The following is a 230,686-nucleotide window of genomic DNA, read 5'->3' as shown; positions in this document are numbered from 1 at the left end:
AGCGTTTTCTGCCGTGAAGCCATAACACTTGGCAAAGGCCTCCTCGATGATCATGGGACGGTTCAAGCCCAAAGCGAGCTGGGCGCTGCCGGAAGATTTCGAGCGATCTTTACGCAGGAAGGGCAAGTCTGCGTCTTCTTTGCTGTCCAGCAGGGCAAGAATAAAACGGCTGGACTGGACCTCTTCAAACAGGACGTCATAACCTTTGTCTGCTTGGCAGTGGATATTGGACACTAGATCCGGTGGGATATGTGGTTGTAATCGCGCAATGAGCACAAGCTCGGCGTCCGAGTGTACTCTCAGTACAGCTCTGAAGGCGTTAAATAGGTCTTTTTTATTCCGTATTCCTACGGATATAAATCGGAGCTTATCACCCTGCTGCCTTGCATGTTGTTTGTTTTGTCGATGAAAGTAACTGGTGTTGACTTCCTTCAATCCCTCGTCAGAGCTGTAGTTGTTCAGCAAAAAGGCTCTTTGACTTTTGAGAAGATTGTCTATTTCTGGCCTTGTAGCCTCTTTGAGTGTGTGAACGATCCCGCACACTCGTTCTGCAAAATGCGGATTACCTTTGCAGTACCTCTTCAGGGAAAAAGTTCTGAAAACGAGTGTCGTCAAGAAATAGCTGTCAACTTTTAGATTTCGAAGTCTGAAAACATGATTGAAAAAGATCTCATCCAGTGGAAACACGATCACGTTAGGGTGGTGAACGATCGCCCCTTCCAGACGCTCGTATTGTTTGGGTGTGACAAGCACTATGATTTGCTTGAAGTCCATGTCCACATAGTAGTTTGTCAGCCCAAGTAGAACTTCACCATGGAAGTCAGTAGGTTCAGCAATGATGGCGCTACGTTCTCCTTCCAGAAGAATCATCTTGCGCAGCTTTGAGAGAGAAGCAAAGCTTTGCCGAGAGATAAAAATCTTACAGTAGTGATAGGCGAATTCGCGTCGGCTCTGCCCATCAAAAATAAACAGATAGGAGATGGCCCTTAGTGGGAAGGAGACCAGTTTCTCCAGCAATGTAAGCCGATGGAACATGAATGGGTTTCCTAGTCTGGTTGTCAGGGCCTGTGGCAATTTTCAACAATGATCTGACGGATCGTATCCAACTGGTTCGCCCTCACCTCTACGTTGTGGTGCGTACGGGTGAATTCGAGGCCTGATTCAGCAAGGCTTTTCAGACGATCAGGTGCGCCAATGAGGTCGTTCAAAGCGCTGGCAATCTCCGCAGCAGTCACGTCTTTCAGGTAGATGGCATGGCCGCCGCTGGCCTCGCGTAGCCCACCCCTGCCGGAAGAAACGACCGCACAACCTGCAGCATGGGCTTCGATAGCAGCAAGGCCGAACGGTTCATGCCAAACCGACGGCACCACAGCGATTTTGCTGCGCTGGAGCACGCGCTTGACGTCTGACAACGGGAGGTCGCGGTGGAGAATGCATTGCTCATTGAGCGGTGTGAGGCAGCTGGTGACTTCTTCCGTCCACTCCTTGTGTTTATCCCAGCACCCAAGAGCCAATTCTGCCTTCCAGGAAGGGTTGTCTTTCAGGATCGGCACGAGGGCCTGAGCTAACTGGGCGATACCCTTCTCTGGTGCAGCCCGGCCTGCGAACGCAATGATATTTTCCTTAGGAATATCCGGGGCCGACCACTGCTCCAATGCGATGGGGTTTGGAACAGCAAAGCTGCTTTCCCTAAACTTGGGAAAGGCCCTTGTAAAGGTGCGCCGCGCGAAGTCACTGACGAACAGGTGTGCGTCAAATGCGGCGTAGCGGCGCTGGTGTCGCCACTTGGTGATGAAGTTTCTTGGCATTCTGACTACGTTGTGACGGTAAAAGACACTCGGAGTCGCGCCAAGTCGCGACACTAGCTGATAGCCGGTTGGTGCATGCTGATGGATTTCCAGAAAATCCGGCCTCAGCTCTTCCAGCACAGCACGAATGGCTTTAAACCGAGAGGACCTGTCGCGATAGGCGGGTACCTTGATCGTATGAAAATCAGTGCCCGTATCAGCTCCTTCATCACACACAATGCTCAAGGACTCAAGAAAGCGGCTCCCGCTGTTGATGGTCCTGACAACAGTCTCGATCGAGTTGGGCTTATTCTGGTCGAAGACAAACCTAGGCGGAAGAATAACGGCGATTTTCATTGCCTCTGCCATACCACGGGTGCTTTTTCGCACCTCTTGCTTTACTTGGGTAAACTTTTGTCAATTTATCAAAAGCAAGTATTGCATGTTTTCCACAGAAAAACAACCGAAGGCCAGCCGGTAGCAGCAGGACGTGTGTTTCCGAATTCGGGTGTACTCTGACAGCAGAGTAAGAGCCCACCCTTTGTTCCATGAACACGCCTACGTAAAGGCGCGCAAACGGTGACACGCTTTCCCGAACAATAACTCCGCTATTCAAAAGCCCAACCTGTCCATTAGGCGTCGATGTCAATGTAACAGCGCCGGTCAATGTACCAATTGTTAACGGCCGAAACTTCTCGGTGTTCTCCAAAGAACAGCGAATGACTGGCTCTTATGCATGAGCAAGCTGTCCTTGTCGCGTCTGTGGTTAACTCAAATGAAGCCGAGCTTTTGCAGGTTTTGTTCGTGTGTCGCTCTGTCTATTCGGTAAAACGAAAGGGCGACTAACGAGAGCATGGTTATGCAGATAAGACCGAAACTGTAATAAAGGCCCATGGTCATCAAGGTTTCTTGTGGAACCTCGCCGGGGCGCGCTGTTTTGGGGAACGAGACCAGCACCAAAATGAAGGAACCCGCCATGGTGCCAACCCCTTGCACACATTTCTTGATGAAGGTGATTGAGGAGGCAAATACCCCTTCTGAACGCCGACCGGTTTTCAACTCACAGTGTTCCACAAGATCTGCCATCATCGAGGCAATTAAGATCTGGAAGCAAACCTGCAATCCGATGTCGACAATAGCGCTAATCCAGACCACCCAGAAAATATAGGGACTGTTATTGTTGGGCAACGCACCAGCCACACGCAGTAAAATCGGCATCGGGTAACCGATAAATGCTACCAATCCAACTAGCATAGCACCGCGTTTCTTACCGATGAGCTTCGTGACCCTAGGGGCCAGCAAAAAGCCGATGCAGGCTGAAACAAAGCCACCAAGGACATAAGCCGCCAGTTGTTTGGAACTAAACTCCCAGAAATAAGTCATAAAATAGAAAGTAAGGGCAGCAGCAAGACCGGTGGCAATTGCGCCTAGTAAGGCGCACATGAACAAGCTGACGAATGACCGGTCTACGAGCGTCTCGCGAAGGTCCGAGAACACCTTGCGCATCGAAAGCGGATTTCGGTGAGACCGCGATCTGTCAAGGTCGGGAACCTTTCCTTGCGTGCCCAATGTTGCCAGCGACATACATACAAACATGACAATGGCAGCGACAAGCCCATAAATCTCATAGGCTTTCGGATTGAACCGCCCATCACTGATCTGAGGTGTTACGAAAGCAGGAAACAACAGCAAGAAACTGATTGCAGTCATCGAGTACGCGCCGAACCAACCGCACAAGTGTCGTAAGCCGATTATGCTGCTCCGCTCTTCATAGTTGGTACTTAGCTCCGGTGTAAGGGCTGTACTTGGAGTTTCATAGAGCGTGATAGCAGTGCGGACCAGTATTGCAAGAATGGTGGCATACCAGAACAACTGGATCTGCGACCAGTCCTGAGGGGGCGACCAAAGAAGATAGTAGGAAATTGGAAGAGGCAGCAGGGAGGCGTACATAAAAGGATGACGGCGTCCCCAGCGGGATTTGAGATTGTCAGACCAATAGCCAATCAGAGGATCGCTGATGGCATCAAACACCAGCGAAATGGTAATGGCTAGCCCGACCAGCGCCGGATCCAGTCCGATCACCTGCGAATAAAATAGAAGCAGGAAATAACTGAAACCACTGTTCTTTATGCCGAACGGGGCTGCACCGATGCCATGAATAAGCTTGAGTCCCAGCGAAACATGCTTGGAGGCAACCGAATTATCTTCACAGACATTGAATAAGGTGGCAGAGCCCCGCATCAGATTTTCCTCGCGGCAAAGTTAAGAGAATACGTAGAAAATTCTCAACCGTGATATGCCTACAAGTAGCAGTTGCCTATCCATAGAAATCGCGGATTACAATTAAGCGCTCTGTCGCGGGTTTGACGCCTTGCCGGGCCTGTTGCAAAGCTTGTCAGCGCAATGAGAGATGTGCTGGAGTGGTTTTCTAAGTTTTGAAGCCCAGGCGAAACGTTACAACAGGCTCTCCCATATTCAATTCAATCGCCCTATCCATAACGCGCCACTGACGGACAAAGTCTGCTGCCAAAAATCCAGCAGACTGTCACAAGGGTTTCAGCGACCTACTACACGAAGACAAGAGGCTTGCCTTCAGATCAAGGCATGGCCGTGGTACCGCAAACGTAAGAAATAGATAACAAATAGCAGAACAAAGACGACGTCGCCGCCAATAACTACTAAAGCAAACTCAGATGTCCAGCCGTTCAGGTACATTACACCAAGGTTGAGAGCAAAAAGCGCCTTGCCCAGCCCGCCCATCATCACCACGACGGTATGGCGCATCGGGTTATAGGCGACCGCGAGAAAACCAAACCCATAAAGCAGCGCGGTTCCCCATGCGCCGCGATAAACTGCGATCATCACCGGATCAACCAATTCGCGACCAAATTCGCGTTCAAACATCCCGGCGCTGTCCAAAAGTCCAGGAAAGGCACCAGCAAAATTCCACAGCGCTGAAATCAGAAAAAAGGCGCGAATAATGTTGAGTTCGTGTCTGGCTATCTCAGTTGAATCAATCGTAGTTGTCATAGTGAGTTACTCCTTTGTCTCGCTGGCAACTTCGCGCATCCATATCTGGCTGCGACACAGTGGACCAAGACACCCGCGCACGCGCAATTCTGCCTTTGAAAGCAGTTGCAAGTGGGCGTGGAAGGTCTTGCCGTCTTCAGGATTGTAAAGCCGGCCGTTTTGGCAGCCGGCTTCTATGCACTCAAAGCCCCAGAGGATTGGCAAGCCAATCAGCGGCCTGTTACGAAGCGCTTGGTTGCGGTTATTGATATCCGCAGTATTGCCCTCGGATATCGCCTCGCTGACCCAGCTAAGCGTGCCGCAGGGCGTGCCGTCGCCACAATCGGCGATTTCAACCAGCGCGCCATGCCGGGCAGTGCGCCAGCGTCCGGTCAAATCGTCGACCCCTTCGGCATTGGCGCCGCCAACCGTCAGCGGATAGAGTAGTAAAGGTATAAGTAGGAAGGAGCGCATGATTGACCTCCTCAATTAATATATAACGCGTTATATATTAATTATCGGGCCTGTCAATGAGGCTCGGCCGAGGCGCGCAAAAGGACTAGAAATGACAGCACCAGTACCGAAAGGCCGCTCCAGAGGGCGCCCATCGCGCAGTGAAGAGCAGATTGCGGAGATGCGTGACCATATCTCTGCTTGCGCATTGCGACTGTTTCAGGAGGAAGGCTACGAGGCCGTATCGATGCGCCGGCTCGCACGAGAGGCCGACCTCACCGTGATGACGCTCTACAAATACTTCGACAATAAGATCGACATTCTGAGCGCGCTTTGGGCGCAGGTGTTTGCTGAGTTATTCGACCATCTCGACCAGATCGCCGCGCAGGAGTCTGACCCTCTGGCGCGACTGCATAGTGTGGCACTCGGGTATGTCACATATTGGCTGGACCACCGGCAGCACTATTTCATGATCTTTATGTCGAAGGGGATCAGTCAGGCAGATGTGCGCGGTTTCATTGAAGACGCCGCTACACTGGAACGGTTTAACTTGCTCAGCGACAGTCTGGCAGCTGCTTTGGGTGACAACGTTGCCCCCGATGTGAAGCGCCTGAAATCGGAACTTCTGCTGTGTATCTTGAACGGAATAGCGCACAACCTAATCACGATCAGCAGCTATTCTTGGTCAGCTCCGGAGGAGATTGTGCACACAGCAATCGATGGGCTTGTTCCCACCTGACAGCTGAGGCGCTCCACATTGGCCGCGTGGCATGAAACTAATCCAGTTTGCGGCTTCCTCAAACCGGCTCTGCAGCAAGCTTGAGGCCATGCTTGTGCAATCCCTACGTTGGGGGCAGGAGGAGTGCTTTGTCAGATCACAGGAGCACTAAGGCTAATATGCTCAAAGCCAATACAATTTCTTTTTGTAGCCTCAAGGTGGCCCGTAAAGACAACAAAATCACCTAGAAAAATAACAAGCTAAATCTGCGAAGAAAAATGGTGCACCCGGCAGGATTCGAACCTGCGGCCTCTGCCTTCGGAGGGATGCAGTAGATGTCTTAATCATCCTTATTTTCCAATGTGTTAACTTGATTCTGTTGTTCTGCCTGTACGCGCCCTGTACGCATAGCCTCGACTGTTTTGGCCTCACTGTCTTCAGCATGGAGATAAACTTTTATAAAGTTAGCTTTATCTGCCCATCCACCGGACTCTGCTGCTGATACTGGGTCAACCCCCTGCCTAACAGCGGTTTCTGTGGCGAAGCCATGACGCCCCGCAGCATGTGGTTTGCGAATATCGATGCCTGCGCGTTCACAAACGCGATCCCAGGTTTTGTTGACGCTGTATCTGCTAGCGTAGCCGAAAACTAATAGGGGCCTATGCTGCCCCTTCTTTCCGGTAGCACGCGGCCTTCGTGGAGGCAGATCTCTCAGTTCTTTTGTCAGATCTTCGGATATTTCCTTAGTGCGCTCGTCGAAGCCTTTCGCTGCGGGGATCTTAACCAACCGATTCTCGAGGTCTAAATCACTAGGGATCATTGCTAGGGCTTGTCCCAGCCTTGATCCGGTCTCGAACATAAACTGGCATAGGATACCCATATGCGGACTGGCATGTTTCTTAAATGCGAGTATCCAATTCCAGTCCCCTGGAATTTTTTTCACTCTAGTATTTTTGCCCCGCGCTTTATCTTGTCTGACACGCTCAATACTGGAATAATTTTTGATTGAAATTGCTCCGCATTTTCCGAGCTGATGGGCATTATTTATTACTGCACGAACAGGGCCAATTATTTGCTTTGACCATGTATCAGTAGAGTTTTCTGGAGAAATTTGTGGCCCTAAATCTTTCACCAACTTCGGTGTGATTTTTGAAACCTCAAGGTGACCAATATAAGGGAACACCTTCTCAAGGTATTTTTTATAATCATCGGTTGGATCATAAAGAAGTATAGCATCTGCGAAGAGAAATACTTCATCCTCCCCTGTATAGTACTTACGTATTTCGTTCTGATGGAAGTGAGCTATGTATGTCAGCGCGTCTTTCTTCTTAGTTTTTCCAGTGCTTTGTCGATAGTATTCTCCTTCAGGTAGTTCTTCGATGCGGCCTTTGAACCACCAAGTATTACCCCGCTTGTAGAGTTCGATTGGCATGCATTCCCTTCCGTTAGAATAGTTTCAATATGATCTGGGTGCAAAAGCATTGGTCGGGTACATTGGTAAAATGCGCCGAGCTTCCGTGCTCTCGTGGAGAGCTGTCGCGGTGATATTTGGACCCCTTTTTCTGCAAAGATTGAAACCCACTCAGGAATAGTCTTTGCTTCAGTGATTGCCTTAGGCAATAGCGAACTCACTATCATGTTGTGCTAATCCTCTCGCCTGTGCCTGTACACAATGACGTGTTGTCTTCAGTACGGCTTAGCTCGTCCATGCGCTGGCGAATGCACCGGACAATTTCACTATTCAAACTTGATGCATTTCGTTCTGCCTGACCGATGAGAAAATTCTTAGTGTCAGGTGGAATTCTAATTAAGATGCGTGGCCAATCTCGCTTAGGCATTGTGTTCTCTCCTATTTTGCATCCAGAATGCTAGGTTGATGTCATCATAGTGTCAATGAAACTATAGTGACATCATTGAGAAATCTGTTGAACATCATTACTGTCCCTTTATGGCAAAGGACACTACAAACTCCCCCAAAGGCTTCATGTTACGCATGCCGCCAGACCTGCACGAGCGGATCGCGATTAGTGCAAAATCAAGTAATAAATCCATAAATGCTGAGATTATTAGTCGTCTAGAGACCTCTTTTTTCTCGGGGTCTTTGGGGCGCTTGCAATGGTTAATGAAGCAACTTCAGAGCGTGTTGGGTGCGGATAAATTCTCCGTCTCAATTTTGGCAGAAGGCATCGAAGAAGATGCGCCGTCTCGTGTTCAGCGAATACTATCTGGAGCTGAGGAGCCGCCTTTCAAGCTCTTAGACAAAATCGCAAACTACTGTAATGCTCGAGCGGATTGGCTGAAGCACGATATCGGAAACCCATTCCACGTACGCCTAGCACAAGAATACGGCGCTTCGTTATTTCAAGAGCTATCATCGGAGGATTGCTCTGAGCTGCATTTTGTTCGCGATACTTCGCGCGAAGGTTCAGTGGCAATCATCAAGAGATTAGACACACATCGATGTGAGACCTTCAACACAACGCTCCATTTGAGTGATGTGGTTGGTACAACGGGAGAATGGCACCAAGCAGAATTCTCAAACACTTGTCGGCGTGTATGGAGCAATAAAGGGAATATCGCCCCATATGGCTATCTAATGCCAGAGAAGGCATTCCGTTCTTTGATTTTCGGGGAAGTGCACCCTCTTATCGCTTTGAAGGAAGCTCGTCGTTCTTATTGGCTGGATGACTGGTGGGATCTAGAAATGATCCAAAAGCGCAAAGTCGAAGACGAGTATTGGGATGGATATCAAGCTCTTACCGAACGAGTATATAACTATTTAGAAAACAATGATGAGCTTCGACAAGAACGAGATCTTATAGGGTAAAGCCGAGACTGCGATTATAGTTTTCTGCAAGATTTCATTAGGCAAAGGGCTTCAAGAAACATAATTTCCGTGGTGAACATTAGGATTGGTAAAATCATTCGGGTGGCATATGGATTATATAGCAGATCTTGATAGCGAGATTCAGGAAGCTTCACTTTGCCAGCTTCAGAATGACTATCCTAACGCGCTAGTACGTCATGCGATATTAAGAGCGGATAAGAAGCAATTTCATTTGTTTGGTTGGGTTGAGTTGTTTCCCTTTGACATGATTGTACCTGAAGGTTGGACAGCCGGAGCAAAACCTTGGGCTGTGCCCGGTACAGATGGATGGACCTTAACGTTTTCGACTACGCGTGTCTCAAGTGAAGTTGCTACTGATTGGTACAGGCGCGCAGCCCGTGGAAGCGTCAATATCATTACCCCGAAGGGTGAGATACCTACAACTGCTGCTGCAATGGCCGCTGAACCCAACTTAGGTAAGTTTGCAGTAGGCATGGAAGCGCCATTTGCTTTTCCTTGGCATGACTCCCCAAGAATAAATCAACTAGTTCCAATGACCCGTCCTCAACGGCAGGTTCTCAAACTTACAGGAAATGATTCAGCTCGGCATTGGTTGCAAGAGAATCTTGGTTTTGATCCTTTTGAGGAGATTGAGTGGTTAGGTGGCCTAGCGATGCTAGCGCCTGATCCTATTCTCGCATCACTTCAAATCTCACCATGTGCAAGGCCAGAGAATGGTACCGAGTCACTATCCTGCCTAGCTGTACCACGACGAACTCGGCACAAAGTATCCGACCTAAGCACACTTACTCTGCATGTTATCGAAGAAAGAGGGAATGGTTGGGCAAGCATACAAAGTACTTCGCTTGCAAAGGAGGGCTTTACCGAGCTGCAATATCCTCAGCTTACCGATAAGATTGGTTGGGCTTTAGTCTGTTCTGAAAGAGGCTTGCTGCAAGCTTCCAAGCCAGCATCTTGGTTGAACCAAATCAGTTTTGGTTTGCAAAGTAGCGTTGGTTCATTGGAGATTGAGGTACCGTCCGGCGGAAAGCGTAAGCCTGCACAGAGTTACCAGCAGAGCCGTTATTCATCAGGAGACACTTCAACTATTGGTGTGTTACCGGAAGCTCCTGGGCGCTTGAGGCTTCAGTCGCTCGTTTCCCAACGTAAGAAGCGTGATCGAAGGAAGTCTGCGCCCCAAAAGATTTTTGGAACCGCCAAAGAGAGCTTAGGTGAAGTTGAACGCAATAGAAAGAAGAAAGAAGCGCAGGATTTCGTTGTAGGCTTAATTAAAGAAGCAAGACGACGCCTCATTTTTGTTGACCCCTTTTTTGGTGTTCGTGAGATGCGCTTGTTCGCACTTCAAAATCAGAGTGATGGCTTAGTTCCACGAATTTTGACCGGCTTACCAGCTCTTAAATCGTTGTCTGGAGAAGGACAGGGGTTTCAGCTGCAGCAGGGCATTATTTTCGCTTCAGATCTGGAAGATATCAGAAATAAACTTGAAGGAAGAGCACCAACCGTCCGAGTAATGCCAGGAGGAGAAAAAACTCTCATTCATGATCGATATCTTGTTGTTGATGAAGATGTTTGGCATTGCGGTCCAAGTTTTAACGAGCTTGGTGAGCGGCTTGGTGTGATGACGAAACTACCAGAACCGGTTTCTATTCGAAGTATGATTGGTAAGGTATGGTTGCAATCAACCGACCTTGCTGAACTTTCTCTCAACGCAAGGAAGACTTAGAAATGTTAGCTTGGGAGGAGAAGAAGGCGATTGAAGTTGCAAAATCAACCGAGTTGCTCGAACAACGAAATGACCTTGATGAGCTAATTGCTTCGTTCAAAGATTGGATCATAGCGCTCGATAAACTCGAAGTACAAAGCGATAGTGATATATCCCAACTACCTGAGACCATCCTTCTGAAGGGCAAGTGTGGGCAAATTGGTCTCAGTGATGTGGGCGAAGCCTTAGAAATCCTTGAGCTGCAAGAGGGACCAATACTTGCTGGCCGCTGGCCTTTAGCAAGGTTGGTCGGCTTGGCAAGAGCTGAGATATTCGCTGATGCGCTAAGTAATAGAGAGATCGGCACTCTACAGTTCTGGGATTTTCATAGCTTCGGAGCGTGGGAGGCCTTTTTCGAGCAACTAGGGAAGCGATTAAGGTCAGATCCTGCAGCTCAAAATGGTTTGTGGAAGCAACTCGATCATATTGTAACCCATCCCCTTAAATCAGCGGCCTCTTATCGAAAAGGTGCACTTGAGCAAGGAATAAATGACTTTCTGATCGAACCAGATATTGGTGAAGTTTGGGAAAGCAGATTAGAAAGTTGCGTTATACTCGATCGTGCTTACCTCTTTGTTCTAGCTTCACAAATTAACCCAGCGAAATACATTGAGTATCTAAGTCGACTGCCGCACCCGGTTTTGGTTCAACAGTGCATCGATAAAAAGTTGGGATTGGGTGCATTGCACTTACTCAGGGATGCGCCGACGGCTTTTGGCAAAAACGGTACGTTTCTGAAAGAAGGAACAGTTGTGCTTTCATTGCTCAATTCAGCCTCAGAGCAATGCCGCTACATGGCGTGGGGGAAGGAGAGCGTCACACAGCCAGTCACCGAAGAAGAAATCAGTAAGCTTGATGATGATCTTGAAAAACTGAGGCATTACATTCATTTGCTTTTAGAAGCGTTTTTTACCCGTGAAGATGCACAAGCTATTGGGTGGCTTTGGCTGGAGCGCCTTATTTTTGAAGGCAAGTCACGCGGAATGTGGAGCTTTCGCTCTCACGGGCAAGGAATGTTCATTGATCCGTTAGCACTCTTGATAAACGAGCTATCAAAAAAAATAGATCTGCGTGAACTAACGGTTCCTTGGATCAAAGAAGCGGGTGACCTTTGGAGGGTGAACCGTTTACTAGCAGTGCTATCGGTGGCCACGGAAAACAAGACCTTAAACACCGAAGAACGAGTGAAGCTTCTACAAGACTTACTCATTAAGGTACGTCCTTCTTTTAGCGCTTCAGTGGATCGCATTGAGCAAAAAGGGGATGTTGCGGGGAGCATTGGTGCCCAGTACCTCCTAAAAATAAAGGATGCGGAAGCCGTTATCGAAGATCTCTGGAGTAAAGTACGCCGATACAGAGAGCAGGCTTGGAACCGCGACTTGGATGAGACACCTAACGGAGTTGCAGAGTTAGTCGTCTTATGGGCACTTAATGCGTTGGAGTTTACAGAGGGAGAACGTAAGAAAGTTATATGGTGCATATCGCAAGAAATGTTGGAAGATGCGATGCAAACAGAGGCTTACTCTTTCCGTCGGGACTTCTGGTCTGCCGCCTTGGTTCGCCTCTGCAAATCAATGAAGGATGTCTTGACCGGATCATCTGAAGAAGATCTGGAGTTCCTTACCGAGTTTTTGCGACCGTACGCTTGGCCTCACAACACCTTCTTTCAAATGGTCTTTGCGATGCAAAATCACGGTATTGACCAGAAAATGATTGAAGACGCGGTTTCTCATTGGGGGAGCTCGTTACAGGAGCTGGCCCGTCATTATTTAATAATTCAAAACATACGTATTGATCGAGGTTCTTTGAATCCGCAATGGGTTAAAAAAATGCAATTACTTGCGGAATATTCTTATCAGTAAAATGCAACATAGTGGTTGTCGCGTGGGAGAGTAATAAAGTCTCATACTCAGTAATAAAGATGCATACTGAGGAATAGAGTTTCATACTGGATAGACGCCCCTTGACCCCAAAGCTAACTTTCAGGTTAGTGCGCTTGAACAGCTGATTTGCGGTCTTATCGGTCATTCGCTGCTGTGCAGAAATCTAGGTCAACATCAAGCCATTGCTGACGCGGAGGGCCATCAGCCGACCTTCGGGCAGTTCCCTCTCAGGTTGAGTACAGCTTAGGTAAAGTGTTGTGCATCGCTGAAACGAGATTTCTTCATAAAATCAGTCCTCAATATGACGCAACAATATCTCTACTTTTAAACTCGATCAATTATCGGGGGGATTACCAGGGCATCCAAACCTACGTCCATTTCTACCTATACTAACAAATCGATTTTGAGTTGCGTTCATTTTCCCGAGGTAACTATTTACGGGGCGGGGCATCCATTCCATCAGGGCCCTTAGGGGCAAGAATTACTTGCCGCTAAAAGATAAGGTGCGCTGGATGCTTTTTGGCCGACTATATGAAAAACCAATCTTTCGATTTGCAAACCAGCGAGTGATAAGAATGCATACGATAGAACCTAGTGCAAATCCAGCAATCACATCACTAGGATAATGCGCTCCCACAAATACTCTGCCAAAAGCAACCCATAGGCCGAATATAATTATAGGAAACTTCTGCCGGGGGAATAAAAAAGCAAGAGCCGTAGAAAAAGCTGCTGCAGAGGTTGCATGACCACTTGGAAAGCTGGTGTATTTCCCCGACCACGCAAATAAATCAAAGTAAAAAGCTCCCACATCTTCGAATAGTTTGGGTCTTGCTCGACCTATATTCCATTTCAAAATTACGACCAGTATTCCACTAATGGCAACAGTAGAGAAAATATAGGAAGAGTATATAACGAACGCTAATTGTTGAGTTTTTCTTCTTCTATCATGTTTTTTTACGTTGCAGGAAAGTAGCACGATAATCAAAACAAAAGATGGAATGAGCATCCACCAGGATTCGCCCATATTAGAAAGCATTCGAAATAATGGCCCAAGCTGCGGCGGGAGATCTTTCACCCAATGATAAGTTCCTTTGTCCAAGAACAATAGGCATAGACCGATTAGAACCACCGCAAAAGACGCAAGGTTCTGAGGTAACGTGAGTGTATTGATCGGGCGCTTGCGCTTTTCTACGTTTACAGTGCGTTTATCGAGAATATTCCGTGTATTCTGCAAATTTTGTTTGAATACTTGTAGGGAAAACGCTGAAGTATCTTCAACTACAGCATCTGTTTTGACGTTATTTTGCTTCAAATGTCTTAAATCTTGATCTGACATATATAACTCATACTCTGGCGCTGCTGCAAAATCTGATCGAACGCGCAACACACTTTTCTACCGGCACACGTCAGGCGCGAGCCCTGAATAGTTACTTTTTAAAGAGCCCGCCGTTCCGCCTCAGACAGTCTTGTCTCAAGAGCGAAACTGGAAGCGGTAATTTATGTTAAAAAAAATTTACCTAGGAACACGAAAAGTGGCTTTGTCGCAAAGTTTTTTGACGTAGAATTTAATTCTAAGCCTAAGTGCTCAGATCCTCTTATTTGGCATCTGGGTGCCATTTTTGAAGGAAATAGAGCGTTTCAAGATCTAAAATAGTCGACTGACCAATGTGATAGAATGATTTTCTAACTTTTAAGGTCGGATCTAAACTTTGCGACAGAACCCATTCATCCTAAGCCGATGAAAAAACTGCTTGCATTTCCAGGGGCGTCTACACATGCACGATCGGTCCTGTAGGGCCATACAGATGCGTCAATCCAAAAGGAGATCTAAGAGACTATGGAACACTGCCAGTTCGGGCCGTTTAGTTAACTGATTTTATAACCAAACAAGCGTTTACACCCCCGAACCCAAAAGCGTTACAAAGAGCCCTTTCTATGGATTTCTTTCTGCCCAGATCGGGTATGAAATCCAGATCCTTGGTGTCCAGATCTCCTTGGCGGAAGTTAAGTGTGGCAGGGAGAGATCCGGTAATGGTCGCAAGCGAGGTAAAAATGACTTCAACACTTCCTGCTGCACCTAATAAATGTCCGGTGGCAGATTTGGTTGAAGAAATCGGCACCTTAGGCAATGTTTCAGAAAATACGCTTCGTAACGCTGCAATTTCGCCAGCGTCCCCAACAGAGGTTGAGGTTGCGTGTCCATTGATGTAACCGATTTCCTCAGTGTCACACTCTGCCCCCGTAAGAGCTCGGCGGATTGCCAAAGCAGCCCCAGCACCATCCTCCGGACCTGCCGTTAAATGATATGCGTCTGCACTTGTTCCATAACCTTCAAGGATGACAAGGGGCGTGGCACCGCGGTTAATTGCGTGAGACATCTTCTCAATCACCAGCAATCCGGCACCCTCGGAAAGGACAAAACCCGACCGGGACTTATCATAGGGGCGTGAGGCAGTTTGTGGGTTGTCATTGTCTGTAGAAAGCGCTCTGGCAGCATTAAACCCAGCTAGTGCTAAACGGTCGATGCACGCCTCGGTACCTCCGACAACCGCGACATCAGCTTCACCGCTCGAAATGATCCGCATACCGTCCCCGATACCCTGTAGTCCAGCAGCGCAGGCTGTAACCGGAGCACCAATTGGTCCGCGAAATCCGTATTTTATTGAGACATTGCCTGCCGCCAGATTTCCAAGAAATTGCGGAACTACGAAAGGAGAAATTCGACGAGGGCCTTTTGTATCAAGGGTATGCAAAGCCGCCGTCACTACTGGAAAACCACCGATCCCGGTACCAATGATGGTGGCCGTGCGGTCCAGTTGCTCTTGGGTTTCAGGTCGCCAACCTGCTTGCGAGAGAGCTTCTTCCGCTGCAGCTAAAGCATAAAGGGTAAAGAGATCTATCTTTTTACGGTCTTTTTTACTGATAACGCGGTCAGGGTCCAGACCGCAGTCATCTTCAAGCGAGGACGGAACCAAGCCAGCAATGGTTGTTTGTAAGTCATCTACAGTGAACCGTTCGATCTGCCGGACGCCTGACTTCCCAGCAAGTAATCTCTCCCACACTTCCATTACACCGCAGCCAAGCGGTGTCACTAACCCCATTCCCGTTACGACTATTGGATCTTGTTTCATAAACTACCTATCGTGTGTATTCTCAAAAACGTCACATAATTACGATTCATACAATGTGATCAATACTTTACGCATTTAATTCCACCCTTGCTCTCTAAGCCTGTGCGAGGTGGAAGAATTGCTGCGGGAGCGCGGCATTGTGGTCTCGTATGAAGCCGCTCGCCTCTGGGGGATCGAATTCAGACCAGCCAACGTTCACTCTGCAAGCAGGGACAGCTCAAGTTGCACTTCCGTAGCCCCCTTAACAACATCGCAGCGAAAAGGATGCCGTAAAATTACATCGTCACTCAAACGATTTATCGCAAAAAGAATGCCACTTACTTTGTGACCTCCAGTTGCCCGTAAATTCCTTCAAGGCTGCAATACGCTTTTGAAGTGAAGCTGGCGATCTTGAGGGAGCACAATGAATTTCGTGAAAAGGCCATGTTGGTTTTATCTTTCCTTTAATTTCCTTTGCGCCGTCGTTCCGACTGCAATGCGTCTATGGGCTGCGCATACTACAAAAAAGTTGGCATAGAAACGAACGGTATTAATTTAGATTATGATTGCAATCTATCCATGTCAAGCTTAGATTAATATCATCATCTAAATTAGTCAGAGGTCCGTCATGCGAGTCAGTCGTAAAATCGCCGAACAAAATCGGAAGAACGTGGTCGAGACCGCAGGTCAGCTTTTCCGTGAGCAGGGGTATGACGGAATTGGGATCGCCGATTTGATGAAAGCGGCTGGGATGACCCATGGCGGCTTCTATAAGCAATTCACCGGTAAGTCCGACCTTGTTGCAGAAGCAACAGAGGCGGCCCTCAAGGAAAATAAAGATCGTTGGGAGCATTCCATATCAGGTGCGACTGGGGACCCGATCAAAGCTGTTCAGAAATGGTATCTGTCCGAGCAACACCTAAAAGCGCTCGGTGAAGGATGTAGTTTCGCCGCACTTGCGAGCGAAAGCCCAAGGCAAGATGAGCGGGTGCAGAGCGCATTTGCCGAAGCTATTCGAGAAATAATAGCTCTAATTGAAGGGGAGATGGGAGACGAAACCAAGGCGCTGCGCACGTTGTCGACGATGGTTGGGGCAATTGTCCTTGCCAGATCAGTTGGAGACGATCTTCTTGCCAGCAAGATTCTGCGCAGTGCACGAGACAGCTAACCCTTGAGTTTTCCATCCTCACTGTTATCACAGAACCAACTTCGCTAGCGCAGCACATGTGACCTTCGAGGGCTTTGTTGCAAGTTTGAGGCCTTGCCTGCATGATCCCTACGGTGTGGGGGATTTGCAATGTCAGAATTCAAGTATCGCCAGTTTCAGGGGAGATCATTCTTTGGGCTGTGAGGTGGTATTGTAAATATGGCATCAGCTAACGCGATCTTGAGGAAATGCTGAAGGAGCGCGGCGTTGATGTTGACCACACCACCCTCTACAGATGGGTTCAGCACTACGCCCCGGAACTAGAAAAGCGGACCTTGTGGTATCAAAATCGGCTGTCGTTCTCTTGGCGTGTCGACGAAACATATGTGAAGGTTAAGGGTCAATGGAAATATCTGTTTCGGGCCATCGATAAGCGTGGTGATACGATTGATTTTCTGCTTACAGCCAAACGCGACAGCAAGGCGGCAAAGCGCTTTCTTGCCAAAGCCTTGAGGCGATCAAAGCATTATGTTCCCTCAAGGATCAACACTGACAAGAATCCTGCCTATGGTCTGGCCTTGGCTGAACTTAAGTCCGAAGGAAAGGTGCCAGAATTCGTTCAGTTGCGGCAAGTTAAATATCTAAATAACCGGCTGGAGAGCGACCATGGCAAGCTCAAGCGGCTGATTAAACCAACGCTCGGCTTCCAGTCGATGCGAACAGCGACTGCAACCATTAAGGGCTTTGAGGTAATGCGAATGTTTAAGAAGGGGCAGTTTGACGGCTGGATCAGATCTGTCGGAGGTGGGACCGAGGTTTTCTTTATCAACCGCCTGTTTGGAATTCACGCTTAAATTGCGCCTGGGGAAGGTTATTTGTGTCTTCACTCAACAGATGCAACAGAGCCATCTGGAATTACCCAACTGTGACCATTTGCCGACATCCGCCTTAGTACAGGGCCTCGCCGGTTTTATGTTCTTGCTATTTCTGATTGCGTGCCCCCCGCGAACTAGCACACGGTGCAAAAGAAGGCCCATTAGCAGCAGATCGATAATCATGGGTATTGGTAGAACTGGCATCAGGCGAGGTCATTTTCCTTACTTAATAGGACCTAAATCCTGATCTGCGTGACCTTAAACCGGATTCAGGTCGAATAATATTCCGTCAGTGTCTGAATGAAGGTGTCAACATTCAAACCACTTCACCGATAGGCACTCCATGAAAACTATTGTCCTTGCCCTCGCTTCGATCCTCTCTGCTGGCACTGAAATCGCAGCACAAGATGTCGGCCTCAACGAGCTGACTATAGCGACTCCCCATCATGACCAAGATATGCAGATGGCTGTCATGTTCCCTGCCGTGGGTCAGCACCAGACCATGTTTGCTGAAAATGCAGCTTTCTATGGAACTCCCGTGTTCAGAGATGCCGTGCCGGTACCGGGACGACATCCGGTCGTTCTTCTCTCACATGGCTGGGGTGGCAATTACGCTCGGATGGCGTGGCTCAGCGCGGGGTTGGCTTCCAAAGGGGCAATCGTTGTGGCGGTAAACCATCCAAGCAGTACAACTTTTGATTTGGACTTCGACACCGCATTCAACCACTGGACCCGCGCCGAAGACATGTCCGCCGCGTTGGACTATGTTTTACAAGATCCGATTTTCGCACCCATCATCGACGAAACACGGATCTATGCCACAGGCTTATCCTATGGGGGATGGACTGCCCTTTCACTTGCAGGTGTCCAAGGCAATCGGGACGGTTTTTTCGACTATTGCAAAGCTGCGGGTCCAGGGTCACAGTTTTGCGCTGAACTGACAGCCGAAGGCGTCGACATCACGGCAATCGATCAAGACAGGTATGAGGCATCCTACAGGGATCCACGTATCAGTGGCGTCGCAGCTATTGATCCTGGCCTAACTTGGGATCTTGCGCCGCAGGATGTGCAGGATGTAACGGTTCCGCTTCTTCTTGTAGGGTTGGGCGAAGGAACCCATAGGCTCAATGCGACAGACACGAGCGCCATGGGCAGCAATTTTGAGGCTTTGGTGCCGCAGGCTTCTGTTAAGACTATCGCACCCGCTACGCATTTTACAGCACTTGGACTGTGTAAGCCCGCAGGTGAAGCTCTTCTGATCGAAGAACAAGACGATCCTGTCTGCACCGACCCGGTGGGGACGGATCGAACTCAGGTGCTTGACACCATTATCGACGCCTTGGCGGATCACTTCGAATTAAACTGAGGCACTCCATGGGGCATCTGGGCGTGGGGATACAGATGTCCTTACTAACATTCAATGCGGCACACTGATACCTACTGAATTGGCACGCCGTTGCCGACTTGATTCAACGTTCCATGCCCAACGCCAAGCTGAGACAGCCGATATTGGTGCAAACCGCAGCAACTGGTAAAGAGGGCTCAACGACCCGTGACACATCCAGCAAAAGTGAGCACATAGGTCCAACCGGAAGCATTCATGAAAACGCTAGCAGTAACTTCTAAAAGAATTGCCTCAACCCCAGAAAGAAACGCTCGAATGTCCGTTGTTGGTCCTCAGCCTCAAGCACGTTAAAGTCAATCATAAGTTGACTTCTGGCGCTGTATGGAGCTGCTCCGTAACTAGGTCAAACGTCCGCTTTGGTCACACTGCAACATGCTGCGCCTGCGAGCACTAGCAGTCTCTTTAATGACTGCAATGGGCTCTTCGGTATGAATCTTTAACACTCAAAAAGCTGATGTTGAGAGTGGATGTGCAGCGGCAAGTATGTAACTTTATTTATTCGTAGGCATCTCATATCGGCTGATTTGTACTGCTTGGGGCGCTTGTCGGTATGAAAGTTTATTACTCTCCCACAACAAACCAGTTGTTCGCTGCACAACGGCCAAGCTACCGCTGCACAACGGCCAAGCTACCGCTGCACATTATGATCTCAAGTCCCTACAAGTAACCTTTACGGGAGTGGCTTACTTGTATGGGTACCCATCAGAGTTGTAATCACTTATGGTCAAGTCGCTAGTGATGAACTGAAAATCGTCGAGTAGAAACTCGCCGTCGTCTCGGGTGAGTTCGATAAAAATTCTGACGGGTACAGTATCATCAACATCGTCATATTCAGTCTCTAACCCAAAAAAACGACCGCTTTCATTATCCCAACTTGCGTATGTTTCATCGGAAAAAGAGATCTCGGCGGTCACGTCCATTTTGATCCCGAGGAGGCAGGCAACCTTGTCTTTGTCGACACGCAGCACCGTGACTGAAGATATCTCGTTCAATGCGGCGAACTCGATATTCCCGACCTCGCCATCCATCCTGTCGCCATCGTATAGACCACCAAAATGGATCATGTTGGTTGAAAGTATCTCTTCAAGTTTATCTGATAAAGGCGCATTGCGCAGTGCATATCCGACTTTGTCGGCAATGTCATGATCTTGAGCAGAGGTTAGAACCGAAAGCAGCTTTTCAAGTGAATCAATGGGGATCAAATGTTCGGATTTATCCGCCGCACGTTGAACCGCTTGGTCTTTGCTTACCACATAGCATTTCTCTCTTGCCTGCTGACACCAAGCCTCCAAGGCAAGAAGCGCCATAGCGTCGGGAAACTCCTTACTCCCATCTTTGTCAAATGGTGCTTCGCGAAGAAAATACTGGTCGAGTACAGCCCCCATTGAAAGGTCCGCTGCTTTATGACACTTCACATTCCAGCGGTAGAGCAGTGTCCTTTCGAAGTCTCGATAGGCATTTGTGGGTGAGGCTGGCGGGTCCAGCTTTTCCGGGACGGTAAACCAATTGCGTTTGTCACGCAGCTTTCTATTCCAACGGTCGAGCAATCGGGCAGACCGGTTTGCCTTCGTTACAAGCTCTAATTGCATCGCATCCAGTTGAGCGCTGACTTCTCTCAGAGTGATGTCGGTCGTATGCAGAATAAGAATGTCTTCAGCGATGTAGCCTGCTAGAACTTCAAGAGATTTAACGCTAAGGTCGTGACCATATCCGCGATAGACTTGCGTATCGAAGAAAATATGGCGAGTTTCAAGTCCGATTGCTTGAGGTGGGTGTTTGTCGTTCATAAGTTGCAATAGATCATATTTACTGCTTTTCCTAGCAATTTCCTCAAAGAGGTGGCTGTGGCTAAAAGCATCCAATAGTTTTTGCGTTCGCTCGCCCCTGTCCTATAGGCAACATCAAGAAAATGTCTCAAAAGTTCGCATTCCTGCCATCGGAATCGACAATCTGAATGTCCACTATGGGCTCAAATCGGCCTGTCGCTCTGGCACGCGATAGCTAGTTATGAAGGTGGGATTACACTTCTTCGGTATGATACTTTAATACTTAGAAAACTGTTGTTGAATGGGCCTATACACCCGTCAGTATGCAACTTTAATCTCTACTGTGCGTGCTGTATCGCCAGACTTCCGCTATTTTGGGGGCTTGTCAGTATGATACTTTATTACTCTCCCACAGTGGGAGCTGATATTTACTTTATGAATTTCAGCATCAATTATCAGCCTTAGATTAAAGCGAATGATTTTCGCAGAAATATTGGATCTCTTATCAACGGAGGATGAGATTATGGCGCGTTGGCTGTTTAATTCAGGTGGGCGAGGAGTGGCGTTTGTCGTTGGAAATAACGTGTTCCACAAAAATAGCAAATTCTTGGGAAGATTGGATGGCAATGAAGTTTGGAACGGTTCTTATGTGGCCGAAATAATTAGCGATGATCGTATTGCGGTAAAAACTATGGCTCCTCTTGGGCTCAAGGGCTTGCCAGGGCTCCCAGGGTTGCCAGGACTACCGGGGCTACCTAGCTTGAGGGGACCTATATTGCTACCTATTGGCTATCGAGACCTTTGAAAGAGCACCCCATGCGTTTGAGCGCAAGGGGTGAAAATGTCATATCCTACTCAGAGTGTTACATTACCTCGTGCGCTTCCATTGCAGTCAGAAGCATTAGCTTGAGGCGAAGTTCTGAGAATGCAATCTGGTCCTCCTGTTTTCCGTTTGGATCTGCATCATTCTTCCGGTTTACGAAGATAAAGCCTCCAAACTTGCCATCTACCGGCTCTCGGCTGATAAGGCTTGCGTAGTGATAGCCTGCTGAGAATGGGTCTGAGGCAAAAGCTTGGGTGCAGAAGCTGTCAATGGCTTCATGCGCCGAATTTTCTCCAGCGTGAGCCGGAACCGCGACTTTAAGGATAGTCACCCAACCTTGCTGGGAGTAACAATGCCAACCATTGGCCCACTCTTGAAAGAAAACTGGAATCGCTTCCTCACAAGGTATGCTGAAGTCAATTTCTCCACTTTTGAAGCAGCAATAACTTCCGGTAGATGACACTTCGAAGAAAGCCGAAATGACTTCTTCGGAAGTGTTGAAGATGAGTTCATCGAGGAACTTAAGTGTGATTGCGTTGGTATCAATCAGCATGAGTTTTCTCCTTAAAGGCTTAGGTTGTTATTTGGGGATCGTTTGATCAGCGGCTTATTCTTTGCCGTGCGTTCATCAACGCGGTTTCGCTCTGCTTCAACTGCGTGGCGTTGGCCGTGTAGCTCTCGGCCTCGCTCAGAAAGCCGGTCAATGCTGTGTTGAATTGCTGCTGTGAGCTGACCAACTCGCTTAAGCAGGCTTCCAGATCGTTCAGGCGTTGGGTGAGTAAGCCTGTCGAGCGTTTCTCCAAGTCGCTGAGCACTGTGTTGGAATGCCCTGAGGCTTCGGTTAATTGCTTCACGTAGGTGAGGAGCTCGCGCTCTAGTGGGCTTAATGTTCCCATGGATTACCTTAGTATGTCTTTGCAGGTGATGTGGTCGGGGGTTAGCTCGCAACGGGCTAGAGTGCCGGTTTTCAGGTTGAGCAGCAGGTATCCACTGCTGTTCTCCTGAAACATGCTCTCCAGCTTGTTGGAGAGTTGCCATTGCTGGTACTGGGTGGCCCAAAGCCAGGTTAGGCTGAGTGTTAGAAACAGAGAAACCACGACCGCTAAAAGGAGTAGGAGTGGTGACCAGCGACGAAGGTGGTGATGCAACTTCAGCCGCGCTCTTAAGTCCTTCAGCTCTTGCTCTATCTCGTTGCTGATGGATCTGTGCTGTGCGGCCAAATCTCTCCTGATTGTATGTTGCGCGTCGTTCAATATGGCTCTGATATCGCTCTCGAAGCTCACTAAGGCTGAGGCCATCAAGACGGCTTGGTTCTGCCGAGCGTCTTGCAGGTTTTCAATCATCTCCGGGCGGTTTTTGATGCACCCGACGACAATCAGTTCTTCTAGCCAATGCTGAATTTCTTCGCGGCTGCTGGCGCGGTCTTTGCGTTCAGTTGTGAGCTTGGTTTCTCGAGCGCGAGATGGGTCTTGCGGGTCGGCCCAGCCATGTTCTTTGTTGAGCATGTCTCGAAGAACATCCATAGCCTTGATGTAGCCCGGAGGTGCGATGTTCAAGCTATTCCCGGTACTAAGCTCTAGGCGAGGTGTGCAGAAATGCAGTTCAACGCGATCCTCATGGGTGTGGCGAACCCATAAGACATCGAACTGGTCACGCTCCAAACCCGCAAAGGCCAACCGCTCGAAGGCCTCCATCACCTTCTGTTGCTGTTCTTCGCTTGGGCTATCGGTAGTATCGAAGCTCATTACGCCTGCCCGATAGCTCCACTTGTGGCGACTGCTGTCGATCAGAAGTTTGGTGTGCTCTGGATTGCCCGCAAGAACTTCAGGCAGTGGATCGCGCTCTTTCAGAAGCGGCGCGCCGGATGCATTGCGCAGCAGGTTTCTGTTCTCGTCATAGGCAAGCACCTTATCCGCAACGAGGTAGTCAACGGGCGCTGCTCCGCCGCCTTGGCCGTTCTTGAAGAGCTTAATAAGCATCTTTTAGCTCCCCGCGCTGGTGGAGCTTCAGCAACTCGCTAAGCTGACGGTCGATAGTGGTCAGTACTGTGATGATCTGCAGGCCATCAAGCTGGTATGCCTCTCCAGCAGCTCTGGCTGTGTTTAGCGCTCGGGCGATCTGGTTGAGGTTGGACCCCATGCGGCTCAACTCAACAACTAGTCGAGGATCAGCCTTGGGCGCTACACGGCGTCGGGTTGGCTTGATGAGGCCAAGCGTTGTTCTCAGTAAAGAAGAGGTGGTCTGTCCAGCTTCCAGAGCTTGCTGCTTCAGCTTTTCTTTTTCCTCTGCCGTACAGCGCAAAACGACCGTCTCTGTGAGTTGGCGTTTGGTAGCTTTGGTGGGGTTCGAAGGGGAGGCTTGCCACCCCTCGCAAGGTCCATTGCGGTATCGCAAGGGTCTCCTTGCTCTCGCTAACTCACTCATCACCAAGCCTCCATGTTTTCGAAGTTTTTGAAGAGGAAACGGGAAAGCGTTGCGGGTTCAGAGATGGCTTTGCGGACAAGTTCTTTGAAGCAAGCACCTCCGTTCCGAGCATGAGCTTTGTGCTCGCTGGGGAGCTGATGATTTCGGTAGATGATTGAAATCAGTGTTGCTGCTGTAAGGCGGTTCAATTTGTGACAGGCTTGCTTCCAAAGCTCATCACTTACGCAAAGCTCTTGCCTAAACAGGTTCGCTGTTTTGATGAGGTTCTCCTGCGAATAACCACCTAAGATACTCATGTTTTCAAGCACGTCAGGATGTGCGTGATCCAAGCATCGCCGAAGCGATATTCGCACAGCGCTCGGTCTACTATTTTGGATTTGTGGATTTTGAATAGTGTTAGATCGTGAGGACGTTTTGTCCGTCCCGGACGGCGCTTTTGCCTGTGCGCGACTGTGTTCTTCAACAGGCTTCTCAACAGCCTGTTTCCTGAAAAACGACAAAAGAGAAGAAAGCTTGGTTTTGATCTGACGGAGTTTTTCTAGAGCTCGCACACGGGATAGGCGACCACAGGGTAAAATGACAAGGGCACGTTCAAGTGCTTCAGAGCAGTTCAGGGAGCGGATTTCGGCGAAAAGATACTTCGTCTCCGACTGGAGTGCCTCAAGCTCAAGTTTTGCCTCTTCGCGCTGCTTGCTTAGCCGAACAAGTGCTGGGACTTTATGATCGATGAGAGGTTGGCAGTTTATTCCAGCCGCCCAGATGATGCGCTGGTCACCTGCTTTTTCGCGTGAACCGTCGCGACGGCTTCTCAATGCATTGGTCTTAAGGAGCCAACCAGCCTTAATGAGTCTGTTTTCAGCACGAGTGATTGCTCGCTCGTTGAGGTTGAGCTCCTCTGCGGTTAACGGAATTCTTTGCCAGACAGCGCAGATACGCCCCTTCAGAAAATCTTCGTCACGTACTTTCAATACGTAGTATTTCAAAACCTTGATGTCAGTGGCACTAAGGCCAGCTGCTGGGCCAAACTTGTCTATGAGAGTGAGGAGGAGTGCCCGCGTAAAACCTTCTGGCAAACCGTTGTGAGTGTGAGTGAGGCTCATAGAACACCTCCACTCGAAAGATGTGCAGAGCGCCGACGAGCCTCAGTCTTAAATTGATGCTGTACGGGATTTGTACGAGATATCGGTACAAATGCCTGCAAAGAGCATGCAAAAAGCTGCATTATCGATTTTTGTACAAATCGATATGCCCAATAACTATTTGAATTTGCAGAGAAATATGGTGCACCCGGCAGGATTCGAACCTGCGGCCTCTGCCTTCGGAGGGCAGCGCTCTATCCAACTGAGCTACGGGTGCCTGTTTCGGGCGTGGGTGCCCTTGAGGTGTTGTAGTCTTTACCCGATCCTACGCCGCGCTGCAATGCGCCAATTACAACAACCCTCGAAAATGTGGAAAGCCGCGGTAAGTGCCTACCCTTCCCGCAAGATACCCAGTGGTGTCAGATGGTTATCCCAACTGATACCAGCGCTCTGGCTGATAATCTGGGCCATATCCTCCCCGCTTCCACCAAAGCTAATCGCGCCGTTCCCGTCAGTAATCGCAAAGCTGTCCTCATCCAGAGGGGCAACTCCGCATCCATCTGCAACCTGATGGAACCCGATCAGCGAGCGCTTTGCCACGTCCCAGTACAGTATCTTGCCTCCACGTGGGCACGAAGCTGCGATCACGTCGCCGGATCGGTTCATCTCCACGCTACCCACATAGTTCTGCAGGCCCTGGGTGATCTCCAAAGGTAGTTCCAGCGCAGTTGCTTCCTTGTCGAGCCCCAGATGCACCATCAGCGGTGGTGTTGCATCCTTGGCGCCCTGAAACTGCCCGCCAACCCACACATCACCATTGCCGTCAAAGCTCATGTGGCGCAGGGAAAGCTGATGCAGGTCCGAACCAAGCGTCTGCATGCCAAGGAAATCACCGTTTGCTGTGTTGATGAAGGAAACGTTCGGCTTCATGCTGTCCAGGTTGAGCTTTTCGCGGCCCTTGTCCGGATGCGTCTCGATCCCGCCATTGGCAACAACAAGCTGCGTGCCATCGGGAGACAGAAGAAGATCGTGCGGCCCTACCCCGAAACTGTCGAACTCGCCAATCCGCGCAGGCTGAGCGCCGGAAAGGTCATAAACGCCAATTACACCGCGCACGTGCTCAAAGTCATTTTCTGGCGCAAAGGCCAGGTGGCCATCTTTCGAAAATACTCCGTGGCCATAAAAGTGTCGGCCCTCAGGACTTGTGAAAACAGCAGGCTCCTGCGCTCCGGTAAGATCCACGAGCACCGCAAAGTTCTCCGGGCGGCGCGCAAAGGAAAGCAAACGCATGCTATTACGATCAAAGGCGATCGAGTGGCCGCGGTCCGGCAACGGTGTCTGATACAGGATCTCACCGTCTTCGCTGAATACGGCAAGCGCATATCCGCCCGTTGGCATGCGCATGGCGCTGGCAAATAGTTGAAGGCCTTCCGCCTCGGCAAAAGGTAGGCCATTGGCAAACGCCAGAGAACTGCTGGCGCTTAAAGCGACGCCAGACGCCGCCAATCCAGTTAGAAACTGCCGCCGGCTCAGAGCAATGGGATTAGTCGCCGTCAAGCGCATTAAACCCTCCGGAAAGACTCAGATATCCAGCAAGGTTCTCGGCCATCACCACTTTGATACCGCTGATGACGGTGACCAGATACTTGAGCTGCTTACGGACTTCCGGCTGTGCGCCCGTCGCCTGAAGCGGCGTTGGCAAGTTAGAAAGCACCCGCTGCGCATTCGAAAACTCGAAGTTCAGGGAGTTGTCCACCCAGTCCTGCTCGCCTTCAAGCACCTTGGCATAGCCACCAGCATTCAAGGCGCCCTGTAACCCTGCAAGGCTGGCAGAAAGATAAGTCACCGCATTGCTACTGCGGGCAAATGGAGCTTTTTTCGGATTTGCCTTCTTCTCACTCTTGCCAAGCATAACAAGCAGATACTGGTCTTTGTCGACAACCAGACCGGTGGCGATGGCGTTAAACACCATCTCTACTGCTTCCTTGTGGGTGTGCACCACACGACCTTCTTTGCTTGGTTCCAGCAAGGTCTGGGAGAAACCGTCAGAATCATCCCATTCCGCTTCCAGCTCCAGCCCCGCCCCTTCCAGATTGATGGTAATGCTCTCGGCATAATCACAAAGGAAAACAGCATCCTCGCCAGAGCCCAGAGTCAGCGTGCCGTCGCTGTCATAGGCAATGCGCTCCAAAGCCGTCAGTCCCTGCAAGGCCACGCTCTTTACAGAAAGGCTGGCTGGGTCCTGAACGGTGCTGTCTTGATTCGCGACTGCCTTGGTCACTTGCCTGCGCACCACACCACGACTGTCAGGCAGGAAGGCGAGGCGCTGCGCAAGGTTATCTTCCGCCATCGGTCCAAACCGCAGAAAGTCGACACCGGCAAGCGCCGCCACAGAGGTGCTGAACGCCTCGTTGAAAGCAGCCGTGGTTTCTGCGTTGTGGTCGGTGCAAACCGCGCCGGTCCGTTTCTCAAGCTTACTCAGCGCGCCGACAAGCTCCTTGCTCGCCGGGCGAATGTACTGCTCGATGCTGGAGCGCGTGAACTGCGCGTAGTCTGGAGTTTCCGCCGCAAAACTTGGCGTAAAGGCCGCCGCCATTGTGGCAAGGGCCAGACTGAACGCAACGACACGCTTAAACTGCATCAAAGAGTCTCCAGAAACCGGATCAGATTGGCTCGATCCTTTGCAGGCATTTCAACCACACGGGTTTTGGCAGCTTCCGCTTCGCCGCCGTGCCAAAGCACAGCTTCCAGCAAGCCGCGTGCCCGTCCATCATGTAGGAAAAACCTGTGATTATTGATATTTTCAGTTAATCCAATACCCCAAAGCGGCGGTGTTTTCCATTCATTTCCGCTGGCAGAACCGGTTGGGCGATCATCAGACAAACCTTGACCCAGATCGTGCAACAATAGGTCGGTATATGGCCAGATTAACTGGAACTGGTGCACAGGGTTTTCCGCTGTGCGACTGGTGACATATTTCGGGGTGTGGCAGCTCGCGCAACCCGCCTCATGGAACACTTTTTTGCCAGCAAGCACACGCGGGTCATTCACATCGCGGCGCGCTGGCACGGCAAGGTTTTGCGAATAAAAGACCACAAGGTCCAGGACTGGGTCCGGCGCCTCAGAGATCCCAAGATCCGCCTGCTCGCCATGGGCCTGCTCAAAACACACGGTCTGCGCCTCGGTGCAGTCCCCGTAGTTACGCAAATCATAAGGCGTTGAAAGGCCAAGATCACCGGTAAACGCGCCTGCAGACTGAGATTGCACACTCGCTTTCAGCGCTTTCCAGCCAAAGCGACCAACCGTCCTTGTGTCAGAGTCGTTGGGATCGACCCAGCTGACCCGACCCGAAATACCATCTTGATCAGCATCCTCCGGATCAGCCTGGGAGGTGATGTCCGTTTCTGCAATTGCTTCCAGCAGGCCAAGGCCTATCATGGGCGGCGCGACACGAGCCGAAACCAGTGCATGGTCCGACATCGGACCGTAAGCGAGGTTCTCGATGGTGTAGGTCGGTTTGCGCAGGTAGGCGACTTCACCCTCAGAGAGATCCACCTTGATCTCTTCATAGGTGATTTTTATCTCCCCTTCCCCCGGCACCCCCGGCACCCCAAAATTCTGCAGTTGGCTGCCATAGGTTGGTTCTGGAAGGAAAGGAACTTTGCCGCTTTCAATCAGCGCCCGCTCTTCCGGCGTGGAAGGGGCAACAGAAAGGCGCAGGAAAATGGAAACTGGACGTTCATCTTCAACCGGCGGACGGCCACGCCCTGCTTTGGGGTGGCAGCTCTCACAAGATCGGGCGTTAAACAGCGGGCCTAGCCCGTCGGAGGCGCGCGTCGAACTTGGAGTGGAAACCCACAGCTTCTGAAAGAGGCTTTCACCCAATCGGAAGTCCTGATGCTGCTCGAAAGGAAGATTGGTGCTGGGGTGCGTAAAGGCGGCGCGATTAAGAGGCTTCCGGCTCGTTGTCTTCCCTGCCTGCATCAATTCAAATTTCTCAGCTTTGGAAAAATCTGTCGGTGCTTTCAGGATCTGGTTGACCCTAGCCTTATCTTCGGAGCTAAGGTCGGTTCGCCGCTCCAAATCGATAGCGGTAGCAGCAGGAATGAAGAGGCTGGAAAAAGCGGCGGCGGTAGTGGCTATCACTCCGGCACGGCTGCGAAGTGTGGCTGGAACCATTGCTGGCATAACGGGGGCCTGTATTACATAGGCCTTCACAAAAACGCTAATTAACGCAAACCAACGCACATTTCGGCGCAAAAGAAGGCTCAAAGGGAATAAGTCCCGCAGACAGTGTCTTCTGCGGGACTGGATTTCTTACTCAAATACAGCGGAAGGATTGTCGAGGCTGTCGGAGCTTTCGAACGCGACATTCTCCAGCTTCAGAGCCTTTACAGCACGCTGGATGGAGGCGGTCTGGTCGATAAGGCTATCAATGGCAGCCTGAATAACAGCATTGCCTTCAGCGTTGCCTTCACCAATCATCTGGTCGTAGGACTCAGTGGTTTCAGCGCGGGTTTTCAACGCGGTGAATGTACCCATAGAGGCGTTCAGCTTACCTTCCAACTCGGTTGAGACGGCAGAATCTGCCTTTGCAAGCAAGTTCTTAAGGGAAGCACCCTCAACAACACTACCGTCAACCCGGGTGTATTTTCCCTGGAAGACGTTGTTGATGCCAACCACGTCGTTGTAATGCGACATGTGGGTGTTGTCGGAGAAGCAATCCTGCTCTTCTTCAGGATCGTTCAGCATCAAACCCAGCTTCATGCGCTCACCGGCCAGTTCGCCATAAGACAGGGAACCCATGCCGGTCAGGATCGTTGCGATGCCTGCTGCATCACCCTTGTCAGCAAGGTCTTTGCGTGCTGCACCGTCAACCTGCCATGCGGCCACCATCTCTTCCAGATCGGTGATAAGTAGGTTGGTTGCAGCCTGAAGGTACTCCACCCGGCGATCACAGTTGCCGCCAGTGCAGTTTGCGGTATCGAAGTCAGAAGCAGGACGGTTGCCAGCACCTTTCCCCGTTCCGTTCAAATCTTGTCCCCACAGCAGAAACTCGATTGCGTGGTAACCGGTCGCAACGTTTGCTTCCACTTCACCCGCTTCCTGAAGCTGTTCAGAGAGCAGTTCAGGTGTGATCTTGGTCGCGTCGATTTCCTCGCCAGCAACGGTCACTTTGGTGTTTGCGATGATGTTTGCTGCGTAAAACGGGTTCTCCTCGGACTCATTGCCATATGCACCGTCCACATAGTCGATCAGACCTTCATCAAGCGGCCATGCGTTGACCTTGCCTTCCCAGTCATCAACGATCGAGTTGCCAAAGCGGAAAACTTCTGTCTGTTGGTACGGGTTACGAGCAGCAATCCATGCGCGGCGCGCTGCCTTCAGATTGTCTTCTGTTGGTGCTGCCACAAGCGTGTTGACTGCGTCCTGCAGGGTCTTTGCAGTCGTCAGAGAATCTTCAAACGCTGCCTGGGCGATATCGCCGTAGTTTTCAAGAACCTCGGAAGGCGTTGCTGCAACAGCAACAGTAGAAAGGCTCGCCATTGCCACGGTGCCGAGCAGAGCGCTGCGGATAAAGCTCATTGTAATCCCCTTAAATGTGCAGAGAAGGTGCCTCGCACTGCGAGCGGGCAAAACAGACTGCACGAATTCAGTTTGCAAATGTATTCACGCTCAGAGGCGTGAGAAAACTGCGGCTATTTCATATTCATGACTATTTTTGTCAAGTTTAAAAACCAGTGTTTTCAGTAGTTTAGACTGGTTCTAAATGCGATTTCACGTTGCAACCCACTGTCAGTAATGGCTTTTCAGCGTTTTTGCAGTTGCAAATCATTCGCAAAAATAAGTTGGATAAGATTGGGAAAATCCGCGAATCCCCTGCTCAACTGTTACCGTTTGTTTGGCATATCTTGACTTCCCGGAACCTATACGCTCTTACGGAACGTTCTTCAGGTACATTGAAATTGCCTGGCAACACTCAGTCGGTCTGTCTGCACCAACAAAGATAAGAACAGGGTATGGCAGCACGAATACACACGCTTGCTCAATTGATACTTCGTGGCTGGAAGGCAAACGCATTTCGTTTGTTGCTGGTTCACTATGCCTTTGTCTTCCTTGGTGCCGTTGCAATCACGCCCATCGTTGCGGGCCTCGGCAACTTCGTGATCGGCCTTTCAGGTAGTGCAGTGCTGGCAGACTATGAGATTGCCTCGTTCTTTCTCTCTCCCGTAGGGCTGCTCGGCGCCTTTGTCTTTGTTGTTGTCTTCATCGCAATGGCATTGCTGGAGCAGGTCGCCCTGCTTCTGGTGCTCGACAGGCAGGAAAGTGCGTTTATGGCAGCCCGGAACGCCCTGTTCTCAACGCTTGGCTTGTTCCCGCGCCTCGGCATATTCACTTGGCGGCTAACCCAGCGGCTGGTGGTGGCGATGATCCCTGGTATCGCCATTATCGTATTGAGTGTGCTTGTCTTTTTGCAAGAATACGACATCAACTATTACCTGCAATACCAGCCCATGGAATTCTGGATGGCGGCTTTCTTCATCGGGATCGGGATCGCGCTGGTTATTGTAATGCCGCTTTATGCGATCCTTGTCTGGGGTCTGTCTCTACCACTTGTGGTCCTGAGAGATCACCCCGTGGGCTCGGCGTTCTCCCGCGCAAGGTTCCTCTCCCGTGGCCTGCGCCCGGTGTTTGCAGGTGTTGTATCACTGTGGTTCTTGCTGGGTATTATCATTCAGGCACTCCTCCTGCTGCTCTTGGAGTATATCGGCTCCTACGCCATCTCTTTTGACGATAGCTCTCCAGAAACGCTGGCAGCAATCCTCGGTAGCCTTGTTGTACTTCTGCTGGTTGGAAATACGCTCATCACCGCGGCCATGTCCGGCAGTTTGGCGTTGATTTTTAAGGCAGGTTTGTTCATGGCAGACGGCAAAGGACATACCTTTACCGAGGTGCCGGACAGGCCCAAAATCCAGCCAAAATGGACTAATCCACTGACCCCGTTGCGCCTTGCTGTCCTGATCGGACTGGCGGGAACCATTGTGGTTCTGACCGGAACCTATTGGGTTTCGGCAGACCTGCCAGAGAAGGAAGTCCTGATTATCGCCCACAGGGGCGCCTCCTCTCACGCCCCTGAAAACACAATCGCCTCGATCGAACGTGCGATTGAAGACGACGCTGACTGGATCGAGGTGGACGTCCAGCAAACGGCAGATGGGTCCGTGATTGTCACCCACGACAACGACTTCATGCGTTTGATCGGGAATCCGGAAAACATCTGGGACCTGACATTGGAAGAAGTCCGTTCATTCGATGTGGGCGGATGGTTTGCCGTGGAGTTTCAGGGCGAGCGCGTTCCAACCCTGCAAGAGGCCCTTGAAGCCGTGAAGGGAAAGGCAACTCTCCTCATTGAGTTCAAATATTATCCCCACAGCCAACAGGAAACCCTAGAAGATGAGGTCGCCCGCATCGTAACCCAGGCCGAGATGGAAAATGAAATAGCCATCATGTCCCTAGACCGCCCTGCCCTCACAAAAATGCAAGAATTGGAGCCAAACTGGAACATCGGCCTCCTTACCGCCACATCTATCGGCAATTTCTCTGAACTCGAAGGAAATTTCGTAGCCGTCTCCTCCGCCTCCGCTTCTTTGAACTTCATAAGAAGAACACAAGAGACTGATAAGCAGGTGTTTGTCTGGACCGTAAACAATCCATCCAGCATGCTGCGTTACATCTCTATGGGCGTTGACGGAATTATCACGGATGATCCTGCACTGGCGCGCAGTACATTGGAAGAATATAAGGAAATGAACCAGTTTGAACGGTTATTACTTCATACCTCTGTCCTGTACAATCTCAGCTTGAACTAACAGTCGACCCTAAGAATCTCGTGTATGCCGTATTTTCTAGTAGTGCTTCTGGGCGCGTTTCTGACTGCCCTGTCCATGACCAATTCTGCTACGTCCAGACCACCAGTATTGCTGCTGGGGGACCGTGCTACGGTCAACGCGGTCGTTGCTGAGGTTAATCTTCCCGATGACCGCCGCGGCCTTGTGCACGCCATTTTGGAAGACGCACGCGTGAAAGCTGCGCGCATGGATGGCGAAATTCTGCCGATTTCAGCCAGCTCTGAACCACTCGTGAAACTGGCAGAAGATAGTTTCACGCTAGAACAACTGGATGCGGAAACACGGAACGAGCTTGTCGAGGCTCTTGATAAAGACCAGATGGCCGAGTTGCACCGAGCGGTAGAAGTGGTGTTGGCAGGCAAGAAGATGGCTGGCTTGGATTAATCTGGTAAAAGACGCTATCTATCTGAACCAATAGATCTATTAATCATCATCGTCGTCACCGTCCGGAATAGCAAGGTCTACGGCTCCTTCTACGACAGTTGCACCAACTTTCGCAGTTGTTGTTACTGCAGTTGAAGCAACAGAGACCGCCGCTCCTCCTACTGAAACAACAGCACAGCCGGAGATTCCTAGTAATACTGTAAGAATGCAGGCTGTAATCGCGATAACTCTCATTTATTCCCCTCAAAAAACTGTCGTGAATCTCTGTAAAGGTCACCTATCTAATTTAAATTTGAAGGGTAAGAATTACGATTTCCCTACCTGATCCCCGTGCGCTCGAAACGCTGCACAAGTTGTCTCTAAAACTGTAACGACTGCGCGTTCCCACGCAGGTTGTGGTGATCGGCGCTTAGAGAAAAGTGTTCCAGCGATGAAGATGGGGTACAAGCCCATAAGCAAGGGAGGTCGGAATTGCCAGCATTATGCCCCATACAAAAAACGCGCTCTTTTACCGGAACGCGCTCTGGATGATCCAGCTTTCGATGGACTTAAGTGAGCTGAGTGAAGAACTTCAGGCGCGCCTTGTGGGCCTCCGCAATATGGTGACGCGCAGCTCTGTCTGCACGGTCACAATCGCGCTTGGAAATGGCATCGACGATCTCAGCATGCTCCTCAATCGCCAGACGACGACGGTCATCATCTGTCAGGGTTGTGCCAGCGAGCAACAGCAGAGACAAGCGCATATGGTCAATTTGTTCAACCAGATAGCGGTTATGGGAGGCAAGATAAAAGCGACGGTGGAACTCACGGTTGGTCTTGATCAGACGGTCTGCATCCGCAAGGTTCTGCATGTCTGACTCAACCATCTCCTGAAGGATCTCGATCTCCGCAGCTGACGCATGCTGTGCAGCCAAACGGCCAGCGGTGCCTTCGAGCACCTCACGCAGAAAATAGAGTTCGCTGATCTGATTGTGGTCGAGACTAGGAATGACCATGCCGCGGTTCGGTTCATGAACCGCAAGCCCCTGCGCTTCAAGGCGCTTCAGGCCTTCCCGGATCGGTGTGCGGCTGACGCCGAATTTCTCTGCCAGTTCTGCTTCCCGTAAGCGACTGCCTGGTTTCAGCTCACGGGTCTCAATCGCTTTGATGAGACGGCGGTAAATTTCAGCTCCGTTGGGTGAATTGGCAGTCACGTCTTATTCCCAGGATTAGTAAAGGCTCGGTTTGTAGCTCATACATGCCAGCCTTTGTGTGGATAGGCAGGGCCACGCATGCGGTCCTGCCAGTTTCGGCGTTAAATTTCAATCAGGCATAGCACAACCTAGTTAATAACTAGCATGCCTGAGTTGTTTCTGCCTTACGCACCACCTGCTGGCCACGGGCCGTGGAAGCCGGAGCCCTCTTTGTCGGTACGCTCAAAGCCATGCTGACCAAAAAAGTCGCGCTGACCCTGAATCACGTAGGCTGCCGTCCGTTTCTGACGAATCATGTCGAAGGAGCCAAGTGCAGCAGATAGAGCTGGTGTAGGAATACCGTTGCTTATTCCCATGCAAAGCACTTCGCGCAGACCCGGAACAGCATCTTTCATACGTTCCGCGATTGCAGGCGCCATGTAAAGAGACTTGAGCTCTGGATTTTCGTCGTAAGCCTGAGCGATTTCGTCGAGGAAGCGCGAGCGGATAATACAGCCCTGACGCCAGATACGAGCGATATCGCCCATTGGCAGATCCCAGCCGTTTTCCTTTCCACCAGCGGCTAGTACAGCAAAACCTTCTGCATAGGCAGCAATCTTGCCGGCAATCAGCGCACGCTCACAAGCAGCAATGCCTTCCTGTTTTTCTTCCCAGGTCAGAGTTTCATCTGACTGCGGGTAGATCTCTGCAATTTCCTGACGCAAGGCGCGTGCAGAAGAAAGACAGCGCGCAGCCACTGCCGCATCAATGCCGGTTGCAGGAACGCCAAGCAGATGCGCTTCGACAGCAGACCAGCGACCAGTGCCCTTCTGACCAGCAGTATCCAGAATAACATCCAGAATTGGCTTGCCGCTTTCTTCGTCAACCACACCCATCACATTCGCAGTGATTTCAATGAGATACGATGCGAGCGGGCCTTCGTTCCATTTGGTGAAGATCTCGGCCTGCTCCTGAATGCTCAGGTCAAGGGTCTTGGTCATCACTTCATGAACTTCAGCGATCATCTGCATGTCGGCATATTCGATGCCGTTGTGCAGGGTCTTCACAAAGTGCCCAGCACCTTCTGGACCCATCAATGCTACACAAGGCTCACCATTGTGCTTGGCAGAGATGGCATTGAGGATTGGCTCAATGCGAGCGTAGGCCGTCTCGGAAGCGCCAACCATAATGGAAGGACCGAAGCGAGCGCCTTCTGCACCACCAGAAACGCCCATGCCGACAAAGGTAAACGGCGTATCAGCCAGTTCTTTGTAGCGGCGGTTACTGTCGTTGAAGTCGCTGTTACCTGCGTCAATCAGGATGTCACCATCTTTCAGATGGTCTTTCAAAACAGAGATCTGCTGATCAACTGGCGCACCAGCTGGTACCATCAGAATGATAGGACGAGGTGCTTTGATATTTGCTACCAGCTCTTCAGTACTGTAGCAGGGAATGAACATATCCTTGAGGTGACCTGCCTTCTCCATGAAAGCGTCGGTTCCCTCTGCAGTACGGTTGTATACCGCAACTTTATAGCCATTATCTGCGATGTTGAGAGCCAGATTGGCCCCCATGACGCCTAGTCCAACAAGACCGATGTCCGCCTGTGTCATCAATACTCTCCGTGCTGCAAGTGGTGCACAGACACGCGTAAAAACCTAACCCAATAGATAACTTGGCGATTGTATGCGCTTGTGCCTCAGAAACTAGGAGAGTGGCATAGGTGAAAAACGGGTTTTTGCCAAGGTCGGAATAGAAAAATTCCGCAAAAGCCTAATATTGCTGCAGCAAGAGCGCTTTTGCGGAATCGTCGTTATTTCAGGTGTTTGGAGAGCACTTCTTTTGCTGCAGTCTCCAGCGCCACAGCGGAAGCCTGCAACTGACTGCGCTCCAGCTCATCCATGCTTGGGAACAGTGTCGCTTCAATGCCGTCTGCGCCCAGCACGCGCGGTACAGAAAGTGCGGTATCCTTCACGCCGACGATTTCCTCGTTGACGATGGAAAGGCTGATTACTGCGTGTTCGTTGGTCAGGATTGCCTTTACGATACGGGAGAGCCCTGCCCCAATACCGAAGTTGGTTGCGCCCTTGCCTTCAATGATAGAATAGGCAGCGTAACGCACCCCATGATCAATGCGATCGCGCACTTCCTGAGTGATCGGTTTGTTGGTCTGCTCGGCAAATGTAAACAGCGGTGTGTTGCCAGCTTTTGCGCCGGACCAGATCAGCACTTCACTGTCACCATGCTCACCAAGAACATCTGCATGCACGGAATTTGGCGTAATGCCCAGGTGCTTACCCAGCAAGGTGCGGAAACGGGCTGTATCCAAGATGGTTCCGGAGCCGATAACGCGGGTGCGCGGCAGGCCAGAAATCTCGGTTGCCACCTGGGTCATGATATCAACCGGATTGGTCGCAATGATCAGGATGGCATGCGGTGCGTACTTCAGCACTTCAGGAATGACTTTTGCGAAGACGCCAGCATTGCGAGCCAGTAGCTCAATACGAGTCTCACCCGGTTGCTGGTTCACACCAGCAGCAATCACTACAACCGCTGCATCCTTCAGGTCGCTGTAATCGCCGCCAATGATGTTCATCGGGCGCGCAAACGGCGTTGCATGGAGAATGTCTTCCGCCTGAGCAATGGCGAGTTTCGGGTTGTAATCGACAAGAACAATTTCGTTGCCCACACCGTTCATGGCCATGGCATAGGCTGCAGTACTCCCAACAGCGCCAACACCAACTACACCAATTTTCATAGGGCTATCCTTTTCTTATTCTTGGGGTCTGCGGGTCATCCTGCCCGCATCCAAATTTCGTGCCTGTCTCCTAGACAGTTGCAAAAGAGAATGCAATTCCCTTAAGCGTGACATATCAGCCCGTAGGCTTACTTCTGGCATTTGGGGCAGAAGAACGTCGAGCGGCCATTTTGTACTTTACGTTCAATGATACCGGAGCAGCCAGGCGTCCGGCAAGGTTCCCCTTCCCGGTCATAGACAGAGAAGTTATGCTGGAAATACCCAAGAGAACCATCCGCTTGGCGATGATCCTTCAGCGAGGAGCCTCCAGATGCAATCGCTTCCAGCAGGACTTCGCGGATGTGATTGGCAAGTTCATTGGCCTTTTTGAGTGGCTTGCCGGATTTACCCGAGAGTGTGGATGCGCTCTTGAAAGGACTTAACCCCGTTCTCCAGAGTGCTTCACACACATAAATATTGCCCAACCCCGCAATGAACTTCTGATTAAGCAAGGCAGCCTTGAGTGAGGTTTTCCGGTTTTCAAACAGCTTGGCAAGGTGCGCGCCATCCAGTTCATTGCCGAGTGGCTCGATCCCCATCTCAGCAAACATCGGATGTGCTGCCAGCTCGCTTCGTGGAATAAGCACCATGAAGCCAAACCGGCGCGGGTCGTTGTAAATGATCTTTACAATCGTCTCCCGGTCCTCTGGACGAAGATGAAAAATCACATGGTCATGCTGCGGGTGCTTGCCTTTTGCATGATACATTTCAACAGTTTGAGTCGGTTCCTGATCGTCAGTCTCGATCCAGCGGAAGGACCCGGACATGCCAAGATGCATCACCAAAACATCACCACTGTCCAGATCAAGCAGCAGATATTTTGCGCGGCGCGTGAAGGAGACAACCCTGCGATTTTCCAGCCGCTCTACAAAATCATCACCAAATGGAAAGCGAAGATCGGGTCGGCGTTGTTCAACTCTGCAAATTGTTGCATTGTCAAAAAAAGGAGCAAGTCCGCGGCGGACTGTTTCAACCTCCGGTAATTCAGGCATAAGATATCCGTTGGTACAGTGGTTTGCTACTGGGCAAAGATTGCGTTCTACAATAGCGCTTTGTAACAAGCTGTACTATGTTCGCCCGCGAAATGGAGTGATTTGATTATGGCGCGTGAGTTCTCAACCCCTGAGCAGGCATCCGTAACAGACCCGTCTGAAATGGCAACAAGCTTCGGGTTTCGCACAGTTCGTGAAGGTGAAAAGCAGGATCTGGTGGATGATGTTTTCCACAAAGTGGCATCTCGCTATGACCTCATGAACGACCTTATGTCCGGCGGAATGCATCGTCTCTGGAAAGATGCAATGGTTTCCAGCATGAACCCACCAAAGAATGGCGCCCGTGAATGGCGACATCTTGACGTGGCAGGCGGCACTGGCGACATTGCAACTCGTGTAGTTGAGCGTTCCAATAGAACAGTAAAGTCAACCGTTTGCGACATCAACGGCTCAATGCTTGGTGTTGGCAAAGACCGCGCCAGCGCAGCAGGACTCTCAGAGAACATTGAGTTCATTCAGGGCAATGCAGAAGACTTGCCTTTCCCGGACAAATACTTCGATGCCTACACAATTGCATTTGGAATTAGAAACGTCCCGCAAATCGACAAAGCTCTGAAAGAAGCACACCGTGTGCTAAAGCGCGGTGGCCGCTTCATGTGCCTCGAATTCTCTCAGGTGGACGTTCCCGCGCTCGATAAGATCTATGATCTGTTCTCCTTCCACGCCATCCCAAAAATTGGACAGGCGGTGACTGGCGACGGCGATCCCTACAGCTATCTTGTAGAATCTATCCGGAAATTTCCAAATCAGGAACGTTTTGCGCAGATGATACGTGATGCAGGCTTTGAGCGTGTCACTTATCGAAACTACACCGGCGGTATCGCTGCACTTCACTCCGGCTGGAAAATCTAACCAGTTATGATCGCAAATATTGTGCCATTTATGCGTCTGGGTTTCGCGGGTTTTGTTATGGCCCGCGAAGGTGTGTTCGGACTTGTTTCTCTACCGGATCTCCCGCCCGGTCCGCGCCTGGCTATCCGCACAGCGCGGATGCTTGAGCGCCGTGGTATCGAGAAAAAAGATGCTGCCGCTCGCCTGACAGATGCTCTGAACCGCCTTGGCCCCTCCTACATCAAGCTCGGGCAGTTTCTTGCCACCCGGCCGGATGTGGTTGGCAAGGAAGCCGCGAAAGAACTCTCCGCCCTTCAGGACAACGTTCCGCCATTTCTGACGCAGTATGCGCGGAAAACTGTAGAAGAGCAGCTCGGCAATACAGTCGAGTACCATTTCGAAGAGTTTGGCGATCCGGTAGCTGCAGCCTCGATCGCACAGGTACACCCGGCATACCTGCGCAACCGCGATGGTGAGCTTGAGAAGGTCGCTGTAAAAGTCCTGCGCCCCGGTGTGGAGCGTGGATTCAAGCGTGATCTGAAAAGCTTCTACCTTGCCGCACGCCTTGCCGAACGTTTCAGCAAAGCAAGCCGCCGCCTGCGTCCAATTGCAACTGTGGAGACCTATGAGCGCTCTGTCATCTTGGAAATGGACCTGCGCATGGAAGCCGCAGCCCTTTCTGAAATGGGTGAAAACAGCAAAGAAGACACAGACTTCCGGGTACCAAGCGTAGATTGGCCGCGCACGTCTCGCTCCGTTCTTACAATGGAGTGGATTGATGGTGTGAAGCTCTCCAATCTGGAAGGCATCGAAGAAGCAGGTCATGATTTGCCTGAACTGGGCAACAAGGTCATCCAGTCCTTCCTACGCCATGCCGTACGCGATGGTTTCTTCCACGCAGACATGCACCAGGGTAACCTGTTCGTTGAGCCGGACGGAACGCTGGTTGCCGTTGATCTTGGAATTACAGGACGTCTGGGTTTGTCCGAGCGCAGATTCCTGGCAGAAATCCTCTACGGCTTCATCACCCGCAATTATCTCAGAGTTGCTGAGGTTCACTTTGAAGCCGGTTATGTGCCCGCCGATCAGGACGTCGACATCTTCGCACAGGCGATCAGAGCGATTGGTGAGCCAATCCACGGCCATGACGCCAGCGAAATCTCAATGGCGCGCCTGTTGACCCAGCTATTTGAAGTGACTGAGATGTTCAACATGCACACTCAGCCGCAGCTGATCCTATTGCAGAAGAACATGGTTCTGGCAGAGGGTGTCGCCCGCTCGCTGAACCCGCATCTGGATATGTGGAAAACCTCAGACCCTGTTGTCACAAGCTGGATTCAGCGGAATCTGGGCCCGATTGGACGCATCACAGACCTTGCAACAGGTGTGACGGTTCTTGGGCGTCTGGCAGGTGATCTGCCGATCATTGCCGACCGCGTGAGTGCGTTCTCTAATCACCTGGAGCAGATGGCCAACAACGGCCTGAGATTCGACGAGAAGACCGCAGATGCGATCGGCAAAGCGGAGGCAAAACACAGCCGTTCTGGCCGTGTTGCGCTATGGGTCATCGCAGTCGCCCTTTCAGCAATTGCCTACGGCATTTATTTCTAAGACTTTCTGAGTTGATACTATGAAAAACGGGAGTTGTGAGACTCCCGTTTTTCGTTGATTAGGCAGTTTTTCCGGAAAAAACCGGATATATTTAGATTGTATTAAGTTTCTGCATAATTTTGTCTAAGATTTATATAGTAACCGCAATTGATGATATGAATTGTAGGCGGGTTGTGACGCAGTAAAACGTGCTAAAAGCAAGATAGCTTGAAATAAGTATTTGGGATTTCTGAGGGACTACTCAAACCCTTGGGAAAACGCCCAATGTGTTCGTAAAACTATCTTCCTGGAGGTGCCGCCGTGCCAGACAGTTCTGAACTGGGGACCCGTGAACGGTTACTAGATGCCGCTGAACGCTTGCTCGCTGAACATGGTCTTGCGGAAACTTCTGTAAGAATGATCACTGAAAAAGCTGATGCCAACGTTGCTGCCGTCAACTACCACTTCGGCAGCAAGGAGGATCTCGTTCGAGCCGTGTTTATGCGGCGACTTCGCGAGATCGACGACATGCGCATGCAGCGACTGGATGCTCTGGAAGTTGGTGGGCGAGAGCCGGATGTAGAAGAGATCACCCGCGCCTTCATGGAGCCTCTGATTGTACAGGGAATATCCAGAGAAACCGGAAAGCTGGTCCCGTTTGTGGTTCTCATCCGTCAGGTCTTCTCTGATCCGGAAGCCGGCCAAAAGATTATGCATGCATGGGAGCCACCAAGAATTATCCTGCGCATCACCAAGGCGCTCGCCAAAGCGACCGACAGCGACATCCCCACAGGGCCACGTGCACAGCTCCTAATGATGCTCATGCACAGCGCAACGCTGGAAGCGCTTTATGTCGTCACAGGAGCCTCTAAAGGCCCCTACGATGAAGAAATGGATCAAGATGCCATCGTCGAAGGCACCATTTGCTTCGTATCCAGTGGAATCCGCGCTTTCTTTAAGACCAGCGCGCTCGAAGAAGCCTGACGCCGGACTAAAACGCAGAGACGCGGCGGAGGGTGAGGTTCAATCTACCTCCGTCTTTGAGCAAGCTTGAGCTCCCACCCAAAATGCGGTCGATCCCGTGGTAACAAAGCCGCGCCTCCCGACCCAGAACCACAACGTCTCCTGAATTCAGCTTGAGCGATTGCGTCGGCCCACCGCGCTTGACTCCGCCAAGCCGAAATACAGCTGTGTCTCCTAAACTGACAGAAACCACCGGTGCCTCAAACGTCTTTTCGTCCCGGTCCTGATGCAGACCCATTTTTGCAGTCGAGGCGTAATAGTTGACAAGGCAAGTCTCAGGAACCGCCTCACACTCTCCTACACGGCTCCACAAATCATTGAGCACTTCAGGAATGGTAGGCCAAGCCTGACCGGTCTCCGGATGCTCGGATTGGTATCGATATCCGTTGCGGTCAGACACCCACCCCAGTTCGCCCAGATTGGTCATCCGAACCGAGAAAGGCTTGCCCGTGCGTGGCATCACGGGGGTGAACAACGGTGACTCTTTCACCAGATACCTCAGCGTTTCGACGAGCTCTCTTTGTTCTTCATGAGAGAAGTATCCGGGCAGGTATTTGAAACCTTTGGGAAAATTACCAGTCAGCTGCATCTTGAACCTCTCATATTCCGGGCTTACCTCCTGAAGAGACCGCTTAAGAAACCGGAAAACTTGGAGAAATTTGTCGAAACTGAATTTAACTCATAATCCTCAAGATAGTCGTTGCACGATTAAGGAGAAAAATAAATGCACCTTCTTCCCCCTCTGCTTGCAGCTGTCCTTAACATCTTTGCCGCCGTTGTTTCTCTCCTGATAGTGCTCACTCTCATCGCCGTCGTCGTTCTGTACGTCGTTGATCGCCGCCAGCACAAAGATGCAATTCGCCATAACTTCCCTGTCGTAGGTCGCTTCCGGGCACTCTTCGCGTATCTGGGCGAATTTTTCCGCCAGTACTTCTTTGCTATGGACAGGGAGGAGATGCCGTTCAACAGAGCTGAGCGAACCTGGGTGGGTCATGCGTCCAGAGCAGAAGGCAACACAATGGCGTTCGGGTCCACAAAAAATCTGGCCGTACCGGGAACCGCCCTGTTCGTGAATGCGCCCTTTGCAAAGTTAGAAGCGGAGATCGACGAACCCGAGCCACTGCTCATTGGGCCATATGTCGAAAACCCTTACGTGCCGCCCAGCTACTTCAACATCTCGGGCATGAGTTACGGTGCAATCTCCCGACCGGCAGTGCTCGCCCTCTCCCGCGGCGCGAAGATGGCAAATTGCTGGATGAATACCGGCGAAGGCGGTCTGTCTCCCTACCATCTGGAAGGTGGAGCGGACATTGTTTTTCAGATCGGTACTGCAAAATACGGCTGCCGTAATGATGATAGCACGCTGAACGAAGACAAGCTGAAAAAGATCACTGACCACGCGCAGGTCAAGATGGTTGAGATCAAGTTGGCCCAAGGTGCAAAACCGGGTAAAGGCGGTCTTCTTCCCGGCGGTAAAGTCACGCCCGAAGTTGCGGAGATCCGTGGTATCAAGGTCGGGCAGCCATCCCACTCTCCAAACCGCCACCCGGAAATCAGTAATACAGGCGAGTTGCTGGACTTCATCTCCCGCGTGCGCCACATCGCCAAAAAGCCAGTGGGCTTCAAAACCGTCATCGGTTCCAGTGCTTGGGTGGAAGAGCTATGCCGTGAAATCAACCACCGCGGAATTGAGCACGCACCGGACTTCATCACGATCGACTCTGCCGATGGTGGTACTGGTGCTGCACCTATGCCGCTAATGGATAATGTGGGCCTGACTATCTCGGAGGCCCTTCCGATTGTGGATCAAATTCTGCGAAAGCATGACCTGCGTGATCGTATTCGCATTATCGTCTCAGGAAAGCGCATAACGCCGTCGGCAGTTGCAATGGCTCTGTGTGCAGGAGCTGACTTTACGGTGACAGCACGTGGTTTCATGTTTGCTCTGGGCTGCATTCAGGCCATGCGGTGCAATAAGAATACGTGTCCAACAGGCATCACCACCCATAATAAGGCACTGCAGGCCGGGCTTGATCCAACGGAAAAGAGCCACCGCGTTGCCGCTTATTGCCATAGTGTAAGAATGGAAGTGGATATGATCGCCCACGCCTGTGGTGTAGATGAAGCACGCCAGCTTTCACGAGAGCATGTCAGGATCGTCCAGGGAAATGGGCACTCGATCTCACTTGATGAGCTCTATCCACAAACCCCCTCTTAGAAATAGGGGTAACTTTGGGGAACGTTGGCAAACGGGCGCAACAGCGGGGCGTTTCCGCTGGTTTTCCAAAGAAAATTTCGGTTTCTTAACTCAGAAATTGGCTTCGGTTAGGTCTTGTGTCGATATATACAGTCCTGTCCCTTGCAGGGGCAGAGCACCCCTCTTATATAGCCAATTGAAGTTTTCTTGCGTGTTTGCGACAACACATGCAAGTGCAATGTACTGGGGACCGGTTGGAAACTGATCCGACATAATCCGAAGGCCTTCGGGGTTCGGGCGGTCTGCCGAAAGGAGAGTGAAAACATGGCAAAGGTCATTGGTATCGACCTCGGCACGACAAATTCGTGCGTATCTGTAATGGACGGCAAAGACGCTAAGGTAATCGAAAACGCAGAAGGTGCGCGTACTACCCCTTCTATGGTTGCTTTTAGTGATGATGGCGAGCGCCTTGTAGGCCAGCCAGCAAAGCGTCAGGCTGTAACCAACCCAACAGACACTCTGTTTGCTGTGAAGCGTCTGATCGGTCGTCGTTTTGATGATCCGACCGTTGCAAAAGACAAAAAGCTCGTCCCATACGAAATCGTAAAAGCCGACAATGGCGACGCATGGGTTGAAGCTGAGGGTGAGAAGTACTCCCCATCCCAGGTTTCTGCTTTCATCCTGCAGAAGATGAAAGAAACAGCTGAGAGCTTCCTCGGTGAGAATGTAACTCAGGCTGTTATTACCGTTCCTGCATACTTCAACGATGCACAGCGTCAGGCAACCAAAGATGCCGGTAAGATCGCTGGTCTTGAAGTTCTGCGTATCATCAACGAGCCAACTGCTGCTGCCCTTGCATACGGCATGGACAAAAACGATGGTAAGACCATCGCAGTTTACGACCTTGGTGGTGGTACCTTCGACGTTTCCATCCTGGAAATCGGCGACGGCGTATTTGAAGTGAAGTCCACCAACGGTGACACCTTCCTCGGTGGTGAAGACTTCGACATGCGCTTGGTTGACTACCTCGCAGCTGAGTTCAAGAAAGAACAGGGCATTGACCTGAAGAACGATAAGCTTGCTCTGCAGCGTCTGAAAGAAGCTGCTGAAAAAGCGAAGATCGAGCTGTCCTCTTCTTCCCAGACCGAAATCAACCTGCCGTTCATCACTGCAGACGCTTCCGGTCCTAAGCACCTTACCTTGAAACTGACCCGTGCGAAGTTCGAGCAGCTCGTTGACGATCTGGTACAGCGTACCGTTGCGCCAATGAAAGCAGCACTGAAAGACGCAGGTCTGGCAGCTGGTGAAGTCGACGAGGTTGTTCTCGTCGGTGGTATGACCCGTATGCCTAAGGTTCAGGAAGTTGTTAAACAGTTCTTCGGTAAAGACCCGCACAAAGGCGTGAACCCGGACGAAGTTGTTGCAATGGGTGCAGCAATTCAGGCTGGCGTTCTGCAGGGTGATGTTAAAGACGTTCTGCTTCTCGACGTTACTCCGCTGTCCCTCGGTATCGAAACCCTTGGTGGCGTGTTCACACGTCTGATCGACCGCAACACCACAATCCCAACCAAGAAGGGCCAAGTGTTCTCTACAGCTGAAGACAATCAGACTGCAGTGACCATCCGCGTCTTCCAGGGTGAACGTGAAATGGCTGCGGACAACAAGATCCTCGGTCAGTTTGATCTGGTTGGTATCCCACCAGCACCACGCGGTGTGCCTCAGGTTGAAGTTGCCTTCGACATCGATGCAAACGGTATCGTGAACGTATCCGCTAAGGATAAGGGCACCGGTAAAGAACAGCAGATCCGCATTCAGGCATCTGGTGGTCTGTCCGACACCGACATCGAGCAGATGGTGAAAGACGCTGAATCCCACGCTGAAGAAGACAAGAAGCGTAAGGAACTGGTTGAAGCGAAAAACCAGGGTGAAGCACTGCACCACTCCACCGAGAAGTCTTTGAAAGAGTACGGCGATAAGGTCTCTGAAGAAGACAAGTCAGCTATCGAAAGCGCTCTTGCAGCTCTGAAGCAGTCTCTCGAAGGTGAAGACCTCGAAGATATTACAGCGAAGACACAGGCACTTGCTGAAGCTTCCATGAAGCTTGGTGAAGCAATGTACAAGGACGCTCAGGCTGAAGCTGGCGAAGACGCCGCTGAAGGCGAAGGTGAGCCAAAGCCTGTTGACGATGTTGTTGATGCCGACTTCGAAGAAGTTCGTGACGACGACAACAAAAAGTCCAGCTAACTAATACTTTTACCTCGCGAGCTCTAACGGGCTTGCGAGGTAAACTTTATTGAAGTATTTCCCAACGGTATGGAAGATCTGAGTTAAAGGTTGCCTTTTGGGTGCAATTGCATTCGAGAGCGCTGCTTCCTACATATGGGGAGCTGGAAATGTGCGCGCTGTGCTGATAGCTGCACCTTGAATTTCAGCGGAACAGTAAACAGTTTTGTTTTGAAGATGAGAGCGGTCCGTAAGTTAGTTCGCTGCAAAGCATGAATGAACTACGACTGCCACAGAGTACCTCGGGCTGAGCTAATGTTCTCCTGAGACTTCAAAACACAGATAGACATCACGTCTTTGGAGCTTATTTCATAATGTCTAAACGCGACTACTATGAGGTGCTGGGGGTAGCACGGGAGGTCGACGAAAAGGCACTTAAGAGCGCTTATCGCAAACTTGCGATGAAATACCATCCGGACCGCAATCCAGGTGATGATGAAGCGGAAGCAAACTTTAAGGAAGTAAGCGAAGCTTACGAAACCCTGAAAGACCCGCAAAAGCGCGCTGCCTACGATCGATTTGGCCATGCAGCCTTTGAAAACGGCGGCTTTGGTGGTGGCGGTGGAGCTGGTCCGGGCGACTTTGCATCCTCCATGGCAGACATTTTCGACGAGTTCTTTGGCGGCGGCGGTGGCCGTCGTGGCTCTGGCCGCGAACGCGGTGCTGACTTGCGCTATAACCTCGAAGTCTCACTGGAAGAGGCTTACGAAGGCAAATCCGTCGAGATTGAAGTTCCAACTTCCGTAACCTGTGAACCTTGCGGTGGCTCCGGTGCCAAGTCTGGAACCCGTCCATCCACCTGCCCAACCTGTGGCGGTGCCGGACGCGTAAGAGCAGCTCAAGGCTTCTTCACAATGGAGCGCACCTGCCCAACCTGTCAGGGGCGCGGTGAAGTCATTACCGATCCGTGTGACAGCTGTGGCGGTACGGGCCGGACCACAAAAGAGCGCACGCTTTCCGTCAACATCCCAGCTGGCATCGAAGACGGAACACGCATCCGCTTGTCTGGCGAAGGCGAGGCAGGTGCACGCGGCGGACCAGCAGGTGATCTTTATATCTTCCTGTCCATCCGTCCGCACGAGTTCTTCCAGCGTGATGGAGCTGATATCTTCTGCCGGGTGCCAATTTCTATGACAACCGCTGCGCTGGGTGGTCAGTTTGAGGTTCCTGCCTTGGATGGCAACACAGCACGTGTGAAGGTTCCTGAAAGCACGCAGACCGGAAAACAGTTCAGACTGCGTGGCAAAGGCATGCCGATCATGCGGTCTAACCAGAAAGGCGACATGTATATTCAGGTTGCCGTAGAGACACCTACGAACCTTACCAAAAGGCAGCGCGAGCTTCTTTCAGAGTTTGAAGGTGAGTCTTCTGGAGAAAATCATCCTGAGTCTACGGGCTTTTTTGCCAAGGCCAAAGATTTTTTAGAGAACTTCAAGGCTTAGCTCTTTAAAACGCCATCAAACAGTAATATCTCAGTAGGAAGCTTTGTTGTTACTACGGAGAGTTGAATGTTCTACGAAACTCGGTCACTGGCAGAAAATGCCATTAGCAGATTTCGTGAACCTTCCAAGTTTCTCCGGGCGTGGGTGGAAGCACCGCTCACGACCGGAGCGGTGACCCCGTCAGGTCCCGTTCTCGCCCAGAGAATGGCAGAGTTCGTTCCAGCAAATTCAGAGAATCCCGTATTGGAGCTTGGTCCCGGCACTGGCCCGGTCACAAAAGCTATTCTGGACGCCGGCGTTACCAAAGAACGTCTGACTTGTCTGGAATACAGCCCGGACTTCTGTGAGCTTCTTACTGAAAAATTCGGGGATCTGAATGTGGTGCAAGGTGATGCCTATAACATGCGCCCAAGCCTGGAGCACATTGCACCAAACTCTCTCTGCGCTGTTGTATCCAGCCTGCCATTGGTTGCCAGACCTATGGAAAGCCGGCTCAAATGCCTTCATGACGCGTTTAAGCTCATGCGACCAGGGGCCCCGTTCATCCAGTTCTCGTATTCTCTGATCTCCCCGGTGACACTGAGATCAAAAATGTTCACCTGGTCGAAAACCGGATGGATCGTAAAGAATATCCCTCCTGCCCGTATCTGGATCTTCCGTAAGCCCTTCTGATTTTTCTGCGTAAAACCTTAAGTTGTTAACTTGTAAAACCACGCGTCTTTCATAAACCTTCCGCTTGGATACTATGTGATATTCTACGTGTCGACATTATTTCAGATCGTCACACTTCAGCGCGAAAGCGTGCTGAGCCACGTTGTAAGGATAGTTTTATGAAGCCCAAGATACTCGTGTTTTCAGGTTCAACGCGGAAAGGGTCCTATAACCAGATGCTGGCAGATCTGGTGGCAAAACACCTGACAGTCGCGAATGCCGATGTCACAAAGATCAGCCTCGCCGACTATCCGCTCCCTATTTACGATGGCGATCTGGAGGATGAGACCGGCATTCCGGAGAATGTCTACAAGCTTAGAAAGCTCATCGAGACCCACCATGGGATCTTTATCGCAAGCCCCGAATATAATTCATCGATCACGCCGCTGCTTAAAAATACATTGGATTGGATCAGCCGCATCCAGATGCCGGAGGAAGAGCCGCTCGAAGTCTTCCATACATCCATCTATGCCGTTGGCGGTGCCTCACCCGGCGCTCACGGTTCTTTGCGCGGGTTGATGCACCTGCGGACGATTATGGAAGTGTCTCTGGGTTGCCTTGTGCTGCCGGAAATGATTTCCATTAACTTTGCAGGTAAATCCTTCGATGAAAATGGCGACCTCACAAAAGACCACCAGATCAAACGATTGCACAAGATGGTTGACCGCTTCGTGAGCGAGGCAAGTCATGTAAAGCTGCAGGATAACTGAGTTTTTTTGGCCTACCGCATTTGCAATGAGCAAAGGACTACATACATAAGACCGCAGACACAAATTTGAAATTGGGTTGCGCGGAAGTTTGCTCTGCTGCCAATTTAACTCTGGAGAAGATTGAATGAGTGAACCTGAACAGTGGCACGGCACAACCATCTTGACCGTGCGCAAAGATGGCAGAGTCGTAATTGCTGGAGATGGTCAGGTATCTCTTGGATCGACTGTCATCAAAGGCACCGCTCGTAAAGTCCGTCCATTGGCGGGTGGCCAGGTCATTGCAGGCTTTGCAGGCGCTACAGCTGATGCATTCACGCTGTTTGAACGCCTTGAGGCCAAGCTGGAACAATACCCGGATCAGCTGATGCGGGCATGTGTTGAACTGGCAAAGGACTGGCGGACCGATCGCTATCTCCGGCGTCTGGAAGCGATGATGCTTGTTGCCGATAAGAAAGATTCACTGGTCCTGACTGGAACCGGCGATGTTCTGCAGCCAGAAAATGGCGTGATGGGCATTGGCTCCGGCGGCAACTATGCGCTGTCAGCAGCACGAGCGCTGGTTGACATGGACCTGACTGCAGAAGAGATCTGCCGCAAGTCTATGGCAATTGCAGCCGAAATCTGCGTCTACACAAACAGCAATGTCACTATTGAGTCCCTCGACACAGAGTGACACTTACTGCAAGAAACAACTGGAGGTCAGTGAATTTCGATCTCCAGTTCTGTATGCAAGACATGTTTAGATCAGCTTGACTTGCTAAGCCGAGGATACTTGACGCTTTTATTGCCCCATTCGGATTTAATGAGGATCTGATGATATCAAGAGCAGCCCTTACCGGAGCCGTCTCCGCTGGAATTATCAGCGCAGATCAAGCTGATAAGCTCGTCTCCTATTTGAAACTGCAAGCAGAAAATATCCAAGCACAGCAAGCCGCTGAGAACCTTCATGATCCAGAAGAAGTCCGGTTTACCCGAGGTTTTCACGATATCTTCATCAGCCTCGGCATTTTAATCCTGTTTTCAGGCTATATCATTGGCTTGAATGAACCGCTGTCACAAGGCGGCATGCCGGCAGCAGCTGTAGCCGGTGCTGCCGCGATTATCTCTTGGGCTATGGCCGAATGGTTCACCAAGATCAAGAAGCTCGCCCTGCCCTCTATCCTGCTGACAGGACTGTTCGGGGGAGCGATTGCGATGGTTGGCTTTAGCCTGTTCACATCCAACCCCTTGAATCAGAACTCTGAAACCATTCAGATCATGTTGGGGTCAATCTTTGCGCTGGCTGGTGCCTCCTTGTTTTACTGGCGCTTCAAGGTGCCAATCACACTGACAGTCATCGTCGCAGGAGTAATGGGCTTGATTGTCGGGGCATTGACCCTCGCGACTGATGCGCGAATTCTGGACTACTTTCCCTGGGTCACGCTGGTTTGCGGTTTATTTGCTTTTGCCTGCGCAATGTACTTTGATAGCAAAGACACGGCCCGCGAAACGCTCAATACAGACAAAGCCTTTTGGCTTCACCTGCTTGCAGCACCGCTCATCGTCCATTCCATCCTCAGCCGGATGTACACTGCGGAGCAAACAGAAGCCTATGCGCTGGTTTCCATCGCAGTCATTTTGGCGTTTGGTGTCGTCGCATTGATTGTTGATCGACGTGCAATGCTGGTTGCTGCCCTGAGCTACCTCGGTTTTGCCCTCGGCTATTTGCTGGAGCCCGCCGACTTTTCGGAATTACAACTAACTGCTATCTCCCTTGTATTACTTGGGAGTTTTGTCTTGCTACTCGGTTCAGGCTGGAACGCGGCGCGGCGGATCGTCATGCGCCCTCTTGCAGGAACCAAACTCACTACATATCTGCCACCTATCCGGAACTAGAAAGTAAGAAAATGACAAATTTCTCTCCACGGGAAATCGTTAGTGAACTTGATCGCTACATCATCGGCCAGCATGACGCAAAACGCGCAGTTGCAATTGCACTGCGCAACAGATGGCGCCGCCAGCAGTTGGATGAAGGCCTGCGCGAAGAAGTTCAGCCAAAGAACATTCTGATGATCGGACCAACCGGTGTTGGTAAGACAGAGATCTCTCGTCGTTTGGCTAAGCTTGCGAATGCTCCTTTCACGAAAGTTGAAGCTACCAAGTTTACCGAAGTCGGGTATGTGGGCCGCGATGTGGAGCAGATCATCCGTGATCTGGTGGAATCCAGTATCGCTCTGGTCCGCGAGCAAAGCCGCAAGGACGTGGAAGCGAAAGCGCATGTCTTAGCTGAAGAACGCGTTCTGGATGCGCTGGTCGGCAACAACGCAAGCCCGGCCACCCGCGATACCTTCCGCAAGAAGCTGCGTGAAGGGGAACTCGACGAAAAAGAAATCGAAATCGAGGTTCGCTCCTCCCCGCAGATGCCAAGCTTTGATATTCCGGGCATGCCAGGAAGCAGCGTCGGCGTCATGAACATCTCTGATATGCTGGGCAAGGCCTTTGGTGGCCAAACCAAGCCAAAGCGCACCAGCGTCAAAGAAAGTCATAAGGTTCTGCTGGCGGAAGAATCCGACAAGCTTCTTGACGAAGAAAAGATCACACAGGAAGCAATCGCACGGGTTGAAGATTCCGGCATTGTGTTCCTTGATGAGGTCGACAAGATCTGCGGAAAAGACGGCCGCGGTGGCGGTGATGTGTCCCGTGAGGGTGTGCAGCGTGACCTTTTGCCGTTGATTGAAGGCACTGTTGTTTCAACAAAGTACGGCCCGGTGAAAACCGACCATGTTCTGTTCATCGCGTCTGGTGCGTTCCACGTTTCAAAGCCATCTGATCTGCTGCCGGAACTTCAGGGCCGTCTGCCGATCCGTGTCGAGCTTAAAGCTCTGACCAAAGAGGACTTTGTGAAGATCCTGACGGACACGGAGGCAAGCCTGATCAAGCAGTATGTTGCATTGATGGGAACTGAAGAGGTCTCAATTGAGTTTACCAAGGATGCGATTGACGAAATCGCCAACATTGCGGTGGATCTGAACGCGACCGTTGAGAACATCGGTGCGCGGCGCTTGCAGACTGTAATGGAACGTGTGCTGGATGAAATCTCCTTCACCGCGCCAGACCAGTCTGGTGAGCAAGTCACGATTGATGCTGACTACGTGAAGTCGAACGTCAGCGAGTTGGCCAAGAACGTCGATTTGTCTCAGTTCATCCTCTAACTGACTCAATAATCAGCTCGAAAATGAAAACCTGGCGGTAAGTGGCAAGGAAAAATACTTGCCGCCTACCACCGCAAGTGGCAGCATACCTCCATGGTAGCTATTCGTAAAAGTAATGAAGAAGGTCACCACCGAAAGTTTCTGGTTGTCGTCGACGGCACACCGGAATGTGGTAGAGCCATCGTTTACGCCGCAAAACGGGCGGCCCGTACTGGCGGCGTCGTTCTCTTGCTCTATGTGATTGCCCCTGGAAACTTCCAGCATTGGCTGGGGGTTGAGGATATCATGCGCCAGGAAGCGCGTGATAATGCAGACACAATCCTGGCAAAAGCTGCTGAACAGGTAAGAGCAGCGGCCCGTACAGAACCGGAACTGGTTGTGCGCGAAGGGCACCAGTCAGATGAGATTATAGCTCTGATTGACGAAGACGCGGATATCGCGATTCTTGTTCTGGCGGCAGGAACCAGCAAAGAAGGACCGGGTCCTCTGGTTTCATCCATAGCGGGTAAATCGGCGGGAACCTTCCCGATTCCCACCACCATCGTACCAGGTAATTTGGACGATGATGCGCTGGATGCCCTTGCCTGATCAGGATTACCTATCATATAGAAAAGAAAACAGACATTGCTGATGCATTGAGTGCTGTAAGTTAAGTAGTGTAAACTGTGCTGCAACTGCTTAAGAACACTCTTTGGCAAGAAAAATCGGAAACAAAACCATGTTCATTCAGACCGAAGCGACACCAAACCCGGCAACACTGAAGTTTCTGCCCGGCCGCGTAGTATTGTCGGAAGGCACACGCGATTTCCGCTCGGCAGCGGAAGCTGCGGTTTCTCCGCTGGCAGAAAAGCTTTTCTCTATTCCAGGTGTTGTTGGCATCTTCTTCGGTCACGACTTTATCACCGTAACCAAGGATGAGACTGACTGGCAGCATATGCGCCCGGCCATTCTTGGTGCGATCATGGAAAACTTCATGTCCGACACCCCGATCCTGCAAGGTGAGGAAGCAGGTGATGGTGATACAGGTGAAGAGTTCTTCGAAGCGGAAGACGAAGAGACTGTAAACATGATCAAGGAACTGCTGGAAACCCGTGTGCGTCCAGCTGTTGCTCAGGATGGTGGCGACATAACATTCAGGGGATATCGTGAGGGTATCGTATATCTGACCATGCGTGGGGCATGCGCCGGTTGCCCGTCTTCAACAGCAACCCTGAGCCATGGCATTCAGAACCTGATGAGGCATTTCATCCCAGAAGTTCAAGAAGTTAAACAGATCTAGTTTCTGCTAATTTAATTCTTCTGTAGAAGGGCAGCACACGCTGCCCTTTTTGTTGCAAGGCAAAAAAATACTCCGGGTGTTAAACGAATTGGTTGCTCGACAATTCGCGACCCTAACGATAAGCCGAACTAATGAAGTTGCTTGCTATTGATACCGCACTAAGTACCTGTGCTGCCGCCGTTTTAATCGATGACGGTAGTAAGCAGGATATTGTCTCCCAATGCGAAGATCTCGGACGGGGCCACGCCGAGCGCATCATGGGCATGGTGGCGAGTGTCATGACGGACTCCTCAACCACCTTTAACTCGCTGGACCGGATTGTTGTGAACGTCGGTCCGGGAAGCTTCACCGGCCTTCGCGTTGGTCTCTCCATTGCGCGCGGGTTTGGTTTGGTGCTCGAAAAGCCGGTTGTTTCGGTCACAACGCTGGCTGCAATTGCGCATGAAGCTTTGGACGCTGCTCTTGTCAAGAAACCGATTCTGGTGGTTCTGGATGCGCGCCGCAATGAAGTCTACTGCCAGAATTTCGATGAAAACGGAGCTCCTATCGGGGAAGCCCGAATTTCTACCGTGAAAGACCTTGCGCACAGCATTGATGCTGACACTATACTGGCAGGCTCTGCAGCACAGGCGGTTGCCAACACGGCGGGCATAGATAATTCACGTGTTTGCAACGAAGCTGCTGCTGCTTCAATTGAATACATCGCGAAGCTTGGTAAGGGTGCAAAGCGTCAGGACAAGGCGCCGGTCCCACTCTATCTTCGTGCCCCTGACGCTGTTCCGGGTGAGAAAGGAAAGGTTCGTCGTCAATGAAGTCCTGGTGGACATCAGAAAAGCCTCTAATGATCGAGCGTGCTGAAAAAGACGACCTGCCTGACCTGGCGAAACTCCACGCTGAATGCTTCAAGCAGAACTGGGGTACAGCAGAACTGACCACAATGTTCGAGCAAAAAGGCGTTTTCATCCTGATTGCGCGTACATCTCGTGTGACTGGCCAAGCCAATCTGGGCTTTGTTGTCATCCGCTCAGTTGCAGGCGAAGCGGAAGTTTTGACCATCGCAGTCTCCCCAAAGCAGCAAAACAGGGGGATTGGGCGAAAACTCATGGAAGCAGCCATCTTCCAGCTTTACTCTGACCGTGCCGAAGCCTTGTTCCTCGAAGTGGATGACACCAACAGCGCGGCACTGAAGCTCTACAAGAAATTGGGGTTCAAGCAGGTCGGAGAGAGAAAAGCCTATTACGCCACGAGCGAAGGCAGTGGAACAGCGCTTGTTATGCGTTGCGATCTTCTTTAAGCGACAATACGCATGTGAGATGGAGCTATAAGCTCGTAATCAAACCGGGGTACAGTAAAACTGGTTCTTTTCTCTCGTTGCTTTGGGAGATAGGATACCCATGCGGATTGAAAACGGTAGTGCCTGTGTGATTTTGAGGAATTGGGGCAAATGACGGCAGAAGAAAAAATGACGCTGATTGAAATGTGTGCTCATAAGGGTATGCGAATGACAGAACAGCGCCGTGTGATTGCTGATGTAATACAATCTGCTGAAGACCATCCGGATGTAGAAGAGCTTTATCGGAGAGCTTCCGGCATCGATCCTAAAATTTCTATCTCCACTGTTTACCGGACTGTAAAGCTTTTCGAGGACTCAGGTATTATCGAACGCCACGACTTCCGCGACGGTCGTTCCAGGTACGAAACCGTTTCTGACGAGCACCATGATCACCTCATCGACCTGCGTACAGGTGATGTGATCGAATTCCGTAGTGAAGAAATTGAAAAGATGCAGGAAGAAGTGGCACGAAAGCTGGGCTTCAAACTGGTTGATCATCGCTTGGAGCTATACGGCATTCCCATAGATGAAAAATAGGAGCCGTTCATGGCGACTGTCAGAGCTGTTTGTGCAATTGCCGGGCTAATCCTCGTTTCTTTGTTCGTCATTCCTACGCAATGGGTGATAGTGAAGCTAGGCTTGTCGACAAAACCGCACGTTCCTCTGCTCTGGCACAAAGCTGTGTGCTGGCTCGTGGGGCTGCGTGTTCACCAACACGGGGAAATGGCCACCGAACGGCCTCTTCTCATTACCGCCAACCATTGCTCGTGGTTGGATATTTCTGCTCTTGGATCAACCAACCTAGTCTGCTTCATCGCGAAATCCGAAGTCAATAAATGGCCCGTCTTCGGCTTCCTCTCCAGGCTCCAACGAACGATATTTGTTGATCGCCAACGCAAAACAGATATTGGCCGGGTTGCTAAGGAAGTAGCTCACCGCATGGCTGGGGGAGAGGCCATGGTATTGTTTGCTGAAGGCACCTCCAGCAACGGCAACGAGGTTCTGCCCTTCCGTTCAGCACTCATTGGCGCAGCTCATCAGGCAATGCATGTGGGAGAAGGGGAGTCAGCTTACGTGCAGCCTCTGTCCATCGCCTACACCCGCCTGCACGGGATGCCCATGGGCCACTTTTGGCGCAAACATGTTGCGTGGTATGGGGATATGGAGCTCGCTGGACATCTCTGGGCCATTCTCAAAGAAGGTGGGCTGGATGTTGAACTGACCTGGGGCACCCCGATTCCGATCGAGAAAGCCACTGATCGCAAGGTTTTAGCGCGTGATCTACAGGAGCAGGTCAGGGTGATGACCCTTTCAGCATTGCATGGAGATCGATCCAAACAGAAAGAGCTGGTTGAAGCTGAGTAAGACAAAGCTTCTCTTTCTGCGCAAAACAGAGTAAAGCTCACCAAAATTCTGAACATGACGAGCTGGCGCTGCTGTTGAACAGAGCAGGTGTGCTCGAACTGTCGGGCATTGAAACAAAAAAGACATCGCGGCAGCAGATCCACTCGAGGATTTAATGGATAACCTAGTAGACCAAGACACCCAGAGCCAATCCGAAAATACAACGGAGGCGCGCGACCAGAACGAAGCGACCCGTAAGGTTTTCATCAAAACCTATGGCTGCCAGATGAATGTCTATGATTCTGACCGTATGAACGACGCTCTGAGCAACGATGGTTACGTAAAGACGGAAACCCCGGACGATGCAGATCTGGTTATCCTGAACACCTGTCACATCCGCGAAAAGGCTGCTGAAAAGGTCTACTCCGAACTGGGTCGCATTCGTAAGCTGAAAGAAGAGCGCGCCAAAGACGGCAAGCAGATGATGGTTTCCGTTGCAGGCTGTGTTGCGCAGGCGGAAGGCGCGGAAATCTCCCGCCGTGCGCCAATCGTTGACCTTGTTGTTGGTCCTCAGTCTTACCACCGCCTCCCAGAGCTACTGACCCGGGCCTCTAATGGCTCAAAGGTCGTTGAGACAGAGTTCGATATTCAGGACAAGTTCAAGCATCTGGCAACACCGTCCAAGGAAGCTGTTCGCAAGCGTGGTGTGACTGCATTTGTGACCGTTCAGGAAGGCTGCGATAAGTTCTGTACCTTCTGCGTAGTGCCATACACACGCGGTGCGGAAGTCTCCCGTAAAGTAGAACAGATCGTCATGGAAACCGAGCGCTTGGCAGCTGCTGGTGTCCGTGAAGTGACCTTGCTTGGCCAGAACGTCAACGCATGGCACGGTGAAGGCCCTGATGGCCGCGAGTGGGGCCTCGGTGAGCTCCTGTTCCGCCTCGCCAAGATCGATGGTATCGAGCGCCTGCGCTACACCACATCCCACCCACGGGACATGGAAGACAGCCTGATCGCCGCCCACCGCGACCTCGATATTCTGATGCCGTACCTGCACTTGCCGGTTCAGTCCGGTTCTGATGCAATCCTCAAGGCGATGAACCGCAAGCATACCCGCGACGATTACTTCCGCCTGATCGACCGCATTCGCGAAGCACGCGACGATATCGCGCTGTCCGGCGACTTTATTGTCGGCTTCCCCGGTGAAACCGATCAGGACCACAAAGACACTCTGGACCTGATCAAGCGTGTCACCTACGGCTCTGCATTCTCCTTCAAATACAGCCCACGTCCGGGTACTCCGGGTGCAACGCTGGAAGACCAGATCGACGAGCAAGTCAAGTCCGAACGCCTTGCAGAATTGCAGGTATTGCTCAGCACGCAGCAAAAAGACTTTAATGCGTCATTGATTGGAAAAACAATTGATGTACTGTTTGAAAAGGAAGGCCGCAGAGAAGGCCAGCTTGCAGGCCGATCACCTTGGCTCCAGCCAGTTCATGTAAATGCACCACTGGACCTGTATGGTGAAATCGGATCGGTAGAAATTGTTGCTGCCAGCGCAAATAGTCTGGAAGGGCGTCTCGTTTAAGTGCATGATGCTCCCAGAATATCGCGTAAAGGCGAACGGAGGCATTATTTGAAGGGCAGAGCCCAGACAACGTCCGCTTCAAGGACGGCCATGCGCCCCATTGCGGCATCGGATATGATGCATGTGGTGTTGGCATTCGAAGACAACAGACTTTTAGGCGATCTATTTGGTCAGTTTGACCAAAACCTCGCGCTCATCGAACAGCGTTTAGGTGTTGAGGCGGTCGCCCATGGCAATCAGGTCACAATCCGCGGCGATAAAAAATCCACAGAGCAGGCCAAGCTTGCTCTGGAATCGCTCTATACGCGTTTGCAGGGTGGTCACGACATCACTCCGGGCGATGTGGATGGCTCAATTCGTCTGGCAGAAGTTGCTGAAGCCCAGCTCTCTCTGCCAACGATGGAGCCTAAGTCGCGCATGGCATTTGCGCAGATCGCGACGCGCCGCAAGACGCTGGTTGCCAGAACGACCGCTCAGGATGCCTACATCCGGGCTATGGACCGTTCTGATCTCACATTTGGCATTGGCCCGGCAGGAACTGGTAAGACCTTCCTTGCTGTGGCCTACGCGGCTGCTTTGTTGGAACGCGGTGAGATTGACCGCATGATCCTGTCCCGTCCGGCAGTTGAAGCAGGCGAACGTCTAGGCTTCTTGCCCGGTGACATGAAGGAAAAGGTCGATCCATACCTGCGCCCGCTTTATGATGGCCTCAACGAGATGATGGCACCGGAAAAGCTCGAACGTGGCTTGGAAAGTGGGATGATTGAGGTTGCGCCACTGGCCTTTATGCGCGGACGTACGCTATCCAATGCGGTCGTGATTCTCGATGAAGCGCAGAACACCACATCCATGCAGATGAAGATGTTTCTGACGCGCCTCGGTGAGAACTCCAAGATGATCGTGACAGGCGACCCCAGTCAGGTTGACTTACCTCCGGGCCAGATGTCCGGTCTGCGTGATGCACTGAAGATCCTTGACGGCGTTGAAGGTATCTCTCGGGTGGACTTCACAGAGAGCGACGTGGTGCGTCACGAACTTGTGGCGCGTATCGTTGGTGCCTACGACAATGAAAGTCGCCGCCGGTTGAAAGCCAAAGAACTCAGGCAGGCAGAAGAAGCTGCCAAAGAAAATGCAGAGCAAGGCTCCAAGGAATGAACAAAGCTTGCCCGGTCCACATCGACCTGCTGATTGAAGCAGGCGATTGGCAGAGTGAAGATCTGTTGGAGGCGATTGCCGAAAAGGCAATCGCTGCCGCTTTTGCAATAAGCGACCTTGGTGTGGTAGAAAACACCGAAGTCTCCCTTGTCTTCACCGATGATGCCCATATTCAGGATCTGAATAAGATGTGGCGCGAGAAAGACAAACCGACAAATGTTCTTTCTTTTCCGGGGGATGACAGTGAAGAGCCGCCATTTGGTCCATTATTGGGCGATATTGTTATTGCAAAAGAGACAGTAAAGCGCGAAGCTCTGGAGCTTGAAATTCCATTCGAACACCACTTAATTCATCTTATTGTTCATGGAACCCTTCATCTTTTCGGATATGATCACCAAATAGATGAGGACGCGGAGGAAATGGAAGCGGAAGAGCGCCTGATTTTGGCGAGCCTGCAAATCCCCGACCCATACAAAGATGCGCCACTTTCGGCTGATAAATGACACCCCGGTATTCATTGGGAATACAGGGAACAACGAGAGAGAGATGAGCCCGGAACCTCGAAGTACAGAAGGTGCAAGCACCTCCACTCAGGCTGAGAATGCAGAGCCTGCAAGTAGTACCGGCACAGCTGTTGCCGACGATACCTCCGAACCACAAGCGATCAAGCCTGGTTTTCTGACCAGGCTTGGGTCCATACTGAACCCGTTTAAAGGTATCCGAAGAAGCGCGGCTGTTTCATTACGCGAAGATTTGGAAGACGAGCTCGCTCGCGACAGTGAAGGCGCCGATGCGGCCTTCACCAAGGAAGAGCGCGAACTACTCACCAACATCCTCCAACTGCGCGAGTCTCGTGTTGAAGATGTCATGATCCCCCGTGCCGATATTGAGGCCGTGGAAGATACAACAACAATCGGTGAAGTGATGGCTTTGTTTAAGGCCTCAGGTCACTCCCGTATGCCGGTTTATCATGACAACCTGGATGATCCTCGGGGCATGATCCACATTAAGGACCTGATGTCCTACTTCGTGGAGCTGGCTGTAAAAGCCAACCAAAACGGTGCCCCTCTGACTTTGGTGAAGCCGGAACAGAGCGCGCCTGAGAAGAGCGCAGAAGAGAAATCTCTGCTCGACTTGTCATGTGTTGACCTGTCCACGCCATTGAACAGAACAGGCCTGATCCGGCCACTGCACTTTGTTCCACCGTCCATGTCCTCTTCCGATCTGATGAAGAAGATGCAGGTCACCCGTGTCCAGATGGCGCTGGTGATCGATGAATACGGCGGAACTGACGGGCTTGTGTCTCTTGAGGACATAGTCGAGACCGTGGTGGGCGACATTGAAGACGAGCACGATAAGGACGAAGAAGAACTTATCATGACCGTCAGCCCCGGCGTTTGGGTGGTTGATCCTCGTATCGATTTGGATGATCTTCAGAAAGAACTTGGTGCAGACTTCCAGGTCGGTGAAGAGCAGACAGAAGAGGTGGATACCCTTGGCGGTCTGTTGTTCTCGATTTTGGACAGGGTTCCGGTTCGCGGTGAGTTGATCATCGATAAGAGCCTTCCGGCCTACGAATTCGAAGTGATTGATGCCGATTTGCGCCGTATCAAGCGTCTTCGCATTTCCAAGCGGCGGATTGAGCAGCGTGTCGTTGTTCAGCGCGTCCGCCCACGGAAGTCTGAAGCTGCAGAATAAGCAGCACATCGCTAACGTTTTACCTATGATATTCGGGAGTGGGGCATGTTCGCTGCCATTGATACCCCTCGAACTCTGATAAGCAGTATTCGAGAATTATCAGGGTGGAGACGCGCACTACTTGCTTTCGTAGGGGGATTGGCATCTGCCTTTGCCTTCCCCCCTTATGGTGCCTTTCCCATCCTCTGGCTGACCTTGCCGCAGTTAATCCTGCTGTTGGATGGGGCAAAGCAACAAGCCGCAGAAAGCCGTAAAGCCCGCTTTGCCGCGTTTTTCCGGGTGTCCTGGGCGTTTTTCTTCGGCTTTTTCCTGGTTAGCTTGTTCTGGATTGCCGAAGCGTTCCTTGTAGACGCCGAAAGCTATGCCTGGATGATCCCGTTTGCGTTGCTCATCCTACCTGGCGGGCTTGCCCTGATCCCCTCCATCATATTGGGCGGTGCCTCCTTCTTCTGGAGACCTGGCATCTCCCGCATTCTGCTCTTCGCTGTCGCGTTGGCCCTGTCCAACTGGCTGCGTGGGCACATGCTGACCGGCTTCCCGTGGAATGTTTGGGGCTATGCCTTTGCCGAAAACCTGACACTCATGCAGAGCTTCTCTGCCTTGGGGATTTACGGCGTCGGCTTGCTTGTCCTGTTGCTCTTCTCGATGCCTGTTGTCCTGATTGACCAAGGACGTAAAGCCGCCGCTGTCTATATCGTTGCGTGTGTGCTGGTGTGGGCAGGGGTGGTTGCATACGGAACGAATAGGTTGCAGGCCCCGCAACAGCCGGTTGCGGGCGCTCGCGTGTTGGTCATACAACCCAATGTGCCCCAGGCAGACAAGTGGAAGCCCGAGAACAGACAAAGGCTTCTACCGCTCTATTTGCAGCAAACAGAGCAGGCCCTTGCAGAGATGAATCTGGATAAGGAAACGCTCATCTTCTGGCCTGAATCGGCCTTTCCATTCTTACTGGATGAAGAGCCGGGCGCTCTGGAGGCGATTGCAGCCACGCTTCCTAAAAATACTATGTTGATTACCGGTGGTATTCGACGCGAAGTTTCAGCAAGCGGTACTCACTTTTTTAACAGTACATTTGTTGTATCCGACGAAGGTGCACTCATAGATATCTATGACAAAGTGCACCTTGTTCCGTTTGGGGAGTATTTGCCGATGCGTCCGCTCCTACAATCCATTGGTGTGGAGCGTCTTGTCCCGGCGCCGGAGGACTTTACTTCTGGGCCTCAATTTGAGAAAATAGATTTAAGAAATTCATTTAGTTTCCAGCCGCTGATTTGTTATGAAGCGATTTTTCCGCAAACCATGCTTCCAGTGGAGGAGCGGCCTAACTTGCTCGTAAATCTAACAAATGACGGTTGGTTTGGCGAAACGTCGGGTCCCTATCAGCATTTGGCGCAGGCAAGAATTAGAGCAGTCGAGCAAGGCGTGCCGTTGGTGCGAGCTGCAAATACTGGTATTTCTGGTCTAGTAGATTCCAATGGTAGAATACTCGCAGAAGTTGTTTTAAATAAAAAAGGTAGTTTCGATAGTGAATTGCCTGAAATACTAAGCCCCACGCTTTACGTGCGGGCGGGTGATTCAATTTTTTGGGGAATTATTCTAGTAGTTGTTAGTCTCCTATTGGTGATGGAGCAATTATTACCTACCCGTAGAGATTGACGAATGCACGCAAATATCGTCATCTAATACACGTAAAGGTTTTTATCCTAATCGTCAGATTGGACCATAAAAAAGCCTTACGGGCCTGCCAGCTGATGCCTCCGTCAGAGGTTGTTTTGGCACTTGTCGAAATGCAGGTTTGATGAATTGTGTTCTTGCAAGGGATGCAGAGATGCGCCCTTGTTTAAATAAAAACCCACGGTAAGGCACCGTAAAAAACCAAAGAAGAGGGCCTTTGATAATGCCCAGCAAAAAAGCACCAAACCCTATCGACGTTCATGTCGGCAGCAGAGTTCGCTTGCGCCGCATGATGCTTGGTATGAGTCAGGAAAAGCTCGGTGAGAGCCTTGGGATTACGTTCCAGCAGATTCAAAAGTATGAAAAAGGTACAAACCGGATTGGTGCGAGCCGCTTACAGCACATTGCAACCATTTTGAAAGTGCCTGTTGCCTTTTTCTTTGAAGATGCTCCCGGCACTCCGGATGAGACCCCGGGCGTCGGTGATAACCCGCAAACCACCTATGTTGTCGACTTTTTGTCATCTTCTGATGGTTTAGCCCTCAACAAGGCTTTCGTGCGCATTGAAAACCCGAAAGTCCGCAAGAAGGTCGTCGAGCTCGTGAAGAGTATTGCTGGGGATGAAGATTGAGTTTGTGATCCGTAAATTTTCGCAATTCTCCCGCAATTTTGATCTAAATCTCTTGACGTAATCGACATTCCTTGTTTGATGTAACACCGGAAGCGACGGATTTGCCGTCGCTTCAATCCTACTTTTCTTCCCAGAAGGACGTTTGCCAATGGCTCGTCAGAACTACGTGTTCACGTCGGAATCGGTCTCAGAAGGCCACCCCGACAAAGTTTGCGATCGGGTATCAGATACGATCGTAGATGCATTTCTAAAGGAAATGCCAGAAGCCCGCGTAGCGTGTGAAACGCTAGCAACAACAAATAAGCTTGTTATTGCAGGTGAAACACGCGGCCCAGCAACTCTTACACAAGAATATCTGGCGCACATCGCCCGCATGGCCGTGAAGGATATCGGCTATGAGCAGGCTGGCTTTAACTGGAAGAACCTGGATGTTCAGGTACTTCTGCACGGTCAGTCCGCAGATATTGCTCAGGGCGTAGATGCCGCTGACAATAAGGACGAAGGCGCCGGCGATCAGGGCATTATGTTCGGTTACGCATGCCGCGAAACTGAAGAGTTGATGCCAGCTCCGATCCTGTACGCCCATAAGATCCTGCGTTTGCTCGCAGAGGCGCGCAAATCCGGCAATGAACCAATGCTCGGCCCAGATGCCAAGAGCCAGGTGTCTATCCGCTATGAAGATGGCAAACCCGTTGAGGCAACATCCATCGTGTTATCCACCCAGCATCTGGATGAAACCATGACATCCGACGATGTGCGCGCTGTTGTAGAGCCTTACATTCGCGCAGCACTGCCGGGTGACTGGGTTACCAAAAATACCATCTGGCATATCAACCCGACTGGCAAGTTCGTGATTGGTGGTCCGGACAGCGACTGTGGTCTCACAGGCCGTAAGATCATCGTAGACACCTACGGCGGCGCAGCTCCACACGGTGGCGGCGCATTCTCCGGTAAAGACCCGACCAAGGTCGACCGCTCTGCGGCATACGCAGCGCGTTATCTGGCGAAAAACGTGGTGGCCGCTGATCTGGCAGACAGATGCACCATTCAGCTGTCCTACGCGATTGGTATTGCCGATCCGCAGTCCGTGTTTGTCAACCTGCACGGCACAGGCCGTGTTGAAGGTGAGCGCGTTGAAGCTGCGATCCGCGAAGTCATGAGTTTGACCCCGCGCGGCATTCGTGAGCACCTCGGTCTGAACAAGCCAATCTATGCACGTACAGCTGCCTACGGCCACTTCGGACGTGAGGCAGAACGTGACGGCGGTTTCTCATGGGAGAAAATCGACCTTGTCCATAACCTGCGTGATGCTGTAGAGAAAGCCTACGCTTAACCTCTAACGCTAGAGAATAAACAACTGGCCGGGGCAATCTCCGGCCAGTTTGTATTTATGAGAACTATGGTAGATTACTACAAAGGCTCCTTTTTCGGCCGCCGCGTCGGAAAGCCAGCAAGTCCGCGACAAACACATTTGCTTAAGGAGGTCCTGCCAACCGTGGCATTGGACCTAACGCAGTCCCCTCCGGAAAATCTGGCGGAATTGTTCCCCGTCCCAGTCAAAACTGTTTGTCTGGAGATCGGATTCGGGGGTAGCGAGCACCTAATTCATCGGGCGAGAGAAAATCCGGAGATCGGATTTATCGGCTGCGAACCGTTCAGTTCCGGTATCATCAAGGCTGTCACCAGCATTGAAGAGCATGGCCTGAAGAATATACGCCTCTACGACGATGATGCAGGCAAGTTGCTCGATTGGCTCCCGGCTGCATCATTGGACATGGCCTATCAGCTCTATCCTGATCCATGGCCAAAGAAGAAGCACTGGAAGCGCCGTTTTGTGAACCAGATCAACCTGACGCGCATCGCCCGAGCTTTGAAGCCCGGATGCGAATACCGGTTCGCCAGTGATATCGACACCTACGTGGATTGGACCCTATCCCATTGCCGTAAACATCCCGCCTTTGAGTGGGCTGACGAGAGCGCCACTGATTGGCGTACCCCATGGCATAATTGGCCGGGCACGAGGTATGAACGCAAGGCCCACCGCGAAGGTAGAGTTGGTCGTTACCTGACATTTTTGCGCGCCGCAGATATGAAAAGCTGACGAGGGCTCTCTTTTGTCTGCCCATATCTTGATTTTCTGTTGCATACAGTGGGCAAATGACTATATTGCAGAGCAAGAGTTCTCTATCGGCTCAGTTAAGAGCATTGAGGAGTGGGCCCCGAAAGGACCCGCTCTTTTTTATTAGCTAAGTCGGTATTGATGCCTGACTGTCGAAAATCAGGTATCCGAAAATAACTGCCAAAGACACCAAGTATGTCTTTGCATTAAGACGATAGGTACCAAGTGGACGAAACCGATCCCCGGATTATAAAGGAAAAGGGCCTAGAAGCCCGCGTTGCTGAAATTGTCGAGCCGGTCATTGTTGATCTGGGCTATCGGCTGGTGCGCATCCGTGTAAACGGAAATAACGGCTGCACCCTTCAAATCATGGCAGAGCGCCCGGACGGGACAATGGCTGTTGAAGATTGTGAAGAGATCAGCCACGCAGTTTCCCCGGCGTTGGATGTCGACGACCCGATTTCCGGTGCCTATCATCTCGAAATTTCATCTCCAGGTATTGACCGCCCGCTCGTACGCGCAGGCGATTTCGAGCGCTGGGCCGGACATGTTGTGAAAATCGAAATGTCTGTGCCGCAAGCTGGGCGCAAGAGATACCGTGGACAAATCATCGGTGTGGAAGAGGGAAGTGCCGTCATCAGACTGTCCGACGCACAGGACGGTCAGGACGAGACAAGTCGTCTTCCACTGGATGAGATCGGATCAGCCGTACTGGTTTTGACCGATGAACTGATTGACGCGGCTTTGAAAGCCGATAAAGCCGCAAAAGCAGCCCGTGGTGAGCCTACGGACGATGACAGTTACCTCAGTCACTGATTAGCTGTTCTTGTTGCGCAATGGGGTATGGGCGGTTCCGAAATTTAAGAGCCACCCTTTTGTTTTGATGTTCCTGCTGGTGTGAAGGAAAGCAGGGCGTGGAAGGAGTTGACGAGGAATGGCTATCAGCGCAAACCGTTTGGAGCTGCTGCAGATCGCTGACGCGGTTGCCCGCGAAAAGTCGATCGACCGTAGCATCGTGATTGCGGCTCTTGAGGATGCAATCCAAAAAGCCGCTCGCTCCCGTTATGGCACCGAGACTGAAGTTCGTGCTGAGATTAATCCGAAAACCGGTGAAATTCGCCTTCAGCGTTTGCTGCAGGTTGTTGAGGTTGTCGAGAACATCTCCACTGAGATTGCTCTGGTTGATGCGCAGGAGCGCAACCCGGATGCAACCATCGGCGACTTTATGGCAGATCCACTGCCGCCGTTGGACTTTGGCCGCATCGCAGCTCAGTCTGCCAAGCAGGTGATCGTTCAGAAAGTGCGCGAAGCAGAGCGTGATCAGCAGTACGATGAGTTCAAAGACCGCATCGGCGAAGTGCTTAACGCTGTTGTGAAGCGTGTTGAATACGGCAACGTCGTTGTTGATACCGGTAAGGGCGAAGCAATCGTTCGTCGTGATGAGCTGATCCCACGCGAAATTTTCCGCAATGGTGATCGCATCCGCGCACTGATCTTTGACGTGCGCCGCGAACAGCGCGGACCGCAGGTATTCCTGTCCCGTACACACCCACAGTTCATGGCCAAACTGTTCGCGCAGGAAGTGCCAGAAATCTACGACGGTGTTATCGAGATCAAGGCTGTTGCTCGCGATCCGGGCTCCCGTGCAAAAATTGCTGTTCTGTCCAGCGACAGTTCCATTGATCCGGTTGGCGCATGTGTTGGTATGCGTGGTTCCCGTGTTCAGGCCGTTGTTGGCGAGCTTCAGGGCGAGAAAATCGACATCATTCCATGGAATGACGACGCCGCAACCTTCATCGTGAACGCGCTTCAGCCTGCTGAAGTTGCCAAAGTAGTTCTTGACGAAGAGTCTGAGCGTATTGAAGTGGTTGTTCCGAATGACCAGCTGTCTCTGGCAATCGGTCGCCGCGGTCAGAACGTGCGTCTTGCCTCTCAGCTGACAGGCTGGGGCATCGACATCATGACGGAAGCTGAAGAGTCCGAGCGTCGCCAGAAAGAATTCCAGGTTCGCTCTGATCTCTTCCAGAATACACTGAATGTTGATGAGATGGTTTCTCAACTTCTCGCATCAGAAGGCTTTACTTCTGTAGAGGAAGTCGCGTACGTTGACCTTGACGAAATCTCGTCCATCGAAGGCTTCGACGAAGAAACCGCCGACGAAATTCAGGCTCGCGCGCGTGAATTCCTGGAAGAGCAGGAAGCGAAACTCGCGGAAGAGCGCCGTCAGCTTGGTGTTTCCGAAGAGCTGGTTCAGGTTCCTGGTCTCACTTCCGCAATGCTCGTTGCATTGGGTAAAGACGAAATCAAAACCATGGAAGACCTTGCAGGCTGTGCTGCTGACGACCTTGTTGGCTGGACCGAGCGTAAGGATAAAGAAACCATTCGCGTTGAAGGTACTCTGAGCAGTTTTGATCTGTCTCGCGCTGATGCTGAAGGCATCGTTATGTCAGCACGCGTCGCAGCAGGATGGATCTCAGCGGAAGATCTCGTGGAAGTTTCTGACGAAGAGCTGGAAGCCTCTGATGAAGAGCTTGAAGTTTCTTCCGACGAAGAGCTTGAAGCCTCCTCTGATGAAGAGCTTGAAGCTTCTGATGAAGAGCTGGAAGTCGAAGAAGAAGTCTCCGCAGACGAAACAATTGAAGAGACTGTGGTTGACGCCGACGAGGAATTGGCGCAAGAGAGCGTTGACGAAGACGCTAAAGGCGAGCAGTCCTCTGAATAATCTGTAGCCGCTTGACTGCAGAAAAAAGAATTATACGGGGGTGTGTTGAAATTGCAGCATGTGACTGCAGGTTTCTGCATCCCCGTAACTGAATGAAAAATAACAACAATAGTTGGATTGGGATAACGAAGTGCCGAGAAAAAATGAGCCGACGGAACGCACCTGCGCAGTAACGCGCGAAGTTCTACCGGTGACAGATCTTCTCAGATTCGTTATGGCTCCTGACAAAACTGTTGTAGTTGATGTGAAGGGCACCCTCCCGGGACGTGGGGTATGGGTGACCGCAAAGAAGTCTATTTTGCAGGAAGCGATCAAAAAGCGTGCTTTCTCGAGAGGCTTTAAGGAGCAGGTTAACGCTGAAGACGGTTTGGCCGACCACACCGACAAACTACTAGAGCAGGCAGCTTTGGGCGCACTGTCCATTAGCCGAAAAGCCGGCAATCTGATTGTTGGATTTTCGAAAGTCGAGGCAGCTCTCAAAAAAGAGAGTGTTCTTGCTCTGGTACACGCCACTGATGCCTCTGAAGATGGTGTGCGTAAGTTGGCGGCCGTAGCCGCTTCTAGATTTGGCAAGGTGGATCGTCTCAGCGTGATCCGCCTGTTTACCTCGGAACAGATGAGTACGCATCTGGGTCGGGAAAACGTTATACATGCTGTACTGCTGGCCGGCGAGGCGGGCAGAAACTTCGTGAAGCACGCGCAACGCCTTGCGCTATTCCGCGAAGTCTCTGTTAAGGCCGACGACGACGGTACAAAGGGTGCAGTGGCGCAGGACTGAAGGCAATATGAGCGATACCAAAAACAACCACGACAATCCCGCCGGCGGGGAAAAGAAAACGCTGGGCCTCAAACGCGGAGGCAGTGTTGAGAAGGGCACTGTTAAGCAGAGCTTCTCCCACGGCCGCTCCAAGGCAGTCGTCGTGGAAAAGAAGAAGCGCCGTGTAGTTGTGCCGGGCCAGGAAGGCTCCGCTGCACCTACATCTGCGCCTTCGGCTTCTCCTGCGGCCTCCTCAACTGGCACTGAAAAGCGTCCAGCCCAAAACCGTGGTCAGCAGCAGCCTCGTCGTGGCGGCGATGGCCAAAGACGCGGTGAACAAGGTGGTGGTCGCGGTGGAAACCGCAACAACCAGCGCCGTGGCGGCGGTGGCGGTCAGGGCAGTGGTGCGGTCCTCAAGACCTTGACCAAGGGCGAAGCAGACGCACGTCTCGCAGCGCTTAAAATGGCCAAGATCCGCGAAGTAGAGGACGCCAAGCGTCGCGTTGAAGAAGCAAAGCGTCAGGAAGAACTGGCACAACAGCGCGCGATTGAAGCTGAAAAGAAACGCATTGAAGACGAAGCTCGCGCCAAGCGTGAAGCTGAAGAAGCTGCAGTACGTGCAAAAGCTGAAGCAGAAGCGAAAGCCAAGGCTGAAGCTGAAGCAAAGGCAAAAGCTGCTGCTGCTCCAAAACCTGCACAGCGTGAGGAACGTCCGGCTCGCAACGGCGATCGTCCACAGCGTTCCGGCGACCGAGGCCCTCGCTCCGCAGGCGACCGTGGCCCTCGTCCGGCAGGCGAGCGTGGCGCACGCCCAGGTGGTGACCGTGGTCCTCGTCCAGGTGGTGACCGTGGTCCTCGTCCAGGTGGTGACCGTGGTCCTCGTCCAGGTGGCGAGCGTGGTCCACGCCCAGGTGGTGATCGTGGTCCTCGCCCAGGTGGCGACCGTGGCCGTCCGCCAATGCGTGATGGTAAGCCTCCTCGTTTGGATGGTCCGCGTCCGGGCGCTCGCTCTGGTGCTCCAGCCGCTCCGGTTGAAAGCATGGAAACTGCTAAGACCCCATCCAAGAAGATGGCTCTTAAGCCGGTTACACGTGACAGAAAGCCTGACGCGCCGAACAGACCAACCCGCGCTGTTGGTGACGACCGTCGTAAGTCAAAACTGACAATTACCCGCGCAACCGGTGGTGATGAAGGCCGCAGCCGTTCACTGGCATCCATGCGCCGTCGTCGTGAAAAAGAAAAACGTCAGGGTCAGAAGGTTGTTCGCGAGAAGGTTGCTCGTGAGGTAACACTTCCTGAGGCGATCACCATTCAGGAGCTCGCACAGCGTATGTCTGAGCGTGCTGTTGATGTGATCAAACTGCTCATGAAGCAGGGCCAGATGATGAAGATCAACGACATCATCGACGCTGATACTGCGGAATTGATCGCAGTGGAGATGGGCCACACTGTTAAGCGTGTTTCTGAAGCGGATGTTGAGGAAGGTCTCTTCACCATCGAAGACGATGACACCGCACTGGTATCCCGTCCTCCTGTAGTGACCATCATGGGTCACGTTGACCACGGTAAGACATCACTTCTTGATGCGCTGCGTAAGGCAAACGTTGCTTCTGGTGAAGCTGGCGGCATTACACAGCACATCGGTGCATACCAGGTTGAGCAGAACGGCCAGAAGGTTACCTTCATCGATACGCCTGGTCACGCCGCATTTACTCAGATGCGTGCACGTGGTGCCAAGTCCACTGACGTTGTGATCCTCGTGGTTGCTGCCGATGATGGTGTGATGCCACAGACCAAAGAAGCTATTGTTCATGCAAAAGCTGCTGGCGTTCCGCTGATCATCGCGATCAACAAAATGGACAAGCCTGGCGCTGATCCGTCCCGCGTTCGCAACGACCTTCTTCGCGAAGACCTCGTTGTAGAATCCATGGGTGGTGACGTCATCGACGTGGAAGTTTCTGCAAAAGCAGGCACCAACCTTGACAAGCTGATCGAAATGATCCTGTTGCAGGCTGAAGTTCTTGAACTGAAAGCCAACCCGAACCGCATGGCGGAAGGTACCGTGATCGAAGCCAAGCTCGACAAGGGCCGTGGTCCGGTAGCGACTGTTCTGGTTCAGAAGGGTACGCTGAACGTTGGTGACATCGTGATTGCTGGCTCTGAGTGGGGTCGTGTTCGTGCGATGCTCGACGAGAATGGCAAACAGGTTAAGGAAGCTGGTCCTTCCAAGCCGGTTGAAGTTCTTGGCTTCCAGTCCACGCCATCTGCTGGGGACATGGTTGCAGTCGTAGAGAACGAAGGCCGTGCCCGCGAGATCTCCGAATATCGTCAGCGCCAGAAACGCGATCAGATTGCAGCACGTATTGCTGGGTCCCGCGGTTCTCTGGAAGCGATGATGAAGGGCTTGCAGGAAGAAGGCAAAAAGGAATTCCCGCTCATCATCAAGTCCGATGTGCAGGGTTCTGCCGAAGCAATCCAGGGTGCTCTGGAAGAACTGGGCAACGACGAAGTCGGTGCACGTGTTGTAGCAGCATCTGTGGGTGGTATTACCGAGAGCGATATCACGCTGGCGATTGCCTCCAAGGCTCCGATCATGGCGTTCAACGTTCGCGCAAACAAACAGGCTCAGGAAGCTGCACGTCGCGAAGGCGTAGAAATCCGCTACTACAGCGTGATCTACGATCTCATCGACGATGTGAAGTCCACCATGTCTGGCATGCTTGCTCCAGAACGTCGCGAAACGTTCCTCGGTTACGCAGATATCAAAGAGATCTTCAACATCACCAAAATTGGTCGTGTTGCAGGTTGTCTGGTTACCGAAGGTGTCGTTAAGCGTGGTGCACAGGTTCGCTTGCTGCGTGATGACGTTGTCATCCACGAAGGTGAGCTGGGCACATTGAAGCGCTTCAAGGACGAAGTGAAAGAAGTAGAATCTGGCGTTGAATGCGGCATGAACTTCACCAACTACAAGGATATGCGCGTCGGCGATGTGATCGAGTGCTTCCAGGTTGAAGAGATTGCGCGCTCTCTCTGATAAGAGCTGAGTTCAACCAATCAGAACAATCAGCAGCGCCGGCGGAGAAATCTCCGTCGGCGCTCTGCTGTTACAAACTCAAAGAAATTGAGAGAAAACAATGGCAAAAGCACGCGATGAATTTGCAGGTCAGCCATCACAGCGTCAGTTGCGTGTAGGCGAGCTGGTCCGTAAGGAACTCTCAGACCTCCTGACACGTGGCCGCGTCTCCGATCCGGATCTGGATGGCGTGATCATTACCGTTCCTGAAGTCCGCATGTCGCCAGACCTGAGATGGGCTGATGTCCTCGTTATGCCAATGGGTGGCCGCGATGTTGAGGTGGTTCTGGCCGCTCTCAAGCGCAACGCAAAGTATTTGCGTGGTCAGGTCGCACGTCGTGTCACCATGAAGTACACCTGCGACCTCCGTTTTGTTGCAGATACCCGCTTCGATGACGATGATCTCATCACCCGCCTGCTGCACGAACCGAGCATCCGCAAGGATTTCGCTGACGGCGGTATTGATGACCATGATGATCAGGATGATGATCGCGGCTAGGCTATAATAGGGCGTATGCTTCCGAAAGGCACCCATCGGGTTTTTGGGCAAAAGCCACCTGAAGCAAAGCACCGGCAAAGATTTAAGAGCTGAGAAGTATGGCGCGCAGACAGCAGCGACGTAGACCCCGTTTCCCTGTAAACGGTTGGCTTGTTCTGGATAAACCTTTGAACCTGACCTCTAATGATGCATTGGGGCAGTTGAAGAGAATCTTCCACCCCGAGAAGGTTGGTCACGCAGGTACGCTTGACCCACTGGCAACAGGCTGCCTGCCGATTGCCTTCGGAGAAGCAACCAAGACCGTTCCCTACATCATGGATGGCCGCAAGGTTTATCGCTTTGAAGTGACCTGGGGCACCCAAACCACCTCTGACGACGCAGAAGGTGAGGCGATCAAAACGTCTGACGTGCGTCCGTTACAAGAGGAAATCCTCGCAGTCCTGCCGGAATTCCGCGGCGCGATTGAGCAGGTCCCACCGATTTTCTCGGCAATCAAGGTTGATGGAAACCGCGCATACGACCTCGCCCGCGACGGCGAAGACGTCAAGCTGGAAGCTCGCACAATCGTAGTGCACCGCCTCGACCTCGTTGAATGTTTGGATGAGAACCGCGCAGTTTTCGAAGCTGAGTGTGGGAAGGGCACCTACGTCCGCTCTCTGGCACGGGACCTTGGCGAACGCCTCGGCACATGCGGCTACGTCACCGACCTGCGCCGTTTGCTTGTTGGGCCATTCGGCGAAGAGCAGATGGTCACACTGGATGAGCTGCGCGCCGCCAAAGAAGCAATGGCTGTCGAAGTTGAGGAGGGCGAAGAGCCTCCGGTCCTCAACCCGCTCGAAAATCCAGAGCTGATCGGACACATCAACCCCGTTGAAGTCGCCCTCCAGCAGTTTGCCGAAATCAGGATTACATCTGACGCAGCTGCAAAGGTAAAACGAGGCAACCCGGTCCTTCTTCGTGGCGCTGATGCTCCTATTGGCCCGGAAGAAGCCTATGTGGTTTCCGGCGGCAAGTTGATCGCGCTTGGCGAAGTCGCAAAGGGGCAGTTCAAGCCCAAGCGGGTTTTCAATCTTTAAGTTCCTAGAGGAACGCTGCCCTAAGCGTTCCTCGTTGGTTTGCGGAGCCGCGCACAGGACAAGCGCGGTATCCGGCAATCAAAATCACAAATTGAATCGGACGAGTTTGTCTTGAAATGCGTGTGCTGGCCATCCAATAAGGACGTGCCGGAACAAGACCCGCAAGCTGTTTGTGTAATTTGCATAAAAGCTGAACGGTTTCACTAAGCTCTTTGGTTGCACCGATCTCAAGATTCTTCTGGTTTTTTGAAAGAATTTCGGTCATAGTCCCGCCGCTGGGAAGCAACTGCTTACCCGGCTTAAATGTGTTGACCTGACCCTGCTAGACGACATCTTGGCACGGCCCGAGTTCAGCACATAGCTCTGCAAAAGAGCGCATGCCTGTAAAGGCATTCAATAAGACGCAGTCTCGGCTGCTATCAGATAAGGAAAAATCGATGTCGATTACGCCAGAAAAAAAAGCAGAACTGATCAAAGAATTCGCTGTTAAAGAAGGCGATACTGGATCTCCGGAAGTACAGGTTGCGATCCTGACACACCGTATCACAGTTCTGACTGAGCACTTCAAGGGCCACAAGAAAGACAACCACTCACGTCGTGGTCTTCTGAAAATGGTTTCTCAGCGTCGTAAGCTTCTTGACTACGTTAAGGGCAAAGACGTTTCCCGTTACCAGTCCTTGATTGAGCGTCTGGGCATTCGTCGCTAAGACGAAGAATTCGAAGCGCGGCAGCGACAGCTTGCCGCGTTTTCCCTACCTCCTCGTGTTTCCATGGTGTTCCTGGAAAATGTTGGAGGGTATTCTGGAAAAGGGGAGGCCTCTTCCGGAATGAAATAGTCGAATGAAGACCTGGCAGGATTGCCGGAAGCTTAGCAAACGATGAGTTTCCCGCTGTCTTGCCTGCAATTGTTCGACCTGAAAAGGCATCGCGCCCTTGTTGCTCAAGGAGTTTGTGCGCGCATTGCCGGCAAATGACAGCCTCAAGCTTGGTGACGACCATCAGGCACTGAGGCGAACGTTAGGATAAAGATATGTTTGATATACATCGCGTGGAAGTAGATTGGGGCGGACGTCCGCTCATCCTTGAAACCGGCAAGGTTGCTCGTCAGGCAGACGGCGCAGTCATCGCAACATACGGCGAGACAAAAGTTCTCGCGACTGTTGTGTCTGCGAAGACCGCAAAGCCAGGTCAGGATTTCTTCCCACTTACCGTAAATTATCAGGAAAAGGCATACGCTGCTGGCCGCATTCCAGGTGGCTTCTTTAAGCGCGAAGGCCGTCCGTCCGAGCACGAGACCCTGACATCCCGTCTGATTGACCGTCCGATCCGTCCGTTGTTCGTAGATGGTTACAAGAACGAAACTCAGGTTGTTCTCACTGTTCTGTCTCATGATCTCGAGAACGCTCCAGACATTCTGGCAATGGTTGGTGCATCCGCAGCACTCACCATCTCCGGCGTTCCATTCATGGGCCCAATCGGTGGCGCTCGTGTTGGTTACATCAACGGCGAATATGTTCTGAACCCAACAGTTGACCAGATGGAAGAAACCGATCTGGACCTCATTGTTGCAGGTACCAACGACGCTGTTCTGATGGTTGAGTCCGAAGCTCAGGAACTCTCCGAAGAAGTCATGCTCGGCGCTGTGATGTTCGGTCACAAAGGCTTCCAGCCAGTAATCGACGCAATCATCCAGCTTGCTGAAAAAGCTGCTAAAGAACCACGTGAACTGAACCTGCCAGATCATTCTGAACTGTTCGCAAAAGTTCAGGAACTGGCTACTGAAGAGCTTGGCGCTGCTTACTCCATCACTGTTAAAACAGAGCGTAAAGACGCTGTTGATGCTGTGAAGGCGAAAGTTATTGAAGCTCTTGTAACCGGTGAAGAAGGCGCTCCTGACGCGACTGTTATTTCTGACCTGTTCAAGAAAGCTGAAGCTGCAATCGTTCGTGGCCGTATCCTTGATACTGGCTCCCGTATCGATGGTCGTGACCTTTCCACTGTTCGCTCAATCGTTTCTGAAGTTGGCATGCTGCCACGTGCACACGGTTCTGCCCTGTTCACACGCGGTGAAACTCAGGCAATGGTTGTTGCAACACTGGGTACAGGTGAAGACGAGCAGTTCGTTGACAAGCTCGAAGGCACCACCAAATCTGCATTCATGCTGCACTACAACTTCCCTCCATACTCTGTAGGTGAAGCTGGTCGCATGGGTTCCCCAGGACGTCGTGAAATCGGTCACGGTAAACTGGCATGGCGCGCTGTTAACCCAATGCTGCCTGCACACCATGATTTCCCATACACCCTGCGTGTTGTTTCTGAAATCACTGAGTCCAATGGTTCTTCCTCCATGGCTTCCGTTTGTGGTGCATCCCTGTCCCTGATGGACGCTGGTGTTCCTCTGAAGGCTCCTGTGGCTGGTATCGCGATGGGTCTCATCAAGGAAGGCGAGCGCTTTGCAGTTCTCTCCGATATCCTTGGTGATGAAGATCACCTCGGCGATATGGACTTTAAAGTTGCAGGTTCTGCAAACGGCATCACTGCGCTGCAGATGGACATTAAGATCGACGGTATCACCGAAGAGATCATGAAAGTCGCTCTGGAGCAGGCTAAAGGCGGTCGCGTTCACATCCTTGATGAGATGGCAAATGCAATCACCGAAGCTCGTTCCGAGCTTGGTGAGCATGCTCCACGTATTGAAGTGATCAAGATCCCAGTAGACAAGATCCGTGAAGTGATCGGTTCTGGCGGTAAAGTTATCCGCGAGATCGTTGAAAAGACCGGCGCAAAAGTGAACATCGAAGACGACGGCACCGTTAAGGTGGCTTCTTCTGACGGTAAAGCGATTAAAGCTGCTCTCAACTGGATCAACTCCATCGCTGCTGAGCCAGAAGTTGGCGTCATCTATGAAGGTACTGTTGTTAAGACTGTAGACTTCGGCGCATTCGTAAACTTCTTCGGCGCACGCGACGGTCTGGTTCACATCTCCCAGCTGGCTCCACGCAAAGTCGCGAAAGTGACCGACGTTGTGAAAGAAGGCGACAAAGTCTTCGTTAAGCTGATGGGCTTTGATGAGCGCGGTAAGGTACGTCTCTCCATGAAGGTTGTTGACCAGGAAACTGGTCAGGAAATCCCTCGCGAAGAGAAAAAAGAAGAGAAAGCTGCGGACTAATCCCAGCTCTTCAATTCAATTAAGAAAGGCCGGCTCAGAAATGAGCCGGCCTTTTTGTGTGTGGCATGGATTGGGAGGTGGTGGAACGATTGACCTCTCCAGGAGCGAGCTGGGTCTGAAAAATATCCATCCTTTTCATGGGGTTGGTTTCATCCGAATTCCTCACGATAATTGTTCTTGCTGGTCTCAAAAATGCATTTCGATAATAGGATATTTTGTAGTGTACATCAGAATAAAACTAGATGAAGCTATCAGGTATTTCCAAGAATATTATATTGTAATCGTAGCATGCATTCTTTTATCGATCGGTACATTTCATGTTATTAAAGAGTCATTCGACTTACATGATCTATTTGTACTTCCATCACTTCTTACTGCTTCAGTATTGACGCTTATATTGACAGGAGATCAAACTAAATCTCCAAGGAAACTAAACTTCCCGCACTTACTCCTGCCTTTTATAATTCTAACGCTGTTAGGCTATTACAAAGCCATGATGGGAGACATAGACCTGACAGCGGTTATGTTTCACCTGCAAGTGGGAATGGGGCATCTCAGCCCCGATTTAGTCGGACCCTTTGTAACTGGGGGCATAAAGTTTGCACTTGGAATTCTGGCTTTCCTGATTGGGAGCCTGATTTTACTGTACCAAAGCACAGCCTACAAAAAAGCAGAGTTCCTGCTTGCCATGGTATTTTACGCTTTTCTGTTGGGGGCTTTTGTTTCTCAAAGGGTAAACTTGTTCCAGCAACAAGTTGCCGATTTTGCCGCAGAGTATCAGGTTCCTTCCCCGATTCCACAAACTGGAAGCGGCAAAATGAACTTCATTCATATCTATCTGGAAAGCGCTGAGCGTACCTATATGCGCTCAGAACTTTTTGGTGATGTGATGGATCCGCTGAAGCCGTTGATTGATCGTGGATTTGAGGCAACCAATCTTGTTCAGGTAAGGGATACAGGCTGGACTATCGCTGGTATGACGGCTTCGCACTGTGGCGTCCCGTTGTCGCCAGCGGGATTTTCATACGCAAATAAATTTTGGAGACTGTCCGGCTTCCTGCCATCAGCGGTGTGTCTGGGTGATGTTCTACCAAACGAAGGGTATGATCTGACGTTTTTGGCTGGGGTAGATTTGGTTTTCTCAGGACTCTCCAACTTCTATAACATGCATGGCTTTCAACAGGTTATGGGGGCGGAGTACTTTCTGCAAAAGCTCGAAGGTACGGACAACCTCGAACGACACAAAAATGCATGGGGTGTAAGCGACGAACTTGTCTTTGATAAAGCCCTGGAAATCCTGCAGCAGAACGTACAGGCCGGACAAAGATTTGGCCTCACCATTGAGACAATTGGGGGGCACTCTCCCATTGGGCTTGTTTCGCCAAAATGCGAGAGTATGGAGCGGATCATGCAGGCTCGCGTGACGATGCTGAAGGCCGTGAAATGCACGAACTGGCTCCTTGCCGATTTTATTAGCAAGAGCCAGAAACTTGGCCTGCTAGAGGACACCGTGATTATTGTTCAGAGCGATCATTTTGCGATGAAAAATAGTGTCTATTCTGAGTTGCAAAGTAGCGAGCGAAGAAATCTCTTCTTCGTGTTTGGCCCCGGTATTGAACCCGGGAAAACCGACAAGCTCGGATCCCTCATGGATGTTTATCCCACGGTGCTTGAGGCTATCGGGTTGCCCCTTAAGAACTCCAGGGCTGGCCTTGGGGTTTCTCTGCTCTCGGAGGAGACCACTCTGGTCGAAACTCTCGGTGAAGATGCCATGAACGAGAGTATTGCCCTGAACTATGAACTAAGAGAGCGCCTTTGGTCCTATCCATCAAACTAAAAATTCGAAGATTGATGAGTGATTTAAAAGAAGAACTTTTAGTTCTCCTACCAAAAATGCACATGGTCGGCACCCAACATTGTTATAGGCACCCAGCTCAGCCTATCACTCACTTATATTTTAGTGTTTGCGGAGAGAGCCATTCAAAAAACTTATCCCCCTTGCTCCAATCCACCCTATGCTTGTTCTCGTGCCCACGCATTCGGGCAGGGACGGACCGTCCGTCCCTCGGCGTGGGTGGGGTTGGGCTACCGGCATGAGGTAACGTATCGTGTCGGGAGGTCCGGTGAAGCGTCCCCTTTTGAGACCGCAGTGGTATAGGGGAAATGAGATCGTTCCGAAGGGCGTCCGGCGGTGGCAGGAAACAGCCAATGGCACAGCAATGTGTCAGTCACGTCTGTTCGAGAAGGAACCCGCGCGTTCATGATAAAAGACCCGGGCAAGGCGAGCAGCCAATGCCGAAGAAACTAACTTAACAAGTAGCGCAGGCAGAGCCTGTTCGCCTTGCTCCACCCGTTTCAGCGGGAAACTTCAGCTTCAACACTGCATGGCCCCCATGCGGTGCTCTTCGCGCATCCAGCTTGCTCTGTAGAGCAAGCACATTCTCCCCCTACCAGATTATCGCGCATGACTGAGCTGCCACGTTGCGGCCTGCAGGCCTGCATTGTTTTCGCTGTACAGATTGAGAAATCCTCACAACCGAAGCGAGAGCCATCTCTTCGCTCTATTCGGTTTGAAACAAAGCAAACTGCCTGCTATACCCACTCTCACCTTAAGTCTGGAGGGGCTCCTCGTAGCCCGGGGGAATGAGATGAGCGACATGCGACTGGTTGTTGTCGGCGCAGCAGGCCGAATGGGCCGCACTTTGGTTCGCACCGTAACCGAGATGGACGGTGTGGTGGTATCCGCAGCGATTGAACGCGAAAACTCCGAGTTTCTCGGCAAGGATGCTGGCGAGCTGGCCGAATGTGGCAAACTCGGCGTTGAAATCATGTCCGATCTCAACGCAGCTTTCGCAGAAGCTGACGGAGTTCTGGATTTCACGAGGCCGGAAGCAACCGTCCTATTCGCAGAGGCAGCCGCACGCCATTCCATCGTGCACATCATCGGCACAACCGGTATGACCTCCGCGCAATCCACTGAGCTGGCTCACTCCGCGACATCCGCCCGCATTGTAAAATCCGGCAATATGAGCTTGGGTGTTAACCTGCTGGCTGGTCTCGTCAAAAAGGCTGCAGCTGCGCTTGATGAGGATTTCGACATTGAAGTTCTGGAAATGCACCACAAACACAAAGTTGATGCACCATCAGGCACAGCACTTTTGCTTGGCGAGGCAGCAGCTGAGGGTCGCGAAATTCCTTTGGAACCTCATAGTGTTCGCTCCCGTGACGGTATCACTGGAGAGCGCAAAAGAAGCGATATCGGGTTCGCAACACTGCGCGGCGGCTCAGTGGTAGGTGAACATACGGTGATGTTTGCAGGCGAAGGAGAGCGTATAGAACTCTCACACATAGCAACAGACCGACAGATTTTTGCTCGCGGTGCGGTGAAGGCCGCCATCTGGGCGCATAAGCAGCAGCCGGGCTTATACTCAATGGCCGATGTTCTCGGCCTAAATGACGAGTGATACGTAGCGCATACTCGATATTGCGAGATATGCGGAATGACTTTGAAAGCAGTCTTCCAAGACAACTGCTTTCAAGAACACATAGCCTCCCTAGGAGAGTTTGATGGAACGCCTTTTGGTTCTCGTCCGCCACGGACAAAGCGAATGGAATTTGAAAAACCTGTTCACCGGCTGGAAAAACCCGGATCTGACAGAGCAGGGTGTTGAAGAAGCAAAAACTGCAGGCAAAAAACTCAAAGAAATGAACCTGACGTTTGATCTGGCGTTCACTTCTGACCTGCTGCGTGCGCAGCACACACTCAAGCTGATCCTCGGTGAGCTTGGTCAGGAAGACCTGCCAACTTCTCAGGACCAGGCTCTGAACGAACGTGATTACGGCGACATCACGGGCATGAACAAAGACGAAGCACGTAAGAAGTTCGGTGACGAGCAGGTCCACATCTGGCGCCGTTCGTTCGACGTACCTCCCCCAGGCGGTGAAAGCCTGAAGATGACTGCAGAACGCACCTTGCCTTACTACCGTTCTGACATTCTTCCAAAAGTTCTCGAAGGTAATCGCGTTATCGTTGCTGCACACGGCAACTCTCTGCGTTCCCTCATCATGGAACTGGAAGGCCTCTCACGCGAAGAAATCCTCAAGCGTGAACTCGGCACAGGCAAGCCTGTTGTTTATCGCCTTGATGAAGAAGGTAAGGTTCTCTCTGTCGAGGATCTGGCAGACGCTTAAGCCAGGCTGACAATCCGGAATCAAAAAAGCGGCTCTTCGGGGTCGCTTTTTTATTTTCCGAAGATATGCCCCTAAATAGTACCTGAGTTGGAATTCAAGGCATAAATATTATTCACATAAATAGACCCTATTTAAATACTAAGTCCGTGAAATATAAAGCACTGCGAATTATCAATAATAGATAATGAATGCGTGATTATTATTTGCCTTGTGCTATGCCAGATTCGATGCAAGCCTCTCAAAGCTTACAAAAAATGTATGCACCTATTTAATTCTGATTGAGAGGACAACCTATGAAGTTTTCTGTAGCAAACGACGGTCGCCCAGCATCTGCACAAGCTAAGCCAGCAAAATTGAACGGCGGGTTGGCTCCAAAAGATGAGAAGAAAAAGCCAAAATAATCTAATGCGTGAGGCAGTCCAGACTGCCTCTCTTTTTTTGTAGCAGAGTATCTTTCTGCGAGGGAATTTCCGTGAAGTTTGTAAGAATGGTCAAGTCTGCCCCAGATGTCGTGAAGGCAGATGGAACAAATCTTGGCATGATGCCTGCTCGGGCAATGAAGTACTGTGAGCCCCTTGTTACGGCTTCTCGCCAAGGCTACTACGTTTACCCGCCAGTAGACTTTTACCTGATGTGGACCGGATCAGAGGTCCTTTACAAGCTAGGTGCTGATGGTGAGTGGACCTTGCTCGACCGGCTGTATCTTACCGATTTCGTGGAAGACTACCAAAAACTCTGTCCGGAAGGATTGGAAGACTACTACCCGCCGTTTCTGGATGTGTTTCCGGAAGGCGATATCGTCCAGATTGGCACCGGCTACAGTCTGATTGGTGATGAAGGCCAGTGCCATTGGGTTCGTGGTCCGATCAACCTTCCGTCCAATTCCGGCTTTGATTGCTTTGAAGCAATGATCGACTCCAGCTGGTTCTGTTCGCCGCTCTTCATCAATGTGAAGCTGCGCAAGCAGGATGTGCCCATCAGCTTCCCACGCCATCGGCCTTTGCTGCAAGTTGTGCAATTGCCCAACACGATCCTGCCGAAGACGCCGATTGTCCAGCCGGAAATCACAGATATGGACGCCACCTCGGAAGAGTTTTGGCAGGCTTGGGCAAGAAGCTACGACAAACGCAATGGCGGCCGTTCCGGCAGCTACGCAAGCGAGCAGCGCCGCATTAACGCCCAGTATGCTGATGCTGATTAAGCGTCCTTGAAACGGTCCTGAGAGCAGATGATAAAAGCGAAGAAACTGAACCGCAGATTTCGCCAGCATATCGAAGAACAATCAGTATTCTTCGTGGCGACCGCTGCTGCCACTGGACATATCAACCTGTCTCCCAAGGGTATGGATACGCTGAGGGTCCTGAGTGATGAGCGGGTCATTTGGTTGAACCTGACCGGCATTGGCAATGAAACGGCCACCCATGTGCAGGAAGATGGCCGAATGACTCTCATGTTTTGTTCGTTCGGCGAGCAGCGCCTCACGCTGCGGGTGTTTGGAACTGCAAAGGTGGTCCACCCAAGGGACCCGGAGTGGAACAATCTGGTTGCTCAGTTCCCGGAGTTACCGGGGTGCAGGCAAATCTTCGATCTGGACATCGAACTGATCCAGACCTCATGCGGCTCAACAGTCCCGCACATGGAGTTGGTCGATACCCGTGTTGAGAAGGAGTTCCTGCCTTACTACGAGACAATGGATCGCGAGGAACTGGAGAATTACTGGCGGAAATACAACGTCACCAGTCTGGACGGTCTGCCCACCAAGATTCTCGAGCCCAGCTGAAATCTCTGAGCATTTCAACAAAAGTCGGGTTTAGAGCTGTGCAGGAAGCTATATAAGGCACCCATATTGGAGAATCTGTGGGGCGTGTCTTATGGGAATGTTGGTGTTGGTGCGTCACGGACAAAGTGAATGGAATGCGCGCAGGATTTTCTCAGGGCAGGGCGATCCAGAGTTGACGCCCAAGGGCGTTGAGGAAGCCAGAAACGCGGGCCGTACCCTCGGCTCGCAGGCAATTCAGTTCGATATGGCCTACTCATCAACCCTCAAGCGCGCCCGTAAGACGCTGGACTTGATCCTTCAGGAAACCAATCAGCCTCACCTGCATGTGATTAAAGATGATCAGCTCAATGAACGAGCCTACGGCAAGCTCACTGGTACCTCGATCGAAGAGGCATGTCACAAACATGGTGAGGCGCAGGTGCATCAATGGCGCAACTCATTGCAGGCTGTTCCACCCGGCGGTGAAAGCTTGGAGATGACCGCAAACAGAGCACACAGTGTTTTCAAACACCGTGTCCTGCCTCAGTTGACGAGCGGAAAGAATATCCTCATCGCCTCGCACCGGAATACAATCCGAGGACTGATCGCGAGAATCTGCAACCTCGGGCAAGACGAGACAGAGAGCCTACATATTGCTACAGCACAGCCGCTCTTCTTTCAGGTGACTAGCGCAGGCAGTATCGAAGAGATCGGCACATAAAAAAGGCGGCCCGTGAGCCGCCTAATTCATCAGTGCCAGTTGTTAGGCTCTAAGCGTGAAGCCACTCTGTTCTGCGATCTGGCTGAGAGGTTTTTCGGGACGTGCACCCACGTGGCTGATCACTTCACCCGCACACAGACACCCCAGCTCGGCGCAGTCGCTCAGGCTGAAGTCGCGAGCCAGACCAAACAGGAAGCCGGAGGCGAACAGATCACCAGCCCCGGTCAGGTCACGCACACCGCCGACAATCGCTGTTGCAGGCACGTGCACGGTTTCCTCACGAGAGATCGCCATCGCGCCTTCAGAGCCCAATGTCAGGGCTGTGAGAGTGCAATCTTCGCGAACCAGCGCAATTGCTGTTTCAATATCGGAGGTCTGGTAGAGCGCCTTGAGCTCATGCTCATTCGCAAACAGGATGTCGACCTTGTCTTCTTGGATCAGTTGCAGGAATTCATCTCTGAAGCGATCAACGCAGAAGCTGTCTGAAAGAGAAAGGGAAACCAGCTTGCCGGCTTCATGGGCAATCTTGGAGGCTTTGAGGAAGGCATCTTTCGCAGCTTCCTCGTCCCATAGATAGCCTTCCATGTAGGTGATTTCAGAACTGGCAACCACATCGCGGTCGATATCAAACGCCGTCAACTTGGTTGCAGAACCAAGATAGGTGTTCATGGTCCGCTCGCCATCGGGCGTGATCAGGATCATAGACCGGCTGGAAGGCAGGTCATCGCGCAATGGGCCAGTATTAAAGTGAACGCCGATGCTATTCATGTCATGGCGATAAACGTCGCCAATCTCGTCGTCGGCCACTTTGCCAAAATAGGATGGTTTTCCGCCTAAGGACGCAATGCCGGCAGCCGTATTTCCAGCACTGCCGCCCGAAATACGGGTTGTTTGGCCCATTTTATCGTAAAGCCGCAGCGCTTCATCAGTATCAATGAGGCGCATGGATCCCTTAACCAGAGACTGCTCAACGAGAAAGCTATCTTCCACATGAGAGAAGACGTCAGTGACTGCATTGCCGATGCACAATGCATCAAACTTGAATTCAGACATGTAAAGTCCTTGTAACTAGCCCGGTTCACAAATGCCCGGAACGATACATAGGTGGCTTACCGTTAGAGCAAGGCCTACAACTGTTATTTTCCTGGTGTAGGACGCAACGCACGATTGGCCTCAGGTTCCCGAATTTTTTCGCGGAACGGGCTCGCATTGTACACCCCAAGAATATTTAGTTCAGTCGAATAAAACGCCAGCTCCTCAAGTGCAAGGGCTACGTTGGGATCTTCAGGGTGTCCTTCGATATCTGCATAAAACATTGAAGCAAAAAACTGACCTTCAAGCTGATAAGACTCCAGCTTTGTCATGTTGACGTTGTTCGTCGCAAATCCACCCAGCCCTTTGTATAGGGCAGCAGAAACGTTCCGAACGCGGAAAATGAAGGTCGTAATGATCGGCTGACCAGAGTTCGCTGCCTGTTTCTTCTCAGGGGAGAGGATCACAAACCGGGTTGTGTTGTGTGCTGCATCCTCACAATCGCGCGCAAGGATATCCAGACCATAAACCTCGGCAGCAAGTTCAGGAGCAAACGCACCAATTGTTTTATCACCACCTTCAACAACCTGACGTGCAGAACCTGCGGTGTCGGCACCAATGATTGGCTGAAGACTATGTTTACGGATGAATTTTCGGCATTGACCCAAACCCATTACATGGCTTTGAACGCTCTTCAGGTCTTCCAGCTTGGTGCCTTTGATGCCCATGAGTTGAAATCGGATCGGCATGAAGTACTCGCCGACAATATGAAGATTGCTACCAGGAAGCAGATTATGAATATCCGCAACACGTCCTGCGACCGAGTTTTCGATCGGGATCATGCCCAGTTCTGCTTCCCCGGTTTGGAGCGCGTGGAAGCAGTCTTCAAAAGTCGGGCAAGGGACAGCTTGATACTCTGGGTAGACGGCGTTGCACGCCATATGGGAGTTGGCTCCCACTTCTCCTTGAAACACGACTTTGCGCTGATCTGACATCACTACACTCACGGGATTATAGAAACCTTGTTCATTTGAGGCTTTGCCAACAGTTACGCAACAGCCACACTCACAAATTGCCTGAGATATAAGGGATTGCAAACTCTAATCATACTCAGAGATGAAACTTAAGGTGAAAAGACCTCAAGAATGGGCCGGCCTCTGTGATTATGTAGACCAGATTCTGGTCTTTAGAGGGTATCGCTTTGATCTAAATTTGATGCTCAGGAGTCAAATGTCGGGCCTTTAGATTATTCAGGTGTGATATTTTGTCGCATTTTCCTGGGTTCTGATGGCGTGATTGCATGCTCTTGTTCCTACAATCAAATTTGGCATGAGCGGAATAACGCGGAACAAATCAGTAGTTTATAGCTATTTTAAACTGCGATGCGACGAAACCCGTTGTGTTCCATGGTTTTTTGAATTCACACAGATCAACTTCTGGTCCACATCACTGCGAAAGACCTAGGAAAAACACTAATTAAATTATGGACAAGAGCCCAAAAATAACTGTAGTTTCCCAGCAAAATATACAGATCAAGTTAGGTGCAATGCCTGTTGCGTCAGGGCGAGCCTAACCAATATTCGGAGCGTATGAGCTATGAATTCGTTTGAACTGAACAAAATTGCCGGTGCAATTCTGTTCGCCTTGGTTGCATTCTTGGGCCTGAATGTTTTGACGGAAGTCATCTTTGCGCCTCACGGAGACGAGCAGCGCGGTTATGAAATCGAAGTTGCCAGTGCGGATAACGCATCAAGTGAAGCAGCTGCAGAAGTCGTCGCGGTCGTGCCAATTGAAGAACTGCTCGCCAACGCCTCTGTTGAAGATGGCGAAACACAAGCTAGAAAGTGTGCAGCTTGTCACACGTTTGACGACGGTGGCGCGAACAAGGTTGGCCCTAATCTCTGGGGCATCGTAGGCCGCGCACCAGCTTCTCACGAAGGCTTCTCGTACTCCACCGCGATGCAGGAGTTTGCGACAACCCACCCAGAGTGGACTTTCGAGCAGCTCAACGAGTTCATCGAGTCTCCTAGAGCTCACATTCCTGGTACCAGCATGGGCTACGCTGGCCTGAAGAGAGACGACCAGCGCGCTGATCTGATTGCTTATCTGAACTCACTCTCAGATAATCCAGTGCCAATTAATTGATCTTGATTTGATCTCCTTCCCTCAGATATGAGGGTAGAATTCTCAAAGAGCCGGGATTTACTCCCGGCTTTTTTATTGTCTAATTTTGGTTGAATGCTAACCTTTTCCTCGTTTCTTCCAGTTAAATTTTTGTCATCTTAGCGAAAGACGTTGTCGCAGAAGTGTTTTCAGCCGTAATCTTAGGTTAAGTCTGGATGAAAGCTGCAAGAGAAGTTCAATTTTCGAAGCGTGGTGCTTTTTCTACGATGGAACTACTGATTGTCTTTATGGAGGAACGTTGTGCGGACCAAATTATATAGCTCACTGGCAGCTCTGACGCTTGCCTTTGCAAGCCTGACTTCCTCAGCGGCAATTGCTGAAACCAGTGAACCTGAATGGCGGCACGCAACCTCTCTAATCGGTGAGCCAGCCTTGCCGGAAGACTTCGAGTACTTCCCCTATGTAAATCCGGATGCCCCAAAGGGTGGCAGGGTCCGTATGGCGTGGACAGGAACATTCGACAGTCTGAACTTGGTCCCCAACCGCGGCGTCACGCCAATTGGCCTTGGTCTCATCTACGACACACTGACAACGCCCTCCAGTGACGAGATCTCGACAGAATATGGCCTCATAGCAGATGCCTTGAAATATCCGGACGATTTCTCTTGGGTTATCTACCGTCTTCGCCCAGAAGCCCATTGGCACGATGGCACACAGATTACCACAGAAGATGTAGCATGGTCCTTCGATCAACTTCGGGAACTGAACCCGATGTACAAGAACTATTATGAGCATGTTACAGGCTACGAAGTTCTCAGCCCAACCGAAATCAAATTCAACTTTGTTGAAGCGGGCAACCGCGAAGCACCTCAAATCATGGGCCAACTTGTTGTCTTTCCAAAGCATTGGTGGACGGCAACAAACAGCGAGGGTGAACAGCGGGATATATCACGAGGTACGCTGGAGGTCCCGCTGGGGTCCGGTGCCTACAAAGTTAGCGAAGTCGTGCCTGGCCGGTCGATCACGTATGAACGCGTCGATGACTACTGGGCCAAAGATCTCAACGTAAATGTCGGTAAAGACAACTTCGACGAAATTGCCTACGAGTATTACCGCGACGAGACTGTTGAACTGGAAGCATTCAAGGCTGATCGTTTTGACTGGCGTACAGAAGCCATTGCGAAGAACTGGGCAACGGCCTATGACGTCCCACCGGTGCACCGTGGCGAGATCGTGAAAGAGGAATTCCCGCAAACATACCGCGGCATTGGGTTGATGCAGGGGTTTATCCTCAACACGCGCCTAGAGCAATTCCAGGATCGACGTGTTCGCCGTGCTTTGAATTACGCTCTAAACTTTGAGGAAATGAACCGCACGATTTTCTTCGATCAATACAGCCGATTCACCAGTTACTTTAATGGAAGCCAACTTGCCTCCTCTGGCCTGCCGGAAGGCCGCGAACTGGAGATTCTGAAGTCGCTCAAATCAGCGGTGCCTGAGGAGATCTTCACTGAGCCATACGTCAACCCGGTTTCGGAAGACGCTCGTCAGGAACGCACCAATCTGAGAATGGCCCTCGATCTTCTCAAAGAAGCTGGTTATGTGCAAAGACAAGGGCAGCTGGTAAACGAGGAAACTGGTGAGCCATTCACTATTGAATACCTGCTGAATGGCGATTCGTTTGAACGTGTTGCTCTTCGCTATCAGACATCTCTGCGCAAAATCGGTATCGATTTGCAGCTACGCGTAGTGGACAGCTCCCAGTATATAAACCGTATTCGAAATCGTGATTTTGGCATGATCTATACTGGTTGGGTACAGTCTCTGTCTCCGGGTAACGAACAACGCGGTTACTGGGGTTCGGAGTCGGCTGACGATGATATTTCGCGAAACTATGCGGGTATTAAAGATCCAGCAATCGATGAGCTGATTGATATCATTGTGAATGCAGATAATCGTGAAGAGCTGACAGCGGCAACCAAAGCTATGGACCGCATTCTGATGTGGGAGCAATACACCATCCCAGGATGGACTTCTCCGTTCAGCCGTGTGGCGCGTTGGGACCGGTTCTCACATCCTCAGCAACTTCCTGAATATGACGTTGGCTTCCCAACAATTTGGTGGTGGGATGAAGCCAAAGCGCAAAAGGTAGCGGAGGCGAAGTGATAGTGCGAAACCAACTCGATAGACGTAGCTTCCTACACTTCAGCGCGGCGACAGCGGCAGCGTTCCTCATCCCTGGGGGCGCCTTGCCGGTTCAGGCCGGAACTTGGAGCCATGGCCTCTCCGTGTTCGGTGATCTGAAGTATCCAAAGGGCTTCACGGCCTTTGACTATGTCAATCCGGAAGCGCCGGTAGGTGGTCAGATCAACATGACCGCACCGAGTTGGACCTATAATCAGAACCCTCAAACCTTCAATACATTCAACAGCTTCATCCTCAAAGGGGACGCTCCACCACGTATGGAGCGTTGCTTTGATAGCCTGATGGTCCGCGCCTTCGATGAGCCGGATGCGGTCTACGGGCTGGTTGCCGAAAGCGCGCTGGTCTCTGACGATGGCAACTTTGTAACCTTCAAAATCCGTCCTGAAGCCCGCTTCCACGACGGCTCAATCCTCAATGCAGAGGACGTTGCCTTCAGCCTGAACACCCTGAAGGAAAAAGGTCATCCGTATATTAGCCAGTCGATTCAGGAGATGGTTTCTGCAACGGCGCCGGATGAGCACACTGTGACAGTCGCCTTTTCCGGTAATCACAGCAGGCAACTTCCCTTATTGATAGCAACTCTCCCCATTTTCTCGAAGGACTACTACACCCGCTACAACTTCGAGGCGTCGACGCTGACACCACCACTGTCCTCCGGCCCGTACACAGTGGGGCGTTACGAGATCGGGCGGTATATCGAATACAGAAAAGTCGAGGATTACTGGGCAAACGACTTGCCGGTAAACAAAGGGCACTACAATTTCGAGATCATTCGTTTCGACTTCTTCCGCGAACGTCAGGCAACCTTTGAAGCCTTTAAGAAGGGGACGCTCACTTTCCATGAGGAGTTCTCCTCCAAGACATGGGCAACGGAATACAATTTCCCGGCCTTTACAGAAGGACGTGTTATCAAAAGAGAATTTGCAATCGGCCTGCCATCTGGAGCGCAGGGCTGGTTCCTGAACACACGCCGTGACAAGTTCTCCGACCCAAGGGTTCGCGAGGCGCTCGGCTATGCATTTGATTTTGAGTGGTCGAATGCTGCGCTCTTTTATGATCAATACATAAGAACGCAATCCTACTTCGAAAATTCAGAGATGAAAGCGGTCGGCCTACCCAGTGACGCTGAACTGGCTTTGCTGGCGCCTTATAGGGATGATTTACCAGAAGCGGTCTTTGGCGAGGCAATCACACAGCCAGTCTCCAACGGATCCGGGCAGGACCGCACGCTTCTTAGAGAAGCTTCACTTCTTCTTAGAGAGGCAGGCTACTTCCGGCGAGGCGAGCAATTGATCGGCCCCGATGGAAACCAATTGGTGATGGAATTTCTCTCCAGTTCGCCCACTTTTGAACGAATCGTGCTGCCATACGTCAAGAATCTCAGTCTGTTAGGTATTGAAGCGAGCTTCCGAGTGGTTGATCCAGCGCAGTTCCAAAAACGTGTAAATGACTTCGATTTCGACATTGTCGGGCATCGTTTCTCGTTGACACCGACACTCGGGTCAACCATCCAAAACCTCTGGACATCTGAGGCTGCAGAAACCTTCGGTTCTTACAATCTCTCAGGCATAAGACTGCCTGCTGTCGATGATCTGGTTGAAAAGGCGATTAATGCATCGTCGCGTCAGGAAATGGTAACCGCTGCCAGGGCATTGGATAGAGTTCTGCGTGCTGGTTACTATTGGGTACCACAATGGTTCAAAGCGTCCCATACAGTTGCTCTCTGGGACATGTTTGGCATTCCAACGGATATGCCAGCCTATGATTTCCCCGTAGAGACAACGTGGTGGGTCGATACGGAAAAAGCCGCTCGCATCGGCAAGTAAAGCCGTTTGCATCGGCGTATAAATTAGGGACAAAAGAAGCCCATGGGCGCCTATATTCTGCGTAGATTGCTTTTGATGATCCCGACACTGATCGGCATCATGGCGATTAACTTTGTCATTATCCAGTTTGCGCCCGGTGGACCGGTTGAGCAAGTGATTGCTCAGTTGCAAGGGGATAGTGTGTCAGCCACCAGCCGGATTTCCGGTGGTGGAGGTGATTTCGGTGGCTCAGCTGGCGCCAATCAGGGCAGCGGAGAGGGCGCAGGATCGAAATATCGAGGCGCGCAGGGTCTGGACCCGGAATTCATTCAGGAGCTGGAAGCGCAGTTTGGTTTTGATAAGCCACCACTGGAACGCTTTGGCCGGATGATTTTGAGTTACGCCACCTTTGATTTTGGTGAGAGCTATTTCCGGGACATTGCCGTTGTTGATCTAATCATCGAAAAATTGCCGGTTTCCATCTCGCTTGGGCTTTGGATGACGCTCATTTCCTATGGCATATCAATACCTCTTGGAATCCGAAAGGCAGTCAAAGACGGGACGTCTTTTGATGTCTGGACATCCAGCGTCATCATCGTGGGCTATGCCATCCCCGGGTTCTTGTTCGCGATCCTGCTAATCGTCCTGTTTGCTGGCGGCTCCTTCTGGGATTTCTTCCCACTGCGAGGGCTGACCTCGGAAAACTGGGTCGACATGTCATGGCCGCATCGTATTCTCGACTACTTCTGGCACCTGGTTCTGCCACTGACCGCAATGGCTCTTTCTGCATTTGCGACGACGACGCTTTTGACGAAGAACTCCTTCCTTGATGAAATCAGGAAGCAATATGTGCAGACCGCCCGCGCCAAGGGGCTGACAGAACGTCAGGTGCTCTACGGCCACGTGTTCCGCAATGCCATGCTCATCGTGGTCGCTGGCTTCCCTGGCGCCTTTATCTCGGCATTCTTCGCGGGCTCTCTCCTCATCGAGACAATCTTCTCGTTGGATGGCCTTGGTCTCTTGGGCTTTGAATCGGCCCTCAATCGCGACTATGCGGTCATGTTTGCCACGCTTTATATCTTTTCGCTGATAGGTCTTATTGTGAACCTGATCTCAGATCTCACCTACACTTGGATTGATCCGCGGATCGATTTCGAAAGCCGGGAGGTGTGACGAGCAATGGACACACAGCTTGAAAAACGCCTTAAGGATGAAGGCTACGAAACGATCAATCCGCTGCCAGAACAAACGCAGCCCCCGGAAAAGCGTAGGAGACTTTCCCCGCTTAATGAACGCCGCTGGAAGAACTTCAGAGCAAATAAGCGTGGATACTGGGCTCTCTGGATTTTTCTGGTCCTGTTCGTTCTAGCGATGTTTGCAGAGTTCCTTACCAATGATCGCCCACTGCTGGTCTCCTATAAGGGGGAACTGCTCGCTCCGATCTTTGTTGACTACCCGGAAGAAAAATTCGGTGGCTTTCTGGCAACAACGGACTATCGTGATCCGTTCATTCAGGACGAGATCAATGCCAATGGATGGATTATCTGGCCACCAGTTCGTTATTCCTACCAGACCGTGAACAACGAAATTCCCGTCCCGGCCCCAGCACCGCCAAGCTGGATGATGGACAAGGAGCAGCGCTGTGAGCGTTATGCAGATGGGGTAAATGACCCGAACTGCACAATCGGCAACTGGAACTGGCTTGGTACGGACGATCAGGGGCGTGATGTTCTCGCTCGTCTTGTTTACGGCTTCAGAATCTCTGTGCTCTTTGGTCTGGCCCTCACACTTGCCTCTTCTGTCATCGGCATCGGCGCCGGTGCAGTACAGGGCTTCTATGGCGGTTGGGTCGATCTTGGCTTCCAGCGTTTCATTGAAATCTGGACAGCGATGCCAACGCTCTACCTGATCTTGATCATCTCTTCGGTGCTCACGCCCGGATTCTGGATACTCTTCTCGATCCTGCTCGCCTTCTCATGGGTTGCCTTGGTGGGCGTGGTGCGCGCTGAATTCCTCAGGGGCAGAAACTTTGAGTACATCTCGGCAGCACGAGCGCTGGGCGTATCCAACGGCACAATTATGCGCCGTCACCTGCTTCCAAACGCAATGGTCGCAACGCTCACATTCATGCCGTTCATCCTGAATGGCTCGATCTCAACCCTGACCGCTTTGGACTTCCTTGGCTTCGGCCTGCCTCCAGGGTCTGCGTCATTGGGTGAGCTGCTCAAGCAGGGTAAAAACAACCTTCAGGCCCCTTGGCTCGGCATCACAGGTTTCCTCGTGCTGTCCATTATGCTCAGCCTGTTGATCTTCATTGGTGAAGCCGTGCGCGATGCCTTTGATCCACGCAAGACGATGAACTGAAGAAGGGAGGATCGCAAATGACCAATAATCAAACGCTCCTCTCTGTTGAGGACCTGTCCGTCGCCTTCCGTCAGGGAGAAAAGGACAATCATGCCGTTGACCGGATCTCCTTCAATATCAGGAAGGGCGAGACAGTCGCATTGGTCGGAGAGAGTGGCTCGGGCAAGTCAGTTACAGCCCTTTCCGTGCTCAAGCTCCTGCCATACCCTGCCGCAAGTCACCCCTCTGGCAAGGTTGTCTATCAGGGGGAAGACCTGATAGGCGCGACTGAGAGCGAAATGCGACAGGTGCGCGGCAACAAGATCTCAATGATCTTTCAGGAGCCAATGAGCTCCCTGAACCCGCTACACACGATTGAACGGCAGGTCGCGGAGGTTCTGAAGATCCACCGTGGTCTGGGTGAAACCAACGCCAGAAAGCGCGTGCTGGAGTTGCTTGATCAGGTTGGCATTCCCGATCCGGAAGAACGCCTGAATTCATACCCGCACCAGCTGTCGGGCGGCCAACGCCAACGTGTCATGATCGCCATGGCGCTGGCAAATGAACCAGACCTGCTGATCGCGGATGAACCCACAACTGCGCTGGATGTAACGGTTCAGGCGCAAATCCTGCAACTGCTGAAAGACCTGCAGAAGAGCACGGGCATGGCCATGCTCTTCATCACCCACGACCTCGGCATCGTGCGCCGCATTTCTGACCGTGTCTGTGTGATGACACAGGGCAAGATCGTTGAGCAGGGTGACACAGAAGACATCTTCGAACGCCCACAGCATGCATACACCCAGCACCTGTTGGCAGCTGAGCCTAAAGGAAATCCGCCGCAAAGCGATTCCCGACAGCCGATTATCGTCGAGGCAAAAGACCTCAAAGTCTGGTTCCCCGTCAAAAGGGGCTTCCTGCGCAGAACGGTGAGCCACATCAAGGCGGTCGATGGAATTGATGTCACTGTCCGTGCTGGCCAGACGCTGGGTATCGTCGGTGAAAGCGGCTCGGGAAAGACCACGCTGGGCCTTGCAATCCTGCGGATGATTTCCTCGACAGGCCGGATCAGCTTTGATGGCGCTGACATTCAGGCAAACTCCTGGAAGCAGATGCGCCCCCTTCGCCGGGACATGCAGATCGTGTTTCAGGACCCGTTCGGTTCCCTGTCACCCCGCATGTCGGTCGCCGACATTGTTGGGGAGGGCCTTAAGATCCATATGCCTGACCTTTCCACTAAGGAGCGGGAAGCCAAGGTCGCCGCCGCGCTTGAGGAGGTGGGTCTGGATGCCGCGACGCGGTTCCGTTACCCGCACGAGTTCTCAGGCGGACAGCGCCAGCGTATCTCCATTGCACGGGCCATGGTGCTGGAGCCAAAGTTTGTGATGCTGGATGAGCCAACCTCAGCGCTCGATATGAGCGTACAGGCACAGGTCGTCGACTTGCTCCGAGACCTGCAAACCGCACACGGTTTGGCCTATCTGTTCATCTCGCACGACCTCAAGGTCGTCCGTGCCCTCGCCAATGATGTTGTGGTCATGCAGCACGGCAAGGTGATGGAGGCGGGAACCTCAGATGAAGTCTTCGATAATCCAAGAACAGAATACACCAAAGCCCTGATGGCTGCCGCATTCCGTCTGGAAGCAATTGAAGGGGTCATCAGCACCTAATGGGCTGAGCTTGCAGTTGTTGCTGTGCAAGGCATCAAGGCGATTTAACACCATGGCCGGAGACACGGCCATGGTCTACTCTAGATCCAGCGGCGCACACGGGCCTTATAGGCAAGGAATTCCTTACCGAAGTTCTCTTCCAGAATCTCCTCTTCAGGCTTGATCTGGAACTCGGTAATATAAGCGGCGAAGCCCAAAGCAACCGGGATGGCGAACAGGTTGCCCAGAAAGATCGCCCAGCCAAGCAGGATGATTTGCAAACCCAGATACATGGGATTGCGTGTCTTGGAATAGATCCCGCCAGAAACGAGTGCTGTCGTTTCTTCAGGGTGAAATGGGTTTATTGTTGTGCGCGCTCTGCGAAATTCGAAGAACCCGGTAAAAGAAAAATATCCACCCGCTCCAAGGCCGATGACAAGAAAGGCAGTTTCTGTGCCGTGCAGATCGACGTTACCTGGTAAGACCAGAGCAACGAGCCACATGAGGACTGCAAAGCCAACGAACACCAAAGGCGGTGGAACCCTGAGTTTCAATTTCTCCATTGCGTCCCCATTGCAAGCTTTTTCCAGAATTGCGTTTGCGCTGATCAGCTATCGGAAAGCGCCAGTTTGACACCAAGAGCGCCAAACGTAGCTGCAAATCCTCGCTTAAGCCAAGCCATAACATTTGGGCGGTTGATCACATAATCGCGCGCCAAAGACGCCATGGCACCATACCCGACGAAGACGATGAAGGTGAGCACCATAAAGATGAACGCGTGTAAGAGCAGCGCGGAAGTCGCATTCCCGCTGTCTAGGGAGACAAACTGAGGCAGAAACGCGAGGAAGAACAAGGAAAGCTTCGGGTTCAGCACATTGAGCAAGATGCCATCCAGTGCGGTGCGAGACAGCGTTCTCTCACGCTTCTCACCGCTCACTTCCAGCGCTCCACCGCTGCGTAGAATGCTCCATGACATGTAAAGCAGGTAAGCAACACCAAGATATTTGAGGACCTGAAAGGCGAGGGCGCTGCTGTGAAAGATTGCGGCCACACCAATGATGCTCGCCAGTGCGGCGGGAACAATTCCCAGCGTACAGCCAAACGCAGCCGCCACACTCGGCTTTAATCCTTTCCCAAGCCCAATCGCAATTGTGTAAAGCACACCGGTGCCGGGCAGCAGAATAACAACGAAGGAAGTCAGCAAATACTCAAATGTCATGGAGGGGCTCGCTAAACGATGGGCTGGAAATTTAAAAATCCAGTCTACCTGATCGCCCGGGCCTGTCCAGTGAACCTATAGAAACTACCGAAGAGGAGGGGAGGAGCGGAAAGGCGACACGCGCCTTCCCTGATTCTTAGGGCTGTCTTAATCCAGCTCATGTTCCTTGCCAGCAATGGCAGAAGCAAATTCTTTGGCTGAAAACGGTTCAAGGTCCTCAACGCCTTCACCAACGCCGATAAAGTGCACGGGCAGACCGTATTTGCGGGCGATGGCCACCAGAATGCCGCCGCGAGCCGTGCCGTCCAGCTTGGTCATGACAAGACCGTTCACACCAGCAACTTTTCCGAAGATGTCCACCTGGGACAGCGCGTTCTGTCCGGTGGTCGCATCAAGGGTCAGCAAGGTGGTGTGCGGCGCATCAGGAACACGCTTGCGGATCACGCGGATGATCTTCTCAAGCTCATCCATCAGCTCAGCTCTGTTCTGCAGGCGCCCGGCGGTGTCGATCAAAAGCACATCCGTACCATTGCTGAGAGCGGTATCAACTGCATCATAAGCTAGGCCAGCAGCATCGGCACCGGTATCGCGCGCAACCACTTCAGCACCTGTGCGCTCACCCCAAACCTTCAGCTGCTCAACGGCTGCGGCGCGGAATGTGTCACCCGCTGCAAGCATAACCTTCTTGCCCTGTGCATGAAGCAAAGAAGACAGCTTGCCGATTGTGGTGGTTTTGCCTGTACCGTTTACACCCACCATCAGCACGATGTGCGGCTTGTGTTCGGTATTCAGATCCAGCGGCTTGGCAACAGGCTCAAGGACTTTCTCGATCTCCTCTGCAAGGATAGTACGCACTTCCTCGCCGGAGATTTCCTTGTCGTAACGCCCGTCAGAAACACGGTCGGTAATTGCAATGGCTGTATCGATGCCAAGATCGGCCTGAATGAGAATATCTTCCAGTTCTTCAAGCGTGTCCGCATCCAGCTTCCGCTTGGTGAAGATGGAGCTGATGCCCTCAGTCAGCGCGCTGGAAGAGCGCGACAAACCGGCCTTAAGACGCTGGAACCAGCTCTTCTTTACCGGAGTATCTTCTCCAGACTCCTCAACTCGCTGTGTTTCTCCAGCTTCTCCAACTTCCTCAACTTCTTGAGGTCCTCCGGCTTCTTCGGCCTGTTGAGCCTCTCCAGTTTCCTCAGTTTGCTGTATCTCTCGATCTTCTCGAGTTTCTTCAACTTCTTCAGCTTCTTGAGTTTCGCCAGTTGCTCCGGATGTTCCGTCGTCTCGAACACTTTCAGCGCTTCTGTCTTCTTCAGTTGCTTGCGGTGTGCCAGATGCTTCAGGGCTCTCAGGCGTGACAACGGGTCGTCCATCGGCAATATCCTCAGCCAGATCGTCGGTATCCAGATAAGCAGTTTCTTCGAGCGCTTTCGTCTCTGCCTCACTCAAATTGTGAGGCTTTTCAGAAGCTTCCTCTTCGGTCGCCGTGGGGACCTCTGGATTCTCCAGATCAAGAGTTTCATCTGCAATGGATTCAGCTGTTTCTTCAAGGCCTTCGACAGGGTCAAGCGGAACGGACTGGAGGTTCTCAAGTGACTCGCGCAGCTCCGCACTTTCAGGTGCTTTTTGCTCCTGCTCGTCCTTTGTTTCTTCTGAGGAGCCACCAAACAGGCGACTGAAAAAACCGCGCTTCTTTTCACTCATTCTGGAATGATACCTTTGAAATGTATAAGCTTAAGCTGCTTTACCAATTGGTTCGGCAATCAGATGTCTTTCGGTATGCCCTGTTATGCGTGCGGAGACAAGGCTTCCGGCGGTATTTGCATCCAGTTCAACCTGCGTAAATTGCTCGGTCCGGCCCAGCCCTTCACGCTCAATCAGGACCTCGCGCGTCTTGCCAACTTCGGCGCGCAGATGCGCAAGCAAAGCTTCCTGTCCCTTGACACGAAGCCGCGCAGCGCGCTCCTTGATGATCTTACGATCAAGCTGCGGCATACGGGCCGCCGGGGTGCCAGGACGCGGAGAGAACGGGAACACATGCAGATGTGTCAGACCGCATTCATCAACGATACGCAGGGTGTTTTCAAACATCTCGTCGGTCTCGGTCGGGAATCCGGCAATGATGTCGGCGCCAAACACCACATCAGGACGCATCTTACGAACGTCCTCGCAAAACTGGATCGTGTCTTCACGGGAGTGGCGGCGCTTCATACGCTTCAGGATCATGTTGTCACCTGCCTGCAAAGACAGGTGCAGATGCGACATCAGACGATGATCGTGTGCGATTACGTCCATCAGCTCTTCATCAGCTTCAATGCTGTCGATAGAAGAAAGGCGCAGGCGCTTGAGGTCGGGAACCATCTTCAAAATCTTGGAGCACAGGGTTCCAAGCTTCGGGGTTCCTGGCAGATCAGCGCCATAGGAGGTGATATCAACGCCGGTCAGAACAATCTCGCCATAACCATTGTCGACAAGGCGCTTGATCTGGTCAATCACCACGCCCATCGGCACAGAACGTGAATTCCCGCGGCCATAAGGGATAATGCAGAAGGTGCAGCGGTGGTCACAACCGTTCTGGACCTGAACAAACGCGCGGGAGCGCCCTTCCAGTCCATCAATCAGATGGCCCGCAGTCTCGCGCACGCTCATGATGTCGTTAACGCGGACCTTTTCAGTTTCTTCAATGCCAAACTGGGCGACACGGCTATAAGAGGCGCGCTCCAGCTTTTCAGAATTACCGAGAACAAGATCCACTTCGCCCATTTCAGCAAACGTTTCAGATTCCGTCTGCGCTGCACAGCCCGTTACGATAATACGCGCATCAGGGTTTTCGCGGCGGGTCTTGCGGATGGTCTGTCGTGCTTGGCGGACAGCTTCATTGGTTACGGCACATGTGTTGATCAGCACGGCATCCTTAAGGCCGGCAGCCTCTGCTTCGCGCTTCATCACTTCCGACTCGTATGCATTCAGTCGGCAGCCGAATGTCACAACATCAATGCTCACTTCGTAGGCTCCATTGCCGCGTCCCCCGAAGCGGTCTTTGTGTAGGTGAGGGTGTCGAGATCGAGCTCTCCCTCAAATTCAATCGTGGTTTCGCCGGTCATAATGATGTGGTCGTTGTCCTCACGCCACTCAATGTCCAGCGGTCCTCCCGGCAGATGGACGGTGCACTTGCGGGCGCTCCGGCCAGTTCGTGCTGCAGCAACACCTGTTGCACAGGCAGCTGTGCCACAGGCTCGCGTCAAGCCAACACCGCGTTCCCAGACCTTCAGGCGGATCTCGTTTTCGCCAATGACCTGAGCAAGAGAGATATTCGCCTTTTCAGGGAATATTGGGTGACACTCAAGCAATGGTCCAAATCGCTCAAGGTCGTAGGCTTCAATATCATCCACCCAGAAAATCGCATGCGGATTACCAACGTTCACAACACTTGGTGAGTGCAGCACCGGCGCATCAATCGGTCCGACCTGCAACTCAATCGCACGGGTGTCAGCAAACTCTTCTGCAAGTGGGATCTGATCCCACTCAAAACGGGGTATACCCATATCAACGCTCACAAGCGTCTCGGTATCAGATGCGTGCGCAATCAACAAACCGGCGTTGGTCTGAATAGGAACACTCTGCGTACCTGCTTCATGCATAAGCAGGCGACCAATGCAGCGCGTTGCGTTGCCGCAAGCATCCACTTCGCTGCCGTCTCGGTTATGAATGCGCATAAACGCATAAGCGCTGGAACTTGCAGGCTCGACCGTGATCATCTGGTCAAAGCCCACGCCCTTTTCACGGTCCCCGATAGAGGCAATCTGCTCTGGGGTTAAGGCAACCTTCTTCTCGCGGCTGTCAAACACCACGAAATCATTACCAAGACCATTCATTTTCAAAAAGGGAACCAGCGTATCCGCCATGAGCTTGCTTCCGTTCGTACGTAAACCGTCAAGAAGGCACTATATGGAGTAAATTATTATAGATTACTAGGGAAAATGCAGGCAATTTCCTTGGCTGAGCCGTTTGAGTGGCCCACGTTAAAGTGTCCCTGATCGAATTCTCCCGTTATGCACTAATGCGCACAGACTTCCATCACATCGCCGGGTGCCATTTCTTTCAAAATAGCACGCATCACTTCCGGGTAAACGGCGACACAGCCTTCCGTCGGCAAGAAGCCCTCACGCGCCACATGAAAGAAGATCGCACTGCCTTCCTCCGGAACCCGCGGGTACATATTATAATTCAGCACCACGAGAATGTCATAGAGGCGATCCTCTCGCCACAGCTCCTCATGGCTGCGTGCAAAGGGCAGATCCACGGGCCGGTTATAAAGCGGGTCCTCAGAAGAATCACACCACCCATCCCTCGGAGAGAGCGGGGAAACGGGCAAATACGTCACCGGACAGGACCCGCGATCCGCGCGGTAGTACACATTCAGCAGCTCAAAGCACCCAATTGGCGTCGCGCCGTCTCCTTCGCGCTTTGTATACGTCAAACCCGATCGTCCAAGCGCACACGCAAATGTTACTGCCCCCAATGTGAGCGTACCGGAGTGAGGCTCATCACCTGTATGTCGTACAAACAGGGTCTTTTGGGTCTTTTTCAGCAACTTGGCGGGCGGTGTGGGCACTGCGAGAGGAAGCATCTACAAACCTGTTGTCCTGCGAAAACTACGGGGAGAAACACTCCCAAATAAAGCGCGGGTCACTAACCCGTGAAGTAGATTTTACGAAAAAAATGGAGATTTGCCATGTTTTTACTCGCCTTTTTTTTGGCAACCCTTCATGTATTTATATAAGAAAAGTTTTAGGATTAGCGCCAAACTCCGGCGATAAGGTGAGAAGATGACCGCACGAAAGATTCTGCTTGTAGATGATGATAACGATTTGCGCGAAGCTCTCGTTGAGCAGCTGTCGCTTTATGACGAATTTCAAACCACTCAAGCGGACTCGGCTGCCACCGGCATCAAAAAGGCAAAAGAAGATCATTTCGATCTTGTGCTGATGGACGTTGGCCTGCCGGATATCGATGGCCGCGAAGCCGTAAAGCTGCTGCGCAAGGCTGGCTTTGGCGCTCCGGTCATCATGCTCACTGGTCATGACACCGACAGCGACACGATCCTCGGTCTGGAAGCTGGCGCCAACGACTACGTCACCAAGCCGTTTAAGTTCGCTGTGCTTCTCGCCCGCATCCGTGCACACCTGCGTCAGCATGAGCAGAGTGAAGATGCGGTCTTCTCAATTGGCCGCTACTCCTTCCAGCCTGCTGCAAAGTCCATGCAGGATGAAAGCGGTGGTAAGGTACGTCTCACTGAGAAAGAAACCTCGATCCTCAAGTTCCTCTACCGCGCTGGCGAAAAGCCGGTGACGCGTGATGTTCTGCTGCACGAGGTTTGGGGTTACAACTCCGGCGTCACCACCCACACGCTGGAGACCCACATTTACCGTTTGCGCCAGAAAATCGAACGCGATCCATCCAACGCGGAACTTCTGGTCACAGAAGCCGGTGGATATAAGCTTGTGCCTTGAGGCATAAGCGGCTAATTCAAGAACTATGAGTCTAGCCCGCGACATCGACGTCTTAAGACGTGTTCCACTCCTCTCTCAGTTCACTGAGGACCAGTTGCGCCTGCTCGCATTCAGTGCGGAAACTATGCAGGTGTCCAAAGGTGGAACAGTGTTTAATGAAGGTGAGCGGGCAGACGGTGGCATCGTACTGACAATCGGCAAGGTGCAGCTGGAAACCGGTATGGGGCGCGACGCACGCCCCCAAGGTACCTACGGTCCCGGCAGCCTATTTGGCGAAAACGCGCTGATGACTGAGGGCAAACGTCCAGCCCGCGCAGTTGCTCTCGAAGACTGCGAGTTGATCCGCATTCGCCGCGCACTCTTCTCCCGCATGCTGCAGGAATTTCCGGAGACCGCCCGCAAGCTTTACGTCGATAAAGCAAACCAGTTCACCTCTGCCGCCGCTGCTTTGGCGCGTGTAGGTCGCAAACTGGAAGAAGTGGAAGCCCTGAACGAGCGCCACCAACAAGAAGTTGCCAGCAAACGCAAATAAAGCCCCTTCCTACAGGGAGGAACTGGCTCTCGGTTCGGGAGACGCCGCTCAAAGCGGCTTCTGCACACGGTTCTCCTTGAAGTCGTAGACAATCGAGCTCTCGATCTTGGTTATATAGGGTCGTTTGGTGAATTTCTCGAAGGCAAGGCTCTTCAGGTGGTCAATGTCCCGCACCCGCAGATGGGCGACGATATCGTAAGCCCCACTGATAAGTGCAACAGACTTGACCTCACGCAGCGCGATGACCTCCTGCAAGAACTCCTCGACCAGAAGCGCCTCATGTCTGTCCAGCTGGATGAGGAACATCGCCTCAAAGCTCACACCGTAGGCTTTTGGGTCCACCACGGCATGGCTTCCCTGTAAAATTCCGCCTTCTTTCAGTCGCTTAACACGCTCGTGGCAAGCCGATGGGCTGAGGTTGACCTCAGCAGCAACCTGTTTATTGGATAGCAGTGCATTATCCTGCAGTTTTTCCAATATAGCGAAGTCTGTTCGGTCAAGGTGTATTGTTGAGGCCATTTTTCGGAAACAATTCGATATTCTGAGGATATGCGCCGGAGTATATTCGGGAAAAATACGGAATAAAACCTCTTGTAAGAAAAATACTCCAATGGCTGCGAATACCCTTCTGTTTTTGATCACTATTTTAAGTCTGATTATCGTACCCGGTCCGGATATGCTCTACGTCACCAGTAGGGCACTGGCCAGCGGAAAGCCCGCTGCACTCAAAGCATCAGTCGGCATCGCTGGTGGCTATGTTGTCTTCACCGTGCTGGTCGCCGCCGGCTTCCAATCCTTGTTTCTGGCCGAACCAAGGCTGTTTCAGGCGATCCGTTGGATCGGGCTGGCCTATCTTATGTATCTGGCCTACCGCCTATTCTTTGCAGGAGGAAACTGGACTGCTGAGGGGAACGAGCCAGCACCTGTTGACACAAATGATCTGAAATTCGGCTTCCTGACCAGCCTGCTCAATCCAAAGGGCATGTTCTTCTACTTCTCCCTGCTTCCGCAGTTCTACATGCCGGAAGTCATGCCGTTCTGGATCTATGCATTGGTCTTCGGCATGGTCGCCAGCCTGCTCTGCCTGATCGTCTATTACGGCGTGGGCAGTCTCGTCTCCGGCCCCGCACGTGCGTGGCTGGCAAACAGCAACAACGGCAAACGGGTCTCCATGCTCGCCAGCCTTTGCGTCTTCGCAGTCGGCGTCTCCATGGTAGTCGCCGACATGGCCTGATACTGTCTATAGGGTCTCTTGTGGGGTGCGTGGCTTACAAAGCCAAAAGCTTGTGATTGGACAGCATACTGTCCAGCCAATTGCCACGCCCCGCAAAGGAGCCAACTGGCAATCGTATAGTTCTTGCAAGAGGGCACTGTCCAAATGAAGGAGTTTGCGACAAAGGGAGTTGCTTTAACTCACTGTCGATTTAAGCAGCTGCTCCCAGTTTGACCAAGCTTGGGAGGTTGGCTCCTCCCTAATCAGTCTCAGGATGAGTTCTTCAAATCGTCTGCTGACAGAATGCCCTAGAGCGGATAAGCGTGACTGGGCGTGCAGTCTTCCTGTTCTACTTTGATAGAGCTCCAGAAGGTCTTCGTGAGCGTCGATACGCTCGGCCAGCTTGCTCAATGAATTGCCGGTAGCCTTCTCGATAGCCAGCCTGAAGTCTACAAGTGCTTCCTCAGAGCGATCAAGGCGACTTTGTGCAATACCGCGTTCCAGATACAGTATCGCAAGCTCCCTGTCTTCGGATGCGATGAGACTGGTCAAATAGCTGGTTGTGATCGAAATGCTGCAGGCGCGGATCTTTCTCTCTTCAGCAATTCCGGGCTTCCTGCAAGTGCTCGCAAAAATGCTGGAAGTAAAACCTATAATCCAGACTGGAACGACCAGAGCCACGAAGCACCAAGTAAAAGCCGATTTGAATGAGAAGTTTCTGCCTGCGTCTTTGTTCACTTGGGTCTCCATGGGCTGCGCTGCACGCAGTCCATATAGCAAGGGCGCCACGAGGGCGCCCAAAAAACTTTATCAACGACCGTGTTAATCAGTGCCAAGGATGGCTCAGTTCCAGTTCCTTTTCGTAGGTGTCGATGGAGTCGGTCTTCTCGAATGTCAGTCCGATGTCATCAAGGCCGTTCAGCAGGCAGTGCTTGCGGTGTGGGTCAACGTCGAATTTGATGCAACCACCATCTGGTCCTTTGATCTCCTGAGCGTCCAGATCAACAGTCAGCGTCGCGTTCGCGCCGCGTGCCGCATCGTCCATCAGCTTGTCGAGATCGTCATGGCTGACCACGATAGGCAAGATGCCGTTCTTGAAGCAGTTGTTGTAGAAGATGTCAGCGAAGCTGGTGGAGATCACACAGCGGATACCGAAGTCCAGCAGCGCCCACGGAGCGTGTTCACGGGAAGAACCACAGCCGAAGTTATCGCCGGCAACGAGGATTTGAGCATTCTCGTAACCCGGCTTGTTCAGCACGAACTCTTCGTTCTTCGAGCCATCATCATTGGTACGCATCTCATGGAACAGTGCTGTGCCAAGGCCCGAACGCTTGATGGTTTTAAGAAACTGCTTCGGGATGATCATATCAGTATCGATATTGACCAATGGCAAAGGCGCAGCAACACCCGTCAGTACTGTGAACTTTTCCATGGAATACTCTCCTCGGATCTCTGGAATTCTCTAATTTTTGTTAGGCGACAGCGAGGTCGATACTCTCGTTCAGGCCCATCATAATATTCAGGTTTTGGACGGCAGCACCGGAAGCGCCTTTACCAAGGTTGTCGTAGACCGCCACCAACAGGGCCTGTGCCCGGTCGTCATTGGCAAATACGTGCAACTGCATTTTGTTGGTGCCGTTAAACATCTCTGGGCTCAGGTCTTCAATCGCATTCACGCTCTCAAAGGGCGCCACCTCCACGTCACCAGTCACGCTGGCGAAATGGTCGGCAAGGGCAGCGTGTAGATCTTTGCCCTTTGGTGCGTCGCGAAGCTGTCCAAGCTGCAACGGTACAAACGTCATCATGCCCTGAGCGTAGTTGCCAACGGCAGGCTGGAACAGCGGGGCATGGGCCAGGTCAGCATACAGCTGCATCTCTGGCAGATGTTTATGTCCAAACTGCAATCCATACGGCCAATAGGAAGATGCCTTGTCGCCACTCTCGTACTTCTCGATCATCTGACGGCCACCGCCGCTGTAACCGGAAATTGCATTCACCGTAAGCGCGTGCGTGGACGGAATGAGGCCAGCTTCCAGCAGCGGGCGAACTGTTGCGATAACACCCTGCGGGTAACAACCCGGATTGGAAACAAACCGTGCCTTGGAGATGATCGTCGCCTGATCACGGGTCATCTCGGGAAAGCCATAGGCCCACTCTGGATTGACGCGGAATGCAGAAGAAGCATCAATCACGCGCGTGCTGTCGTTCTCGATGAGTGACACGCTTTCCTTTGCAGCTTCATCAGGAAGGCACAGGATTGCTACATCAGCAGAGTTCAAAAGCTCTGCACGTGCTGCCAGCTCCTTGCGGCGCTCTGGAGCGATGCTGAGGATCTCAATGTCATGGCGCCCAGCCAGACGCTCGCGGATCTGTAGACCCGTCGTTCCGGCTTCTCCATCAATGAACACGCGCACCGACATTTTTGACTCCTTGGAGCTTGTAGTTGGAAATAGGTTCAGGGGTTGTACAACGTCCTTCACCTATTGTCACAGAATTGGGGGTGTTTTTTTAGGCCCCTGTCCTCAATTGGCAGTTGAGGGGGGCTCAAGCAACATCAGGTTGCCGACTACGCCTTTTTGAGTATAACGAGGACTCTCAGAACCCGCTCACGCCGCCTCAAATTCTCCTGAAGTTGGTGTTTTCGCGGTGTTCTTCACGGGATTCGCATTGAAAAACTAAACAAATGCACCTTAATAGGTTTCAAAGGCATAGGCGGCGTCCATGTGGCATGTTCGCACAGCCTGTGCCGACTATAATGTTGGATGAGGAACGCCTGAATGTCTAGAACGACAGCCGAGGCTAAAGCTGGGCTAATTGCCGATACCTGTGCACTGCTGATTGACGAAAACGAAGACGAAGCAAGGTTTGCCGAAAACCTCTTCTCGTACGCCGATACAGAAGATCTCGTGAACTATACCCCATCAGAGCTTGCTGTTGTTTCGCAGGAAGCCTGGGCCGACTTTGCAACGCACCCGCTGGGAACCCACCGGATTCGCGTTTTCAATCCGCAACCAAACGCTGATGGCAAGCAGCTTGAAGACATCACCATCGTTGAAGTCGTCAACGATAATATGGCGTTTCTTGTATCCTCGGTAATGGGCGCAATTCAGGTCGCTGGCTACGAAGTCCGCCTTGTGCTGCACCCGCTTTTTGTCGTCGAACGTGACGAGGAAGGCAACCTTCAAAAATTCCATGGAACAGTTGGTACTGGCGGAACATCTGTTCGTCGTGAGAGTCTCATCCACATCCACCTCACACGTCTCAACTCCGATGAGGATATCCAGAAGCTGGAAGAGAGCCTTGAACTGGTTCTCAATGATGTTCGTCAGGCCGTTGATGACTGGCGCCCTATGCGCGACAGAATCGAACAAGCGGTTGAAGAATACCAGCAAGTTCGCGCAAAGCACGACAACAAGAAGTTTGACGAAGCCATCGCTTTCCTCGAGTGGATGGCAGCAGACAACTTCACCCTTCTGGGCATACGCGAGTTCATCTTTGATGGGACAAGCGAAGACGGCGAGTTCTCCCTGATTGAAGGGTCGGGTCTGGGCATTCTGACCGATCCGAAGGTCCGCGTTCTGCGTAAGGGCGCTGAATTTGTTCTGATGACGCCGGAAATCAGAGAGTTTCTGCTGAAACCAGACCCACTCATCATCGGTAAGGCCAACATCCGCAGCCGCGTGCACCGTCAGGTGCACATGGATTACATTGGCGTTAAACTCTATGATGAAGATGGCAAGTTGCGCGGAGAACTGCGCGTTGTGGGCCTCTTCACCGCAACAGCTTACACCCGCTCAACCAGCTCTATTCCCTATCTTCGTCATAAGACGGCAAAGGTCATGGAAAAATCCGGCTTTGATCCGGAAAGCCACAGCGGTCGTGCGCTCCGTAACATTCTGGAAGGCTATCCCCGTGATGACCTGTTCCAGATTGACGTGAAGACGCTCATCGACTTCTCCAATGCGATCCTTCAGCTGAATGAACGCCCGCGCGTCCGTGTTCTGTCCAGAACCGACAAGTTTGACCGTTTTGTATCGATCATCACCTACATTCCGCGTGATCACTTCACGACAGGCATTCGCGAGCGTGTCGGCACGTATCTGGCAAACGTCTATGAAGGGCGCTTGTCCGCATGGTACGCAACGTTCCCGGAAGGCCCGCTGGTCCGCGTCCACTTTATCGTTGGCCGCTATGAAGGCGACACCCCTCAGCCGTCTCAGGCAGAGCTGGAAGCTGCTATTCTGGAAATCGTGCGCACATGGAAAGACGGCCTGAGCGAAGCGTTACGCTCCGTTTATGGCAATGCCATTGCTGGCGCCCTTCTGAAGCGCTATGGCGCTGCGTTTGATGGTGAATATACCTCAGCGACCCCAGCGGTCCTCGCGACCAAGGATATCCGCCGGATTGAGCAGCTTAACGAGAAGCGCCCACTGGTCATCAGTTTCTACAAACGCGAGCGTGAGGGCAAAGGCCAGATCTCTCTGCGTGCGTACCACCTGAACAAACCAATCTCGCTCTCCGCGCGTGTACCCATGCTGGAACACCTCGGTTTCCGTGTGATCAACGAGCGCTCCTACCGCATCACACCAGCTGATCGCGACCTGAGCTACCTGCACGACACCACACTTCATCTTGACGAAGATCGCTTCCGCAACTTCACGGAAGCGGACATTGAGCGCCTTGGAGCGTTGTTCCTCGCAGTATGGAATATGCAGGCTGAAAACGACGGCTACAACGCTCTCGCATTGAGCGCAGGATTGGCATGGCGCGACATTGCGATGATCCGTGCACTCTCGCGTTACTTGCGTCAGGCCGGAATACTCTATTCTGAAGATTATATGTGGGGAACTCTTAACCGCTATCCACAGATCGCTCAGCAGCTCGTTCACCTGTTCCATACCCGCTTCGATCCGACACTTGGCACCTTCGAACGTTCGGGTAAGGAGAGCCGTCTGATTGATGAGATTTCCGCAAGCCTTGAGGACGTGACGAGCCTGGATGACGACCGGATTCTTCGCCGTTTCCAGAACCTGATCCTCGCCACTCTGCGTACCAACTTCTTCCAGTTGGATGATGCAGGTCAACCAAAAGCAACCTTCGCCTTCAAGCTTGACCCGCATAAAGTAGAAGGCCTTCCGAAGCCTGTACCGTACCGCGAAATCTTCGTGTACAGCCCGCGTGTGGAAGGCGTGCACATGCGCTTCGGTCCGGCGGCCCGTGGTGGCCTGCGCTGGTCTGACCGCGCACAGGACTACCGCACTGAGGTGCTGGGTCTGGTAAAAGCACAGCAGGTTAAGAACGCAGTGATCGTTCCTGTGGGCTCCAAAGGTGGCTTCCTGCCAAAGCAGCTTCCGACCAACGGCACCCGTGACGCGTGGCTGGCAGAAGGCACAGAAGCCTACAAGATCTTCATTGCATCCATGCTCGACCTGACCGACAATCTGGATGCGGACCTTGTTGAACCACCAGAGCTGGTTGTTCGTCACGATCAGGACGACCCATACCTCGTTGTGGCAGCAGACAAAGGCACAGCAACCTTCTCAGACACCGCAAACGCGATCTCTGAGGAAAAAGGCTTCTGGCTTGGTGATGCATTCGCATCCGGTGGGTCCGCTGGGTATGACCATAAGAAGATGGGCATCACCGCACGCGGCGCATGGGAAGCTGTAAAGCGTCACTTCCGTGAGATGGACCGGGATATCCAGAAAGAGCCATTCACCGCTTGTGGTGTGGGCGATATGTCTGGTGACGTGTTCGGCAACGGCATGCTGCTTTCCAAGGCAACAAAGCTGGTCGCCGCGTTCGATCACCGCGATATCTTCCTTGATCCGAACCCGGATCCAGCTGTGACCTGGGACGAGCGGAAGCGCATGTTCGATCTGGGCCGTTCATCCTGGCAGGACTACAACAAGGACTTGATTTCTGAAGGCGGTGGCATTTTCTCCCGCTCTTCCAAGTCCATTCCTCTGTCCGTCCAGGTGCAAAAGCTGCTCGGCTTCAACAAGGCCAAAGCATCTCCTCAGGAAGTTATGACAGCTATCCTGAAGATGAAGGCAGATCTGCTCTGGTTCGGTGGTATCGGCACCTACATCCGCGCATCAGATGAGAACAACAACGACGTGGGCGACCGCGCCAACGACGCGATCCGCATCACCGCAGAAGAAGTCGGCGCCAAGGTCATTGGTGAGGGCGCGAACCTGGGGATCACCCAGAAGGCACGTATCGAGTTCTCTCGTGCCGGTGGCCGTTGTAACTCCGACGCGATTGACAACTCAGCCGGTGTGAACTCCTCCGATATGGAAGTGAACATCAAGATCGCGCTGGGCGCTGCAGTGAAGAAGGGCAGCCTGACCATTCCGGACCGCAACATCTTCCTGGCGGATATGACCGATGAAGTTGCTGATCTGGTCCTGCGCAATAACTACCTGCAAACACTGGCAATCTCGCTCTGTGACCGTCGCGGACTGGAAGATCTTGGCTATCAGGTCCGCATGATGCGGCAGCTTGAATCTCAGGAACTGCTGGATCGTGCAGTCGAAAATCTGCCAGACGACACCACCATCGAAGAGCGCGAAAAAGCTGGCCAGCACCTGTGCCGTCCAGAGCTGGGCGTCCTGTTGGCCTACGCCAAGCTGACGCTTCATGATGAACTGCTCAAGAGTTCCGTTCCGGATGACGCCTACCTCGGGAAAGAGCTGTACCGTTACTTCCCTGAGCAAATGGCCGAAACCTATACGGAGGAAATCGAAGGACACCGTCTGCGCCGCGAAATCATCGCGACAATGTTGGCGAACTCCATCATCAACCGCGGCGGCCCTGCATTCCTGACCCGCATCGTTGATCAGACCGGCGCGTCTGTTGCGGATGTGGCGCGTGCCTTCGCAGTGGTTCGTGACGCATTTGGCCTGACGCAGCTGAACATTGATATCGATCGCCTCGACAACACGATCTCCGGCGAATTGCAGCTCGAACTTTATGAGCGAATTCAGGATCTTGTGCTTAATCAGGTCATGTGGTTCCTGCGCAATGTTTCCTTCGAAGATGGCTTGGAAGCAGCAATCGACCGCTTCCGTGGCACTGTGGAGCATCTGTCTCCGCGTCTGGAAACATTCCTGTCAGAGAAGCAGGTTGACGTCCTCAAGACCGAAACCAATCGCCTCGTAGACGCTGGTGTGCCGATCATGATTGCGGCCCGCATTGCACGCCTCATTGGTGAAATGGTGATCCCGGATATCGTTCTGGTCTCCGAGAAAGCTGGCCGCGATGTGGACGAAGTTGCTGCTTCCTACTTCCGTGTTGCTGAACACTTCAAGTTCGGTGCCATTGAAGAACTGGCTCGCGAGTATGAAATCCGTGACTACTATGACGGCCTCGCTCTTGACCGTTCCCGCTCAGTACTCGCAGAAGCCCTGCGTGATCTGACAGCGCACGCGCTGGACAGTGAAAACGGCTTTGACGGTTGGCTGGAACGCAACGGCGGTAAAGCTGAGAGAACACAGAAGGCAACCAACGAGATTCTGGAAAAGGATCTGTCGGTCTCCAAGTTCTCTGTCGCGGCTGGCATGCTGGCAGAACTGGCGCACTAAGCCCCGCTGCAAAGCAAATAAACAAAATAAAAACCCCGGCTGAAAGGCCGGGGTTTGTTATATTTGGCGTCAACTATGAGCGTCAGGAAGGATTCCTTTTGCGGCTAGAGCGTGTGTTTCCACGCTTGTTGCCATCCTTGTTGTTACCCGAGGAAAGAAACGCAAAAAAATTCGGTCTGGCGTTGCCTTTTGCGAAGCAATCGTAGAATTCACGACTGTCGTACATCGACTTCGCCTTGCAGCCATAGCCGTACCAGTAACAGTCTTTGCTCTTTTTGACCTCGATATGGCCGTGGCGATTGCGCGAGTCGCGGTCATAAACGCAGACGGAACCGTTTGGTGCGCGGTCTGGGTGCCTGACACGCAAGCGCCGGAAGCCGTTCTTGGGCAGTTCTTCAATCGCCATATAGGCTGACCCACCTGGCAGGTACGTATCCACGAGACCTTCTGAAAGCAGGTGGTTCTTCACATTGCGATAGCAATAGGTCATGCCACGAGAGCGACGGGAGGAGCTCGAACGGCCAGAGGCAGCTGCCAGAAGAATAGCGATATAGCCCAGATAGCTGTCGTCCTCAGCGCGGGTAATCTCATTGGCTTCGATAGGGGTGAGGGTCTCGACTTCATCCAGTGCGTAACTGGAGAAATCTGCGATGGAAACATAAATGTCAGGGGCGAGGTTACATTCACCTTCCGGATGCTCAACACCCAGACGAACAAGTTCGCCCTTGTCCGCGTCCTTAGTCCAGTCCAGCACGCTTAGCTGCGTACCAATTGGCAGGACTTGCTCCAGAGTCTCGCCCACAGAGCCATCTCCTGCAGCCTCCCAACCCTTTGCAGCAATGGGCAGCGACACGCTGTAATTGCCAGATGTCGTCATTTTGTTTTGTGGAAGAGTAATAGTGCCTGAACCCGGAGAAACCGGGAGTTTAGTCACGGAAGGCTCATTATGTGAGGTGCCTATTTCGGCAGTGACTGCTGTAGAGAGAACCAGAAGACTTAGTGTTGCATACGCGAATACTTTTCCAAGTTGTTGCATACTTCCTCCGAAAGCATTTTTGGGCACAGCGGCACCGGTTCCCGAAAGCGTCGCCTACGGGATCGTCAGATTTTGGCAATACGAAATCAGCGAGGCGCTCCCGCGCTTCGTGGTTCATGCCTGTTTGATGATGGTGCGTCGCTGTTGCATTACTGACGCAAGGTCCTGCTCGGGGGGCTCCAGCTCACCGGCAGGCAAGGTGGTTCAATAGGCCCTCCAGTGGAGAGCCGGCAGGTGCACAACACACTTACAATTGCTAAGCACGCTGGCTCCTACCTCCGGGGGCCAGTCTTGGAGTCAGCCATGTAAGAGCGCGTTTGCTCGGTTAGATCTTGCGTAGCGCGACCGTCTCAATGCTGTGGTCTGCACCCTTTGCCAGGATCAGGTCAGCGCGGGGACGCGTCGGCAAGATATTCTGTCGAAGGTTCTCCAGATTGATGTTCTGCCAGAGGTCCTTCGCGATTTCCTGCGCCTTATCATCCGAGATTGTGGAAAATTTATGGAAGTAAGATCCAGGGTCACGAAACGCAGTTTCGCGCAGGCGCATGAAGCGTTCCAGGTACCAGCGCTGCAGCACCTGCTCCTCCGCATCAATGTAGATCGAGAAGTCAAAAAAGTCGGAAACAAAGGGCACTGCCTTCGCTGCTTTAGGCTGATGCGAGGTCTGCAAAACGTTCAGCCCTTCAACGATCAGAATGTCCGGTTGTTCGACCGTGAGGAACTGTCCAGGCATCACATCATAAAAGAAGTGAGAGTAGATCGGAGCACGTACTTCGTGTTCCCCGCCCTTGATGTCAGTCAGGAACTTGAGCAGTGCAGAGCGGTCGTAGCTCTCCGGAAAACCCTTCCGGCGCATCAACCCTTCCGACTCCAGAATAGCGTTGGGATACAAAAAGCCGTCAGTGGTGATCAGGTCCACCTTCGGGCTGGCAGGCCAGCGCGAGAGCAGGGCCTGCAACAGACGCGCTGTGGTCGATTTGCCCACAGACACCGAGCCCGCAATACCAATGATGAACGGAGTGCGCGTCAGCCGCATGCCTAAAAAGCGCTTCGTCGCAAACTGAAGGCTCTGGGAGGCTTCCACGTAATAGGCAAGCAGACGCGAAAGAGGCAGATAGATGTTCTTTACCTGCTCTTGAGACACATAGTCGTTGAGTGATTGCAGCTCTTCAATTTCGTGCATGCTCAATGTCATTGGCGTGTCTGCGCGTAAAGACGCCCACTCAGTCTCTGTAAATACAGAGTAGGGAGACAGGTCCAGTTCTTGGACTGGAGCAAATTCTTTTTGCATAGCGTTAGCGCTCAAGGCCCCTCGTGCCTCCCACTTCGCGTTTCAGGAAGAAGCTAGTCGTCCGTACGGGACGCCTTCTCTTCAAGTCCGGTTTGTCCGGTACGTGCCGCAAGCTTCGCCAGGACTTCGTCCAGCGACACATCTGAAACCTTCATAACAACAAGTAGATGATAAAGCAGGTCAGCTGCTTCAGAAGCAACGCCGTCCCTATCACCTTCTACGGCCGCAATTGCAGTTTCAACGGCTTCCTCTCCAAGCTTTTGTGCGCACTTGGAGACACCTTTTGAAATGAGCTTGCGCGTGTAAGACATTTCGTCGGAACTGTTTGCACGTGCTGCAATGATAGCCTCTAGATCCGACAGGGTAAAATTGGTCATTTGACTAGCCTTGTTGAGGCCGCACCGGCATTGATCAAAATGCCCGAGCGAAATTTACTTATCCAGACGCATGGGAATCCCGGCATCTGCCATGTGTTGCTTGGCTTCTTCAATGCTGTAGGTCCCAAAATGGAAGATTGAAGCAGCAAGCACAGCAGTCGCGTGTCCATCACGGACACCCTCAACCAGATGATCCAGAGTTCCAACCCCACCGGATGCAATCACAGGTACATGTACCGCATCCGCAATGGCGCGGGTAAGCGGCAAATTGTAGCCCTCTTGTGTACCATCCCGGTCCATGGACGTCACCAGCAGCTCACCGGCACCCAGATCAACGGCCTTTTTGGCAAACTCTACCGCGTCAATGCCCGTCGGTGTCCTGCCACCATGGGTAAAGATCTCGAACCGCTCCGGCTCGCCCTCGGCAGAAACGCGCTTGGCGTCGATGCTGACAACAATACACTGGCTGCCGAACTTCTGCGCCGCCTCGCGAATGAACTCAGGGTTCTTCACAGCAGCGGTGTTGATGGAAACTTTGTCCGCGCCCGCCTGCAGCAGTTTGCGAATGTCTTCCACGGTTCGCACACCGCCGCCGACAGTCACCGGCATAAAGCAGGCTTCCGCAGTGCGTTTCACAACATCGTAGATCGTATCGCGATTATCGCTGGAAGCTGTGATGTCGAGGAACGTCAACTCATCAGCACCAGCCGCATCATAGGCCTTTGCTGCCTCAACAGGGTCACCGGCGTCGATCAGGTCAACAAAGTTGACGCCTTTCACAACGCGGCCATCCTTCACATCAAGGCATGGAATAATACGTGCCTTCAGGGTCATGCGAGGCCCTCCCGGCTTTTCTTGATCAACGCAAGCGCTTCAGCAGGGTCAAGGCGACCGTCATACAGCGCGCGGCCAGAGATCGCACCCTCAAGAATATCGCAGTCAGGTTCGATCAAGCGCTCGATGTCTTTGATGTCTGCCAGACCACCGGAAGCAATGATAGGAATGCTGACCGCATTCGCAAGCTCAAGAGTGCTTTCGATATTCAGACCTTTCAGCACGCCGTCCCGGTCAATGTCGGTGTAGATAATCGCAGCAACGCCAGCATCTTCAAACTGTTTGGCCAGCTCAATCACGGTCAGCTCGGAGGTCTCCGCCCAGCCTTCAACCGCAACCTTGCCGCCTTTTGCGTCGATACCAACCGCAATGCGGTCAGGATACTTCTTACAAGCTTCCTTCACCAGTTCAGGATCGCGCAGCGCAACGGTGCCAAGAATGACACGCGCAACGCCCTTCGCCAACCAGTTGTCGATGTGCTCCTTGGTGCGGATACCGCCTCCCAGCTCAACTGGGTTAGTGGTGTTGGCAAGGATCGCATCAACCGCTGCGCCGTTCTTGCTCTCGCCTGCAAACGCGCCATCAAGGTCAACAACGTGTAGCCATTCAAAGCCCTGATCCTGAAACGCTTTTGCCTGCGCACCCGGATCATCGTTAAACACGGTTGCCTGATCCATGTCGCCCAGTTTTAAACGAACGCACTGACCACCTTTAAGATCGATCGCTGGAAAAATAATCATAATTCTGTCCTTGGACTTGTCTGTGTCGCTGAAAGCGGGCAGCCGTTACGGCGCCCAGCTCAGGAAATTGGAGATCAGGGAAAGGCCCAGCTTCTGGCTCTTTTCAGGGTGAAACTGCGTGCCGACGATGTTGTCTCGTCCCACCATCGCAGTAAACTCACCTGCATAGTCAAAGCTCGCCAAACGGTGTGTCGGATTTGCGGTCGCAAAGTGGTAGGAGTGCACAAAGTAAGCGTGCAGGCCATCACCACCGGTTTTGATGCCTTTCAGCACCGGATGCTCATCACCAGTCACGTTGATGGTGTTCCAACCCATGTGCGGAATTTTCAGCTCGGGATCAGCTGGCTTCATTGCGGTCACATCACCGCTGATCCAGTCCAGCCCCTCGGCCTTCTCAAACTCAAGCCCGCGGGTCGCCAGCAGCTGCATGCCAACGCAAATGCCCATGAAAGGCTTGCCTTTGCCCAGCACAGCTTCAGCAAGCGCCTCTTCCATACCATCAACGGCGTGCAAACCACGGCGGCAATCCGCAAACGCGCCAACACCCGGCAGCACAATGCGGTCAGCCTTGGCAACCACCGAAGGATCAGACGTCACCGTCACCTCATGAGTATGATGATGGTTACGGGCTGCATGCTCAAACGCCTTTGCTGCGGAGCGCAAGTTGCCAGAACCATAATCAATAATTGCCACACTCATGAAGGAACTCCTATTATCGTTTGAGTGTCAGTCCAACGACGTCTGTGCCGCTGGTTTGTGGGGCCACAGGCCCCTGTGGAGGCCGCGCTTCACGTTTATTTCTGGAAACGCGGTCGAAGAAACGGATCTCTGCCTCATCCAGATTGGAGGCATTCACAAACCCGATAGTGCGCCACTTTTTGCGGTGCAGGCTCCAGCTTTTCAGGAACCCGGCTTCCATTGCAAAGAACAAAGTCGCCAGAACAGTGAGAAAAACACCCGTCGTCGAGCCAAAGACATTGGCAAGAAATACCAGTGCAATGACCGCAACCAGATACCCGAGGAAGGCCAGCCACATCCGGTTGTAGAGCGTCCACAGCAGAGGGAAAAGCAGTGCCCACCACGAAAAGCCGTCTCTTACAAACCTGATGTTGTGCGTGTCTTCATCCTTCAGGTGGTCAAGCGAGACCCCTGGTCCGGTCATGACATAGTAGACAGCCAATTGCATTCTCCCTGAATGAGCAGAGCTGCGGGCCGGTAAGGTTAGCCGCCAAGCTGACCTTTCGTCGTCGGCACACGTCCACTCTGGCGTGGATCTGGTTCGATAGCTGTGCGTACAGTACGCGCAACCGCTTTAAAGCATGTTTCCGCAATATGATGGCAATTGGTGCCATATAGGTTCGCAATATGCAGAGTGAAACCTGCATTCATCGCAAACGCACGGAAAAACTCTTCAAACAGTTCAACATCAAACGTGCCGACCTTGTCCCGTGGAAAGTCCACCTGCCAGACAAGGAAAGGACGACCGGAAACATCCAGCGCCGCGCGGGTCAGCGCTTCATCCATCGCCAGATGCGTATCCGCATAGCGGGTGATGCCGCTCATGTCGCCAAGCGCTTCTTTAAACGCCTGTCCCAGAGCAATGCCCACATCCTCAGTGGTGTGGTGGTCGTCAATATGGGTGTCACCGTCAGCGCGGACCGTGATGTCCACGAGCGAATGTCGGGAAAGCTGTTCCAACATATGATCAAAGAAACCGACACCGGTTTTAATGTCGTATTTGCCTGTACCATCAAGGTTGATGGAAACAGAGATTGTGGTTTCTTTTGTGCCGCGGGCAATGGTGGCCTGACGCATGGGGTGTCCCTTGATATGTTTATAGCCCTTATACTCATGCAAAACCCCTGCACAAGTAATTAAAGACGCGCCGTTTTAACAGGCTAAGGGATCGCTGAAAATACCCAAAGATGAAAAAGCTAGGATCTGCTACTCCCTCTGGAATTTCTCGACACAAACTGTTAGGAACTGAGCCGTTTATCTAACTGATATTTGGAGCCTCGCATGTCTTACCGCCCAGCCAATGCAGTCGATCGCCTGATCCTCCCTCTGGACGTTCCAACGGTTGACGAGGCGCGCCAGCTCGTCAGGCAAACACAAGGACTTGTTGGCACCTACAAAATCGGCATGCAGCTCCAGTTCGCAGGCGGCCTTCAGTTCGCTGAAGAGCTGGCCAAAGAAGGCCACTCCATCTTTCTGGACGTGAAGCTGCTCGACATCGACAACACCATCACCAGCGCAGTGAAAAACGTTGCCAAAATGGGCATGAAGTTCATGACCCTGCACGCTTACCCAAAAAACATGCGCGCAGCTGTTCGGGCATTGGATGAAGTCGGCGACAAAGACCTCTGCCTTCTGGGCGTCACCGTGCTCACCTCCATGGACGAGCAAGACCTCAAAGACGCAGGCTATGTTGGCCCAACCGCAGCCTTGGTTGAACAGCGCGCACTCGACGCTGTAGCGGCAGGCGTCGGCGGAATTGTCTGCTCCCCGCTGGAATCCGCAGCCATGCGCGCCAAAGTCGGCGACAAGCTCTGCATCGTAACGCCGGGTGTCCGTCCAAAAGGCGCTGACGCAGGCGACCAGCGCCGCGTCATGACCCCATACGACGCCATCAAAGCCGGTTCCGACTACCTCGTCATCGGCCGCCCGATCTACCGCGCCGAAAACCCACGTGCCGCCGCCGAAGCTGTCGTGGCCGAAATCGAAAGTGCTCTGTAAGCTCCAAAATCACTGAGCCTCTGTCCAGCAGAGGCTCATTTGCTCCATCTTAAACAGCTCCCGATACAATCTACGGAAATGGTATGACAGGGAGCTCATCCAATGGATACAATTCTCATCACAGGCTTCGGCGCCTATGCCAACACCCCCACCAATCCGGCAGAAAAGCTGGCAATGGCGTTGGATGGTGAAGAGATCGCGGGCGCACGCATCGTCTCCCGCATCGTCTCAGGCGCTTATTTCCGCTGCATTGAAGAAACAGTTGCTGCCATTGAAGAGCTTAAACCCAGCGCTGTCCTGATGCTTGGCGAATACGGTGGCCGCACCATGATCACACTGGAGCGCCTCGCCCAAAACCTCAACGATTGCGCTCGCTATGGTGTCACCGATACCGCAGGCGGCACGCTACAGGGCGAACTGACCGTACCGGATGGACCTGTCGGCTACTACGCAACCGTTCCTATAAGAGCCATGACCCAAGCCATGCGCGACGCAGGCGTGCCAACGGACATATCGGATTCCGCCGCCACGTTCTGCTGCAATCATCTGATGTACGGCGTTCTGCACCACATTGAGACAAACAAACTCCCAATCCGCGCTGGCTGGCTCCACCTGCCACACCTGCCAGAAGTCGCCGCCATGCTCCAAAACCTCGGCGCCCCCAGCATGTCCGTCGACACCCTCGTCAAAGGCATGCGAGCAGGGATCGAGGCACTCCAAGCAAATCAGGAAGACCAGAACATCAACATCATCTCAAAGATGCTGGTTTAAGCGCTGATGTTCTCGTAATGGCTTCCCGCAGCCAGCTTTAAGTTTCGATAGTCAGTGATCTGTGGTCGCCAATCAGTCAACTTCATAAGCTTGTCCGCAGACATCTGCTGATCAAGTGTCGGCCCTTTTGCCCATGAGCCATATTCCCGAACCAACTCGTCTGCTCCGCGGATGATCATGGGATTGGTATTATCGTATCTTCTCGCAAGCCAGTTCGCGATGTCACCCACACGCACACACTCCTGAGTGGCAGCGTTAAAGTGGCCAGTCAGAACGGGCTTATCCAAAAACTCGCAATAAGCACGCGCAAGGTCTGACCGCTCGATAATCGCCCACCGCGTCTCAGGTGTGCCCCAAACCTCAATAGGTTGATCCTCGCGCGCAGCTGTCATCATGCGCTCAAAAGCACCACCTTCCTCGTGATAAACCAAGGCAGGATGGACAATGGCCGTCGAAAAGCTGGCGCAATTGAGTAGCCTCTCGCCATTCTTCACCATCCATTCGAACGCCGGTAAAGGATCAAACGCTCGATCTTCCGTTGCTACCTCATCCCCCGTCTCCCCATAAAGCCAGCACCCACCAGTGTAGAGGATACGACGCTTCTCGGTGAGCTCAGATGAGGTATCTATGAGGGCTGAGGTAACACGGTTGTCGACTTCCGCCATATCGTCACTGAACGTTGCTGCGACCTGTATTACAGCATCATGCTTCAGTGTCTCGGAAACCCACCCCTCCGGTTCCCTCATATCCCCACGAAACGGGATAGCGCCTAGCTTCTTTAGCTTTTCATCAGACCGCGCAGACCTGCTAAGCGCAATTACCTCATGCGACCTGCTCCGTAACTGCTTCACAAGCTCCGTACCGATGGACCCAGTACCACCCAAAATAAAAACCCGCATGTCACTCCCCGAACTTCCCAATATTCTCCTTCTGCATCTTCAACTTAAGCTGAAGTCAAGAACAACTTTCAAGGGGGAGGGTACTTCCACAATAGCTACCTAGAACGCTCCTTATTGCGCTCCCACCAAGCAGCGGGAGCGCAGTAAAGGTGTTTTAGGTCTTGCCGTTGATTAGGCGGCTTTCGTTTTGTACGCGCCGGACCATTTTCGTGAAGTTTTTTGCGCGAGACCGCGACTGCGCCACGGTTTCGCTGTTGTATTGCTCTTCCCGTTCCAGCTTCTTCCAGCGTTTCAACCGCGCGGCGTCCAGATCACCGGCCTCGATCGCTGCCTGAATGGCGCAGCCCGGCTCTGTCTCGTGGCTGCAATCGGAAAACCGACAGTCTTCGGCAAGATCAACCAGATCCTGGAACACGGCGGAGACGCCATCGGCAACATCATAAAGACGCAAGGCACGCATGCCCGGCGTATCCATAAGCCAACGGCCTTCTCCAATGGGGTAAAGACACCGTGCCGTCGTGGTATGGCGCCCTTTGGCATCATCCTCGCGGATACCGGCTGTTCTGGCCTCAGACCCGCTCAAGCTATTGAGGATGGTGGACTTTCCAACACCGGAGGACCCGACAAGCGCTGCTGTTTGCCCAGCCTTCCACCAATCGAACAGTGGCATGATCTGAAACCGGTCGCGGGTATCAAGCGCAATCACTGGCAACAGCGGATCAACCTGCTGCACCTGCATCTCAAAATCGCGCGTATTCTCCACCAGATCAGCCTTTGTCAGCAAAACAACGGGCTGAATGCCCGCTTGCTGTGCAACGGCCAGATACCGCTCAAGGCGTGCAATGTTGAAGTCTTTGTTGCAGGAGGTGGTAATGAACAGCACATCCAGATTCGCGGCAATCAGCTGCGCACGCACGTCTTCGCCTGCAGCCCGTCGTTCCACGAGCGTCAGCCGGTCCAGAAGGCGCGTAACCTGAAAATGAGCGTCATAGACAACCCAGTCCCCAACCGCATAATTGCCGGTGGAGCCGTGGCCCGGTACGCTTAAGGAGATCTCTCCCTCGTCGCAGATGGCAATCATCTGGGTTCGGTGAACCTGCGTGATGCGCGCAACAGGAAGGGTTTGCAGCTCGTCATCAGAAAGCTGCATCATAAAGTGAGCTGACCAACCCAGCTCAATCAATTTATTGGACATTTATCTGCCTGAAATAGAACAGCACCAAAGGGTCGCCATAGCCAACGCATATGGACCCCAAAGTGGGTCAGGCAGGTAAGGCGTATTGCCTATTTAAACGAACCTGCCTGAGGCACCTTAATCACAATCATCAAACACCTCCTTTGGTTACGTTTCGGGAGTTACGCTCATGCGCAACATCAATGAGCTTATAGAGCCATCTGGTGTTTGGCAAGCCGGATTCCCCTGCGACATAGAGGTGTGGAGTATTACGAAGCCTCAAGCGCCAGATCGATCATTTTCGCGACATCCAGCTCGGTATTATCCAGCGCTTGCTCAACGAATCTGTTGTCGATCGTCATGTCATGAAGATCGGCCAGTTCATTGGCAAAGGCGCTGTTCTTGTAGTCTCGGCTGGTAACAAACGAACAGGGTGAACCAACCTTAAGGTCACAGGACTTCTTCTTCCGCTTCAGGATCACAAAATAGCCGTGCCCCCAGCTGTCGGTGAAGGGAAACACGATCTGCCCGCGCATCTTGGTGTTGCGGTAAAGTTCGGCAGGAATGGTGGTGGTGCCGTAACAAAGATAGGTCCGGTCCAGCGATGTGCCGGGATACTTTGCATGCACATTCGCGAGGCCCTGCAAGTTCTTGCGGCATTGATCCCGCAGCTTTTCGTGGGGCTCATCAAAATAAACAGTGCCCTGAGGCCCAACAATATGCGCGATGATTGCCGTGAAATAACCAAGGCCAGAGCCGGATTCATAGACCGTCATGCCCGGCTTAAGGTCTGACCAGTTGAAGATCTGCGCCCAAAGAGACGGTTGCCCGGTATTGATACGGTCCTCAGGCACCAGCTCAACCAGCATGTCCTGATAAAGCTCAGCGGGGTCCCGCAAAACAGCTCTGCGCCCATATCCGGGGGTCGTGATGGCAACATACCACGGGGGAGGGAACAGGAAGTCCTCCTTGCGCACATTGGCAAAGGCATCAAGCAGCAACGCCCGGTTTCCACCACGCAGATTATAGCAAACTTCCAGTGCGTAAGCGTTCTCAGACATCAGAAAATCCGCGGTCTCAACAGAAGAGAAAAGCCAATGTGCATTTCCCGAGAGCAATTAAGGACCAGTTGAAACGAGGGGCCAAAGTTGAACAAAGGCTCATGATGCAGAGCTTAGTCCGCTCCATTGGCAACGCCCCTACGCCATGTCGTTAGGGCAGCGCAGCCAGTGAACACCAGAATGAGCCAATCGTAAACACTGGAAAGGAGCGCGCAGCAAAATCAGGGCTGCGTCTATCAGGGTCTGTCGTAGATGTAAGAAGCGCAGAAGTTTGGCGCGCTATGCATGTTGTCCACGCTTCCCGGTGGCGGATCGCCGTCAAAAACGTCAATCTCGAGCATGTTGTCACCGGGAGAAACCAGAACAAGATAGCCGTCTGTCGTGTCTGGTCCACAAAGCGTGTTGTCACGGATCAGCCTGAGGTGCTCGGCCCCCGTAAAACGATAGAGATTGGGAACGTCACCGGGAAATGGTTCGATCTGCAAAACACTTCCACTGGCCATGGTGATAGATGTCGGAGTGACAATGATATCGCCTGTGATGCTTTGCGCTGTGGTGCTGAAAGCCTCCCACCGTTCACCAGTCTCATTTGCTGCATCTATTGATGAGGCAGAGACAGGTAGAGTGGAAAGGAGCAGGGCCCCCATAAACACAGAGGTCAGGCCAGAGTTCATCGTGAAACGCGCCATGCATCCGCCCCTATGACTTGTTGTAGGTAAACGACCCGCAGAACCCGGGTTGCTGATCAACGCTTCTGCCAGCAACTGGTGGCTCATCTCCGCCAAATACGTCAATCACAAGAAAGTCTTCCTGCGAGCGGTCAATAATCATGTAGCCGGAATCAACGCCATCCTCACAAAAGTGCTTGCCTTCGGGTAGGTCGAGAGAGGATGCGCCGGAGAAGGTAAAGAGGTTTGGGGTATACCCTTCAACACCTGCAATGGTGAGAACACCCGCATCACCCATCTCAATGGCGCCGGGAGCCAGAATGATGTTGCCGGTGATCTGCTCGGCAGAATAGCTGTAGGCGTGCCAGTCCTCAGGTCCGGCAATATCCGGCTCCTGTGCAAGGGCGCTGACAGGTATTATCAAAAGGGCGGCAACGCCCAGTTGACCAATGATCTTCTGAAATCTTGGATGCCGCGTCATAAGTCTCAAAAGGCCTCTATCCGTTAGCTGCGGCTATCCTAGGTGGCGAACATAAACATCTTCCTAGATCGAACTATCGAATTGCAGGCAAAATAAAAGCCACACTGGAACCCAGCGTGGCTTCAAAAAAGTCCCGGAAGAAAGCCTTAGTTGAGCTTTGCTTCGCCGTTGTCTGCAGGAGCAGCCTGCTGAGACTGAGCTGCCTGAGCAAGGTTCTGACGGTACAGAGCCGCAAAATCGATTGGGTCCAGCAGCAGTGGAGGGAAGCCGCCATTGCGTGTGGTATCTGCAAGAATGTTACGTGCAAACGGGAACAGCATGCGTGGGCATTCTATGAGAATGAACGGATGCATATGCTCCTGAGGAACACCAGTGATCTGGAAAACGCCACCGTAAACGAGTTCAACAGCAAACAGAACCTGCTCGGCAGTGTTCGCTTTTGCGTTCAGCGTGATAATGACTTCGAACTGGTTCTCGTCAATTGGAGTCGCACCAACGTTTACGTTGATGTCCAGCTTAGGCTGTTCACCCGGCTGCAGAGACTTCGGAGAATTAGGGTTTTCGAAAGACAGATCTTTAATGTACTGAGCCAGGATGTTCATGCCTGGAGCAGCTGCTTCACCCTGTTCACCCTGTGCACCGGCAGTATTAGCTTCACTCATATCGTTTTTCCCGTGTCGCAATAAAAATCACTGGTACAACACACTGTCACTCACGAGCGTATGTTTGCCGTACCTGCGCAACTAAATGGTGGCTAACATGCCGCAAAGGCGGATACAAGGCTATGCTAACATTTCAGCCTCAAAACAGGGCAGTTCTGCCTTATAACCCATTGGCAAGTGGATCACCTGTGATTTATGAAGGGCCTTTATGACCTATTGGAGCGAGAATAAATGATAAGTACACCGGACGGACAGTCGCGTCTGTTGGACCCGCAGATCAAGCTGGATACGCTTGTGCGCCTGCGCTGGTTGGCAGTCGTTGGGCAAACTGTCTCTCTACTTGTGGTGCACTATCTGCTCGACTTCCCGCTGCCCATTGGCTACGGCTATGTTCTCGTTGCTGCATCAGCCTGGCTCAATGTCATCCTGAAAATCCGCTGGCCATCAAGTACGCGCATTTCCAAAAATGCAGCTGCCACCCAATTGGCTTACGATATCATCCAGTTAGGTGGTCTGTTCTACCTCACTGGTGGGTTGGGCAACCCGTTCTGTTTTCTCATTCTCGCTCCTGTTGTTGTCTCCGCAACCGCGCTGTCTGCCCGCAATACCATCATCCTCGGTGCACTTGCCGGAGCAGTCGTCACACTGCTCACTGCCTTCCACATGCCGCTGCCGTGGTATGACGGCACGCAGATTGATCTGCCGCCTCTGTACCTCGTTGGTGTCTGGTTCTCGCTCATGTGCTCCATGTTCTTCATGGCAACATATTCCCTGCGCATCGCAGAGGAGGCTCGCCAGCTCTCCAATGCACTGGCAGCCAGTGACATGGTTCTGGCCCACCAGAAGCACCTGTCGGCGCTGGACGGCCTGGCAACAGCCGCTGCGCACGAACTAGGGACACCGCTGGGCACCATCTATCTGACCGCAAAAGAGCTCTCCACGGAGTTTGAGAAGGGTGACCCATTGCGTGAAGATGCTGAGCTGGTTTATTCTCAGGCGGCACGCTGCCGTGAGATCCTCAAGAAGTTGACCAGCCTCTCCAGTGATGCCGATCAGGTATTCCAGCGCATGCCGATCTCGCTCCTCCTGTCAGACGTCTCCGACCCTCACCGGGGCCTCGGCATCGACATCAAGGTCAAGGCAGAAGGCACCGGACCAGAGCCCGTTGGCGTCCGTGACGCGGCTATCAGCTACGGCCTTGGCAATCTCGTTGAAAACGCAGTTGATTTCGCGGAAACCACCGTTCTTTTCGAAGCAAAGTGGGACGACAAATCAGTCGAAATCTTTATTTTGGATGACGGTCCGGGCTTCGCGCCAGACGTGCTTGCAAGGATGGGTGAACCCTATGTTTCCAAGCGCTCTGCACCTGCAATCTCGGAGGATGGAGCGGAAGAATTTGAAGACGAAAAGGACCGCCAGTCAGGCGGCGGGCTGGGTCTAGGCTTCTTTATTGCCAAAACATTGTTGGAACGATCTGGCGGAAAGGTGAATTTTCATAATCGAAAAGATCCAGACCACGGAGCACTGGTTCATATTCGCTGGCCACGTGAAACTATGGATCAGGGAGCGCAAACTCCAGAAACCTGAGAGTAAATCTCTAGGTATCCTAGTAAAAATACTTTAGCGAAATCTGGCTATAAAGGCTGTTGGGAACTTCCCTTAAACGAAAAATATACTAAAGTGACCTGTGAATACCGTAGATTAATCGGACCTGCAAAATGACAGAACCAGAAGTTGCACCTCTTGGACGCCTTCTAATCGTTGATGACGATCGTGCATTCCAGCAGCGCTTGGAACGTGCGATGCAGAAACGGGGTTTCCAGACGGAAACCGCAGATGGCGTAAGAGAAGCGCTGAGTAAAGTTGCAGCACAGGCACCTGATTATGCTGTCGTAGACATGCGCCTTGAAGATGGCAGCGGTCTGGACGTGGTTGAAGCCATCCGTATGAAGAAGCCGGACGCGCGCGCAATCATCCTGACCGGCTATGGCAACATCGCAACCGCTGTGACCGCCGTAAAGCTTGGCGCGATTGACTACCTCGCAAAGCCTGCTGATGCAGATGATATTCTGGCAGCGCTGACCCGCCGTCCAAACGATAAGGCTCCACCACCAGAAAATCCAATGTCCGCTGACCGCGTCCGTTGGGAGCATATCCAGCGCGTCTACGAACTGTGTGATCGCAACGTTTCAGAGACCGCTCGTCGCCTGAACATGCACCGCAGAACGCTGCAGCGCATCCTGGCAAAGCGCGCACCGCGCTAATCCGGAAAACACTGCTATAAAACACAAAAAGCGCGGCCCAAACCGCGCTTTCGTTTTGTCTGCATTCTGTAGAAGTGAGAGAGCTTTAGCTCTTCTCTTCGCTCTCAAGGCTGTGCTTCTGGATCAGCGGAAGCTGCATCATGGTGAAGACCATGGTGATCGGCATAAACCCGAAGACCTTGAAGTCCACCCAGAAGTCGGTCGAGAAGTTACGCCAGACAATCTCATTGATCAGCGCCAACACAAAGAAGAACAGGCCCCAACGCATAGTCAGCTTGCGCCAGCCTTCTGCGTCCAGCTTGAAGGCACTGTCAAACACGTATCCCAGCAACGACTTACCGAAGAACAACCCGCCCAGCAGAATCGACCCGAACAGGGTGTTCACAATGGTTGGCTTGAGTTTGATGAACAGCTCATCCTGCAAGTACAGGGTCAGCGCGCCGAACACGAGCACCACCACGCCGGAAACCAGCGGCATCACAGGCAGATGACGGGTCATCACGTAGGAAACTGTGAGGGAGATGGAGATCGCCACCATAAAGGCAGCGGTCGCAATAAAGATCGGCTGACCAAGTGCTCCCAGTGTCGGAAACATCTCGGCAAGCTGTTCGCCTCTGGAATTGGCGATGAAGAAAACGCCCAATGGACCGAGCTCTAGAGCCAGCTTTAAAAGTGGCGTAGGTTCTTGGCGCTCAGTGGTTTGCGTAGAGCGTTCTGAATTCATCTGCAAAGGCTTCCTTTTGTTGCTTTTCTCCCGCTACGAGAGATTTAAGCAGCAATTTTGCTATTAAAAGGGCAATTAAGAGTGAAATTGCGAAATCGTCAAGTTTTATGGCACTGATCTACCCGATTTGAAGGCCTAAAGCCTTAAATTTGCGTGCATCTTTTCGCCTAAAGCCCATTCTATCCGCCGCAAACAACAAATGTCGCCTGCCCAGTATATGCCGAGACAGGATGACGCGTATGCTGTTCGCCTGCCGGTCAACTTGATTAAAACACTGCCAATTTTGATATGATAGCATCGATAATCTTCTGATTTGTTGGAGATGGAATGAGGGGCCCGCTCCGTATAATGGAGTGGTCTTGCTCTCTTGCATGGCGTTCCGGCACACCTTGCCAATGCGGGCTCTATTGAGGCGCACCACGACATACCCGCCACCTTACTCGGCATGGGTAGGCAGTCCAGTTGGCACGCAGCAAGCCGCAATGCCTTATACAAGCTTGGACTCGTCACCAAGCTTATCAGGAGTTACTTCATGTCTTTTATGGCCAAGGTAGCGTTGTTGTTTGTGGTCTTTGTTGACCTGATCAGCCAGGGACTGGTTTTCCCGATCGTCAATGTCTTGATCATGGACCCCACGACCAACTTCCTGGCCTTCGATACCCCCGATTCAATCCGCCATGTCAACTATGGCCTCGTCATAGGGCTATTCTTTCTCGCGTGGTTTGTAGGGGTTATCTACCTCTCAAAGGCGTCAGACAGCATTGGCCGAAAATTTGCACTTCAGATCTGTCTGGCAGGCGCATTGATCGGCTACACCATCACCATCATCTCGCTTTATGTTGGCAGTCTGTGGTTGTTGATCCTGGGCCGTATGATCACGGGCTTTTCTGCCGGAAATCAGGCTGTTGCACAGGCAGCGATGGTTGACGCCAGCGAAAACGAAATCGACCGTGACCGCAATATGGGCTACATCATCTTGGGCGTCAGCTTCGGCCTTGTCGGCGGACCAATTATCGGGGCGGCCCTGTCTGGCCAGCAGTTCATCGGCCACTACGCGAGCTTTACGCTACCATTTTATGCAACGGTCGTTCTGGTGCTCATCGCCATGGGGCTGGTTGCGTTCTTCTATCATGATGTACGCGAAGACCGGGAGCCATTCAGGTTTCATGCCAAGGATCTTTACAGCGGCTTGGTGCGCGTGAAAGACTTTCCGCTGGTCATGAGAATACTTCCCGTTTTCATCTGTTTCATGATCGCAAACCAAACCTTTTTCGTCTTTGTCGTCAACTACCTGACCAGTGCGTTTGGCTACGGTGAAGTGGGCGGCAGTTTCGCGATGCTTGTCGTTGGTGTAGCCCTCGCAATCTCCAGCGGCCTGCTGGTCAAACCTGCGCAAAGTCTTTTTGGCCGCAAGCGTCTTGTGTGCACAATGCTGACCATAATGGCACTTAGCGTCTTCACATTCGCGCTCGTCCCCACGGCCATCTTGAGCATGTTCCCCTTGTTCCTTTACTTCTTCTGCTTCGGCGTCACATACCCAACGATCTTGGGCTTCTTCTCCGGCAGCGTAGGGGAGGCAGATCAGGGTTGGGTAATGGGCATCAGCACATCCATACTCTGTTTGACCGCAGGAGTGATGGCTCTGATCGGCGGCGGATTAATGAGCATCGACATTCAGTTGCCATTCTTCATCGCGGCAGCCTCAGTGCTTTTCGCCTTCCTGCTGATCCTGACCACTTGGAACCAACCGGCACTTAAGAAAGTGATTGGCGTGACGACCAAATGAACCCGTTCCAGACGTTGCACCTAGCTGAATGACCGACATCTGGAGCACTTGCAAAGCAGCGGCCAGTGAAAAATACTGGCCACGCGGTGTCCGATAACCTTTCGGCCCCGCTTCTAGTCTTTACTGTGGTTCTGGTATTGGGACAAAGTCGCCAGCGCTCTCAGAATGAGTTATGCTTTATGCAAGTGGGATAACTGAAAACGATGATATTTAAAGGTCTTTCAAAGATGGCAATTATTGCAATTCTGCTGGTCGCACTTGTCGTTGGTGTCACAGCAAAGATGATCTGGCAAAACTCCAGAGTGCCTGACTATGTGGGCGTGCAGGATGGCCAGTTTGCCCCACTGCCCAAATCCCCGAATGCAGTCTCCTCGCAAACACAGGAAACAGCATCCCGCCACGTTGACCCACTGCCTATGCTTGCCACACTTGAAGCAACCCAGGCTGCACTGGCAGACACACTGCAGGAGATGGGTAGAAACAAAGTAAGAAAGGCAGAAGGCCCATACATGCATGCCGTCTTCACCACCGAACAGATGGGCTACAACGATGATGTAGAGCTCTGGATTGATGAGCAGGCAGGCGTCGTCCACTACCGCTCACAGTCCCGCGTCGGCTACAGCGATCGAGGCCTTAACAAGACCCGTTATGATCGTTTCAGCAGCATTTACAAAGGCTTTGCAAACACAGAAGGGTGACACAAACCAACGAACACGCCTGTGAGTGTCGCAGAGTCAATATCCCTATGAAATGAAACGTGGTTTTGCCACAGCTAGTGCAGTTAAACTGACTCTGCGGGAGAAATCCCGCAGAAATCCTAAGACTTACAGGCCTGTAAGTTACCAGTGACAGTGAAGTTCCTGCAAAGGACGACCTAGGCGCTACTGTGCCTCTGGCATTTGAGGAAGATAAAACTGGGGTTCTTCTGAAGTCTCTCATAATGGAGAGGAGATCGCTTCTTCATCTCGGCAGAAGGCGTTCCTTCGCGCAGGTCCAACACACACAACCCAGCCCCGGCAAGCCAGCCGAACAGCATGGAGAGCGGGCGGCGATAGAAGCTCAATTCAATGGGATCGCCAATAACCCCCCACTCCATCGTCACATACTCCTGACGTAGATAGGTGCCACTCGGGGAGAATTGCGCATCAAGAAGCGGATGGACCGTTGAAAACACGAAGAAACCACCCGGCTTCAGCACCCGCGCGATATCCTGAAGAAGCTTACTCGGATCTTCGATGTAATGGATCACCAGCGGACAGATCACCAGATCAAAATCACCGTCCAGCTGATCCGGCAGGCCCTCAGACAGATCAGCGCTGTAGCATTTCACGTGATCTCCGAGCTTCTCTTTTACCAGTTTCAGCATCTGCGCGGACTCGTCAATGCAAGTCACATCCGCACCATGCTCATGTAAAAACTGCGCATACACACCCGGTCCGCACCCCAAATCCAAAACCTTCAGCCCTTGCAGTGGAGGCAGCATGCCAAGCAACGTTGGCCGCTCCAGCAATGCATAGTAAACGTTTTCCTGAAGTGCCTCGTCATATTGTTCGGCAAACTCGCTATACAAACGAGATATCATCTGCACACTCCGCACCAAAAGCATACTCCGGAAACGGACCTCCGGTCATAATCTGGAAATATGCGATAAATCAATGATTTAAAGCAGCTTGAACCAACCAGAAAAAAGGGAAATATCCTTTAAACTCTCTGTGTCTGCCACGCAGCCAGAAAGCTCTTGTACAACTATAACGAGGGAAATCTGTGACCTGATAACGGCAGTCTCAAGCCCATATCACAGCAATTACATGATACCTGCCACCATGCCTACTGGATCCCACACCAAGTGTGGGATGCCGTCGATGGAGCACCGCGGCCAGAGTGTATCGCGCCCTATGCACCTGCCCTCCTACCCGTCATCCCGGACAAGCGCAGCACAGATCCGGGACCCAGAGCGTCAAACTCAAAAGTGAATGGTTTGCTCAGAGCCTAATATGGCCCCACATCGCAGCACTCAGCCCACTCAAACCAAATCATATCGCTTACAAATCCGGTCTACCAGTGTCCCGTCAGCAAGTGGAACGGCTTCCAGCACCTTATAGTCTTTGAAACCACGAGAGCTGTAGTCGGCGAGGCCGCCGGTGTTGTCGGCGCGGATGGTGGCGTTGATGGCGATAAGGCCCTTGCCTTGTAGCCCTGCCAAAGTTGCTTTGAAGAGTGCACCACCAATCCCGCTCTTATGCAAGCCGGGCTTCACGAAGGTACCGATATCGACCCAGTCAGCAGGAATATCTCCGTAGTGGCTCGCGGTTTGGAACCCAAGCGGCTCGCCGGTTTCTTGGTCAATCGCACAAACGCTGCTCTCCAGCAAATCAATTTCAAGAAACCACTCGATGAATTCTTCCGTGCTCAGTGGTTTCTCAAGTCCGGTTGTCCCCCCGATCTCGATGATCCGATTAAGTAGAGCAAGTAGCCCATTCACATGACTACGCTCTGTTTTGCCTACGATAAATCGAGTAGCCGTTGCTGAAGGTGTGTTCATACCAATATTCCTATTCAGAGCAATAAATGAGCGAGTGCGTGGCAGGTTCTGACTAGATCCTGCATCAAGTGCGGGATGACCTACAGAAGTTAGCTCCACCAAATGGAACCGCGCCCCAACGAGCCCCCGAGTGTCTCCCGGACAAGCGTAGCGCAGGTCCGGGACCCAGAGCATCACATGCAAAACTAAGAGCTTTCACCGAAGCAACTTCGGTAAGGATGTGTTGGAACACTCACTCCAAACTCACGCTAAGTCAAACTGCATATAAACTCGATCTACTGGCGTCCCATCATCGAGTGGTACTGCCTTCTCTCTCTTATATTCTTTAAACCCACGAGAATTGTAGTAGGCGAGACCGCCTGTGTTGTCGGCGCGGATCAGGGCGTTCAGGGCCTTGAACCCTTTGCCTTCCAGTCCTTCCAAAGTTGCCTTGAAAAGCGCACTACCGATTCCGCTTTTATGCAGCCCAGGCTTCACAAAGGTGCCAACCTCAACCCAGCCAGCGGGAACGTCTTTGTAATGCCCTGCGATCTGGAAGCCAAGCGGCTCTCCACTCTCGCGGTCAATCGCGCAGACGCTGGTCTCCATCAAATCACCATCAATGAACATGCTGATGAACTCACCTTTGTTCATCGGCTTTTGCATTGAAGTTGTTCCGCCGATCTCGATGAGTCGGTTGAGCAGAGCGAGCAATTCGTTTGCGTCATTAAGCTGGGTGCTGCGGATGAAAAATCGGGTAGGCGTTGCGACAGACGTGTCCATATCAATATTCCTGTTCAGCGCAAAAAATGCGCAATATTCTCAAACCAACGCACATAACAACGCAAACGCCCGCCGCCCCAATAATCCCCCCATAAGAGCCGATCAAGAAACCCGCTAAAACTTTGTTCTTGCTCGCAAAGCTTGTGCCAATGTGCCTTCGTCAAGGTAGTCCAGTTCCCCGCCAACCGGCACGCCATGCGCCAAACGGGTCACTTTCACACTTTCAAACCGCGCAAGTTGGTCTGTAATGAAATGCGCAGTTGTTTGTCCTTCAACGGTCGCGTTGACCGCGAGGATAACTTCTTTCACACTGCCGTTTTCAACACGCTCAATCAGCTTGGAGATGTTCAGGTCATCCGGGCCAATGCCGTCAAGCGGAGACAGGGTGCCGCCGAGGACATGATAATGCGCGCTCACAGCAGATGCCCGCTCCAGCGCCCAAAGGTCAGAGACGTCTTCAACCACCACGATGGTGGAGCCATCCCGGCGCGGATCTGAGCAGATAGTACAAGGATCGCAGGTGTCCACAGTGCCACATTCAGAGCAGATGCCAACCTGATCAACCGCCACACCCATAGCTTCCGCCAGCGGGATAAGGAGTTGATCTTTCTTCTGAACCAGATGTAAGGCAGCGCGTCTGGCAGAGCGCGGACCAAGGCCCGGCAGCTTGGAAAGCAACTGAATTAGGCGTTCAATTTCGGGACCAGCAACCCTGCGTGTACTCATCGAAAATCTATGCTCTCTGCGAGAAAGAAAAGGCTCCCGCAAAGTCGGTTTGCGAGATAGTGCCAGAGAAACTATGCCCGCCTTAAGAGGCGGGCAAGAGGGAATAAACCCGTTTCAGGTCAACTGCCAAATCGGCGCAGGGTCGCGGTGTTTTGGCAACAGGTAAAGCCTGAAGAACTTAGGAGCCGAACGGGAGTTTCATCCCAGCTGGCAGACCCATGCCGGACATCAGGTCCTGCGTGCGCTCCTGTACCAGCGCTTCGCCTTTTCCCTTCGCATCATTATGCGCAGCGAGGATAAGATCTTCCAAAATCGCAACTTCATCGGCCTTGATGAGAGACGGATCAATCTTCAAGCCAGTCATCTCACCTTTACCATTCAGAGTAACGGTGACCATGCCTGCACCTGAGGTTCCCTCAACAGAAAGCTCGTTCACAGTCTCCTGAAGCTCGCCCATTTTTTCCTGCATCTGCTTGGCTTGCTTCATCATTTTAAGAAAGTCCATCGACTCGCTCCTTAAACGTCTATTGAGCGCATGTCAGCGCTTCTTCTATTCTTCTCATCAGGTTTCATATCACAGAAACCTTAGAAATCTTGGGTGAAATCTATCGAGTCCATGTCTTCTATGTCGACAGTCTCGGACGCCTCTTCAAGGGGGAGATCTTCCTCCTGCTTCAAAATGCGGACATCAACAACCTTCGCACCGGGAAAGGCAGAGATAAGTTTCACCACTTCCGGATCAGAATGCGCATCAGAAACCAACTGCCTTTGGTTAGCTTCTTTTTCTTCATGTAAAGTCGGTCGGCCTTGCTCGCGGCTAACCGCAACAATCCAGCGACGACCTGTCCATTCTGTCAGCTTTCGGCCCAGTTCGCCAGCTGCATCAGGTGTCGCAATGTCGGTCGGCTGCACCTCAATGCGGCCCGGCTGGAAGTTGACAAGTCGCAGCGCACGCTCCACGGAAACCTTGACCGGAATGTCCTTCATACGGGCGGCAAGCTGGGCAACCTCAGCCCATGAGCGAATCGCAATCTTCTCGTTAACTTCCTCGGCCTGTCGCATCTGCGGCGCTGATTGCGGTGCAGACCCAACGGCTTGCGTCATCGGTTGGCCACCAGCAACAGCGCGTAGCTGAGGAGCGGACCCTCCACCGGAGGAACTCGCGCTGGCGCTTGAGCCGCCGCCACCTTGCGGGGCGATGCCGGTTGGTGCGCCGCCGCGGGCAGGGGAGAACTGGCCGGACTTCAGCAGCTTCAAGGCTTCTTCCGGATCAGGCAGATCAGAGGCGTAGCACAAGCGCACCAGAACCATGTCCGCCGCAGCCAATGGCTTGGGCGCGTTCTGCACTTCATTAATCCCCTTCAGCAATATCTGCCATGTTCGGGAAAGAATGCGCATGGAAAGCTTGTCTGCAAACTCCCGCCCACGCTGCCGCTCACTCTCGGTCACAGAGTTCTCTTCACCCGCCTTCGGTACCGCTTTCAGGCGAGTCACCAAATGGGTAAAGTCTGCAAGGTCAGAGAGGACAACTGCCGGATCGGCGCCAACATCATACTGGGCTTTGAGCTCACCAAGAGCGCTGGCAATGTCGCCGCGCATCACATGCTCAAACAAATCTATCACCCGGCTGCGGTCGGCTAGGCCAAGCATCTGGCGCACTTCATCCGCTTCAATCCGGCCCGCACCATGTGCAATCGCTTGATCTAAAAGGGATAAACTGTCACGGGCAGAACCTTCACCCGCCCGCGCAATCAGCGTCAAAGCCTCATCGGTGATTTCTATCCCCTCTTTGTCAGAGATGCTGCGCAGCAGGGAAACGAGCGTAGAACTCTCGATCCGGCGCAAGTCAAACCGCTGACAGCGGGAGAGGACAGTTACAGGAACCTTACGGATTTCTGTGGTCGCGAAGATGAATTTCACATGCTCCGGCGGCTCTTCCAGCGTCTTCAACAAACCATTGAAGGCCGACTTGGAAAGCATGTGCACTTCGTCAATGATGTATACTTTGTAACGTGCACTCGCAGGCCGATACCGCGCCGCTTCTGTGATCTCGCGAATATCGTCAATACCTGTGTGAGACGCTGCATCCATTTCGATAACGTCTACATGACGACCTTCCATGATCGCCTGACAATGCGTGCCGATTTTATCTAAGTGTATGGTAGGCTTATCGATTTCACCCGGTAGGTCGTAGTTCAACCCACGGGCCAGAATACGGGCAGTCGTTGTTTTGCCAACCCCGCGAACCCCGGTCAGCATCCAGGCTTGCGCAATACGTCCAGTCTCAAATGCATTCTGCAGAGTCTGAACCATCGGTTCCTGACCATATAGGTCGTCAAACGTGCTCGGTCGGTACTTACGGGCGAGAACGCGATAAGCACCATCGCTGCTGCTGGAAGAACCATCTTCCGCGCCTGTTGTCGTCTGGTGCTCTTGCTGAAGGTCTATTCCGTCCATATCGCCCAATTCCTCGGCCAATTCAAAGGCAAGGTAAAACTTACTCCCGGCCATTCAAGACGAAGACCGGCCGCTTGTCGAGTATGGGCGCGGGGAAAATTAGGTGGGAGGCTGGCACGATGACCCGTGCCATGGACTCGTTAGGGCTGCTTCCTTCCGGATCTGACCCGGTTGGCGAGTGGCTCGTCCACCACCAACCTCCCGCTCGTGTATATGGGCGTTTTGCAGTTATTTTGCAAGCGTTCATTGATGCTTACCGCCCGCTACTGTGGACGAGACTGTGAATCTACACAGAGTTCTGCCAAATCAGAAATCAGAAAATACTGTCACACGATTGCAATTCGGTGCTATCTCGGGTTCACTTCACGGAATTTTATAATTTAAGGAATTCATAATGCTGGCCGAGATTACTGAGGTTTACGATGCCTCTGCAGCGCTCTGTTATTCTGCTGATTCGCTCAATCGCTGTGGTGCAAAACGTAAGGATGTTGAGTGGGTTACGACGCTCAAGGCCAGTTCTGACGCACGTTTTCTTATTCAGGCAAACGACAGTTTCATCTGCAATCAGGAGCAGGTGAACGAGCCATTTATTCATTCAAATGAGATGCTCAAGCGGCTTAATATTGCTGATGCGCTGACCATCTTCCTAGGGATCGACGAGGGCGATGGGGACCGCCCATATTTTGGCGTCCGCTACGCGGCAGATCCAGAAACCCTTGATAAAGCACTGGAAAAACTCGGGCCATACGCAGCCTACGGACTTCGCGGAATAGCTATGAAGTCTGCTGCAAGCAAAAGAGTGCTCGGAATGATGGCACAAGCGGCCTCCGTCGGCAGGTGGCATGTAACCCATCAGATGTGCTCTAAATGCGGTGAGCCTACTGAAGTTGTCGAGGCTGGGTATCGCCGAGATTGCCCATCGTGCTCAGGCCAGCATTTCCCAAGAACGGACCCAGCGGTTATAATGATCATCACCCATGGGGATAAGTTCCTGTTGGGCCGCCCGTACCATTTGATGGAGAATGTCTATACTACGCTGGCAGGATTTGTGGAGCCAGGCGAGACCTTCGAAGATGCCGTCCGCCGTGAAGTTTTCGAAGAAGCAGGCATCAAAGTTGGTAAGGTGGAATATGTCGCCAGCCAGCCATGGCCGTTCCCGTCGAATATTATGATCGGATTCCATGGCGAGGCGCTGACGACGGACTTGAATATCGATTATGAAGAAATGGAGGATTGTCAGTGGTTTTCCAAAGAGGAGACACTGAAGATGCTCCGAGGCGAGGCGGAGTCAGGTCTATTTTGTCCCCCTGATATCTCCATCGCGCATTATTTGATCAAGAAATATACCGAGGAACAATGACCCATGGTCGAATAGAGCCAGTGGTTATTTAACAGGTGCCTGATGGCACCGGGGAGGTGCCATGACTTACTGTATATATCTGACTCACCCGAACGTTGATATCGATCCGGCAGCCCCGGTCTCGCAATGGGATTTGTCGGATAAAGGTCGGGAACGTCTGGAACAAGGCCTGCGCCAACCGTGGCTTTTGGAAATTGATCACGTCATTTCCAGTCGCGAAAAGAAGGCGATCGAAACAGGTCAGATCATCGCAAACCACTTAGGGATGGAGCTGATCACGGCCCCAGACCTTCATGAAAATGAACGCGGCGCCACTGGCTTCATTGAACCTGAGGAGTTTGAACGTGTTGCAGATGAGTTCTTCAGCCGGCCTGCAGTAAGTGTCCGCGACTGGGAGAGGGCATTGGATGCTCAAAGCCGTGTCGTAGCCGCTATCAAGCAAGCACTAACGACAATACCGAATGGAGAGCCCGTCCTTTTTGCTGGTCACGGAGCCGTGGGAGCACTCCTCAAATGCCATCTGGCCAATACTGCAATCGACCGTGCTCTCGATCAGCCGTCAAATGTGGGTGGCGGGTGCTGGTTTCGCTTTGACCCAGCGGACCTTGAAGCCTGTTCTGCTGATATTGATGGCCTGAAGTGGCAATTGTTCGACGAGCTGGAGCTTGCCCAGTAAGCTTGGAATCTAATGGTATCAGCTCTTGTTGCCGACTGGGAAATGCTTATCTAAGACGTAACTCCGAAAAGCGCTCTGTGAATTTCGGATCAAATTACGCATAAAGCAACGACTTGGAGCAAGAAGTGTGACCGAGAGGGAACGCATCCCGCTCTGAGTGCCTTCTGTTTTCATGAATTTGGCGCAAGAGATGTTATCGGCAGCAATAAAGTCATTTTCTCAGGTTTTTGAACCGCAGTTCAGAAGCATATTTTTCAAAGCCCTCGGGCTGACATTGCTTCTTCTCCTCGTAGTCTGGATCGCCATTCAGGGCGTTGTCGGCTATTTTATCGATCTGCCGCAGGATTGGCAGGACATCACGGTAGGTATCGTGACTGGCATCGGCGCGTTGATTGGGCTTGGGTATATCCTTGCACCAGTCTCGGCTATGGTCGTGGCCTTCTATCAGGACCAGATTTCAGAGCTTGTTGAAGAGAACTCCTATCCTGAAGACAGGAGAGGCAAAGCGCTGCCGCTTGGCGAGGCAATTGTTACGGCGCTTCGTTTCGTCGGCGTCGTAATCGTCGCCAATATCTTCGCTTTGATGCTGTTCTTCATTCCTGGCGTCGGTCAGATCGCATTCTTGCTGGTAAACGGATATCTGCTTGGCCGTGAATATTTCGAGTTTGTGGCAATGCGTTTCATGTCAGTGCAGGAGGCAAAAGCCTTTCGGAAATCGCAGGGCGGAACTGTGTTTGCTGCAGGTTTGATCGTCGCATTCGTTCTTGCAATTCCAATCGTGAACCTGATCACCCCGCTGTTCGCGACAATTTTCATGGTGCATGTCTTCAAGACACTCCGCACACGACGGAATTTGGCCGTCTAGAGCCTAATAAAACTACAATAAAACGAAATAACTGGAAATAGCTACCTTGTCTATTCGAAGCTTTATTGCTGATGATTTAAGCTGGACGCATGCTCTGAATGAAGAGCACGCAATTGAACTTTCCTCTCTGACACGGGGTGGATTCACCGGTCTGATTGATAAGGCTACCTATGTAAGGGTCGCCGAGAAAGAGGCGGGTCTGCTGATCGCCTATGATCAGGACGGAGAGAATTCCTCTATCAACTTCAAATGGTTCTGCGCCGACTACCAGAACTTCCTCTATGTGGACCGCATTGTAATCTCCAAAGCCGCACGCGGGCTGGGCATCGCGCGTAAGCTCTACAGCGATTTGTTCAACTTCGCCAAGGAAAATGGATATGAGCGCATCGTCTGTGAAGTGAACTCAGCTCCCCCAAATCCCGCATCAGACGCATTCCACGCTTCACTAGGCTTCCAAATCGTCGGAGAAGCAGAACTGGAAGGCAACGGAAAGTCGGTCAGGTACATGGAAAAGGTGCTCTAGAAACGGCTGTTTTGTGAGATTTCAGGGGGTGTATGGCTTAGTGTTGTGGCTGAAACAACGCAGCAGCGTCATTCAGCACTGCGCTGATCCGGTCGTGAGGCCAAATGGATTGACCCTGCCAAGTTTCTGTTTCAACATGCCTGCAAGCTCAGCCAGCTTCCAAACAATGAGGAGGACTCTGTCAGTGAACAACTAAGGCATCCAAGACCTACCCGGAAACACTCCTGCGTCCAGCGTGGGCGGTGTTTGATGCCTATTCGTTTTTGATGGAGTCTTTATGAGACGCATTATCTATGACGTCGCCGTAAGCCGCGACGGTTTTATCGCTGGCCCAAACGGCGACATTTCAATCTTCCCACACACCGGTGATCATGTAGACGCCTATAATGCACGCTTAGCAACCTATGATACTGTGATCATGGGCCGCCATACCTATGAGTTCGCGTACGCGTTTGGCCTCCCTGCGGGGGCAAGAGCGTACCCACATATGCGCCATCTGATTTTCTCTGAGGGAATAACCCTCCCTGCAAGCGCAGAGGTTGAGACTGTGCGAACAGATTTCGCAGCGCAAGTTGCTGCGCTCAAAGAAGAGCAGGGTGGGGACATCTATCTTTGCGGCGGCGGAATGTTCGCAGGCCTGCTCGCTGCAAATAAATTGATCGATGTGATGCGTTTAAAAGTAGCCCCCGTCCTCTGTGGGTCCGGAACGCCCCTGTTCGCCAATGTCGCCGAAACTATCAACCTCACATGTATCTCCTCAACGCTCTACGACAGCGGCGTGGAGTACTGCGAATTCACCTTACATTAGTTCGTGAGCCGAGGCGGAGCAGCCAATGCTTGCCCCGCTTCAGTTCGTCAGCCAATAGAAGATACAACTCAGGTAACTAAGCTCTAATCCCGAGCTTCGGTCAGTGTCCAACCTTTGTTCTTCCATCCCTCAGCAGAGAATTTGATCATGTCTGAGGTGCGGATAAGGTACCCTGGAAGCTTTACTCTGTTGCCTTTACTCGTGTTAAACTCGAGATCCAGATCGAATTTTCCTCCGAGCTTTTTGATCAGCGCTGAACCACCGCCTGCGACACTACCCGATGAGACATAAATGAAATTCACTCGGTCGCGTATGGCAACCGACGCCGCAGCAAAGCTGATCATATAACCAAGTCCTTGCCGTGTCGGATTGGTGGTCATGTAGCCTTCCTGAGCCCACACTCCATTTGGCATTAGAATATTTTCGCCGGGTTCGTAAGCGATATGGTCTGCGTAGCAAACGCTGGAGGTTAGGGTGTTGTCACCGTCATAGACCCCCTCCATACAGTTTAGCTGCTCGTCAACGCGGAAAGTATGTAGGCCTTTTGACCATGCATAGCTCATCTTATTCTCCTTCTTCTTTTCGCTCGATGATGAACATCGATTGAAACAGAGACGCGTGAGGCGTAGGCCTGTGAAATCTGAAGGAGATTTTCTGAGGTTGGATGTAGTGTTTGAGATCCTTAAACAGGAACTCAGAAGACGCTGCTCTGAATTGATAGGGGCGGACGGTGAATGAGCAATCAAATCGAGCAACGTTTACGTAAACGTAATGTTACTTTAAGTTATTTTCTGAAAAATATTGCATAATTTCAGTGAAATAAAATACGACCCTAAAACTCAAGATAGCAAACTGATAGAGTCCTGTTACTTAATCAGGTGAAAACCAACAAAGTTTGCACCGCAAATTCTAATCATTTCGGCCAATTTTTATGGCAAACCGAGTAGAAAAAGCATTTAGTCGCATAGGATGCTTTGACGCACCTCGAAACTGACGGTATTAGAACCTCATACAACGCCTTGTTTTGTTACGTTTACGTAAGCGTAACTATAACTAGGGACGGGAGAGAGATTTATGGCGAACGCTGACCTCAAGGCCAACAGGCCATTGTCGCCCCATCTTCAGATCTATAAGCCGATCGTGACGATGGTGATGTCTATTTTGCATCGCATCACCGGTGCTGCGCTTTACTTCGGAACGATTTTGATGGCGTTCTGGCTAGTCTCTGCTGCAGCAGGGCCTGATTCCTATCAATTCGCAATGGATGTATTCGGTTCCTTCTTGGGCCGTCTTATCCTCTTCGGATTTACTTGGGCTCTTGTGCACCACATGATCGGTGGCCTTCGCCACTTCATCTGGGACATGGGCCACGGCTTCGACTTGCCTACTGCGAACTGGATGGCTCGCGCAACAATCGTTGGCTCCGTAAGCCTCACAGTGATCCTCTGGATCATTGGCTACATCGTCGCTTAAAGGAGAAACCAATGTCCGATATGCGCACCCCCCTCGCGAAAGTACGCGGCTTGGGTTCTGCCAAAGATGGTACGACACATTTCTGGCGCCAGCGTGTAACCGCTGTAGCCAACGTATTTCTGATTTCCTTCTTTGTTATCCTCGTTATCGCACTGCAAGGTGCCGACTATGCGAGTTTCACAGAAGCGCTTCAAAATCCGTTCATTTCTATCTTGCTGCTACTGGTGATCCTTGTTGGTTGCCTGCACATGAAACTGGGCATGCAAGTCATCATCGAAGATTACATTCACTCTGAAGGCCTCAAACTCCTTCTGCTCATGGGTAACATTTTCTTCGCCTCTATTATCGCACTCAGCTCAGTCGTTGCAGTGCTTAAAATCAGCTTCGGAGGCTGATCTCAATGGTTGAACAAACCGGTGTATCAACAGCGCCAAGCCAGAGCGGTAAGGCCTATGAGTTTGTAGACCACAAGTTTGACGTTGTGGTTGTTGGTGCTGGCGGCGCGGGTCTCCGTGCAACGCTTGGCATGGCAGAGCAGGGTCTTAAAACAGCTTGTATTTCCAAGGTGTTCCCAACCCGCTCCCACACTGTGGCAGCACAGGGTGGTATCGCAGCCAGCTTGAAGAACATGACGCCAGATTGCTGGCAGTGGCATATGTATGACACTGTAAAGGGCTCTGACTGGCTTGGTGACACCGATGCGATGGAATACCTCGCACGCGAAGCACCAAAAGCTGTTTATGAGCTTGAGCACTACGGTGTGCCATTCTCCCGTACCGAGGAAGGCAAGATCTATCAGCGCCCATTCGGCGGCCACATGCAGAACTACGGCGAAGGTCCCCCGGTACAGCGCACTTGTGCTGCTGCTGACCGGACTGGTCACGCGATCCTGCACACGCTGTATGGCCAGTCTCTGCGCCACAACGCTGACTTCTTCATCGAGTACTTCGCACTTGATCTGATCATGTCAGAAGAGGGCGTATGTGAGGGCGTGATCGCCTGGAACCTCGATGACGGCACAATCCACCGTTTCTCTGCGAAGATGGTTGTTCTGGCTACTGGCGGTTACGGACGCTCTTACTTCTCAGCAACGTCCGCTCACACCTGTACAGGTGATGGCGGTGGTATGATCGCCCGTGCGGGTCTGCCTCTGCAGGATATGGAGTTCGTTCAGTTCCACCCAACCGGCATCTACGGCTCAGGCTGTCTGATCACAGAAGGTGCGCGCGGTGAAGGTGGTTACCTCGTAAACTCCGAAGGCGAGCGCTTCATGGAGCGTTACGCACCTTCCGCCAAAGACCTTGCGTCTCGCGATGTTGTTTCCCGTTGTATGACGATGGAAATCCGCGAAGGCCGTGGTGTTGGCAAAAACAAAGACCACATCTTCCTGCATCTGGATCACCTCGATCCTGATCTGCTGGCTGAACGTCTTCCGGGCATCTCCGAAAGTGCACGGATCTTCGCAGGCGTTGATGTGACCAAGGAGCCGATCCCGGTACTGCCAACCGTTCACTACAACATGGGTGGCATTCCAACCAACTACTGGGGTGAAGTGCTGAACCCGACCAAAGAAGATCCAAACGCAATTGCGCCAGGTCTGATGGCTGTTGGTGAGGCAGGGTGTGCGTCAGTTCACGGAGCAAACCGTCTCGGCTCCAACTCCCTGATCGACCTTGTTGTGTTTGGCCGTGCAGCTGCAATCCGTGCTGGTGAAGTTGTTGACCGTGAAGCTCCAATTCCAGAGCCGAACGAAGCGTCCTCCCAGAAAATCATGGCTCGCTTCGACAAGCTGCGCTTTGCTAAGGGTTCCACCCCAACAGCGGAGCTGCGCCTGAAGATGCAGAAAACCATGCAGGAAGACGCTGCCGTGTTCCGTACTCAGGAAAGCCTTGAGCAGGGATGTAAGCGCATCTCCGCGATCTGGGATGAAATGAGCGATCTGCACGTTTCCGACAGCTCCATGATCTGGAACTCCGATCTGGTCGAGACGCTTGAGCTTGAAAACCTCATGGCCAACGCAATCACCACTGTTTACGGCGCTGAAGCCCGTAAAGAGAGCCGTGGTGCGCACGCTCGTGAAGACTATAAAGATGGTCCTCTGGGTGGTCGTGATGACGAAAACTGGCGTAAGCACACCATCTCCCACCTCTCCGAGGATGGTAAGGTGACCTTGAGCTACCGCCCAGTGGTTCTTGAGCCGTTGACCACCTACGAAGAAGGTGGCATCGACATGAAGAAGATCGCACCGAAAGCCCGCGTCTACTAAGGCGCCGAAACCAGGAGTAAACGTTATGGCTGAATTCAAACTGCCAAAAAACTCCCGGATGGGAGAGGGCAAGGTCTGGCCGAAACCAGAAGGCGCCACCAACACCCGTGAGTACCGCATCTACCGCTGGTCTCCGGATGATGGCCGCAATCCACGCATCGACACCTACTATGTTGATGCTGACGAATGCGGCCCAATGGTTCTGGACGCGCTCATCTACATCAAGGACAAGGTCGACCCAACACTGACCTTCCGTCGTTCTTGTCGTGAGGGTATTTGTGGTTCCTGTGCGATGAATATCGACGGAACCAACACACTGGCATGTACAAAGGGTGCTGACGAATGCTCTCACGAGATCGTCAAAATCTACCCTCTGCCGCACATGCCTGTTGTGAAGGACCTTGTACCGGATCTGACACGCTTCTACGCGCAGCACCGTTCTATCGAACCATGGCTGAAGACCTCCACACCTGAGCCTGAAAAAGAATGGCTGCAGTCCTACGAAGACCGCCAGAAGCTGGATGGTCTTTACGAGTGCATTCTGTGTGCTTGCTGCTCCACCTCCTGCCCAAGCTACTGGTGGAATGGCGACCGTTACCTCGGCCCTGCTATCCTTCTGCAGGCCTATCGCTGGCTGATCGACAGCCGCGACGAGGCGACTGGTGAGCGTCTGGACAATTTGGAAGATCCGTTCCGCCTATACCGCTGCCACACCATTATGAACTGCTCTCAGGCATGTCCAAAGGGTCTGAACCCTGCAAAGGCAATTGCTGAGATCAAAAAGATGATGGTCGAGCGTCGCGTCTAATCAACGCGTGGCGCTAAAACAGCTGCCTGAATACAAGAAAGCCGCCTCGCTGAAACGAGGCGGCTTTTTTCAATCTGGGCCCAAGTGCTTAGAGCTTTCAGGTCCTAGAACTTATAAGTCAGTCCAATACGGAGCGTATCGCTGTCAATGTTCTCTTTGAAGCGCGTGGTGCCAATCGTGAAGCTGCGGCCCGGAAACACAATTTGCTCGTAGTCCAGACGCACAAGAAGGTTTTGGGTCACGAAAATCTCAACGCCTGCGCCACCAACATAGCCAAACATGGTGTTGCTGTCGGTGCCGGGACCAAAGTTAGGATTGGAGACCCGGAACGTGGAAACAGCTGCACCACCATTCACGTAAGCTAAGAAACGGCCATAGGTCAGACCCACGCGTGCCTTTGCAGAAACGAAGTAATCCGACCTCAAAGCAAGGTTTCCGCGTGAACGCTCGCCAAAGGCCCAGTAGGCGCCTTCGCCTTCGACCCCGATCAGGAAATTCTCATAGGTGTAGTTGTAACCGCCATACAGGCCGACAGTCCCGCCGTTATACTCTGAGCCACTGTTGTTGAAGCGATTGGTGTCGTGGAGGCGCGCCCAGCCGCCATGAATGCCCACGTAGGCACCATCCCAGATGTAGACAGGTACAATCTCCGTCGTTTCGATAAATTCCTCGCTGTAAGGATCAAAAGGTTCGTCCACCCCGACCCCAGGTGGGCTTTCAACAGCAAAGGAATGGCCGCTGAAGCTGAGCAATCCCAATACCGCAAACGCAAATACTCTTAAGCGACTCATTGGTGCCCCCAAAATACGCTAGAGGATGACACGGCCAAAAATTCAGACGTGATAGATAACTTGATACAACTAAGTCTAGAACTGTGGTCTTTATAAATACTTGATTTTAAAACAGAAAAATCACTCAGAAGCTCGTCGTAAATGACAGGGACGAGAAGGAGTATTTATGAATTTCAAGGGGGCTAAATCTGCAAGTCTTACAAAACAGTCAACGTGCCTCAGGCCCGGTTACTAAGAATCAACTCGTTCTCAGCGGTGCTCAACGCCCCTGAGAACGAGCTTGATCACACCAACGCATTCCTTGCGCTGAATGTCATAGGGTTCGTGGCTATAGAGTTGAGGAAAGCGAAATTTCATCGTCGCAGCATGAATGTGCCGCGCCACTTGGCTCACTTCACGCAAATCAAACTCTTCTGCCAGATTGCCAGAGTGCAGGATCGTGTGCATTGGTTGGCGTACCAGACGGAATAGCTCTTCAAAGTCCTCAGGGCGCTTCTGCTCCAGAACCCGTAGGCAATCCGCGAGACCTTGGTTGTGTTCCAGCAGCCGGTAGGTCTCTTCAAACTCCATCAGAAGAAATTTGCTGAGCCGAGCGGAGGCGCTTGCATTGGTATCAGTCGCGGTTTCAAGGCGTGCCACAAGTTTCGCAACTTCCGCCGCAACAACGGCGCAAACAAGCTCTAGCTTGCTCGGGTAAAAGTTATAGATGTGTGCCATGGATATACCGGAGGCATCAGCTATCTCGCTCACCGAAGTCTTCTTGTAGCCTTGGGAGAGGAACGCATCTCGGGCGGCGCTGAGTAGGTCGGCAGCACGGCCCTTTGCAGTCAGGATTTCTGCGATGAACATTTAGGTTTCCGGCACTGAAAAAACAAGAGTTTATTCAGTAATCATGGCTGAGTAAAGATTGCAATGGCTTGCCCGCCAGATTAACAGGTCATTTAGGTAGAAACACCAGTAATTTTAATGACCTAAGCGCATTGCTTTTGACTTTTGTCATTGTTGGATCCTGATGTACTGTTATTATTAGTAATAACTAATATAAAGGAGCTGAAGCATGGCTGTAGAAAACTGGCAAGAATTCCTGAAACAAACCGACGGTCGCCTCGCTGAACTTCGCCCGGGTATCCCAGGCGTCATGAAGGGCTTCGGCGAGATCGCGAAAAACGCGATTGGCGCCGGTGCGCTTGATGCAAAAACCAAAGAGTTGATCGCGCTCTCAATCGGCGTCGCTGCGCGCTGTGATGCTTGCCTGGGCTACCACGCTAAAGCCTGCATCAAGTATGGTGCGACTCGCGAAGAAGTGAGCGAAGCGCTTGGTGTTGCAGTCTATATGGGCGGCGGCCCGTCCCTGATGTATGCAGCAGAAGCGCTGAGCGCATTTGATGCGCTTTCCGAAGACGCGAAGTAAGACACCGCGCATCTTCACAGGACCTCCCTGTTTTCCTAAGACTTGGAGAGCAAACTGCTCGAGTGCACTTGCCCTGAATTGCGTTCAAGGGTAAGTGCAACGAGGAGAAGCCTCTTAGATTTCAGGTTAGACAATTTTGGTCGATGCACCATCACAAGCTGGTTCAGATAATTCCTCTGTTTTTCTAGAGCTCGAAAAAAGCTTTCGTGATTTGGAAAACAAGAGCAACCTGCGTGTTTTGCACGCGGGCGACCTCTCGCACCTATACCTGAACAAGAAGACTGAGGCCTACTACGCCAACTGCCGGTTCATTTACATCCGGTCAATCGAGCATTACCTCTCTCTTTTCCCTGCGGATGAAACCGTTGAGGTTGATGCCACTGTCCCGGCAAACGTCTCTGGCTGGGATTTGAAGAAGACCCTCATTGCACTGCTGAAAGGGAATCCTGAACCACTTGACTGGGTTCAGTTGAAAGACCCGTATGCAGGCCATGAAGAGTTTCCGAAATCATTGATTTCCTTCGCTCTTGAGCATTGCGACCCAGTCCGCTTCGCCCTCTATCATTACAACCGGCTTGAGCGTCAGAAGCATCGATTCGACGGTGTCGCGCTCAGCGAGATCGTGCCTGAGCGTCTCTATGATCTCATCCGCTCATCACTAGTGCTGCGCTGGTATAACCAGAACCGTTATCAGGGCATTCCGCCCTCTCGCCTGACCGAAATTGCGGAGGCGACGTTCATTCGCCCGGTTCTGCGTGGTGAGATTGAAGAGCTGGTTGAGCGAAGCGAAGCTGGAATGATCAAAGACGTTGTGCGCCCGGCTGGCGCTATCAACGACCTGATCCTGTCGGAACTGGAAGCAGGCCCTGCGCTGCTCGCCCGTCGCCGCAGGCCATTTACGAAAGAAACCGCCGCACAAGCGGACAGGTTCTTCCTTAAGTGGGCGGTCCACCCCAAAAACTAAGGGGCTGCCAAGGCCTTTTGTTTACTTCTCGCGCCAGCAGAGCCGCAGAAATCGCGGAACTGCGCCAGTTTGCGTGAGAAAGATGTTTACCTTTCTCACAATACCTTGAAATCGCGGGGATTATGGCCCTCAGCGCATACTGTTATGACCACGCCGGAGACGTGAACAGCGCAACCGAACAGATCAACCCAATGAACCAGACAACGGAACGCAGAGTGGCGCGGTCAAGCCAGTAACAGGCGATGAACAGAAGGCGCATTGCAATGAACAGGCCACACAGTCTTTCGATCCAGTCTGGGTCGCCGCCATAGGCAAGAGCGACGAGAACCGACACAGCGTAAAGAGGGAAAGCTTCGAGGCCATTGACCTCAGCGGAGCGTGCGCGCAAGCGAAATCCCTCTTTCCAATACTTTGGATCTCTTGGATTTGAATTGTCAAAGTCACGTGAAAACTTGGCAGGAAGGACAGATAGCCATGGCATCAGACCAGCAATCAGTATTGTCCAGAGAGGAAACGACATTGTGTATGCTCCAAATAAAATCAGAAAAATCGGGGTCTTTATACAGGCGATCAGCAGCAAAGTGAATTGAGTTCACTTAGGTTTGGCGTCGTCAGTGCGGATTAGTCCGTATTTCGGCGGCGCTCATTCCCAAAACACCGCAATTATTTGCAGCGCACCGTTGAGTGTCATCTATCCGAAGAAAAAGGCCACTATTAAGTGCCCGAACCAAGTGACACCGAATGATTGGACACTGTCCTGCGCTCCAATGGAGGCGTGCCTATGATTAAGGCGAATGTACTGTTTGTTTGCGTTGATAATTCATTCCTGAGTTTGGCGGCAGAAGCCTACTTCAATCAAACCGCAATGGGCGGGCTGCGTGCCTTTTCCGGCGGGCCTATGCCGCGTGAGGAGATGGTCTCTCTCACAAAAAAGGTTCTTTTTGCGCATGGAATGGAAGAGGCTGGGCTCCATCCCAAGTCCTGGTCGATTTTCTCGCTCCCGCAAGCACCTCAACCGGATTACGTAGTAAGCCTTCAGAAAAGCGTGCTTCTCGACAAGCAACCAGTCTGGCCTGGTCACCCAATGAAGTTAAATTGGGACATTTGCCTAGATGAAAACAGACCACAGAACATAAAAGAAGCGACGGATGCCTTCCGCAAGATCAGAGAATCTATAGATCTGGCGCTCTCTTCGAAGACTTTTTCAAGTGATTCTCTGAATTGGCGTGCTGCTTGCTAAAATTGTCCGCCGCTATGCTTTGTCGGGGATTGTTAAATTTTCTAATATTTCCCCAAGTGACCATGAGTTTTCGTGGGAAACTGAAATTTTTTTGGGTGTTAAACCTTCCACCTGCCTTGTTTTGGGGGCAATTTCTTAAGGTCTTTATGGTTAATACGCCTTATTAACAAGGCTGGGATGACACCACTATGAATCGTAGTACGACGATTGCATTTGTTTCTGTAGTTGCACTCTTCACAATAGCGTGCCAACGGACGACGTACACCCGCAGTTATGTCTCTCCGTTGCCTGCTTCCCCGATCTCACCAATCGAGGGCCAGACCCTCTCTCCAATTCCTGGGCAACCGGGTTCTGAAGGGCAGATTCTGGTAGATGGTCAGGATGCAAACGCTAACTCGCAGGTTGTAACCGCACCTCCTGCTCCAGACGTAAACGCAACAGGCGGCTCTCTTGGTCGCACTGACCTGCTCGGTGGCTGGAGCGTCTCTTCTGGCGGTGACAACTGTAAGCTCTTCATGACGCTGACCCAATGGAGTGGTGGCTACCGCGCGAACACCCGCGGCTGTAGCGACGCAACGCTCTCTCAGATCTCCGCTTGGAATCTGAATGGTAATCAGGTCGAGTTGAAAGATGCTGGCGGCGGAAACGTAGCAACCCTTTCTGGTAGCGGAACCAACTTCTCCGGCCAGACTGCAAACGGCGCTCCAATCAACGTGGCTCGCTAATCATCAATTGATGATCCTATAGGTATTACAGCGTTGCGCTCTGATTGAGTGCAGCGCTTTTTGCGTTAGATCAAGCGCTGCATAGATTTTGATCTGATATGACGCATAGGCTTTACGAATAACCCCTATTGTACTTGCGTCAGGGGAGGGCTCTCCTTTATGCCATGGGCACATATGCCCATCAGATCTGGCGGTTTGCCCTCAGAGATTCAGCTTAAGGAATGTGCGCCCCGTGCTTGAGAATACGTCTAACCTAACAACCGTCCTTGCCAACTACGAAGCAATGGTCGCGCGCGGCGATCTGGAAGCAGATCCGGCGCAGATTCAGGTGGCAAAATCTCTGGATGCTTTGACTGCACAAATGTCAAAGCGAAAGCCGGAAGAGAAGAAGGGGCTGCTGGGGCGCCTGTTTAACAAGAACAAAGAAGAGCCCGAGTTTATCAAAGGCTTGTACGTCTGGGGCTCTGTAGGGCGCGGTAAAACCATGCTCATGGATCTGTTCTATGATCTGAGCCCCGAACCAAAGAAGCATCGCTCGCATTTCCACGAGTTCATGGAGGGGATCCATGATCGGATCTTTATGGTCCGCAAGCAGATCAGTGCTGGAGCGATCAAGGACCGCGACCCGATCATCCCGATTGCAGAAGAGATCGCCAGTAACACGAAGCTTCTTTGCTTTGATGAATTCACCGTGACAGACATCGCCGACGCCATGCTGCTTGGTCGCCTGTTTGGCAAGTTGTTTGAGGCGGGAGTGATCGTCGTGTGCACCTCAAATGTGGTGCCGGATGAGCTATATAAGAACGGACTGAATAGAAATCATATTCTTCCATTCATCCGTTCTTTGAGTGAGCGCATGAATGTGCTGCATCTGGATGCGCCAACTGATTATCGCCTCGAAAAGCTCTCAGGAGCGGATACGTACCTTGTGCCTGCTGACGCTGAAACTCTTCAGCACATGGAAAAACTTTGGGCCAGTATGACTTATGGCCTGCAGTGCCACCTTGTTGAGTTGGAAAATAAAGGCCGGAAAATCCCTGTCAGCCGCACATGCAGCGCGATTGCTTGGTTCACATTCCAGGAACTGTGCAGCACCCCTCTGGGCCCCTCTGATTACCTGCGTATTGCACATGCTTTCAACACAGTTTTCCTCGAGGGTGTACCAACGTTGGACTACACACGCAGGAATGAAGCGAAGCGGTTCATCAATCTGATCGACACGCTCTACGACAATCAGGTCCGCCTCGTGATTCAGGCAGCAGCAGAGCCGCAGGACCTATATGTCGCTTCTACCGGAACGGAAGCATTTGAGTTCGATCGGACTGCTTCGCGGCTGATCGAAATGCGTTCGGAAGAGTACCTGATGGCCGAGTCGATTACGTAAAACTGAAAAAAATTAAATTTTTTCATAAATGACGTATTGAGAGCTTATCCAAACAGCTAAAAAAATGTCATTTTAGGGAAAATAACGCGCATGTGTGCTTCTATTGGCTTGCGCACATGCGTCAAAACCGCTACCCACTGCGACAAATAGGCACCATATATCATGGTTCTATGTTACGTAAAGGGGAGCTCCTCATGGCGCGCAACAAGATTGCTTTGATTGGATCTGGTCAGATTGGTGGCACACTTGCACACCTTGCTGGTCTGAAAGAACTGGGTGATATCGTTCTGTTCGATATCGCAGAAGGTATGCCTCAGGGTAAAGCTTTGGACTTGGCAGAATCTTCTCCGGTTGATGGCTTTGATGCAGGTCTGTCTGGCACAAACACCTATGAAGGCATCGCTGGTTCTGATGTCGTCATCGTGACTGCAGGTGTTCCTCGTAAACCTGGCATGAGCCGTGATGACCTGCTTGAAATCAACCTGAAGGTTATGGAGCAGGTTGGTGCTGGTATTAAGAAGTACGCGCCAGACGCATTCGTAATCTGCATCACCAACCCGCTCGACGCGATGGTTTGGGCTCTGCAGAAATTCTCTGGCCTGCCTGCAAACAAAGTTGTTGGCATGGCTGGCGTTCTGGATAGCGCTCGTTTCCGTTACTTCCTCGCTGAAGAATTCAACGTATCCGTAGAAGACGTAACCGCATTCGTTCTTGGCGGCCACGGCGACACTATGGTTCCGCTGACACGTTACTCCACCGTTGCAGGCGTGCCTCTGACCGATCTGGTTAAGATGGGCTGGCTCACTGCAGATCGTTTGGAAGAAATCGTACAGCGCACCCGTGATGGTGGTGCTGAGATTGTTGGTCTCCTGAAAACGGGTTCTGCGTTCTACGCACCAGCTGCTTCTGCAATTCAGATGGCTGAAAGCTACCTGAAAGATAAGAAGCGTGTTCTGCCATGTGCAGCGCATCTGGACGGTCAGTACGGCCAGAAAGACATGTACGTTGGAGTACCAACCGTTATCGGCGCCAACGGCATCGAGCGCATCATTGAGATCGATCTCAACAGCGATGAAAAAGCCATGTTCGACAAGTCCGTTTCCTCTGTAAACGGTCTCGTTGACGCTTGTAAGAAAATCCAGCCTGCTTTGGCATAAGCCGGCAAGCTTTGATCTAAAAAGGTTGGCAGCACACTGCGTTGCCAGCCTAGCTTCCTGCTCCGGCAGGGCCCTTAGATTGGGAAGTGCAGATGAACATTCATGAGTATCAGGCTAAAGCAGTCCTGAAAGAATACGGCGCACCGGTTGCTGAAGGTGTCGCAATTTTCTCCGCAGACGAAGCAAAGGCTGCGGCAGATAAACTTCCTGGCCCGCTTTGGGTTGTGAAGTCCCAGATCCACGCTGGTGGCCGTGGTAAAGGTAAGTTCAAGGAACTTGGCCCTGATGCAAAGGGCGGCGTTCGCTTGGCATTCAGCAAGGACGAAGTTGAGTCCCACGCGAATGAGATGCTCGGCAACACCCTCGTAACCGCTCAGACCGGTGACGCAGGTAAAGTTGTAAACCGCCTCTACATCGAAGACGGTGCCGACATCGATCGCGAACTGTACCTCTCCCTTCTGGTAGACCGCACCTGTGGTCAGGTTGCTTTCGTAGCATCCACTGAAGGCGGCATGGACATTGAAGAAGTTGCACACGCAACTCCTGAAAAGATCCTCACCCTGCCAATCAACCCATTGGAAGGCGTGACTGAGGAAAAAGCTTCTGCACTTTGCGACACCCTTAAGCTTGAAGGTGAAGCACGCGCGGACGGCATGAAGCTGTTCCCAATCCTCTACAAAGCATTTGTAGAGAAGGACATGGCTCTTCTCGAAATCAACCCGCTGATCGTCATGGAAAACGGTCGTCTGCGCGTTCTGGATGCAAAAGTATCCTTCGACGGCAACGCACTGTTCCGCCACGAAGATATCGTTGCTCTGCGCGATAAGACCGAAGAAGACGAAAAAGAGATCGAAGCTTCCAAGCACGACCTCGCTTACGTTGCTCTTGACGGTAACATCGGCTGCATGGTGAACGGTGCTGGTCTGGCAATGGCGACCATGGACATCATCAAGCTCTACGGTGCTGAGCCTGCAAACTTCCTCGACGTTGGCGGTGGCGCAACAAAAGAGAAAGTAACCTCTGCGTTCAAGATCATCACCTCTGATCCAAACGTACAGGGCATTCTCGTCAACATCTTCGGCGGCATCATGCGCTGTGACGTTATCGCAGAAGGCGTGTTGGCAGCTGTTAAAGAAGTTGGCCTGCAGGTTCCACTCGTTGTTCGCCTCGAAGGTACCAACGTTGAGCTTGGCAAACAGATCATCAACGAAAGCGGCATGAACGTGATCCCTGCTGACGATCTCGATGACGCAGCCCAGAAAATCGTAGCTGCTGTGAAGGAGGTCGCATAATGTCCATCCTCGTAGATAAAGACACCAAAGTCATCGTTCAGGGTCTGACCGGTAAAACCGGTACATTCCACACTGAACAGGCACTCGCATACTACGGCACCAAGATGGTTGCTGGTGTGCACCCTAAAAAGGGTGGCGAAACTTGGTCCAGCGGCATTGAAGGTGCAGCTGAATTGCCAATCTACGCTTCCGTTAAAGAAGCTAAAGAGGCAACTGGTGCAAACGCCTCTGTAGTTTACGTTCCACCAGCAGGTGCAGCGGCAGCGATCATCGAAGCGATCGACGCAGAAATCCCATTCATCGTTTGTATCACCGAGGGTATCCCGGTCGCAGACATGGTGAAGGTGAAAGCACGCCTCGAAAACTCCAACAGCCGTCTGCTTGGCCCTAACTGCCCAGGCGTTCTGACCCCTGAAGAATGCAAGATCGGCATCATGCCGGGCTCCATCTTCAAAAAGGGTAATGTTGGTATCGTGTCCCGTTCCGGTACCCTGACCTATGAAGCTGTATTCCAGACCACTCAGGAAGGCCTTGGCCAGACAACTGCTGTTGGTATCGGTGGTGACCCTGTAAAAGGTACCGAATTCATCGACATGCTGGACCTGTTCCTGGACGATCCGGAAACAGAATCCATCATCATGATCGGTGAGATCGGTGGTTCTGCAGAAGAAGAAGCTTCTGAGTGGCTTAAAGAGCAGGCTGCAAAAGGCCGCAAAAAGCCAATGGTTGGCTTCATTGCAGGCCGTACAGCGCCTCCAGGCCGCACCATGGGTCACGCAGGTGCTGTGATCTCCGGCGGTAAAGGCGGAGCTGAAGACAAGATTGCAGCAATGGAAGATGCAGGTATCCGTGTATCCCCATCCCCTGCTAAGCTTGGCAAGACACTTGTTGCGCTTCTCGAAGAATTGAAACAGGGCGCATAAAAATTACACCTCCTACACTATTTGGAGGCATATTAGATCGACTGTCGGTGAATCATTTTCACCGACAGTCTTGAGGAGGCAGTAAGTCCCCAGACTTGCTGTCAGTCGCGGGACCCAAGGGTATGTGGTGTATAGCACCCGCCCAAAGAAAGTAGGGCGGACCAAAAGTCCGCTTAAAAACGATGGCTCGGCAGGACGCGAACAATGTATTCGCGCTGACGTCGTTCCTATACGGCGCCAACGCTCCTTATATTGAGGAACTCTATGCTCAATATCAGGAAAATCCGAATTCACTCGATCCCGAGTGGAAAGAATTCTTTTCTTCGCTTCAGGACAACCCAGAGGATGTAATCAAGGAAGCTCGTGGAGCGACTTGGAAACGCCCTGACTGGCCGGTTCCGGCAAACGGTGAACTGGTTTCTGCCCTTGATGGCGACTGGCCTGCTGAAAAAGAGGTCAGCAAGAAGATTAAGTCTGCTGCCAAGAAGAATGGTGTCGAGCTAACCGAAGATCAGGTTTTGCAGGCAACCCGTGATAGTGTCCGCGCTATCATGATGATCCGCGCCTACCGTATGCGCGGTCACTTGCATGCCGATTTGGACCCGCTCCGCCTCGCAGTTCCTGGTGACCATGAAGAGTTGCATCCCGCGACCTATGGCTTCTCTGAAGGGGACTGGGACCGCAGAATTTTCCTGGACAACGTTCTGGGCATGGAATTTGCCACCATCCGTGAGATGCTGGACATTCTGAAACGGACCTATTGCTCCACCCTTGGTGTCGAGTTCATGCACATCTCTGATCCTGCTGCAAAAGCATGGCTTCAGGAGCGCATCGAAGGTCCGGACAAGCATGTTGCGTTCACTCCGGAAGGTAAGAAGGCAATCCTCAACAAGCTCGTTGAGGCAGAGGGTTTTGAAAAATTCCTTGATGTAAAGTACACTGGTACCAAGCGTTTTGGTCTGGACGGTGGTGAAGCACTGATCCCGGCGCTGGAGCAGATCATCAAACGTGGTGGTGCTCTTGGCGTGCAAGAGATTGTTCTGGGCATGGCACACCGTGGCCGTCTGAACGTTCTGTCTCAGGTGATGGGCAAGCCACACCGCGCAATCTTCCACGAGTTCAAGGGCGGCTCTTACGCACCGGACGACGTTGAAGGCTCAGGTGACGTAAAGTACCACCTTGGTGCATCTTCCGACCGCTCCTTTGACGACAACAACGTTCACCTGTCACTGACCGCGAACCCGTCTCACCTTGAGATCGTAAACCCGGTTGTACTGGGTAAGGTACGCGCGAAGCAGGACCAGTTGTCTGACTGGAAAGAAACTACGGAAGTTGAGCGCGCCAACGTTCTTCCTCTGCTGCTGCACGGCGATGCTGCATTCGCAGGGCAGGGTGTTGTCGCAGAATGTTTCGGCATGTCCGCACTGCGCGGTCACCGGACCGGTGGTTCGATCCACTTCATCATCAACAACCAGATTGGCTTCACAACCAATCCACGCTTCTCACGCTCCTCTCCATATCCGTCTGATGTGGCGAAAATGATTGAAGCGCCGATCTTCCACGTAAATGGCGATGATCCAGAAGCCGTGACTTATGCTGCGAAGATCGCGATTGAGTTCCGCCAGCAGTTCGGTCGCCCAGTAGTGATCGACATGATCTGTTACCGTCGCTTTGGTCACAACGAAGGCGACGAGCCTGCGTTCACGCAGCCAATCATGTACCGCAAGATCCGCAAACACGCGACAACACTTCAGATCTACGCAGACAAACTGGTCAAGGAAGGCCTGATGTCAGCAGAAGAAGTGGACAAGGCAAAAGCGGATTGGCGTGCGCATCTTGACCGCGAATTTGAAACTGGCGCTGTCTACAAGCCAAACAAGGCTGACTGGCTGGACGGTCGTTGGGCCAAGATGAAGGTGGCAAAGGACACCGATGAGCCACGCCGTGGTTCAACCGGCATTCCAAATGATGAGCTGAAGGATCTGGGCGAGAAGCTGTCCTCCGTTCCTGACGACTTCAACGCACACCGCACCATCCGCCGCTTCATGGGCAACCGCGCTAAAATGATCGAGACCGGCGAAGGTATCGATTGGGCAATGGGTGAAGCGCTGGCATTCGGCTCCCTTCTGCAGGAAGGTCATTCTGTTCGCTTGTCCGGTCAGGACTGTGAGCGCGGTACCTTCTCGCAACGTCACTCTGTTCTGTACGATCAGGAAGACGAGAACCGCTACATTCCGCTGAACCATGTCGGTGAAAAGCAGGGCCGCTACGAAGTCATCAACTCTATGCTTTCTGAAGAAGCAGTGTTGGGCTTCGAATACGGCTACTCTCTGACCGAGCCAAACGCGCTGACCATGTGGGAAGCACAGTTCGGTGACTTCGCAAACGGTGCGCAGGTGCTGTTTGATCAGTTCATCTCCTCCGGCGAACGCAAATGGTTGCGTATGTCCGGTCTGGTCTGCCTGTTGCCTCACGGCTATGAAGGTCAGGGCCCTGAGCACTCCTCAGCGCGCCTTGAGCGTTTCTTGCAGATGGCTGCGGAAGACAACATGCAGGTGGCGAACTGTACGACACCGGCAAACTACTTCCACATCCTGCGCCGTCAGTTGAAGCGTGACATTCGTAAGCCACTTGTTCTGATGACGCCTAAGTCTCTGCTGCGCCATAAGCGTGCAGTTTCCACACTGGAAGACTTCGGTGCAGATTCAAGCTTCCACCGTCTTCTTCATGATGATGCTCAAACGAACCCAGGTTCAACTGTTGAGCTGAAGAAGGATGACGAGATCCGTCGCGTGGTGCTGTGTACAGGTAAGGTCTACTACGATCTGCTCGAAGAGCGCGAGAAGCGTAACATCAATGATGTTTACATCCTTCGCGTTGAGCAGCTCTACCCATTCCCGACCAAGTCACTGTGTGTAGAGATGGCGCGCTTCCCGAATGCAGACGTAGTCTGGTGTCAGGAAGAGCCAAAGAACATGGGCTCCTGGTTCTTCATTCAACAGTACATTGAATGGGTTCTGGAGCATGTGAATGCAAAAGTGCATCGCCCACGTTACGTTGGTCGTCCGCCAGCTGCAGCAACAGCAACCGGCTTGATGTCAAAGCACTTGGCTCAGCTACAAGCTTTCCTCGACGATGCATTCGCCGAGTAAGTACATCGTAATCAGGTAAGTCCGACAGGCCTTTCAGGGGCCCTGAAACGAAAAGAGATAGAAACAATGGCGACGGAAATTCGAGTGCCCACACTGGGTGAATCCGTAACCGAGGCAACAATCGCTCAATGGTTCAAGAAACCGGGCGATGCGGTGAATGCAGATGAGCCACTGGTTGAGTTGGAAACAGATAAGGTAACTGTTGAAGTGCCTGCTCCTGTTGCCGGTAAGCTCGACAGCATTGATGTAAAAGAAGGCGATACCGTTGAGGTTGGCGCCCTTCTTGGTTCCATCTTGGAAGGCGCAGCTGGTGCTGCGTCCGCTCCGGCCGCCGAAGCTGCTCCTGCCGCAGCAAAAGCAGCACCTGCTGCCGCTGCTGAAACGGTTGAAGTTCTGGTACCACACGCTGGCGAAAGCGTGACCGAAGCTGAAGTTGGCGAATGGTCCGTGAAAGTTGGCGACGTTGTTAAGGCCGACGATATTCTCGTTGAGCTGGAAACCGACAAAGCAGCTCAGGAAGTACCAAGCCCGATTGCCGGCACAGTGGTTGAGATCGCTCAGGCAACTGGCGCAACCGTTGAGCCGGGCAACTTGCTCTGCAAAATCGCTAAAGGCGACGGCGCAGCTGTTGCTGCTGCTGCTCCGGCAGCTGCCGCTCCAGCACCAGCCGTTTCTGGCACAAGCATGCCAGCAGCACCTTCTGCGGCAAAGATGATGGCTGAAAAAGGCCTGTCTGCGGATCAGGTCGCTGGTTCCGGCAAGCGCGGTCAGGTTCTTAAAGGTGATGTTCTTGCAGCTGTTGCTGCCGGCGCAACTGCAGCTCCTGCAGCCGCTCCGGCCCCTGCTGCTGTTCGTGCTCCATCAGCTCCGACTGATGAAGTTCGTGAAGAACGTGTTCGCATGACCAAGCTGCGCCAGACCATTGCGCGCCGCCTTAAAGATGCACAGAACACCGCGGCTATGCTGACCACTTACAACGAAGTGGACATGAAGCCGATCATGGACCTGCGCAAGCAGTACAAGGATATCTTCGAGAAGAAGCACGGCGTAAAGCTCGGCTTCATGGGTTTCTTCACCAAAGCAGTGACCCACGCTCTGAAAGAAATCCCGGCTGTAAACGCTGAGATTGATGGAACTGACATCATCTACAAAAACTACGCACACATCGGCGTTGCTGTTGGCACACCGAAGGGCCTCGTAGTTCCTGTGGTTCGCGATGCAGACCAGATGTCCATTGCTGATATCGAAAAGGAAATCGGCAGCCTCGGTCGTAAGGGCCGCGACGGCAAGCTTTCTATGGCAGACATGCAGGGCGGCACTTTCACTATCTCCAACGGTGGTGTTTACGGTTCCCTGATGTCCTCTCCAATCCTGAACGCACCGCAGTCCGGTATTCTCGGCATGCATAAAATTCAGGAGCGTCCGGTTGCAATCAACGGTCAGGTGGAAATCCGTCCGATGATGTACCTGGCTCTGTCCTACGATCACCGTATCGTTGATGGCAAAGAAGCAGTGACCTTCCTGGTTCGCGTCAAAGAGAGCCTCGAAGATCCACAGCGTCTGGTTCTGGACCTCTAATAAAAAACGTGCCCGGCACTGGCCGGGCACATTTGTTTTTGCTGGAGATTGGCGCACCTGTTCTCTGTCGCTGCCTTCTCCCGACTACTTACAGGGATTAGCAAATGTCCTACGATCTCGTCGTCATCGGAACCGGCCCTGGTGGCTATGTTTGTGCAATCAAAGCAGCTCAGCTCGGCATGAAAGTCGCAGTAGTTGAGAAACGCAAAACCCATGGTGGGACCTGCCTGAACATCGGTTGTATTCCATCCAAAGCTCTGCTGCATGCTTCCGAAATGTTCGAGGAAGCCAACCACAACTTCGAAACCCTCGGCATTAAAACTTCCAAGCCTAAAGTGGATTGGAAGGCAATGCTGGCACACAAAGACAAAACAATCGACGGCAATGTGACCGGCATCGATTACTTGTTCAAAAAGAACAAGATCGACGTTCACACCGGTGTTGGCCGTGTGCTGGCTCAAGGTCAGGTAGAAGTGATGGCCGAAGACGGTTCCACCTCGATCGTCGAAACCAAAAACATCGTTATCGCCACCGGTTCTGACGTGATGCCTCTGCCGGGTATCGAGATTGACGAAAAGACCATCGTGTCCTCAACCGGCGCGCTATCTCTGGACAAAGTGCCGAACCGTCTGACCGTTGTTGGTGCTGGCGTGATCGGCCTTGAGCTTGGCTCCGTTTACGCGCGTCTCGGTTCTGAAGTGACCGTTGTTGAGTTCATGGACAAGATCCTCGGCCCAATGGATGCGGACGTTTCTAAGCAATTCATGCGCATGCTGAAAAAGCAGGGCCTGAAGTTCAAGCTGTCCTCCAAGGTCACCGCCGTACAGAAAAAAGGCCGTGCGCTGGAAGTCACCGTCGAGCCTGCTGCAGGCGAAGCAGCAGCTGAAACGCTTGATGCAGACGTGGTTCTCGTTGCAATCGGTCGCCGTCCTTACACCGAAGGTCTGGGCCTTGCAGAAGCAGGCGTTGAGCTGGACGACCGTGGCCGCGTGAAGACAGACAACCATTACAAAACCAATGTTGACGGCATCTTTGCCATCGGCGATGTGATCGCAGGCCCAATGCTTGCACACAAAGCCGAAGACGAAGGTGTTGCCCTTGCAGAAATGCTCGCCGGTCAGGCAGGTCACGTAAACTATGACGTCATCCCGGGTGTTGTTTACACATCCCCAGAGGTTGCCAGCGTTGGTAAGACTGAGGAAGAGCTGAAAGCTGCTGGTATCAAGTACAAGTCCGGCAAGTTCCCGTTCTCCGCAAACGGTCGCGCAAAAGCAATGCTGCACACCGAGGGTTTCGTGAAAGTTCTGGCTGATGCCGAAACAGACCGCGTTCTCGGCGTTCACATCGTTGGCTTCGGCGCTGGCGAGATGATCCACGAAGCGTGTGTTCTGATGGAATTTGGTGGTTCCTCTGAGGATCTGGGTCGCACCTGTCATGCGCACCCAACCATGTCCGAAGCGGTAAAAGAAGCTGCGATGGCGACGTTCGCCAAGCCAATTCATATGTAATCTGAAAATCTTCGGATTATGAAAAAGCCGCTTCAGGAAACTGAGGCGGCTTTTTTCTATTCGCGAACCAAAAGATAACTTCGGGTGATATCGGAGATCGTTGGGTCATGGTTCTCCGTGCGAACATAAGCCTGAATGCGCTCTCCCATTGGCCGTACTTCAACTCGCTTGGACTTGAAGAAGCCGCCGAACCGAAACGTTAAAGCACCAGAGAAGCTACGCTGCCCGTCTGCCCATCCCCATTTGCAATCCCGTGGAGAGCAGCTGGTGAAAGCACGCGCGCGTACGGCCAAGCGTCCTTCAAGGCACTCTCCCTCAATCTCGAGTCTGGACAGGTCCTTCAATTGCGCCTGCGGGTTCTCCCAAACGCCCAACTCCATCATTTCCGATTTTCGGACCTCGCAGTAAGATTGAGCCTGTGCTGCGGAAATGACCAAGGCAAACATGTAAACGAACATGCAGATGAATGTTGCTTGTCTAAGCTTCATGACTAAGAGCTCCCCCGCCTGGTTCTCTCATATATCAATGTAGATGGGCTCTGCGCGGAGTAAATGCGTGTTTATCCTATCGCCTTGGGTCTTTTGCGCTTTTTACGATTTCCCGAAGCCTGCGTGTCGCTGCCGATGGATTGGATGCCCCACAGATTGCAGAAATTACTGCAACCCCATCTGCTCCAGCTTTGATTACCTGATCCGCATTGGCAAGCGAAATCCCACCGATTCCAACCACTGGTAAACTGGACTGAGCTGTCAGACCCGTAAAACTCTGCATACCTACTTCAGCCGCATCGTCCTTGCTGTTTGTCGGGAAACACGCCCCGATACCAAGGTAATCACAGGCAGCTATATGCGCAGCATCAAGTTCGTTCTGAGTGCTCACCGAAAGCCCAAGTAGTTTGTCAGGGCCGATAAGCTGCCGTGTTTTCAAGGCATCCATATCGTCCTGCCCAACATGAACACCAGCTGCATCAACAGCGAGTGCCACATCCACGCGATTATTGACGATCAAAGGCACATCGAGTGGCGTGAGCGCTTGCATCAATTGGCCCGCCAACTCAATTTGAGCGCGTGTGCTGCCGGTTTTATCTCGCAGCTGAACAACAGTTGCGCCGTTCTGCGCTGCCGCCACAGCGATATCAACGGGGTTCTGGCCCGGGCAATCCTGTGGCCCCAGCACCAGATAAACGGAAAGATCAAACAACGGTTTCATGCATCTCAACCCGAGCCGTTTCTTTGATATGATCACCGCTCAGATAATAGAGCCCATTGATAATATCCTGCTGCAAACTGGCTGGTCCTTCGGTGGTCTTCGCAGTGATCTCACCAACGACACCCAGATAAACCATTGCGTGGATTGCTGCATAAAACGGGTCATCACAAACAGCCAATGTTGCGCCAATCAAAGCCGTTGCCGTACATCCAAGTCCGGTCACATAAGGCATCATGGCATCGCCATTGGCAACTTCAGCGGTACGTGTACCATCCGTGATAAAATCTACCGGACCAGAGACCACAACCACAGCACCAGTTCGCTTCGCCAGCTCTATGGCACCTGCCAGTGCAGCTTCGGAACTATCAGTGCTATCAACGCCTTTCCCACCGCTGCCTTGGCCCGCAAGTGCCATAATCTCGGAGGCATTGCCGCGAATAACGCTTGGCTTATTCTCCAACAATTCATTAGCAAGTTTCGTGCGGAAGGTCAGTGCACCAACTGCAACCGGATCGAGCGCCCAAGGACGCCCTGCCTTGTGAGCAGCAGCAGTTGCAAGCTTCATCGCTTCTGCCTGCAAAGGCGTAACGGTGCCAACGTTGACCACTAATGCACCTGCAACACGAGCAAGTTCAGGGGCTTCTTCTGGACTATCCACCATGGCAGGGGAGGCGCCAATAGCCAGCAGGGCGTTGGCTGTGGTGTTCGCCACCACGATATTCGTCATGTTATGGACGAGCGGACTGTTTTCTCGAATGGCAGCAAGAGTTGCGCAAGCGCTTTCGACACGACCCATATTTATCCTCGGTCTTGTTGTGCGAAAGAGAGCAGGTGTCGGGATGTTGGCAAACCGCCAGAAAATCTTTCCCCCCGACACGGTGTGAGTGCTCCCTTCGCTGGAATTATCCAGAGCAGGTTCATCGGGTATAATCTCAGCCACAACACACGTGTTGGGCACCCCGTTTCACAACTACAAGCCTAGGGGATCTGACAAGTGAGATCAAGCTGGTCTCCGGGAGGCGAGGGAGCTCAACGTCGCCGGTGCGCCTTGTCATAGGCATCCAGCAACTGAGCGCTGTTCACCTCAGTATAGATCTGGGTCGTGGAGAGGCTTGCATGACCCAAAAGTTCCTGAATACTGCGCAAATCTCCGCCTTCTGAGAGCAAATGCGTCGCAAAGGAATGTCGCAAAGCATGCGGTGTTGCTGTATCTGGCAGACCAAGTGCACTGCGGATCTTTTGCATCGCCAGCTGGATCATCCGCGGGTTCAGTGGTCCACCGCGAACACCTCGAAAAAGAGGGGAGTTCGCAGACAGATTGAACGGGCACTGGTCCTTGTAAGACTCAATCGCTTCAACAACCACGGGAAGCACCGGAACGATGCGCTCCTTGTTGCCTTTTCCCCGTATCTTGAGTGACTTATCCCCCTTCTTCGGTGCAATTGCTGGCGTCAGCGACAGCGCCTCGGAAATACGTAATCCGCAACCGTAGAGCAATGTGAAGACTGCAGCATTGCGGGCTTCGACCCAGGGGGTGTCTTCAAAAGCCAGATCAGTGCTGACAATGGCCTTGGCCTCTTCAATGGGGATAGGCTTGGGCAGGGTGCGGGGAAGTCTCGGCGTACGCACGGCCGCCGCGCCCGCTGCGTTGACCTCGCCGCGCTCCTCAAGAAACGACAGGAAAGAGCGGATGCCAGCAAGCCCTCGGGCAAGTGTCCGGGTCTGTGCACCGTCCCTCCGCCGGGTTGCCAGAAATGCGCGAAAGTCCTTTGGTTTCAATGACTCAAGGTGCCGTAGAGCAACTGCCTCACCTTCATAACTGGTCAGGAAACGAAGGAACTGAGTCGTGTCGCGCTCATAGGCTTCCAGCGTCCGTTCAGCAAGGCGCCGTTCGGACCCAAGATGATCAATCCAGTCTTCAATTGCTGCGGCAACATCTGGTTTACAGATGATGAGTAAGTCTTCGCCGCTATCAAGGGAATTTGCCATTTGCAAAGTGTAGGGGGCAAATCTAGCTGAATGGTTACCAAAAGCTAAACAATCGCCCCTTAGTAAAATGCATGAACAGATTTAGGTGATAACGATCGGCTCGCCATGATCACTGATGATCCGGTCAATCTCCTGCCGTGCCGCAAGTGCAAACCGCCTCTGGTTCACTGTCGGCACCAGCGAATCCCCCAGCACGACGATGTTCTCGTCATTAAACCGGTTCGCAGGCCCCGTATAGTTGAAGCTCCCAACAATCATGACGCTGTCATCGATCACCATAAGCTTATGGTGCAGCTTACCAATTCGGCTTGAGCCGCGCACGAAATGCAAGTCGGCCCCCGCTTCTGCAAGAGGCCGTGTCGCCGCCCAGTCCTGCCCGCCTTGCCGCGCATCCAGCGCTCCGCGAACACGACGTCCTGCGTCCATCAACAACAACATGGCATCATCAATGCCGGAGCTTTTGGAGAAGGTGAAGATCGCAAAATCGACCCGTTCCTTAGCTTTTGTCATCTGTTTAGTGACTTCCATCTCGGGCGCATGGTCCGGAGCAAAGCAGACTTTCACGCGGATATCGTCAACCACCACCTCTTTGGGCGTATTCTCAGCTTCGTTCTCATCCACGCTGTATCGGCCAAATCTCCCGCGCTTAATCTCCCTGAATTCCCGCTCGAAGATCTCCGCAACCTCCTCATTCTTGATAATCAGAAGGTGGTTCAAATTCCGATGAGTGCCGGTTTCAGTGAAGTTGGTGGAGCCGGTCAAAACCGCATTGCCATCGCGGATGATGAATTTCTGGTGGAATATCCGCGGGTTAAAATCAGTCCGCACCCACACCTTGGAGCGTAGCAAGGCCGCATGAAGTTGCCGGTTCACTTCATTCTCAACGTCAGGGTCGCTGGTGTGCGGATCGTCCGCAGGCTCATCAACGCTCAGGTAATCCGCCTCGGATACCACGCGCACTCGCACACCGCGTCGCTTTGCGTTGATAATTGCGTTGGCTATGCGTTTATTGTCTATTTCTTGAATTGCTATGTCGAGCGAACGCTCCGCAGCATCAATAAACCCGATGATCTCGCCCTCCAAATCATCCAGCGGATTATCCGGCAAATGATCGAGGACTGTCTTCGGACCAACGAGGAATTTCAGATTCTCAGTTTCAACTGCCATAGGACCCTCCCACCGTCATCGCAGTCTACCTGAGTGCAGCAGGTATGTCGGTCCGCAATTATGACGGTAGGAAGGGACAGTGGTACTAACTTAGAAGCCTACCGAAACATGCGGGTTGGTGTTTCCCTGAACTTGCAGGATGCGCGCATCTCGCAGCTGCTCTTCCTCAGAGACAGGATCATCCACCATCCATTGGGTGAACATTTCGACCTCTTCGTCAGTCAGTGGCATGCCGTAGGTGGACTGCATGTACAGGTAGGTCCGCGCAATATCCCCCCGCGTATCGGCCATGGGCTCAACAACCTTCCGGCTGCTGTCAATTTCAAAGTCACAGGCACCATAAGTCCGGTCCTCACCGGAAATCACCGCCATGCGATAGTTGGAGCGATCTCCGTTCAGCTCACCAACGGCTGGCACCAGATTATGAAGGTCAGCTTCCATTTGCTTGAACTCAGGATCAATCTTGGAGCAGCACCGGCGCCCCTTGTAGGATTTGCCTGACTTCGTGGTGCAGGCAGCGTCGCCTTCTGTCCAGCACGCCCGTGTTTTGCCAAAGCGTGAAGCGGGTACAACGTGTTCCCACTCAATCCGTTTCCCCCGCTTGGCGTTCTTGCGTGGTTCGTATCCGCAGCTGTCCGCATCAACCTGCTTCTCGGCGTCATAGGTACAGCCACAATAGAAGCTCTCCCGATACTCTTCCGTTGGATAAATGTGCTTTTCCAACAGGCGCTTGGCCTGAGAAAAGCTGGTTGGCGGTGCAGAAAAGGCCGTGGCGGCCCAAAAACAGGTCAAAAGGGCAGCGGAGACTACGATTAATTTGCGCATGAAGAGGTCTTTCAAGGTCACCATCAGAAGCTGATCAAGGAGAGTTAAAGTTCTCCTGCCAACACTGTTTGACGCGGTGGATACAGGTTTGTGCGCCGCCACTCTGCCCGAATGAATGGGTGCGAACCTTGCCAAGAGGGAAGAGGGGGAGGAAAACACCACTAAGCGAAAAATGCAGAATGGCAGGCTTTGCTTATGGATACTTTTGGGAAATACTAGGTCTCACTTATTTTGAACAGCGAGCAGTGGAACCTAAGTGGCGCAATACAAAGAATTTTTACAAAGGGTGATTTCAGAGAACAGCTTAACCACGCTTCCGCAGATTTATCACCGCGTGCGTAACATCCAATACGGGTCAACAGGCAACCGTGATCCGAGGATTGTCTACACAAGCAAGGTCGGGTCGTGCTCGGGCAAACATATCTTGCTGAGAGACCTGCTCCGCAGCGCTGGGTATGAGGCGGAGATTATCACCATGTTCACGTACTTCAATGAAAGTAGCCCAATCCACGCAAGCTTCCCAGAAGAACTCAAGGTTATCGCAACCCACGAACGGGTTCCGGACTTTCATCATTATGTGCGGGTGTTGCAACAGGGCGCATGGTTGAACCTGGATGCCACGTGGCACGATGCTCTTTCAACCTTCGGCTTTAAGGTAAACCATGGTTGGGACGGCACTACTCATACCAAACTTGCCTCGGTTGTTGAGCGGGAATATCCCAACACGGAAAACATCATTGACCTGAAAGCAGACCTTGTCGCCAGCCTCCCAAAAGATCAGCAGGAGTTACGGCAGAAGTACTTTCACCTGATGACGGAATGGATTGCAGCAAACGCAGCATAGAGATCATAATGGACTCGCTGACGAATGCGTACCTTTGGCTGGTCTTAGGGGAGAGCGGAAAGGTGTATGAGGAGGCTCAGAAACACCTAAACATGAAGTGCCCGGTTTTGTTTGCTGATTGGGTGTAAACGCGATGATTTGGTATCAGAATTTTGTCTAAGAAACAGATTTGATGAGATGTTCAACAATACTGGTGAGCAATTAGAATGACTGAATTAGCAAGTTACGAGCCTAGCATAATTGATCGATCCTTCCTTGTTGGTAGGAAAATAGCGCACTCTTACAGAATCGCTGACAATATTGTTGCTTTCGTTTGTGATACGACTTTTTTCGATAAAGAAGATAGGCATTTAATCGTCAAGTTTTCCTACTCAGGGAACGTTCAGTACCATAGGGTTAGCGTGAGTGACATGGATAAATTCGAGAAGATATTCAATGTCGTAAGAGATAAATGTGAATGAGCAGGGTTTCAGCAAGTAGAGAAAGTTCTAGCTGAGTGGACCCTTGCGTCATTCAATACTCTCACTAAGAGCCTAAACCTAGCCGCGCAAGCGCTCCGCAAGTTGCTGGATTTGGTGTTGTGCGAAGACTTCAATGCCATTCTTGCGAAGATCTGCAGCCACCACGCCCATGCCGGGACGGTTCTTACCGTCATGATTACCGCTGTAGATGAAGGTGCTACCGCAAGAAGGGCTGCCATCAGTCAGCAATGCGAAGCGGCACCCTGCTTCGGCAGCAGTCTTCACAGCTATGCTTGCCCCAAGACAAAACTGCTCGGTCACATCGCCGCCGGTGTTTTCAAAGATGCGGCCTTTGCCTTCAAGAACGTCCGTGCCTACGTGGGCTTCCTCAATCTCCGCTGGTGGGCGAGGGGTAGGGAACCCAGCTGCCACTTCAGGGCAAAGCGGAACCAGAATGCCCGCTCCCTGCCATTCAGCAAGAAGGCTGCTTTGCAGGTTCAGGCCACTGCCGTTGTATCGAACAGGTTCGCCCAGCAGGCAGGCGCTTATCAAAATCTTCTCAGGCATAATATCTGGCGCTCAACATCCATGCAGGATCTGGTGGGATTCATCCGCACGATAAAACAAAAAAAGCGCAGACCGAAAGGCCTGCGCTTGGTGCCTTCACATTATGTATGACAGAAAGAGCTTAAACGATGCTCTGGCCGGTTGCAGCCCAGTCCTTCATGAATGCTTCCAGACCCTTGTCGGTCAGTGGATGCTTCACGAGGCCCTTCAGCGTAGAAGGTGGAATGGTAGCAACATCAGCACCGATAAGCGCACAGTCTTTCACGTGGTTTGCACTACGGATGGAAGCTGCAAGAATTTCGGTGTTGAAGCCGTAGTTGTCATAGATCTGACGGATTTCAGCAATCAGGTCGAGACCTTCAATGTTGATGTCGTCCAGACGACCGATGAATGGAGAGATGAAGGTCGCGCCAGCTTTTGCAGCCAGAAGAGCCTGGTTTGCAGAGAAGCAAAGGGTCACGTTGGTCTGAACGCCTTTGTTTGCCAGAGTGCGGCAAGCCTTCAGGCCTTCCAGTGTCAAAGGCAGCTTGATGCAGATGTTGTCTGCAATTGCGATCAGCTCTTCAGCTTCTTTCAGCATGCCTTCAGCGTCAGTCGCGACAACTTCAGCAGAAACCGGACCATCCACAAGCTCGCAGATCTCTGCGATGACTTCTTTCATTGGACGACCGGATTTCATGATAAGAGATGGGTTGGTGGTAACACCATCGAGAAGACCGGTTGCAGCCAGCTCTTTAATGTCGTTGGTGTCAGCTGTATCAACGAAGAATTTCATGCCAGAAAGGCTCCTGATTTCAAAGCAGCCTCTCTTTATATACTGGAGGCCTTGGGGTGAATTTGGGTATGTGTTTAGCGCAGAGTGCATGGAAACAACAAGAGTAAAACCCGTTAAAGCGTATTCCCGAAAAGCCTCTTTGAGTTTTAGGATAAGAAGACGCGGCAAAACCAGCAAATGCCCAACAAGGAAACGAGTTTCGTGAGTCAGCAAGACGAGTTTTTTGGCAGCCAACAATTGTGCGAACCAGAGGTAATTGTGCCTGTGCTGGTCCCCGTCGCTGTCGCAGGTGCCTATTCTTATAAGGTGCCAGCTGACATGGATGTCCGCCCCGGTTCTATCGTGCGCGTGCCACTTGGCCCGCGTGAGGTGATCGGTGCTGTGTGGGACGGAGAACCGGACAACAAGGTTAACCCCAAGAAGCTGAAAAGCATCCTGCACGTGTATGACACGCCTCCAATTGCTGAAGATCTTAGGAAATACATCGACTGGGTTGCCGCGTGGACGCTGGGCGCGCCGGGCATGGTTTTGCGCATGGTGCTGCGCTCAGAAGAGGCGCTGGAGCCCGAAGCTCTTCTGTCAGGCGTTCGCTATATAAATGGCATGCAGCCAGACCGGATGACGCCCGCCCGCTCTAAGGTCATGGAGCTGGTCGAAAACGGCATGGCATGGACGCGCGCCGGCTTGGCAGGCGCAGCTGGTGTCAGTTCCTCGGTAATCAACGGTCTTAAGACGCAGGGCGTGCTCGAAGAAGCGATGCTTCCGGCCACCCCGCCATTGCCCGATCCGGACCCCACACTCCCCGGCAGAAAGCTGACCGACCTTCAGCAAGGTGCAGCGAATCAGTTGTCCGAGGCCATCGGAAAAGGCTTCAAGGCCTTCCTTATTGATGGGGTGACAGGCTCGGGTAAAACCGAAGTCTACTTCGAAGCCGTCGCTGAAGCGCTTAAGAACGATGAGCAGGCGCTTGTATTGATCCCTGAAATCGCACTCACCAATCAGTTTTTGGACCGCTTCGAACAGAGATTCGGCGTCCGACCAGCTGAATGGCACTCCCAGGTGCCCCCAAAACGACGCGCAAGAACATGGCGCGGTGTCGCAAACGGCGAGGTGAAGGTGGTTGTCGGTGCACGTTCCGCACTTTTCCTTCCTTTTCACAGGCTCGGTTTGCTGGTCGTGGATGAAGAGCACGATACAGCCTACAAGCAAGATGATCGCGTTCCTTATAATGCGAGGGATATGGCCGTTGTTCGGGGGCATATCTCCGGCTTCCCCGTGGTCCTCGCCAGCGCAACACCATCTGTGGAAAGTCAGGTAAACGCAAAGCTGGGCCGATACACCAAAATCGTCCTCCCGGTGCGTGCATCCGGTGCGGAAATGCCGACGATCCGAGGCATCGATATGCGCTGCGACGGTCCCGAAAGAGGCAAGTGGCTGGCCCCCGCATTGATCAATGAAATTCAGCAAACGCTGACCAATGGAAACCAGGTTCTGCTGTTCCTGAACCGTAGGGGCTATGCCCCTCTGACCCTGTGCAGAACCTGCGGCCATCGGTTCCATTGTGAAAACTGCTCAGCGTGGCTTGTCGAGCACCGGTTTAAGGGCAAACTGGTATGTCACCACTGCGGCTATTCACAGCCAATTCCCGATAAATGTCCTGAGTGTAGCAACGCCGATTCTCTTGTCGCCTGCGGCCCCGGCGTGGAGCGAATTGCCGAAGATGTCTCCGCGTTATTCCCCGAAGCCCGCGTACTTGTACTCTCCTCGGATATGCCTGGCGGAACAGAGCGTATAAACCGCGAAATGAAGCTGGTTGAAGAGGGGCAGGTCGACATTGTCATTGGCACGCAGTTGGTCGCAAAAGGGCACAACTTCCCCTTAATGACGCTTGTCGGGGTGGTTGATGCTGATTTGGGCCTTGCAAACGGCGATCCAAGGGCAGCAGAGCGCACTTTCCAGCTTCTGGCCCAGGTCACAGGCCGTGCTGGCCGCATCCACGGAAAAGGCAAAGGTCTGCTGCAAACCTACAACCCGGAGCAGCCTGTCATAAGAGCACTGCTCTCGGGAAATGCCGAGGAATTCTACGCTGCAGAAATCGAGTCTCGCGAAAACGCCGGATTACCGCCATTCGGGCGGCTCGCAGCACTCATTATTTCGGGCCCTGACAGATCTCTCACCGAAAAATTTTCGAAAGCTTTGGCAGTAAATAGTCCTAGTGCGGAAGGCGTTCGCATACTGGGTCCGGCAGAGGCTGCAATGGCCCTTGTGAGGGGTAGATATCGCTTCCGTTTGCTGGCAATTGCCCCCCGAACTGTTGATTTACAAGGCTTTCTGAGAAACTGGTTGGCAGCCATGCCAAAGGCCACTGGTGGCATCAGAGTACAAGTTGATGTTGACCCCCAAAGTTTCATGTAGCGCTAGGTAGAAAGTTTGGCGGCGGAATGTATGCGTTACAATACCTACGCCATGTTGCAAGGCGTTCACGCGTGTGCTATGCGAAGCGCGGCTTTATCGGCACAGTTATCTCAGATTGTGCCATTCAAATTGAATTAGACGCGACTTATCAAGGATTTGGATTTCCGGCGAGCCAGCCGCCAGAATCTTGTATGCGCGGGAGAGCACGGATCCAGTGACTGACAACGTATCTCTCATTTCGGGCGTGGCCTTGCGTTATGCTTCTGCGCTGTTGGACCTTGCTGAAGAGCAGGGTGCGACGGCAGAAGTGGAGAAGGGTCTCGACCAGTTTGAAACACTCTTAAACGAGAGTGCTGATCTTGATCGTCTTATCAAGAGCCCCGTTTTTAGTGCAGACGTCCAAGTAAAGGCGGTCTCTGCTATTTTGGAAAAGGCCGGAATTTCCGGCCTGACCGCAAATTTTGTGAAGTTGGTTGCCCAAAACAGGCGCCTCTTCGCCGTTCCAGGTATGATCCAGGCTTTCCGTGCGCAGCTCGCTGCAAAACGTGGAGAAGTTACTGCTCTAGTAACCTCTGCAACGGAACTGACTGCTGAGCATGTCGCTGCTCTTCAAGAAGCACTCAACGCTTCTACGGGCAAGAACGTCAAGATTGTAGTGAAGGTAGATTCATCCATTCTAGGTGGTCTGGTCGTGAAGATCGGCAGCCGGATGATTGATACATCACTGCGTACCAAGCTTAACTCTCTTAAGTTCGCGATGAAAGAGGTCGGCTGATGGATATTCGGGCCGCGGAAATTTCCGCTATCCTCAAGGACCAGATCAAGAACTTCGGCCAGGAAGCCGAAGTGACTGAGGTTGGTCAAGTTCTGTCTGTAGGCGACGGCATTGCCCGCGTTTACGGCCTGGACAACGTCCAGGCAGGTGAAATGGTTGAATTCCCAGGTGGTATCCAGGGAATGGCATTGAACCTAGAAACAGACAATGTCGGTGTTGTTATCTTCGGTAACGACCGTGACATTAAAGAAGGCGACACGGTAAAACGTACCGGCGCTATTGTGGAAGTTCCAGTAGGTAAGGGTCTGTTGGGTCGCGTTGTCGATCCACTCGGTAACCCAATCGACGGCAAAGGTCCGATCGAAGCTACTGAACGTCGCCGCGTTGACGTGAAGGCACCAGGCATTCTGCCTCGTAAGTCTGTTCACGAGCCAATGTCTACGGGTCTTAAAGCGATTGACGCTCTGATCCCGATCGGACGTGGTCAGCGCGAATTGGTGATTGGTGACCGTCAGACCGGTAAAACCGCCATCATCCTCGACACCTTCCTCAACCAGAAGCCGCTGCACGCTTCTGACAACGAGCACGAAAAGCTGTACTGCATCTATGTTGCAGTTGGCCAGAAGCGCTCAACAGTTGCTCAGTTCGTTAAAGCTCTGGAAGATGCTGGTGCACTGGAATACTCCATTGTTGTTGCTGCAACCGCTTCCGATCCTGCACCACTGCAGTATCTGGCGCCGTTCGCAGGTACCACAATGGGTGAGTACTTCCGTGACAACTCCATGCACGCTGTAATCGGTTACGATGACCTGTCCAAACAGGCTGTTGCTTACCGTCAGATGTCCCTGCTGCTGCGTCGTCCACCAGGACGTGAAGCGTACCCAGGTGACGTGTTCTACCTGCACTCCCGTCTGCTCGAGCGTTCTGCTAAGCTGAACGAAGACCACGGCCTCGGCTCTCTGACCGCGCTGCCAGTGATCGAAACTCAGGCAAACGACGTGTCCGCGTATATTCCGACCAACGTGATCTCCATCACCGACGGTCAGATCTTCCTTGAAACTGATCTGTTCTTCCAGGGCATCCGTCCTGCTGTGAACGTCGGTCTCTCGGTTTCCCGCGTGGGCTCTTCTGCTCAGGTTAAAGCGATGAAGCAGGTTGCTGGCCCGATTAAGGGTGAACTGGCTCAGTACCGTGAAATGGCTGCGTTCGCGCAGTTTGGTTCTGATCTGGACGCAACTACTCAGAAGCTACTGAACCGTGGTGCACGCCTGACTGAATTGCTGAAACAGCCACAGTTCTCCCCGCTTAAGACGGAAGAACAGGTTGCAGTGATCTTCGCTGGTGTGAACGGCTACCTGGACGACCGTCCAGTGAGCGAAGTTCGCGACTTCGAAGCAGGCCTGCTGCGCTTCATGCGTGCAGAACATGCTGATATTCTCTCCGCTATCTGGGAGAAGAAAGCACTCGACGCCGATTTGACTGACAAGCTGAAAGCTGCACTGGACGCTTACGTCAAGACCCTCGGTTAATTCGAAGCAACGGGATAAGGAACGAGAGCGCCCATGGCGAGCCTCAAGGACCTAAAAAACCGCATCGCTTCGGTCAAGGCGACGCAGAAAATCACCAAGGCCATGAAAATGGTGGCCGCGGCGAAACTGCGTCGTGCCCAGGATGCTGCAGAAGCTAGTCGTCCCTATGCTAACCGCATGGGGAACGTACTTAGCAATCTTGCAGCTGGGTTCGAAGGTCGAGATGATGCGCCGAAGCTGATGACGGGTAACGGACAGGATCAGACACATCTGCTCCTCGTCTGCACAGCAGAGCGTGGTCTCTGTGGTGGTTTCAACTCGTCAATCGCACGTCTGGCACGTGATCACGCTGATCAACTTCTCGCCGAAGGTAAGACGGTCAAGATCGTCACCGTTGGTAAGAAGGGCTATGATGCCCTCAAGCGTGGCTACAGCCAGCACATTGTAGAGAATATCGAACTGCGCGGTCTGAAATCGATCGGGTACGGTGACGTCAAGCACATCGCTGACCTCGTCATGGAAATGTTCTATGAGGAAAAATTCGATGTCTGCACGCTGTTCTACGCGCAATTCCAATCGGTAATCAGTCAGGTTCCGACCGCAAAACAGCTCATCCCAGCTCAATTTGACGCTGCGGACGATGCTGAAGACGGTTCCTCTGGGGATGCACTTTACGAATACGAACCGGGCGAACAGGAGATCCTTGAGACTCTCTTGCCGCGCAACATCGGTATTCAGATCTTTAGCGCAATCCTTGAAAACGGTGCCTCCGAGCAGGGCGCGCGTATGGCCGCAATGGACAACGCAACGCGCAACGCCGGCGAAATGATCGACAAACTGACAACGACGTACAACCGTCAGCGTCAGGCACAGATCACAACGGAACTGATTGAAATTATTGCGGGCGCGGAAGCGCTCTGACCGAGTTGAGACGAGGATTTAAGTGATGGCTGACACGAAAGTCGGACGAATCACGCAGGTAATCGGCGCTGTTGTCGACGTTCACTTTCCTGGTGAACTCCCTGCAATTCTGAACGCTCTGGAAACTGACAACGGCGGTAACCGTCTGGTTCTCGAAGTTGCTCAGCACCTGGGCGAAAACACAGTACGTACAATCTGCATGGACGCGTCCGAAGGTCTCGTTCGTGGTCAGGAAGTACGTGACACTGGTGAACCTATCGCAGTTCCTGTTGGTGACGGCACTCTGGGCCGCATCATGAACGTGATTGGTGAGCCTGTTGATGAAGCTGGCCCAATTGAACACGATGCCAAGCGCGGCATTCACCAGGACGCTCCTGAGTTTGTTGAGCAGTCCACCGAAGCAGAAATTCTGCCAACCGGTATTAAGGTTGTTGACCTGATCGCACCTTACGCAAAGGGTGGTAAGATTGGTCTGTTCGGCGGTGCGGGCGTTGGTAAAACAGTTCTCATCATGGAATTGATCAACAACGTTGCTAAGGCACACGGTGGTTACTCTGTATTCGCTGGTGTTGGTGAGCGTACTCGTGAAGGTAACGACCTTTACTGGGAAATGATCGAATCCGGCGTGAACAAGGAAAAAGGCGGCGAAGGTTCTAAAGCTGCTCTTGTTTACGGTCAGATGAACGAACCTCCAGGAGCACGTGCACGTGTTGCTCTGACCGGTCTGACCATCGCGGAAGACTTCCGTGATAAAGGCCAGGACGTTCTGTTCTTCGTGGACAACATCTTCCGCTTTACGCAGGCTGGTGCAGAAGTGTCCGCACTTCTCGGCCGTATTCCTTCTGCTGTGGGCTACCAGCCTACTCTGGCAACCGACATGGGTTCCATGCAGGAGCGTATTACGACCACTTCCAAGGGTTCTATCACTTCCGTACAGGCCGTTTACGTGCCTGCGGATGACTTGACTGACCCTGCACCTGCTTCCACATTTGCCCACTTGGACGCGACAACGGTTCTTAACCGTGCGATCGCTGAAAAGGGCATCTACCCTGCTGTGGATCCACTGGACTCTTCCTCTCGTATGCTTGACCCGCGCATTATCGGTGACGAGCACTACGACGTTGCGACAGCTGTTCAGGAAACACTTCAGCGCTACAAAGCACTTCAGGACATCATCGCCATCCTTGGCATGGATGAACTTTCTGAAGAAGATAAGCTGGTTGTTGCTCGCGCACGTAAGATCGAGCGCTTCATGTCCCAGCCGTTCTTTGTTGCTGAGGTCTTCACTGGTTCCCCAGGTAAACTGGTTGCGCTCGAAGACACCATCAAAGGCTTTAAAGGCCTTGTTAATGGTGAATACGACCACCTGCCAGAAGCTGCATTCTACATGGTTGGCTCTATGGATGAGGCAATCGAGAAAGCTGCGAAACTGGCTGAGGACGCTGCTTAATCTCGGTTCTTTTGAACCGGTGACTTCTATAGGTGACGCGTAACCCGCGTCACTCATAGAAACGGATAGAGGATGAGCTAAATGGCTGAAGCATTTCAGTTTGAGCTGGTATCTCCAGAGCGCCTTCTGCTCTCAGCTAAGGTTACCGATGTAACCGTACCTGGTTCAGAAGGTGAGTTTGGTGTTGGCGCTGGTCACTCGCCGTTCTTGTCAACCATGCGTCCGGGTGTTGTAAAAGCGCTCAGCGAAGATGGTTCCAAGCACGAATACTTCGTGCGGGGTGGTTTTGCTGACGTTTCCACGTCTGGCATGACTGTTCTGGCGGAACAGGCGATCCCTATGGCCGATATCGATGCAGATTACATCGCACAGCAGATTCAAGATGCGAGTGAAGATGTAGCCGATGCAAAGAGTGAAGATGCACGTCAGGCAGCACGACTGGTACTTTCCCAGCTCACAGAGCTGCAGGAAGCTATCAAAGCGTCCTGATTGCACTTCCATGCTATAGCGCATCTCCGAAAACTGGTTTCCGGTTTTCGGATCAAGATACGCGGGAAGCAAAAGAACAACAAAAGCCTCGGCCCCGCCGAGGCTTTTTTGCGTTTATGGTGAGGATTGCGAACCCGATGGGTGATCCTATCTTGGGAGCCTGCAATAGGTCGCTGGAACGGGCAACGCCTAGAAGAGGCATCAGCTTAGGTGAGGGCGGTCACTGCATTGGTTTGCCGGCGCAGAGCTTCTCAGTCTCTCCTGAGGCTGTAAAGCAGGCATGAGGTTTGGTGGCTGACCAAGCCTGGTGCCGAGTACTCAGAGGCTCGACACCGCAGCTTCTTCCAAAAAACAAAAGCCTCGGCATGACCGGGGCTTTTTTGTAACTGCACAGCAGAAGGTTCTGCCATTCACCCGTATGAGCAAACAGCAGGGAGCGGAAAACAGCCCACTTGGTTAGGCTGCAATCCGTTTCTTGTTAGCTGCGGCATTGGCTGCGCGCATTTCCTCAGCACGCGCTTTGCGCTGCTCAGGTGTCTCGTAAACAATCGTGCGATGATACTCGCAGTAAGAGCCATTTTCAGCACGGTTTTTGCATGGGAAAGTGTAACTTCCGCTGTCGCCTTCAGTCCACTTGCACTGCCCGGCTTTTGGCATCACTGGTGCTTTCATTTAACTACCCTTGTTCTTTGGAACCATAGATCAAAGCCACATGCACGCGGGAGGAGCGTGTGAGCCATGCTCGCCGTTGGATCGCTGGAACCATTTTTGATTATGGGATCACCGGAATTTTTTTCTGCTGCATTTAAAGCAGACAAATTCACCGGACGGGAAAAAGATTATCTCCCTCTTTTCCAAATAGCCAGATATTTTTAGCTGTGTAAAAATGCTTACACAAGAAAATCTGGGTGAAATATTATTCTGATTTTTATTTACGCAAGTAAAACAACCAGATAACAATTCTCATGTGTATGCACCAATATTAACCACCCGATGAATTCCGAGGAATCACCCTGATCAAGAGTCATATTGATTCATGAATCGTGACAAATTATGGCTTTTGGGAGTGTTGTCCGAGCACGCCTCCTGCGTTTCGGAGCGCTTCGGGATCATCCAAATCACGTCGTGCAGATTCGCCAACTTCCACTGTGTAAACCACTGAAGGATTTTGCTGAATAACCGGCTTGCCGCCAATATCGCCTCTCAACCCAAGCAGATCCTCGAAAAAGGCCCGATTCCAGAGAACCGGATTGCCCCGTTTACCCTGCGTGGTGGCAACACCAATCAGCTGATCCTGTTCGATGCTGTGATGCTGAATCAGCGCGTTGATGTCCTGCGCAGAAATAAATGGCATGTCCCCAAGAAGCACAAGCGCCGCACTCGACTGCTCACTGACCGCCTCAATCCCCTGTTTGACCGAGGATGAAATACCCTCCGCGTACTTCGGATTATGTTGGAACTGGACAGGCAGCCCAGCGAGAGCCTTTTCCACCTTGGAGGCCATGGCCCCCGTCACCACGATGAGTTCGCTCAGCTCACTGGCAAGCGCCTGTTCAGCAACGTGCCGAACCACCGGCTTTCCGTCGATAAGCGCCAGCAGCTTGTTATGGTCCCCCATTCGCGAGGAATTACCCGCTGCCAGCAGCACGCCGCTGCAAACGGTCTTGGTGGCCTGTTTCGGGTGAGGATGACTACGTGGCTGAGGACGGCTATGAATCTCCTGCAGCAGCCCTCCAACGCCCATGGACATGATATCTGTACCTGTAACCTTAATCCCTGCAAGCAAGCGCTGCAGAACCCAGTCAAAGCCGTTCACTTGCGGACTGCGCGCGCACCCCGGCGCTCCGATCACTGGCTTTCCATCCAGCTCTCCAAGCACCAGCAGGTTCCCCGGATCAACCGGCATACCCACATGAATAACATCACCGCCAGCCGCAGCTATGGCAGCTGGAATAACATCGCCCTGATCAACCACCGCAGAGGCGCCAAACACAACGATCAGGTCTGCTTTCCGAAGCTGATCCCCGCTGAGCGCTCCGGTGAGTGCCTCCTCCTCGTGAGGTACACGAACCTCCGCTGAGATCGTGCTGTCGGCAATCTCCAGCCGCTCCCGTAGCACACGCAGGGTCTTCGTAACCGTCGCTTCTTTCAAATGCGGCAGCGTTGTTGAAACAACAGCAACTGATTTGGAGGAATAAGGCGCCACAGAAATTGCCTCGGAAATCTTGTCAGCCGCGATCTGGGCCAGTTTCTGATCAACGGCCAGCGGAATAATCTTCGCAGTCGCAAGCATGCGTCCTTCGCGGACTTCCGTAAACGGTGGCAAACACGCAAACGTAATCGCCGGATCAATCAGATTGGCTTGTGTCACCTTCTCGGCATCCACCTGCAACACACCGCTCTTCGCGGCAAAAAGATTGGCCCGTCCTGTAAACGGCGGGGAGACAGATACCGCATCCCCACAGGCGCGCTCGGCAAGCAGTGCAGCAGCTTCATCCTCATGAAGATCAGTCTCTTCAACCTGTGCAACAACGACCTCGGTGAACCCAGCGGCAATCAGCTGGCTCACGTCGCCCTCGCTCAGTTGATGTCCCTTCCTGAGGGAAAGACCATTGTGCCTGATGGAATGGGCGAGGTAACACCCAACGCTCTCTTCAGTCGCTTTGCTTCCAAACTTCACCTTAGACCGCCTTCTTCTGTTCAGCCTTGGTACCACGCAGTGCAACGATAATCTGGGCCAGCACGGCAACCGCGATCTCAGCAGGGTTTGCCGCGCCAATATCAAGCCCGATAGGGGCCTCGATGCGCGCAAACTCCTCTTCTGTCACACCTGCGGACAACAAACGCTCACGCCGTTTTGCATGTGTCTTGCGGCTGCCAAGAGCACCAACGTAAAAACACCCTGCTCTCAACGCCTCCATCAGCGGCAGATCATCAATCTTAGGGTCATGCGTGACGACGGCCACTGCAGTAAACGGATCAAACTTGAGCTGACCCATCACATCCTCGGGCCATTCCGCAAGCAACGGCACATCAGGGAACCGCTCTGGGGAGGCAAACGCCGTGCGCGGGTCAACGATGGTGATGTCGAACCCAGCTGTCTGGGCAATGGGAACCAGCGCCTGCGAAATGTGAACGGCACCAACCACCACGATACGCGTCGCCGGCACCTGCATGCTCAGAAAATACTCTTCACCGTCTTTCGACTGAAACACCCCGGACTTGCCGCTGCGCACACCATTTTCAAAGGCCGCTTCAAGCATCGCATCCTGAGCATCTGCGGCGTACAGCATGACAGAGGAGGCTCCGGTGGCAATATTAGTCAGCAGTGCTGCAGGCTGCCGCGTGGCTTTTGAGGTGTTCAGAAGCTTGATGTGATTTCGATCCGTCTCGTCATTCAGAGGCTGCAGATAAACGCCAATCTTCCCGCCGCAGGAAAGACCAACCCGCCACGCAGTCTCATCGGCAACGCCAAACTCGATCTTCCGCGCCTTGCCATCTTCGAGCACGTCCATGGCTTCCGCAACTACAGCCCCTTCCACACAGCCACCGGAGACCGAGCCTTCAAAATCGCCGTTCTCGTCGATGATCAGATAACTGCCCACGGGCCGTGGCGCAGAGCCCCATGTCTCGATAACCGTCGCCAGTACCAGCTTACGACCTTCCGATTGCCAACGCTCGGCGACACCAAGCACGTCGAGGTTCTGGGAGAGTTCTTGGGGCACAGTGGAAACAGACATGGCAGACTCGCAAATAAACAGGGTCTTTATGCGTAGTCCTATGCAAATGAACGCGAAAGTCTTGCACCGGAATACGCCCTAATAGAATGAGGAGCCTAGCCTGCTTCTTCAAGGGCGCGCAACAATAGAACAGCGTTCAGTAAAACAAAAAAGCGCCGGAACTTGCGTTCCAGCGCTCTTTTCAGGGGACTGAGTGCTGCTATTCAGCAGCAAGATTGATGACCGGGCCTGCATTAAGGACCGGATCATCAACGTGATCCAGGAAGATCTGGAAGTTCGCAGCGAACATGTCCACGAGCTTTGCAGCCTGTGCGTCATATTCAGCCGGATTGCTCCAGGTGCTCCGTGGATCAAGAATGCTGGTGTCAACACCTGGCACAGCAATAGGAACCATGAACCCGAAGTTCTCATCCTTGCGGAACTCGGCGTTGTTCAAAGAACCGTCCAATGCAGCGCGAAGCAGAGCACGGGTTTCTTTGATCGGCATACGGTGACCAATACCATAGGCACCACCGGTCCAGCCTGTGTTCACCAGCCAGCAATCCACACCATGCTCACGGATCAGGTCTTTCAGCAGACCGCCGTATTCCGATGGATGGCGTGGCATGAATGGCGCGCCAAAGCAGGTGGAGAAGGTCGCCTGTGGTTCTGTTACGCCACGCTCTGTACCAGCAACCTTCGCGGTGTACCCGGACAGGAAGTGGTACATCGCCTGTGCATCGCTGAGCTTGGCGATCGGAGGCAGTACACCAAACGCATCAGCTGTCAGCATGATGATGTTTTTGGGATGCGGCGCGCGGCCACTCTCACTTGCATTTGGAATGAAGTGAATAGGATAGGAACAACGGGTGTTTTCCGTTTTGGAGCCGTCGTCAAAGTCAGGAATACGAGCTTCGTCCAACACAACATTCTCAAGAATGGTGCCAAAACGCTGTGTTGTCGCAAAAATCTCAGGCTCGGCTTCTTTGGAAAGACGAATTGTCTTCGCGTAGCAGCCACCTTCAAAGTTGAAGATGCCGTCCGGACCCCAACCATGCTCGTCATCACCAATCAGCGTACGGGCTGGATCAGCGGAAAGCGTGGTCTTGCCAGTGCCGGAAAGGCCAAAGAAAACAGCAGCATCGTCGTTGTCACCAACATTGGCAGAGCAGTGCATTGGCATCACACCGTCTTCTGGCAACATGTAGTTCAGCATGGAGAAGACGGACTTCTTCATTTCACCGGCATACGCAGTGCCAGCAATCAGAACGATCTTGTTGGTCAGATCACAAGCGATAACCGTTTCACTCCGGCAACCATGACGCTCTGGATCAGCATTGAAGCTTGGTAGGTCGATGATGGTCATCTCTGCTTCAAAGGTCTTCAAGTCTTCGCGGGAAGGGCGAAGAAGCATGTTGCGGATAAAGTGGTTATGCCATGCCAGCTCGTTATAAACGCGAACGTTTAGCTGACGCGCTGGGTCGGCGCCTCCATAAAGGTCCTGTACATACAGCTCCATGCCTTCAGCATGTGCCAGCATGTCCTGCAAAAGAACGTTGAAGTGCTCTGGGCTCATAGCGCCGCTGTTGTCCCACCAGATCGTATTCTCGGTCTTGGCGTCACGAACAACAAACTTGTCTTTTGGAGAGCGGCCTGTATGAGCACCGGTTTCTGCACAAAGCGCACCGCCAGCAGCGATCTGCGCTTCACCCTTCCTGATAGCATGCTCATAAAGTTCAGCTTCGGTCAGGTTCCAATACACACTGTTGAGTCCCTTCAATCCGAAGGTGTCACACCCAAACGCGGAATTCCGTAGTCCGAACTCTTTCATGTTCAGTAGTCCTTAATCGGCTCACAATTTACCTAGCGCTATTCAGTGGCACTATGCCAGTGAATTTTGCGATAACGCCCCTTGGATGGGCCAGTCAGGCTTAGAAAAGCAAGACCAGAAAGCCCACATTTTACTATTAAACCGATTGAAATAAGACCATTTACTGGCATACATTTATTTTGCTTATAAAAATAAACTCGAAAGAAACTAGGTTTTCACTTTTAACCGTTTAACGCTACACTTAATGAAGAAGACATGGCACTTGGCAGGCGGAACTTTGTCAAAAGTAGTGCCAAATAAGGAAATTTCCCAAATACCTTGCGACAACAGGGTTTTGCCTCATTTCAGAACTAGGGATCGCGCAAGTTAATCTCAAATCTGAACTAAGTAGCAAAACGAGCAAGAGAGGAATAAGGTCTCAGATATGCCAACTATTGCTCTGGTCGACGACGACCGTAACATTTTGACATCCGTCTCGATCGCTTTGGAAGCAGAGGGATACCGGGTGCAAACCTATACGGATGGAACCGTGGCCCTGGAAGGGTTGCAGGCAGATGCACCGGACCTTGCGATATTTGATATCAAGATGCCGCGCATGGATGGAATGGAGCTGTTGCGCCGTTTCCGCCAGATGTCGGATCTTCCTGTGATCTTCCTGACCTCGAAAGACGACGAGATCGATGAGCTGTTCGGCCTCAAGATGGGCGCCGATGACTTCATCCGTAAGCCATTCTCCCAGCGCTTGCTGGTCGAGCGGGTAAAAGCAGTGCTGCGCCGTGCCGCACCGCGTGATGCCGCAAGCTCCGCTGCCGAAGCCTCCAAGCTGCTCGAACGCGGCAATCTTGTTATGGATAAGGAACGCCACACCTGCACATGGTTAGGAAAGCCAGTCACCCTGACGGTCACTGAATTTCTGATCCTGTTTGCTCTGGCTCAGCGTCCGGGTGTTGTAAAAAGTCGTAATGCGCTCATGGATGCTGCCTACGACGATCAGGTTTATGTTGATGACCGCACCATCGACAGTCACATCAAGCGACTTCGTAAGAAATTCAAAGTGGTTGATGATGATTTTGACATGATCGAAACACTCTACGGTGTAGGTTATCGCTTCCGCGAGAACTAAGTCTTGCGCAGCCCGAGGGTCGGGTCTTTGAGGTTGGAAAAGCTCCGGAACAGTTGTTCCTGAGAGTTCGATAAGAGCGAATGTCGAAAAATAAAGAAGAACAAGAGCGGAAAGACGTCAAAGCTGACAAAGCTTCTGATGGCCTTGAATCGCAACACACAGGTGCGTTCCGATGGTTGGGACGCAGGCAGGTGCGCCAACGCGTCTTCACGCGGTGGATCTCGCTTGCAGGCATCTATGTCTTTTCTTCACTGACGCGCCGTATTCTGGTGCTCAACCTCGTCGGTCTTCTGGCGATGGTGATCTCAATTCTTTACTTGAACCAGTTTCAGGCGGGCCTGATTGATGCACGTGTGCAGTCCTTGCTGGTTCAGGGTGAGATTATTGCAGGTGCTATTGCGGCGTCCACCACGAGCGACGGTGACTCCCTCATGGTCGATCCGGAGCAGTTGCTGCGTTTGGAAGCCGGAGAGTCAACCAGTGCGCGCTCAACGCTCGGTGACCTCGATTTTCCAATCAATCCTGAGATTGTCGGCCCCATTCTGCGGCGGCTGATATCGCCCACCAAAACACGCGCCCGGATTTACGATCCTGAAGGCTTGCTGATGCTGGATTCCCGCCAGCTCCATGCCCAGAACCAGATTTTTCGCTTCGACCTGCCACCACCGGACGAGAGCAACGACCGCTTCTTCCAGAAAATGTGGGAGGAGCTGAAGCTCTGGATCCGCCGTGGTGAATACCCGCCCTACAAAGAAGTTGGCCGTACAGAAGGCCGCGAATACCCTGAGGTAGAGGCTGCGCTTGCGGGCTCGCCAGCATCTGTGGTGCGCGTTGGTGCGAAAGGCGAGATGGTTGTCGCCGTTGCCGTACCAATCCAGCGCTTCCGCGGTGTTCTGGGTGCGCTCCTGCTGTCAACGCAAGGCGGCGATATTGACGACATCGTTGCAGCTGAACGCAACGCGATCCTAAAAATCTTCATCGTCGCCGCTGTTGTGGTGATGATCCTCTCTGTCCTGCTCGCAGGAACCATCGCCGGCCCTGTTCGCCGCCTGTCCGAGGCTGCGCAAAAGGTTCAGTCTGCGATCAATACAAGAGAGGAAATCCCTGAGTTTGAAGACCGCTACGATGAAATCGGTCACCTGGCCCGCGCTCTGAGGAACATGACCAAGGCGTTGTACGGTCGCATGGACGCGATTGAAAGCTTCGCCGCCGATGTTGCCCACGAGCTGAAAAACCCTCTCACGTCGCTTCGAAGCGCAGTGGAAACGCTGCCGCTGGCCAGAACCGACCAGTCCCGTGAACGCCTACTGGAAGTCATCCAGCATGACGTAAGACGCCTTGACCGGCTCATCACCGATATCTCTGAGGCATCGCGCATTGATGCGGAGATGTCCCGTGCCGAATCTCATGAAGTTGATATGGCAACCCTGCTGGAAGCTGTTGTCTCCATCGCCAACGAACGTGCCCGAGATGACGTGGCGCACGTGGATCTGAAGTTTGTTCCTGCCAAACCGGGCGATAACTTCCACATGCAGGGCAATGATCAGCGTCTGGGGCAGGTTATCAATAACCTCATCGATAATGCCCGTTCATTTGCACCGGAAGGTACTCATGTTACAATCACGGGTAAACGCATAGGCGATCAGATTATCATCTGGGTTGAGGATTGTGGCCCCGGCATCAAAGAGGAACTCCGTGAGCGCGTCTTCGAGCGGTTCTACACGGACAGGCCAGAAGACGAAGGTTTCGGAAACAACTCTGGTCTGGGTCTGTCAATATGCCGCCAGATTGTTGAGGCACACCGAGGCGAAATCTCGGTAGTAAATCGAACCTCCACCGACGAAGAAGGGCAGGAGCCGAAAGTGCTTGGCGCCCGCTTCGTGATCAAACTGAGGGCGAAAACAACCTCATGACGACGCTGGATCAGAAACAAAGTGTACAGGCAGCAGAAGGGCAAGCGATACACGCGACCTGTCTGGTGGTTGGCACGAAAGGTATTCTGATCCGCGGACCTTCTGAAGCTGGAAAATCTGCGTTGGCGCTGGAGTTAATGGAACGCGCGCACCATAATGGCAATTTTGCAGCGCTCGTCGCAGATGATCGTGTCTACGTTTCTGAGAAAAATGGCCGCTTGGTGGGTTCATGCCCCAGTCCGATTAAGGGAAAGGCCGAGCTGAGAGGCTACGGCATCATCGACGTTCCATACCTCGATACGGCGGTTATCCATATGGTGCTGGATTTGGAGGCACGAGAGGAAATCGACCGGTTGCCGGACGAGCAGACGCTGACCTGTGAACTTTGCTCAGTCAAATTAATTCGGCAACAAGTGCCAAAAGAAGACCATTTGGCGGCGATCAGGCTCGCCAATGCACTTATTTTTACTAATCCAGTGCACAACTATTAGCCCTCTGTGCATGAACATGCCGATTTTTCTTGCACTGCAGCGTGTCCTTCAACAAAGTAGTATTGGAATAACCATAGAGTAGGCACTCTGTTAGTTCGCGGGAAATATATGATTGGTCTAGTTCTTGTCACCCATGGTCGGTTGGCAGAAGAGTTCAAATCGGCTCTTGAGCATGTTGTAGGTCCACAGGATCGGGTAGCAACCATCTGCATCGGCCCAGATGATGATATGGAACAACGTCGTCAGGACATCCTGCGATCTGTTGAAGCGGTCAATGACGGCTCGGGCGTTGTCCTTCTTACCGATATGTTCGGCGGCACGCCTTCAAATCTTGCTATTTCTGTGATGGATGGTGGTAGCGTCGAGGTCGTAGCTGGTGTAAACCTGCCGATGCTCATTAAACTTGCAAGCGTTCGGAATGAAAAGTCGCTTGCAGAAGCGGTTGAAGAAGCCCGCAGTGCAGGACAGAAGTACATCTCGGTCGCTTCGCAGGTCCTGTCTGGGCAAGGCTAACAAATAATGGATGAATGCACAGTGCTAGCTCGCGACCTGACCATCGTGAACACCCGTGGTTTGCATGCGCGCGCCTCGGCAAAGCTCGTCAAGCTTGTTGAGACTTTTGACGCCGATGTCCGAGTCTCCAAGGATGGGCAAACCGTAGGCGGAACCTCCATTATGGGCCTGATGATGCTTGCTGCCAGCCCCGGCTGCTCCATTCGTGTGGTCGTTACCGGCAACCAGAAAGAAGAAGCGATCTCAGCAATCGCCCATCTGGTTGAAGACGGGTTTGGCGAAAGAGACTAGATAAACAATTGTTTTGAGGGTCCGATGAAGAAACGTCCTGCAGCCCGCCTGTTGGTGATTGACCCTCAAAACAGAATCCTCCTCTTCAATTTCAAGTTCGATAATGGTGCGTTGAAGGGTCAGGACTACTGGGCCACCGTTGGCGGTGGCGTTGAACGGGGCGAGAGCATTGAAGAAACCGCCCGCCGTGAACTTCTGGAAGAAACCGGAATCACCGAACCCATCCGCGAAAAAATCCATTTCAGGCGCGCAACCTTCCAGGTGCCTTCCGGTGAGATGGTGGAGGCCGAGGAGCACTATTTCCTCGTTACGGTTTCACACTCGAGAATCGACTATTCCAACCACACAGAGATGGAAACTCAGGTAATGCGAGAGCATCACTGGTGGACCCGCGAAGAACTCGAAGCCACATCAGTGACGGTGTTCCCTGAAAATATCCTAGAAATTCTAGAGCCTTATCTTGCTCAGCCCGTCTAGTTTGCTCCGATAAAGTGTACTCTGCTTACGTTCTGCTGTGATATAAAGAAACCTTTATGTCTTTATTGCTTTCTACTTCTTCGGTGCTGTATAACAGCTCCCAGTGACCGTTCACGAACGAGCGCTCATCATTCACGCGGGAGGGGACCATGAGCCCAGGCATTCAGGATGATTTAATGACTGCGTCAAAAGATTACTATGTCAAAGATATCTCACTCGCACAGTGGGGTCGTACCGAGATTGAAATCGCCGAAACCGAAATGCCGGGTCTGATGGCGTGTCGTGAGGAGTATGGTGCTAGCAAGCCTTTGAAAGGCGCCCGCATCGCTGGCTCCCTGCACATGACAATCCAGACTGCTGTCCTGATCGAAACCCTCGTTGAGCTGGGTGCGGAAGTCCGTTGGGCCTCCTGTAACATCTTCTCCACGCAGGATCAGGCCGCCGCGGCAATCGCAGCAGCTGGTATCCCGGTCTTCGCCGAAAAAGGTGAAACGCTGGACGAGTACTGGAGCTACGCTGATAAAATCTTCGACTGGGGCGACGGTCGGACCGCAAACCTCATTCTTGATGATGGCGGTGACGCGACCCTGATGGTCCTCCTCGGCGCAAAGGCCGAGACAGACCCGTCTGTCCTCGATAAACCTTCCAACGAAGAAGAAACCGCACTCTTCGCAGCGATCAAGCGTCGCCTTGCGAAAGATCCGGGCTTCTACTCCAAAGTAAAGGCCAACATTAAGGGCGTCTCTGAAGAGACAACCACCGGTGTGATGCGCCTTTATGAGATGCAGAAGAAGGGCGACCTGCCATTCCCTGCTATCAACGTGAACGACTCAGTCACCAAGTCCAAGTTCGACAACCGCTATGGCTGCCGTGAATCACTGGTAGACGGCATCCGCCGCGGCACCGACGTGATGATGGCCGGTAAGGTCGCTGTCGTTGCTGGCTACGGTGACGTTGGCAAAGGCTCTGCACAGTCTCTGGCTGGCGCTGGTGCCCGTGTGGTTGTGACTGAGATCGACCCGATCTGCGCGCTCCAGGCAGCGATGGACGGCTATGAAGTCAAAACCATGGAACAGGCCATTGGTGAAGGCGACATCTTTGTAACCACCACAGGCAACAAAGACGTCATCACCGCCGACCACATGCGTGCCATGAAAGACATGGCCATCATCTGTAATATCGGCCACTTCGATAATGAGATTCAGGTTGCTGCACTGCGGAACTACAAATGGCGCAACGTGAAGCCTCAGGTCGATCTGATCGAGTATCCCGATGGCAAACGCTTGATCCTTCTCTCTGAAGGTCGTCTGGTCAACCTTGGTAACGCAACCGGCCACCCATCCTTCGTGATGTCCGCCAGCTTCACCAACCAGGTTCTGGCGCAGATGGAGCTGCATACCAAAGGCGACAACTACAAAAACGAAGTCTACGTGCTGCCGAAGCATTTGGATGAAAAAGTTGCCCGCCTACATCTTAAGAAGCTGGGTGCAACCCTGTCTGAGCTGACCGACGAACAGGCCGACTATCTTGGCCTCGAAAAGTCCGGCCCATTCAAGTCCGAGCACTACAAGTACTGAATCGGCGCTTTTGCAATTCATGTTAACGCTAAGGGACTTAGCGTTAACAACTCCATGAATTCTACTAGGCCCGACAAACACACTTTCAATATATTGGGGTTTGGCTTGTTGGGCTTACTATAAATTGTAGTGGATGATTATTTCGCCCACAGATTTTGTTTACTTTTTGTAAAGATCCTCTTCTTCCGAAATTTCAATCAGGTTATGTTGATACTCGAATCAGTCGTTAAGTTAGGCAGTTGAGCGACTTATTCGCGGTTCGTGACACCAATGCGGCGTGTGGAACGAAACCGAGGCGGCGAAGAAAGGGGCACAACATGCCAGCACTCTGGCATAAACACGCACGCGTAAGCGTGCAGTGGCGTAGAAGGTTTAGGCTGTTCCTGAACCTGCTGGGCGTTGCTGTGTTTGCTCTTCTGGGTGCCGCTGGTTTTTCTCAGGCTATGGATATCCTACCTGCTCTTTCAGGCAGTTCGGTCGACGCCTTCAAGGTTGTCTGGGTGGCAGCCACCGCTGGCATTGCCTTGTATGCGGTCGCGGCTTCCGTTGTCCTCGTGCGCATCCGCCGTAATGATGCCCTGTCCATTTTGCAATTGAGACAGGACCGCGCCGACGCGATGGCGCGGATTGACCGTCTCGAAAGCCTACTGGAAACCGAAGATAGTCTCCTCTTGGTCTGGGATGGCGAAGCCAAACATCCCGGTGTTGCCGGACACTTGCCAGAAAATCTGGAACTCCCGGGCGGCCTGTCGCAGCTGGTTGAGTTCGAGACATGGCTGGATATGAAATCCGCCGAGGCCCTGCGCGCCTTCCTTGAGCATTTGCGCGGCCACGGCGAGGTGTTCCGGTTAACCTTAACAACCACAGAGGGCATCTATCTGGAAGCATCCGGTCACACCGCAGGCGGCTTGGCAGTCCTGCGCCTGCGCGACCTGACCGGAGACCGCCAGCTCAGCGCACGCCTTGCTGAGCAAAACAAAGAGCTGCGCGAGCAGATCTCCTCGCTTCATAGCCTATTGGACGCTCTGCCGGGGCCTGCGTGGCAGCGCGACAATCACGGCCAGCTTGTCTGGGTTAACTCCGCTTATGTGGATGCTGTCGAGGCCGAAAGCACCCGCACTGTGGTTGATGAGCAGATCGAGCTGCTTGAAGCCAAAGGGCGCAACAAGCTCAACATGATGCGCCAGACCGATGGGGTCTACCATTCGCCAATGCCGGTTGTGGCAGCAGGCGAGCGGCGCGTCTTTGAGCTTACAGACGTGAATTCTGAGCACGGCAACGCAGGCCTTGCTCAGGACATTTCTGAGCTTGAACGTGTACAGGGACAGCTCCGCCGCACACTTGAGTCCCATACCCGTACACTCGATCAGCTTCAGACACCTGTGGCCGTGTTTGGTGCTGATCACCATCTCCAGTTCTACAATGCAGCCTATCGGTCCCTTTGGGATATCGATCAGAGCTTTCTGGAGACCAAGCCGGAAGAAGGCGAGCTGCTCGATGCCCTTCGCGCAGCTCGCAAACTGCCGGAACAGGCCGACTACCGTGGTTGGAAGGCCAAACATCTGGAATGCTATCAGGCCTTGGATGCACAGGCCTTCTGGTGGCATTTGCCAGATGGCCGGACCCTGCGCGTCATCGCAAGCCCGCACCCACAAGGCGGCGTGACGTATTTCTACGAGAACGTCACCGAGCAGCTGGATCTGGAAAGCCGCTTCAATGCTCTCACCCGTGTACAGCGCGAAACGCTGGATCACCTGACCGAAGCCGTTGCAGTGTTTGGCTCCAATGGACGTATGCGCCTGTCCAATCCGGCGTTTGCTGAGATCTGGGGCCTCTCTCAAGAGTTGCTTGAGAGCGATCCTCACATCAACGAGTTGCTCGACAGCTGCAAAGAGCTGTTGGGCAAATCGGAGCGCTGGCAGGAACTTGCACGCGGTGTGACTGGCCTTTCTGACAATCGCACCAGCATCACAGGGCGTATGGAGCGTGTTGATGGCTCCGTTATCGACTACGTCACCGTACCGCTTCCCGATGGCGGAACACTGCTGACCTTCGTGAACGTGACAGACACAGTCAACGTAGAGCGCGCTCTTCAGGCAACCAATGATGCACTTCAGGAAGCTGACCAGCTCAAGAACGCCTTCATCCAGCATGTCTCCTACGAGCTGCGCTCCCCGCTGACCACCATCATCGGCTTCGCACAGCTGCTGGGCGATGCCAAGTTCGGCGACCTGTCTCCGAAACAGGCTGAATACACCGACTACATCCTGTCCTCCTCCTCTGCGCTGCTGCACATCATCAACGATATCCTTGACTTGGCGACTGTGGACGCCGGTATCATGGAACTGGAGATTTCCGAAGTTGATGTTGCGCAGACAGTGTCTGAAGCCGTGGAAGGCCTGAAGGACCGGCTGGTCGAGTCCGACATCACCCTACGTACTCACATGCCGGATAATATAGGCTCGTTGAAAGCCGATGAGCGCCGTTTGCGTCAGGTTCTCTTCAACCTGCTGTCCAACGCCATTAGCTACTCTGACAAGGGCGGCTTGGTAGATATCAGCTGCCAGCGCGACGAAAACCAAATCCGCTTCCGCATCAAGGACCATGGAGCCGGCATTCCTCAGGAAATGCTGGATCAGGTCTTCTCCCGCTTTGTAGGCCGTGGAGCAGGGGGTAATCGAAAGGGCGTCGGCCTTGGCCTGTCGATTGTAAAGAGCTTTGTCGAGCTTCATGGCGGCAGGGTCGATATTTCCTCTCTTGAGGGGCAGGGCACCACGGTAGATTGTACATTCCCGCTTGAGCCACGTATTCATTCGTTGGAAGCGGCAGAATAACTCCCCCTTTAGTTTTCAGAAAGATAAAGGCCACTGGGGCTTGAGTTCCCCGGCTGGTTTTGGCAAGTGCTTAAGCTTGAAGAATTCCGGGCGCCTTGTGCGTCCTGTTGGGTTTAGTATGTATCTCCAAAAAGGAACTTCCCCTTTTGGCACTGAGGATACTGGCGGAAATAAAAGGTTAGAGCAGTCTGCGTGCAGGTGAATAAACGCAGCAGCTCTTTAGGCGAACTGTATGAAGGTATTTCTCGAAGATCAGAGAGCAACAGAGCTTTTTGCTGCAGACTTAGCTGAACTGCTGACAGAAGGAGACGTGCTGGCCCTTTCCGGAGATCTGGGCACAGGCAAGTCCACCTTGAGCAGGGCTCTGCTGCGCCATCTGGCAGCTAACCCGCATCTGGAAGTGCCCAGCCCAACCTTTACGTTGCTTCAAACCTACGACCTGCCCAGACTGCCCGTAGCCCATCTCGACCTCTACCGCATCGAGGAGCCCGAAGAGCTGGAGGAGCTGGGGCTCGACGAGTATCTGGAGAACGGCGTCGCGCTGATTGAATGGCCAGAGATGGGAGATCCATCCTACTGGCCCGAAGCACTGGACCTGAAGCTGACAGAAGGCACCGAGCCGGACACCCGCGAAATCATCCTCACCGCCAACTCCGAAAGCTGGACAAACCGTCTTCAACGTCTCGCCGTGCGCCGTGCACTGCTGCAAAAGACAGGCTGGATGGATGCAGAGCGTGAGCATGTGCAGGGCGATGCCTCCATGCGCACCTATTTTCGCCTTCACAAAAACGGTGAGACAGTCGTCTTTATGGATAGTCCGCCAGCTGGGCCAGCGCCGCTCCTGCCCTCCGGCAAGACCTATGGAGAAACTGTCCACCGTGCCAAAGATGTGACCGCCTTCTTCGCTATCGGCAACGCCTTGTCTGACCATGGGTTTCGTGTTCCCAAGCGTCTCGCCGCTGATCCGGACCACGGTCTGGCGCTTCTGGAGGATTTCGGTGACCAGATCATCACCGAAAACGGTGAGGCGGTGAAAGAACGCTATGAGCTGGCCATTGATGAAATCGCTCGGCTGCACAGTTGCAAATGGAAGACAGAGCTGCAGGCTGATGGCAAAACCCATCAGCTGAAGCCCTGCGATTTTGAGGTCCTGATCACGGAAGCCGAGCTCTACCTTCAGTGGTACCTGCCGCACGCCACTGGTAAACCGGTAACCGAGCAGCAGCATCAGGACTATGTCGAAGCGTGGAAGGAGCTTCTGGAGCCGGTCCTCCAGAGCGAACCAACACTGCTTCTTAGGGATTACCACAGCCCGAATATCATGTGGTTGCCAGAAGAGTCCGGGCTCAATAAGCTGGGTTTGATTGACTACCAAGATGCCATGATGGGACCAGCGGCCTATGACGTTGCCTCGCTCATCTATGACGCACGGGTTGATATGCCGGAGGACCTGCAAGAGCACTTGCTGCAGCGCTACTGCAACCTGGCAAGAAAGTATCAACCCATCTTTGATGAAATGGCATTTCGGAAGTTTGTTGCTGTACTGGCGTTGCAACGCAATGCCAAGATTCTTGGGGCGTTTGTTCGCCTTGATAAACAGCTCGGAAAACCTAAATACATGAAGATGCTTCCCCGCATCCGCAGTTACGTGCGGCAATGTTTTGCCCAGTTAGGGGAGGTAAAACTCAAACCCATGTTCAATGTAATACTCCTGTCAAATAAGACCGGGTAAAAGGACTCCTGATTACAAGAGAACAAAACGACAGAGATCATTCGATGCCTAAGCAAATCTCCTTCCATCCCAAAGCGGCAATGGTTTTGTCTGCAGGGATGGGCAAACGTATGCGGCCCCTAACAGCGACGACTCCAAAGCCCCTCATTGAGGTGGATGGCAAGTCGATGCTTGCGCGTGCAGCATCTCGTTTGAAGGAGGCAGGCCTCGAAACATGCGTGGTCAACGTGCACTACCTTGCCGACCTTGTAGAGAACCACGCCCTCAAGTTTGAAGGCCTGAATGTAAAAATCTCCGACGAACGTGCAGAGCTGCTGGACACCGGCGGCGGCATCAAAAAAGCCTTACCCATGCTCGGTTCTGACCCGTTCATCCTGAAAAACTCCGACAGCTTCTGGCTGGAAGGCGTAAAGCCAAACCTGGACCTGCTGGTCGAGAGCTGGGATGACGACAAAATGGACATGCTGATGCTGCTCGCACCAACCGTGAATGCAGTTGGCTACGACGGCAAAGGCGACTTCCTGATGGACAATGACGGAAGGCTGGAACGCCGCGACGAGCGGTCTGTGGCACCTTTCATCTACTCCGGCACAGCCATGATCCACCCACGCCTGTTCAAGGATACTCCGGACGGCCCATTCTCCCTCAATCTGCTTTTCGACAAAGCAATCGAGAATGGCCGCCTCTATGGTGTTGAAGGCGACGGCCTGTGGCTGCACGTTGGAACCCCCCAAGGCCTCCACGACGCCGAACGCGCCATCGCAAACAGCGCAAACTAAATTTGAATAGCAGTGGCCCGCGTTCATGGCGGGCCACCTCAACTCAGCTCCTCCCGAGCTTAAAGCGACCTAAGATGCCCAATACGGGCATCTTTTCTTTGGGGTCAGGCCTGCACCATCAGGTTTTGCGCCAACATCAAAGCATTGCCGTCAGGATCGTAGAGCGTTGCAAGGCTGACCATGCCTTCAATGGTTTCCGTTGGTCCGTCAAACTTAACGCCAGCCGTTTCCAGAGCTTCCCGTGCACTGTTGATATCGGAGACGCCAAAGACCGGTACGGAATTGCCCGGCTTGGGCTCTGCTTGCTCGCCCAAACCCAGCGTAACCCCAGCAGTCTTCGTCTGCATCTCGCTCCAGCCAGCCTCATCGATATGGCGGATCAGCTCAAAACCCAGCATCGAGCTGTACCACTCTGCACTGGCGTGCCGGTCACGGACTGAAAGGGCGATGGTAATTGTATTTTCCAAAGAAACTAGTGACATCAAACTTCCCCTAAATAAAAAAATGAAGTAACTATACTTTATGGACATTGCAGCACTTGTCAAGCTCACGTCTCGGGCTTGGTCTCTAAATATTCTGGCCCTATTACATTCTGGGGTCCCCGGCAGGCAGGCACCGTTGCTGGAAGCATCAGGCGCAAGCCGCACATCATTCGCGGCAAGCCTTGAGCATCTGGTTCAGCTCGCACTGTTGGAGAAAAACCCAGGCCATGGCCATCCCCTACGCCCCGAGTTCCGCTTAACCCCGACCGGTGTCCAAGCCGCTGAAATTGCCAGTAGGATCGTCACGGCTGTCCCCGATGAAAAAGAATTCTCCCTGCTGCGCAAAAGCTGGACCGTCCCAATCCTCGCCCTTACCGCAACCCCTCAACGTTTCTCGGTCATAAGATCAGATTTGGCGACCATCACAGACCGCGCCCTGTCAGCCTCTCTCTACAAGCTGGAAGAACGCGAGTGGATCAGGCGCGACATCAACACCTCCGAGCGCGTCCCATTCCCTACCTACTGTGCTGCAAACGCCGGTATCCAAATTAACCGAGCAGTTGTTCTACGAGCATGAGTAAACCGGCCCGCGTCGCTTAGCGGTTAAGGTCAATCGCCAATCACGCGGGGATATAAAATCGCTCTGTGTTTTTTGCCGTGTGATCCTTCGAAAACTGAACTAAAAAGGAGCATTCGGTTCTTTTCAGGAGGCTCCGTTGGCAGCCACCCCAAATATTTTCAGTGTTTCGCCCTCCACGCCATTTTTGCAGGCAACGGTGGAGGCTTTGCTCTCAGGCCAGCTGATCCCCGGCTTTCAGGCAGATGATGATCCCATGGTGCTGGCCGATGTCACCATCTACGTGCCCACCCGCCGTGCAGCCCGAACCCTACCGGACGTCCTACGCAAAGCGCTAGGCTCCAAAGCCGCACTGCTGCCCAAGATCCTGCCGTTAGGCGATGTGGACGAAGAAGAGCATATCCTGAAAGGCCATGGGGACGGGGAGGCGCTACCGCCTGCTATGTCGACCATGGAGCGCAAGCTGGCCATGACCCGTCTCGTCTGGGCATGGAAAGGCCAGCTTCGCCGCCAGATCCTCCAGCTCAAAGAAGACGACCCCGCCCGCGTGCCTGCGTCCTCCGCAGATGCCGCATGGCTTGCTGGTAACTTGCTCACGCTCATGGATGAGGTGCAGACAGAAGAGGCCAGTTGGGGCGAGTTGAGCAGCCTCGTGCCTGAAGACCATGCTGAATACTGGAAGATCACCCTCGAGTTCCTGAAGATTGCCACCGACCTGTGGCCGGAACATCTCAAAGCCCTCGAAATGATGGACCCCAAGGAACGCCGCTCCGCGCTCATAAGGGCCGAAGCAGCACGTCTGCGCACAACCCCGCCGCGCGGTCCGGTCATCGTCGCAGGGGCAACAGGTTCCTTCCCGGCCACCGCCGAGCTGATGAAAGCCGTGCTGAGTTTGGAAAACGGTGCTCTTGTCCTTCCGGCTCTCGATATGGGCATGGACGCGGAAAGCTGGGAGGCTCTCGGCAGCCCGTCAGAACCGCAACGCGTCCCTGGTCACCCACAATACAGCCTCCGCCAACTGCTCCTTGCACTGGATGTAAAGCGCGAACACGTCACGCAACTGGGCGCGCCAGAAAGTGAAGCCCTGCGCCTGCGCTGTGAGATCGTCAACGAAGCACTCCGCCCCGCAGAAACAACCGAAGAGTGGCAAAACTTCTTTACTTCCGAACTGGCAGAACACCGCGAAACCGCTTTTGCTGACACGCAGCTGATCACAGCGCGAAACGAAGCAGAAGAAGCCCTCTCCATTGCCTTGCTCCTGCGCGAAGCCGTGGAAGCAGGCAAAACAACGGCGCTCATCTCGCCGGATAGAACACTCGCCCGCCGCGTGGCCTCTGAGCTCACCCGTTGGGGCATCGTTGTCGATGACACCGCTGGCCGCCCGCTGGAGCAAACACCGCCCATGGTGCTTGCCATCCTTACCGCAAAGCTTGCGCTTCAGGGCCTTGATCCGGTGAACCTACTGGCGCTCCTCAAACACCCACTCGCATTCCTCGGCATGAAGGCAAAGGAAGTCCGCTCCGCAGCCCGCGCCCTGGAACGCGGCGTTCTACGCGGCCCGCATCCAAGACCGGGCTTGAGCGGCCTGCGAGAGGCAGTAGCGGCGGCCCATGATCAGGCCATGGAGAAGGCAGACAGACCCGTTGCCCGCTGGCGCAAACTGGTGGAAGAGGACTGGGACGCCATCAACACCCTGCTGGACCGTTTGGAACAAGCGCTTGGCCCACTGGAAGCCCTGCTGCAAAACCCAAATGAGATCCCGGTTGAAGACATTATCAAAACCCACGTGGACGCGGTCCTGCTCTTAGGAGCAGACGAAAACGGCTCAACAGAGGAACTCTTCCGAGGTGAGAACGGCAAGGCACTGGCTGAAACCCTGACAGCCCTGCTGGAAGCCGACGCTGCGGGCCTTTGCGTGCCAGCCAATGAGTGGCCGGGCGTGTTCGGCGCTCTCATCACCGGCGGCGCCGTCCGCTCCCGCACACCAGCTGACCCACGCATCCACCTGCTTGGCCCCATGGAAGCCCGCCTGCAACGCTATGACCTCGTCGTATTAGGCGGCTTGAACGAAGGCACATGGCCCCAGCGCACCCGCAACGACCCATGGCTCAACCGCCCCATGAAAGGCCAAATCGGTCTTGATCCGCCAGAGCGCAAAATCGGCACCTCGGCCCACGACTTCCTCTGGAACCTCGGCGCAACGGAAGTGGTGCTCTCCCGTTCAGAGCGTGTGGATGGCTCCCCAACAGTGGCCTCCCGCTGGCTTCAGCGCATCGTCACATTGGCGGGGCAGGATGTTGAGAAGCAAATGCGAGCCAAAGGCAAACGCTATACGGAAATGGCGCATGTATTGGACCGCTCCGAAACGCCGGTGCGCCCAGCCAAACGCCCGGAGCCCAAGCCTCCGGTAGAAGCGCGCCCTGTACAGCTCTCCGTCACGGCCATCGAAAACCTGATCCGCGATCCATACCTCATCTACGCCAAGAACGTGCTGAAACTGGATGAAGTCGACCCAATTGGCGGCGAACCGGGAGCAGCAGACAAAGGCAACATCATCCACGACGCTCTGGCGAACTTTCTGGATGACTGGGATGGCGCGTTTGACGAGAAAGCTGTGCGTGCCCTGCTCACAGAAGGTGGACGCCTGTTCCGCCCCCTGGATGCCTTTCCGGCCATCCGTGCATTGTGGTGGCCGCGCTTTGAACGCATCGCTGAAGAGTTTGTGGCCTACGAAGGTGAGGTGGCACCCAACATCTACGACCGCTTCCTTGAGGAGTACGGCAAAGTCGAAATGCAACGACCGGAACGCAACTTTACCCTCACTGGCCGTGCCGACCGCATCGACCAGATGAAAGATAACACACTGCGTGTCGTAGACTACAAAACCGGACAACCACCATCTTCCAAGCAGGTGGAAGCGCTGCTCTCACCTCAGCTCCCGCTGGAAGTTGCTATGATCCGCCGCAAGGGCTTCGACGACCTGCCCCATGACATGCCAATCTCCGACATGCTCTACATTCAGCTCAAAGGCGGCAGTGATGCTGTGAAGCTGGAAAGCCGCGTGCCAAAGGAAAGCACAGCAGACGAACTGGCAGAAGAAGCATGGCAACGTTTGGAGCAGTTGGTCGCTGCCTATGAGAACCCGAAGAAGGGCTACCTTTCCAGAGCTCGCGTGCTGAAGGAGAGGGAGTGGGCAGCCTCCTATGATCACCTCGCCCGCGTGCAGGAATGGTCCCTTGGAGAAGAAGGGGAGGATGCTTGATGGATATTCCAGTAAAAACCCTCGATAGCCAGCAACGCGCTGCCCACCCGGAAAACTCCGCTTGGGTGAGCGCAAACGCAGGCTCCGGCAAAACCTTCGTGCTTGCCCGCCGCGTGGTCCGCTTGCTCCTGTCCGGCACCGACCCATCCCGGATCCTCTGCCTCACCTTCACCAAGGCAGCCGCAGCAGAGATGGCAACCCGTGTATTCGACGCACTGGCAAAGTGGACCCAGTTAAGCGATGCGGAGCTTGCTGCCGAGATTGAGGACATCGAAGGCCGCCCAACCTCGCCAAAACAGCTGGCAAACGCCCGCCGTCTCTTCGCAAAAGCATTGGAAACACCCGGTGGCCTGAAGATCCAGACCATCCATGCATTCTGCGAGGCGTTGCTCCACCAGTTCCCGCTGGAAGCCAACGTTGCCGGACATTTCTCCGTTCTGGATGACCGTCTTGCCGAAGAGCTGCTTAACGAAGCCCGCGCCAGCATCTTGCACCGCGCAGAGGTTGAGCCAGACTCAGAAATTGGCAGCGCCCTCTCACAGCTCATCGAACTTTTACCAGATTCAGGCGTTGAAAAAGCCCTCTCGGAGCTTATCAGCCGCCGTGATGCGTTCTACCGCTGGGTTGCACCCTATGGCGATCTGGAAAACGCTATTTCCGCGCTATACGCTGATTTCTCCGTCATGCCGGGCGAAGATATATCTGGCTTTGCAAGCTCGTTGCGACGGAGTTGTTCTCTCACAGATGACGAAGTAAAAGCGTTCGCCGAAGCATTGCGCGTTGGTTCCAAGACCGATAACGACCGCGCAGCAGCTCTAGATCATGCAATTACTCTCAAAAATGACGAGGCCTGGCGCATCGCGTGGTTGAAGATATTCCTCACCGGTACACTCGGCCCGAGAAAATCGCTCGCCACCAAAAAAGTGCAGGGCGCCTTTCCAGAAGTCGTAGAGCGCCTGTATGCTGAACAGCAGCGTGTTCTTGACGCTCTGCAACACCAAAATGCCGTCATAACGGTTTCTGGCACCAAAGCGATCTTGACCCTGTCTGACGCTGTTTTACGCTACTACGAGACGGAAAAACTCCGTCGCGGGTACCTCGACTTCGAGGATCTGGTGGTAAAATCTGCGCAGCTGTTGTCTCGCGCCGAGGCCGCGCAATGGGTGCAGTACAAGTTGGATCAGGGCCTCGACCACATCCTCGTGGATGAAGCACAGGACACCAGCCCCCGCCAGTGGGAAGTTATCCGCGCACTGGCAGAAGAATTCTTCGCTGGCGATGGCGCACGAGAGAAAACGCGCACCATCTTCGCAGTAGGGGACGAAAAGCAGTCCATCTACTCCTTCCAGGGCGCTGTTCCCGCCTACTTTGCCGAAATGCGCAAATTCTTTGCCCGCCGAGCAGAGGAAGCGCAGAGAAACTTCGAAGGCATCGAACTCAACCTGTCGTTCCGCTCTACACCGGACGTCTTGGGCGCAGTTGATAAGGTGTTCGACACCCCAGAGGCCTTCAAAGGCCTGTCACAGGACAACGTTGCGCCAGTTCACGAGGCCATCCGCCACAATGATCCGGGGCGTGTTGAGATCTGGCCGCTGGAAGAAGCTGTTGAAACGCTGGAGCCGGACGACTGGACACAGCCAATTGACGCCATCGGCACCGGCAACCCAATGCTGCGCCTCGCCACTCGCATCGCAGAGCAGATCAAAGATTGGGACCAACGCAACATCGCCGGACCGGGTGATGTTTTGGTCCTCGTCCGCAAACGCGGCCCGTTTGTAGAAGCGCTCAACCGCGAACTAAAGCGCCTTGATGTACCTGCCGCCGGTTCTGACCGCCTCGTCCTCACAGACCACATCGCAGTCAAAGACCTTGTCGCGCTGGGCCGCTTTATCCTGCTGCCGGAAGATGACCTGTCTCTGGCCTGCGTCCTCAAAAGCCCGCTCTTTGGCCTCTTGGATGATGATCTCTTCGAGATCGCGCATGAAACACCGGGCGTCCCGAGGCCGGGCACCCTGTGGCATGAACTGTTGAGAAAGTCAGAGAACAGCGAAAAGTGGCAGACAGTGCGCAAGCAGCTGGAAGTCTGGCGTGACCGCGCTGACTTTGTTCCACCATTCGAGTTCTACGCCAAGATCATGGGCACTGACGGCTATCGCCAGAAGTTCCGTGAGCGCCTCGGGACCGAGGTGGACGACGTTTTGGATGAGTTCCTTTCACTCACGCTCACCTACGAAAAGAGCGGCACACCGGGCATGGAAGGCTTTCTCGCATGGCTGGCCGAAGCCCCAACCGAGATCAAACGCGAGCTCAACGCCGCTAAAGGCATGGTGCGCATCATGACGGTGCACGGCTCCAAAGGCCTGGAAGCGCCTTACGTTATCCTCGCTGATGGCTGCAACGCGCCTGTCTCCAGCTTGCACGCGCCGGTTATGGTCGAAAAACAGCGGGTAGAAGACACACAAGCTGCTCCTGCTCTGGTCTGGCTGCCCAACAAAGCACAGCGCACCGCATGGCACGAGGAAGCGCTGGATCTGCTGGCAGAGGAGCAGAAGGAAGAATACCGCCGCCTGCTCTACGTGGCACTCACCCGCGCCAAAGACCGCCTTGTCGTCTGCGGTTGGTCACCAAAGCGTGGTCCACACGATGAATGCTGGTACACACTCACGCGCAACGGCTTGATTGAAGAAGCCCGCGAGCGGCTCGATGCCAACGGGGAAGTCACCGCCTGGATCTGGACCAAGGGCGGCATCGAAAAGCCCGAACCGATTCTACCGCAATCCGAAAAGGCAGAAAGCCGCCAACAGGCTAGTATGCCGGACTGGGTATCCAAAAACGTCAGTGCCCCAGAACGCATACGCCGCTTGAAGCCATCCGCCGCTTTTGAGGAGATGGAAGCAAAGGAAAACATCGAGCAGCAGGACCCCAAAGACGCACTGGAAGCTGCCCGCCAGCCGGAAGACTGGCCACTGGTCCGTGGCCGCATTGTGCACCGCCTGCTGGAGTTCCTTCCCGATCTGCCAGAAGATCAACGCACAGTGTCTGCCGAAAGGTTCCTTGCCAGCTCCCTGCCAGACCGCTTCGACGACAGAAAAGAACGCCTGCTGGATGATGTCTTCAAGACGCTAGACAATCCCGATTTCGCGGAATTATTCAGCGCGCAAGGCAGAGCCGAAGTGCCAATTCAGGGAATGCTCACTGCAGAGGACGGTAAACCAGTCGAAATTTTGGGTCTGATTGACCGATTGCTCGTCAATGACAAAGAAGTGATTATCCTTGACTTCAAGACAAATGCATTCGTTCCACGGAGCGTTCAGGAGGTCTCGGAAACATATATTGCGCAGCTGGCCGTTTACAGAAAACTGCTTTCTGAGCTTTATCCGGAGCATAATATGCGCGCATTGCTGCTCTACACATCAGGCCCTCAACTGATAGAAATACCAGTGGAACTGATGAAATCTTTTAAATTCTAGCCGAATGTTGGGAATTCGTTCGCTTGACGCTCGGCATTTGCGTTCTTACTTTCAAGGCAACAGAGTTTGCTCAGTAGGGAGCAACTCAAACTGGATTATGAAAAGAGGCAAAAATGGCCACTGTGAATGTTGAAGACGGAAACTTCGAAGCAGAAGTACTTCAGAGCTCTACCCCTGTTCTCGTTGATTTCTGGGCAACTTGGTGTGGCCCATGTAAGATGATTGCACCTTCTCTGGAAGAAATCTCCGAGGAAATGGCTGGTCAGGTTAAGGTTGCCAAGCTCGACATCGACAGCAACCAGCAGAGCGCAATGAACTACGGTGTTCGTTCGATTCCAACCATGATCCTGTTCAAGGACGGTGAGCCAGCTGCAACACTCGTAGGTGCACAGCCTAAGGGTAAAATCGCTGATTGGATCAAGCAGTACTCTTAATTTTGAGTGTATCTGCAACGAAATGCTGAGTAAAATCAGTCATTCTGAGGATCTCCGGTCATGGAAGTGGCCGGAGGTCTTTTGTTTTTGGCAAACAGTGACTAAATAAGGACCGAATAGATTTTTGTACGGGTGCCTTTAGTCGCCCTGCATTGCTTTGCTCTTCAGGAATAAGAGCAGGTTTTAAGAGACGGGATAACGATGAGCGATCAAGACAAAACTCCGCAGGCAGAAGAGCAGGTAAATCCGGAAGCTGTGGTTGAGGAAACTGCAAATGAAGCAGAGCAGGCAGAAGCTGCTGCGGAAGTAGATCCGATCGAGGCGCTGAGAGAAGAAAACGCTGCCCTGAAAGACCGCGCACTGCGCACCATGGCGGAAATGGAAAACCTGCGCCGTCGGACGGAAAAAGAAGTCAAAGACGCAAAAGCTTACGCAGTTGCAGGTTTCGCACGCGACATGCTGGTTGTAAACGACAACCTGGGCCGTGCGATTGAAGCACTGCCGGAAGACGCACGTGAGAACGACGATAACCTGAAGGCGCTGGTTGAAGGCGTTGAGATGGTAGAGCGCGAAATGCTCAACCACTTGGAAAAGCACGGTGTGAAGCGCCTTTCTCCGGAAGGCGAAAAGTTCAACCCACACTTCCATCAGGCAATGTTTGAAGTGCCGAACACGGAAGTTCCAAACAACACCGTTGTTCAGGTTGTTCAGGCTGGCTACGTCATCGGCGAGCGCGTTCTGCGCCCAGCCATGGTTGGCGTCTCCAAAGGCGGCCCAAAAATCGCACCAGTCGCCGATAAAAACGCCGAGCCAGGCTCCACAGTCGACAAAGAAGCCTAAGCACCAAAGCCCTCATGGTAGTGAAGGCTTCACAAACAAATTCAAAACGGAGGCCGGTGATAGGCCTCCGTTTTTTGTTTAGTGTTGCAAAGCAGACGGCCTAAAGCCCACAATGCTGCGTTCTCCGCTGATGTTCTTTGATGGGAAACAGAACCTATCCCCAATGCCTCACAGGATTCACGGCTATTTGATTATCGCAATTACGGTACTGTAGTTCTCCTGTTGCTTTTTAAAATTAGCTGGCTAAAACCACCAAACTTGAATTCAACGAACTTGCGGATGTGACGTAGATGCCTTCTGAGATCTGGCAGTATCTGGACTTTTTGGGAGTGGCTGTTTTTGCCGCAACGGGTGGGCTTGTCGCCGCACGGTTGCGTCAGGATTTCATCGCGTTCCTGTTCTTTTGCCTGTTGACTGGCATCGGCGGCGGAACGCTACGAGACCTGCTTCTCAATGTGCCTGTGTTCTGGACCGTAAACGAGACGTATCTCTATGTGTGTTTCGTCGTGTCCATTGCCATGTGGTTCTTCGCGCATAAGGTAGAGGCATGGGGCAGACCTTTACGATGGCTGGACGCGATTGGAATTGCAGCCTACTCGGTCATGGGAGCTGCAAAGGCACTCTCACTGGGCGACAACGTAGCTGTTGCCGTGCTCATGGGCGTTGCGTCGGCCACGTTTGGCGGAATCCTGCGTGATGTGATCGCCGGTCAGCCATCCGCACTCCTGCAACGAGAGATCTATCTGGCAGCAGCTTTTGCAGGCGCTATCACGTACACTGCAACGCTTATGACAACGGGTGATAGCAACCTCGCTGCGGGGCTTGGCTTTGCAATGGCGCTGATCCTGCGTGGTGGAGCCATTGCGAGAGACTGGTACCTGCCCAGCTACGCACCGCCAGAAACGAAAAATGCAGATAAGCTCGACTAAGGCGTCCTAAACCCGCAGAAAGATATGTCCAGCAACAGCAAGGTCTCCTAAGGCGGTACCCGTTGATTTGAAAAGCGTAATCTGCTCGTAAAAGCGACGGCCCGCACGGTCGCCCTGACACAGCTCAGCCAGATCAGAAGCGATGTCCTGAACGCTTAGAACACCCTCAGTCAGTGGCTCTTTGAGGTCCCCTGCAGTGGCGGGCGTGTTGTCATAGCTGTCCAGAAACAGCCGCGCTTGCGAGATGACCGCATCATCGCACTCACGTTGATCAGCATGCATTGAGCCTACCAGATCCAGATGGGTACCTTCCTGAAGCCATTCCCCCTTGATGAGCGGCGTGTTTGCGCTGGTCGCACAGCACACAATATCCGCCCCTCTGACCGCGCCGCCCAGATCGGTCGTCATGGAGATGTCAAAGGGATGACCCTGCATACGCTCCACCAGCTCCTCCGCTGCAGCAGGGCTCCGGTTCCACACCAACACCTGTTTGATGGGCCGCACAGAGGCATGAGCCTCAATCAGGTAAGGAGCAAGGCTTCCCGCGCCGACCATCAGCAAGCGGGAGGAATCTTCGCGGGAAAGGTAGGAGGACGCCAGAGCTGATGTTGCCGCAGTGCGCCAGGTAACAAGCGCTTTGCCATCCAGCAGTGCAAGAGGCGAGCCGGTTTTGCCTGACTGTAAAAGATAGACGCCGCTGACGGTGGGAGGCTCGTACTCGTCCAGAGTAGGTAGGGAACTCTCAATACGCGTGCCAATGAATCCACGCTCGGTCGTACCTTGAGCGTCGAAGTCATTCCATGCAGAAGAAATGCTAAGAGCGCCGTCCTGATACCCGGTTGGACGTGCAATTTGGTGTGTGTGCGGAGAGGGGGACACCGCACCAACGCGAAAGGCACGTCGCAGCGTCTCGAGAAGATCGCGAAAGTTCATCACGCCCTCAATTTCCTGAGCTGTGATGACCCGCATTCGCAATCCCCCAAATAAACGTCAGGGCAGACTAGTAAAGCGGTTAGGCTGCCTTTTTGTGGTCAGGTGAGGGCAGGCTTGGCACCACATCCCCCTGAGCCACTTTCCGCAGCGTATCAGCTTCATGCTTGAGCTGGTTGGCTTCCCGTCGTTGAACACGAGCCTCTTTTCGGAACCGTCCTTGTCGCATCCAGGTTGCTATACCGCCGAGCAATACGCCCAGTCCAATAGCGCCGAACAGCAGCCAGAAAACCGGAATGCTGAAGGTCAACATCGGGTCCTCTGGGTTAAAGGGGTTAAGCGAAATCAGCGTGGAATGCCGGTTCGCAACCGCAAGTACAACAAGTAAAGCTGCTATAGGGATAAGCAGCAGGTTCCGAAGGAATCGAGCCAATGTATTACTCCAGGATCAGTCTTCGCCGTGATCCGTACCGTCGTTCAGCCGCTCGCGCATTTCTTTGCCGGTTTTGAAGAACGGAACGAACTTTTCGCCAACTTCAACTTTCTGGCCAGTTCTTGGATTGCGTCCAACGCGTGCCGGGCGGTTCTTCACTGAGAACGCACCAAAGCCACGCAATTCGACGCGGTCACCGCGCATAAGCGCTTCGGTAACTTCATCAAGAATGGCGTTTACGATATTCTCTACGTCACGTTGATAGAGATGCGGATTACGCTCCGCGATTGTTTGTACTAATTCCGACTTAATCATGCCTTGCCCCCCCTACTGCTGAGACTGTTGCCGCATCAGGAGCCTGCCAAACAGACACGAGACCGTCAAGCGGTAGGCTTGAATCTACGACACTTTTTGCTGTTTTGAGGAGCGAGCCTATGAAATTCTGGTTATCGCTACCCAAAAAGCCTAATAAATTTACAGGGAACGGAAGTGACCGTTCGTTTGATTCTGGCTCCCAGTCGATGATTTCAAGGTCATCGGAAAGCCCTTTCTCGGAAATAAGCCACTGATGTGCGACCTCCTCGCCCCCAATCTCGTCAACGAGGTCAAGGTCGAGCGCTTGATTTCCGGTGTAAACCTGACCATTTGCCAGCTCACGTGCACGCTCTGTCGACAGGCTTCTGCGTTCTGCAACAAGCCCAACGAACCACATGTAGGTATCGTCAATCACCTCTTGTAGGGTTTCTCTCACCTGCGGAGTGGCTGTCTCATAAAAGTTTGGTTCAGCTTTCAATGGACTACTTTTGATAGCGTCTATCTCAACGCCAATATTTTCTAGCAGCCCTTGTGCATTTCCATATTGGAAGAGCACGCCGATGGAGCCAGTTAGCGAGGTGTATTGCACAACCAAATGGTCACTGGCGATCGCAGCAAGGTAAGCAGCCGAGGCACCAAGCGTCGTGATGGAGGCTGTGACCGGCTTTTCCTCTGCGATCTTGCGCAATGCATTGTAGAGTGCTTCACCACCGGAGGTCGAACCACCAGGGGAGTTAATCGAGACGATGACTCCCTCAACGTTGTCATCCTCCGCAATCTTTTCCAGCATCTCTAGTTGCTGGCGATCATAGGTGATTACTCCACTGATCTCGATGCGGGCGATATGTCGTTCTGAGCGACCAAGGTCACCAAAGCCTGTAACTTTGCTACCGCCCCACAGCAACAAAGCTGCAAGTGCTAAAAAACTAATGACACGCCAAAACGAAACTTTGCGTCTCAGGCGTCTGCGATCAATAAGAACGTCACTGTCTAGACTCATGGGGTCTTCCCGGTCAAACTCATTTAAGCGACTATAGGGAAACAATACCTAAGCTTTTGAATAAGCCAAGTGTTCTTTCTCTGCAGGCGGTAAAAAGACGACCAAAAATCAAGCTTTGTCACTGCCAAATGGTTAATTTGGGCGCTGAGGCCTAATTTTCAGAATATTCTGGTTGCGATGCTAGTCCACTAAGATGCCAGAGAAAATGGCGATACCATGTTATTTCACATTTTCCTCTGCTTCCATAAGGACTTCTTCGTGCGCAATTGCACTTTCCATCAGATGTCGCCACATCATTTCGTAGGTCTGCGGATTCAGGCCGTGCTCATCAGCATGGGCTTTGACGTTGCTCGCCACTTCCTCAACCCGGCTTTCGATACGGGCAGCCAGTCCAATTGGCTTTTTGATCTCGGCGGCGCGTGTGATGTATGTCCAGCGCTCTGCAAATAGCGAGATCAGCTCAGCGTCCAGACGGTCAATTTCCGTACGGATCTGAGCCATGTTTTGACATTGACTAGCAGAGTTCTTCATTAGTTTTTGGGCTGCCTATCGGAATCTGTGATTGCTTGGTGAGTGCCACTCTTGGAAAGGTCATACCCGAAATAAACGCCAGCCCGCAACAAGCTTGTGATTTTGGCATAAAAAAACCGTTCCGTTCATCAGGAGGTGGGGGGGAGCTGAGAACGGAACGGGATCTATTCGGCCATGGGGCCAGGTGGACTTTTCGTCTTTATTGGGCCACTGTTTTGCCGATTGCTCTGAAAACCGACATACTCAGTGATCTTAATTCTTGACGCGAGAACTAGGGGCATAGTTCATCGCGCGCTGTTGGAAACCCAAAGCCGATTGCTGCAAGGACGGCGTAAAACGGGTTTCCAAGTAGCCCTGCGGTTTCGGGCGGACCGCTAGGGCATTCTTTAGTCTTGAAGCTGCCGGACCCTTATTTTTATTATTGGTCTCGACAGTGATCCAAGACAATCTACACAGCAGAGCTTGAGAGAATGGGAAACTCTCTCGCTCGCCATGTAATGTAATATACAGACGTTACTTGAAGATAAATAGAAATCAGAAATAGAAAATGCAAAAAAAGATTTCGATCCTAGGTAGTATTGGGATTATCAAAAGTTGATCTGAATAATTATCGTCAATTTACTATTGCTTATCTATTATGTTTATTTTGATTAAAATGAATTAGTATTTATATTAATTAAAATTGAAGATATGTAAACGTCAGAAATTGTGAATTTTACTTGAGATCTCGCGCGATCCAGGGATGCTGTCGTTAAAAAAGGGCATTTTTCCGCCGTGCTGATCTACCCGTTTTAAGATCTGCGGAATTAATCGCGCACGGTGTGCCCTGCGCAAATTGCGAAGGGCTCCCTCGTAAAGCTGCCTAGCCTAAATTGAGCGGGTAATCCCACCGTCAATGCGGATGTTTTGGCCCGTCATATAGCTGGAGGTATCTCCGGCAAGGAAGGCGATGAGATCGGCCACTTCCTCTGAGGTCCCGTAGCGCTCCATCGGAATGCGACCCCGACGCTCTTCTTTCTCTGGCAAACTGTCAATGAAACCGGGAAGTACGTTGTTCATGCGGATGTTGGAAGCGGCATATTTGTCCGCAAACAGCTTGGTAAAAGCGGCGAGGCCAGCACGGAACACACCGGAAGTGGGGAAAAGCTCCTCAGGTTCAAACACCGCATAGGTAGAGATGTTGACGAAGCTGCCTTTTCCTTGCGCTTCCATGATCGGCGTCACAATGCGAGTAATGCGCACTACGTTCAAAAGGTAATAGTCCATTCCCCGGACCCAATCTTCATCGGTCAGCTCCAGAATTGGCCCCTTTGGCCCATGTCCGGCACTGCTGATAACCGTATCAATGCGGTCCCATTTCTCCATCGCCACATCAACCAGCCGCTGAAGATCCGCAGTTTCAAGATTGGACCCGGTAACTCCCACTCCGCCAAGTTCATCAGCCAGCTTCTCGCCTTTGCCAGAGGAGGATAGAATAGCAACCTTGTACCCGTCTTTTGCCAGCTTTCGCGCGGCTGCTGCGCCCATGCCACTACCACCGGCAACAATCAGTGCAACTTTCAAATCACTCATGAAATCCTCCTGAAACTATTCAGGTGCATTCCATATTCGGGTCATCGAGAAAGCAAATGACGATTTGTCATCATCCAGATCCAGTCCATGCCAGCCCAAAACCTATGCTCCGCCCGCTCCGTGGGGAGATACGGAGAACTCAAAACCCTAAATCTTCAGAAAACACTTTTCTTTTAAGTGGTTAAAAGTAACAATGGACAAAGTCACCGCCAAGTGGTGAGCTGCGTTATTCTGCCAGTTGATTAAAGTTGTTTTATGCATTGATTACGGAGAAGTTTGTTGCAGACAGATGTGATGACGTCGAGCACTCATGCCTCTGTCCAGCAGCGTCTGGCAACGAAAGCCCTTGAAGATCTCTCTGTATGCGTGTTGCAAACACGCGAAGACCTTTCTGAACACAAAGACCAGTGGCAACAGCTAGAGCACTCCGCCCGCTGCAGTGCGGTCTTCCAAAGTTTTGCATGGACTATGGCTACGTTGGAAAATTCTAAAGTAGCCCAAAACCTCCGGATTTTCGCTGTGTTCGACGAGCGGAGAATGATTGCAGCCCTGCCTTTGCGCATTGAGAAGCAAAACGGACTCAGGATACTGACGGGTTTGGCAGAACCATTTCAGCAATACTCCGAGATGCTGCTCGATCCGGGCTATACCCCTTCCATCATTCTGGAGCTTCTAAAGCCACACCTCCAAAACGTAGGAGCGGATATTATTCACCTGCGTCAGATCCGGGAAGGTGGCGCGCTCTATGACTATGCCAGCGAGTATTTTACGGAAGTGGGTGAGGTTGATGGCGCCCCATGGCTTGATCTGACCCAGTGGGGCAGCTTTGAGGACTACCTGAAGTCCATCTCATCACGCACACGCAAAACCATTCGCAACCAACGCAACCGCCTGCACAAGTCAGCAGGCCTGTCCCATCGGATTATCCGTCAAACAGACACAGAGCTTGAGACTCTAATCCTGAGCAGCCTGAAAGGCCGTGAAAGCTGGGTTGAGGCCATGGGCTACTCTTCCCGCGCCTTACAGGGAGATGGCTTGCAGCAGTTCCTCCTAGCATTGAATAAAGAAACGGGGAGCGGGTGCGAACTCATCGCCTTCGAGCTGAAACACGGCGATGTACCAATCTCAACTGAGTGGGGCTTCCTCTACAAGCACTGCTATTTTGCTTATATGGCCGATTGGAACCCGGACTACGAACAATCCAGCCCCGGCAAGCTGCACCAGATGGATGTCATTGAGGCCTGTTTCGCTCTGGGGATCGATAGGATCGACTTCCTCAAACCAGCATCGCGCTACAAGATGACATGGACCTCAGAAGTCGCCAGCGTCTTTGATGTGGTAAGCCCGCTCTCTTTCAAAGGGCACCTCCACGCACAAATCTGGCTCCAGAACCTGCGCCCACTGGCAAAGCGCTTCGTGCTCGCCCTGCCAAAAGGCCCGAGAGCATTTCTGATGAGCTCCGTGAAGAAAATTATCGGCTAGGGGCGTTGCAGGCGCTTTCTGGAAGAGGCACCTGAGCGGGTACAGTCTGCTGCCATAGCGCAAGCGAAGCCCGCCAGCTCGTTAATTGCGTTTTCAAGCGGGAAGCCTGAGACCTCAAACAAAATAACGCAAATTAATGCGAAAGAACGCAAATGAACGCACTTATGAACGCAAGAAAAAAGCCCGGTCAATGACCGGGCTTTCTCATGGAATCTATTGCTAGATTCTATTAGTCGTCGGACTGCTTCTTCATAGCTGCAGCGAGGATGTCGCCGAGAGAAGAGGAAGCGTCGGAAGAACCGTACTGTGCAACCGCTTCTTTTTCTTCAGCGATTTCAAGTGCCTTGATGGATACACCAACGCGGCGGGTCTTCTTGTCGAACTGGGTAACACGAGCTTCGATCACGTCACCAACGTTGAAGCGGGATGGATCCTGCTCATTACGCTCACGGGACAGGTCAGCGCGACGGATGAATGCAGAGAGGTCGCCGTCTACGAGTTTAACGTCGAGACCACCGTCTTTGATTTCAGTCACTTCACACTTAACGATTGCGCCCTTGCGAACGTCGCCAGCTGCTTCGAATGGATCAGCGTCGAGCTGCTTGATGCCGAGAGAGATACGCTCTTTGTCGACGTCAACGTCAAGAACGACTGCTTTAACAACGTCGCCCTTCTTGTACTCTTCGATGACCTGCTCGCCCGGACGGTTCCAGTCCAGATCGGACAGGTGAACCATGCCGTCAACATCGCCTTCAAGACCGATGAACAGACCGAATTCAGTCTTGTTCTTAACTTCACCTTCTACGGTGGCGTTAATTGGGTACTGCTGTGCGAATGCATCCCATGGGTTCTGCAGAGTCTGCTTGAGGCCCAGGGAGATACGGCGTTTGGAAGCGTCCACTTCAAGGATAACCACTTCAACTTCCTGGGAAGTAGAAACGATTTTGCCTGGGTGTACGTTCTTCTTGGTCCAGGACATTTCGGAGACGTGGATCAGGCCTTCGATGCCTGGCTCCAGTTCTACGAATGCGCCGTAGTCGGTGATGTTGGTTACACGACCGGAGAACTTGGAATCCAGTGGGTACTTGGCTTCGATGCCATCCCATGGATCGGTTTCCAGCTGCTTCATGCCGAGGCTGATGCGGTGTGTTTCCTGGTTCACACGAACGATCTGCACCTTCACGGTCTGACCGATTGTCAGAACTTCGCTTGGGTGGTTGATACGACGCCATGCAATGTCGGTAACGTGCAGGAGGCCATCGATGCCGCCAAGGTCAACGAACGCACCATAATCGGTGATGTTCTTAACAACACCCTCAACGGTCTGACCTTCTTCAAGGCTCAGTACCAGTTCAGAACGCTGTTCTGCGCGTGTTTCTTCCAGAACGGTACGACGGGACACAACGATGTTACCACGGCGCTTGTCCATCTTCAGGATCTGGAAAGGCTGTGGAGTGTGCATCAGAGGAGTCACGTCACGTACTGGACGGATGTCAACCTGAGAGCGTGGCAGGAATGCTACTGCGCCATCCAGATCAACGGTGAAGCCACCTTTAACCTGGTTGAAGATCTGACCGGTAACTTTTTCACCAGCTTCGAAAGCAACTTCCAGGCGAACCCAGCTTTCTTCGCGGCGTGCTTTGTCGCGGGACAGAACAGCTTCACCCATCGCGTTTTCAACACGCTCAAGGTAAACTTCTACTTCGTCACCAACGGACATGTCACCGTCGCGGCCTTTAGCGCCGAATTCCTTCAAAGGAACGCGACCTTCAACCTTCAGACCTACGTCGATTACAGCAAGGTCTTTTTCGATAGCAACAACGGTGCCTTTTACAACGGTGCCTTCGTAAAGGTCGGAAGTCGCAAAAGATTCTTCCAACAGAGCTGCAAAATCTTCAGCAGCAAAGTTCTGATTTTCCATGAAATCTCCTGGTGCCATAAGAATGGCGCTCGCCGGCGGGTTTGTGTGAACACTAAAGGACAAGAGCTTCCGGTTCCCAACTCGCGTTGAAAAACAACCACTTACAAGTAAGTGGGCCGGCGAAAGCGGTCACACTTGTCCAAATTTGGTATCGTAACAGTCGCTGGAAACGACAAACGCGAGCTCCGAAAGGCTGTTAGGAAACAGCCGAACTCCGGGCGCGCTCGATGATATCCACAGCCGCACGAAATGCGGAGTGTATATCCATTTCTGTCGTATCAAGCAAGTGGGCATTTTTCGCGGGCTTGAGCGGAGAGTCTTTACGGGTGCTATCTCGTTCATCCCGACGCTCTAGATCGACTAAAATTTCATCGAAGTTGGCAGGAATACCCTTGCTGTTTAGCTCATCTGTCCGCCGTTTTGCACGAGCCGCCGGGGAGGCAGTCACGAACAGTTTTGCCGTCGCATTCGGGCACACAACAGTACCGATATCACGGCCATCCAGAACAGCGCCCGGCTCTTTCTCGGCAAACGCCCGCTGAAGGCGTACCAACTCTTCACGAAGGCCGGAAAGAACTGCGATGCGAGAGGCGACTTCCCCAATCTCGTGAGAGGAGAGCAGGTTGCGGTCCAGATTGCTCAGATCAAGGTTCTGCGCAACAGAAATGGCCACCTCTTCGTCGCCAAGCGGCAGGCCGCGCGCAAGCAGCGCAGCGGCGACAGCACGGTACGTCAAGCCGGTATCCAGATGGCGAAGTCCAAAATGTTCAGCGATCTGTCGTGCAAGTGTTCCCTTGCCAGATGCTGCTGGTCCATCCAGCGCAATAATCATGCAGCTTCCTCATTCTTATTTTCAAGCTTGCCGCCCAACTCTCCAAACATGGAAAGGAAGGTCGGGAAGCTTGTCGCGATTGGTGCTGCATCATCAACTTGAACCGGCTTGTGTGCAGCGAGACCCAGAATAAGGAAACTCATTGCAATTCGGTGATCCAGGTGTGTGGTAACAGTACCACCGCCAATATTGTTAGCCCCACCAGTTACAGTCAGACTGTCCTGCTTTTCGACGCAAGGAATGCCGTTTGCTTCCAGACCACGCGCAACCGCTGCCAGACGATCTGACTCTTTAACGCGCAGTTCTTCAAGACCAAGCATGACAGTGTCACCCTGGGCAAACGCCGCAGCAACAGACAGAATTGGGTATTCATCGATCATGGAAGGTGCACGATCCGCAGGAACCGTGATGCCTTTCAGCTTGGAATACCTGGCGCGAATGTCGCCAATCTTCTCTCCGCCGCTTTCCCGTTCATTAGAGATTGTAATATCAGCGCCCATTTCAAGCAAACTGGTAATAAGTCCAGTACGATGCTCGTTCAAGAGCACGCCTTCAACGGTGATATCAGAACCTGGAGTGATCAGGGCAGCAACAATCGGGAAGGCTGCTGAAGACGGGTCACCCGGGACAATGATGTCCTGAGCTTGCAGCTTTGGCTGACCCTGCAACGTGATCACACGTTCGTCGTTCTCGTTCACTTCAACTGTCAGGTCTGCACCAAAACCAATCAGCATCTTTTCTGTATGGTCACGTGTGGCAACAGGCTCGATCACGGTGGTGGTACCAGCAGTGTTCAATCCAGCAAGGAGCACAGCTGATTTGACCTGGGCTGACGCCATAGGCACGCGGTAGGTGATCGGAATTGGAGTATCACTGCCGCGGATGGAAGCTGGAAGGCGGTCGCCGTTGCGTGCAACGACCTGTACGCCCATTTCGCGCAAAGGATTAAGGACACGGCCCATTGGGCGGCCGGACAAAGAGGCGTCGCCGGTCATGGTGACGGCAATCGGATGGCTCGCAAAGATGCCCATTGCCAGACGCACGCCAGTGCCTGCGTTTCCGAAGTCGATTGGAGCTTCCGGCTCCAGCAGGCCGCCCAGTCCAACACCATCAACAGTCCAAGTGCCGTCTTCCTGCCGCACACACTTTGCACCAACAGCGTTCATTGCGTTTGCAGTGCCAATCACGTCTTCTGATTCGAGCAGACCAGTGATGGTTGTTTTGCCAAGCGCAAGCGCGCCAAACATCAAAGAGCGATGGGAGATAGACTTGTCACCTGGAACTTTAATATGGCCGTTAAGCGGTGAGCCGCTGTGAGCGGTCACAATTTGCGGTGACGAATTGTGGGACATGTTCATTTCCGGGGTTGCGAGACTTAAAAAACTAGTTCCTCCTAGCACGGAAGAAACACACAGTCACCCTAGGGCGCATTGCACTATTGCGAAATTTCAGCAGTGAATGTACGACTTCGGGTAGATTCAGAAGATTTATCTTTGACATGATGGCCAACCTGAGGCTAAGGGGGCCGTCAACGAGATGCAAATAAAGGTGAGAACCGTGGCAAGACCGGAACTCGGAACCAAGCGCCTGTGCGTGGCCTGTGGTGCTAAATACTATGATTTGAACCGTGACCCAATCATTTGCCCTAAGTGCGGCGACATGTTTGACCCGGGCAAACTGGCAAAAACTGCTAAGGCAGTAAAAGCTGTTCAGAAAGAAGAAGCTGAAGAAGCGCCAGCAAAAGAAGAGATCGAAACCGTATCTCTCGAAGAAGCTGATGCTGAAGTCATTACCGAAGATATTCCGGATATTGACGACGACGGTATCGAAAGTGATATCGACACTGATGACGGCGATGTCTTCCTTGATGAAGAAGAAGATGAAGACGCTGCTGTACCAGGTATCGTCGTAAGTCGCGACGACGAAGAAATCTAGAATTTCCACAGCCTGTGAAACAGCGGGCTGATATGAGAGTATTCTCTTGAAATGTGGAGGCGGCCCATCTATGTTCCGCCTCCATCAGCACAAAAAACTTCCTTGAAGTTTAAGTGCTTAAAGACCTGATAAGGGGCCTTAGCTCAGCTGGGAGAGCGCTTCGCTGGCAGCGAAGAGGTCAGGGGTTCGATCCCCCTAGGCTCCACCAAAGGCACTTCTTTAGAAGTGTCTCGCACTTCCGCAGAAGTGACGATCAAGTCTTCCGGAGAAATTGACACCTCTTAAAGGTGCCGTTTCCTCCAACATGACAGCAAGCGTTTTCCCAAAACGCATGAAACGCTGAAATGGTATGGGGCCTTAGCTCAGCTGGGAGAGCGCTTCGCTGGCAGCGAAGAGGTCAGGGGTTCGATCCCCCTAGGCTCCACCAAAATCAACTCCTTGTAAGTGTCTCCCCCTTTTCGTTATCTTCTCAAAGTTACTAGGCTACTTCTGCTGGCTACGGCTTTGTGCATCTGCGCGGAGCAATCTCAAGTCACATGACCAGTTACCCCCTGCTAACCACTGCAGGCTGTTCGATTGCAGAATTGAAACTTCATTACATTGATGGGAAAGGAAGTTGCTTTACATCTGACAGGACTGGTTCTTGTGAGGAAAGGTCGTTGATGACTCCACCCGTCGTGATCCATTGGTTCCGTCAGGATTTGCGCTTGAGCGATAATCCTGCGCTAACTGCGGCCTGTGAGGTGGGCAAAGTTATTCCACTCTACATCCTGAATGACGGCGAGCCCGGAGCCCGTCAGCTTGGAGGAGCCTCGAAGAACTGGCTGCACCATTCCTTGAAAGCTCTCAATGAAAGCCTGCAAGGCCAGTTGCAGATCAGGCGAGGCGATCCCACAGAGATCATCAAGGCACTCGTTCAGGAAAACGGAGCCGCAGGCGTTTTCTGGAACAGATGCTATGAGCCATGGCGTATCGAACATGACGCCTCTCTCAAATCCGATTTAGAGCGCAGCGGGGTAACAGCCAAAAGTTTCAACGGCTCGCTCTTGTGGGAGCCGTGGCAAGTCACTAAGCCGGATGGAACTCCTTACAAGGTCTTCACGCCCTTCTACCGTAAAGGCTGCCTGCAGGCGCCAGAACCGCGTAAACCATTGCCCGTACCCAAACCCATGCAGCTGCATCGGACGAGCAGAGACGGTAGGCTGAGTGTTGACGATCTTAACTTACTGGACCGTCGTCCTTGGTCCGTGCAGTTAAGCGATCATTGGCAGCATGGAGAGCAAGCCGCACAGGATCGGCTCTATGCGTATTTGGAAAACGGGCTCACCAATTACAAGGATGGTCGCAATTTTCCGGCGCTGGCGCACACCTCTCGACTTTCACCTCATCTGCACTTTGGCGAGATTTCGCCCAACCAAATCTGGTGGGCACTGGCCATGCGGGAGGCGACAGGCGATATCGATCATTTCTGCAGTGAATTGGGCTGGCGCGAATTCTCCTATTCGCTGCTCTTTCACAATCCAACCTTGCCCAAGGTCAACTTGAATTCCAAATTCGACAGCTTCCCATGGGCTGAGGAGGAACAACGCCTGGAGGCCTGGCAAAAAGGGAAAACCGGAATTCCGATCGTGGATGCAGGCATGCGAGAACTCTGGCAAACCGGCTACATGCACAACCGCCTGCGCATGATTGTCGGCTCGTTCCTCGTCAAAAACTTGCTGCTGGACTGGCGCTTGGGGGAGGCGTGGTTCTGGGATTGTCTCGTCGATGCGGATCTGGCCAACAACGCCGCCAGCTGGCAATGGATCGCCGGCTGTGGTGCAGATGCTGCTCCGTATTTTCGCATCTTCAACCCCGTCCTTCAGGGCGAAAAATTTGATGCTCACGGCGACTATACCCGCGACTACCTCCCGGAGCTAAAGGGGCTGCCTGACAAGTTTCTCTTCAAACCATGGGAAGCTCCCAAGCATATATTGCAAGACGTGGGCATCACATTGGGTCAAACCTATCCTCTACCACTCGTGGACCTGAAAGAATCTAGAGAACAAGCGCTGCGTGCGTTTGAGCAGACCAAATAAAATTCAGAACTAGGTGATCCACATTCAGCACTGATGAGTATAAGGCTTTGTGTGTGGCAAGTTGTCACGCATTGAATCTATGTAATTCCATCGCCTAGGCGGGTGGAAAGAGGAGGCTCTTATGCGTTTATCTATGATTTCACTTGTAAGTTCATTGGTTCTTGCTGGTTCTGTGAATGCAAATGCAGGAACTATTGTAGATGTGGCTCAAGAGGCAGGGCAGTTTAACACCCTGATTGCAGCTGCTCAGGCTGCCGGTCTGGATGGCGCCTTAGCACAGGGAGAGAGTCTCACTGTCTTCGCTCCAACAGATGAAGCCTTCGCTGCTCTTCCAGATGGCACAGTCGAAATGCTCCTGAAGCCCGAGAACAAGGAACAGCTAATTGCAGTTCTTAGTTATCATGTGCTGCCAAGGAAGCTTGAGTCCACAGACCTACCGGGTCGCGCGATTAAAGTGAGAACGATCAAAGGGTCTGGTGACAAAACACTGTCTATCGCCAAAACTTCCTCCGGCGTGACCGTGGACAATGCAAACGTGATCAGTGCCGACATTCCAGCCGATAATGGAGTGATTCACGTGGTCGACACGGTATTGCTACCCTCAAACTAACTGAGGCACGCAGTTGCACCTAAAGAACTTTGTGTGAGGGCGCGCGACATCGGTTTCGCGCCCTCTTAAGGTGTATTGGATATCTTCGAATGAGCTGCAGCTGATTTCGCCCGTTCTCAAACAAACATCGCCACCGCAAGATAGCTCGCCATCCCATAAAGGCTAAGCAGGGTCAGGCTCATGAACAAGCCTCGCAGCCCGGTCTGGGCAGACAGATAGCTGTAGGTGTAGCCAAGACGGGCAACAGCAAAGCCAACAATCCAAACCTGCGCCATAAGCGCCACGGGCGAGACAACAGCTATCACTGCGGCGAGCAGAACGAAATAAACCGTATTTTCAGTAGTGTTACGATGTGCATTGTGGCGCCGCTCCAACGCATCCTGAGCGTCCTGTTCTATGGACTGTGGCCGGCCACCCTTGGCTTCCCACTCTTCCGGCGTTGTCGCCAGACCATATCTCCCGCGTGTGAGCTCTGTGACCGTCATCAACCAGCTGTGGTTACCTATCAACAGCACTGCAGCAACGATCAAAGCGTCAATGATCTCCGGTGCAGGAAGCGCGATGACGAGTGGTTGGATACCAAAGACAAAAACGTTGATAAGCAAGCTGATTGCAATCAGCCCAAACGGATAGACTTTCACCAGTAAGGCTGCCCGTGAGTTATTCACCTCTGCATGGTCCATGCACGTCATCCCCCAATGAATTGCGCGAGGCCTCTTTCCCTATGGCAAACCCTAGGGTTTTTGGAAACGCACGTAAACCTGTCATTCTCGGCAGACGCCGCACGTCGGTTGAGGAGAGGGGAGAGGCGGGAAATCAACAACTCCAAAGAACCGCTATTGAATACCCTGCCGGTTCACCATCTTAGCTTGTATCAGGGCTGAGAAAACCGGCAGCACCCGGCAGAAATAATTGAGTATCATTAAGTTAACTTGAAACCTTCGTCGCTAACCGCCATATTCCAGAGGCAAGACCGAGGGCGAGATGCCCTCACACCGGATGCCTAATCAGGGTCTGGAGCTGGGTCGCTTTAAGAAGGACTTGGATTATGACGCGAGTATCTGCGTTTTCGAGCCCATTTATGTTGGGCTTCGATGATATCGAGCGCGTATTGGATAGGGTGAGCAAGGCAGCTAATGATGGCTACCCGCCCTACAATATTGAGCGCCTCGCTGCCACTGATGAGAAAGGTGAGGTCATCCGCATTACACTTGCGGTTGCTGGCTTCACACGTGACCAATTGGATGTTTCTGTCGAAGAAAGCCAACTGGTGATCCGTGGTCGCCAACAAGAAGACAAAACGCGCCAATATCTTCACCGAGGAATAGCTGCGCGCCAGTTCCAACGAGCATTTGTGCTGGCAGAGGGCATTGAGATTTTGGGGGCAGACCTACGAGATGGTCTGTTGTCTATTGATCTTGCTCGTCCCGAGCCAGAGCGTATCGTTCGCCGTATAGAGATTTCGGCGGGAGATTGAGGGAAAGAAGTAATCCTCCCTACGCGCTGATCTGAGTATTAAGGCGTGTCCCCAAAAGGTGGGAACCGGTTTTCGGATTAGAATACGCGGAAGATTACAGTGTATCGCCGGAAAGTAGAATTCGGTTTTCGGGAAAGGGTGCGCGTGATATTACAGCGTATCCCCGATAAATGGGAAACGGTTTTCGGATTAAGGATACGTAATAAAGAACAGAGACTTAGAGCCTGAAGCGTGCATGAACGTAACGTGACATGCTCTAGTAACTTCCAAGGAGAAGGCGATGACTCACGCCCCCTCTGTGCTGGCCGACGACCCGTACGAGAATTTTGAAGAACTTGGAGCTGGTGAAGTTGCCTATGTCAGGCGTATTTCTCCAAAAGATCTGAAGAAAATGTTCCCGGATGCAGAATTGCAGGATGCGGATTTACCGGCATGGGCGCTTTTGGCCGCTGATGGCACGCCGCTGGTTCTGACAGACACCCGCAATGCTGCGATTGCAAACGCAATAGAGAACGATTTGGAAGCTCTGAGCGTCCACTAAATCATGTGCTGACTTGCCGGAACGGGTAATTCAGAAACGGTTTCGCCCCTGCGCGCATAGCCGCTGGTTAAACCCGGCTAACGAAGCAACAAAAAAGCCTGGATTGGTGTATGTCCAATCCAGGCTTTTCTAGTTTGTATCTGAGCGTGCTTCAGGCTGCGTTTGGCGATGCCTGAGGGTGTGTCAGAATAGAATAAATTGCATCTGCATCTGTTGTTGCGCGCAACTTGCTTGCAACATCAGCATCCCTCAAAAGCCGTGCTACACGAGCCAGAGCTTTCAAGTGGTCAGCACCAGCGCCCTCAGGCGCAAGCAATACGAAGATCAGATCAACAGGCTGGTCATCCAAGCTGTCGAACTCGATAGGTTTGTCCAGTCGCGCAAACAGGCCGTGTAACCCATCCAGGTTCACGATCTTACCATGCGGAATTGCAATGCCGTTACCGACACCGGTAGAGCCGAGACGTTCGCGTTGCAGCAGCGTATCAAAGATATCGCGCTCAGTTTCCCCGCAAATCTCAGAGGCCCGTTCTGCAAGTTCCTGCAGGGCTTGTTTTTTACTGTTTGCCTTGAGATTGGCAATGACAGCTTCGGGACGAAGAAGTTCGTTCAGATCCATTCCTTGATCCGTGTTCATGCAAAATACAAAGCCGGTGAAAACCGGCTTTGTGCAGGGTCGTTATGACCGTGGTTATTAGTTAGGGGCAGCCCCGTTGGCAAGATTAGGATCGATCCAGCCAACGTTTCCGTCTTCACGACGGAATACGACATTTACCTCACCATTACCAGCGTTGCGGAACACTACAACGGGAGCTTCACTCAAATCTAGCTCCATAACTGCCATACCAACAGTCAGTGTCTTCACTTTTGCTTCCGTCTCTGCAACCACAAGTGGGTTGTAGTCGGCTGGTACCTCTTCTTCCTGCTCAGGGTCAGCAAGAACATACGATGTCGCACCGAATGTCTGCCATTCTGCAGGGGTACCATTTGTATGGTGGTCGTTTAACTTTCTGTTATAGCGCCTTAGCCTTTTCTCAATGCGTTCGGCAGCTTTGTCGAAACTCTGGCGCGGGTCCTGGCTATCACCCGAAACCTGAAGCACCACACCTGTACTGAGGTGGACTGTGCAGTCGGAACGGAAGCCGGAGCCTTCGCGCGCGATTGTCACATGACCCGTGTATGCGCCTGGGTAATATTTATCCAGTGCATCGGAAATCCGGTCTTCAACGTGAGTTCTGGTAGCATCACCAATGTCCACGTTCCTCCCCGAAATTCTAATTGTCATGGGAACCTCTTATGTTGTGTCGACTTGTTCGCTGTAAGGTTCTTTAGCTAAAGAGAAAAAGAACCCTTCAACACATGTAGTTTGGACCAGCTGAGTTTAAAGTGCTACTGTTTTCGAGTTCCTGAAAAAATCTTTGAGAAGAGAGAAACATCCTATAGAGGATATTAACCGATCAGACGCCTATTATCTCTCTTTAAAATTATCAGAAATATCAGGGGTTTAGGTGGGATTGTTCTTTTCTCTCCGGCGCTGAACCGAGCTGGAAATCTTTAATGCTTCCCGATACTTAGCTACAGTTCGTCGCGCTATATCCACACCATCATTCTTTAGAATTTTTACAAGAGCGTCATCCGAGAGAATCTTCTTTGGATCTTCCGCGTCAATCAACTGTTTGATCCGATATCGGACTGATTCCGCAGAGTGCGATTCACCACCTTCAGAAGATGCAATTGCGGCAGAAAAGAAGTATTTCAGCTCAAAAATTCCGCGTGGCGTGGCAATGTATTTGTTGGAGGTGACGCGGCTGACGGTTGATTCATGCATGCCAATAGCATCTGCAACCACACGCAGATTCATCGGCCGCAAATGCTGGACACCATAGGTGAGGAAACCGTCCTGCTGCCGCACAATCTCTGAGGACACCTTCAGAATCGTCCGCGCCCGCTGGTCAAGACTCCTGATGAGCCAGTTCGCAGTTTGCAAACTGTCGGTGAAGTAGGCCAGCTCCTTATCATTCTTGGAGCCCTGAGAGATCTCGGAGTAGTAGCTCTGGTTCACCAGAACCTTCGGCAGGCTCTCTGTGTTAAGCTCCACTGTCCAGCCCCCGTCAGAAGACGGATGTACAAACGCGTCAGGAACGACCGGCTGCGTAACCTCGGTGTTAAAGGCTGCACCGGGCTTTGGATTGAGCTCTTTGATCTCAAGGATCATGTCCTTCAAATCTTCGTCATCCACCTTACAAAGGCGTTTGAGCTTCGCTAGGTCACGCAGGGCCAGTAATTCGATATTCTCGACCAGAGTCTGCATGGCAGGATCAAAGCGATCCTTCTCTACCAGCTGCAGTTTAAGGCACTCGGACAAATCCCGCGCAAACACCCCGACCGGATCAAGGCCCTGCAACGCACGAATAATTCGTTCTAGCTCCTGCTCGGATACACCAAGTCGGTTCGCCATCTCGGTGCTGTCGATGCGCAAGTAGCCGTTCTCATCAAGGCAGTCGATGAGTTGGTGCGCAATCAGAGTGTCGGCAGAACTGGTAACAGCAAACCCAAGCTGCTCCTGCAAGTGCTCGCTCAGTGAAACCTCTGCGGCAACAAAGGCTTCCAGATTGTAGTCCGAACTGGCTGCAGAGGTCGTGTGACTGGGCGCTTGCCAGTTGTCAGCCTTCTGCTGAATGGGATCAACGGAAGGGCTCTCGCCATTATCATCGGGAAAGACGTTGGATAGCTCGGAATCCAGATTGCCTGAAATTGCTTCAGGAGTCGTCTCCAGCTCATTCTTGAGCCAGTCCCCTTCCTGAGCGTCTGCGGCGCTGTCGCTGGTTTCAGCAGTGTTCTCTGTGGTGGAGGTATCAGCGGCTGGTCCAGCCCCATCCGGGCTTTCATCGCGTTCCAGAAACGGATTGCTTTCCAGCTCGTTGTTGACGTGTGCAATCAGGTCCACATTCGACAGTTGCAGCAGTTTGATCGCCTGCATCAGCTGCGGCGTCATGACAAGCTGCTGGCTTTGCCGAAATTCTAGTTTGGGACCGATTGCCATAGAGTTATTTCATCCTCCAAGTGCTGCAAGCTAGCTTGCAACACCCTTCTACGCAATTCGGCATAGGTTGAAAATCAAAGAGTGAACTGTTCCCCGAGATACAAGCGCCGTACATCCGGATCAGCAACAATCTGATGCGGCTTGCCTTCCGTCAACACTTCACCAGCCGCAATAATATAAGCGCGGTCAATCAGCCCCAGTGTTTCGCGAACGTTGTGGTCGGTAATCAGAACGCCAATGCCCCGCTGGGTCAGATGGCGTACAAGCTGTTGAATATCGCCCACTGCAATCGGGTCAATACCTGCAAATGGTTCATCAAGCAGCATGAAAGATGGGCGCGTTGCCAGCGCACGTGCAATCTCAACACGGCGGCGTTCACCACCACTGAGCGCAATACTTGGTGATTTGCGAAGGTGGGTCACTCCGAACTCGGCCAGAAGAGAATTCAGATCCTCCTCACGGCGTTTTTTGTTCGGCTCCACCACTTCCAGCACGGCGCGGATGTTGTCTTCAACGGAAAGGCCGCGGAAGATAGAAGCTTCCTGAGGAAGATAACCAACGCCCAGACGCGCACGACGGTACATGGGCAACTGCGTCATATCGAAGTTGTCGAGACGAATTGCGCCATGATCCGGGCGGATAAGTCCGGTGATCATGTAAAAGCAGGTGGTCTTACCAGCTCCGTTTGGCCCTAAGAGACCAACGGCTTCACCACGCCTGACATTCAGGCTAACGTGCTTGACGACCTGACGTCGTCCATAACTCTTGCCGATACTATCAACTTCCAACACCGCTTCTGACGGAGCAGCGTGCTTGATGTTTTCTGGATGATGTGCCGGGATCTGAGGATCAATTGGGTGTGCACTCAATGGCGTCGCCTATTTTGTTTAGTTCTCATTTTCAAGGCTGTTTGGCTGCAAAAGCATCCGTACGCGACCCGTGTTACTGCCAGGTGCACTGGAATCCAAATTCGCTCTGCCAGTCTCCAGATTAATCACAAGACGATTGCCTACAATAACATTTGGGCCCTGACTCAACACAACACGCTCACCGGTCATCACAACAAGTTGCTCATTCATATCAAAGCTGGCATCGTCACCAGTTGCAACCTGATCTCTGGAGGAAATCAGAACGTTGCCTTTTGCTTCAAGGCGGGAAATGGACTGCTGAACCGGTTCGCCATCCGCAGTTCCATTGGCCATGGAGCCTTCGTAAAATACGATCAGGCGCTCGGTTTCTAGTTTCGCATCGCCTTGAATGACGACAACGTTTCCAGAGAAGATCGCGCTTTTGTCTTCATCTCGTACCTGGAGGTTTGTCGCTTCAATTTCGATAGGCTCATCGCTGTCAGAACCAAATCCGGCAAAAGAATCGGAGAACGTTTGCGCATGAGCAGTGCCTGCCAGCCCGAGCGCCAAAAGACAAGAAAGAGAGAGTATCCTTATCCGATTAATCATTGACCGTTCTCCAGTGCCCAGGGCAAGAGCTTCATCTTCACGCCCTGACGAAAATTCAAAACATTGTTTCTCTGATCAAATTCCATAGATCCAGCATCGATATAGCCACCATCGGAAGTGACATCAACCGCATCATTGGTCAGCATTGTACCTGTTTTCATATTGATATCGAGATACTCAAACTCTGCTCTATAACCTTTGCTGTGGGAAGCCGTAATCCCATTTGTCAGTTTCAGGGTTTCCATCTCCGTATCAAACGTGCCGTTTCGGGACGTGACATTCAGAGTTTCCCCCGGAGCTGTCGTGATTGCGGCCACAATATTCTCTAGGTCAATGACTTGTGGATTTGTAATGCGCTGAATGGCCCGGTCCGCCTGCACGCTGTAGGAGCGATCACCGTCATTGCCCGAAAGGTGCGGGTTAGACATGACCAGACCTTCAGTCGTCAGGCTGATATCCCCAATGCTCAGTCCTGAAAGAAGGTTCTGGAGAACGACCATACCAATCACACCGAGCGCAATCAGCACGCCCAAGACCGGGAGTGTGAAGCGAAGGAGACGCACGAGTATTGAGTGGCGGCGAGCAGACTTGCGCGCCTTATCAAGTCGCGTTTGCGGGTGCTCCGCAAACTCCCTGGGCATGTTCTCCATTGTAGTCATTCGTTATCCTGGAACATTCTGGAAGCGACGCTCATAGCGAATCGCTATCCGGTTGCCATTTCCGGTCTCTTCTCTCACAAGGAGTGACCAGTATTCTACAGGCACAAAGCGCTTCCGTGGATACGCAGATTTCAGGTAGCACCTGAAAGGAAGCGGTAAGTACACACTAGCTGCCTAAATGGGTGTGCTTCAACAAAATCCAATTGCTGAAGCACAATAAACCGCAAATACTGGTAGAAAACTCAAAGTTTCGCTTAAGAATGTGCGAAAATATCGTTCTCAGGCCATCCGGCAAGGTCCAATTGTGCACGTGTCGGCAGAAATTCGAAGCACCTTTGCGCAATTTCGGTGCGCTCTTCACGCTCTAACATGAATTCAAGGCGTGCTTTGAGCTTGTGCAGATGCAGAACATCTGATGCAGCGTAGGCCAGCTGAGCATCTGTCAGCTTTTCAGCGGCCCAATCGGAGCTCTGCTGCTGCTTGGAAAGGTCAACGCCAATTAACTCTCGGCAAAGATCTTTCAATCCGTGTCGATCCGTGTAGGTGCGCACGAGCTTTGAAGCAATCTTTGTGCACCACACCGGAGTAACGGAAATGTCCAAATACTCCTTCAATATGGCAACATCAAAGCGGGCAAAGTGAAAAATTTTCGGCTTGCTCGGGTCTTCAAATAGCGTTTGCAGATTGGGGGCGACCAGCTGCCCACGCTCAATCTGGACCACATCGGCAGAACCGTCGCCAGCAGAAAGCTGCACCACGCACAACCGATCCCGGTGTGGATTCAGACCCAAAGTTTCGGTGTCTACCGCAACAGCCTCAGCTGAAGCGTAGTTGGAAAGGTCTGGAAGATCGTTCTTGTGATATCTGATGGTCATTGTTGCTCTCGAAGAATAAGCGCCATTGGGTGATGAGACGTGTTTTGTCTCTTCTACACCAAACGGTCAAGTTACTCTTAATTTTTTGGGAGAGCTTTGTGAAGAAAAGATGGTGCCCAGAAGAGGACTCGAACCTCCACGCCCTTGCGGGCACTAGCACCTGAAGCTAGCGCGTCTACCAATTCCGCCATCTGGGCATATCATCTTTTTCTTTCAGAGGGTTGCTGCTTGGCAGCGCCGCTCTGTGAGGCTGGGTTCTAGTGATCTGGGCTGGGATTGTCAATCACACATTTGCAAAGACTTTTAATTTCTCCACAGAGAGCCTTCACAACCCTAAAACTTGGGCCTATTAACATCCCATGAATTATAGCTTTTTTGAGGGTTATGCGCACTAATACGGCTACCCGAAAAAACTTGGCAAAGGTGGATGAAAATGGCGCAAGCGCTTAACGGGAAACTTATCACCGTTTTCGGCGGATCAGGATTTATTGGTCGTCACGTCATCAGGATCTTAGCAGAGCGTGGATATAGCGTCCGTGCTGCTGTTCGCCATCCTGAACTTGCAGAACACTTGCAGCCACTTGGAGCTGTTGGGCAAATCATGCCTGTGGCTGCAAGCGTGCGAAACAAAAAATCTGTCGAACGCGCTATGGAAGGTGCGTGCGCAGTCATCAACCTTGTGGGTATTCTTTACGAGAGCGGTGCCCAGAAGTTTGACAGTGTTCAGGCCAAGGGCCCGGCGACAGTCGCTGAAGTCTGTAAAGAGCAGGGCATCGATACCCTGGTGCACATCTCTGCGATCGGTGCAGATGAAAACAGTCCGGCTGTTTATGCAAAAACAAAAGCTGCTGGTGAAAAGGCTGTTCTGGATGCCATGCCAAATGCCGTCATTTTCCGCCCATCCATTGTGTTCGGCCCAGAAGACGACTTCTTCAACCGCTTCGGTGGTATGGCGCAGATGTTCCCAACACTCCCTCTGATTGGCGGTGGGCATACGAAATTCCAGCCCGTTTACGTCGGCGATGTTGCGCTCGCAATCGCAAACGCTGCCGAGAATAAGGTGGAAGCTGGCAAAATCTATGAGCTTGGCGGACCTGAGGTTGCCACCTTCAAAGAGTGTTTGCAGCTGATGATGAAGATCACCCATCGCAAGCGCTTTCTCATCAACCTGCCGTTCCCAATTGCACGCATGCAGGCAAGGTTTATGCAGATGATGCCAAAACCAATGCTGACCGTCGATCAGGTCAACATGCTCAAGAACGACAATGTGGTGAGCAAGGACGCTCAGTCAGACAAACGGACCTTTGAGGGGCTTGGAATTGAGCCGCACTCCATGGAGGCAATCCTGCCAACATATCTCGACAAGTTCCGCCCCCATGGCCAATACGATGCAAAACGGCCAGCAAAATCTTAGAGCTTCAGCAGACAAGACCCTGCTTCTGGCGGGGTTTTTTATCTGATTACAATAAAAAAGCGCCGCAGTTTTGCGACGCTTGATTGATAATCCAGACAGTGCCGGATCAGCTCTGTGTGAGGATGAGACCCAGCAGCCCAATCCCACCGACGATGATGCGCCACCAGCCAAACAGGGCAAACCCATGCCTGGAGACATAATCCAGCAAAGTGCGCACTACAAAAACGCCAGCAATGAACGAAGAAATCAGCCCGATGATAATCAGGGTCCACTCATCCTGGCCCAGTGCATCCTTGTTCTTCATAAAATCAAACACAAATGCCCCAACCATTGTGGGCATGGCAAGGAAGAAGGAAAACTCCGCCGCTGAGCGTTTGTCTGTGCCCATCAGCAAAGCCGATACAATCGTAGCTCCACTGCGTGACACACCCGGGATCATTGCCATGCATTGTGCAAAGCCGATCTTGATGTACAGCGACATCGGGTATTCTTCCACACTCGTGTAGCGTGCCTCTAACGGCATTTTGTCAACCAGCAGCATGATGATGCCGCCAAAAATCAGCGTCACGCAGACGAGGACGGGGGTTTCGAACAACACTGCCTTGATGAATTCATAGGACAGCGCACCAATAGCTGCAGCAGGCAGGAAGGCAAGCAAAACCCCGATAGTGAAATGCCGTGCTTTAGCACTTGTAGGCAATGCACGCGCAATCCGTGTAAGGCGTGCGAAGTAAACACTCAGGATCGCGGCAATCGCCCCAAGTTGGATCATCACCTCAAAGGCGCGTCCTTCACTTTTAAACCCGATGAAATGCCCGATCAGCAGCAGATGCCCAGTTGAGGAAACTGGAATAAATTCCGTTAGTCCCTCAATAATGCCGAGCACAAGAGCGCCGACAATACTTTCAGTTGTCATTAAACGTTGGTCTCCACGAATTTCCCCAGTCGTTTATGGCGAGGTTGTCCCCGTGTTTTCGTATGGTTTACGGCCCCAAGACTCTTTTGAGACAAATTACATTTATATAGCAACCTTTTGGTTACAGGTTTGCTCATAAATCAGAACAATGCTCAAGCTCTATCATCACCCTTTCTCTCCTGAATCGCGCTTTGTACGTCTGGCGCTAGGAGAATATGGAACTCCGTTCGAATGTCAGACGGAGTACCCTTGGGCACGTCGTCATGATTTCTTAATGATGAACCCCGCAGGAACGCTTCCCGTTCTGAAGGAGAATGATGGCCCTGCTGTGTGCGGTGCCACCGTTATCATGGAATATTTGGATGAAACTCGTGGATATGCGATTCCAAATAACCGATTACTCCCGGATCATCCTGAAGCCCGTGCAGAAACACGTCGTCTCGTCGCTTGGTTTTTGCAAAAATTCCTCGCTGAGGTTATTGGCTACATTGTGCAAGAACGCATTTTCAAACAGGAGATGCCGGATAGCCAAGGTGGCGGACAGCCTGACTCCAGCAGCCTTCGGGTCGCTCGGATCAATATGGTAAGCCACATGCGCTACATCGGATACCTTGCAGCCACACGAAAGTGGTTGGCGGGAGATCGGCTTACCTTCGCTGATCTGGCCGCAGCAAGTCTTCTCTCCTGTGCAGACTATCTTGGTGAAGTTCCATGGTCCGAGGACGAAAACGTAAAGAGCTGGTACGCACGGATGAAATCTCGTCCGAGCTTCCGCCCAATTCTGGCGGACAAGATGCTCGGCATGCCAGCAGCGAAGACCTACGCGGATCTCGACTTCTAAAACCCCATTCAGACACACAGCTGACAGAAAAGCAGGCTGCACGTGTAAAAGCAGACCTCATAAAACGTGCGCGCGCAATCGGGTTCGATGACATCCGCATCACCACCGCAGATGCGATCCCGCTTGCGCCAGAACGCCTGCACCACTTCATCGAACAAGGCTACCACGCCACGATGGAGTGGATGCCGGAAACCGAAGTCAGACGCTCCAGCCCGCTGGAGCTCTGGCCAGAAGCCCGCTCAATCATAATGCTGGCGATGAACTACGGTCCGGACGTTGACCCTATGGAAATGCGGAACAAACCGGATAAGGCCCATATCTCCGTCTACGCCCGCAACCGCGATTACCATGACATCATGAAGGGCAAGCTGAAGGAACTGGCCAGTCTGTTGGTTTCCAAAGGTGGCGGTGACGTAAAGGTGTTTGTGGACACCGCCCCGGTTATGGAAAAGCCTCTGGCTCATTCGGCTGGGCTCGGTTGGCAGGGCAAGCACTCCAACATTGTGTCTAGGGAACTGGGTTCATGGTTCTTCCTAGGCTCAATCTTCTCAACGCTGGATTTACCGCTGGATGAGTCGGAAGTGGACCACTGCGGCAACTGCACCCGTTGCCTCACAATCTGCCCAACCTCGGCCTTCCCTGCGCCCTATCAGGTCGACGCCAACCGCTGCATCTCTTACCTGACCATCGAACACCATGGCCCAATCCCGCTGGAGTTCCGCAAGCCCATCGGTAATCGCATTTATGGCTGCGATGATTGCCTTTCCGTTTGCCCATGGAACAAGTTCGCCCAGTCTGCCAGCGAAGCGAAGCTGCAGGCCCGCGAAGACCTCATGGAACCTGCCCTTTCCGACCTGTTGCAGTTGGATGATCCAACCTTCCGCAAGTTCTTCTCAGGCTCGCCAGTCAAACGAATTGGTCGCAACCGCTTCATCCGCAACTGCCTCATCGCAGCCGGAAACAGTGGCGAAGAAAATCTCATTCCGATTGTTCTAGAGCACCTGCAAGACGAAGACGAAACCGTCCGCGCAACAGCCGTCTGGGCCACAGCCCAACTCGTCTCCGCTGCCGACTTCGAAACACATAAATCAGCCTCACTCACCAACGAACAAAGCGAACTGGTGAAAGCCGAATGGGAGCAGGAAACATCTTCCTATGGTGCATCGGTTTGAGAGTTTTTCGGAGGACGTGAAGTTTTAACAGAAGAGGTATCGCGACACCTGTTTGGCTGCCGCTAATTATCTCGCGATCATTACCTCCAGCGCTTTCACCAATGCCTCGCACTCCTGTGTGGTGCCGATGGAAATGCGCAGCCAGTTGTCGATCCGTTTGGCCGGAAAGTGGCGCACCAGAATGCCGCGTTTTCGCAGCTCTGAATGCAAATGTTCTGCCGGAATGCTCTCGTGAGAGACAAAAATAAAGTTTGCAGAAGAGGGCAGCACCGTAAAATCCAGTGCCCGCAGGCTGGCTGAGAGTTTCTCGCGATCGGCAATAATCATATCGCGCGTCTTTTCAAACCACTCTGTGTCTTCCCACGCTGCAAGCCCCGCAGCAAGGGAAAGCCGTCCAAGTGGGTAGGAGTTGAAGCTGTCCTTGACCCTCTGTAGGCCCTCAATCAAATGAGGTTGGGCGACAGCAAAGCCGACCCGCACACCCGCAAGGCTGCGAGACTTTGAGAAGGTCTGAACGACCAGCAGATTATCGTAGTCCGGCACCAGCTGCACGGCACTTGCGCCGCCAAAATCAATATAAGCCTCATCAACCAAAACGACCACATTGGGGTTTGCTTTGAGGATTGCTTCAATGTCGTCCAGCGGCATCGCCAGTCCGGTCGGTGCGTTTGGGTTTGCAAGCACAATACCACCACAAGCCCTGCGAAAATCATCGGGATTGAGGTGAAAGTTGTCATCCAGCGGAATGAGCTGGTGTTTGATAGAGTAAAGCTTACAATAGGTTGGGTAGAAGGCGTAGGTGATTTCTGGAAACAGGACAGCATCCTTGCCGCTGAAAAAGGCATGGAACGCATGGGCCAGCACTTCATCGCTGCCATTGCCTGCAAAGATATGGTCGCTCGTAAGATTCAGGGAAGAAGCAATTCCCTCCCTAAGATCTGTGGCAGTCGGATCCGGATAAAGGCGTAGCGCCTCGTCTGAGGCCGAGACGATTGCCTTTAATACACGCGGAGACGGCCCCCACGGGTTCTCGTTGGTGTTTAGCTTGATGACCGGTGGGCGTTTGGGCTGTTCGCCCGGCGTATAAGGTTCCAGTTTTTGGACAATCGGGCTCCAGAACCTGCTCATATTTCAATCCAATCCCAGCATACAACCATCAACAACGCACCTTCAAGCCAGCAAGTCTTAAGACCTCTTTGCCAAAGCGTCGTTCAACACGTACTGCATGCGATAATAGGTTTCCACCTCTTCATCAGAAAACTCCTTCACGAACTCTTCCAGACGGTTCATCTCAGCCTTGCGCACCTTTTCAATCAGCGCTTTGCCTGGAGGTGTCAGACGGTAAAACACGGACCGTTTGTGCCGTGGATTGCTCACTTGCTCCACTTGTTCTTTGTCGAGCAATTCTTTGAGAATCTTGGCCACGAACTGACGTTTCAGCTGCAGGAAGTTAGTAAGTTGAGGCGCTGTTGCCTGCTCTAGGTTGAGTGCGGCTTCCAGTACAGCACGTTGGCCGACAGTCAGGCCGGTCCCTTCAAGATCAGCCTCAACCCGATTGCTGATCGTACGAAGCAATGGGCGTGTCATCTGAATACCCGCATAGAGCAGTTCGGCTTTGGAATTAGGTTTTTTAGGCATTTGATTTATTTACTTTAATTGCACTTATTGTCAATTAAATTGACAAGTGCCGGATTTCCTCTTACTCCTACCCTACAGCTTTTCAGAGGATCTCAAAGGAAAATGAGCACAGGTCATGAGCTTTAAAAATCTTGCTGAGCGACAGATCATGAAAGCACAGGCGGAAGGGCAGTTGGAAAACCTTGAAGGCGAAGGCAAACCGCTACCAGAGCGCGCGCCCGGTCCACTGGATACAGCAGCAGGCATGAGAATCATGGCCGCCGCAGGAGCAGTGCCTCGCGAGATTGAGCTAAAGAAAGAAATAGAGGTGCAGCGGCTCGCCGTTAAGGCCGCTGAAGGAACCGCCGACTGGAAACAGGAAATGGCGAAGCTGGCAGACCTGCAACTCCGCTACGCCATTGAGCAGGAAGCCCGCAAAAGGTTCTTTACATAAAGCCTGAATTTCGGTCAGTGCCTATTCGAAATGCTGCTGTGGCAATGAGAGGAGAGCGCTAGACGGCAACTCCGCCTCCGCCAAATAGGCACGCAGAGCTAATACCGGATCAAGCCGTAAACTCGGAAAACGCCTCGACCACATCAAGATAAACCTGATGTTTGAACGGAATAACCAGACCGGCAAGGTTCTCTGCTTTCTCCCAGCGCCACTCAGAAAATTCCTGGGCGTGCCCATCTGGTGGGGTCAGAATATTGATCTCGCTGTCATCACCCTCAAAGCGGAAGGCAAACCAACGCTGGGTCTGCCCGCGGTACTTCGCCTTGCGAACCTGACGCTGAATCTCCTCGGGAAAATCGTAGGAGAACCAGTCAGGCGCTTCTGCCAGTAAACTGATGGACTTCACCGAGGTTTCTTCAAAAAGCTCCCGCTTGGCTGCTTCTAAAGGGTCTTCGCCCTTATCCAGACCTCCCTGCGGCATCTGCCAGGCAAATTCTTCAGGAATTGGCTGCTTGTCACCGTAACGCTTGCCAGCCCAGACAAGCCCATCCCGATTGATAAGCATAATGCCGACGCAAGGACGAAAGGGGAGGGCGCTGTAATCAGTC

At 52.5% G+C, this 230,686-nt stretch carries 213 protein-coding genes, 4 tRNA genes, 1 other RNA gene and 2 pseudogenes (2 of these 220 cut by a window edge); 121 read left to right on the top strand and 99 right to left on the bottom strand.

Features of this window, described 5'->3' with window-relative positions:
• The 5 genes from IE076_RS06620 to IE076_RS06600 form a co-directional block, all read right to left on the bottom strand.
• On the bottom strand, window positions 1-1,035 hold the 5' portion of the coding sequence (locus tag IE076_RS06620; RefSeq protein ID WP_189435979.1) for a hypothetical protein. It extends 156 nt beyond the left edge of the window; only the first 1,035 of its 1,191 coding nucleotides appear in the window; the start codon lies at window positions 1,033-1,035; its stop codon lies beyond the left edge, outside the window.
• 23 nt (window positions 1,036-1,058) lie between these two features.
• Window positions 1,059-2,144: a glycosyltransferase family 4 protein gene (locus IE076_RS06615; protein WP_189435978.1), complete on the bottom strand. Its 1,086-nt coding sequence runs from the start codon at window positions 2,142-2,144 to the stop codon at window positions 1,059-1,061.
• Between the two features lie 414 nt (window positions 2,145-2,558).
• Complete coding sequence (locus IE076_RS06610; RefSeq protein WP_189435977.1) at window positions 2,559-4,028, bottom strand: MFS transporter; 1,470 nt, start codon at window positions 4,026-4,028, stop codon at window positions 2,559-2,561.
• Between the two features lie 351 nt (window positions 4,029-4,379).
• The gene (locus tag IE076_RS06605; protein ID WP_189435976.1) at window positions 4,380-4,817 is read right to left on the bottom strand and encodes a hypothetical protein; all 438 of its coding nucleotides are present in this window, start codon (window positions 4,815-4,817) and stop codon (window positions 4,380-4,382) included.
• Window positions 4,818-4,823: 6 nt separating this feature from the next.
• Window positions 4,824-5,270, bottom strand: coding sequence for a DUF2147 domain-containing protein (locus tag IE076_RS06600; RefSeq protein ID WP_189435975.1), 447 nt, complete (start codon window positions 5,268-5,270; stop codon window positions 4,824-4,826).
• 91 nt (window positions 5,271-5,361) lie between these two features.
• On the opposite strand from IE076_RS06600, the gene IE076_RS06595 reads away from it, so the two are divergent.
• Entirely contained in the window at window positions 5,362-5,988 is a 627-nt protein-coding gene (locus tag IE076_RS06595) for a TetR/AcrR family transcriptional regulator (protein WP_189435974.1), read from the top strand.
• A 319-nt stretch (window positions 5,989-6,307) separates the two neighbouring features.
• On the opposite strand, the gene IE076_RS06590 is transcribed toward IE076_RS06595, so the two are convergent.
• The gene (locus IE076_RS06590) at window positions 6,308-7,399 is read right to left on the bottom strand and encodes a tyrosine-type recombinase/integrase (protein WP_189435973.1); all 1,092 of its coding nucleotides are present in this window, start codon (window positions 7,397-7,399) and stop codon (window positions 6,308-6,310) included.
• A gap of 516 nt (window positions 7,400-7,915) precedes the next feature.
• Here IE076_RS06590 and IE076_RS06585 point away from each other — a divergent pair.
• The 3 genes from IE076_RS06585 (at window position 7,916) to IE076_RS06575 (ending at window position 12,439) form a co-directional block, all read left to right on the top strand.
• A complete protein-coding gene (locus IE076_RS06585; protein WP_189435972.1) occupies window positions 7,916-8,794 on the top strand; it encodes a toxin-antitoxin system HicB family antitoxin in 879 nt (292 codons plus the stop codon).
• Between the two features lie 109 nt (window positions 8,795-8,903).
• Complete coding sequence (locus tag IE076_RS06580) at window positions 8,904-10,538, top strand: VPA1262 family N-terminal domain-containing protein (protein WP_189435971.1); 1,635 nt, start codon at window positions 8,904-8,906, stop codon at window positions 10,536-10,538.
• A 2-nt stretch (window positions 10,539-10,540) separates the two neighbouring features.
• The gene (locus IE076_RS06575) at window positions 10,541-12,439 is read left to right on the top strand and encodes a hypothetical protein (protein ID WP_189435970.1); all 1,899 of its coding nucleotides are present in this window, start codon (window positions 10,541-10,543) and stop codon (window positions 12,437-12,439) included.
• 502 nt (window positions 12,440-12,941) lie between these two features.
• On the opposite strand, the gene IE076_RS06570 is transcribed toward IE076_RS06575, so the two are convergent.
• Together IE076_RS06570 and fabF are read right to left on the bottom strand one after the other, a co-directional pair.
• Window positions 12,942-13,796 carry a phosphatase PAP2 family protein gene (locus tag IE076_RS06570; RefSeq protein ID WP_189435969.1) on the bottom strand — a complete coding sequence of 285 codons (855 nt, stop codon included), beginning with the start codon at window positions 13,794-13,796 and terminating at the stop codon, window positions 12,942-12,944.
• A gap of 526 nt (window positions 13,797-14,322) precedes the next feature.
• On the bottom strand, window positions 14,323-15,591 hold the full coding sequence (gene fabF, locus IE076_RS06565; RefSeq protein ID WP_189435968.1) for a beta-ketoacyl-ACP synthase II: 1,269 nt from the start codon (window positions 15,589-15,591) through the stop codon (window positions 14,323-14,325).
• Between the two features lie 94 nt (window positions 15,592-15,685).
• Here fabF and IE076_RS23130 point away from each other — a divergent pair.
• The 4 genes and pseudogenes from IE076_RS23130 to IE076_RS06550 all read left to right on the top strand — a co-directional run.
• Window positions 15,686-15,773: pseudogene (locus IE076_RS23130) on the top strand (IS6 family transposase); the annotation flags it as partial.
• A gap of 425 nt (window positions 15,774-16,198) precedes the next feature.
• Window positions 16,199-16,738 carry a TetR/AcrR family transcriptional regulator gene (locus tag IE076_RS06560; protein WP_189435967.1) on the top strand — a complete coding sequence of 180 codons (540 nt, stop codon included), beginning with the start codon at window positions 16,199-16,201 and terminating at the stop codon, window positions 16,736-16,738.
• A gap of 129 nt (window positions 16,739-16,867) precedes the next feature.
• Window positions 16,868-17,571: pseudogene (locus tag IE076_RS06555) on the top strand (IS6 family transposase).
• 364 nt (window positions 17,572-17,935) lie between these two features.
• Entirely contained in the window at window positions 17,936-18,958 is a 1,023-nt protein-coding gene (locus IE076_RS06550) for an alpha/beta hydrolase family protein (RefSeq protein ID WP_189435966.1), read from the top strand.
• Window positions 18,959-19,680: 722 nt separating this feature from the next.
• Here the strand turns inward: IE076_RS06550 and IE076_RS06545 are convergent.
• Window positions 19,681-20,859 carry a PIN domain-containing protein gene (locus IE076_RS06545; RefSeq protein WP_189435965.1) on the bottom strand — a complete coding sequence of 393 codons (1,179 nt, stop codon included), beginning with the start codon at window positions 20,857-20,859 and terminating at the stop codon, window positions 19,681-19,683.
• 379 nt (window positions 20,860-21,238) lie between these two features.
• On the opposite strand from IE076_RS06545, the gene IE076_RS06540 reads away from it, so the two are divergent.
• The gene (locus tag IE076_RS06540) at window positions 21,239-21,568 is read left to right on the top strand and encodes a hypothetical protein (protein WP_189435964.1); all 330 of its coding nucleotides are present in this window, start codon (window positions 21,239-21,241) and stop codon (window positions 21,566-21,568) included.
• A 58-nt stretch (window positions 21,569-21,626) separates the two neighbouring features.
• On the opposite strand, the gene IE076_RS06535 is transcribed toward IE076_RS06540, so the two are convergent.
• The 10 genes from IE076_RS06535 to IE076_RS06490 all read right to left on the bottom strand — a co-directional run bounded on the left by IE076_RS06535 (window position 21,627) and on the right by IE076_RS06490 (window position 30,675).
• Window positions 21,627-22,139: a hypothetical protein gene (locus IE076_RS06535; RefSeq protein WP_189435963.1), complete on the bottom strand. Its 513-nt coding sequence runs from the start codon at window positions 22,137-22,139 to the stop codon at window positions 21,627-21,629.
• A gap of 46 nt (window positions 22,140-22,185) precedes the next feature.
• Window positions 22,186-22,482: a hypothetical protein gene (locus tag IE076_RS06530; protein ID WP_189435962.1), complete on the bottom strand. Its 297-nt coding sequence runs from the start codon at window positions 22,480-22,482 to the stop codon at window positions 22,186-22,188.
• A gap of 3 nt (window positions 22,483-22,485) precedes the next feature.
• The gene (locus tag IE076_RS06525; protein WP_189435961.1) at window positions 22,486-23,565 is read right to left on the bottom strand and encodes a relaxase/mobilization nuclease domain-containing protein; all 1,080 of its coding nucleotides are present in this window, start codon (window positions 23,563-23,565) and stop codon (window positions 22,486-22,488) included.
• Window positions 23,555-24,010 carry a plasmid mobilization protein gene (locus IE076_RS06520; RefSeq protein WP_189435960.1) on the bottom strand — a complete coding sequence of 152 codons (456 nt, stop codon included), beginning with the start codon at window positions 24,008-24,010 and terminating at the stop codon, window positions 23,555-23,557. The genes IE076_RS06525 and IE076_RS06520 overlap by 11 nt, the downstream gene beginning before the upstream one ends.
• Window positions 24,010-25,110, bottom strand: a complete 1,101-nt coding sequence (locus IE076_RS06515; RefSeq protein WP_189435959.1) for a helix-turn-helix domain-containing protein — start codon at window positions 25,108-25,110, stop codon at window positions 24,010-24,012. The genes IE076_RS06520 and IE076_RS06515 overlap by 1 nt, the downstream gene beginning before the upstream one ends.
• A 179-nt stretch (window positions 25,111-25,289) precedes the next feature.
• Window positions 25,290-25,366, bottom strand: a tRNA-Arg gene (locus IE076_RS06510).
• A gap of 113 nt (window positions 25,367-25,479) precedes the next feature.
• Complete coding sequence (locus IE076_RS06505) at window positions 25,480-26,652, bottom strand: DUF1513 domain-containing protein (protein WP_189435958.1); 1,173 nt, start codon at window positions 26,650-26,652, stop codon at window positions 25,480-25,482.
• Window positions 26,633-27,730, bottom strand: coding sequence for an imelysin family protein (locus tag IE076_RS06500; RefSeq protein ID WP_189435957.1), 1,098 nt, complete (start codon window positions 27,728-27,730; stop codon window positions 26,633-26,635). The genes IE076_RS06505 and IE076_RS06500 overlap by 20 nt, the downstream gene beginning before the upstream one ends.
• The gene (locus tag IE076_RS06495; RefSeq protein ID WP_189435956.1) at window positions 27,730-29,277 is read right to left on the bottom strand and encodes a di-heme oxidoreductase family protein; all 1,548 of its coding nucleotides are present in this window, start codon (window positions 29,275-29,277) and stop codon (window positions 27,730-27,732) included. The genes IE076_RS06500 and IE076_RS06495 overlap by 1 nt, the downstream gene beginning before the upstream one ends.
• 129 nt (window positions 29,278-29,406) lie before the next feature.
• Window positions 29,407-30,675, bottom strand: a complete 1,269-nt coding sequence (locus tag IE076_RS06490) for an imelysin family protein (protein ID WP_189435955.1) — start codon at window positions 30,673-30,675, stop codon at window positions 29,407-29,409.
• A 434-nt stretch (window positions 30,676-31,109) separates the two neighbouring features.
• Here IE076_RS06490 and IE076_RS06485 point away from each other — a divergent pair, with 434 nt between their 5' ends.
• Window positions 31,110-32,960, top strand: coding sequence for a glycerophosphodiester phosphodiesterase (locus tag IE076_RS06485; RefSeq protein WP_189435954.1), 1,851 nt, complete (start codon window positions 31,110-31,112; stop codon window positions 32,958-32,960).
• Between the two features lie 24 nt (window positions 32,961-32,984).
• The gene (locus tag IE076_RS06480; protein ID WP_189435953.1) at window positions 32,985-33,383 is read left to right on the top strand and encodes a hypothetical protein; all 399 of its coding nucleotides are present in this window, start codon (window positions 32,985-32,987) and stop codon (window positions 33,381-33,383) included.
• A 39-nt stretch (window positions 33,384-33,422) separates the two neighbouring features.
• Here the strand turns inward: IE076_RS06480 and IE076_RS06475 are convergent, their stop codons facing one another.
• From IE076_RS06475 to mutM, 5 genes are all read right to left on the bottom strand, one after another.
• A complete protein-coding gene (locus tag IE076_RS06475; protein WP_189435952.1) occupies window positions 33,423-33,617 on the bottom strand; it encodes a hypothetical protein in 195 nt (64 codons plus the stop codon).
• A gap of 314 nt (window positions 33,618-33,931) precedes the next feature.
• Window positions 33,932-34,576: a GntR family transcriptional regulator gene (locus IE076_RS06470; RefSeq protein ID WP_189435951.1), complete on the bottom strand. Its 645-nt coding sequence runs from the start codon at window positions 34,574-34,576 to the stop codon at window positions 33,932-33,934.
• Window positions 34,577-34,740: 164 nt separating this feature from the next.
• The gene (gnd, locus tag IE076_RS06465) at window positions 34,741-36,168 is read right to left on the bottom strand and encodes an NADP-dependent phosphogluconate dehydrogenase (protein WP_189435950.1); all 1,428 of its coding nucleotides are present in this window, start codon (window positions 36,166-36,168) and stop codon (window positions 34,741-34,743) included.
• Between the two features lie 200 nt (window positions 36,169-36,368).
• On the bottom strand, window positions 36,369-37,313 hold the full coding sequence (locus IE076_RS06460) for an L-lactate dehydrogenase (RefSeq protein ID WP_189435949.1): 945 nt from the start codon (window positions 37,311-37,313) through the stop codon (window positions 36,369-36,371).
• A gap of 128 nt (window positions 37,314-37,441) precedes the next feature.
• Window positions 37,442-38,344 (bottom strand): bifunctional DNA-formamidopyrimidine glycosylase/DNA-(apurinic or apyrimidinic site) lyase, encoded by a 903-nt coding sequence (gene mutM, locus IE076_RS06455; protein WP_189435948.1) that lies wholly within the window; start codon window positions 38,342-38,344, stop codon window positions 37,442-37,444.
• A gap of 108 nt (window positions 38,345-38,452) precedes the next feature.
• Here mutM and ubiE point away from each other — a divergent pair, with 108 nt between their 5' ends.
• The 3 genes from ubiE to IE076_RS06440 all read left to right on the top strand — a co-directional run bounded on the left by ubiE (window position 38,453) and on the right by IE076_RS06440 (window position 41,809).
• Window positions 38,453-39,256 carry a bifunctional demethylmenaquinone methyltransferase/2-methoxy-6-polyprenyl-1,4-benzoquinol methylase UbiE gene (gene ubiE, locus IE076_RS06450; RefSeq protein WP_189435947.1) on the top strand — a complete coding sequence of 268 codons (804 nt, stop codon included), beginning with the start codon at window positions 38,453-38,455 and terminating at the stop codon, window positions 39,254-39,256.
• 6 nt (window positions 39,257-39,262) lie between these two features.
• Complete coding sequence (ubiB, locus tag IE076_RS06445) at window positions 39,263-40,846, top strand: 2-polyprenylphenol 6-hydroxylase (RefSeq protein WP_189435946.1); 1,584 nt, start codon at window positions 39,263-39,265, stop codon at window positions 40,844-40,846.
• Window positions 40,847-41,146: 300 nt separating this feature from the next.
• Window positions 41,147-41,809 (top strand): TetR/AcrR family transcriptional regulator, encoded by a 663-nt coding sequence (locus IE076_RS06440; protein ID WP_189435945.1) that lies wholly within the window; start codon window positions 41,147-41,149, stop codon window positions 41,807-41,809.
• A 7-nt stretch (window positions 41,810-41,816) separates the two neighbouring features.
• Here IE076_RS06440 and IE076_RS06435 read toward each other — a convergent pair whose 3' ends face one another.
• On the bottom strand, window positions 41,817-42,437 hold the full coding sequence (locus IE076_RS06435; RefSeq protein ID WP_189435944.1) for an alpha-ketoglutarate-dependent dioxygenase AlkB family protein: 621 nt from the start codon (window positions 42,435-42,437) through the stop codon (window positions 41,817-41,819).
• 135 nt (window positions 42,438-42,572) lie between these two features.
• On the opposite strand from IE076_RS06435, the gene IE076_RS06430 reads away from it, so the two are divergent.
• From IE076_RS06430 to truB, 28 genes are all read left to right on the top strand, one after another.
• Window positions 42,573-44,066: an FMN-binding glutamate synthase family protein gene (locus IE076_RS06430; RefSeq protein ID WP_189435943.1), complete on the top strand. Its 1,494-nt coding sequence runs from the start codon at window positions 42,573-42,575 to the stop codon at window positions 44,064-44,066.
• A 303-nt stretch (window positions 44,067-44,369) separates the two neighbouring features.
• Window positions 44,370-46,289, top strand: a complete 1,920-nt coding sequence (gene dnaK, locus IE076_RS06425) for a molecular chaperone DnaK (protein ID WP_189435942.1) — start codon at window positions 44,370-44,372, stop codon at window positions 46,287-46,289.
• A gap of 353 nt (window positions 46,290-46,642) precedes the next feature.
• On the top strand, window positions 46,643-47,770 hold the full coding sequence (gene dnaJ, locus IE076_RS06420) for a molecular chaperone DnaJ (RefSeq protein WP_189435941.1): 1,128 nt from the start codon (window positions 46,643-46,645) through the stop codon (window positions 47,768-47,770).
• 66 nt (window positions 47,771-47,836) lie between these two features.
• On the top strand, window positions 47,837-48,442 hold the full coding sequence (locus IE076_RS06415; RefSeq protein WP_209008911.1) for a class I SAM-dependent methyltransferase: 606 nt from the start codon (window positions 47,837-47,839) through the stop codon (window positions 48,440-48,442).
• A 158-nt stretch (window positions 48,443-48,600) separates the two neighbouring features.
• Entirely contained in the window at window positions 48,601-49,191 is a 591-nt protein-coding gene (locus IE076_RS06410; RefSeq protein ID WP_189435940.1) for an NADPH-dependent FMN reductase, read from the top strand.
• Between the two features lie 124 nt (window positions 49,192-49,315).
• A complete protein-coding gene (hslV, locus tag IE076_RS06405) occupies window positions 49,316-49,864 on the top strand; it encodes an ATP-dependent protease subunit HslV (protein ID WP_189435939.1) in 549 nt (182 codons plus the stop codon).
• Window positions 49,865-50,004: 140 nt separating this feature from the next.
• Entirely contained in the window at window positions 50,005-51,066 is a 1,062-nt protein-coding gene (locus IE076_RS06400) for a hypothetical protein (protein WP_189435938.1), read from the top strand.
• Window positions 51,067-51,077: 11 nt separating this feature from the next.
• Window positions 51,078-52,382 carry an ATP-dependent protease ATPase subunit HslU gene (hslU, locus tag IE076_RS06395; RefSeq protein WP_189435937.1) on the top strand — a complete coding sequence of 435 codons (1,305 nt, stop codon included), beginning with the start codon at window positions 51,078-51,080 and terminating at the stop codon, window positions 52,380-52,382.
• 93 nt (window positions 52,383-52,475) lie between these two features.
• Complete coding sequence (locus tag IE076_RS06390; protein ID WP_189435936.1) at window positions 52,476-52,970, top strand: universal stress protein; 495 nt, start codon at window positions 52,476-52,478, stop codon at window positions 52,968-52,970.
• Window positions 52,971-53,100: 130 nt separating this feature from the next.
• Window positions 53,101-53,661, top strand: coding sequence for a NifU family protein (locus IE076_RS06385; protein ID WP_189435935.1), 561 nt, complete (start codon window positions 53,101-53,103; stop codon window positions 53,659-53,661).
• A 131-nt stretch (window positions 53,662-53,792) separates the two neighbouring features.
• Window positions 53,793-54,473 carry a tRNA (adenosine(37)-N6)-threonylcarbamoyltransferase complex dimerization subunit type 1 TsaB gene (tsaB, locus tag IE076_RS06380; RefSeq protein WP_189435934.1) on the top strand — a complete coding sequence of 227 codons (681 nt, stop codon included), beginning with the start codon at window positions 53,793-53,795 and terminating at the stop codon, window positions 54,471-54,473.
• 29 nt (window positions 54,474-54,502) lie between these two features.
• A complete protein-coding gene (gene rimI, locus IE076_RS06375) occupies window positions 54,503-54,955 on the top strand; it encodes a ribosomal protein S18-alanine N-acetyltransferase (protein ID WP_209008910.1) in 453 nt (150 codons plus the stop codon).
• A gap of 150 nt (window positions 54,956-55,105) precedes the next feature.
• Window positions 55,106-55,531 (top strand): Fur family transcriptional regulator, encoded by a 426-nt coding sequence (locus IE076_RS06370; protein ID WP_189435932.1) that lies wholly within the window; start codon window positions 55,106-55,108, stop codon window positions 55,529-55,531.
• A 9-nt stretch (window positions 55,532-55,540) separates the two neighbouring features.
• Entirely contained in the window at window positions 55,541-56,359 is an 819-nt protein-coding gene (olsA, locus tag IE076_RS06365; protein WP_189435931.1) for a lyso-ornithine lipid O-acyltransferase, read from the top strand.
• 154 nt (window positions 56,360-56,513) lie between these two features.
• A complete protein-coding gene (gene miaB / locus IE076_RS06360) occupies window positions 56,514-57,926 on the top strand; it encodes a tRNA (N6-isopentenyl adenosine(37)-C2)-methylthiotransferase MiaB (RefSeq protein WP_189435930.1) in 1,413 nt (470 codons plus the stop codon).
• Window positions 57,927-57,974: 48 nt separating this feature from the next.
• Window positions 57,975-59,081, top strand: a complete 1,107-nt coding sequence (locus IE076_RS06355) for a PhoH family protein (protein WP_371871469.1) — start codon at window positions 57,975-57,977, stop codon at window positions 59,079-59,081.
• A complete protein-coding gene (gene ybeY, locus IE076_RS06350; RefSeq protein WP_189435929.1) occupies window positions 59,078-59,584 on the top strand; it encodes an rRNA maturation RNase YbeY in 507 nt (168 codons plus the stop codon). Before IE076_RS06355 ends, ybeY begins: the two co-directional genes overlap by 4 nt.
• A 43-nt stretch (window positions 59,585-59,627) precedes the next feature.
• Complete coding sequence (locus IE076_RS06345; protein ID WP_209008909.1) at window positions 59,628-60,779, top strand: hemolysin family protein; 1,152 nt, start codon at window positions 59,628-59,630, stop codon at window positions 60,777-60,779.
• A 45-nt stretch (window positions 60,780-60,824) separates the two neighbouring features.
• Window positions 60,825-62,435, top strand: a complete 1,611-nt coding sequence (gene lnt / locus IE076_RS06340; RefSeq protein ID WP_189435927.1) for an apolipoprotein N-acyltransferase — start codon at window positions 60,825-60,827, stop codon at window positions 62,433-62,435.
• 238 nt (window positions 62,436-62,673) lie between these two features.
• The gene (locus IE076_RS06335; RefSeq protein WP_037036478.1) at window positions 62,674-63,084 is read left to right on the top strand and encodes a helix-turn-helix domain-containing protein; all 411 of its coding nucleotides are present in this window, start codon (window positions 62,674-62,676) and stop codon (window positions 63,082-63,084) included.
• Window positions 63,085-63,232: 148 nt separating this feature from the next.
• Window positions 63,233-64,417, top strand: a complete 1,185-nt coding sequence (gene metK / locus IE076_RS06330) for a methionine adenosyltransferase (RefSeq protein ID WP_189435926.1) — start codon at window positions 63,233-63,235, stop codon at window positions 64,415-64,417.
• A gap of 66 nt (window positions 64,418-64,483) precedes the next feature.
• Window positions 64,484-65,185: a tRNA (guanosine(46)-N7)-methyltransferase TrmB gene (trmB, locus tag IE076_RS06325; RefSeq protein WP_189436349.1), complete on the top strand. Its 702-nt coding sequence runs from the start codon at window positions 64,484-64,486 to the stop codon at window positions 65,183-65,185.
• Window positions 65,186-65,428: 243 nt separating this feature from the next.
• The gene (rimP, locus tag IE076_RS06320; RefSeq protein WP_189435925.1) at window positions 65,429-66,019 is read left to right on the top strand and encodes a ribosome maturation factor RimP; all 591 of its coding nucleotides are present in this window, start codon (window positions 65,429-65,431) and stop codon (window positions 66,017-66,019) included.
• A 118-nt stretch (window positions 66,020-66,137) separates the two neighbouring features.
• Window positions 66,138-67,925 (top strand): transcription termination factor NusA, encoded by a 1,788-nt coding sequence (gene nusA / locus IE076_RS06315; protein WP_189435924.1) that lies wholly within the window; start codon window positions 66,138-66,140, stop codon window positions 67,923-67,925.
• A gap of 130 nt (window positions 67,926-68,055) precedes the next feature.
• The gene (locus tag IE076_RS06310) at window positions 68,056-68,703 is read left to right on the top strand and encodes an RNA-binding protein (RefSeq protein ID WP_189435923.1); all 648 of its coding nucleotides are present in this window, start codon (window positions 68,056-68,058) and stop codon (window positions 68,701-68,703) included.
• Between the two features lie 7 nt (window positions 68,704-68,710).
• Window positions 68,711-71,716, top strand: coding sequence for a translation initiation factor IF-2 (gene infB, locus IE076_RS06305; RefSeq protein WP_189435922.1), 3,006 nt, complete (start codon window positions 68,711-68,713; stop codon window positions 71,714-71,716).
• Between the two features lie 100 nt (window positions 71,717-71,816).
• Entirely contained in the window at window positions 71,817-72,254 is a 438-nt protein-coding gene (gene rbfA / locus IE076_RS06300) for a 30S ribosome-binding factor RbfA (RefSeq protein WP_189435921.1), read from the top strand.
• 98 nt (window positions 72,255-72,352) lie between these two features.
• Window positions 72,353-73,330 (top strand): tRNA pseudouridine(55) synthase TruB, encoded by a 978-nt coding sequence (truB, locus tag IE076_RS06295; protein WP_189435920.1) that lies wholly within the window; start codon window positions 72,353-72,355, stop codon window positions 73,328-73,330.
• A 4-nt stretch (window positions 73,331-73,334) separates the two neighbouring features.
• On the opposite strand, the gene IE076_RS06290 is transcribed toward truB, so the two are convergent.
• Complete coding sequence (locus IE076_RS06290; RefSeq protein WP_189435919.1) at window positions 73,335-73,595, bottom strand: hypothetical protein; 261 nt, start codon at window positions 73,593-73,595, stop codon at window positions 73,335-73,337.
• 172 nt (window positions 73,596-73,767) lie between these two features.
• Here IE076_RS06290 and rpsO point away from each other — a divergent pair, with 172 nt between their 5' ends.
• The 8 genes from rpsO to IE076_RS06250 all read left to right on the top strand — a co-directional run bounded on the left by rpsO (window position 73,768) and on the right by IE076_RS06250 (window position 83,170).
• The gene (gene rpsO, locus IE076_RS06285; RefSeq protein WP_189435918.1) at window positions 73,768-74,037 is read left to right on the top strand and encodes a 30S ribosomal protein S15; all 270 of its coding nucleotides are present in this window, start codon (window positions 73,768-73,770) and stop codon (window positions 74,035-74,037) included.
• 323 nt (window positions 74,038-74,360) lie between these two features.
• A complete protein-coding gene (gene pnp / locus IE076_RS06280) occupies window positions 74,361-76,499 on the top strand; it encodes a polyribonucleotide nucleotidyltransferase (RefSeq protein ID WP_189435917.1) in 2,139 nt (712 codons plus the stop codon).
• 220 nt (window positions 76,500-76,719) lie between these two features.
• Complete coding sequence (locus IE076_RS06275) at window positions 76,720-78,336, top strand: sulfatase-like hydrolase/transferase (protein ID WP_194539858.1); 1,617 nt, start codon at window positions 76,720-76,722, stop codon at window positions 78,334-78,336.
• Window positions 78,337-79,147: 811 nt separating this feature from the next.
• Complete coding sequence (dapB, locus tag IE076_RS06270) at window positions 79,148-79,963, top strand: 4-hydroxy-tetrahydrodipicolinate reductase (RefSeq protein ID WP_189435915.1); 816 nt, start codon at window positions 79,148-79,150, stop codon at window positions 79,961-79,963.
• Window positions 79,964-80,063: 100 nt separating this feature from the next.
• Window positions 80,064-80,690 (top strand): 2,3-bisphosphoglycerate-dependent phosphoglycerate mutase, encoded by a 627-nt coding sequence (locus IE076_RS06265; RefSeq protein WP_189435914.1) that lies wholly within the window; start codon window positions 80,064-80,066, stop codon window positions 80,688-80,690.
• 472 nt (window positions 80,691-81,162) lie between these two features.
• Entirely contained in the window at window positions 81,163-81,891 is a 729-nt protein-coding gene (locus IE076_RS06260; protein ID WP_209008907.1) for a DUF6065 family protein, read from the top strand.
• Window positions 81,892-81,918: 27 nt separating this feature from the next.
• Window positions 81,919-82,470 (top strand): pyridoxamine 5'-phosphate oxidase family protein, encoded by a 552-nt coding sequence (locus tag IE076_RS06255; protein ID WP_189435913.1) that lies wholly within the window; start codon window positions 81,919-81,921, stop codon window positions 82,468-82,470.
• A 91-nt stretch (window positions 82,471-82,561) separates the two neighbouring features.
• Window positions 82,562-83,170, top strand: coding sequence for a 2,3-bisphosphoglycerate-dependent phosphoglycerate mutase (locus IE076_RS06250; protein ID WP_189435912.1), 609 nt, complete (start codon window positions 82,562-82,564; stop codon window positions 83,168-83,170).
• 42 nt (window positions 83,171-83,212) lie between these two features.
• Here the strand turns inward: IE076_RS06250 and IE076_RS06245 are convergent, their stop codons facing one another.
• A complete protein-coding gene (locus tag IE076_RS06245) occupies window positions 83,213-84,223 on the bottom strand; it encodes an adenosine kinase (RefSeq protein WP_189435911.1) in 1,011 nt (336 codons plus the stop codon).
• 83 nt (window positions 84,224-84,306) lie between these two features.
• The gene (locus IE076_RS06240; RefSeq protein WP_189435910.1) at window positions 84,307-85,197 is read right to left on the bottom strand and encodes a prephenate dehydratase; all 891 of its coding nucleotides are present in this window, start codon (window positions 85,195-85,197) and stop codon (window positions 84,307-84,309) included.
• Window positions 85,198-85,798: 601 nt separating this feature from the next.
• Between IE076_RS06240 and IE076_RS06235 the strand changes: the two genes are divergently transcribed.
• The 6 genes from IE076_RS06235 (at window position 85,799) to IE076_RS06210 (ending at window position 94,349) form a co-directional block, all read left to right on the top strand.
• The gene (locus IE076_RS06235) at window positions 85,799-86,347 is read left to right on the top strand and encodes a c-type cytochrome (RefSeq protein ID WP_189435909.1); all 549 of its coding nucleotides are present in this window, start codon (window positions 85,799-85,801) and stop codon (window positions 86,345-86,347) included.
• A 279-nt stretch (window positions 86,348-86,626) separates the two neighbouring features.
• Entirely contained in the window at window positions 86,627-88,492 is a 1,866-nt protein-coding gene (locus IE076_RS06230; RefSeq protein ID WP_244649619.1) for an extracellular solute-binding protein, read from the top strand.
• Window positions 88,489-90,357: an ABC transporter substrate-binding protein gene (locus IE076_RS06225; RefSeq protein WP_371871468.1), complete on the top strand. Its 1,869-nt coding sequence runs from the start codon at window positions 88,489-88,491 to the stop codon at window positions 90,355-90,357. The genes IE076_RS06230 and IE076_RS06225 overlap by 4 nt, the downstream gene beginning before the upstream one ends.
• A gap of 42 nt (window positions 90,358-90,399) precedes the next feature.
• Window positions 90,400-91,509: a microcin C ABC transporter permease YejB gene (locus IE076_RS06220; RefSeq protein ID WP_189435908.1), complete on the top strand. Its 1,110-nt coding sequence runs from the start codon at window positions 90,400-90,402 to the stop codon at window positions 91,507-91,509.
• Window positions 91,510-91,515: 6 nt separating this feature from the next.
• The gene (locus IE076_RS06215) at window positions 91,516-92,700 is read left to right on the top strand and encodes an ABC transporter permease (protein WP_189435907.1); all 1,185 of its coding nucleotides are present in this window, start codon (window positions 91,516-91,518) and stop codon (window positions 92,698-92,700) included.
• A gap of 17 nt (window positions 92,701-92,717) precedes the next feature.
• The gene (locus IE076_RS06210) at window positions 92,718-94,349 is read left to right on the top strand and encodes an ABC transporter ATP-binding protein (protein WP_189435906.1); all 1,632 of its coding nucleotides are present in this window, start codon (window positions 92,718-92,720) and stop codon (window positions 94,347-94,349) included.
• Between the two features lie 80 nt (window positions 94,350-94,429).
• On the opposite strand, the gene IE076_RS06205 is transcribed toward IE076_RS06210, so the two are convergent.
• The 6 genes from IE076_RS06205 to IE076_RS06180 all read right to left on the bottom strand — a co-directional run bounded on the left by IE076_RS06205 (window position 94,430) and on the right by IE076_RS06180 (window position 100,174).
• On the bottom strand, window positions 94,430-94,891 hold the full coding sequence (locus tag IE076_RS06205; protein WP_189435905.1) for a methyltransferase family protein: 462 nt from the start codon (window positions 94,889-94,891) through the stop codon (window positions 94,430-94,432).
• A 44-nt stretch (window positions 94,892-94,935) separates the two neighbouring features.
• Window positions 94,936-95,547: a LysE family translocator gene (locus tag IE076_RS06200; RefSeq protein ID WP_189435904.1), complete on the bottom strand. Its 612-nt coding sequence runs from the start codon at window positions 95,545-95,547 to the stop codon at window positions 94,936-94,938.
• Between the two features lie 147 nt (window positions 95,548-95,694).
• Window positions 95,695-97,248, bottom strand: coding sequence for a signal recognition particle-docking protein FtsY (gene ftsY, locus IE076_RS06195; RefSeq protein WP_189435903.1), 1,554 nt, complete (start codon window positions 97,246-97,248; stop codon window positions 95,695-95,697).
• Window positions 97,249-97,278: 30 nt separating this feature from the next.
• Complete coding sequence (mtaB, locus tag IE076_RS06190) at window positions 97,279-98,547, bottom strand: tRNA (N(6)-L-threonylcarbamoyladenosine(37)-C(2))-methylthiotransferase MtaB (RefSeq protein WP_189435902.1); 1,269 nt, start codon at window positions 98,545-98,547, stop codon at window positions 97,279-97,281.
• Window positions 98,544-99,449, bottom strand: coding sequence for a diaminopimelate epimerase (gene dapF / locus IE076_RS06185; protein WP_209008904.1), 906 nt, complete (start codon window positions 99,447-99,449; stop codon window positions 98,544-98,546). Before dapF ends, mtaB begins: the two co-directional genes overlap by 4 nt.
• A gap of 152 nt (window positions 99,450-99,601) precedes the next feature.
• Window positions 99,602-100,174, bottom strand: coding sequence for a L,D-transpeptidase family protein (locus tag IE076_RS06180; RefSeq protein WP_189435901.1), 573 nt, complete (start codon window positions 100,172-100,174; stop codon window positions 99,602-99,604).
• Window positions 100,175-100,373: 199 nt separating this feature from the next.
• Here IE076_RS06180 and IE076_RS06175 point away from each other — a divergent pair, with 199 nt between their 5' ends.
• Entirely contained in the window at window positions 100,374-101,057 is a 684-nt protein-coding gene (locus IE076_RS06175; RefSeq protein ID WP_189435900.1) for a response regulator transcription factor, read from the top strand.
• A gap of 25 nt (window positions 101,058-101,082) precedes the next feature.
• Window positions 101,083-101,589, top strand: a complete 507-nt coding sequence (locus IE076_RS06170; protein WP_189435899.1) for a cyclic nucleotide-binding domain-containing protein — start codon at window positions 101,083-101,085, stop codon at window positions 101,587-101,589.
• A 48-nt stretch (window positions 101,590-101,637) separates the two neighbouring features.
• On the opposite strand, the gene IE076_RS06165 is transcribed toward IE076_RS06170, so the two are convergent.
• Window positions 101,638-102,108, bottom strand: coding sequence for an Lrp/AsnC family transcriptional regulator (locus IE076_RS06165; RefSeq protein WP_194539857.1), 471 nt, complete (start codon window positions 102,106-102,108; stop codon window positions 101,638-101,640).
• 91 nt (window positions 102,109-102,199) lie between these two features.
• Here IE076_RS06165 and IE076_RS06160 point away from each other — a divergent pair, with 91 nt between their 5' ends.
• Window positions 102,200-102,823, top strand: coding sequence for a LysE family translocator (locus tag IE076_RS06160; RefSeq protein WP_189435897.1), 624 nt, complete (start codon window positions 102,200-102,202; stop codon window positions 102,821-102,823).
• 174 nt (window positions 102,824-102,997) lie between these two features.
• On the opposite strand, the gene IE076_RS06155 is transcribed toward IE076_RS06160, so the two are convergent.
• The 3 genes from IE076_RS06155 to argC form a co-directional block, all read right to left on the bottom strand.
• On the bottom strand, window positions 102,998-103,540 hold the full coding sequence (locus IE076_RS06155) for a tetratricopeptide repeat protein (protein WP_209008903.1): 543 nt from the start codon (window positions 103,538-103,540) through the stop codon (window positions 102,998-103,000).
• An 88-nt stretch (window positions 103,541-103,628) separates the two neighbouring features.
• Window positions 103,629-104,234: a 3-isopropylmalate dehydratase small subunit gene (gene leuD, locus IE076_RS06150; RefSeq protein ID WP_189435896.1), complete on the bottom strand. Its 606-nt coding sequence runs from the start codon at window positions 104,232-104,234 to the stop codon at window positions 103,629-103,631.
• A gap of 40 nt (window positions 104,235-104,274) precedes the next feature.
• The gene (gene argC, locus IE076_RS06145; protein ID WP_189435895.1) at window positions 104,275-105,222 is read right to left on the bottom strand and encodes an N-acetyl-gamma-glutamyl-phosphate reductase; all 948 of its coding nucleotides are present in this window, start codon (window positions 105,220-105,222) and stop codon (window positions 104,275-104,277) included.
• 357 nt (window positions 105,223-105,579) lie between these two features.
• Between argC and IE076_RS06140 the strand changes: the two genes are divergently transcribed.
• Window positions 105,580-110,388: an NAD-glutamate dehydrogenase gene (locus tag IE076_RS06140; RefSeq protein ID WP_189435894.1), complete on the top strand. Its 4,809-nt coding sequence runs from the start codon at window positions 105,580-105,582 to the stop codon at window positions 110,386-110,388.
• Window positions 110,389-110,470: 82 nt separating this feature from the next.
• Here IE076_RS06140 and IE076_RS06135 read toward each other — a convergent pair whose 3' ends face one another.
• From IE076_RS06135 to hisB, 8 genes are all read right to left on the bottom strand, one after another.
• A complete protein-coding gene (locus IE076_RS06135; protein ID WP_209008902.1) occupies window positions 110,471-111,322 on the bottom strand; it encodes a hypothetical protein in 852 nt (283 codons plus the stop codon).
• 427 nt (window positions 111,323-111,749) lie between these two features.
• Window positions 111,750-112,715 carry a type I pantothenate kinase gene (gene coaA, locus IE076_RS06130; RefSeq protein ID WP_189435892.1) on the bottom strand — a complete coding sequence of 322 codons (966 nt, stop codon included), beginning with the start codon at window positions 112,713-112,715 and terminating at the stop codon, window positions 111,750-111,752.
• Between the two features lie 53 nt (window positions 112,716-112,768).
• Window positions 112,769-113,092, bottom strand: a complete 324-nt coding sequence (locus tag IE076_RS06125) for a phosphoribosyl-ATP diphosphatase (protein WP_189435891.1) — start codon at window positions 113,090-113,092, stop codon at window positions 112,769-112,771.
• Window positions 113,093-113,146: 54 nt separating this feature from the next.
• Complete coding sequence (gene hisF / locus IE076_RS06120; protein WP_189435890.1) at window positions 113,147-113,926, bottom strand: imidazole glycerol phosphate synthase subunit HisF; 780 nt, start codon at window positions 113,924-113,926, stop codon at window positions 113,147-113,149.
• Complete coding sequence (hisA, locus tag IE076_RS06115; protein ID WP_189435889.1) at window positions 113,923-114,666, bottom strand: 1-(5-phosphoribosyl)-5-[(5-phosphoribosylamino)methylideneamino]imidazole-4-carboxamide isomerase; 744 nt, start codon at window positions 114,664-114,666, stop codon at window positions 113,923-113,925. Before hisA ends, hisF begins: the two co-directional genes overlap by 4 nt.
• Window positions 114,667-114,711: 45 nt before the next feature.
• Entirely contained in the window at window positions 114,712-115,365 is a 654-nt protein-coding gene (gene hisH / locus IE076_RS06110) for an imidazole glycerol phosphate synthase subunit HisH (protein WP_189435888.1), read from the bottom strand.
• Between the two features lie 13 nt (window positions 115,366-115,378).
• Window positions 115,379-115,852, bottom strand: coding sequence for a DUF2628 domain-containing protein (locus IE076_RS06105; RefSeq protein ID WP_189435887.1), 474 nt, complete (start codon window positions 115,850-115,852; stop codon window positions 115,379-115,381).
• Window positions 115,853-115,887: 35 nt separating this feature from the next.
• The gene (hisB, locus tag IE076_RS06100; RefSeq protein ID WP_189435886.1) at window positions 115,888-116,481 is read right to left on the bottom strand and encodes an imidazoleglycerol-phosphate dehydratase HisB; all 594 of its coding nucleotides are present in this window, start codon (window positions 116,479-116,481) and stop codon (window positions 115,888-115,890) included.
• Window positions 116,482-116,685: 204 nt separating this feature from the next.
• On the opposite strand from hisB, the gene pyrF reads away from it, so the two are divergent.
• Both pyrF and pcp read left to right on the top strand, forming a co-directional pair.
• A complete protein-coding gene (pyrF, locus tag IE076_RS06095; RefSeq protein ID WP_189435885.1) occupies window positions 116,686-117,402 on the top strand; it encodes an orotidine-5'-phosphate decarboxylase in 717 nt (238 codons plus the stop codon).
• Window positions 117,403-117,504: 102 nt separating this feature from the next.
• Window positions 117,505-118,173, top strand: coding sequence for a pyroglutamyl-peptidase I (gene pcp / locus IE076_RS06090; protein ID WP_189435884.1), 669 nt, complete (start codon window positions 117,505-117,507; stop codon window positions 118,171-118,173).
• Here the strand turns inward: pcp and IE076_RS06085 are convergent.
• From IE076_RS06085 to secB, 6 genes are all read right to left on the bottom strand, one after another.
• On the bottom strand, window positions 118,170-119,072 hold the full coding sequence (locus tag IE076_RS06085) for an NAD-dependent epimerase/dehydratase family protein (protein ID WP_189435883.1): 903 nt from the start codon (window positions 119,070-119,072) through the stop codon (window positions 118,170-118,172). The two genes, pcp and IE076_RS06085, sit on opposite strands and share 4 nt — an antisense overlap.
• 154 nt (window positions 119,073-119,226) lie before the next feature.
• Window positions 119,227-120,267, bottom strand: a complete 1,041-nt coding sequence (rsgA, locus tag IE076_RS06080; protein WP_189435882.1) for a ribosome small subunit-dependent GTPase A — start codon at window positions 120,265-120,267, stop codon at window positions 119,227-119,229.
• 248 nt (window positions 120,268-120,515) lie between these two features.
• Window positions 120,516-121,307: a protein-L-isoaspartate O-methyltransferase family protein gene (locus IE076_RS06075; protein WP_189435881.1), complete on the bottom strand. Its 792-nt coding sequence runs from the start codon at window positions 121,305-121,307 to the stop codon at window positions 120,516-120,518.
• A gap of 236 nt (window positions 121,308-121,543) precedes the next feature.
• Window positions 121,544-121,996, bottom strand: a complete 453-nt coding sequence (locus tag IE076_RS06070) for a hypothetical protein (protein ID WP_209008900.1) — start codon at window positions 121,994-121,996, stop codon at window positions 121,544-121,546.
• Between the two features lie 10 nt (window positions 121,997-122,006).
• Entirely contained in the window at window positions 122,007-122,456 is a 450-nt protein-coding gene (locus IE076_RS06065; RefSeq protein ID WP_189436342.1) for a hypothetical protein, read from the bottom strand.
• Between the two features lie 146 nt (window positions 122,457-122,602).
• The gene (gene secB, locus IE076_RS06060; RefSeq protein WP_189435880.1) at window positions 122,603-123,118 is read right to left on the bottom strand and encodes a protein-export chaperone SecB; all 516 of its coding nucleotides are present in this window, start codon (window positions 123,116-123,118) and stop codon (window positions 122,603-122,605) included.
• Window positions 123,119-123,349: 231 nt separating this feature from the next.
• Between secB and IE076_RS06055 the strand changes: the two genes are divergently transcribed.
• Together IE076_RS06055 and IE076_RS06050 are read left to right on the top strand one after the other, a co-directional pair.
• Window positions 123,350-124,705 carry an ActS/PrrB/RegB family redox-sensitive histidine kinase gene (locus IE076_RS06055; RefSeq protein ID WP_189435879.1) on the top strand — a complete coding sequence of 452 codons (1,356 nt, stop codon included), beginning with the start codon at window positions 123,350-123,352 and terminating at the stop codon, window positions 124,703-124,705.
• 131 nt (window positions 124,706-124,836) lie between these two features.
• Window positions 124,837-125,382: an ActR/PrrA/RegA family redox response regulator transcription factor gene (locus tag IE076_RS06050; protein WP_054664184.1), complete on the top strand. Its 546-nt coding sequence runs from the start codon at window positions 124,837-124,839 to the stop codon at window positions 125,380-125,382.
• An 85-nt stretch (window positions 125,383-125,467) separates the two neighbouring features.
• Here IE076_RS06050 and IE076_RS06045 read toward each other — a convergent pair whose 3' ends face one another.
• Complete coding sequence (locus tag IE076_RS06045; RefSeq protein ID WP_189435878.1) at window positions 125,468-126,106, bottom strand: septation protein A; 639 nt, start codon at window positions 126,104-126,106, stop codon at window positions 125,468-125,470.
• Window positions 126,107-126,638: 532 nt separating this feature from the next.
• Between IE076_RS06045 and IE076_RS06040 the strand changes: the two genes are divergently transcribed.
• Both IE076_RS06040 and IE076_RS06035 read left to right on the top strand, forming a co-directional pair.
• A complete protein-coding gene (locus tag IE076_RS06040) occupies window positions 126,639-127,892 on the top strand; it encodes an MFS transporter (protein WP_189435877.1) in 1,254 nt (417 codons plus the stop codon).
• Between the two features lie 227 nt (window positions 127,893-128,119).
• Complete coding sequence (locus tag IE076_RS06035) at window positions 128,120-128,590, top strand: DUF1499 domain-containing protein (protein ID WP_189435876.1); 471 nt, start codon at window positions 128,120-128,122, stop codon at window positions 128,588-128,590.
• Between the two features lie 176 nt (window positions 128,591-128,766).
• Here the strand turns inward: IE076_RS06035 and IE076_RS06030 are convergent, their stop codons facing one another.
• The 7 genes from IE076_RS06030 to ffs all read right to left on the bottom strand — a co-directional run bounded on the left by IE076_RS06030 (window position 128,767) and on the right by ffs (window position 134,581).
• On the bottom strand, window positions 128,767-129,474 hold the full coding sequence (locus tag IE076_RS06030; protein ID WP_189435875.1) for a class I SAM-dependent DNA methyltransferase: 708 nt from the start codon (window positions 129,472-129,474) through the stop codon (window positions 128,767-128,769).
• Between the two features lie 441 nt (window positions 129,475-129,915).
• Window positions 129,916-130,434: a GNAT family N-acetyltransferase gene (locus IE076_RS06025; protein ID WP_189435874.1), complete on the bottom strand. Its 519-nt coding sequence runs from the start codon at window positions 130,432-130,434 to the stop codon at window positions 129,916-129,918.
• 243 nt (window positions 130,435-130,677) lie between these two features.
• Entirely contained in the window at window positions 130,678-131,196 is a 519-nt protein-coding gene (locus IE076_RS06020; protein ID WP_189435873.1) for a GNAT family N-acetyltransferase, read from the bottom strand.
• Window positions 131,197-131,310: 114 nt separating this feature from the next.
• The gene (recR, locus tag IE076_RS06015) at window positions 131,311-131,922 is read right to left on the bottom strand and encodes a recombination mediator RecR (protein WP_189435872.1); all 612 of its coding nucleotides are present in this window, start codon (window positions 131,920-131,922) and stop codon (window positions 131,311-131,313) included.
• A 178-nt stretch (window positions 131,923-132,100) separates the two neighbouring features.
• Window positions 132,101-132,427, bottom strand: a complete 327-nt coding sequence (locus IE076_RS06010) for a YbaB/EbfC family nucleoid-associated protein (RefSeq protein WP_189435871.1) — start codon at window positions 132,425-132,427, stop codon at window positions 132,101-132,103.
• Between the two features lie 80 nt (window positions 132,428-132,507).
• Window positions 132,508-134,379, bottom strand: coding sequence for a DNA polymerase III subunit gamma/tau (locus IE076_RS06005; RefSeq protein WP_209008898.1), 1,872 nt, complete (start codon window positions 134,377-134,379; stop codon window positions 132,508-132,510).
• Window positions 134,380-134,482: 103 nt separating this feature from the next.
• Window positions 134,483-134,581: signal recognition particle sRNA small type (gene ffs, locus IE076_RS06000), an RNA gene on the bottom strand.
• Between the two features lie 192 nt (window positions 134,582-134,773).
• Between ffs and nudC the strand changes: the two genes are divergently transcribed.
• The 5 genes from nudC to IE076_RS05975 all read left to right on the top strand — a co-directional run bounded on the left by nudC (window position 134,774) and on the right by IE076_RS05975 (window position 138,611).
• Window positions 134,774-135,739: an NAD(+) diphosphatase gene (gene nudC, locus IE076_RS05995; RefSeq protein WP_189435869.1), complete on the top strand. Its 966-nt coding sequence runs from the start codon at window positions 134,774-134,776 to the stop codon at window positions 135,737-135,739.
• Window positions 135,740-135,800: 61 nt separating this feature from the next.
• A complete protein-coding gene (locus tag IE076_RS05990) occupies window positions 135,801-136,415 on the top strand; it encodes a histidine phosphatase family protein (RefSeq protein WP_189435868.1) in 615 nt (204 codons plus the stop codon).
• Between the two features lie 190 nt (window positions 136,416-136,605).
• Window positions 136,606-137,280, top strand: coding sequence for a sulfate transporter family protein (locus tag IE076_RS05985; protein ID WP_189435867.1), 675 nt, complete (start codon window positions 136,606-136,608; stop codon window positions 137,278-137,280).
• A 46-nt stretch (window positions 137,281-137,326) separates the two neighbouring features.
• Window positions 137,327-137,803 carry a GNAT family N-acetyltransferase gene (locus IE076_RS05980; RefSeq protein ID WP_189435866.1) on the top strand — a complete coding sequence of 159 codons (477 nt, stop codon included), beginning with the start codon at window positions 137,327-137,329 and terminating at the stop codon, window positions 137,801-137,803.
• 277 nt (window positions 137,804-138,080) lie between these two features.
• On the top strand, window positions 138,081-138,611 hold the full coding sequence (locus tag IE076_RS05975) for a dihydrofolate reductase family protein (protein ID WP_189435865.1): 531 nt from the start codon (window positions 138,081-138,083) through the stop codon (window positions 138,609-138,611).
• Window positions 138,612-138,694: 83 nt separating this feature from the next.
• Here the strand turns inward: IE076_RS05975 and IE076_RS05970 are convergent, their stop codons facing one another.
• Window positions 138,695-139,174, bottom strand: a complete 480-nt coding sequence (locus IE076_RS05970) for a hypothetical protein (protein ID WP_189435864.1) — start codon at window positions 139,172-139,174, stop codon at window positions 138,695-138,697.
• A 511-nt stretch (window positions 139,175-139,685) separates the two neighbouring features.
• On the opposite strand from IE076_RS05970, the gene sdhC reads away from it, so the two are divergent.
• Genes sdhC through IE076_RS05950 form a run of 4 tightly spaced genes read left to right on the top strand, consistent with a single transcriptional unit; the run spans window position 139,686 to window position 143,158 of the window.
• Entirely contained in the window at window positions 139,686-140,084 is a 399-nt protein-coding gene (gene sdhC / locus IE076_RS05965; protein WP_189435863.1) for a succinate dehydrogenase, cytochrome b556 subunit, read from the top strand.
• Between the two features lie 11 nt (window positions 140,085-140,095).
• Window positions 140,096-140,479 (top strand): succinate dehydrogenase, hydrophobic membrane anchor protein, encoded by a 384-nt coding sequence (gene sdhD, locus IE076_RS05960; RefSeq protein WP_189435862.1) that lies wholly within the window; start codon window positions 140,096-140,098, stop codon window positions 140,477-140,479.
• A gap of 5 nt (window positions 140,480-140,484) precedes the next feature.
• Window positions 140,485-142,350 (top strand): succinate dehydrogenase flavoprotein subunit, encoded by a 1,866-nt coding sequence (sdhA, locus tag IE076_RS05955; RefSeq protein ID WP_189435861.1) that lies wholly within the window; start codon window positions 140,485-140,487, stop codon window positions 142,348-142,350.
• A 25-nt stretch (window positions 142,351-142,375) separates the two neighbouring features.
• Window positions 142,376-143,158, top strand: coding sequence for a succinate dehydrogenase iron-sulfur subunit (locus IE076_RS05950; protein WP_189435860.1), 783 nt, complete (start codon window positions 142,376-142,378; stop codon window positions 143,156-143,158).
• A gap of 104 nt (window positions 143,159-143,262) precedes the next feature.
• Here IE076_RS05950 and IE076_RS05945 read toward each other — a convergent pair whose 3' ends face one another.
• Together IE076_RS05945 and IE076_RS05940 are read right to left on the bottom strand one after the other, a co-directional pair.
• On the bottom strand, window positions 143,263-143,949 hold the full coding sequence (locus IE076_RS05945) for an outer membrane protein (RefSeq protein ID WP_189435859.1): 687 nt from the start codon (window positions 143,947-143,949) through the stop codon (window positions 143,263-143,265).
• Between the two features lie 249 nt (window positions 143,950-144,198).
• On the bottom strand, window positions 144,199-144,798 hold the full coding sequence (locus tag IE076_RS05940) for a TetR/AcrR family transcriptional regulator (RefSeq protein WP_189435858.1): 600 nt from the start codon (window positions 144,796-144,798) through the stop codon (window positions 144,199-144,201).
• A 208-nt stretch (window positions 144,799-145,006) separates the two neighbouring features.
• Between IE076_RS05940 and IE076_RS05935 the strand changes: the two genes are divergently transcribed.
• Both IE076_RS05935 and IE076_RS05930 read left to right on the top strand, forming a co-directional pair.
• Complete coding sequence (locus IE076_RS05935) at window positions 145,007-145,360, top strand: carboxymuconolactone decarboxylase family protein (RefSeq protein ID WP_189435857.1); 354 nt, start codon at window positions 145,007-145,009, stop codon at window positions 145,358-145,360.
• Window positions 145,361-145,496: 136 nt separating this feature from the next.
• Window positions 145,497-146,324 carry a DNA polymerase beta superfamily protein gene (locus tag IE076_RS05930; protein WP_189435856.1) on the top strand — a complete coding sequence of 276 codons (828 nt, stop codon included), beginning with the start codon at window positions 145,497-145,499 and terminating at the stop codon, window positions 146,322-146,324.
• Between the two features lie 142 nt (window positions 146,325-146,466).
• Here IE076_RS05930 and IE076_RS05925 read toward each other — a convergent pair whose 3' ends face one another.
• Window positions 146,467-146,844: an MAPEG family protein gene (locus IE076_RS05925; RefSeq protein ID WP_189435855.1), complete on the bottom strand. Its 378-nt coding sequence runs from the start codon at window positions 146,842-146,844 to the stop codon at window positions 146,467-146,469.
• A gap of 261 nt (window positions 146,845-147,105) precedes the next feature.
• Here IE076_RS05925 and IE076_RS05920 point away from each other — a divergent pair, with 261 nt between their 5' ends.
• The 9 genes from IE076_RS05920 (at window position 147,106) to lpdA (ending at window position 159,283) form a co-directional block, all read left to right on the top strand.
• Window positions 147,106-147,564, top strand: a complete 459-nt coding sequence (locus tag IE076_RS05920) for an arsenate-mycothiol transferase ArsC (RefSeq protein ID WP_189435854.1) — start codon at window positions 147,106-147,108, stop codon at window positions 147,562-147,564.
• 188 nt (window positions 147,565-147,752) lie between these two features.
• Window positions 147,753-148,289, top strand: a complete 537-nt coding sequence (locus tag IE076_RS05915; RefSeq protein ID WP_189435853.1) for an AprI/Inh family metalloprotease inhibitor — start codon at window positions 147,753-147,755, stop codon at window positions 148,287-148,289.
• Window positions 148,290-148,521: 232 nt separating this feature from the next.
• The gene (gene zapE, locus IE076_RS05910) at window positions 148,522-149,673 is read left to right on the top strand and encodes a cell division protein ZapE (RefSeq protein ID WP_189435852.1); all 1,152 of its coding nucleotides are present in this window, start codon (window positions 148,522-148,524) and stop codon (window positions 149,671-149,673) included.
• A gap of 194 nt (window positions 149,674-149,867) precedes the next feature.
• Window positions 149,868-150,830: a malate dehydrogenase gene (gene mdh, locus IE076_RS05905; protein WP_189435851.1), complete on the top strand. Its 963-nt coding sequence runs from the start codon at window positions 149,868-149,870 to the stop codon at window positions 150,828-150,830.
• Window positions 150,831-150,922: 92 nt separating this feature from the next.
• Entirely contained in the window at window positions 150,923-152,122 is a 1,200-nt protein-coding gene (gene sucC / locus IE076_RS05900; protein ID WP_189435850.1) for an ADP-forming succinate--CoA ligase subunit beta, read from the top strand.
• The gene (sucD, locus tag IE076_RS05895) at window positions 152,122-153,045 is read left to right on the top strand and encodes a succinate--CoA ligase subunit alpha (protein WP_189435849.1); all 924 of its coding nucleotides are present in this window, start codon (window positions 152,122-152,124) and stop codon (window positions 153,043-153,045) included. Before sucC ends, sucD begins: the two co-directional genes overlap by 1 nt.
• A 182-nt stretch (window positions 153,046-153,227) precedes the next feature.
• Complete coding sequence (locus tag IE076_RS05890) at window positions 153,228-156,197, top strand: 2-oxoglutarate dehydrogenase E1 component (protein ID WP_189435848.1); 2,970 nt, start codon at window positions 153,228-153,230, stop codon at window positions 156,195-156,197.
• Between the two features lie 66 nt (window positions 156,198-156,263).
• A complete protein-coding gene (odhB, locus tag IE076_RS05885) occupies window positions 156,264-157,775 on the top strand; it encodes a 2-oxoglutarate dehydrogenase complex dihydrolipoyllysine-residue succinyltransferase (RefSeq protein WP_189435847.1) in 1,512 nt (503 codons plus the stop codon).
• Window positions 157,776-157,879: 104 nt separating this feature from the next.
• Window positions 157,880-159,283, top strand: a complete 1,404-nt coding sequence (gene lpdA / locus IE076_RS05880) for a dihydrolipoyl dehydrogenase (RefSeq protein ID WP_189435846.1) — start codon at window positions 157,880-157,882, stop codon at window positions 159,281-159,283.
• A gap of 56 nt (window positions 159,284-159,339) precedes the next feature.
• Here the strand turns inward: lpdA and IE076_RS05875 are convergent, their stop codons facing one another.
• The 6 genes from IE076_RS05875 to IE076_RS05850 form a co-directional block, all read right to left on the bottom strand.
• Window positions 159,340-159,771 carry a hypothetical protein gene (locus IE076_RS05875; RefSeq protein ID WP_209008896.1) on the bottom strand — a complete coding sequence of 144 codons (432 nt, stop codon included), beginning with the start codon at window positions 159,769-159,771 and terminating at the stop codon, window positions 159,340-159,342.
• Window positions 159,772-159,847: 76 nt separating this feature from the next.
• On the bottom strand, window positions 159,848-160,492 hold the full coding sequence (gene thiE / locus IE076_RS05870) for a thiamine phosphate synthase (RefSeq protein ID WP_189435845.1): 645 nt from the start codon (window positions 160,490-160,492) through the stop codon (window positions 159,848-159,850).
• Window positions 160,476-161,288, bottom strand: coding sequence for a hydroxyethylthiazole kinase (gene thiM, locus IE076_RS05865; protein ID WP_189435844.1), 813 nt, complete (start codon window positions 161,286-161,288; stop codon window positions 160,476-160,478). The genes thiE and thiM overlap by 17 nt, the downstream gene beginning before the upstream one ends.
• A 233-nt stretch (window positions 161,289-161,521) precedes the next feature.
• Entirely contained in the window at window positions 161,522-162,481 is a 960-nt protein-coding gene (locus IE076_RS05860; protein WP_189435843.1) for a tyrosine recombinase XerC, read from the bottom strand.
• Between the two features lie 81 nt (window positions 162,482-162,562).
• Window positions 162,563-163,648 carry a phospholipase D-like domain-containing protein gene (locus IE076_RS05855; RefSeq protein WP_189435842.1) on the bottom strand — a complete coding sequence of 362 codons (1,086 nt, stop codon included), beginning with the start codon at window positions 163,646-163,648 and terminating at the stop codon, window positions 162,563-162,565.
• Between the two features lie 90 nt (window positions 163,649-163,738).
• Complete coding sequence (locus IE076_RS05850; RefSeq protein WP_189435841.1) at window positions 163,739-164,473, bottom strand: endonuclease; 735 nt, start codon at window positions 164,471-164,473, stop codon at window positions 163,739-163,741.
• Between the two features lie 256 nt (window positions 164,474-164,729).
• Here IE076_RS05850 and IE076_RS05845 point away from each other — a divergent pair, with 256 nt between their 5' ends.
• Window positions 164,730-165,317, top strand: a complete 588-nt coding sequence (locus IE076_RS05845) for a transglutaminase domain-containing protein (protein ID WP_189435840.1) — start codon at window positions 164,730-164,732, stop codon at window positions 165,315-165,317.
• Between the two features lie 539 nt (window positions 165,318-165,856).
• Here the strand turns inward: IE076_RS05845 and IE076_RS05840 are convergent.
• On the bottom strand, window positions 165,857-166,345 hold the full coding sequence (locus IE076_RS05840; RefSeq protein WP_189435839.1) for a 2-thiouracil desulfurase family protein: 489 nt from the start codon (window positions 166,343-166,345) through the stop codon (window positions 165,857-165,859).
• A gap of 121 nt (window positions 166,346-166,466) precedes the next feature.
• Complete coding sequence (gene fsa / locus IE076_RS05835) at window positions 166,467-167,120, bottom strand: fructose-6-phosphate aldolase (RefSeq protein ID WP_189435838.1); 654 nt, start codon at window positions 167,118-167,120, stop codon at window positions 166,467-166,469.
• 201 nt (window positions 167,121-167,321) lie between these two features.
• Here fsa and IE076_RS05830 point away from each other — a divergent pair, with 201 nt between their 5' ends.
• The 6 genes from IE076_RS05830 to IE076_RS05805 all read left to right on the top strand — a co-directional run bounded on the left by IE076_RS05830 (window position 167,322) and on the right by IE076_RS05805 (window position 174,699).
• Entirely contained in the window at window positions 167,322-169,535 is a 2,214-nt protein-coding gene (locus tag IE076_RS05830) for a primosomal protein N' (protein WP_189435837.1), read from the top strand.
• A 214-nt stretch (window positions 169,536-169,749) separates the two neighbouring features.
• Entirely contained in the window at window positions 169,750-170,310 is a 561-nt protein-coding gene (locus tag IE076_RS05825) for a F0F1 ATP synthase subunit delta (RefSeq protein WP_189435836.1), read from the top strand.
• On the top strand, window positions 170,310-171,839 hold the full coding sequence (gene atpA / locus IE076_RS05820; RefSeq protein ID WP_189435835.1) for a F0F1 ATP synthase subunit alpha: 1,530 nt from the start codon (window positions 170,310-170,312) through the stop codon (window positions 171,837-171,839). Before IE076_RS05825 ends, atpA begins: the two co-directional genes overlap by 1 nt.
• Before the next feature lie 33 nt (window positions 171,840-171,872).
• A complete protein-coding gene (locus IE076_RS05815) occupies window positions 171,873-172,760 on the top strand; it encodes a F0F1 ATP synthase subunit gamma (protein ID WP_189435834.1) in 888 nt (295 codons plus the stop codon).
• A gap of 25 nt (window positions 172,761-172,785) precedes the next feature.
• Entirely contained in the window at window positions 172,786-174,210 is a 1,425-nt protein-coding gene (gene atpD / locus IE076_RS05810) for a F0F1 ATP synthase subunit beta (protein WP_189435833.1), read from the top strand.
• Between the two features lie 81 nt (window positions 174,211-174,291).
• Entirely contained in the window at window positions 174,292-174,699 is a 408-nt protein-coding gene (locus tag IE076_RS05805) for a F0F1 ATP synthase subunit epsilon (RefSeq protein ID WP_189435832.1), read from the top strand.
• Between the two features lie 456 nt (window positions 174,700-175,155).
• Here the strand turns inward: IE076_RS05805 and IE076_RS05800 are convergent, their stop codons facing one another.
• From IE076_RS05800 to IE076_RS05785, 4 genes are all read right to left on the bottom strand, one after another.
• Window positions 175,156-175,371, bottom strand: coding sequence for a hypothetical protein (locus IE076_RS05800; RefSeq protein ID WP_054664283.1), 216 nt, complete (start codon window positions 175,369-175,371; stop codon window positions 175,156-175,158).
• 379 nt (window positions 175,372-175,750) lie between these two features.
• A complete protein-coding gene (locus tag IE076_RS05795; protein WP_189435831.1) occupies window positions 175,751-177,379 on the bottom strand; it encodes an NTP transferase domain-containing protein in 1,629 nt (542 codons plus the stop codon).
• A 1-nt stretch (window position 177,380) separates the two neighbouring features.
• Window positions 177,381-178,439 (bottom strand): XdhC family protein, encoded by a 1,059-nt coding sequence (locus IE076_RS05790; protein WP_189435830.1) that lies wholly within the window; start codon window positions 178,437-178,439, stop codon window positions 177,381-177,383.
• A 199-nt stretch (window positions 178,440-178,638) separates the two neighbouring features.
• On the bottom strand, window positions 178,639-180,249 hold the full coding sequence (locus IE076_RS05785) for a phosphoenolpyruvate carboxykinase (protein WP_189435829.1): 1,611 nt from the start codon (window positions 180,247-180,249) through the stop codon (window positions 178,639-178,641).
• A 424-nt stretch (window positions 180,250-180,673) separates the two neighbouring features.
• Between IE076_RS05785 and IE076_RS05780 the strand changes: the two genes are divergently transcribed.
• The 10 genes from IE076_RS05780 (at window position 180,674) to IE076_RS05735 (ending at window position 191,979) form a co-directional block, all read left to right on the top strand.
• Window positions 180,674-181,372: a response regulator transcription factor gene (locus IE076_RS05780; RefSeq protein WP_189435828.1), complete on the top strand. Its 699-nt coding sequence runs from the start codon at window positions 180,674-180,676 to the stop codon at window positions 181,370-181,372.
• Window positions 181,373-181,452: 80 nt separating this feature from the next.
• Complete coding sequence (locus IE076_RS05775) at window positions 181,453-183,285, top strand: sensor histidine kinase (RefSeq protein WP_189435827.1); 1,833 nt, start codon at window positions 181,453-181,455, stop codon at window positions 183,283-183,285.
• A complete protein-coding gene (locus IE076_RS05770; RefSeq protein ID WP_189435826.1) occupies window positions 183,282-183,776 on the top strand; it encodes an HPr kinase/phosphorylase in 495 nt (164 codons plus the stop codon). The genes IE076_RS05775 and IE076_RS05770 overlap by 4 nt, the downstream gene beginning before the upstream one ends.
• 108 nt (window positions 183,777-183,884) lie before the next feature.
• Window positions 183,885-184,289: a PTS sugar transporter subunit IIA gene (locus tag IE076_RS05765; RefSeq protein ID WP_008548522.1), complete on the top strand. Its 405-nt coding sequence runs from the start codon at window positions 183,885-183,887 to the stop codon at window positions 184,287-184,289.
• Window positions 184,290-184,295: 6 nt separating this feature from the next.
• On the top strand, window positions 184,296-184,580 hold the full coding sequence (locus IE076_RS05760) for an HPr family phosphocarrier protein (RefSeq protein WP_189435825.1): 285 nt from the start codon (window positions 184,296-184,298) through the stop codon (window positions 184,578-184,580).
• A gap of 24 nt (window positions 184,581-184,604) precedes the next feature.
• Entirely contained in the window at window positions 184,605-185,057 is a 453-nt protein-coding gene (locus IE076_RS05755) for an NUDIX hydrolase (protein ID WP_189435824.1), read from the top strand.
• A 176-nt stretch (window positions 185,058-185,233) separates the two neighbouring features.
• Window positions 185,234-186,634 (top strand): adenosylhomocysteinase, encoded by a 1,401-nt coding sequence (gene ahcY / locus IE076_RS05750; protein ID WP_189436340.1) that lies wholly within the window; start codon window positions 185,234-185,236, stop codon window positions 186,632-186,634.
• A 317-nt stretch (window positions 186,635-186,951) separates the two neighbouring features.
• Entirely contained in the window at window positions 186,952-189,468 is a 2,517-nt protein-coding gene (locus tag IE076_RS05745; protein WP_209008893.1) for a PAS domain-containing sensor histidine kinase, read from the top strand.
• 232 nt (window positions 189,469-189,700) lie between these two features.
• Entirely contained in the window at window positions 189,701-191,200 is a 1,500-nt protein-coding gene (gene tsaE, locus IE076_RS05740) for a tRNA (adenosine(37)-N6)-threonylcarbamoyltransferase complex ATPase subunit type 1 TsaE (protein ID WP_189435823.1), read from the top strand.
• Between the two features lie 44 nt (window positions 191,201-191,244).
• Window positions 191,245-191,979: a nucleotidyltransferase family protein gene (locus tag IE076_RS05735; protein WP_189435822.1), complete on the top strand. Its 735-nt coding sequence runs from the start codon at window positions 191,245-191,247 to the stop codon at window positions 191,977-191,979.
• Between the two features lie 104 nt (window positions 191,980-192,083).
• Here the strand turns inward: IE076_RS05735 and IE076_RS05730 are convergent, their stop codons facing one another.
• Window positions 192,084-192,461 (bottom strand): VOC family protein, encoded by a 378-nt coding sequence (locus IE076_RS05730; protein WP_189435821.1) that lies wholly within the window; start codon window positions 192,459-192,461, stop codon window positions 192,084-192,086.
• A gap of 136 nt (window positions 192,462-192,597) precedes the next feature.
• On the opposite strand from IE076_RS05730, the gene IE076_RS05725 reads away from it, so the two are divergent.
• The 6 genes from IE076_RS05725 to IE076_RS05700 all read left to right on the top strand — a co-directional run bounded on the left by IE076_RS05725 (window position 192,598) and on the right by IE076_RS05700 (window position 201,973).
• Window positions 192,598-193,038: a winged helix-turn-helix transcriptional regulator gene (locus tag IE076_RS05725; protein ID WP_209008892.1), complete on the top strand. Its 441-nt coding sequence runs from the start codon at window positions 192,598-192,600 to the stop codon at window positions 193,036-193,038.
• Window positions 193,039-193,177: 139 nt separating this feature from the next.
• Window positions 193,178-196,300 carry a double-strand break repair protein AddB gene (gene addB / locus IE076_RS05720; RefSeq protein ID WP_189435819.1) on the top strand — a complete coding sequence of 1,041 codons (3,123 nt, stop codon included), beginning with the start codon at window positions 193,178-193,180 and terminating at the stop codon, window positions 196,298-196,300.
• Complete coding sequence (gene addA / locus IE076_RS05715; RefSeq protein ID WP_189435818.1) at window positions 196,300-199,770, top strand: double-strand break repair helicase AddA; 3,471 nt, start codon at window positions 196,300-196,302, stop codon at window positions 199,768-199,770. Before addB ends, addA begins: the two co-directional genes overlap by 1 nt.
• Window positions 199,771-199,883: 113 nt before the next feature.
• Window positions 199,884-200,204 (top strand): thioredoxin, encoded by a 321-nt coding sequence (trxA, locus tag IE076_RS05710; protein WP_189435817.1) that lies wholly within the window; start codon window positions 199,884-199,886, stop codon window positions 200,202-200,204.
• A 201-nt stretch (window positions 200,205-200,405) separates the two neighbouring features.
• A complete protein-coding gene (gene grpE, locus IE076_RS05705; RefSeq protein ID WP_189435816.1) occupies window positions 200,406-201,044 on the top strand; it encodes a nucleotide exchange factor GrpE in 639 nt (212 codons plus the stop codon).
• Between the two features lie 290 nt (window positions 201,045-201,334).
• Window positions 201,335-201,973, top strand: a complete 639-nt coding sequence (locus tag IE076_RS05700; protein WP_189435815.1) for a trimeric intracellular cation channel family protein — start codon at window positions 201,335-201,337, stop codon at window positions 201,971-201,973.
• A gap of 6 nt (window positions 201,974-201,979) precedes the next feature.
• Here the strand turns inward: IE076_RS05700 and lhpI are convergent, their stop codons facing one another.
• From lhpI to IE076_RS05670, 6 genes are all read right to left on the bottom strand, one after another.
• On the bottom strand, window positions 201,980-202,942 hold the full coding sequence (gene lhpI / locus IE076_RS05695) for a bifunctional Delta(1)-pyrroline-2-carboxylate/Delta(1)-piperideine-2-carboxylate reductase (protein ID WP_189435814.1): 963 nt from the start codon (window positions 202,940-202,942) through the stop codon (window positions 201,980-201,982).
• 43 nt (window positions 202,943-202,985) lie between these two features.
• A complete protein-coding gene (locus IE076_RS05690) occupies window positions 202,986-203,336 on the bottom strand; it encodes a LapA family protein (protein ID WP_209008891.1) in 351 nt (116 codons plus the stop codon).
• Between the two features lie 15 nt (window positions 203,337-203,351).
• On the bottom strand, window positions 203,352-203,651 hold the full coding sequence (locus IE076_RS05685; RefSeq protein ID WP_008548293.1) for an integration host factor subunit beta: 300 nt from the start codon (window positions 203,649-203,651) through the stop codon (window positions 203,352-203,354).
• Window positions 203,644-204,651, bottom strand: a complete 1,008-nt coding sequence (sppA, locus tag IE076_RS05680; RefSeq protein WP_189435813.1) for a signal peptide peptidase SppA — start codon at window positions 204,649-204,651, stop codon at window positions 203,644-203,646. Before sppA ends, IE076_RS05685 begins: the two co-directional genes overlap by 8 nt.
• A gap of 219 nt (window positions 204,652-204,870) precedes the next feature.
• On the bottom strand, window positions 204,871-205,152 hold the full coding sequence (locus tag IE076_RS05675) for a chorismate mutase (RefSeq protein WP_371871467.1): 282 nt from the start codon (window positions 205,150-205,152) through the stop codon (window positions 204,871-204,873).
• A gap of 897 nt (window positions 205,153-206,049) precedes the next feature.
• Window positions 206,050-206,754 carry an SDR family oxidoreductase gene (locus IE076_RS05670; RefSeq protein ID WP_189435811.1) on the bottom strand — a complete coding sequence of 235 codons (705 nt, stop codon included), beginning with the start codon at window positions 206,752-206,754 and terminating at the stop codon, window positions 206,050-206,052.
• A 294-nt stretch (window positions 206,755-207,048) separates the two neighbouring features.
• Here IE076_RS05670 and IE076_RS05665 point away from each other — a divergent pair, with 294 nt between their 5' ends.
• The gene (locus IE076_RS05665; protein ID WP_209008890.1) at window positions 207,049-208,236 is read left to right on the top strand and encodes a GNAT family N-acetyltransferase; all 1,188 of its coding nucleotides are present in this window, start codon (window positions 207,049-207,051) and stop codon (window positions 208,234-208,236) included.
• Between the two features lie 229 nt (window positions 208,237-208,465).
• Here IE076_RS05665 and rpsA read toward each other — a convergent pair whose 3' ends face one another.
• The 3 genes from rpsA to aroA form a co-directional block, all read right to left on the bottom strand.
• Window positions 208,466-210,157 carry a 30S ribosomal protein S1 gene (gene rpsA / locus IE076_RS05660; protein ID WP_189435809.1) on the bottom strand — a complete coding sequence of 564 codons (1,692 nt, stop codon included), beginning with the start codon at window positions 210,155-210,157 and terminating at the stop codon, window positions 208,466-208,468.
• Window positions 210,158-210,353: 196 nt separating this feature from the next.
• Window positions 210,354-210,989: a (d)CMP kinase gene (cmk, locus tag IE076_RS05655; RefSeq protein ID WP_189435808.1), complete on the bottom strand. Its 636-nt coding sequence runs from the start codon at window positions 210,987-210,989 to the stop codon at window positions 210,354-210,356.
• Window positions 210,986-212,341 carry a 3-phosphoshikimate 1-carboxyvinyltransferase gene (aroA, locus tag IE076_RS05650; protein WP_189435807.1) on the bottom strand — a complete coding sequence of 452 codons (1,356 nt, stop codon included), beginning with the start codon at window positions 212,339-212,341 and terminating at the stop codon, window positions 210,986-210,988. Before aroA ends, cmk begins: the two co-directional genes overlap by 4 nt.
• A 205-nt stretch (window positions 212,342-212,546) precedes the next feature.
• On the opposite strand from aroA, the gene IE076_RS05645 reads away from it, so the two are divergent.
• The 5 genes from IE076_RS05645 (at window position 212,547) to IE076_RS05625 (ending at window position 215,612) form a co-directional block, all read left to right on the top strand.
• Entirely contained in the window at window positions 212,547-212,924 is a 378-nt protein-coding gene (locus tag IE076_RS05645) for a TIGR02300 family protein (protein ID WP_189435806.1), read from the top strand.
• A 132-nt stretch (window positions 212,925-213,056) separates the two neighbouring features.
• Window positions 213,057-213,132, top strand: a tRNA-Ala gene (locus IE076_RS05640).
• A 143-nt stretch (window positions 213,133-213,275) separates the two neighbouring features.
• Window positions 213,276-213,351: transfer RNA gene (locus IE076_RS05635), tRNA-Ala, on the top strand.
• A gap of 235 nt (window positions 213,352-213,586) precedes the next feature.
• Window positions 213,587-215,002, top strand: coding sequence for a cryptochrome/photolyase family protein (locus tag IE076_RS05630; protein WP_189435805.1), 1,416 nt, complete (start codon window positions 213,587-213,589; stop codon window positions 215,000-215,002).
• A 121-nt stretch (window positions 215,003-215,123) separates the two neighbouring features.
• The gene (locus IE076_RS05625; RefSeq protein ID WP_189435804.1) at window positions 215,124-215,612 is read left to right on the top strand and encodes a fasciclin domain-containing protein; all 489 of its coding nucleotides are present in this window, start codon (window positions 215,124-215,126) and stop codon (window positions 215,610-215,612) included.
• A gap of 116 nt (window positions 215,613-215,728) precedes the next feature.
• Here IE076_RS05625 and IE076_RS05620 read toward each other — a convergent pair whose 3' ends face one another.
• The gene (locus IE076_RS05620; protein ID WP_189435803.1) at window positions 215,729-216,295 is read right to left on the bottom strand and encodes an MAPEG family protein; all 567 of its coding nucleotides are present in this window, start codon (window positions 216,293-216,295) and stop codon (window positions 215,729-215,731) included.
• A 365-nt stretch (window positions 216,296-216,660) separates the two neighbouring features.
• Between IE076_RS05620 and IE076_RS05615 the strand changes: the two genes are divergently transcribed.
• Together IE076_RS05615 and IE076_RS05610 are read left to right on the top strand one after the other, a co-directional pair.
• Window positions 216,661-217,089 carry an Hsp20 family protein gene (locus tag IE076_RS05615; protein ID WP_008548831.1) on the top strand — a complete coding sequence of 143 codons (429 nt, stop codon included), beginning with the start codon at window positions 216,661-216,663 and terminating at the stop codon, window positions 217,087-217,089.
• A 280-nt stretch (window positions 217,090-217,369) separates the two neighbouring features.
• Window positions 217,370-217,630: a BQ00720 family protein gene (locus tag IE076_RS05610; RefSeq protein WP_189435802.1), complete on the top strand. Its 261-nt coding sequence runs from the start codon at window positions 217,370-217,372 to the stop codon at window positions 217,628-217,630.
• A 151-nt stretch (window positions 217,631-217,781) separates the two neighbouring features.
• On the opposite strand, the gene ptsN is transcribed toward IE076_RS05610, so the two are convergent.
• From ptsN to IE076_RS05570, 8 genes are all read right to left on the bottom strand, one after another.
• A complete protein-coding gene (gene ptsN / locus IE076_RS05605; protein WP_189435801.1) occupies window positions 217,782-218,249 on the bottom strand; it encodes a PTS IIA-like nitrogen regulatory protein PtsN in 468 nt (155 codons plus the stop codon).
• 75 nt (window positions 218,250-218,324) lie between these two features.
• Window positions 218,325-218,915, bottom strand: a complete 591-nt coding sequence (hpf, locus tag IE076_RS05600; RefSeq protein ID WP_189435800.1) for a ribosome hibernation-promoting factor, HPF/YfiA family — start codon at window positions 218,913-218,915, stop codon at window positions 218,325-218,327.
• Between the two features lie 219 nt (window positions 218,916-219,134).
• Window positions 219,135-220,673: an RNA polymerase factor sigma-54 gene (gene rpoN, locus IE076_RS05595; protein ID WP_189435799.1), complete on the bottom strand. Its 1,539-nt coding sequence runs from the start codon at window positions 220,671-220,673 to the stop codon at window positions 219,135-219,137.
• A 74-nt stretch (window positions 220,674-220,747) separates the two neighbouring features.
• Window positions 220,748-221,515 (bottom strand): LPS export ABC transporter ATP-binding protein, encoded by a 768-nt coding sequence (gene lptB / locus IE076_RS05590; RefSeq protein WP_371871476.1) that lies wholly within the window; start codon window positions 221,513-221,515, stop codon window positions 220,748-220,750.
• Between the two features lie 45 nt (window positions 221,516-221,560).
• Window positions 221,561-222,130 (bottom strand): LptA/OstA family protein, encoded by a 570-nt coding sequence (locus tag IE076_RS05585; RefSeq protein ID WP_189435797.1) that lies wholly within the window; start codon window positions 222,128-222,130, stop codon window positions 221,561-221,563.
• Window positions 222,127-222,789, bottom strand: a complete 663-nt coding sequence (gene lptC, locus IE076_RS05580; protein WP_209008889.1) for an LPS export ABC transporter periplasmic protein LptC — start codon at window positions 222,787-222,789, stop codon at window positions 222,127-222,129. The genes IE076_RS05585 and lptC overlap by 4 nt, the downstream gene beginning before the upstream one ends.
• A 254-nt stretch (window positions 222,790-223,043) precedes the next feature.
• Window positions 223,044-223,664 (bottom strand): ribonuclease D, encoded by a 621-nt coding sequence (locus IE076_RS05575; RefSeq protein ID WP_189435796.1) that lies wholly within the window; start codon window positions 223,662-223,664, stop codon window positions 223,044-223,046.
• Window positions 223,665-223,774: 110 nt separating this feature from the next.
• Window positions 223,775-223,861 (bottom strand) — tRNA-Leu (locus IE076_RS05570).
• A gap of 230 nt (window positions 223,862-224,091) precedes the next feature.
• Here IE076_RS05570 and IE076_RS05565 point away from each other — a divergent pair.
• A complete protein-coding gene (locus tag IE076_RS05565; protein WP_189435795.1) occupies window positions 224,092-225,078 on the top strand; it encodes a complex I NDUFA9 subunit family protein in 987 nt (328 codons plus the stop codon).
• 106 nt (window positions 225,079-225,184) lie between these two features.
• Here the strand turns inward: IE076_RS05565 and IE076_RS05560 are convergent, their stop codons facing one another.
• The gene (locus tag IE076_RS05560; protein ID WP_189435794.1) at window positions 225,185-225,994 is read right to left on the bottom strand and encodes an undecaprenyl-diphosphate phosphatase; all 810 of its coding nucleotides are present in this window, start codon (window positions 225,992-225,994) and stop codon (window positions 225,185-225,187) included.
• A gap of 148 nt (window positions 225,995-226,142) precedes the next feature.
• Here IE076_RS05560 and IE076_RS05555 point away from each other — a divergent pair, with 148 nt between their 5' ends.
• Window positions 226,143-226,835, top strand: coding sequence for a glutathione S-transferase family protein (locus tag IE076_RS05555; protein WP_189435793.1), 693 nt, complete (start codon window positions 226,143-226,145; stop codon window positions 226,833-226,835).
• A gap of 20 nt (window positions 226,836-226,855) precedes the next feature.
• A complete protein-coding gene (gene queG, locus IE076_RS05550) occupies window positions 226,856-228,007 on the top strand; it encodes a tRNA epoxyqueuosine(34) reductase QueG (protein WP_189436336.1) in 1,152 nt (383 codons plus the stop codon).
• Window positions 228,008-228,073: 66 nt separating this feature from the next.
• Here queG and hisC read toward each other — a convergent pair whose 3' ends face one another.
• Complete coding sequence (gene hisC / locus IE076_RS05545) at window positions 228,074-229,135, bottom strand: histidinol-phosphate transaminase (protein WP_189435792.1); 1,062 nt, start codon at window positions 229,133-229,135, stop codon at window positions 228,074-228,076.
• Between the two features lie 57 nt (window positions 229,136-229,192).
• Entirely contained in the window at window positions 229,193-229,645 is a 453-nt protein-coding gene (locus IE076_RS05540; RefSeq protein WP_189435791.1) for a MarR family winged helix-turn-helix transcriptional regulator, read from the bottom strand.
• Between the two features lie 115 nt (window positions 229,646-229,760).
• On the opposite strand from IE076_RS05540, the gene IE076_RS05535 reads away from it, so the two are divergent.
• Entirely contained in the window at window positions 229,761-230,078 is a 318-nt protein-coding gene (locus IE076_RS05535; protein ID WP_189435790.1) for a DnaJ family domain-containing protein, read from the top strand.
• A gap of 109 nt (window positions 230,079-230,187) precedes the next feature.
• On the opposite strand, the gene IE076_RS05530 is transcribed toward IE076_RS05535, so the two are convergent.
• On the bottom strand, window positions 230,188-230,686 hold the 3' portion of the coding sequence (locus tag IE076_RS05530; protein WP_189435789.1) for an RNA pyrophosphohydrolase. The gene runs 2 nt beyond the window's last position; only the last 499 of its 501 coding nucleotides appear in the window; its start codon straddles the right edge of the window (only 1 of its three bases is visible, at window position 230,686); it ends in the stop codon at window positions 230,188-230,190.

Source organism: Pseudovibrio japonicus (assembly GCF_014651595.1).
GTDB classification, from domain to species: domain Bacteria; phylum Pseudomonadota; class Alphaproteobacteria; order Rhizobiales; family Stappiaceae; genus Pseudovibrio; species Pseudovibrio japonicus.
Note: the sequence above shows the minus strand (reverse complement) of the source record. Positions and strands in the feature narration are given on the sequence as shown.

Bases quoted from the DNA above. Each gene is read 5' to 3' on its own strand.
- IE076_RS06370 (WP_189435932.1), top strand. From the start codon at position 55,106: ATGACGGCAGAAGAAAAAATGACGCTGATTGAAATGTGTGCTCATAAG.
- rimI (WP_209008910.1), top strand. From the start codon at position 54,503: ATGATCGAGCGTGCTGAAAAAGACGACCTGCCTGACCTGGCGAAACTC.
- IE076_RS05780 (WP_189435828.1), top strand. From the start codon at position 180,674: ATGCCAACTATTGCTCTGGTCGACGACGACCGTAACATTTTGACATCC.
- IE076_RS06140 (WP_189435894.1), top strand. From the start codon at position 105,580: ATGTCTAGAACGACAGCCGAGGCTAAAGCTGGGCTAATTGCCGATACC.
- nusA (WP_189435924.1), top strand. From the start codon at position 66,138: ATGGCTATCAGCGCAAACCGTTTGGAGCTGCTGCAGATCGCTGACGCG.
- IE076_RS05670 (WP_189435811.1), bottom strand. From the start codon at position 206,754: ATGAGTGATTTGAAAGTTGCACTGATTGTTGCCGGTGGTAGTGGCATG.
- sppA (WP_189435813.1), bottom strand. From the start codon at position 204,651: ATGAGTCTAGACAGTGACGTTCTTATTGATCGCAGACGCCTGAGACGC.
- IE076_RS06290 (WP_189435919.1), bottom strand. From the start codon at position 73,595: ATGACCGAAATTCTTTCAAAAAACCAGAAGAATCTTGAGATCGGTGCA.
- IE076_RS05800 (WP_054664283.1), bottom strand. From the start codon at position 175,371: ATGAAAGCACCAGTGATGCCAAAAGCCGGGCAGTGCAAGTGGACTGAA.
- IE076_RS06205 (WP_189435905.1), bottom strand. From the start codon at position 94,891: ATGGAGAAATTGAAACTCAGGGTTCCACCGCCTTTGGTGTTCGTTGGC.
- IE076_RS06550 (WP_189435966.1), top strand. From the start codon at position 17,936: ATGAAAACTATTGTCCTTGCCCTCGCTTCGATCCTCTCTGCTGGCACT.
- ubiB (WP_189435946.1), top strand. From the start codon at position 39,263: ATGATCGCAAATATTGTGCCATTTATGCGTCTGGGTTTCGCGGGTTTT.
- IE076_RS06170 (WP_189435899.1), top strand. From the start codon at position 101,083: ATGAGTCTAGCCCGCGACATCGACGTCTTAAGACGTGTTCCACTCCTC.
- hisF (WP_189435890.1), bottom strand. From the start codon at position 113,926: ATGACCCTGAAGGCACGTATTATTCCATGCCTTGATGTGAAGGATGGC.
- sucC (WP_189435850.1), top strand. From the start codon at position 150,923: ATGAACATTCATGAGTATCAGGCTAAAGCAGTCCTGAAAGAATACGGC.
- sdhC (WP_189435863.1), top strand. From the start codon at position 139,686: ATGGCGAACGCTGACCTCAAGGCCAACAGGCCATTGTCGCCCCATCTT.
- sucD (WP_189435849.1), top strand. From the start codon at position 152,122: ATGTCCATCCTCGTAGATAAAGACACCAAAGTCATCGTTCAGGGTCTG.
- recR (WP_189435872.1), bottom strand. From the start codon at position 131,922: ATGAGTACACGCAGGGTTGCTGGTCCCGAAATTGAACGCCTAATTCAG.
- IE076_RS06125 (WP_189435891.1), bottom strand. From the start codon at position 113,092: ATGACCAATTTTACCCTGTCGGATCTAGAGGCTATCATTGCAGCACGT.
- IE076_RS05925 (WP_189435855.1), bottom strand. From the start codon at position 146,844: ATGTCGTTTCCTCTCTGGACAATACTGATTGCTGGTCTGATGCCATGG.
- IE076_RS06605 (WP_189435976.1), bottom strand. From the start codon at position 4,817: ATGACAACTACGATTGATTCAACTGAGATAGCCAGACACGAACTCAAC.
- IE076_RS06600 (WP_189435975.1), bottom strand. From the start codon at position 5,270: ATGCGCTCCTTCCTACTTATACCTTTACTACTCTATCCGCTGACGGTT.
- IE076_RS06530 (WP_189435962.1), bottom strand. From the start codon at position 22,482: ATGGGAACATTAAGCCCACTAGAGCGCGAGCTCCTCACCTACGTGAAG.
- IE076_RS06435 (WP_189435944.1), bottom strand. From the start codon at position 42,437: ATGCAGCTGACTGGTAATTTTCCCAAAGGTTTCAAATACCTGCCCGGA.
- IE076_RS06210 (WP_189435906.1), top strand. From the start codon at position 92,718: ATGACCAATAATCAAACGCTCCTCTCTGTTGAGGACCTGTCCGTCGCC.
- infB (WP_189435922.1), top strand. From the start codon at position 68,711: ATGAGCGATACCAAAAACAACCACGACAATCCCGCCGGCGGGGAAAAG.
- lpdA (WP_189435846.1), top strand. From the start codon at position 157,880: ATGTCCTACGATCTCGTCGTCATCGGAACCGGCCCTGGTGGCTATGTT.
- IE076_RS05790 (WP_189435830.1), bottom strand. From the start codon at position 178,439: ATGTCTGTTTCCACTGTGCCCCAAGAACTCTCCCAGAACCTCGACGTG.
- IE076_RS06180 (WP_189435901.1), bottom strand. From the start codon at position 100,174: ATGCTTCCTCTCGCAGTGCCCACACCGCCCGCCAAGTTGCTGAAAAAG.
- hslU (WP_189435937.1), top strand. From the start codon at position 51,078: ATGACAAATTTCTCTCCACGGGAAATCGTTAGTGAACTTGATCGCTAC.
- IE076_RS06540 (WP_189435964.1), top strand. From the start codon at position 21,239: ATGATTTTCGCAGAAATATTGGATCTCTTATCAACGGAGGATGAGATT.
- IE076_RS06050 (WP_054664184.1), top strand. From the start codon at position 124,837: ATGACAGAACCAGAAGTTGCACCTCTTGGACGCCTTCTAATCGTTGAT.
- ubiE (WP_189435947.1), top strand. From the start codon at position 38,453: ATGGCGCGTGAGTTCTCAACCCCTGAGCAGGCATCCGTAACAGACCCG.
- IE076_RS05685 (WP_008548293.1), bottom strand. From the start codon at position 203,651: ATGATTAAGTCGGAATTAGTACAAACAATCGCGGAGCGTAATCCGCAT.
- IE076_RS06490 (WP_189435955.1), bottom strand. From the start codon at position 30,675: ATGAGCTTTATCCGCAGCGCTCTGCTCGGCACCGTGGCAATGGCGAGC.
- IE076_RS06160 (WP_189435897.1), top strand. From the start codon at position 102,200: ATGGCTGCGAATACCCTTCTGTTTTTGATCACTATTTTAAGTCTGATT.
- IE076_RS06235 (WP_189435909.1), top strand. From the start codon at position 85,799: ATGAATTCGTTTGAACTGAACAAAATTGCCGGTGCAATTCTGTTCGCC.
- IE076_RS05585 (WP_189435797.1), bottom strand. From the start codon at position 222,130: ATGATTAATCGGATAAGGATACTCTCTCTTTCTTGTCTTTTGGCGCTC.
- nudC (WP_189435869.1), top strand. From the start codon at position 134,774: ATGCTGGCCGAGATTACTGAGGTTTACGATGCCTCTGCAGCGCTCTGT.
- IE076_RS06245 (WP_189435911.1), bottom strand. From the start codon at position 84,223: ATGTCTGAATTCAAGTTTGATGCATTGTGCATCGGCAATGCAGTCACT.
- IE076_RS05560 (WP_189435794.1), bottom strand. From the start codon at position 225,994: ATGACAACTGAAAGTATTGTCGGCGCTCTTGTGCTCGGCATTATTGAG.
- hslV (WP_189435939.1), top strand. From the start codon at position 49,316: ATGAGTGAACCTGAACAGTGGCACGGCACAACCATCTTGACCGTGCGC.
- IE076_RS05760 (WP_189435825.1), top strand. From the start codon at position 184,296: ATGGATGAATGCACAGTGCTAGCTCGCGACCTGACCATCGTGAACACC.
- IE076_RS05575 (WP_189435796.1), bottom strand. From the start codon at position 223,664: ATGACCATCAGATATCACAAGAACGATCTTCCAGACCTTTCCAACTAC.
- miaB (WP_189435930.1), top strand. From the start codon at position 56,514: ATGGATAACCTAGTAGACCAAGACACCCAGAGCCAATCCGAAAATACA.
- leuD (WP_189435896.1), bottom strand. From the start codon at position 104,234: ATGGAAAAGTTCACAGTACTGACGGGTGTTGCTGCGCCTTTGCCATTG.
- dapF (WP_209008904.1), bottom strand. From the start codon at position 99,449: ATGGCGGATACGCTGGTTCCCTTTTTGAAAATGAATGGTCTTGGTAAT.
- hpf (WP_189435800.1), bottom strand. From the start codon at position 218,915: ATGACAATTAGAATTTCGGGGAGGAACGTGGACATTGGTGATGCTACC.
- ftsY (WP_189435903.1), bottom strand. From the start codon at position 97,248: ATGAGTGAAAAGAAGCGCGGTTTTTTCAGTCGCCTGTTTGGTGGCTCC.
- secB (WP_189435880.1), bottom strand. From the start codon at position 123,118: ATGAGTGAAGCTAATACTGCCGGTGCACAGGGTGAACAGGGTGAAGCA.
- IE076_RS05935 (WP_189435857.1), top strand. From the start codon at position 145,007: ATGGCTGTAGAAAACTGGCAAGAATTCCTGAAACAAACCGACGGTCGC.
- IE076_RS06500 (WP_189435957.1), bottom strand. From the start codon at position 27,730: ATGCAGTTTAAGCGTGTCGTTGCGTTCAGTCTGGCCCTTGCCACAATG.
- metK (WP_189435926.1), top strand. From the start codon at position 63,233: ATGGCTCGTCAGAACTACGTGTTCACGTCGGAATCGGTCTCAGAAGGC.
- IE076_RS05565 (WP_189435795.1), top strand. From the start codon at position 224,092: ATGAAAATGGCGCAAGCGCTTAACGGGAAACTTATCACCGTTTTCGGC.
- IE076_RS06475 (WP_189435952.1), bottom strand. From the start codon at position 33,617: ATGAGAGTTATCGCGATTACAGCCTGCATTCTTACAGTATTACTAGGA.
- coaA (WP_189435892.1), bottom strand. From the start codon at position 112,715: ATGCAAAAAGAATTTGCTCCAGTCCAAGAACTGGACCTGTCTCCCTAC.
- rpsO (WP_189435918.1), top strand. From the start codon at position 73,768: ATGTCGATTACGCCAGAAAAAAAAGCAGAACTGATCAAAGAATTCGCT.
- IE076_RS06495 (WP_189435956.1), bottom strand. From the start codon at position 29,277: ATGCCAGCAATGGTTCCAGCCACACTTCGCAGCCGTGCCGGAGTGATA.
- IE076_RS06570 (WP_189435969.1), bottom strand. From the start codon at position 13,796: ATGTCAGATCAAGATTTAAGACATTTGAAGCAAAATAACGTCAAAACA.
- IE076_RS06175 (WP_189435900.1), top strand. From the start codon at position 100,374: ATGACCGCACGAAAGATTCTGCTTGTAGATGATGATAACGATTTGCGC.
- IE076_RS06075 (WP_189435881.1), bottom strand. From the start codon at position 121,307: ATGTCTGAGAACGCTTACGCACTGGAAGTTTGCTATAATCTGCGTGGT.
- rbfA (WP_189435921.1), top strand. From the start codon at position 71,817: ATGGCAAAAGCACGCGATGAATTTGCAGGTCAGCCATCACAGCGTCAG.
- IE076_RS06055 (WP_189435879.1), top strand. From the start codon at position 123,350: ATGATAAGTACACCGGACGGACAGTCGCGTCTGTTGGACCCGCAGATC.
- IE076_RS06240 (WP_189435910.1), bottom strand. From the start codon at position 85,197: ATGTCAGATCAGCGCAAAGTCGTGTTTCAAGGAGAAGTGGGAGCCAAC.
- IE076_RS05850 (WP_189435841.1), bottom strand. From the start codon at position 164,473: ATGCGCAAATTAATCGTAGTCTCCGCTGCCCTTTTGACCTGTTTTTGG.
- grpE (WP_189435816.1), top strand. From the start codon at position 200,406: ATGAGCGATCAAGACAAAACTCCGCAGGCAGAAGAGCAGGTAAATCCG.
- IE076_RS06590 (WP_189435973.1), bottom strand. From the start codon at position 7,399: ATGCCAATCGAACTCTACAAGCGGGGTAATACTTGGTGGTTCAAAGGC.
- IE076_RS05745 (WP_209008893.1), top strand. From the start codon at position 186,952: ATGCCAGCACTCTGGCATAAACACGCACGCGTAAGCGTGCAGTGGCGT.
- IE076_RS05920 (WP_189435854.1), top strand. From the start codon at position 147,106: ATGATTAAGGCGAATGTACTGTTTGTTTGCGTTGATAATTCATTCCTG.
- IE076_RS06480 (WP_189435953.1), top strand. From the start codon at position 32,985: ATGCCGTATTTTCTAGTAGTGCTTCTGGGCGCGTTTCTGACTGCCCTG.
- tsaE (WP_189435823.1), top strand. From the start codon at position 189,701: ATGAAGGTATTTCTCGAAGATCAGAGAGCAACAGAGCTTTTTGCTGCA.
- IE076_RS05735 (WP_189435822.1), top strand. From the start codon at position 191,245: ATGCCTAAGCAAATCTCCTTCCATCCCAAAGCGGCAATGGTTTTGTCT.
- atpD (WP_189435833.1), top strand. From the start codon at position 172,786: ATGGCTGACACGAAAGTCGGACGAATCACGCAGGTAATCGGCGCTGTT.
- IE076_RS06575 (WP_189435970.1), top strand. From the start codon at position 10,541: ATGTTAGCTTGGGAGGAGAAGAAGGCGATTGAAGTTGCAAAATCAACC.
- IE076_RS06255 (WP_189435913.1), top strand. From the start codon at position 81,919: ATGATAAAAGCGAAGAAACTGAACCGCAGATTTCGCCAGCATATCGAA.
- IE076_RS06615 (WP_189435978.1), bottom strand. From the start codon at position 2,144: ATGAAAATCGCCGTTATTCTTCCGCCTAGGTTTGTCTTCGACCAGAAT.
- hisB (WP_189435886.1), bottom strand. From the start codon at position 116,481: ATGCGTCAGGCCACCATTGCCCGCGGCACAAAAGAAACCACAATCTCT.
- IE076_RS05615 (WP_008548831.1), top strand. From the start codon at position 216,661: ATGACGCGAGTATCTGCGTTTTCGAGCCCATTTATGTTGGGCTTCGAT.
- IE076_RS05985 (WP_189435867.1), top strand. From the start codon at position 136,606: ATGTTATCGGCAGCAATAAAGTCATTTTCTCAGGTTTTTGAACCGCAG.
- IE076_RS05775 (WP_189435827.1), top strand. From the start codon at position 181,453: ATGTCGAAAAATAAAGAAGAACAAGAGCGGAAAGACGTCAAAGCTGAC.
- IE076_RS06520 (WP_189435960.1), bottom strand. From the start codon at position 24,010: ATGAGTGAGTTAGCGAGAGCAAGGAGACCCTTGCGATACCGCAATGGA.
- IE076_RS05630 (WP_189435805.1), top strand. From the start codon at position 213,587: ATGACTCCACCCGTCGTGATCCATTGGTTCCGTCAGGATTTGCGCTTG.
- sdhA (WP_189435861.1), top strand. From the start codon at position 140,485: ATGGTTGAACAAACCGGTGTATCAACAGCGCCAAGCCAGAGCGGTAAG.
- IE076_RS06200 (WP_189435904.1), bottom strand. From the start codon at position 95,547: ATGACATTTGAGTATTTGCTGACTTCCTTCGTTGTTATTCTGCTGCCC.
- IE076_RS05950 (WP_189435860.1), top strand. From the start codon at position 142,376: ATGGCTGAATTCAAACTGCCAAAAAACTCCCGGATGGGAGAGGGCAAG.
- atpA (WP_189435835.1), top strand. From the start codon at position 170,310: ATGGATATTCGGGCCGCGGAAATTTCCGCTATCCTCAAGGACCAGATC.
- IE076_RS06045 (WP_189435878.1), bottom strand. From the start codon at position 126,106: ATGAATTCAGAACGCTCTACGCAAACCACTGAGCGCCAAGAACCTACG.
- IE076_RS05855 (WP_189435842.1), bottom strand. From the start codon at position 163,648: ATGGCAGTTGAAACTGAGAATCTGAAATTCCTCGTTGGTCCGAAGACA.
- IE076_RS06580 (WP_189435971.1), top strand. From the start codon at position 8,904: ATGGATTATATAGCAGATCTTGATAGCGAGATTCAGGAAGCTTCACTT.
- IE076_RS05755 (WP_189435824.1), top strand. From the start codon at position 184,605: ATGAAGAAACGTCCTGCAGCCCGCCTGTTGGTGATTGACCCTCAAAAC.
- IE076_RS06165 (WP_194539857.1), bottom strand. From the start codon at position 102,108: ATGGCCTCAACAATACACCTTGACCGAACAGACTTCGCTATATTGGAA.
- IE076_RS06030 (WP_189435875.1), bottom strand. From the start codon at position 129,474: ATGATATCTCGTTTGTATAGCGAGTTTGCCGAACAATATGACGAGGCA.
- IE076_RS06250 (WP_189435912.1), top strand. From the start codon at position 82,562: ATGGGAATGTTGGTGTTGGTGCGTCACGGACAAAGTGAATGGAATGCG.
- ahcY (WP_189436340.1), top strand. From the start codon at position 185,234: ATGACTGCGTCAAAAGATTACTATGTCAAAGATATCTCACTCGCACAG.
- IE076_RS05770 (WP_189435826.1), top strand. From the start codon at position 183,282: ATGACGACGCTGGATCAGAAACAAAGTGTACAGGCAGCAGAAGGGCAA.
- IE076_RS05940 (WP_189435858.1), bottom strand. From the start codon at position 144,798: ATGTTCATCGCAGAAATCCTGACTGCAAAGGGCCGTGCTGCCGACCTA.
- IE076_RS06400 (WP_189435938.1), top strand. From the start codon at position 50,005: ATGATATCAAGAGCAGCCCTTACCGGAGCCGTCTCCGCTGGAATTATC.
- pnp (WP_189435917.1), top strand. From the start codon at position 74,361: ATGTTTGATATACATCGCGTGGAAGTAGATTGGGGCGGACGTCCGCTC.
- IE076_RS06525 (WP_189435961.1), bottom strand. From the start codon at position 23,565: ATGCTTATTAAGCTCTTCAAGAACGGCCAAGGCGGCGGAGCAGCGCCC.
- IE076_RS06585 (WP_189435972.1), top strand. From the start codon at position 7,916: ATGGCAAAGGACACTACAAACTCCCCCAAAGGCTTCATGTTACGCATG.
- fabF (WP_189435968.1), bottom strand. From the start codon at position 15,591: ATGAAACAAGATCCAATAGTCGTAACGGGAATGGGGTTAGTGACACCG.
- IE076_RS06220 (WP_189435908.1), top strand. From the start codon at position 90,400: ATGGGCGCCTATATTCTGCGTAGATTGCTTTTGATGATCCCGACACTG.
- IE076_RS05665 (WP_209008890.1), top strand. From the start codon at position 207,049: ATGACGTCGAGCACTCATGCCTCTGTCCAGCAGCGTCTGGCAACGAAA.
- IE076_RS06020 (WP_189435873.1), bottom strand. From the start codon at position 131,196: ATGGACACGTCTGTCGCAACGCCTACCCGATTTTTCATCCGCAGCACC.
- trmB (WP_189436349.1), top strand. From the start codon at position 64,484: ATGGTAGATTACTACAAAGGCTCCTTTTTCGGCCGCCGCGTCGGAAAG.
- IE076_RS06010 (WP_189435871.1), bottom strand. From the start codon at position 132,427: ATGGACTTTCTTAAAATGATGAAGCAAGCCAAGCAGATGCAGGAAAAA.
- IE076_RS05875 (WP_209008896.1), bottom strand. From the start codon at position 159,771: ATGAAGCTTAGACAAGCAACATTCATCTGCATGTTCGTTTACATGTTT.
- ybeY (WP_189435929.1), top strand. From the start codon at position 59,078: ATGAACAAAGCTTGCCCGGTCCACATCGACCTGCTGATTGAAGCAGGC.
- cmk (WP_189435808.1), bottom strand. From the start codon at position 210,989: ATGATTATTGCGCTGGATGGACCAGCAGCATCTGGCAAGGGAACACTT.
- IE076_RS06535 (WP_189435963.1), bottom strand. From the start codon at position 22,139: ATGCTGATTGATACCAACGCAATCACACTTAAGTTCCTCGATGAACTC.
- IE076_RS05540 (WP_189435791.1), bottom strand. From the start codon at position 229,645: ATGCCTAAAAAACCTAATTCCAAAGCCGAACTGCTCTATGCGGGTATT.
- IE076_RS06065 (WP_189436342.1), bottom strand. From the start codon at position 122,456: ATGACGCGGCATCCAAGATTTCAGAAGATCATTGGTCAACTGGGCGTT.
- rsgA (WP_189435882.1), bottom strand. From the start codon at position 120,267: ATGTCCAATAAATTGATTGAGCTGGGTTGGTCAGCTCACTTTATGATG.
- IE076_RS05620 (WP_189435803.1), bottom strand. From the start codon at position 216,295: ATGGACCATGCAGAGGTGAATAACTCACGGGCAGCCTTACTGGTGAAA.
- IE076_RS05840 (WP_189435839.1), bottom strand. From the start codon at position 166,345: ATGCCTGAGAAGATTTTGATAAGCGCCTGCCTGCTGGGCGAACCTGTT.
- IE076_RS05625 (WP_189435804.1), top strand. From the start codon at position 215,124: ATGCGTTTATCTATGATTTCACTTGTAAGTTCATTGGTTCTTGCTGGT.
- IE076_RS06085 (WP_189435883.1), bottom strand. From the start codon at position 119,072: ATGCGGGTTTTTATTTTGGGTGGTACTGGGTCCATCGGTACGGAGCTT.
- IE076_RS06035 (WP_189435876.1), top strand. From the start codon at position 128,120: ATGGCAATTATTGCAATTCTGCTGGTCGCACTTGTCGTTGGTGTCACA.
- IE076_RS06385 (WP_189435935.1), top strand. From the start codon at position 53,101: ATGTTCATTCAGACCGAAGCGACACCAAACCCGGCAACACTGAAGTTT.
- mutM (WP_189435948.1), bottom strand. From the start codon at position 38,344: ATGCCTGAATTACCGGAGGTTGAAACAGTCCGCCGCGGACTTGCTCCT.
- IE076_RS05890 (WP_189435848.1), top strand. From the start codon at position 153,228: ATGGCTCGGCAGGACGCGAACAATGTATTCGCGCTGACGTCGTTCCTA.
- IE076_RS06105 (WP_189435887.1), bottom strand. From the start codon at position 115,852: ATGCAATTGGCTGTCTACTATGTCATGACCGGACCAGGGGTCTCGCTT.
- thiM (WP_189435844.1), bottom strand. From the start codon at position 161,288: ATGGGTCGTGTCGAAAGCGCTTGCGCAACTCTTGCTGCCATTCGAGAA.
- IE076_RS06430 (WP_189435943.1), top strand. From the start codon at position 42,573: ATGCACCTTCTTCCCCCTCTGCTTGCAGCTGTCCTTAACATCTTTGCC.
- lptC (WP_209008889.1), bottom strand. From the start codon at position 222,789: ATGACTACAATGGAGAACATGCCCAGGGAGTTTGCGGAGCACCCGCAA.
- addA (WP_189435818.1), top strand. From the start codon at position 196,300: ATGGATATTCCAGTAAAAACCCTCGATAGCCAGCAACGCGCTGCCCAC.
- trxA (WP_189435817.1), top strand. From the start codon at position 199,884: ATGGCCACTGTGAATGTTGAAGACGGAAACTTCGAAGCAGAAGTACTT.
- IE076_RS06005 (WP_209008898.1), bottom strand. From the start codon at position 134,379: ATGGACGGAATAGACCTTCAGCAAGAGCACCAGACGACAACAGGCGCG.
- hisA (WP_189435889.1), bottom strand. From the start codon at position 114,666: ATGATTATTTTTCCAGCGATCGATCTTAAAGGTGGTCAGTGCGTTCGT.
- lnt (WP_189435927.1), top strand. From the start codon at position 60,825: ATGTTCGCTGCCATTGATACCCCTCGAACTCTGATAAGCAGTATTCGA.
- dapB (WP_189435915.1), top strand. From the start codon at position 79,148: ATGAGCGACATGCGACTGGTTGTTGTCGGCGCAGCAGGCCGAATGGGC.
- lhpI (WP_189435814.1), bottom strand. From the start codon at position 202,942: ATGCGGGTCATCACAGCTCAGGAAATTGAGGGCGTGATGAACTTTCGC.
- thiE (WP_189435845.1), bottom strand. From the start codon at position 160,492: ATGAAACCGTTGTTTGATCTTTCCGTTTATCTGGTGCTGGGGCCACAG.
- rpsA (WP_189435809.1), bottom strand. From the start codon at position 210,157: ATGGAAAATCAGAACTTTGCTGCTGAAGATTTTGCAGCTCTGTTGGAA.
- mdh (WP_189435851.1), top strand. From the start codon at position 149,868: ATGGCGCGCAACAAGATTGCTTTGATTGGATCTGGTCAGATTGGTGGC.
- IE076_RS05555 (WP_189435793.1), top strand. From the start codon at position 226,143: ATGCTCAAGCTCTATCATCACCCTTTCTCTCCTGAATCGCGCTTTGTA.
- dnaK (WP_189435942.1), top strand. From the start codon at position 44,370: ATGGCAAAGGTCATTGGTATCGACCTCGGCACGACAAATTCGTGCGTA.
- hisC (WP_189435792.1), bottom strand. From the start codon at position 229,135: ATGAGCAGGTTCTGGAGCCCGATTGTCCAAAAACTGGAACCTTATACG.
- IE076_RS05675 (WP_371871467.1), bottom strand. From the start codon at position 205,152: ATGGCTCAGATCCGTACGGAAATTGACCGTCTGGACGCTGAGCTGATC.
- hisH (WP_189435888.1), bottom strand. From the start codon at position 115,365: ATGAGTGTGGCAATTATTGATTATGGTTCTGGCAACTTGCGCTCCGCA.
- odhB (WP_189435847.1), top strand. From the start codon at position 156,264: ATGGCGACGGAAATTCGAGTGCCCACACTGGGTGAATCCGTAACCGAG.
- IE076_RS06560 (WP_189435967.1), top strand. From the start codon at position 16,199: ATGCGAGTCAGTCGTAAAATCGCCGAACAAAATCGGAAGAACGTGGTC.
- IE076_RS06515 (WP_189435959.1), bottom strand. From the start codon at position 25,110: ATGAGCCTCACTCACACTCACAACGGTTTGCCAGAAGGTTTTACGCGG.
- tsaB (WP_189435934.1), top strand. From the start codon at position 53,793: ATGAAGTTGCTTGCTATTGATACCGCACTAAGTACCTGTGCTGCCGCC.
- IE076_RS06345 (WP_209008909.1), top strand. From the start codon at position 59,628: ATGAGCCCGGAACCTCGAAGTACAGAAGGTGCAAGCACCTCCACTCAG.
- IE076_RS05815 (WP_189435834.1), top strand. From the start codon at position 171,873: ATGGCGAGCCTCAAGGACCTAAAAAACCGCATCGCTTCGGTCAAGGCG.
- pyrF (WP_189435885.1), top strand. From the start codon at position 116,686: ATGTCTTACCGCCCAGCCAATGCAGTCGATCGCCTGATCCTCCCTCTG.
- IE076_RS06040 (WP_189435877.1), top strand. From the start codon at position 126,639: ATGTCTTTTATGGCCAAGGTAGCGTTGTTGTTTGTGGTCTTTGTTGAC.
- IE076_RS06025 (WP_189435874.1), bottom strand. From the start codon at position 130,434: ATGAACACACCTTCAGCAACGGCTACTCGATTTATCGTAGGCAAAACA.
- IE076_RS05535 (WP_189435790.1), top strand. From the start codon at position 229,761: ATGAGCTTTAAAAATCTTGCTGAGCGACAGATCATGAAAGCACAGGCG.
- IE076_RS06070 (WP_209008900.1), bottom strand. From the start codon at position 121,996: ATGGCGCGTTTCACGATGAACTCTGGCCTGACCTCTGTGTTTATGGGG.
- IE076_RS06505 (WP_189435958.1), bottom strand. From the start codon at position 26,652: ATGCGCTTGACGGCGACTAATCCCATTGCTCTGAGCCGGCGGCAGTTT.
- IE076_RS05860 (WP_189435843.1), bottom strand. From the start codon at position 162,481: ATGGCAAATTCCCTTGATAGCGGCGAAGACTTACTCATCATCTGTAAA.
- IE076_RS05915 (WP_189435853.1), top strand. From the start codon at position 147,753: ATGAATCGTAGTACGACGATTGCATTTGTTTCTGTAGTTGCACTCTTC.
- IE076_RS05805 (WP_189435832.1), top strand. From the start codon at position 174,292: ATGGCTGAAGCATTTCAGTTTGAGCTGGTATCTCCAGAGCGCCTTCTG.
- IE076_RS05730 (WP_189435821.1), bottom strand. From the start codon at position 192,461: ATGTCACTAGTTTCTTTGGAAAATACAATTACCATCGCCCTTTCAGTC.
- IE076_RS06410 (WP_189435940.1), top strand. From the start codon at position 48,601: ATGAAGCCCAAGATACTCGTGTTTTCAGGTTCAACGCGGAAAGGGTCC.
- IE076_RS06390 (WP_189435936.1), top strand. From the start codon at position 52,476: ATGGTAGCTATTCGTAAAAGTAATGAAGAAGGTCACCACCGAAAGTTT.
- argC (WP_189435895.1), bottom strand. From the start codon at position 105,222: ATGTCGGTGCGCGTGTTCATTGATGGAGAAGCCGGAACGACGGGTCTA.
- IE076_RS05970 (WP_189435864.1), bottom strand. From the start codon at position 139,174: ATGAGCTATGCATGGTCAAAAGGCCTACATACTTTCCGCGTTGACGAG.
- IE076_RS05765 (WP_008548522.1), top strand. From the start codon at position 183,885: ATGATTGGTCTAGTTCTTGTCACCCATGGTCGGTTGGCAGAAGAGTTC.
- gnd (WP_189435950.1), bottom strand. From the start codon at position 36,168: ATGACACAGGCGGACATCGGTCTTGTTGGACTAGGCGTCATGGGGGCC.
- IE076_RS05610 (WP_189435802.1), top strand. From the start codon at position 217,370: ATGACTCACGCCCCCTCTGTGCTGGCCGACGACCCGTACGAGAATTTT.
- dnaJ (WP_189435941.1), top strand. From the start codon at position 46,643: ATGTCTAAACGCGACTACTATGAGGTGCTGGGGGTAGCACGGGAGGTC.
- sdhD (WP_189435862.1), top strand. From the start codon at position 140,096: ATGTCCGATATGCGCACCCCCCTCGCGAAAGTACGCGGCTTGGGTTCT.
- IE076_RS05945 (WP_189435859.1), bottom strand. From the start codon at position 143,949: ATGAGTCGCTTAAGAGTATTTGCGTTTGCGGTATTGGGATTGCTCAGC.
- IE076_RS06485 (WP_189435954.1), top strand. From the start codon at position 31,110: ATGGCAGCACGAATACACACGCTTGCTCAATTGATACTTCGTGGCTGG.
- IE076_RS05975 (WP_189435865.1), top strand. From the start codon at position 138,081: ATGAGACGCATTATCTATGACGTCGCCGTAAGCCGCGACGGTTTTATC.
- IE076_RS06595 (WP_189435974.1), top strand. From the start codon at position 5,362: ATGACAGCACCAGTACCGAAAGGCCGCTCCAGAGGGCGCCCATCGCGC.
- IE076_RS05785 (WP_189435829.1), bottom strand. From the start codon at position 180,249: ATGAAAGAGTTCGGACTACGGAATTCCGCGTTTGGGTGTGACACCTTC.
- IE076_RS06460 (WP_189435949.1), bottom strand. From the start codon at position 37,313: ATGAAAATTGGTGTAGTTGGTGTTGGCGCTGTTGGGAGTACTGCAGCC.
- truB (WP_189435920.1), top strand. From the start codon at position 72,353: ATGGCGCGCAGACAGCAGCGACGTAGACCCCGTTTCCCTGTAAACGGT.
- fsa (WP_189435838.1), bottom strand. From the start codon at position 167,120: ATGAAATTCTTCGTTGATACAGCTGACACCAACGACATTAAAGAGCTG.
- olsA (WP_189435931.1), top strand. From the start codon at position 55,541: ATGGCGACTGTCAGAGCTGTTTGTGCAATTGCCGGGCTAATCCTCGTT.
- IE076_RS05700 (WP_189435815.1), top strand. From the start codon at position 201,335: ATGCCTTCTGAGATCTGGCAGTATCTGGACTTTTTGGGAGTGGCTGTT.
- IE076_RS06215 (WP_189435907.1), top strand. From the start codon at position 91,516: ATGGACACACAGCTTGAAAAACGCCTTAAGGATGAAGGCTACGAAACG.
- rpoN (WP_189435799.1), bottom strand. From the start codon at position 220,673: ATGGCAATCGGTCCCAAACTAGAATTTCGGCAAAGCCAGCAGCTTGTC.
- IE076_RS05990 (WP_189435868.1), top strand. From the start codon at position 135,801: ATGACTTACTGTATATATCTGACTCACCCGAACGTTGATATCGATCCG.
- aroA (WP_189435807.1), bottom strand. From the start codon at position 212,341: ATGTCCCACAATTCGTCACCGCAAATTGTGACCGCTCACAGCGGCTCA.
- ptsN (WP_189435801.1), bottom strand. From the start codon at position 218,249: ATGGATCTGAACGAACTTCTTCGTCCCGAAGCTGTCATTGCCAATCTC.
- pcp (WP_189435884.1), top strand. From the start codon at position 117,505: ATGGATACAATTCTCATCACAGGCTTCGGCGCCTATGCCAACACCCCC.
- IE076_RS06610 (WP_189435977.1), bottom strand. From the start codon at position 4,028: ATGCGGGGCTCTGCCACCTTATTCAATGTCTGTGAAGATAATTCGGTT.
- IE076_RS06415 (WP_209008911.1), top strand. From the start codon at position 47,837: ATGTTCTACGAAACTCGGTCACTGGCAGAAAATGCCATTAGCAGATTT.